200 protein-coding genes, 2 tRNA genes, 1 other RNA gene and 1 pseudogene (2 of these 204 cut by a window edge) are annotated in these 230,686 nt (G+C 46.2%); 83 read left to right on the top strand and 121 right to left on the bottom strand.

Annotated elements, in window-relative coordinates:
• Nucleotides 1-914, top strand: partial view of an AraC family transcriptional regulator gene (locus tag OEU88_RS09235; RefSeq protein WP_262694868.1) — the 3' portion only. The gene continues 34 nt to the left of window position 1, outside the view; only the last 914 of its 948 coding nucleotides appear in the window; its start codon lies beyond the left edge, outside the window; it ends in the stop codon at nt 912-914.
• On the opposite strand, the gene OEU88_RS09230 is transcribed toward OEU88_RS09235, so the two are convergent.
• On the bottom strand, nt 915-1,496 hold the full coding sequence (locus OEU88_RS09230; RefSeq protein ID WP_394805249.1) for a uracil-DNA glycosylase family protein: 582 nt from the start codon (nt 1,494-1,496) through the stop codon (nt 915-917).
• A gap of 169 nt (nt 1,497-1,665) precedes the next feature.
• On the opposite strand from OEU88_RS09230, the gene OEU88_RS09225 reads away from it, so the two are divergent.
• The gene (locus OEU88_RS09225; RefSeq protein WP_262694866.1) at nt 1,666-2,175 is read left to right on the top strand and encodes a YHS domain-containing (seleno)protein; all 510 of its coding nucleotides are present in this window, start codon (nt 1,666-1,668) and stop codon (nt 2,173-2,175) included.
• Between the two features lie 102 nt (nt 2,176-2,277).
• Here OEU88_RS09225 and OEU88_RS09220 read toward each other — a convergent pair whose 3' ends face one another.
• On the bottom strand, nt 2,278-4,740 hold the full coding sequence (locus tag OEU88_RS09220) for a zinc-dependent metalloprotease (protein WP_262694865.1): 2,463 nt from the start codon (nt 4,738-4,740) through the stop codon (nt 2,278-2,280).
• A gap of 126 nt (nt 4,741-4,866) precedes the next feature.
• Nucleotides 4,867-5,242: RNase P RNA component class A (gene rnpB, locus OEU88_RS09215), an RNA gene on the bottom strand.
• 151 nt (nt 5,243-5,393) lie between these two features.
• Here rnpB and OEU88_RS09210 point away from each other — a divergent pair.
• Complete coding sequence (locus OEU88_RS09210; RefSeq protein ID WP_262694864.1) at nt 5,394-5,621, top strand: lipoprotein; 228 nt, start codon at nt 5,394-5,396, stop codon at nt 5,619-5,621.
• Nucleotides 5,622-5,643: 22 nt separating this feature from the next.
• Here OEU88_RS09210 and OEU88_RS09205 read toward each other — a convergent pair whose 3' ends face one another.
• The 5 genes from OEU88_RS09205 to OEU88_RS09185 form a co-directional block, all read right to left on the bottom strand.
• The gene (locus tag OEU88_RS09205; RefSeq protein ID WP_262694863.1) at nt 5,644-6,303 is read right to left on the bottom strand and encodes a TetR/AcrR family transcriptional regulator; all 660 of its coding nucleotides are present in this window, start codon (nt 6,301-6,303) and stop codon (nt 5,644-5,646) included.
• Between the two features lie 61 nt (nt 6,304-6,364).
• Entirely contained in the window at nt 6,365-7,570 is a 1,206-nt protein-coding gene (locus OEU88_RS09200) for a hypothetical protein (protein WP_262694862.1), read from the bottom strand.
• Nucleotides 7,571-7,602: 32 nt separating this feature from the next.
• Nucleotides 7,603-8,364, bottom strand: a complete 762-nt coding sequence (locus tag OEU88_RS09195) for an N-acetylmuramoyl-L-alanine amidase (protein ID WP_262694861.1) — start codon at nt 8,362-8,364, stop codon at nt 7,603-7,605.
• On the bottom strand, nt 8,354-9,244 hold the full coding sequence (locus tag OEU88_RS09190; protein WP_262694860.1) for a DMT family transporter: 891 nt from the start codon (nt 9,242-9,244) through the stop codon (nt 8,354-8,356). The genes OEU88_RS09195 and OEU88_RS09190 overlap by 11 nt, the downstream gene beginning before the upstream one ends.
• Nucleotides 9,244-9,975: a TerB family tellurite resistance protein gene (locus OEU88_RS09185; RefSeq protein ID WP_262694859.1), complete on the bottom strand. Its 732-nt coding sequence runs from the start codon at nt 9,973-9,975 to the stop codon at nt 9,244-9,246. The genes OEU88_RS09190 and OEU88_RS09185 overlap by 1 nt, the downstream gene beginning before the upstream one ends.
• Before the next feature lie 170 nt (nt 9,976-10,145).
• Between OEU88_RS09185 and OEU88_RS09180 the strand changes: the two genes are divergently transcribed.
• The 6 genes from OEU88_RS09180 (at nt 10,146) to OEU88_RS09155 (ending at nt 16,807) form a co-directional block, all read left to right on the top strand.
• Nucleotides 10,146-11,276, top strand: coding sequence for a beta-ketoacyl-ACP synthase III (locus OEU88_RS09180; RefSeq protein ID WP_262694858.1), 1,131 nt, complete (start codon nt 10,146-10,148; stop codon nt 11,274-11,276).
• A 10-nt stretch (nt 11,277-11,286) separates the two neighbouring features.
• Entirely contained in the window at nt 11,287-12,417 is a 1,131-nt protein-coding gene (locus OEU88_RS09175) for a beta-ketoacyl-ACP synthase III (protein ID WP_262694857.1), read from the top strand.
• A gap of 385 nt (nt 12,418-12,802) precedes the next feature.
• The gene (locus tag OEU88_RS09170; RefSeq protein WP_262694856.1) at nt 12,803-13,192 is read left to right on the top strand and encodes a BlaI/MecI/CopY family transcriptional regulator; all 390 of its coding nucleotides are present in this window, start codon (nt 12,803-12,805) and stop codon (nt 13,190-13,192) included.
• A complete protein-coding gene (locus OEU88_RS09165; protein WP_262694855.1) occupies nt 13,185-15,653 on the top strand; it encodes a M56 family metallopeptidase in 2,469 nt (822 codons plus the stop codon). Before OEU88_RS09170 ends, OEU88_RS09165 begins: the two co-directional genes overlap by 8 nt.
• A gap of 113 nt (nt 15,654-15,766) precedes the next feature.
• On the top strand, nt 15,767-16,153 hold the full coding sequence (locus tag OEU88_RS09160; protein WP_262694854.1) for an MAPEG family protein: 387 nt from the start codon (nt 15,767-15,769) through the stop codon (nt 16,151-16,153).
• A gap of 57 nt (nt 16,154-16,210) precedes the next feature.
• A complete protein-coding gene (locus OEU88_RS09155) occupies nt 16,211-16,807 on the top strand; it encodes a hypothetical protein (RefSeq protein WP_262694853.1) in 597 nt (198 codons plus the stop codon).
• A gap of 31 nt (nt 16,808-16,838) precedes the next feature.
• On the opposite strand, the gene OEU88_RS09150 is transcribed toward OEU88_RS09155, so the two are convergent.
• Both OEU88_RS09150 and OEU88_RS09145 read right to left on the bottom strand, forming a co-directional pair.
• Nucleotides 16,839-18,296 carry a flavin-containing monooxygenase gene (locus tag OEU88_RS09150; protein WP_262694852.1) on the bottom strand — a complete coding sequence of 486 codons (1,458 nt, stop codon included), beginning with the start codon at nt 18,294-18,296 and terminating at the stop codon, nt 16,839-16,841.
• A gap of 85 nt (nt 18,297-18,381) precedes the next feature.
• Nucleotides 18,382-18,837 carry a YaiI/YqxD family protein gene (locus tag OEU88_RS09145; RefSeq protein WP_262694851.1) on the bottom strand — a complete coding sequence of 152 codons (456 nt, stop codon included), beginning with the start codon at nt 18,835-18,837 and terminating at the stop codon, nt 18,382-18,384.
• A gap of 164 nt (nt 18,838-19,001) precedes the next feature.
• Between OEU88_RS09145 and OEU88_RS09140 the strand changes: the two genes are divergently transcribed.
• The 4 genes from OEU88_RS09140 (at nt 19,002) to OEU88_RS09125 (ending at nt 26,228) form a co-directional block, all read left to right on the top strand.
• Nucleotides 19,002-22,595, top strand: coding sequence for a hydantoinase B/oxoprolinase family protein (locus tag OEU88_RS09140; RefSeq protein WP_262694850.1), 3,594 nt, complete (start codon nt 19,002-19,004; stop codon nt 22,593-22,595).
• Nucleotides 22,596-22,722: 127 nt separating this feature from the next.
• Complete coding sequence (locus tag OEU88_RS09135; protein ID WP_262694849.1) at nt 22,723-24,090, top strand: cytochrome P450; 1,368 nt, start codon at nt 22,723-22,725, stop codon at nt 24,088-24,090.
• A gap of 16 nt (nt 24,091-24,106) precedes the next feature.
• A complete protein-coding gene (locus OEU88_RS09130) occupies nt 24,107-25,714 on the top strand; it encodes a GMC family oxidoreductase (RefSeq protein WP_262694848.1) in 1,608 nt (535 codons plus the stop codon).
• Between the two features lie 73 nt (nt 25,715-25,787).
• Nucleotides 25,788-26,228, top strand: a complete 441-nt coding sequence (locus OEU88_RS09125) for a universal stress protein (protein ID WP_262694847.1) — start codon at nt 25,788-25,790, stop codon at nt 26,226-26,228.
• Here OEU88_RS09125 and OEU88_RS09120 read toward each other — a convergent pair.
• The 4 genes from OEU88_RS09120 to OEU88_RS09105 all read right to left on the bottom strand — a co-directional run bounded on the left by OEU88_RS09120 (nt 26,179) and on the right by OEU88_RS09105 (nt 30,311).
• A complete protein-coding gene (locus OEU88_RS09120) occupies nt 26,179-27,720 on the bottom strand; it encodes a response regulator (RefSeq protein ID WP_262694846.1) in 1,542 nt (513 codons plus the stop codon). The genes OEU88_RS09125 and OEU88_RS09120 overlap by 50 nt on opposite strands.
• 145 nt (nt 27,721-27,865) lie before the next feature.
• Nucleotides 27,866-29,209 carry an ATP-binding protein gene (locus tag OEU88_RS09115; RefSeq protein ID WP_262694845.1) on the bottom strand — a complete coding sequence of 448 codons (1,344 nt, stop codon included), beginning with the start codon at nt 29,207-29,209 and terminating at the stop codon, nt 27,866-27,868.
• A gap of 69 nt (nt 29,210-29,278) precedes the next feature.
• Nucleotides 29,279-29,950: a response regulator transcription factor gene (locus tag OEU88_RS09110; RefSeq protein ID WP_262694844.1), complete on the bottom strand. Its 672-nt coding sequence runs from the start codon at nt 29,948-29,950 to the stop codon at nt 29,279-29,281.
• Nucleotides 29,951-29,987: 37 nt separating this feature from the next.
• Nucleotides 29,988-30,311 (bottom strand): PepSY domain-containing protein, encoded by a 324-nt coding sequence (locus tag OEU88_RS09105; RefSeq protein WP_262694843.1) that lies wholly within the window; start codon nt 30,309-30,311, stop codon nt 29,988-29,990.
• Nucleotides 30,312-30,550: 239 nt separating this feature from the next.
• On the opposite strand from OEU88_RS09105, the gene OEU88_RS09100 reads away from it, so the two are divergent.
• The gene (locus tag OEU88_RS09100) at nt 30,551-31,663 is read left to right on the top strand and encodes a glycosyltransferase family 4 protein (protein ID WP_262694842.1); all 1,113 of its coding nucleotides are present in this window, start codon (nt 30,551-30,553) and stop codon (nt 31,661-31,663) included.
• Here OEU88_RS09100 and OEU88_RS09095 read toward each other — a convergent pair.
• The 6 genes from OEU88_RS09095 to trhA form a co-directional block, all read right to left on the bottom strand.
• Nucleotides 31,660-32,661, bottom strand: coding sequence for an aminoglycoside phosphotransferase family protein (locus tag OEU88_RS09095; protein WP_262694841.1), 1,002 nt, complete (start codon nt 32,659-32,661; stop codon nt 31,660-31,662). The two genes, OEU88_RS09100 and OEU88_RS09095, sit on opposite strands and share 4 nt — an antisense overlap.
• 5 nt (nt 32,662-32,666) lie before the next feature.
• Nucleotides 32,667-33,890, bottom strand: a complete 1,224-nt coding sequence (locus OEU88_RS09090; RefSeq protein WP_262694840.1) for an MFS transporter — start codon at nt 33,888-33,890, stop codon at nt 32,667-32,669.
• A gap of 90 nt (nt 33,891-33,980) precedes the next feature.
• Nucleotides 33,981-34,739: an enoyl-CoA hydratase gene (locus OEU88_RS09085; protein WP_262694839.1), complete on the bottom strand. Its 759-nt coding sequence runs from the start codon at nt 34,737-34,739 to the stop codon at nt 33,981-33,983.
• A 57-nt stretch (nt 34,740-34,796) separates the two neighbouring features.
• Nucleotides 34,797-35,249 (bottom strand): MarR family winged helix-turn-helix transcriptional regulator, encoded by a 453-nt coding sequence (locus OEU88_RS09080; protein WP_262694838.1) that lies wholly within the window; start codon nt 35,247-35,249, stop codon nt 34,797-34,799.
• A gap of 126 nt (nt 35,250-35,375) precedes the next feature.
• Entirely contained in the window at nt 35,376-36,032 is a 657-nt protein-coding gene (trmB, locus tag OEU88_RS09075) for a tRNA (guanine(46)-N(7))-methyltransferase TrmB (RefSeq protein ID WP_262694837.1), read from the bottom strand.
• A gap of 14 nt (nt 36,033-36,046) precedes the next feature.
• Nucleotides 36,047-36,700 (bottom strand): PAQR family membrane homeostasis protein TrhA, encoded by a 654-nt coding sequence (gene trhA / locus OEU88_RS09070; RefSeq protein WP_262694836.1) that lies wholly within the window; start codon nt 36,698-36,700, stop codon nt 36,047-36,049.
• Between the two features lie 170 nt (nt 36,701-36,870).
• Here trhA and OEU88_RS09065 point away from each other — a divergent pair, with 170 nt between their 5' ends.
• Nucleotides 36,871-37,788, top strand: coding sequence for a TolB family protein (locus OEU88_RS09065; protein ID WP_262694835.1), 918 nt, complete (start codon nt 36,871-36,873; stop codon nt 37,786-37,788).
• 80 nt (nt 37,789-37,868) lie between these two features.
• Here the strand turns inward: OEU88_RS09065 and OEU88_RS09060 are convergent, their stop codons facing one another.
• Both OEU88_RS09060 and OEU88_RS09055 read right to left on the bottom strand, forming a co-directional pair.
• Nucleotides 37,869-38,876, bottom strand: coding sequence for an SDR family NAD(P)-dependent oxidoreductase (locus OEU88_RS09060; protein ID WP_262694834.1), 1,008 nt, complete (start codon nt 38,874-38,876; stop codon nt 37,869-37,871).
• Nucleotides 38,877-38,911: 35 nt separating this feature from the next.
• On the bottom strand, nt 38,912-39,697 hold the full coding sequence (locus OEU88_RS09055) for a coniferyl-alcohol dehydrogenase (protein WP_262694833.1): 786 nt from the start codon (nt 39,695-39,697) through the stop codon (nt 38,912-38,914).
• Between the two features lie 180 nt (nt 39,698-39,877).
• Between OEU88_RS09055 and OEU88_RS09050 the strand changes: the two genes are divergently transcribed.
• Nucleotides 39,878-40,252, top strand: a complete 375-nt coding sequence (locus OEU88_RS09050; protein ID WP_262694832.1) for a thiol-disulfide oxidoreductase DCC family protein — start codon at nt 39,878-39,880, stop codon at nt 40,250-40,252.
• Between the two features lie 51 nt (nt 40,253-40,303).
• Here the strand turns inward: OEU88_RS09050 and OEU88_RS09045 are convergent, their stop codons facing one another.
• Together OEU88_RS09045 and fumC are read right to left on the bottom strand one after the other, a co-directional pair.
• A complete protein-coding gene (locus tag OEU88_RS09045; protein ID WP_262694831.1) occupies nt 40,304-41,437 on the bottom strand; it encodes a zinc-binding dehydrogenase in 1,134 nt (377 codons plus the stop codon).
• A 137-nt stretch (nt 41,438-41,574) separates the two neighbouring features.
• Nucleotides 41,575-42,975, bottom strand: coding sequence for a class II fumarate hydratase (fumC, locus tag OEU88_RS09040; protein WP_262694830.1), 1,401 nt, complete (start codon nt 42,973-42,975; stop codon nt 41,575-41,577).
• A gap of 300 nt (nt 42,976-43,275) precedes the next feature.
• On the opposite strand from fumC, the gene OEU88_RS09035 reads away from it, so the two are divergent.
• The gene (locus OEU88_RS09035; RefSeq protein ID WP_262694829.1) at nt 43,276-44,325 is read left to right on the top strand and encodes a transferrin-binding protein-like solute binding protein; all 1,050 of its coding nucleotides are present in this window, start codon (nt 43,276-43,278) and stop codon (nt 44,323-44,325) included.
• Nucleotides 44,318-45,703, top strand: coding sequence for a surface lipoprotein assembly modifier (locus tag OEU88_RS09030; RefSeq protein ID WP_262694963.1), 1,386 nt, complete (start codon nt 44,318-44,320; stop codon nt 45,701-45,703). Before OEU88_RS09035 ends, OEU88_RS09030 begins: the two co-directional genes overlap by 8 nt.
• A gap of 70 nt (nt 45,704-45,773) precedes the next feature.
• Here the strand turns inward: OEU88_RS09030 and OEU88_RS09025 are convergent.
• A tRNA-Met gene (locus tag OEU88_RS09025) sits at nt 45,774-45,850 on the bottom strand.
• Between the two features lie 286 nt (nt 45,851-46,136).
• Between OEU88_RS09025 and OEU88_RS09020 the strand changes: the two genes are divergently transcribed.
• Entirely contained in the window at nt 46,137-49,388 is a 3,252-nt protein-coding gene (locus OEU88_RS09020) for a S41 family peptidase (protein WP_262694828.1), read from the top strand.
• A gap of 92 nt (nt 49,389-49,480) precedes the next feature.
• Here the strand turns inward: OEU88_RS09020 and OEU88_RS09015 are convergent, their stop codons facing one another.
• Together OEU88_RS09015 and OEU88_RS09010 are read right to left on the bottom strand one after the other, a co-directional pair.
• Complete coding sequence (locus tag OEU88_RS09015) at nt 49,481-49,840, bottom strand: VOC family protein (RefSeq protein ID WP_262694827.1); 360 nt, start codon at nt 49,838-49,840, stop codon at nt 49,481-49,483.
• A 32-nt stretch (nt 49,841-49,872) separates the two neighbouring features.
• Complete coding sequence (locus OEU88_RS09010; RefSeq protein ID WP_262694826.1) at nt 49,873-50,472, bottom strand: TetR/AcrR family transcriptional regulator; 600 nt, start codon at nt 50,470-50,472, stop codon at nt 49,873-49,875.
• A 388-nt stretch (nt 50,473-50,860) separates the two neighbouring features.
• On the opposite strand from OEU88_RS09010, the gene OEU88_RS09005 reads away from it, so the two are divergent.
• The 3 genes from OEU88_RS09005 (at nt 50,861) to OEU88_RS08995 (ending at nt 54,017) form a co-directional block, all read left to right on the top strand.
• Nucleotides 50,861-52,039, top strand: a complete 1,179-nt coding sequence (locus OEU88_RS09005) for an alkane 1-monooxygenase (protein WP_262694825.1) — start codon at nt 50,861-50,863, stop codon at nt 52,037-52,039.
• Nucleotides 52,040-52,105: 66 nt separating this feature from the next.
• Complete coding sequence (locus tag OEU88_RS09000) at nt 52,106-52,582, top strand: DUF2147 domain-containing protein (RefSeq protein ID WP_262694824.1); 477 nt, start codon at nt 52,106-52,108, stop codon at nt 52,580-52,582.
• A gap of 100 nt (nt 52,583-52,682) precedes the next feature.
• The gene (locus OEU88_RS08995) at nt 52,683-54,017 is read left to right on the top strand and encodes an amidohydrolase family protein (protein WP_262694823.1); all 1,335 of its coding nucleotides are present in this window, start codon (nt 52,683-52,685) and stop codon (nt 54,015-54,017) included.
• On the opposite strand, the gene mnmA is transcribed toward OEU88_RS08995, so the two are convergent.
• Nucleotides 54,014-55,165 carry a tRNA 2-thiouridine(34) synthase MnmA gene (gene mnmA, locus OEU88_RS08990; protein ID WP_262694822.1) on the bottom strand — a complete coding sequence of 384 codons (1,152 nt, stop codon included), beginning with the start codon at nt 55,163-55,165 and terminating at the stop codon, nt 54,014-54,016. The genes OEU88_RS08995 and mnmA overlap by 4 nt on opposite strands.
• Before the next feature lie 271 nt (nt 55,166-55,436).
• Here mnmA and OEU88_RS08985 point away from each other — a divergent pair, with 271 nt between their 5' ends.
• From OEU88_RS08985 to OEU88_RS08915, 15 genes are all read left to right on the top strand, one after another.
• Nucleotides 55,437-57,254, top strand: coding sequence for a flagellar hook-length control protein FliK (locus tag OEU88_RS08985; RefSeq protein WP_262694821.1), 1,818 nt, complete (start codon nt 55,437-55,439; stop codon nt 57,252-57,254).
• Nucleotides 57,255-57,278: 24 nt separating this feature from the next.
• Nucleotides 57,279-57,950, top strand: a complete 672-nt coding sequence (locus OEU88_RS08980) for a flagellar hook assembly protein FlgD (protein ID WP_262694820.1) — start codon at nt 57,279-57,281, stop codon at nt 57,948-57,950.
• A gap of 117 nt (nt 57,951-58,067) precedes the next feature.
• Nucleotides 58,068-59,435, top strand: coding sequence for a flagellar hook protein FlgE (locus OEU88_RS08975; protein WP_262694819.1), 1,368 nt, complete (start codon nt 58,068-58,070; stop codon nt 59,433-59,435).
• Nucleotides 59,436-59,701: 266 nt separating this feature from the next.
• Entirely contained in the window at nt 59,702-59,941 is a 240-nt protein-coding gene (sciP, locus tag OEU88_RS08970; RefSeq protein ID WP_394805248.1) for a CtrA inhibitor SciP, read from the top strand.
• Nucleotides 59,942-60,087: 146 nt separating this feature from the next.
• Complete coding sequence (gene fliF, locus OEU88_RS08965) at nt 60,088-61,791, top strand: flagellar basal-body MS-ring/collar protein FliF (RefSeq protein WP_262694818.1); 1,704 nt, start codon at nt 60,088-60,090, stop codon at nt 61,789-61,791.
• Nucleotides 61,792-61,836: 45 nt separating this feature from the next.
• The gene (gene fliG / locus OEU88_RS08960) at nt 61,837-62,847 is read left to right on the top strand and encodes a flagellar motor switch protein FliG (RefSeq protein ID WP_262694817.1); all 1,011 of its coding nucleotides are present in this window, start codon (nt 61,837-61,839) and stop codon (nt 62,845-62,847) included.
• Complete coding sequence (locus OEU88_RS08955; RefSeq protein ID WP_262694816.1) at nt 62,847-63,506, top strand: FliH/SctL family protein; 660 nt, start codon at nt 62,847-62,849, stop codon at nt 63,504-63,506. Before fliG ends, OEU88_RS08955 begins: the two co-directional genes overlap by 1 nt.
• Before the next feature lie 58 nt (nt 63,507-63,564).
• A complete protein-coding gene (fliN, locus tag OEU88_RS08950; RefSeq protein ID WP_262694815.1) occupies nt 63,565-63,915 on the top strand; it encodes a flagellar motor switch protein FliN in 351 nt (116 codons plus the stop codon).
• Between the two features lie 36 nt (nt 63,916-63,951).
• Entirely contained in the window at nt 63,952-64,719 is a 768-nt protein-coding gene (locus OEU88_RS08945; protein WP_262694814.1) for a motility protein A, read from the top strand.
• A gap of 36 nt (nt 64,720-64,755) precedes the next feature.
• Nucleotides 64,756-66,159 carry a sigma-54-dependent transcriptional regulator FlbD gene (gene flbD, locus OEU88_RS08940; protein ID WP_262694813.1) on the top strand — a complete coding sequence of 468 codons (1,404 nt, stop codon included), beginning with the start codon at nt 64,756-64,758 and terminating at the stop codon, nt 66,157-66,159.
• Nucleotides 66,160-66,213: 54 nt separating this feature from the next.
• Nucleotides 66,214-68,337: a flagellar biosynthesis protein FlhA gene (gene flhA / locus OEU88_RS08935; RefSeq protein WP_262694812.1), complete on the top strand. Its 2,124-nt coding sequence runs from the start codon at nt 66,214-66,216 to the stop codon at nt 68,335-68,337.
• An 80-nt stretch (nt 68,338-68,417) separates the two neighbouring features.
• Complete coding sequence (locus OEU88_RS08930) at nt 68,418-69,437, top strand: flagellar biosynthesis protein FlhF (RefSeq protein WP_262694811.1); 1,020 nt, start codon at nt 68,418-68,420, stop codon at nt 69,435-69,437.
• Nucleotides 69,434-70,210 carry a nucleotide-binding protein gene (locus tag OEU88_RS08925; RefSeq protein ID WP_262694810.1) on the top strand — a complete coding sequence of 259 codons (777 nt, stop codon included), beginning with the start codon at nt 69,434-69,436 and terminating at the stop codon, nt 70,208-70,210. The genes OEU88_RS08930 and OEU88_RS08925 overlap by 4 nt, the downstream gene beginning before the upstream one ends.
• A 29-nt stretch (nt 70,211-70,239) precedes the next feature.
• Nucleotides 70,240-72,420 (top strand): hypothetical protein, encoded by a 2,181-nt coding sequence (locus OEU88_RS08920; protein ID WP_262694809.1) that lies wholly within the window; start codon nt 70,240-70,242, stop codon nt 72,418-72,420.
• 107 nt (nt 72,421-72,527) lie between these two features.
• A complete protein-coding gene (locus OEU88_RS08915; protein WP_262694808.1) occupies nt 72,528-73,436 on the top strand; it encodes a DMT family transporter in 909 nt (302 codons plus the stop codon).
• A gap of 11 nt (nt 73,437-73,447) precedes the next feature.
• Here the strand turns inward: OEU88_RS08915 and OEU88_RS08910 are convergent, their stop codons facing one another.
• The 3 genes from OEU88_RS08910 to fliI are packed head-to-tail and all read right to left on the bottom strand — an operon-like array spanning nt 73,448 to nt 76,719.
• A complete protein-coding gene (locus OEU88_RS08910) occupies nt 73,448-74,839 on the bottom strand; it encodes an aminotransferase (RefSeq protein ID WP_262694807.1) in 1,392 nt (463 codons plus the stop codon).
• 54 nt (nt 74,840-74,893) lie between these two features.
• Nucleotides 74,894-75,319: a flagellar export protein FliJ gene (locus OEU88_RS08905; RefSeq protein ID WP_262694806.1), complete on the bottom strand. Its 426-nt coding sequence runs from the start codon at nt 75,317-75,319 to the stop codon at nt 74,894-74,896.
• A 38-nt stretch (nt 75,320-75,357) separates the two neighbouring features.
• Nucleotides 75,358-76,719 (bottom strand): flagellar protein export ATPase FliI, encoded by a 1,362-nt coding sequence (gene fliI, locus OEU88_RS08900; RefSeq protein ID WP_262694805.1) that lies wholly within the window; start codon nt 76,717-76,719, stop codon nt 75,358-75,360.
• A 272-nt stretch (nt 76,720-76,991) separates the two neighbouring features.
• On the opposite strand from fliI, the gene ctrA reads away from it, so the two are divergent.
• The gene (ctrA, locus tag OEU88_RS08895; RefSeq protein WP_262694804.1) at nt 76,992-77,696 is read left to right on the top strand and encodes a response regulator transcription factor CtrA; all 705 of its coding nucleotides are present in this window, start codon (nt 76,992-76,994) and stop codon (nt 77,694-77,696) included.
• A gap of 97 nt (nt 77,697-77,793) precedes the next feature.
• On the opposite strand, the gene OEU88_RS08890 is transcribed toward ctrA, so the two are convergent.
• From OEU88_RS08890 to OEU88_RS08865, 6 genes are all read right to left on the bottom strand, one after another.
• Nucleotides 77,794-78,639 (bottom strand): CheR family methyltransferase, encoded by an 846-nt coding sequence (locus OEU88_RS08890; protein ID WP_262694803.1) that lies wholly within the window; start codon nt 78,637-78,639, stop codon nt 77,794-77,796.
• Entirely contained in the window at nt 78,636-79,907 is a 1,272-nt protein-coding gene (locus OEU88_RS08885) for a protein-glutamate methylesterase/protein-glutamine glutaminase (RefSeq protein WP_262694802.1), read from the bottom strand. The genes OEU88_RS08890 and OEU88_RS08885 overlap by 4 nt, the downstream gene beginning before the upstream one ends.
• A 15-nt stretch (nt 79,908-79,922) precedes the next feature.
• On the bottom strand, nt 79,923-80,288 hold the full coding sequence (locus tag OEU88_RS08880) for a response regulator (protein ID WP_262694801.1): 366 nt from the start codon (nt 80,286-80,288) through the stop codon (nt 79,923-79,925).
• A 52-nt stretch (nt 80,289-80,340) separates the two neighbouring features.
• Entirely contained in the window at nt 80,341-80,829 is a 489-nt protein-coding gene (locus OEU88_RS08875) for a chemotaxis protein CheW (RefSeq protein ID WP_262694800.1), read from the bottom strand.
• Nucleotides 80,826-83,909, bottom strand: a complete 3,084-nt coding sequence (locus OEU88_RS08870; RefSeq protein WP_262694799.1) for a chemotaxis protein CheW — start codon at nt 83,907-83,909, stop codon at nt 80,826-80,828. Before OEU88_RS08870 ends, OEU88_RS08875 begins: the two co-directional genes overlap by 4 nt.
• Nucleotides 83,910-84,077: 168 nt before the next feature.
• Nucleotides 84,078-84,719: a histidine phosphotransferase family protein gene (locus OEU88_RS08865; RefSeq protein ID WP_262694798.1), complete on the bottom strand. Its 642-nt coding sequence runs from the start codon at nt 84,717-84,719 to the stop codon at nt 84,078-84,080.
• Nucleotides 84,720-84,829: 110 nt separating this feature from the next.
• Between OEU88_RS08865 and cysQ the strand changes: the two genes are divergently transcribed.
• Nucleotides 84,830-85,666, top strand: coding sequence for a 3'(2'),5'-bisphosphate nucleotidase CysQ (gene cysQ / locus OEU88_RS08860; protein WP_262694797.1), 837 nt, complete (start codon nt 84,830-84,832; stop codon nt 85,664-85,666).
• 125 nt (nt 85,667-85,791) lie between these two features.
• Nucleotides 85,792-86,355, top strand: a complete 564-nt coding sequence (locus tag OEU88_RS08855; RefSeq protein ID WP_262694796.1) for an NnrU family protein — start codon at nt 85,792-85,794, stop codon at nt 86,353-86,355.
• Nucleotides 86,356-86,393: 38 nt separating this feature from the next.
• On the opposite strand, the gene OEU88_RS08850 is transcribed toward OEU88_RS08855, so the two are convergent.
• The 11 genes from OEU88_RS08850 to OEU88_RS08800 all read right to left on the bottom strand — a co-directional run bounded on the left by OEU88_RS08850 (nt 86,394) and on the right by OEU88_RS08800 (nt 96,223).
• On the bottom strand, nt 86,394-88,757 hold the full coding sequence (locus tag OEU88_RS08850; RefSeq protein WP_262694795.1) for a penicillin acylase family protein: 2,364 nt from the start codon (nt 88,755-88,757) through the stop codon (nt 86,394-86,396).
• Nucleotides 88,758-88,902: 145 nt separating this feature from the next.
• Entirely contained in the window at nt 88,903-89,325 is a 423-nt protein-coding gene (locus OEU88_RS08845) for a hypothetical protein (protein ID WP_262694794.1), read from the bottom strand.
• Complete coding sequence (tolB, locus tag OEU88_RS08840) at nt 89,325-90,689, bottom strand: Tol-Pal system beta propeller repeat protein TolB (protein ID WP_262694793.1); 1,365 nt, start codon at nt 90,687-90,689, stop codon at nt 89,325-89,327. The genes OEU88_RS08845 and tolB overlap by 1 nt, the downstream gene beginning before the upstream one ends.
• A gap of 18 nt (nt 90,690-90,707) precedes the next feature.
• Nucleotides 90,708-91,574, bottom strand: a complete 867-nt coding sequence (locus OEU88_RS08835) for a TonB C-terminal domain-containing protein (RefSeq protein WP_262694792.1) — start codon at nt 91,572-91,574, stop codon at nt 90,708-90,710.
• 38 nt (nt 91,575-91,612) lie between these two features.
• A complete protein-coding gene (gene tolR, locus OEU88_RS08830; RefSeq protein WP_262694791.1) occupies nt 91,613-92,050 on the bottom strand; it encodes a protein TolR in 438 nt (145 codons plus the stop codon).
• Nucleotides 92,050-92,796, bottom strand: a complete 747-nt coding sequence (gene tolQ, locus OEU88_RS08825; RefSeq protein ID WP_262694790.1) for a protein TolQ — start codon at nt 92,794-92,796, stop codon at nt 92,050-92,052. The genes tolR and tolQ overlap by 1 nt, the downstream gene beginning before the upstream one ends.
• An 18-nt stretch (nt 92,797-92,814) precedes the next feature.
• Complete coding sequence (locus tag OEU88_RS08820; protein WP_262694789.1) at nt 92,815-93,285, bottom strand: YbgC/FadM family acyl-CoA thioesterase; 471 nt, start codon at nt 93,283-93,285, stop codon at nt 92,815-92,817.
• Complete coding sequence (gene ruvB, locus OEU88_RS08815; RefSeq protein WP_262694788.1) at nt 93,282-94,331, bottom strand: Holliday junction branch migration DNA helicase RuvB; 1,050 nt, start codon at nt 94,329-94,331, stop codon at nt 93,282-93,284. Before ruvB ends, OEU88_RS08820 begins: the two co-directional genes overlap by 4 nt.
• Nucleotides 94,328-94,954, bottom strand: a complete 627-nt coding sequence (gene ruvA / locus OEU88_RS08810) for a Holliday junction branch migration protein RuvA (protein ID WP_262694787.1) — start codon at nt 94,952-94,954, stop codon at nt 94,328-94,330. Before ruvA ends, ruvB begins: the two co-directional genes overlap by 4 nt.
• Nucleotides 94,951-95,448, bottom strand: a complete 498-nt coding sequence (gene ruvC / locus OEU88_RS08805; protein WP_262694786.1) for a crossover junction endodeoxyribonuclease RuvC — start codon at nt 95,446-95,448, stop codon at nt 94,951-94,953. Before ruvC ends, ruvA begins: the two co-directional genes overlap by 4 nt.
• Before the next feature lie 22 nt (nt 95,449-95,470).
• The gene (locus OEU88_RS08800) at nt 95,471-96,223 is read right to left on the bottom strand and encodes a YebC/PmpR family DNA-binding transcriptional regulator (protein WP_262694785.1); all 753 of its coding nucleotides are present in this window, start codon (nt 96,221-96,223) and stop codon (nt 95,471-95,473) included.
• A gap of 164 nt (nt 96,224-96,387) precedes the next feature.
• Here OEU88_RS08800 and OEU88_RS08795 point away from each other — a divergent pair, with 164 nt between their 5' ends.
• The 3 genes from OEU88_RS08795 to OEU88_RS08785 are packed head-to-tail and all read left to right on the top strand — an operon-like array spanning nt 96,388 to nt 97,766.
• On the top strand, nt 96,388-96,828 hold the full coding sequence (locus OEU88_RS08795; protein WP_262694784.1) for a GFA family protein: 441 nt from the start codon (nt 96,388-96,390) through the stop codon (nt 96,826-96,828).
• A gap of 37 nt (nt 96,829-96,865) precedes the next feature.
• Entirely contained in the window at nt 96,866-97,267 is a 402-nt protein-coding gene (locus OEU88_RS08790) for a DUF1304 domain-containing protein (protein WP_262694783.1), read from the top strand.
• Nucleotides 97,268-97,274: 7 nt separating this feature from the next.
• Nucleotides 97,275-97,766 (top strand): nuclear transport factor 2 family protein, encoded by a 492-nt coding sequence (locus tag OEU88_RS08785; protein WP_262694782.1) that lies wholly within the window; start codon nt 97,275-97,277, stop codon nt 97,764-97,766.
• Here the strand turns inward: OEU88_RS08785 and OEU88_RS08780 are convergent.
• The 3 genes from OEU88_RS08780 to OEU88_RS08770 form a co-directional block, all read right to left on the bottom strand.
• Complete coding sequence (locus tag OEU88_RS08780) at nt 97,759-98,022, bottom strand: Imm27 family immunity protein (RefSeq protein WP_262694781.1); 264 nt, start codon at nt 98,020-98,022, stop codon at nt 97,759-97,761. The two genes, OEU88_RS08785 and OEU88_RS08780, sit on opposite strands and share 8 nt — an antisense overlap.
• A 64-nt stretch (nt 98,023-98,086) precedes the next feature.
• The gene (locus tag OEU88_RS08775; RefSeq protein ID WP_262694962.1) at nt 98,087-99,142 is read right to left on the bottom strand and encodes a Kelch repeat-containing protein; all 1,056 of its coding nucleotides are present in this window, start codon (nt 99,140-99,142) and stop codon (nt 98,087-98,089) included.
• Between the two features lie 19 nt (nt 99,143-99,161).
• Nucleotides 99,162-99,587: a GNAT family N-acetyltransferase gene (locus OEU88_RS08770; RefSeq protein ID WP_262694780.1), complete on the bottom strand. Its 426-nt coding sequence runs from the start codon at nt 99,585-99,587 to the stop codon at nt 99,162-99,164.
• Nucleotides 99,588-99,723: 136 nt separating this feature from the next.
• On the opposite strand from OEU88_RS08770, the gene OEU88_RS08765 reads away from it, so the two are divergent.
• Both OEU88_RS08765 and OEU88_RS08760 read left to right on the top strand, forming a co-directional pair.
• Nucleotides 99,724-100,113 (top strand): cupin domain-containing protein, encoded by a 390-nt coding sequence (locus OEU88_RS08765; protein WP_262694779.1) that lies wholly within the window; start codon nt 99,724-99,726, stop codon nt 100,111-100,113.
• A gap of 12 nt (nt 100,114-100,125) precedes the next feature.
• Nucleotides 100,126-100,899 carry an SDR family NAD(P)-dependent oxidoreductase gene (locus OEU88_RS08760; RefSeq protein WP_262694778.1) on the top strand — a complete coding sequence of 258 codons (774 nt, stop codon included), beginning with the start codon at nt 100,126-100,128 and terminating at the stop codon, nt 100,897-100,899.
• A gap of 21 nt (nt 100,900-100,920) precedes the next feature.
• Here OEU88_RS08760 and OEU88_RS08755 read toward each other — a convergent pair whose 3' ends face one another.
• Nucleotides 100,921-102,729 (bottom strand): ATP-binding cassette domain-containing protein, encoded by a 1,809-nt coding sequence (locus OEU88_RS08755; RefSeq protein ID WP_262694777.1) that lies wholly within the window; start codon nt 102,727-102,729, stop codon nt 100,921-100,923.
• Between the two features lie 110 nt (nt 102,730-102,839).
• Between OEU88_RS08755 and OEU88_RS08750 the strand changes: the two genes are divergently transcribed.
• Nucleotides 102,840-103,418: a PH domain-containing protein gene (locus OEU88_RS08750; RefSeq protein WP_262694776.1), complete on the top strand. Its 579-nt coding sequence runs from the start codon at nt 102,840-102,842 to the stop codon at nt 103,416-103,418.
• On the top strand, nt 103,411-104,997 hold the full coding sequence (locus OEU88_RS08745; protein ID WP_262694775.1) for a PH domain-containing protein: 1,587 nt from the start codon (nt 103,411-103,413) through the stop codon (nt 104,995-104,997). Before OEU88_RS08750 ends, OEU88_RS08745 begins: the two co-directional genes overlap by 8 nt.
• A 4-nt stretch (nt 104,998-105,001) precedes the next feature.
• Here OEU88_RS08745 and OEU88_RS08740 read toward each other — a convergent pair whose 3' ends face one another.
• Nucleotides 105,002-105,490, bottom strand: coding sequence for a MarR family winged helix-turn-helix transcriptional regulator (locus OEU88_RS08740; RefSeq protein ID WP_262694774.1), 489 nt, complete (start codon nt 105,488-105,490; stop codon nt 105,002-105,004).
• Between the two features lie 20 nt (nt 105,491-105,510).
• The gene (locus OEU88_RS08735; RefSeq protein WP_262694773.1) at nt 105,511-106,665 is read right to left on the bottom strand and encodes an Acg family FMN-binding oxidoreductase; all 1,155 of its coding nucleotides are present in this window, start codon (nt 106,663-106,665) and stop codon (nt 105,511-105,513) included.
• A 231-nt stretch (nt 106,666-106,896) separates the two neighbouring features.
• Between OEU88_RS08735 and OEU88_RS08730 the strand changes: the two genes are divergently transcribed.
• On the top strand, nt 106,897-107,262 hold the full coding sequence (locus OEU88_RS08730; RefSeq protein ID WP_262694772.1) for an energy transducer TonB: 366 nt from the start codon (nt 106,897-106,899) through the stop codon (nt 107,260-107,262).
• Nucleotides 107,263-107,328: 66 nt separating this feature from the next.
• Here the strand turns inward: OEU88_RS08730 and OEU88_RS08725 are convergent, their stop codons facing one another.
• The 8 genes from OEU88_RS08725 to OEU88_RS08690 form a co-directional block, all read right to left on the bottom strand.
• Nucleotides 107,329-109,572, bottom strand: coding sequence for a xanthine dehydrogenase family protein molybdopterin-binding subunit (locus tag OEU88_RS08725; protein WP_262694771.1), 2,244 nt, complete (start codon nt 109,570-109,572; stop codon nt 107,329-107,331).
• On the bottom strand, nt 109,572-110,024 hold the full coding sequence (locus OEU88_RS08720) for a (2Fe-2S)-binding protein (RefSeq protein WP_262694770.1): 453 nt from the start codon (nt 110,022-110,024) through the stop codon (nt 109,572-109,574). Before OEU88_RS08720 ends, OEU88_RS08725 begins: the two co-directional genes overlap by 1 nt.
• Nucleotides 110,025-110,173: 149 nt before the next feature.
• Entirely contained in the window at nt 110,174-110,947 is a 774-nt protein-coding gene (yaaA, locus tag OEU88_RS08715; RefSeq protein ID WP_262694769.1) for a peroxide stress protein YaaA, read from the bottom strand.
• Between the two features lie 57 nt (nt 110,948-111,004).
• Entirely contained in the window at nt 111,005-112,216 is a 1,212-nt protein-coding gene (locus tag OEU88_RS08710) for an MFS transporter (protein WP_262694768.1), read from the bottom strand.
• 115 nt (nt 112,217-112,331) lie between these two features.
• A complete protein-coding gene (locus tag OEU88_RS08705; RefSeq protein ID WP_262694767.1) occupies nt 112,332-113,879 on the bottom strand; it encodes a sensor histidine kinase in 1,548 nt (515 codons plus the stop codon).
• A gap of 176 nt (nt 113,880-114,055) precedes the next feature.
• Entirely contained in the window at nt 114,056-114,475 is a 420-nt protein-coding gene (locus OEU88_RS08700; protein ID WP_262694766.1) for a VOC family protein, read from the bottom strand.
• Between the two features lie 33 nt (nt 114,476-114,508).
• On the bottom strand, nt 114,509-114,985 hold the full coding sequence (locus OEU88_RS08695; RefSeq protein ID WP_262694765.1) for a GAF domain-containing protein: 477 nt from the start codon (nt 114,983-114,985) through the stop codon (nt 114,509-114,511).
• The gene (locus OEU88_RS08690) at nt 114,985-115,470 is read right to left on the bottom strand and encodes a GNAT family N-acetyltransferase (RefSeq protein WP_262694764.1); all 486 of its coding nucleotides are present in this window, start codon (nt 115,468-115,470) and stop codon (nt 114,985-114,987) included. The genes OEU88_RS08695 and OEU88_RS08690 overlap by 1 nt, the downstream gene beginning before the upstream one ends.
• 143 nt (nt 115,471-115,613) lie before the next feature.
• On the opposite strand from OEU88_RS08690, the gene OEU88_RS08685 reads away from it, so the two are divergent.
• Nucleotides 115,614-116,180 (top strand): fused DSP-PTPase phosphatase/NAD kinase-like protein, encoded by a 567-nt coding sequence (locus OEU88_RS08685; RefSeq protein WP_262694763.1) that lies wholly within the window; start codon nt 115,614-115,616, stop codon nt 116,178-116,180.
• Between the two features lie 67 nt (nt 116,181-116,247).
• On the opposite strand, the gene OEU88_RS08680 is transcribed toward OEU88_RS08685, so the two are convergent.
• Together OEU88_RS08680 and OEU88_RS08675 are read right to left on the bottom strand one after the other, a co-directional pair.
• Nucleotides 116,248-117,375 (bottom strand): pyridoxal-phosphate-dependent aminotransferase family protein, encoded by a 1,128-nt coding sequence (locus OEU88_RS08680; protein ID WP_262694762.1) that lies wholly within the window; start codon nt 117,373-117,375, stop codon nt 116,248-116,250.
• Between the two features lie 168 nt (nt 117,376-117,543).
• Nucleotides 117,544-119,301 carry a sensor histidine kinase gene (locus tag OEU88_RS08675; RefSeq protein ID WP_262694761.1) on the bottom strand — a complete coding sequence of 586 codons (1,758 nt, stop codon included), beginning with the start codon at nt 119,299-119,301 and terminating at the stop codon, nt 117,544-117,546.
• Nucleotides 119,302-119,529: 228 nt separating this feature from the next.
• Between OEU88_RS08675 and OEU88_RS08670 the strand changes: the two genes are divergently transcribed.
• Nucleotides 119,530-120,243, top strand: coding sequence for a response regulator (locus OEU88_RS08670; RefSeq protein WP_262694760.1), 714 nt, complete (start codon nt 119,530-119,532; stop codon nt 120,241-120,243).
• A 32-nt stretch (nt 120,244-120,275) separates the two neighbouring features.
• Here OEU88_RS08670 and OEU88_RS08665 read toward each other — a convergent pair whose 3' ends face one another.
• Nucleotides 120,276-123,230 carry an ATP-binding protein gene (locus OEU88_RS08665; RefSeq protein WP_262694759.1) on the bottom strand — a complete coding sequence of 985 codons (2,955 nt, stop codon included), beginning with the start codon at nt 123,228-123,230 and terminating at the stop codon, nt 120,276-120,278.
• A gap of 366 nt (nt 123,231-123,596) precedes the next feature.
• Here OEU88_RS08665 and OEU88_RS08660 point away from each other — a divergent pair, with 366 nt between their 5' ends.
• Together OEU88_RS08660 and OEU88_RS08655 are read left to right on the top strand one after the other, a co-directional pair.
• Nucleotides 123,597-126,062, top strand: a complete 2,466-nt coding sequence (locus OEU88_RS08660) for an ABC transporter permease (RefSeq protein ID WP_262694758.1) — start codon at nt 123,597-123,599, stop codon at nt 126,060-126,062.
• A 138-nt stretch (nt 126,063-126,200) separates the two neighbouring features.
• Complete coding sequence (locus OEU88_RS08655; RefSeq protein WP_262694757.1) at nt 126,201-126,860, top strand: alpha/beta hydrolase family protein; 660 nt, start codon at nt 126,201-126,203, stop codon at nt 126,858-126,860.
• 121 nt (nt 126,861-126,981) lie between these two features.
• Here OEU88_RS08655 and OEU88_RS08650 read toward each other — a convergent pair whose 3' ends face one another.
• The 8 genes from OEU88_RS08650 to OEU88_RS08615 all read right to left on the bottom strand — a co-directional run bounded on the left by OEU88_RS08650 (nt 126,982) and on the right by OEU88_RS08615 (nt 144,103).
• On the bottom strand, nt 126,982-129,495 hold the full coding sequence (locus OEU88_RS08650) for an ABC transporter permease (RefSeq protein ID WP_262694756.1): 2,514 nt from the start codon (nt 129,493-129,495) through the stop codon (nt 126,982-126,984).
• 80 nt (nt 129,496-129,575) lie between these two features.
• Nucleotides 129,576-131,996 carry an ABC transporter permease gene (locus OEU88_RS08645; protein ID WP_262694755.1) on the bottom strand — a complete coding sequence of 807 codons (2,421 nt, stop codon included), beginning with the start codon at nt 131,994-131,996 and terminating at the stop codon, nt 129,576-129,578.
• A 91-nt stretch (nt 131,997-132,087) separates the two neighbouring features.
• The gene (locus OEU88_RS08640) at nt 132,088-134,505 is read right to left on the bottom strand and encodes an ABC transporter permease (protein ID WP_262694754.1); all 2,418 of its coding nucleotides are present in this window, start codon (nt 134,503-134,505) and stop codon (nt 132,088-132,090) included.
• A gap of 23 nt (nt 134,506-134,528) precedes the next feature.
• Entirely contained in the window at nt 134,529-136,961 is a 2,433-nt protein-coding gene (locus tag OEU88_RS08635; protein ID WP_262694753.1) for an ABC transporter permease, read from the bottom strand.
• A gap of 34 nt (nt 136,962-136,995) precedes the next feature.
• Nucleotides 136,996-139,422, bottom strand: a complete 2,427-nt coding sequence (locus OEU88_RS08630) for an ABC transporter permease (protein ID WP_262694752.1) — start codon at nt 139,420-139,422, stop codon at nt 136,996-136,998.
• 42 nt (nt 139,423-139,464) lie between these two features.
• The gene (locus tag OEU88_RS08625; RefSeq protein WP_262694751.1) at nt 139,465-141,930 is read right to left on the bottom strand and encodes an ABC transporter permease; all 2,466 of its coding nucleotides are present in this window, start codon (nt 141,928-141,930) and stop codon (nt 139,465-139,467) included.
• A 30-nt stretch (nt 141,931-141,960) separates the two neighbouring features.
• On the bottom strand, nt 141,961-142,644 hold the full coding sequence (locus OEU88_RS08620; RefSeq protein ID WP_262694750.1) for an ABC transporter ATP-binding protein: 684 nt from the start codon (nt 142,642-142,644) through the stop codon (nt 141,961-141,963).
• Between the two features lie 118 nt (nt 142,645-142,762).
• The gene (locus tag OEU88_RS08615) at nt 142,763-144,103 is read right to left on the bottom strand and encodes an efflux RND transporter periplasmic adaptor subunit (RefSeq protein ID WP_262694749.1); all 1,341 of its coding nucleotides are present in this window, start codon (nt 144,101-144,103) and stop codon (nt 142,763-142,765) included.
• A gap of 102 nt (nt 144,104-144,205) precedes the next feature.
• Between OEU88_RS08615 and OEU88_RS08610 the strand changes: the two genes are divergently transcribed.
• From OEU88_RS08610 to OEU88_RS08600, 3 genes are read left to right on the top strand one after another with little or no spacing between them, the layout of a single operon-like run.
• On the top strand, nt 144,206-145,720 hold the full coding sequence (locus tag OEU88_RS08610; RefSeq protein WP_394805235.1) for a sigma-54-dependent transcriptional regulator: 1,515 nt from the start codon (nt 144,206-144,208) through the stop codon (nt 145,718-145,720).
• Nucleotides 145,710-147,062: a sensor histidine kinase gene (locus tag OEU88_RS08605; protein WP_262694747.1), complete on the top strand. Its 1,353-nt coding sequence runs from the start codon at nt 145,710-145,712 to the stop codon at nt 147,060-147,062. The genes OEU88_RS08610 and OEU88_RS08605 overlap by 11 nt, the downstream gene beginning before the upstream one ends.
• A 48-nt stretch (nt 147,063-147,110) precedes the next feature.
• Nucleotides 147,111-147,554: a DoxX family protein gene (locus tag OEU88_RS08600; RefSeq protein WP_262694746.1), complete on the top strand. Its 444-nt coding sequence runs from the start codon at nt 147,111-147,113 to the stop codon at nt 147,552-147,554.
• Between the two features lie 66 nt (nt 147,555-147,620).
• On the opposite strand, the gene OEU88_RS08595 is transcribed toward OEU88_RS08600, so the two are convergent.
• From OEU88_RS08595 to OEU88_RS08585, 3 genes are all read right to left on the bottom strand, one after another.
• Nucleotides 147,621-149,069: an amidohydrolase family protein gene (locus OEU88_RS08595; RefSeq protein WP_262694745.1), complete on the bottom strand. Its 1,449-nt coding sequence runs from the start codon at nt 149,067-149,069 to the stop codon at nt 147,621-147,623.
• Nucleotides 149,070-149,226: 157 nt separating this feature from the next.
• Nucleotides 149,227-150,165, bottom strand: a complete 939-nt coding sequence (locus tag OEU88_RS08590) for an alpha/beta fold hydrolase (RefSeq protein WP_262694744.1) — start codon at nt 150,163-150,165, stop codon at nt 149,227-149,229.
• A 94-nt stretch (nt 150,166-150,259) separates the two neighbouring features.
• Nucleotides 150,260-150,754, bottom strand: a complete 495-nt coding sequence (locus tag OEU88_RS08585; RefSeq protein ID WP_262694743.1) for a GlcG/HbpS family heme-binding protein — start codon at nt 150,752-150,754, stop codon at nt 150,260-150,262.
• Nucleotides 150,755-150,837: 83 nt separating this feature from the next.
• Here OEU88_RS08585 and OEU88_RS08580 point away from each other — a divergent pair, with 83 nt between their 5' ends.
• On the top strand, nt 150,838-151,737 hold the full coding sequence (locus OEU88_RS08580) for a LysR family transcriptional regulator (RefSeq protein WP_262694742.1): 900 nt from the start codon (nt 150,838-150,840) through the stop codon (nt 151,735-151,737).
• Nucleotides 151,738-151,748: 11 nt separating this feature from the next.
• Here the strand turns inward: OEU88_RS08580 and OEU88_RS08575 are convergent, their stop codons facing one another.
• From OEU88_RS08575 to OEU88_RS08555, 5 genes are all read right to left on the bottom strand, one after another.
• Complete coding sequence (locus OEU88_RS08575) at nt 151,749-152,585, bottom strand: alpha/beta hydrolase family protein (protein ID WP_262694741.1); 837 nt, start codon at nt 152,583-152,585, stop codon at nt 151,749-151,751.
• A gap of 49 nt (nt 152,586-152,634) precedes the next feature.
• Nucleotides 152,635-155,343, bottom strand: a complete 2,709-nt coding sequence (locus tag OEU88_RS08570; RefSeq protein WP_262694740.1) for a serine hydrolase — start codon at nt 155,341-155,343, stop codon at nt 152,635-152,637.
• A 280-nt stretch (nt 155,344-155,623) separates the two neighbouring features.
• Nucleotides 155,624-157,129, bottom strand: coding sequence for a S10 family peptidase (locus OEU88_RS08565; protein ID WP_262694739.1), 1,506 nt, complete (start codon nt 157,127-157,129; stop codon nt 155,624-155,626).
• Between the two features lie 98 nt (nt 157,130-157,227).
• Complete coding sequence (locus OEU88_RS08560) at nt 157,228-158,427, bottom strand: amino acid aminotransferase (RefSeq protein WP_262694738.1); 1,200 nt, start codon at nt 158,425-158,427, stop codon at nt 157,228-157,230.
• Nucleotides 158,428-158,460: 33 nt separating this feature from the next.
• Nucleotides 158,461-161,955: an indolepyruvate ferredoxin oxidoreductase family protein gene (locus OEU88_RS08555; RefSeq protein ID WP_262694737.1), complete on the bottom strand. Its 3,495-nt coding sequence runs from the start codon at nt 161,953-161,955 to the stop codon at nt 158,461-158,463.
• Nucleotides 161,956-162,137: 182 nt separating this feature from the next.
• On the opposite strand from OEU88_RS08555, the gene OEU88_RS08550 reads away from it, so the two are divergent.
• Nucleotides 162,138-162,620, top strand: coding sequence for an Lrp/AsnC family transcriptional regulator (locus tag OEU88_RS08550; protein WP_262694736.1), 483 nt, complete (start codon nt 162,138-162,140; stop codon nt 162,618-162,620).
• A gap of 5 nt (nt 162,621-162,625) precedes the next feature.
• Here the strand turns inward: OEU88_RS08550 and OEU88_RS08545 are convergent, their stop codons facing one another.
• From OEU88_RS08545 to OEU88_RS08505, 9 genes are all read right to left on the bottom strand, one after another.
• Nucleotides 162,626-163,363 carry a sulfite exporter TauE/SafE family protein gene (locus tag OEU88_RS08545; RefSeq protein ID WP_262694735.1) on the bottom strand — a complete coding sequence of 246 codons (738 nt, stop codon included), beginning with the start codon at nt 163,361-163,363 and terminating at the stop codon, nt 162,626-162,628.
• Between the two features lie 59 nt (nt 163,364-163,422).
• Entirely contained in the window at nt 163,423-164,496 is a 1,074-nt protein-coding gene (gene paaE, locus OEU88_RS08540) for a 1,2-phenylacetyl-CoA epoxidase subunit PaaE (RefSeq protein ID WP_262694734.1), read from the bottom strand.
• 53 nt (nt 164,497-164,549) lie between these two features.
• Entirely contained in the window at nt 164,550-165,083 is a 534-nt protein-coding gene (paaD, locus tag OEU88_RS08535; protein WP_262694733.1) for a 1,2-phenylacetyl-CoA epoxidase subunit PaaD, read from the bottom strand.
• A gap of 4 nt (nt 165,084-165,087) precedes the next feature.
• A complete protein-coding gene (gene paaC, locus OEU88_RS08530; protein WP_262694732.1) occupies nt 165,088-165,870 on the bottom strand; it encodes a 1,2-phenylacetyl-CoA epoxidase subunit PaaC in 783 nt (260 codons plus the stop codon).
• A 24-nt stretch (nt 165,871-165,894) separates the two neighbouring features.
• Entirely contained in the window at nt 165,895-166,194 is a 300-nt protein-coding gene (gene paaB, locus OEU88_RS08525) for a 1,2-phenylacetyl-CoA epoxidase subunit PaaB (protein ID WP_262694731.1), read from the bottom strand.
• A gap of 25 nt (nt 166,195-166,219) precedes the next feature.
• The gene (gene paaA / locus OEU88_RS08520) at nt 166,220-167,233 is read right to left on the bottom strand and encodes a 1,2-phenylacetyl-CoA epoxidase subunit PaaA (RefSeq protein ID WP_262694730.1); all 1,014 of its coding nucleotides are present in this window, start codon (nt 167,231-167,233) and stop codon (nt 166,220-166,222) included.
• Nucleotides 167,234-167,347: 114 nt separating this feature from the next.
• Nucleotides 167,348-168,637: a phenylacetate--CoA ligase PaaK gene (gene paaK / locus OEU88_RS08515; protein ID WP_262694729.1), complete on the bottom strand. Its 1,290-nt coding sequence runs from the start codon at nt 168,635-168,637 to the stop codon at nt 167,348-167,350.
• 19 nt (nt 168,638-168,656) lie between these two features.
• The gene (pcaF, locus tag OEU88_RS08510) at nt 168,657-169,859 is read right to left on the bottom strand and encodes a 3-oxoadipyl-CoA thiolase (RefSeq protein WP_262694728.1); all 1,203 of its coding nucleotides are present in this window, start codon (nt 169,857-169,859) and stop codon (nt 168,657-168,659) included.
• A gap of 57 nt (nt 169,860-169,916) precedes the next feature.
• A complete protein-coding gene (locus OEU88_RS08505; protein ID WP_262694727.1) occupies nt 169,917-170,708 on the bottom strand; it encodes an enoyl-CoA hydratase-related protein in 792 nt (263 codons plus the stop codon).
• Between the two features lie 130 nt (nt 170,709-170,838).
• Here OEU88_RS08505 and OEU88_RS08500 point away from each other — a divergent pair, with 130 nt between their 5' ends.
• Nucleotides 170,839-171,279, top strand: a complete 441-nt coding sequence (locus OEU88_RS08500) for a PaaI family thioesterase (protein ID WP_262694726.1) — start codon at nt 170,839-170,841, stop codon at nt 171,277-171,279.
• Between the two features lie 12 nt (nt 171,280-171,291).
• Here the strand turns inward: OEU88_RS08500 and OEU88_RS08495 are convergent, their stop codons facing one another.
• Together OEU88_RS08495 and paaZ are read right to left on the bottom strand one after the other, a co-directional pair.
• Nucleotides 171,292-172,098 carry a phytanoyl-CoA dioxygenase family protein gene (locus OEU88_RS08495; RefSeq protein WP_262694725.1) on the bottom strand — a complete coding sequence of 269 codons (807 nt, stop codon included), beginning with the start codon at nt 172,096-172,098 and terminating at the stop codon, nt 171,292-171,294.
• Nucleotides 172,099-172,234: 136 nt separating this feature from the next.
• Nucleotides 172,235-174,262, bottom strand: a complete 2,028-nt coding sequence (paaZ, locus tag OEU88_RS08490) for a phenylacetic acid degradation bifunctional protein PaaZ (protein ID WP_262694724.1) — start codon at nt 174,260-174,262, stop codon at nt 172,235-172,237.
• A gap of 154 nt (nt 174,263-174,416) precedes the next feature.
• Here paaZ and OEU88_RS08485 point away from each other — a divergent pair, with 154 nt between their 5' ends.
• Nucleotides 174,417-175,016: a TetR/AcrR family transcriptional regulator gene (locus tag OEU88_RS08485; protein ID WP_262694723.1), complete on the top strand. Its 600-nt coding sequence runs from the start codon at nt 174,417-174,419 to the stop codon at nt 175,014-175,016.
• Between the two features lie 99 nt (nt 175,017-175,115).
• Nucleotides 175,116-176,261, top strand: a complete 1,146-nt coding sequence (locus OEU88_RS08480; RefSeq protein ID WP_262694722.1) for a DUF819 family protein — start codon at nt 175,116-175,118, stop codon at nt 176,259-176,261.
• Nucleotides 176,262-176,309: 48 nt separating this feature from the next.
• On the opposite strand, the gene OEU88_RS08475 is transcribed toward OEU88_RS08480, so the two are convergent.
• Nucleotides 176,310-176,750, bottom strand: coding sequence for an MAPEG family protein (locus tag OEU88_RS08475; protein ID WP_262694721.1), 441 nt, complete (start codon nt 176,748-176,750; stop codon nt 176,310-176,312).
• 35 nt (nt 176,751-176,785) lie between these two features.
• Nucleotides 176,786-177,097: a YciI family protein gene (locus OEU88_RS08470; protein ID WP_262694720.1), complete on the bottom strand. Its 312-nt coding sequence runs from the start codon at nt 177,095-177,097 to the stop codon at nt 176,786-176,788.
• A 139-nt stretch (nt 177,098-177,236) separates the two neighbouring features.
• Here OEU88_RS08470 and OEU88_RS08465 point away from each other — a divergent pair, with 139 nt between their 5' ends.
• Nucleotides 177,237-177,851, top strand: a complete 615-nt coding sequence (locus tag OEU88_RS08465) for a TetR/AcrR family transcriptional regulator (protein ID WP_262694719.1) — start codon at nt 177,237-177,239, stop codon at nt 177,849-177,851.
• Between the two features lie 10 nt (nt 177,852-177,861).
• On the opposite strand, the gene OEU88_RS08460 is transcribed toward OEU88_RS08465, so the two are convergent.
• From OEU88_RS08460 to OEU88_RS08445, 4 genes are all read right to left on the bottom strand, one after another.
• Complete coding sequence (locus tag OEU88_RS08460) at nt 177,862-179,211, bottom strand: dihydrolipoyl dehydrogenase family protein (protein WP_262694718.1); 1,350 nt, start codon at nt 179,209-179,211, stop codon at nt 177,862-177,864.
• Between the two features lie 183 nt (nt 179,212-179,394).
• Nucleotides 179,395-182,568, bottom strand: a complete 3,174-nt coding sequence (locus tag OEU88_RS08455) for an efflux RND transporter permease subunit (RefSeq protein ID WP_262694717.1) — start codon at nt 182,566-182,568, stop codon at nt 179,395-179,397.
• A gap of 20 nt (nt 182,569-182,588) precedes the next feature.
• Nucleotides 182,589-183,785, bottom strand: coding sequence for an efflux RND transporter periplasmic adaptor subunit (locus tag OEU88_RS08450; protein WP_262694716.1), 1,197 nt, complete (start codon nt 183,783-183,785; stop codon nt 182,589-182,591).
• A 68-nt stretch (nt 183,786-183,853) separates the two neighbouring features.
• The gene (locus OEU88_RS08445; protein WP_262694715.1) at nt 183,854-184,411 is read right to left on the bottom strand and encodes a TetR/AcrR family transcriptional regulator; all 558 of its coding nucleotides are present in this window, start codon (nt 184,409-184,411) and stop codon (nt 183,854-183,856) included.
• A 444-nt stretch (nt 184,412-184,855) separates the two neighbouring features.
• Between OEU88_RS08445 and OEU88_RS08440 the strand changes: the two genes are divergently transcribed.
• Genes OEU88_RS08440 through OEU88_RS08430 form a run of 3 tightly spaced genes read left to right on the top strand, consistent with a single transcriptional unit; the run spans nt 184,856 to nt 188,473 of the window.
• The gene (locus OEU88_RS08440) at nt 184,856-187,075 is read left to right on the top strand and encodes a methyl-accepting chemotaxis protein (RefSeq protein WP_262694714.1); all 2,220 of its coding nucleotides are present in this window, start codon (nt 184,856-184,858) and stop codon (nt 187,073-187,075) included.
• Nucleotides 187,076-187,107: 32 nt separating this feature from the next.
• A complete protein-coding gene (locus OEU88_RS08435) occupies nt 187,108-188,121 on the top strand; it encodes a cytochrome-c peroxidase (protein WP_262694713.1) in 1,014 nt (337 codons plus the stop codon).
• A gap of 19 nt (nt 188,122-188,140) precedes the next feature.
• The gene (locus OEU88_RS08430) at nt 188,141-188,473 is read left to right on the top strand and encodes a cupredoxin domain-containing protein (RefSeq protein WP_262694712.1); all 333 of its coding nucleotides are present in this window, start codon (nt 188,141-188,143) and stop codon (nt 188,471-188,473) included.
• A gap of 59 nt (nt 188,474-188,532) precedes the next feature.
• On the opposite strand, the gene OEU88_RS08425 is transcribed toward OEU88_RS08430, so the two are convergent.
• Nucleotides 188,533-189,021 carry a plastocyanin/azurin family copper-binding protein gene (locus tag OEU88_RS08425; RefSeq protein WP_262694711.1) on the bottom strand — a complete coding sequence of 163 codons (489 nt, stop codon included), beginning with the start codon at nt 189,019-189,021 and terminating at the stop codon, nt 188,533-188,535.
• Nucleotides 189,022-189,582: 561 nt separating this feature from the next.
• Nucleotides 189,583-191,850: a xanthine dehydrogenase family protein molybdopterin-binding subunit gene (locus OEU88_RS08420; RefSeq protein ID WP_262694710.1), complete on the bottom strand. Its 2,268-nt coding sequence runs from the start codon at nt 191,848-191,850 to the stop codon at nt 189,583-189,585.
• Between the two features lie 421 nt (nt 191,851-192,271).
• Here OEU88_RS08420 and OEU88_RS08415 point away from each other — a divergent pair, with 421 nt between their 5' ends.
• The gene (locus tag OEU88_RS08415; RefSeq protein WP_262694709.1) at nt 192,272-192,646 is read left to right on the top strand and encodes a hypothetical protein; all 375 of its coding nucleotides are present in this window, start codon (nt 192,272-192,274) and stop codon (nt 192,644-192,646) included.
• Complete coding sequence (locus OEU88_RS08410) at nt 192,643-194,088, top strand: relaxase/mobilization nuclease domain-containing protein (RefSeq protein ID WP_262694708.1); 1,446 nt, start codon at nt 192,643-192,645, stop codon at nt 194,086-194,088. Before OEU88_RS08415 ends, OEU88_RS08410 begins: the two co-directional genes overlap by 4 nt.
• A 269-nt stretch (nt 194,089-194,357) precedes the next feature.
• Here OEU88_RS08410 and OEU88_RS08405 read toward each other — a convergent pair whose 3' ends face one another.
• The 4 genes from OEU88_RS08405 to OEU88_RS08390 all read right to left on the bottom strand — a co-directional run bounded on the left by OEU88_RS08405 (nt 194,358) and on the right by OEU88_RS08390 (nt 196,802).
• On the bottom strand, nt 194,358-194,651 hold the full coding sequence (locus OEU88_RS08405) for a type II toxin-antitoxin system RelE/ParE family toxin (RefSeq protein ID WP_262694707.1): 294 nt from the start codon (nt 194,649-194,651) through the stop codon (nt 194,358-194,360).
• A 3-nt stretch (nt 194,652-194,654) separates the two neighbouring features.
• The gene (locus OEU88_RS08400; RefSeq protein WP_262694706.1) at nt 194,655-194,900 is read right to left on the bottom strand and encodes a type II toxin-antitoxin system ParD family antitoxin; all 246 of its coding nucleotides are present in this window, start codon (nt 194,898-194,900) and stop codon (nt 194,655-194,657) included.
• 78 nt (nt 194,901-194,978) lie between these two features.
• Nucleotides 194,979-195,482: an antirestriction protein ArdA gene (locus OEU88_RS08395; RefSeq protein ID WP_262694705.1), complete on the bottom strand. Its 504-nt coding sequence runs from the start codon at nt 195,480-195,482 to the stop codon at nt 194,979-194,981.
• Nucleotides 195,483-195,650: 168 nt separating this feature from the next.
• Nucleotides 195,651-196,802, bottom strand: coding sequence for a cysteine desulfurase family protein (locus OEU88_RS08390; protein ID WP_262694704.1), 1,152 nt, complete (start codon nt 196,800-196,802; stop codon nt 195,651-195,653).
• 130 nt (nt 196,803-196,932) lie between these two features.
• On the opposite strand from OEU88_RS08390, the gene OEU88_RS08385 reads away from it, so the two are divergent.
• The 3 genes from OEU88_RS08385 to OEU88_RS08375 are packed head-to-tail and all read left to right on the top strand — an operon-like array spanning nt 196,933 to nt 202,094.
• Entirely contained in the window at nt 196,933-197,877 is a 945-nt protein-coding gene (locus tag OEU88_RS08385; RefSeq protein WP_262694703.1) for a DUF4007 family protein, read from the top strand.
• A 1-nt stretch (nt 197,878) separates the two neighbouring features.
• Complete coding sequence (locus OEU88_RS08380; RefSeq protein ID WP_262694702.1) at nt 197,879-201,259, top strand: hypothetical protein; 3,381 nt, start codon at nt 197,879-197,881, stop codon at nt 201,257-201,259.
• Entirely contained in the window at nt 201,252-202,094 is an 843-nt protein-coding gene (locus tag OEU88_RS08375; protein ID WP_262694701.1) for a phosphoadenosine phosphosulfate reductase family protein, read from the top strand. Before OEU88_RS08380 ends, OEU88_RS08375 begins: the two co-directional genes overlap by 8 nt.
• 127 nt (nt 202,095-202,221) lie before the next feature.
• On the opposite strand, the gene OEU88_RS08370 is transcribed toward OEU88_RS08375, so the two are convergent.
• From OEU88_RS08370 to OEU88_RS08345, 6 genes are all read right to left on the bottom strand, one after another.
• Nucleotides 202,222-204,549 (bottom strand): DUF262 domain-containing protein, encoded by a 2,328-nt coding sequence (locus OEU88_RS08370; RefSeq protein ID WP_262694700.1) that lies wholly within the window; start codon nt 204,547-204,549, stop codon nt 202,222-202,224.
• Between the two features lie 400 nt (nt 204,550-204,949).
• The gene (locus tag OEU88_RS08365; RefSeq protein WP_262694699.1) at nt 204,950-207,961 is read right to left on the bottom strand and encodes a M10 family metallopeptidase C-terminal domain-containing protein; all 3,012 of its coding nucleotides are present in this window, start codon (nt 207,959-207,961) and stop codon (nt 204,950-204,952) included.
• Between the two features lie 75 nt (nt 207,962-208,036).
• Entirely contained in the window at nt 208,037-208,180 is a 144-nt protein-coding gene (locus OEU88_RS08360; protein WP_262694698.1) for a hypothetical protein, read from the bottom strand.
• 18 nt (nt 208,181-208,198) lie between these two features.
• A complete protein-coding gene (locus OEU88_RS08355; RefSeq protein ID WP_262694697.1) occupies nt 208,199-208,360 on the bottom strand; it encodes a hypothetical protein in 162 nt (53 codons plus the stop codon).
• A gap of 181 nt (nt 208,361-208,541) precedes the next feature.
• The gene (locus OEU88_RS08350; RefSeq protein WP_262694696.1) at nt 208,542-209,102 is read right to left on the bottom strand and encodes a GNAT family N-acetyltransferase; all 561 of its coding nucleotides are present in this window, start codon (nt 209,100-209,102) and stop codon (nt 208,542-208,544) included.
• Nucleotides 209,069-209,749 (bottom strand): helix-turn-helix domain-containing protein, encoded by a 681-nt coding sequence (locus OEU88_RS08345; RefSeq protein ID WP_262694695.1) that lies wholly within the window; start codon nt 209,747-209,749, stop codon nt 209,069-209,071. Before OEU88_RS08345 ends, OEU88_RS08350 begins: the two co-directional genes overlap by 34 nt.
• Nucleotides 209,750-209,907: 158 nt before the next feature.
• On the opposite strand from OEU88_RS08345, the gene OEU88_RS08340 reads away from it, so the two are divergent.
• Nucleotides 209,908-210,342 (top strand): hypothetical protein, encoded by a 435-nt coding sequence (locus OEU88_RS08340; RefSeq protein WP_262694694.1) that lies wholly within the window; start codon nt 209,908-209,910, stop codon nt 210,340-210,342.
• Between the two features lie 166 nt (nt 210,343-210,508).
• Here the strand turns inward: OEU88_RS08340 and OEU88_RS08335 are convergent, their stop codons facing one another.
• Nucleotides 210,509-211,216: a hypothetical protein gene (locus tag OEU88_RS08335; RefSeq protein ID WP_262694693.1), complete on the bottom strand. Its 708-nt coding sequence runs from the start codon at nt 211,214-211,216 to the stop codon at nt 210,509-210,511.
• A gap of 170 nt (nt 211,217-211,386) precedes the next feature.
• On the opposite strand from OEU88_RS08335, the gene OEU88_RS08330 reads away from it, so the two are divergent.
• Nucleotides 211,387-212,343: a hypothetical protein gene (locus OEU88_RS08330; protein ID WP_262694692.1), complete on the top strand. Its 957-nt coding sequence runs from the start codon at nt 211,387-211,389 to the stop codon at nt 212,341-212,343.
• An 8-nt stretch (nt 212,344-212,351) separates the two neighbouring features.
• On the opposite strand, the gene OEU88_RS08325 is transcribed toward OEU88_RS08330, so the two are convergent.
• Nucleotides 212,352-212,915: a hypothetical protein gene (locus OEU88_RS08325; protein WP_262694691.1), complete on the bottom strand. Its 564-nt coding sequence runs from the start codon at nt 212,913-212,915 to the stop codon at nt 212,352-212,354.
• Nucleotides 212,916-213,130: 215 nt separating this feature from the next.
• Between OEU88_RS08325 and OEU88_RS08320 the strand changes: the two genes are divergently transcribed.
• Nucleotides 213,131-213,859, top strand: coding sequence for a recombinase family protein (locus OEU88_RS08320; protein ID WP_262694690.1), 729 nt, complete (start codon nt 213,131-213,133; stop codon nt 213,857-213,859).
• Between the two features lie 110 nt (nt 213,860-213,969).
• On the opposite strand, the pseudogene OEU88_RS08315 reads toward OEU88_RS08320, so the two are convergent.
• A pseudogene (locus OEU88_RS08315) lies at nt 213,970-214,248 on the bottom strand (cyclic-phosphate processing receiver domain-containing protein); the annotation flags it as partial.
• A gap of 36 nt (nt 214,249-214,284) precedes the next feature.
• On the bottom strand, nt 214,285-215,271 hold the full coding sequence (locus tag OEU88_RS08310; RefSeq protein WP_262694688.1) for a Fic family protein: 987 nt from the start codon (nt 215,269-215,271) through the stop codon (nt 214,285-214,287).
• Nucleotides 215,272-215,516: 245 nt separating this feature from the next.
• On the opposite strand from OEU88_RS08310, the gene OEU88_RS08305 reads away from it, so the two are divergent.
• A complete protein-coding gene (locus OEU88_RS08305; RefSeq protein ID WP_262694687.1) occupies nt 215,517-216,005 on the top strand; it encodes a GNAT family N-acetyltransferase in 489 nt (162 codons plus the stop codon).
• 32 nt (nt 216,006-216,037) lie between these two features.
• Entirely contained in the window at nt 216,038-216,418 is a 381-nt protein-coding gene (locus OEU88_RS08300) for a hypothetical protein (protein ID WP_262694686.1), read from the top strand.
• Nucleotides 216,419-216,537: 119 nt separating this feature from the next.
• On the opposite strand, the gene OEU88_RS08295 is transcribed toward OEU88_RS08300, so the two are convergent.
• Nucleotides 216,538-217,164 carry a hypothetical protein gene (locus tag OEU88_RS08295; RefSeq protein ID WP_262694685.1) on the bottom strand — a complete coding sequence of 209 codons (627 nt, stop codon included), beginning with the start codon at nt 217,162-217,164 and terminating at the stop codon, nt 216,538-216,540.
• 160 nt (nt 217,165-217,324) lie between these two features.
• Between OEU88_RS08295 and OEU88_RS08290 the strand changes: the two genes are divergently transcribed.
• The 7 genes from OEU88_RS08290 to OEU88_RS17680 all read left to right on the top strand — a co-directional run bounded on the left by OEU88_RS08290 (nt 217,325) and on the right by OEU88_RS17680 (nt 222,375).
• Entirely contained in the window at nt 217,325-217,615 is a 291-nt protein-coding gene (locus tag OEU88_RS08290; RefSeq protein ID WP_262694684.1) for a hypothetical protein, read from the top strand.
• Nucleotides 217,616-217,637: 22 nt separating this feature from the next.
• Nucleotides 217,638-217,763, top strand: a complete 126-nt coding sequence (locus OEU88_RS08285) for a hypothetical protein (protein WP_262694683.1) — start codon at nt 217,638-217,640, stop codon at nt 217,761-217,763.
• 68 nt (nt 217,764-217,831) lie between these two features.
• On the top strand, nt 217,832-219,442 hold the full coding sequence (locus OEU88_RS08280; protein WP_262694682.1) for a type IV secretory system conjugative DNA transfer family protein: 1,611 nt from the start codon (nt 217,832-217,834) through the stop codon (nt 219,440-219,442).
• Nucleotides 219,439-219,939: a hypothetical protein gene (locus OEU88_RS08275; protein WP_262694681.1), complete on the top strand. Its 501-nt coding sequence runs from the start codon at nt 219,439-219,441 to the stop codon at nt 219,937-219,939. Before OEU88_RS08280 ends, OEU88_RS08275 begins: the two co-directional genes overlap by 4 nt.
• A gap of 9 nt (nt 219,940-219,948) precedes the next feature.
• A complete protein-coding gene (locus OEU88_RS08270; RefSeq protein ID WP_262694680.1) occupies nt 219,949-220,311 on the top strand; it encodes a hypothetical protein in 363 nt (120 codons plus the stop codon).
• Between the two features lie 142 nt (nt 220,312-220,453).
• Nucleotides 220,454-220,798: a hypothetical protein gene (locus OEU88_RS08265; protein WP_262694679.1), complete on the top strand. Its 345-nt coding sequence runs from the start codon at nt 220,454-220,456 to the stop codon at nt 220,796-220,798.
• A complete protein-coding gene (locus OEU88_RS17680) occupies nt 220,798-222,375 on the top strand; it encodes a recombinase family protein (protein ID WP_394805247.1) in 1,578 nt (525 codons plus the stop codon). The genes OEU88_RS08265 and OEU88_RS17680 overlap by 1 nt, the downstream gene beginning before the upstream one ends.
• On the opposite strand, the gene OEU88_RS08255 is transcribed toward OEU88_RS17680, so the two are convergent.
• The 3 genes from OEU88_RS08255 to OEU88_RS08245 all read right to left on the bottom strand — a co-directional run bounded on the left by OEU88_RS08255 (nt 222,332) and on the right by OEU88_RS08245 (nt 223,039).
• Nucleotides 222,332-222,408: transfer RNA gene (locus OEU88_RS08255), tRNA-Ile, on the bottom strand. The genes OEU88_RS17680 and OEU88_RS08255 overlap by 44 nt on opposite strands.
• 130 nt (nt 222,409-222,538) lie before the next feature.
• Nucleotides 222,539-222,769, bottom strand: a complete 231-nt coding sequence (locus OEU88_RS08250; RefSeq protein ID WP_262694677.1) for a hypothetical protein — start codon at nt 222,767-222,769, stop codon at nt 222,539-222,541.
• A 51-nt stretch (nt 222,770-222,820) separates the two neighbouring features.
• A complete protein-coding gene (locus tag OEU88_RS08245; protein WP_262694676.1) occupies nt 222,821-223,039 on the bottom strand; it encodes a hypothetical protein in 219 nt (72 codons plus the stop codon).
• Between the two features lie 248 nt (nt 223,040-223,287).
• On the opposite strand from OEU88_RS08245, the gene OEU88_RS08240 reads away from it, so the two are divergent.
• Nucleotides 223,288-225,861: an ATP-binding protein gene (locus OEU88_RS08240; RefSeq protein ID WP_262694675.1), complete on the top strand. Its 2,574-nt coding sequence runs from the start codon at nt 223,288-223,290 to the stop codon at nt 225,859-225,861.
• Nucleotides 225,845-227,215: an amidohydrolase family protein gene (locus OEU88_RS08235; protein WP_262694674.1), complete on the top strand. Its 1,371-nt coding sequence runs from the start codon at nt 225,845-225,847 to the stop codon at nt 227,213-227,215. The genes OEU88_RS08240 and OEU88_RS08235 overlap by 17 nt, the downstream gene beginning before the upstream one ends.
• 25 nt (nt 227,216-227,240) lie before the next feature.
• Here OEU88_RS08235 and OEU88_RS08230 read toward each other — a convergent pair whose 3' ends face one another.
• The 3 genes in view from OEU88_RS08230 to dnaG are tightly spaced (at most 47 nt apart) and all read right to left on the bottom strand, a layout consistent with a single transcriptional unit that may run on beyond the window.
• Nucleotides 227,241-228,158 carry an aspartyl protease family protein gene (locus tag OEU88_RS08230; protein ID WP_262694673.1) on the bottom strand — a complete coding sequence of 306 codons (918 nt, stop codon included), beginning with the start codon at nt 228,156-228,158 and terminating at the stop codon, nt 227,241-227,243.
• 47 nt (nt 228,159-228,205) lie between these two features.
• Nucleotides 228,206-230,263: an RNA polymerase sigma factor RpoD gene (gene rpoD, locus OEU88_RS08225; RefSeq protein WP_262694672.1), complete on the bottom strand. Its 2,058-nt coding sequence runs from the start codon at nt 230,261-230,263 to the stop codon at nt 228,206-228,208.
• Between the two features lie 42 nt (nt 230,264-230,305).
• Nucleotides 230,306-230,686: the final stretch of a DNA primase gene (dnaG, locus tag OEU88_RS08220; RefSeq protein WP_262694671.1), read on the bottom strand. Its footprint extends 1,533 nt past the window's final position; only the last 381 of its 1,914 coding nucleotides appear in the window; the start codon falls outside the window, past its right edge; the stop codon is at nt 230,306-230,308.

Genomic DNA, 230,686 nt, shown 5'->3' with positions numbered 1-230,686 from the left:
AATTTAGAGGCTCTCTGTATTTTGTCACCGAATTTTCGCCGCCGTGGGGCGTTCAGGTGCCTGCTTATCAAAATGTTGCACGCTTTCATCTCGCTATAGGCGGGGAATGCTGGGTAAAGGTCGAAGGTGTCGAAAAACCTGTTTTGCTGTCTCCTGGCGACATGATCATAATACCGCATGGTAAAGCACATGTTTTGCTGGACAAGTTAGACACTCCTCCGGCGACATTGGACGCCGTTTTGGAGACCAGCGGATTTACTGGCGAAGGTCATCTTATATACGGCGGTAACGACGACGGGATGAACAAACTGGTATGTGGTCATTTTCAGTTCGATCAAAACTTTCATCACCCCCTTATTTCTGAGCTACCGGACTACATACTAATTAGCGGCAAACAAGCGCTTGATTTCTCGTGGTTTGAACAAGCAATGCGCTTCATGTCATACGAGTCTCAGTCAAGCAATATGGGTAATGAAGTTATTATCAAGCATCTATCTGAAATTCTCTTCATTCATGCCGTTCGCGTATGGAACAAATTTACAGGGCATGAAAAAGGATTCCTTAAAGCAGTTGCAGACAGACATATTGGGCGATCATTAAAAGCATTCCACCAAAAACCAGCCGACACCTGGACAATTGAACTTCTTGCGGCAGAAGCAGGGTTATCTCGTTCCGTTTTCGCTGACCGCTTTCGATACCTTATGCAAACAACACCCATGCATTATGTCACAATGTGGCGTATGCAAAAGGCTTGCAATTTTCTAATCCAAAACGATATGCCAACCGATTTGATTGCGGAGGAAGTCGGGTATCAATCTCTTGCCGCATTTAGCAAAGTTTTCAAGAAAACCATTGGTATCGGTCCAGGTAAATATCGCAAAGATCACAGCTTGTTAAATGCCAGAGCCGCTTGATCACAATAATGAAGCAACCCTTGCACGCAGTGCAGGCAAAATATCGACTTCGAACCATGCGTTCTTTTTCAACCAAATATTGTTGCGAGGACTAGGATGCGGCAGAACAACCGTGTCAGGCCAATAGTTTTGCCATGCCTTAACAGTGTCTGTAACCGTGCGCGGTCTGTCTAAAGGAAGGTGCCAATCCATTGCATACTGCCCGATGACAATCGTTAATGACACATTGCGCAAGCACTGCAGCAACTCATCTCGCCATGCAGGGGCGCATTCTTTCCGTGGTGGTAAATCACCAGACTTACCGGTACCAGGAAAACAGAACCCCATCGGCACAATTGCCATTTGGCGCGCATCATAAAAAACATCTTTAGAAACACCCAACCAATCTCTCAGCCGGTCACCGCTTGGATCGTCGAACGGAACACCTGTTTCATGAACTTTACGCCCGGGTGCTTGGCCGACTATCAATATTTTTGATGTTTCGCTCACCTGAAATACAGGACGAACACCGTCCACCAAAGCGTCTTTGCATATTTCACATGCTCTGATTTCACGAGAGAGCTTTTCTAAATCAACAGACATCATTACCACGCTTTCCTTAGTTTATAAGCTAGACACTTTATATATAGCGTTAGTCCTGACAAATGGAGCGAATAAGACGAATGAGCATTTTTTACAGATTAGTACGCATAGATACATTTGATTAAGCAGCCTATTTAAGCTGTACCAACATGCAAGAAAGGAAATGCACATGTTAAAATCTATCTATCGCACACTAGCTGTGTTTACCGTCGCCCTATTCAGTTTAGTATCTGTCGTGGAGCCTGCTTCAGCTGAAGACAAAGTTCGCACAAGCAATGTAAGTGATCATAACCTGGCACTGAAGGGTTACGATGCCGTTGCTTACTTCAACCAAGGTGAACCAACACCTGGCAAAAGCCAATTTTCTCATACATACAAAGATGTTGAATACCGTTTTTCAACAGCAAACAACAGAGACAAGTTCGCAAAATCACCATCCAAGTATGCACCACAGTATGGCGGCTTCTGCGCGTTCGGTACTTCTGTAGGGCTTAAATTGGAAGTTGATCCTGAAGCATTCAAAATTGTAGACGGTAAACTATACCTCAACAACTCGCTCGACATCCACAACATGTGGCTTGAAAACCCAAATGGTCGCATCAAAGCGGCAAACGGTCACTGGAAGAAAATCAAAAACGTTGCTGCAAGCAAACTAACACCAATTGGTTTTGACGGCTAAGTCACCTCCCCTCGACTGAACCAAAACCAAAAAGCAGTTGGCCTCATATGAGACCAGCTGCTTAATTTTTATAGACAAAGGAATGCTAAACGGCATTCAACATTAATTATTACAATGCCAACAACTTTCCCCCATAGCACCAATCGGACTTCCAGGCGGAACAGGTGGAGGATTTGGTGCTTTAACGGCTGGTGTTCTAGCCTGAGCAAACGCATCCTCAATACGACGAGCAATCAAATCACCATAAGGTGCGAGGCCGCCCCGCATACGGGCCGCTGACTGTTTAATATACTCTAATGATTGCCGTACTTCCGTGCGCACCAACAGTCCTGTGCCAGGATTATGAAGTGTAACGATAAGCCTTTCAGTGATCCGCTCGAGAACGATACCGCGCAGAGCAGTATCAGCCGCACTATCACCTCGGCTTTGGTTAGACAAAGCCGCCCATACCCTGCTTACAACCCCTTGAATACCTTCATGGTCCTCAACATAGGTTTTCTGCTCGGTCAGACGTTGCATTCTCGCAGGGTGCATTAAAGCATCCAGTGTAACATCGATTGCGGCAGAAGCCGCCGCTTCCATGCTAAACGCAGTTGAGGCACTGCCCGAAAACGATTCACGCCTGAACTGCGGGTCACCTGATCCTGCGCCGCGCGGCGTGAGTTCAAGTAACGTCTCTTGAGCGATAGACAAAGCACTTGGCTCAATAGTCGCGGTAATGCCGCCCAAGGCACGCACTTGTTCACTCCAACTCACTGGCACTGGTGCCTTTCGGCCATCGCCTTCCGAACGGTAAGCAAAATCATAACCACCAACAAACTTGGCTGCCGCCTCTAGCTGATAACGGTGATACAAGTAAAGCGGAACAAATTTTGTTTGCAACGCTTCATAGCTTTCGCCGTCACGCAAGTTATCCTTACCAAAACGGCCAAGCGCATAAGCACGCACCTGCATCACAGCAGCTAACTCATCAACAGCGTCCGAGCCATTATCCCATAAGGAACCACGAATATGACCAGACCCAATAGAACGGCTGTCGCGGTCAGCAACATAAATCAAACCTTTTGAATCTGCTTCGCGGAACATGGCCGCTTTAGCCGCGGCATCATCTTCAGCATAATCACCATACAGGTACGTAGTAGCCCATTTGTCCCACGCACCAATACCGATGCCATATACATTTGAAAAATCGAGGCCATCACCATTTGTCGTCATCCGCACATCAGGTGCTGGATAATCCATCACGCTTTCACGGCCATATGAGCTAGCAGCCATATTGTGAGCAAAACCAAGTGTATGTCCAATTTCGTGCGCAGATAATTGACGGATACGGGCAAGAGCCAATTCAACTGCATCATCAGCTGCTCCAGTCCCTGTTTTCTTCGCCCCAGCTAAAGCTTCAAATATCTTGATATCTTGGCGCACACGAAGTGATCCAAGAATAACCACGCCGCGCAATACTTCACCAGTGCGCGGGTCAGTGATACTGGTACCATATGACCATCCACGCGTGGCGCGGTGTACCCAGTTCACCATATTGTAGCGTGCATCTAGCGGGTGAATACCTTCAGGAAGTATTTCAGCTTTATATCCGCCAGGGAATCCTGCCGCAGTAAAGGCATCTTCCCACCAGCGAGCTCCCTCGAGCAACGCGGAACGGATAGGTTCCGGTGCACCGTTATCAATATAAAAGATAATAGGGTTTACCACATTGCCTGATGCGTCTTTTTCCAGACGGAAACGACGCGCCACATTCACAACTGTACTACCGTCCAGAGGCGCTGACATATCTGTATAAGATGTATTGATCAAGCCTGCACGTTCATCGTACTCACGCGGCGTGTAGCCATCATCAGGCAACGCAAGCAGCGTTGTATGCATAATCAAACTAACGGCTTGCGGTACCGGCGTTGTTGCTCGCACTTCGCCACCCGGCGCTGTACTGGAAAATGTTACATGTGCATCAAATTCCAAGTTACGTGGAAAGGCATGAGCTGCGTTTGTATCAACGTAACTACGGCTATTTTCCAGCTTAAAAGAGCCTTGCCCCCTGTTGCGCAACTGCGCAACAACTCCACGCGCATCGCGTTTCAGAAAACTACTGAAATCGATCAGTAGTGAGCCATCTTCATTCTCAGCCACAATTGACGTTGACCAGATAACAGACTGGGCAAAGCTGGTTTCAACAGCACGCTTCTCTGTTGGATTAGTTGCTGTTGCACGAAAGCTTTGGTTTTCAACAACGGCTATTACCATGTCGCCGGCACGCCGGAACGACATGATAAAGTTACCAGCCGGACTACTACGATCCAGACCAACCGGATTAGACCCCAAACCCGCGGTTAAGTATGGCGTATAAATATAACGCCCAAACGTGCCATCAGTCTGCTGTTCAAGCTCCAGCAATACACGCGCTTTACCATGATCTACATATGCAGTTACCAAACCTTCACGCTTTTCAAGACCTTCAACTGATTCTGCAAACGTTGCAGACATCACCGCAGTTGCAGGTGCCATAACTAGCGCGATTAAAAGCCCAAACATCTTCGTAATACGAGCTGACATATCAACCAAACCCTCTTTTCTATATGCGCAGGTTAAAAACCAACGCCCCAAATCGAGAATTACCATATAGAGGTGATTGGAAAATCGAAAGCCTGATCACACAAATGTTGTTGTATGCGGAAAATAAGTGGCAGATGGCGTGTAAGCCGGGTTCTGTACCAACAAAGCTGGTGATGATCATTCCTCTAGGTGTACTGTTGCCAGCACACTCAAGCAACCGACCCGGACGGCGGCGCGAAAACTCGCCTGCTACTTAAAGCAACCATCCCTATTGGTCTTGCTTCCGGTAGGGTTTACCTTGCCATCCTTGTTACCAAAGACGCGGTGCGCTCTTACCGCACCCTTTCATCCTTACCTTGCCCCAAAATGGGTAAGGCGGTTTGCTTTCTGTGGCACTTTCCCTAAGGTCGCCCTCGCCGGCCATTAACCGGTACCGTGTTTTCGTGAAGCCCGGACTTTCCTCCCCCGCGTCAAGCGCGGCGGCGATCATCCAGCCATCTGCCAATGATGTCATAGGCGTGCTTGTACTTATGCGTCAAGGATATTGATATACACCAAAAAATAAGGCACAGTCGCAGCGAAAATAGAAATACAGTTTCTGGTAGTTAGGCTATGTTCCTATTACTGGTCATTTTCGACAATTGAGGACGTTCATGAGTAAGAGTTTTAAGTTTTCTGTCATCATTGGTAGTGCACTGGTTTTGTCCGCATGTGGCAGCAAAGGTGATGCCATTGTTTTCGATACGGTTCTGGGCCCTGAGACTGAGGTGCAAATCGAAGGACTACCGTCAACACTGGAAGGCGATACAGCGCGTGCAAATTATTCGACAGAAAACCTAAAAGGCCAGCAAATGGAGAGCGACGACGGCTCTACCAGATAACACGCAAAACAAGTCAGGCTTGTTATACGCCATAAATTTTTAGAAAACTTGCCACCGCAATTGTTACTTGAGATTCTATTTCCTCATCTGTTGGCGGCTTTTCAACGCCAATAGAGACTTTGAAATGTGATGGCTCTTTAATGAGGGCTACTAATTGCTGGCCTGCCTTTACTGTGTCGTCAATCTCTAGCTGGCCCCGATCAACCCAGGTCTGCAAAAATTTAGCGAGCTGCTCTTGTACATCAGCGGGCCCTGATTGCCAGAATATATCAGCAAGCATTGGACCGCGAGCAGCAGCAGAAACAAGTAGACGAAACATAGCAAATGCACGTTCGCTCATCAGCAATGCTGCCAGTCTATTACAAACTGCAGTAAGGTCTGCCTCCAACGTGTGCGTTTCAACAGTTTCCAAGGCACGTTCAGGATAATGAACAGCGATTTCAGAATGAACAGCCTCGCCAAACAGCTGCTTTTTACTTGAGAAATGACTATAGACCGTTTGTTTAGAAACACCTGCGCGCTGGGCAACCTTATCCATGCTGGTGCCGTCAAAACCCTGCTCGAGAAACAAGTCAATTGCGGCTGCAAGGATCGCATTGTTTTTTTCAACATCGCGCGGCCTGCCACGCGCAGGCTTTGCTGCGGCTTCGGCTTGTTCAGTTTTCAGCATAGACTGACTCATTAACATTACCTCAATGTTCTGTCAGGCTAATTGTATCAACCCTCGCACTGTTAGGATACGATTATTCAAGTAAAGATGCAGCAAGAACCAAACCACGCGCTTGGTTATCATCATCTTCAATACTGCGAATAATATTTGCAGCCAGAACTATATCCTTGTTTCCCAAAGCACCTTCAAGCAATTGAAGTCGAATTAAGTCACGTTCATAAACACCTTCCAGTTCAGACACCTCTGCCATCACTGCACTAGTCTGCTCCGCAATCAATGCACGTTCAGAAGACATAACAATCGAACTCAAATACCGCGCCTTATTGGCAAGGTCAGTGAATACTTCCTGACGCGCCAAAGCGCTCTCCAAATTCCCCAAGCTCGCTTCAACTTCACCTATCAAGAGCGCAACACTTTCAAGAGTTTCAGCACCACGAACACGCCCCAAGTGCAACAAAGCCAAATTATAACTTTCAGTCAGCATCGCTTCATTTAAACCACCGTCATGCATGATACGTAACCGATGAGCCGTAGAAAGAGCCCGATCATTAATGCTGACAAGGGACGCGAAGAATTCGTCAGCTTCATTTATGTAGGCTTGGCGTGTTTCGGTGTCGCCTCGTTTATCTGCAACAACCGCCATCAAAATCAGACCGCGATACAACTGCGACGGTAATGTGTATTCACGAATCTGTTGATCGAGCTCAATTAGATTCAAAGCGGCAATCGCACTTGCTGGCGCAAATGGTAACATACGGAGGCGTTGCCATGACGCACGCGAGCCATTTTCCATTTGCGATAGTGCAACATTGGCGTCAGCAACTCTGCCCGCTAACATGTTTTCCCTGGCAATTGCGATCAACGTGCGCTCTTTGACACTTTTGATTTCAAGCTCTTCGGTCAATGCCAAGGCGCTGGCACTGTCACCTGCACGCGCAAGCAAAGGAGCAATTTCAGTTATTTTTTCCTGAGTGACTAAATTCAGATTAACGGACCTCGCCTCGTCCAAAGCAAGCATCAATGTCTCAATCGCCTGGCCTTGCTGACCTGTTTCAGAAAGTGCCCGCGCGACAGCTATCAAGACTTTGGCACGTTCGACACCAAATTCCTCAGCAATAACCGTTTGCAAAGCTGCCGAGAAAGCGCAATCTCTTGTTAGAGCCTCAAGGCAGGCTAACGTATAATCATTAGGCCGATGGCTTTGTGCAACTGTTCCATTTTGTGCAAGACTTGCACTGGAAACAGCAAGGGCTAAAACTACTGTCGTTATTATTTTCATTATACTTCCTTAACAGAACTCACGCGCTTGCTTTATAGCACGCTTTGATGTTGCCGTGTCAGATTAGCAACTGCCAATATCGCCGTCAGCGTACCAGAATCCAAAACCCCAGTTACTTTTTCCGGACGCCAATGGCGCTGAAATGCCTTCAACACATTCGATGCGTTCGTTATACTATTACAATTTTCTATGTCATACCCAATAATTTTCAAATCTTCGAGAAGTGAAGCCGTTCCCTCTACACCTAAGTCACTATCTTCGATGGGTTCAGCGCTACCAGCATCGACACTAGGCCATATGCCATAACCATTTAATGCGAGGTGTTTCCATGGGAATAATTCACCAGGGTCTTGCTTGCGTATTGGCGCGATATCGCTATGGCCAATAAAGCGGCTCTCCGGAATACAATATGTTTGCTTAAGATGTTTCAGCAACGCCAAAAGGCTATCAATTTGCCTTACCGGAAACGCTCGATAACCAAATTCATAGCCGGGGTTTACCAACTCAACACCTATGGAAGTATGATTGAGATTATCTCGTCCTTGCCATTTGGAAACACCAGCATGCCATGCCCGCTTGTCTGGATGCACTAGCTGATGTGCTATTCCATTTTCTTCAATAAGGTAATGCGCGGAAACCTCAACGGCTTCATCGCATAAACGTTCAAGCGCCTCTTCTGCTGATTGCATACCAGTATAATGCAATATCACCGTATCAATTAAAGGCTGACCATCTACTATCGGCGGACGTTCATTCCAGTTAGACGAAGGTGTATATACAAGCTCAGGGAACATAAGAACGCGGTGCCTTCGAAGGCTTCAGTCGAATATTGTTACGAATTGTCACAATCAACACCCCCGAAATCGTGAAAAGACCACCAACAATCAATTCCCAATGAATGACTTCACCTAGGAAGACAACTCCGCTGATAATTGAGAACAATGGCATAACAAGAAAATAAGGCGTTACTGTGGATATTTCATACTTCCGAAATAGATAGTTTGCTCCGCCATGACCAATAAGCGATGAACCAACGGCAGTATAAACAACAGCCAGCCATGCGCGCATACCCGTGTTTTTAACTGCCTCTATCTGTCCACTTTCAAAGAAACCAGACAATAATATCGAGCCTGATACAGCAGCAAATGCAACCCAAGCCTGAACGGTAACGGCAGGCACTTCCTTTAATTGCCGCATCATTACCGAGGCCAAGGCAAATACAAAAGCACCTAAAACAATTAAAAGTATAGCGTCCCAGTATGCGAACACTTCAGGGTCAAACCCTAGAATGAGCACCCCAACAAAGCTGAGTGAAATACCCAAAATGCGGTACCAGCCAACAGTTTCTTTCAAAACAAGCACGGCCAACAAGGTTGCAAACGGTACATTTAGCTGTGAAGCAACACTGATGGAGCTTACGCCATCAGCAAGACTCATGGCGGAAAACAATAATCCAAAATGTAAAACGCCTAACAAAAACGCAACAGCCAGCATTTGGCGCATCTTACCTTGAACAACCTTCAAAAATGGTACTAGCACAGCAAGAACTATCAGGAAGCGAAACAAATTAGCTGTTAGTGGTGGCAAATCAGCAACCGCCCATTTACTTGCCAGGAAGTTAAATCCCCAAACCGCCGAAATTAGCACCGCCAACAACACATCACGGAACTGCATTAGCCTTTTATCCCTCTAGACTTAAGAATTGTATCATAAGCCGCGTTAATTTCTGCAGACCGGCGTGTCGCAACTGCGATCAAGTCGCTCGGCACACCTTCGGCAATCAAACGATCAGGATGGCTTTCACGCACAAGCTGCCGGTATCTCTTCTTCAAATCATCAGTACTAATGCCAGGCTCAACACCAAGTACACTATATGGAGAGTCGGCTTGATGGCCTGCATGGCGTGAAACCAGAGTTTCAATTTCAGCAGGGCTGTAGCCAAATATTTTTGCCACAACGCGAATATAATTCAGCTCATTTGGATGCAACTCACCATCTGATTTCGCAATAAAGAATAAAGCCTCAATCAAATCGGCAAGGACTGTGCGTTTGCCACGCATCAAGTCAGCTATTTGCTGCGCATATGCATCAAACCCGGCAGTATGCTTTCGTGCCATATCAAAAACACGTCCAACATTTGCCATCTCATGCGGCGGCACTTTGAATACCTGCTTAAAAGCCTCAACCTCTTCACGAGTTACTTTGCCATCGGCTTTCGCCATTTTCGCTGCCAAGGCAATCACACCTATAGTAAAGGTGACCTGTCGTGTTTCGTCGGTTTCAGGTGATACCTGTTCAATAGATGCATCTACAGCAGCGCCGACTGTCACCCCTATGAGTGCTCCTATAGGCCCGCCTAGCGCCAGGCCCGCTGTTCCGCCAATTATTTTACCCCAAATAGACATGCGCAACACCTAGCACAGCACCAAGTGCTATCCCACTCAAAATTAGGCAAATTTTTGTTTTTATGTGAGAAGATAAAGTACACTTGGCGGATACCGTTAAAAGCTTTATATCTGTTCTCAAGTGTCATAAAGATGCAATATATTTAAGCGTACCCAAGAGGAAACTACTTATGGTCGATGTGGTTATTACAGGGACTGGCCTGCATGTTCCTGAGAGTAAGATCACGAACGAAGAACTGGTTCTGGCGTTCAATGAACATGTTGATCAATTCAATGCTGAGCACAAGGCAGATATTGAAGCAGGCCTTATGCCTGCAAAACAACACTCAAGTGCTGCATTCATAGAAAAAGCATCTGGCATCAAAGAACGTCATCTGGTGGATGCTTCAGGTGTTATGGACTTAAACCGTATGATGTCATCCATGCCTGAAAATGCACACGGCGATAACGATACACCTTCATTTCAAGCGCAAATGGGCATAAATGCAGCTCATCAAGCCTTGAAAAGTGCCGGCATCGAAGCTTCAGAGATTGATCAGCTTGTATGCACATCCGCCATTATGCAGCGCGCGTTTCCGGCAATGGGTATTGAAGTACAGCATCATCTGGGCACAAGTGGTTCCGCCTTTGATATGGTCATGGGGTGTTCAAGTGCTACCTACGGTCTGATAGCTGGCGTGAATGCAATCAAAAGCGGCAATGCTGACCGCGTACTGATGGTTAACCCTGAAATTTTCAGCACAATGGTGAACTTCCGTGACCGTGATAGCCACTTCATTTTTGGCGATATAGCCACAGCAGTTGTTCTGGAACGCGCCGATCTTGCCAAAGGCAAAGAAAAGTGGTTGATCAAAAATACAAAACAGAGCACGCAGTATTCAAATAATATTCGCTCTAATTACGGACCAATGACACGGATTGATGATGATAGCCTTTTCCGTGACGACATGTTTTTTGTGCAAGAAGGCCGTAAAGTTTTCAAAGAATTGTTGCCTTTAGTGACAAGCTTTATAAGTGAGCAACTTGAAGACCTAAACATGAGCGTGTCAGATCTATCGCGTATGTGGCTTCATCAGGCAAACATCAACATGAATATGTTTGCAGCGAAAAAACTTTTAGGTCGAGAACCTGAATTCGAAGAAGCGCCCACTGTTCTAGAAAAATACGGCAATACCGCAGGTGCCGGTTCTGTTGTCGCGTTTCATCATCACCGTGATGATCTAAAAGTCGGCCAACAAGGTTTAATTTGCTCTTTTGGCGCGGGCTATTCTATCGGCAGCCTTCTGGTCGAAAAACAGTAAGGGAATTCAAGTGCAAAACGTCGTTATCAGTGGTACCGGCGTTTATACGCCGCCAAATAGTTTGTCGAATGATGAATTAGTTGAAGCATATAATACGCACGCTGAAGCATGGAATGCAGAACATGCCGCCGAAATTAGTGCCGGCACATTGACCGCCAAGGAAATGTCATCCAGTGCTTTCATTGAAAAAGCTTCAGGGATTAAAAACCGCTACTTGATGGAAGCAAAAGGTGTTGCAGACCCTGATCGCCTGTACCCAAATTTGTCCGACCTTGCTGAAGGTGATTTTTTCGACACACCTGTTCAAGTAAAAATGGCCTTAGCTGCTGCAGAGGAAGCTCTCAGCGAAGCAAAGCTATCAGGAAGCGATATTGATATGGTGATCATATCAGCTTCTGTCTGGGAACGTTTTATTCCCTCAATGGCAACCGAGCTCCAACAAATTCTCGGTGCAAAAGGCTTTGCTTTTGATATGGCAATGGGTTGTTCAAGTGCAACATTTGGCATGTCCACGGCATGCGATGCTGTACAATCAGGTATGGCCAACAAGGCTTTAGTTGTTACTGCTGAATACCTCTCACCACTCCTTGCATTTGAAGACAGAGACGGCCATTTTATTTTTGGAGATGCTGCTGTTGCTACTGTAATTGAACGAGAAGGTGAAACAAGTTCCGACTGCGTGTTTCGCGTCAACACGCGCAAGCTATTCACCGAGTACTCAACCAATATTCGCGCCGGATTCGGGTCACGCGTGTTGATAGAACGCGACAGAATTAATGACCCTAACCAACGCTTCACACAAAGTGGTCGCGCCGTTTTCAAAGAGTTACTCCCGAAAGTTATCGACCATGTTCAGTCACATCTCGATGACATTGGGATGGCTCTTTCGGATTTCCAACGCATGTGGCTACATCAGGCCAACATTAATATGAACATGTTTGCGATCAAAAAATTGTTGGGTCGTGAGCCAAAAAATGGCGAAGCACCTATAATACTCGATGAATATGCGAACACCGGCGGTGCTGGCTGCATGATTGCTTTCAATAATCACAAACATGATCTTCAATCCGGCGATCACGGAATTATCTGCTCGTTCGGAGCAAGTTACTCTATTGGGTGCTTTACTGTGGAACGTCTTTAGGAAACTGCATTTATTCATAGTGACATTATTTAAAATACGCCTCACAAAAGTAAGATAGAGGTCGCTGTTTAACGAGCTTCCAAAATAAACACATTGATCAAAGGCTTTCTGCCTTCAGTGCATTCATGAATGAAAATTACCATAAATTGAAACACTGATTACATCAGTTTGAATAATATCAGTACGCCGCTTTGCTTATGGAATCAGTTAATCAGCTACTAATTCAACATATCTAACGGCGGCTATAACACAGCCAATTCAGGCGCATTTAGCAATGCTTCAATCTGATATACATTAAAAACCGAATATGAAGATTCAATAAAAACTTGACTCTTTCTACACATGTAGTAATTAACTTCTACAAATGTAGTAATAGAGAAGTGCAATGACAAAAAATACCAAGCTCAGCGACCAGCAATACCAACTCATGTCAGTATTGTGGAATATAGGTGAAGGCTCCGCTAAAACGGTCCAAAGCGGGCTTGAAGACGTCACGCTGGCACACACCACAATTGCTACTATTCTTACCAGACTTGAAAAGAAGGGCGTACTCACATCACGTACGGAAGGCAGAGAACGCATCTTCACACCGCGCATTAGCGAAAACGAAGCACAAAAATCAATGATTTCTTCGCTCGTCGGCACCTTGTTTAAGGGTGATGATCGTCAGCTTCTGGCGCATCTTGTTAAGGAAAATGAAATTGACGATGCTGAACTAAATGCCATCCAACAAATACTAAACAACAAAACAGTTACGGGAGAGAGCAATGATTGAGCAGATCATCATAGACCTTCCCTTCGTTGGCCTTTTCATCAAATTCATGATTGCCAGCACATGTTTACTGGGCGGCGTTTGGCTTATGGAAAAAGCCGGCATAATAAACACACCAGATATTGCTGAAATGGCTTGGAAACTTGCCATTGCCGCTAGCTTCATTTCTGTTTTACCGATTTCGATCACACCATCGAATATTACTGTTCCTTTGAGCGAAAATGCAGCGCAAGTTGCACGCTCACAAAGTCCGCTCGCCGTGCAGGCGCCCAATACTAATGCTGGGTTGTTACAGAATAGCCCACCAAATTATAATAACGGGTCCGACAGCGAAACTACGGTACTTCCTCCAGCACCTGAAGCACCTGTACGTGCGAGTGGCACCCCTATTACAGACGTAAATTCATATGAACCTAGCCCTACACTCATGGGCGGCGCTGAAACATCAGATAATGAAGCAAGCTTTTCGTTTACAATGCTATTAGCCATTACTTGGCTTTTATTGGCAGCAATCGCGTTATCTGCGCTGGCTTTATCATACAGACGCGCAATCGCCAGCCTGGGTACACGCACACGCGTTGACGCCGAGCATGATGCAAACAAAGCACTTCGGGCAATATGTGTAGAGGCCGACATTCGACATGTGCCATACCTTAGCCGCTCAGATGACATTAACAGTCCAGTTTGCTTGCCACGCCGCGAGATATGTCTACCTGCATGGGCTTTCGAAGATATGGATAGCAAAGCTCTAAATAGCTTAATTGCACATGAGTTGGCCCATATGCTGCGCCGGGATCCCGCACAAATTATATTCTTACAAACGCTATGCAGAATTTGCTTTTTCCAACCTTTGTTCGCCGTTGCCCGCAGAAGATTGGAAGACTGTGCCGAATTGGCAGCAGATGAATGGGCAGCCAAACAACTCTCAAGCGCAAATACAGTCGCGGAAGCCCTGTATACCTGTGCACAAAAAATAACACAAAAACGACAGATACAATGGGGATTAGCCATGGCAGGAGATAAATCTATTTTACGTCAACGCGTTGAACGTTTGGTAAACGCTGACACCAGTAAATTTGAAGGTGCAAGCACACTTAAACGCACTGGCGTTAGCCTTGCTATCGCAGCTGTAGTTTTAGCTACACCTGGCATCGAGTTTGCTACTGCACTAACAACTGATGCACCGGACAACATCGTCGCGAATGCCGATAAAGAATTCAGATTATACACACCTGCTGATGGCAGTGGAACAATCATTATACCGGTTTCCAAAGTAAACGAACCTTCTCTTTCTCACGAGGAACCTTCCCATATTTATATCGAGAATGATAATAGCGGTATAGAAACTGGAAACATGCATTGGTCAGATGACAACAATTCAGTAAAAGTATCCTGGGATGGTCGTTTCACCATAAGTGAAGATGAACGCAGCATTGCTTCAATCGAAGAGGATGGTGCATTACAAATTCGGACCAATTTTGGCAACGATCGTCGGCGTATTCGCTTCTTCAATGATGAAGGCACACTGGATACGACTTATTGGGAAGATGGCAAGAAAACCGAGTTTGACGCAGAAGGTGAAGAATGGCTTGCTATAACAGTTCAACACCTTATTCAAAATACTGCAATCGATATGGAAAAACGCGTAGCTCGATACCTTCGCGAAGGCGGCACCGATGCTGCACTTGAGCGCTTATCAGATGTAAAGTCTGATTATGTGAAGCGCATTTTCACCGCCCATTTATTGCGCCAAGCTGAATTCAGCGAACCACAGTTCAGGAAATTGCTGAGCAACATCCGTACAATGGAAAGCGACTATGAGGTGCGGCTTACATTACTTGAGATGATGAATACAGGAACACTAACGCCGCGCAATTTGAATGAAGCACTTGATATCGCAAAAAACCTTGATAGCGATTATGAAATGAGGTTGACCCTCAGTCCAATGCTGGAGCGTTTCAGCATTGACGACAAAAGCATGAACAAATTGCTGGATCTCGCCAAAACAATTCAAAGCGATTATGAGCTACGCTTGCTACTCTCAGAAGCAACGCACAATGAGTTTTCCGAGGAAAATGTGGCCAAGCTTCTGGAAGTGACAGAATCAATTGAAAGCGATTATGAGTTAAGGCTACTGCTGGAAGACGTTTCTGAAATCGAAGGAATGACCGGCAAAGTTATGGAAGACTTGGTGAATTCCCTGAAGTCAATTGAAAGCGATTACGAAAAACGCTTAGCTCTTGAGTCTATCGTCGAAGAAGCCGAAATGCTGACAACGAAAGCGTGGAAAAATGTGATCGAACAGGCTGAAGCAATGGGTAGTGACCGCGCAAAGCGACTTGTATTAGAGCAAATTCGCGACGAGCTTCCCAATGAAAAAGCACTGCGTGATGCATGGCAAAAAGCGGCGAAGTCAATCTCGGGAAAATACGAGCGCAACCTCTTACTAGATGACAGTGAATAACCTCACCCATCATAGTACCTTAACTCCTTACCCTCGTGGCGTGTCCGGCAATTCATTACTGGACACGTTTTTTTGTATAGATATGCTGAACATGGGATAAGAGGAGACCTAAAGTGACACTTGAAATGACATATCTTTTGTGGAGCGTAATCTTAACATTCGTGCTGATTATGATACCGGCCGGAGATGCTTTAATGAAAAACGGTGCCGACACTCAGGCTGGTGCACGAGATAATGTGCCGGAGCCGAGTGTTTTCAACAAACGTGCATCACGCCTTAGTACCAACATGCTTGAAAATATGGTGCTTTTTGCACCGCTTATTTTAATTGCAAATGCAACCGACATATCCACAGAAAATACTGTTCTTGGTGCCCAAATCTTCTTTTATGCGCGCCTCGCTCACGCAGTTGTGTATCTTGCAGGCTGGCCCAAGATACGTCCGGTGATATGGTTCGTTAGTGTCATTGGAATGGGTATGATTGCTATTGCGCTTTTCTAGCATCGCAATCAGAAAACATATTGATTACTTGGCTTGATAACGTGTTAGGAGTTTAAGATGAGAAAAATATTTGCCCTATGTTTTTTATTGGCGACTTTCCATCCAGCCATGCAAGTCAGTGCACAACAAGACGAAAAAACACAGGAAAACCAGCCTCAAGCTGAACTATCAGAAGATCAGCTTCGTCAGCGCTATGAAAAATCAATGTCATACATGCTGCGCCGTGCTGATTTAGCGCGCGCGCTTGCGGCCGAACTACTAGTTCACATGGACAAAAATGCAGCCTCGCCTGAAATTCATCTGATAGAAGAAGCCAGCCAGGTTCTTGCTTTTGATGTTGTATGCGGTGACGACGTTATTAACGCAAATGGCCTACAACACATCGCAACAGCCAGCACATATAAAATCGCCGTCGTTGCTGGTCGTTCGCCCATCGTTGCCAAGTTAAGCGAAATAAGCCAACAACAACCCATACGGGACAGAATGAATTTGCTTGCCGATATTTCAACAATTGTATTTATGCATAATATTGGCCGTCGGCGTGGTTTGTTTGACTCGCTCATAACCGATTTTGGTACGGAAAGTTTCTGCAACGGTATGCGAAGTAACATGCGCGATCGTTATAATACGCTTACAAGCGACCTTGAAGAATAAAAATATTTAAATGTCTAGTGCTGCTAGGCATTTATTTTTCAAAAACAAAATCGTCTAAATCAACGCGAGATAACAAACGCCGATATCGCAAAGTCGTACCTGACCAGAGTGTATAATTACGACCATCATCTCCTACATACCAGCTTTTGCAGTTAGTATGCCATACGGTATCTTCCAGTTCATGCTGCACTTTGTCATCAAATCGTTGCGCAATATCCTTACGCGCATCAATAGTACGCGCTTCTTTTTGCAGGGTCGCCTTAATACAGCCGATAATGTAATTCACCTGTGCTTCAATCATGAGAATTATAGAGTTATGCCCAAGGCCACTGTTCGGGCCGACCAGCATTGCAAAGTTCGGAAACCCTGGAACCCATACAGTGTTATGGGCACGAATACCGCCACTCGTGAAATAATCCGTCATACGGGTGCCATCAGGACCCGTTATTTCCAAATTTTCAAGTAAGCTAAACGGCTTGAACCCGGTCGCTAAAATCAACGTATCCACAGCATGCTTGGCCCCATTGGCATCAATCAAATGATCCTTTTCAATTTTATCAATACCATCAGTGACGAAAGTTACATTGCTGCGCTGGATAGCCGGAAAATAATCATCCGAAATAAGTATTCGCTTGCATCCAACAGGGTAATCCGGCGTTAGTTTTGCACGCAAGTCCTCATCTGGAACCTGCTCTTCCAGATGCTTCATCATGACACGACGAGCAAGTGCCTGAAATACACGGTTATTCTTAAATGCTGGCCAGTTTGACTCTAACATAAGATATATGCGTAGACGATGCAGGGCGCGCATGAAGTCAAAGCGTTGAAATCGCTTTTTGGTTGATGAGCGATAGCTTTCATCCATCCGTGGACGTATCCAGTTTGGTGTGCGTTGAAAAACTGTCAACGACTTCACTTTATCCACGATCTCGGGTATTAATTGAAGAGCACTTGCTGCCGTCCCAACTACAGCAACATTTTTGCCGGTCAAATCATGATCATGATCCCATTGGGCTGAATGAAATTTAGCACCGTTAAATGCTTCGAGGCCCGGAATATCAGGGAAACTTGGAACATGAAGACCACCAATGCCATTGATCAAGAAATCAAATGTTTCGGTATGACCATTTTCAAAGGTAAGTTTCCATCCATCTTCATATATTGCACTCACAAGCGCATGGCCAAATTTCAGGTGAGGATACAAATCGTACTTTTTAGCACAATGGAGTGCGTATTCCTGAATTTCTGCGCCCGGTGAAAATACATGGCTCCAATTCGAGTTAGGCTCAAAAGAGTATGAGTATAAATGCGATGGTACATCACACGCTACACCAGGGTATGTATTTTCGCGCCATGTACCACCAACTTCATCTGCTTTTTCAAATATAATAAAACTATCAATGCCAGCTTTCTTTAGCTGGATACCCATACACATACCTGCAAGGCCAGAACCAATAATGGCAATAGTTGGTGATGCTCGTTCAGACACGCCTATCCCCCGGACATTTTCTTTCAATTAAATTTAATCAAATCCATTAAAATGTAAAGAAAGATAAAACAGAAAGATAAATTATCTAACGCGATGTTCGAATTAAACGCACAAGCGTTTTATCAATAGCATTTAAAAAGTCGGACCGGTCACGCTGAGTAAAGGATGCATTAAATCCTCTGTCTTCACCTGTTTCACGCAAATGCGATTTCAGCTCGCGCATTGCCAGTGCCATACCAATATTGTCCTTGGTGAAGGCCTTGCCACTTGGCCCCATCGCGTCCGCCCCTTTTTCCAGGCAACGCGATGCAAGTGGTATATCGCTGGTGATGGCGACATCGCCAATTTCTATATGTTCTGCAATCCAATCATCTGCAGCGTCCGCTCCCTCTGGCACAACTTGTTTATGTACTTTGGGGCCCACTGCCATCCGCATCCATTGGTTAGAAACAAGATACACTTCAAGGTCAAAACGCTCTGCAACCTTGAGCACTTCGTTCTTTACGGGACAAGCATCTGCATCAACAAAAATTCTGGTCATTTTCCACCTGCATTTGGCATGGCATATTATAATTTGCCCTGACACATCATGGTTTATGACAGTTCCACAAATTATTCATCAAAAAATCGTTCTATGATTGGCAACGCTCGAGTGAACCCTTAGAACTATTTCACAGTATTACATTGAGTAACGTGGGGATTATAATGGTGGGCACAATGCAATGGGAATTTTGGGTTGATCGTGGTGGCACATTCACCGATGTTGTCGCCGTATCACCTGAAGGTGGCGTCACAAGCCATAAGTATTTATCTGTAAACCCCACTCAATATGAAGACGCTGCAGTATTTGCAATGCGTGACATCATGGCTGTACCCAAAGATGCCCCCTTCCCTTCTGATAATGTGCGGGCCATAAAAATGGGCACAACAGTTGCCACCAACGCGTTATTGGAACGCGAGGGTGCACGCACACTGTTTGTTGTGACAAAAGGTTTTGCCGATGTTTTACGTATTGGCCAACAGCACAGAGCCGACCTTTTCGCATTAAAACCAACTCGGCCAGAACCACTATATAATAAGGTTCTTGAAGTATCCGAGCGTATTGATGCACACGGCAAAGTTATGGCAACGCTTGATCAAAACCAAGTCAAACAAGACTTGATAGATGCAAAAGCAGCCGGATTTGAAAGTGTAGCAATTGCATTCGTCCATGGGTATCGCCATCAGGCACACGAGAATGCTGTTGCAACCATCGCCAAAAACGTTGGCTTTGAGCAAGTATCCGTAAGTCATCAAGTCAGTCCATTAATGAAATTGGTACCACGCGGAGATACCACTGTCGCTGACGCTTATCTCTCCCCCATATTGCGCCTTTACGTGGAACAAGTGCGTCACGCCACCGGCGGAGTACCACTATATTTCATGCAATCAAACGGCGGTCTCGCTTTAGCTACGGCATTTGAGGGCAAAGACGCTGTGCTTTCTGGACCTGCAGGAGGTATCGTAGGCGCAGCCAAATCTGCTGCACGCGAAAACCATGATCGCATCGTCGGCTTTGATATGGGTGGCACCTCTACTGATGTCAGTCATTACGCAGGTACCTTCGAACGTGTCTTTGACACCGTTGTAGCTGGCGTAAGAATGACAGTACCGATGATGGACATCCATACTGTAGCCGCTGGTGGTGGTTCTGTCTGCCGATTTGCTGAAGGCAGGTTTCAAGTAGGCCCACAGTCAGCTGGAGCGATGCCCGGCCCTGCTGCGTACGGTAAGAATGGCCCAATAACAGTAACAGACTGTAATGTGCTGCTTGGCAAAATAAAACCACACCTGTTTCCTTCAGTGTTTGGTGAAAGCGGCAACGAGCCGCTTAATGTCAATGCTGTAAAACGCGGCTTTGAACAAATTGCTGACGATATTGCCACGCACACAAGCACCCAGATGTCACTTGAGGCAATCGCGGAGGGTTTCTTGAAGGTTGCCGTCGAGCATATGGCACGAGCCATTAAGCGTGTCTCCATTGAACGCGGCCATAACGTTAAAGACTATAGCCTGCTAACATTTGGCGGCGCAGGCGGTCAACACGCATGCCTCGTTGCTGATGCTCTTGGCATCGAAACCGTCTTGGTGCCGCCTTTTTCCGGCGTTTTATCGGCACTTGGTATGGGTTTGGCAGAGCAACGGTTTATCACTGAAAAAGCATTAGAAGTGTCATTCTCTGAGTACGACACAATTAAGAACGCCATAAATGAAGCCACACAACAGGCCATGTCAGCACTCGCTACACAAGGAGTTGCAAGAACAGATCAACGAACAGAACTCACTGCCCGCATAAAGTACGCAGGAACTGACACAACGCTACCGATTAACTTTGGCAGTGCCAGCGCTATGCAACAAGCTTTCGAAGCCCAGCATTTACTACAGTTCGGATTTGTAGAACCAGACACCGCACTGGTTGTTGAGTCTGTTGAGGCGGAGGCAATATCGAATAATCATAATGAAACCGCTGCGTTTATTGCTGAAATATCAAATGACCGCGAAACTAAAACAGAAACTTTCTTCAGTGAAGGCCGTGAACGTAATGCACAAGCCCTTCACCGCGACACTATGCTGCTCAATCAATCAGTAACTGGCCCTGCAATCATCATCGAGAATGGGGGCACAACAATTGTAGAACCTGGTTGGTCCGCTGAAAGAACCAAACATGACAGTCTTGTTTTAAAGAGACTTGTCGAGCGAAAAAATACGCACAATGTTGGTGAGAGCGCCGACCCAATACTATTAGAGATTTTCAATAACCTGTTCATGTCTGTTGCCGAGGAAATGGGCGGCGTCTTAGCTAAAACTGCGCATTCAGTGAATGTTAAAGAACGTCTGGATTTCTCGTGCGCCGTTTTTGACAGTGACGGCAATTTAATAGCAAATGCACCACACATGCCCGTGCACCTTGGCAGTATGGGAGACAGCGTTGCCGCTATTATTGATGGACGTGGCGCCACAATCAAACGCGGTGACGTTTTCATGGTCAATGACCCATCAGCAGGCGGCACACATTTACCAGACATTACAGTTGTCACGCCGGTATTTCTGGCTGATCAAGAACAACCCGCATTTTATGTGGCTTCACGAGGGCATCATGCAGATGTAGGCGGCATTACGCCCGGTTCCATGCCCCCTCATTCCAAAACCCTTGAGGACGAAGGTATATGTTTCACCAATTTCCATCTAGTTGACCAAGGGCACTTCCGGACAGATGCCGTTAGAAACAGCTTATTGGATCATCCTTATCCGGCCCGCAATACAGATCAAAACATTGCAGACCTCAAAGCCCAAGTTGCTGCTAATGCCCGCGGTGTGAAACTTGTTGAAGGTTTGGTAACCTATTACGGACTGGAAACGGTCAATGCCTATATGGGCTTTGTGCGTGAAAACGCGGCAAGTGCCGTTCGTCGTGTTATTAGTCGCATCGAAACGGGACAATACAGTTATCAAATGGATTGCGGTGCTGTCATCAAGGTAGCCGTTGTTCCTGACAAAGAGAATGAACGCCTTACCATTGATTTCACAGGCAGCAGTCCTGCTTTAGATAATAATTATAATGCTCCCTTCGCTGTCGTTAAAGCAGCCGTTCTATATGTATTTCGCGTTCTTGCTGGCGGCAACATTCCGTTGAATGCTGGGTGTCTTGAGCCTATAGATATTATTGCGCCCGAAGGTTCAATGTTAAGGGCCCCACATGGTAGCGCCGTGGTTGCCGGTAACGTGGAGACAAGCCAAGCAATTACAAACGCATTATTCTTGGCAACTAACACATTGGCTGGTGCTCAAGGTACAATGAACAACCTAACTTTTGGTAATGCCCAGTACCAATATTATGAAACAATTGCAGGCGGCACAGGTGCTGGGCCAGGGTTTGATGGCACATCCGCAATTCACTCACATATGACCAACAGTCGGCTAACCGATGTTGAAGTGATGGAATGGCGGTACCCTATTATTGTGCATCAGTTTGGCGTTAGGCAGGACAATACTGGCAGCAGCGGCAAATACAAAGGAGGTAATGGTGTTATTAGAGAGATCGAGTTTCTGGAAGAAATGGAAGTATCTTTACTCGCCAACCACTACATTGAAGGTGCACCAGGGTTAAACGGGGGAGATGCAGGCACACCGGGTAGCGCACTTATAATCAAAGCCAACAATACCAAAATTTCCCTCAGTTCCGCTGACTTAGCAACGGTAGATAAAGGTGATAGAATACTGCTTAAGACACCTGGTGGCGGTGGGTATGGCAACGCTTAATGATACACACCAGCACGAAAGAGAGTTGCTTGACCCACTACATTTATCATCTATAGTTAATTACTAGACTGTTGAGTATGAAAAATATGAACGCTACGCCATAACAGCCCATATGAGGACAAAGCCCATGTCTGCGAACGCATCGTCTGAGAGCACAAACAGCAAATCGCCACCAAGATTGAGCGATATTCCCGGCGAAAACGGTATGCCAATTTTTGGCAATACGTTCAAAATGATCAAAGACCCTGTGGGTTTTGGCACATATATGCGCAACAAATACGGTGATGTGTATCGCACTAACAGCTTCTTTCGTGACAATGTTTCCATGCTTGGGCCAGAGGCAAATGAATTTGTCCTTATGGATAAAGGCAAGAACTTATCAAGTGAGAAAGGCTGGGCGCCCTATCTTGCTAAACTCTTTCCTCGCGGCCTAATGCTGATAGATTTTGATGAACATCGTGCCCACCGCCACATCATGGCAGCTGCCTTTAAGACAGAACCGATGAAAGGGTATATGGAACGACTAAATGACGCCATGCCAGAACGCATTGCTGCGTGGGGCAAAACTGGTTCATTTGAGTTCTACCCAGCCATCAAAAAGCTTACTCTGGATATGGCAACAGTTGTTTTTCTAGGTCTGGAGCCCAACGCTGAAACAAAAAAAATCAACAAGGCACTCACTGACATGGTAGCGGCAAGTATGGGTGTTGTACGTATTCCCATTCCCGGCACATTAATGGCGCGCGGCGTTGCCGGTCGTAAATTTATGAACCAATTTTTAAAAGCCGAAATACCTCAACGACGCGGTAGTGATAAAACTGATATCTTTACACGACTGTGCAATGCAGCCGATGATGATGGCAACACATTCACCGATCAGGAAATTGTTGATCACATGATTTTCCTGTGGATGGCAGCACACGACACCATCACCAGTTCAGTGACAACGCTGGTTTACGAGCTAGGGCGAAATACAAAATGGCAAGACAAACTGCGCAATGAGATTAATGGCCTCAGTTTAAATGATAATCGCCTTAGCTATACAAAAATGAATGATCTACCGCTAACCGAGTACGCGATAAAGGAAGCGCTGCGTATGAACCCACCTGTTCCTGCTATGCCTCGGCAAACAGTGCGCGATATTGAATTTAAGGGGCATCGCATACCGAAAGATACCGTTGTTGGGGTTAGCACAGTTGCAACGCACCGAGATTCCAATATATGGGATAAACCGGATCAGTTTGATCCGATGCGTTTCTCGCCAGAAGGCGGCGTTAAAGAGCGCCATAGATATGCATGGATACCCTTTGGCGGCGGCGCGCATATGTGCCTCGGTCTACACTTTGCCTATATGCAGACGAAGGTAATAATGACCCATCTCTTGCCGCAATATGAAATTGTTCTGCCAGAAAATTACACTACCAAATTTCAAATTATGCCGATTATTAAACCTGTTGACGGGCTACCGGTTTCGCTAAGACCAGTCCTCAGCTAACTTAAGGCGAATATTAATGCGCAAACAGTTCGATTATATTGTTGTTGGCGGCGGTTCGGCTGGCTGTGCCTTAGCTGCACGCCTGAGCGAGAACAGCAATATCACTGTCGCGCTAGTAGAAGCAGGCAAACGCAGTGGTGGTTTGAAAGTTGATGTACCTGGCCTGTTAAGCAAAGTTGTCCCTCCCAATCCAATGAACTGGAATTACTGGACCGAACCACAGAAGCACCTGAATAATCGCAAATTATATTGGCCGCGCGGTAAGGTCATGGGCGGATCAAGCGCCATAAATGGCATGATCTACATCCGAGGCCATGCAAGGGACTATGACGAATGGGCGCAGCTTGGCTGTAAAGGTTGGTCATACGACGATGTACTGCCGTATTTTAAGAAATCAGAGGGAAGCGATAGGCCTGATGACCCTTATCACAAAGGTGACGGCCCGTTGAAAGTAAGCCAACGCACCTCTGTTAATCCATTAAATGAAGCATTTTTGGCTGCTGGTGGTCAAATGAGGCTACCATTCACAGGAGACTTCAATGGTGAAAATCAAGAAGGTGTGGGTTGGTTTGATCAAACGATTAGAAACGGCAGGCGACAAACCACCGCCAAAACATACTTAGCTGAAGCTGCCGGACGTGAGAATCTAACTATAATCGCCGACACTCAAGTGCAACGCCTGACTTTATCAGGAAAAACGGTTACGGGCGTTGAGATCACGACTGGAGGAACTATTGATAACCTCGTTGCGGCTAAAGAAGTTATCTTGTGCGGCGGTGCGATCAACAGCCCTCAGTTATTGCAACTATCAGGCATAGGTAACGCTGAAGATATTATGTCGGTTGGCCTGCCCTTGCTTCACGAGCTACCCGGCGTCGGTAGAAACATGCAAGATCATCTGGATATGTTGGTTGCTGCGCACCTGAAGCAACCCGTTTCGCTTATACGTTATCAGTCACCTCGGCGCGCTATAGGCGAACTTGCAAAATGGTTCATGAAAAAACCGGGAGTATTATCCGACGTTGTTTTACCAGTTGGTGCATTTGTAAAAACTGATAAAGCGCTTGAGCGGCCAGACATTCAATTCCATATCCTGCTCGGCATGGCTGACAAACCACACGGATTTGCCAAACCACATGAACATGGCTTTGGTGTTCATGTCTGTCAGTTACGACCTCGCAGTCGCGGTACAATATCACTTGCTAGTGACAATCCTTTAGTGCCAGCAAAAATTAACCCCAACTATCTTGCTGACCCAGATGATATGCGCGTTATGCTTGCTGGTATCAAAATGGCGCGGCAGTTGATTCATCAACCTGCTCTTGCCGATTTCATTGAAAAAGAAAAAGCACCTTTAACAGGCGTTCACCTTGATGATGAAGAAGCAATGATTGAAATTATAAGGTCAGAGTCAGAAACGATATATCACCCCGTTGGCTCGTGTTCCATGGGGCCACCTGACAATAAGAATAGTGTGGTTGACCCCAGCTTAAAAGTAATTGGTCTTAACGGTATTCGTGTCGCTGATGCCTCAATTATGCCGTGCCTCATTGGTGGCAACACAAATGCCCCAACAATCATGATTGCCGAAAAATGCGCTGATATGATTAAATCAGAACTCTAGCTATTCTTGACCATAATCAAGGCATCGTCCTCACCTTTTGCTAAATTCAACTGGCAAATAAAGGGAGAATACCATGCCGAAGAAAAAACTGTATCTAGTTGCCGTTGATGGTAGTGAATGGTCAGAACGTGCAACACAGCGCGCGGTTAATCTTGCAAAAGAAACCGATTCAACTGTTGAGTTAGTCACCGTTATTCCCTGGTCAGGTTATCAACCGATAACACTTGAAGAACTATCACTACGTCCAATGGTAAAAGAGCAAGAAGAAGCGCACGCACACGAAGCTATTCTAAAACCTTTACTCGATAAACACCAAGACTCTGGCGTTGAGATTTCAACGGCTTTCGATTGGGGCAATCCTGTTAAAGTCATTGCAAATATAGCCAAGAAAAAACGCGCCAATATGGTGTTTGTGGGTAGGCGTGGCAGGTCACGTATTTCAGACCTGATCATTGGCAGTGTGGCTAATGCCCTTGCCCATTCCCTTGGGGTGCCCATTGTGTTGGTGCCGTAAGGTCCATACTTTCACTGTGTGCACGAATAACCTCTCCAATTGCCTGTTGGAGCGTTGCGGGATCGACTGGCTTGCTTTGGTAACCATCCATTCCCGCATTCAGGAATTTTTCGCGGTCACCATCCATAGCATGCGCAGTTAGCGCCAAAATGGGTGTTGAACCTGCGGGGCCAAATAGTGAACGGATCATTGCGGTAGCGTCCAGACCATCCATTACAGGCATGGAGATGTCCATCAAGATTGCATCAAACTTTGTTCCCAATTGAACCTTAGCAACAGCCTCTTGCCCATTAGATGCAACAGTGACTTTATGGCCATACCGTTCCAGTATCTTTTTAAATAGCATCTGATTAACCGGATTATCTTCTGTAACCAGCAAATGCCACGGGCCGCCATCTTCATTATATGCGCTAGGCTGCTCATCAGAAATACTATCGTTTTCAGGTGTATTTTCCTCATGACCAGCTTCGGCAACAGGAATAGACATTTTCACATGAGTGCCGCGCCCAACCGCGCTTTCAATCGCTATTGTGCCGCCCATGAGTTTTACAAACTCATGGCATAGAATGAGTCCCAAGCCAGTTTTACTGTATGCACGACTATCATTGCTCTTCGAGATAGCTGTTTTATTGAGAAGTTCCGGCAAACGGTCAGCGTCAATACCGATACCCTGATCAATAACATCAATAGCCAAGCTATTTTGCCCGGCATCGTTCAACATTTTTACTGAAACGGTTACTTTACCCTGATCACTATATTGGAAAGCGTTACCAACTAAATTTACCAATATCTGATGTAATTTCTTACGGTCAGCAACAACAGCATCAGGAACAGAAATATCAACATCCGCAACCCCAACGATACCCTTTTGCGACACAGACACCGAGAACAAATCCATTGCGTCTCGCACAACATCACGAACATTGAAGACATCTTTAGAAACTGTAGACGCACCCTGTTCAAGTAACGCTATATCCTGAATTTCATTCACCAAATGAATAAGCGCATGACCCGAACGCGACAGGATATCAACATATTTAGCTTGTTCAGGTGATAGACTTGTCTCGGTCAATAACTCTGCAATACCTAGTACACCATTAACAGGCGTGCGAATTTGATGACTGACAGCTGACAGGAAATCGATATTAACCCGGTTTGTAGCTGAAGGTGCTTTCACGGGCAATTCAGCGCCTTCGCTGCTAATAAGCTGCAATAAGAAAGACGAATCGTCTTCCATCGGCGTCAATATCACATGAAAATCAAGCGTAGCATCTGAAATTGCACGCGCACGAACAACTAAAGGCTGACCAGCCATTGTGTTGATAAGGTCTGAAATAACACCGTCGAATATAAGTGTTTCTTCAATGGATTGCCCGGCAGGTATGCCACCAACAAGCTGCTCAAAAGCTGCATTGCAGAAAGACACGCGTCCTTCAATATCCACTACACACAGTGACAAAGGAGCATCTTGCATATTTGCAGCATTAAACATCAATTTACCTATATGTTTTTATCAATTCAGTGTAGCAGGTTTCGGCACGTTAAGAAAACTATAAAACAACCAAGAGTATAGTTGTTTCATATTGAAACAACTTGTGCGTCACAATTTACATTTTCAGTCCAGTCGATTATTATCCTCATTTAGCTGGCAACATCATTAACACGCCCAATCCACCTAATTTGCCGTCAACCAGTTGAACAGTCCCGCCGTACATTTCAACGATATCCTGCACTATTGCCAACCCAAGTCCTGTTCCAGGAACCTGTTCATCCAATCTGTGCCCTCGTTGAAATAGCCCATCGCGCTTATCTTCAGCAACGCCTTCACCATCATCATCTACCGATATCTCCAGCATCGGCCGTCGTACACCGTCTGTTATACGGTTCACCGATATTGCAACTCTGCTAGCCGCCCACTTGCCTGCATTTTCAACCAAATTACCCATGACCTCATCAAAATCTTCTTTTTCACCGTCAAACAATAACTCAGGTGAACAATCGACATTCATCGTCAGGTTCTTATCAGCAGCGATTACGCTGACGGCTTTAACAAGTTTGTCGATCCGCTCTTTAGCCGGCAAACCTGGCCCGGTACCGCCACCAGCAATCCGGGCACGTTTCAAGTGGTGATCAACATGAACACGGATACGCCGCGTTTGAACCGTAATCAAATCCGCAGTGTCACCATCCAGTTTTTCAGTGGAATTTTGAATAATACTCAGTGGTGTTTTTAATGCATGCGCCAAATTACCAACATGTGTGCGCGCGCGATCAACAAGTTTATGATTTTGCTCAAGTAAACCATTCACCTCGTCAACAAGTGGCTTCAGGTCATCTGGCAATGTGTCACTTCCAGTTAGCTTCTCAGCACGACCAGCACGGACATCTGCGAGGTCACGCTCGATTTTGCGCAACGGTTGCAACCCGTATCTCACTTGCAATACCAGCGCAAGCGTTACAGTTAACAGAATGAGCCCCAGTGCGCTTGCGAGTAACCAGTTAAACCGCGCAATGGCTCGTTGTACTTCTGCCATATCTGTTGCAACTTGATAATGAAATATCCTGTCAGCCTCAGGTAAAATTATATCATGTTCTGCAAGCCGCAGAGTCTGACCGTCTGGTCCAGCTACTATCGAATACCTTAATGCAAATTTACGTTCTTCATGATCTGCATCCAGTGCAAAATCCCATAAAGAACGAGAACGAAGCGGTTCATTGCCTACTTCAGAAACTTGCCAATACCAACCAGAATACGGCGTCGCAAACCGCTGATCTACTAGCGCTTGGTTAAACCTGAAATTACCATCCGGCGACACTTCGCTTACACCAACAAGTGTATCGAGTATAAGCTCAAGTCGCTTGTCTACATCGGTCAAAACATAAGACCTGAATGCAAATGACAGAACAATACCACCCACCGTAAGCGCAGCAACTGACCACACAACAGCTGATATAATCAACCGTCCTGTCAAAGTTTTCATGATGCGTTTACGATGCATAAAATACCTAAAGCTACCTAGCAGGCATACTATTGATTAGCATAACCTTACTTACGTATCTTCACCTAGCCATTCTGTTTGGTAACCGAGCCCCCGTGCCGTATGAATAATTGGTACATTCAACTTTTTACGGATACGGTTAACGAACACTTCAATTGTGTTTGAGTCCTTGTCGAAATCCTGATCATAAATGTGTTCAGTCAATTCCGTGCGTGAGATCACCTTGCCTTCATGATGCATCAAATAAGACAAAAGCTTGAACTCCTGCGCAGTGAGTTTTACAGCGCTACCGTTAACTGTCACCTTGCTACTACGGGTATCAAGCTGTACTGGGCCCAAGGTCAAGACTGAAGAAGCTTGTCCTGCAGAACGACGAATGAGAGCACGCAAGCGCGCCAACATCTCTTCGAAAATGAACGGCTTTGCCAGATAATCATCTGCTCCAGCATCCAAACCTTCGACCTTGTCGGTCCAGCTATCCCTTGCTGTTAAAATGAGCACTGGCATCTGACGACCATCACTACGCCACTTCTTAAGCACACTTGCGCCGTCCATAACGGGCAGACCCAAGTCAAGAATAACAGCATCATATGGCTCAGTATCGCCCAAAAAATGACCTTCCTCACCATCATGAGCCTGATCAACCGTATACCCTGCATCCTTAAGGCTTTGCGCGACCTGACCCGCAAGTGTCAAATCATCTTCTACTAACAAAACACGCATCTCATACCCCTTTTGCACATTCGCTTATCGTGCAGCGTTATCGCTTACTGATAATATTTCCATTTTTTGCATTCACGACCAAAACCATCACGCGTCCGTTTGGCGGTCGTAAACGCAAGTCATATTGCCAACCGCGGTTGGTACGCCTGAGCTTTTGGCCCACCACTTTTCCATCCAATTGGCTTTCAACTATTCTTTTGATTTGCGAATATGGCAAAATATCGCCGCGCCTCAGTGCCTCACGCGCATCATCATGCTCATCAGCCAAAGCTTGCTGTACCGAAATGCCTGCAAATGGCACGGTATTTAGCCCCACAAGAACCGTAATGGTCAGCAGTAAAAATACAAAAATATGTTTCATGAACTACACTTTCTCAGCTGCGTGCTTAACGCATGATGAATTATGCCTTCATCAAGCCAAAGAAACAACGTGTTGATATAAAAATACTCGCTGCGGTATGCTGTCCGCAGCAATGGCTTTTTAAATTACCAGTGTTAATGCAAAAAATAATCGAAGCACCGTTTACATAAAGTCATAACCTAACTAGCCTTTGGCCCGAAGCCTTGATCAGGAAAGCCACCAGAGACAGAAAGTTACCTATGAACAAACCCAAGGTTTTACATGTTTTCCCGTCATTTGAAGTCGGTGGTTCACAGCGCCGTTTAGTTGGTTACTTAAATCAAACAACTGCCTCTCTGGATCATTACATATATGCAATGGACGGAAATTACGGTGCAAGTAATGCTGTTAAAAACTTTAACAAAGCGCCTTTTCCTGAAAAAGCCATTCCTAAAAACAACATTCGAAGTGCGATTGGAACATGCCGTAGCCACCTAAAAGCGTTCAATCCGGATCTGCTTGTCAGCTATAACTGGGGTAGTATTGAATGGAATATCGCAAACATCGGTAAAAATGTATGCCCCATGATGCATATTCAGGACGGATTTGCTGATGATGAACATAGCGGGGAAAAACTCACGCGGCGTTTGATGCGCCAGTTTATGTACAAGAGATGTAATGCAGTTGTAGTGCCGTCAAACCAGCTAGCTCAGCTTGCAAAAACCAGCTGGGGTATAAAAATCAACAAGTTACATTACATACCAAATGGTATAGATGTTAACGCCTTCAATCATACCAAAGATTTATCACTGCTCGCGCCGCACGGTGTAAAAGACAAACACGTCATTATTGGTACAATCGCCCGCCTGAAACCGGAAAAGAACATTGGCCGTCTGATTGAAACTTTCAGCTTGATTGAAAATGACTTCCCCGAAGCTAAACTTGTCATTGTCGGAGACGGCATAGGTATGGCAGCTTTGAAAATGCTGGCAGAACGTATTTGTGTACAAGAAAATGTAATTTTCACTGGCGCACTTGAAACGCCAGAAAATATCGTTCCCGCATTTGATATATTTGCTCTTTCCTCAGATACAGAGCAAATGCCTATCTCAGTGCTTGAGGCCATGGCTGCAGGCAAACCTGTTGTAAGTACTGATGTCGGCGATGTTCGAGCCATGGTCGCACAAGACAATGCCGAATTGGTGTCAGGTGTTGATGCTGGCATTCTTGCCGAGAATATTGCCGCCTTGCTAAACGACGCTCCGCGCCGCCTGTCGCTCGGCAATGCCAATCAAACGCTCACTCGTGAACGCTATAGCCTAGAGAGTATGATACAAGCTTATGATGATCTCTTTATGTCACTCACAAATTAGGTTGGGGCGACAAATTCCATAGTATCCATATCCGGGACTAGAGCATAGATACTTTCTCTGACCTCATTCATAACTGGGTTTCTTAGTTCTTGTTGCAGCATGCTACGCACATGCGGCATATAACGCATATACCAATCTTTTTTATCCCTGCACGTTAACCGCGCAAATACACCAAGGTTTTTACAATGACGTTGGGCTCCCAGGATAAGCATTTCGTGATTAATATGTGAAGGATCCAAAGGTTTGCTGCGCCCCGTAATATATCGTTCTATTGCACGACTTTGCACCACGTCAGGCACATCATATCGCTCATCTTTCAGTAGCGACATCAGGTCATATATATACGGACCACGCATACCGTCCTGATAATCAAGCAGACCACAGTGTTCCAGATCAAATTTCTTATCAACTATCATGAGATTATCAACATGATAGTCTCGCATCATCAATGTATCCGGCTTGGACAGAATATCCTTCAGTACTAATGTCCATGCGTCATTGAACGCCTGTCGCTTGTTAGAGGCGACGTCCCCACCCGTTGCCATTGGGACAAACCAATCCAGAAAACGCCCTAACTCCATCAAAGCGGTATCAATCGTATATGTCGGAATATCCAGTGCGTCTAAGCTTGCTTGTTCATGTAACTGCACAAGCACATCAACTCCGAGCATGTACAAGTCATGTTCACTTGTGCCTGCCACCAGCAAACTGGTAAAAGTATCTGTGCCAAAGTCTTCGATAAGCGCAAAACCGAGGGCCCTGTCTTCCATATAGATTTTTGGCACACGCAGGCCAAGGTCGCGTAAATAGGTTGTGACCTTTAGGTAAGCATCAATGTTCTCACTGTCTGGCGGAGCATCCATAAGCATACAGGTACGTGCGCCCTTCTTTAACCGGAAATAACGACGGGAAGATGCATCCTGCTTTAACGGCGATGCGCTGGCACCAGCCCAGTTACTATTGGCAACAAATTGCTCTAATAGACGCTCTCGAGACAAACACTTTACTCCGCAGGAACTGCGTGCGGGACTTTGCCAACCACAACCTCATTACCGGGTTTGGGAAGGCGGGGCACGTTCAAAGATAAAATAAGCGATATAAACGCCATTATTGCACCAGCTATAAATACATATGATGGCGATTTGAGCCACAAAAACGCGCCGAATGCCCACGGGATGATAACCGCTGCGATATGGTTAATCGAAAAGCTAACACTTGATGTTGCAGCAATATCGCGTCCGTCAGCAATTTTCTGCAAATAGCTTTTATGCGCGATTGCAAAAGCAAAAAATACATGATCAACCACATATAAAACAGATGCGGTTGTGCCGTTGTCCACGAAAGCATAGCCCGCAAATACACCAATTAAACCGACATACTCAAAGATGAGCACGTTACGCTCACCAAAACGGCTGATTATAGATCCAAGTGTTGGTGACAATATGCTGGTAATAAGATGATTAGCCAAATACAGTCCGGCAATCATTGACGCCGAGAAGCCAAACTTTTCCACCAATAAGAAACCGGCAAAAACAACAAATATTTGCCGGCGGGCACCACCCATAAATGTGAGTGCGTAATACAGCCAGTAACGTTTTCGCAGTATCATGGTTTTATGCTGCGGCGAATGACCTTCAATCCTTGGAAAAGCCAACCAGATAAACAAAGCCGCTACAATGGTTACACCACCACCGAACACATAGAGCCATGTATACGAAACAGATAACTGGTCGAGAGCAACCCATAACAAAATATAGGCAACAATGGAGGCGACAGATTTAGCTGACAGTTGCATCCCCATCATACGAGGTGCACGCTCTTTGCTTAACCACTGTAGTGACAGTGACATCTGTACAGTCTCGAAGTAATGAAAGCCAACAGACATTAACACGGTCGTAAAATACAAACCGTACTCAGTCGGAAAAAAGCCTGTGATTGTGATGCCGAGACCAAGCAAAGCAAGTGACAGCACAGCAAACACCTGCTCCCGCATAACCAACAACAAGAAAACAGCCGTAAAAGCCAAAAAACCGGGTACTTCACGTAAACTTTGAAGAATGCCAATCTCACGCCCGGTAAATGATGCGACTTCTATCGCAAAATTATTCAGTAGTGCCAGCCAAATAGCAAAGCTAAACGGTGCTGCACCTGCCATGATAAGCAGACACATTTCAGGATTTTGCCATGACTTTAACTTGGCCTGCTGCGTTTTATTTTCGGCGTTCATACGGCGCGCACTCCAGTACAATCAAGTGCGCACCTTAACAAGTTTATCACGGACATAAAGCGCTCATTTCTGAGCCTGGCCTAATAATAACTAACCGAAATCAGGTTCTCGTTTCTGCAGGAAAGCCATCACAGCTTCCATTAGCTCCGGAGATTGAAGCCGAGCAGAAAACAGTTCGCTTTCTTCTTCCATGCGTGCAGACACAACATTTAAATCACCGCGCATAAGGCGTTTTGTTTGCTTGAGCGATTCTGGCGCCTTTTTAGTTAGTAAGATAGCTGTCTTTCTGGCTGCGGCATTTAGTTCATCAGCTTTAAACACGCCGCACGCCATGCCCATAGAAGAAGCCTCTTCGGCATTTACCCATTTACCAAGCATGAAAATTTCAGCAGCTTTTACATGCCCAATACGCTTTGGTAACAATAGTGACGATGCTGCCTCAGGCACTAATGCCAAATCAACAAATGGGGCTTGAAGTTTCGCACTGTCTGCCATGTACACAAAATCAAAATGAAGTAACATAGTAAGACCAACACCAACCGCCATACCATTAACGGCAGCAACAATTGGTTTTTCAGCAACGGTAATTTGCTTCAGAAAACGTGCAACACCTGCTTCAGGGCCTCGCGGCGGGTTATCACGGAAATCTATCAGGTCATTACCTGCGGTAAAGGCATCGCCGTTAGCTGTAAACATAATCGTTCTTACATCATCACGGCCATTGGCATCCAGCAATGCATCGGCCATAGCACCATACATTGCTGATGTGATCGCATTCTTTTTTTCAGGCCGGTTAAAAGTAATAGTCATAATTCGGTCTTCAACCGAAACGAGGATATGGTCACTCATAATGTACCCTTTCGTACAAAACAGTTAGCTGCTGTTGCTTATGCCGCTTGCAGCAATTCAATTAAAATCCTTAGTCTCATCCGCTTTTTGAATAAGCCTTTCGCATACCGCAGTAAAAACCGCCCAGTCTTCAGGCGAGCCTCCAGCAGCAAGCATTTGATCATTAGCCTGTTTAATTTTCGGTCCTGTTTCTTCTGAAACAATTTTCCCTAACTCTGTCAGCGACAACAATACTGTTCGCATGTCAGCAGAGTCGCGCGTGCGGCTAATCAGACCTTTCTTTTCCATGCGATCAATAAGACCGGACATAGACGTTATTTTGATACCTATTGTTTCCGCTACATCGCCTATGGAAACTGGAGCCCTGCCATTTAGATAAAGCAAAACCGCACTCTGGGTCGTCGAGATGCCGGCATGCGCAGCGAGCATCTTATCAGATGCGCGAAACAGTGCCTGATGCATTCTACTCACCATATGAAACAGTTTTATCTTATCTTTCGGAATACTCATGCCCATCTCAACGTCATTTATTTCGTATACGAAGTATTGCGATATTTCAAAGCGTCAAGAAAGTTACGTATTTTTCTTTCAAGTACTGGATATTCAACAGTGCGGGGCGCCGCCAACTGTCTTTAACTATAGCTCGGCGGTTAGTTGCCAAAGCGGCTGACCGTCACTTTGATACTTGACTTCAAACGGAGTGATTGGTTTTTCTGGCATTATAAGACAAAGCTCGCTGGTTTTTCCCGCCAACTTCAATGCAGCCTGAAACTCCAACAAATATATATCCCAATTTGACCGCAACTCGAAACATCCCCCAACATTGATAATCGACGGAAAAACCGGCGCACCGTGCCAACGGCGTTTCAAGTGTGCAGCCTTTGGCCAAGGGTTGGGATATAAAATATAATGCCGCGCTGGTTTTAAGTCGGCTTCAACAGCCAAGCGATAAAAGTCATTAAGGTCTGTACGAGCAAGCATCATATTTTCTGGATCAGTGCCGCTACGCTGGCGTGAAAGGCGATGTAGTGATTTATCAAGGCCAATAACTAAATGGTCAGGAAATTCCTTGGCTAAATGGCGCGTACTATCTCCAACCCCGCAACATGCGTCCAGTATAAAGGGACCATCTCTATCTCGCACTGCGGCATATATTTTATCAAAAACACGGCAACTATGGTCAGCAAATGGTCGCTTAAAAGACGAAGAAAGATGCTTCATCACTATATCGGCAAGGCGCTCGTGAATACCTGATTGATTACTATCAACGCTGCGTGAAGTGTTTTCCGACATTATTGCAGCATGCCTTAGATAACGAAAAAATAAATCGCCACAAAATGGCATGTAGCCCCACCAACTACAAACAAATGCCAGACGAAATGCGTATATGGCACCATCTTCAAAGCATAGAAAATTGCGCCAATCGTGTAGGCAAGGCCGCCCGCGATAATCCAATTTATAGCAATGCCTGGCAAGGCATCCGAAAGCGGATCAATCATCAACACCCCTGCCCAGCCCATCGCCAAATACATAACCAGTGAAATGATATTGAAACTTTTACCTGTTCCCCGAAAAAACGCGGCCAGCTTAAAACCAATACCTACTGCAGCAGCACTCCATGCGCCAATCATTACCCACAAACCCGTAGTAGTGGGCAAACTAAGCAATGCGAATGGGGCGTATCCACCAGCAATTTTCAGATATATGGCGGAATGATCCAATGTCTTGAGGAACCGCTGTGCGCGCGTTGCAAATAAGCTGTGATAAAGGGCCGATGCTGCAAACATCATAATCATTGCACCGCCGTACAGAGAAACAGCAACAATGCCAACCGCTCCGGCATCTACCTTCATCAAAAGCAAAACAAGGCCAATAACCGCTAACATGGCAGCAACACCATGCGACGTAGCATGCAAAATTTCCTCGCGTAAACTATAGGGATGTACTGCATTTATTGCCATAATCACTAACTCCTTATGGTAGTTATACTGGCAACATAGTCGTCGCGCCATACGAAATGATTTCACGTTTAACCGCCACAAAGTATAATTAGCTATCATGCGAATTAACTATTTTACACGATCCAAAAATACCGCATACATTACAGTAAATAGATAAAAGGGGGTTCGTTATGGGCACTATAATAGGAAAATTACTAATCGGGGCTACAGCGTTCCTTATGGCAGCAGGTGTATCGGCTGCGCAGTCTCAAAGTAACGACAGTAAGTATTTTGGTCAGGCAGTTCCCGGCATGACCCCTGAACGATTTGCACCAGGTATTGTATCAACCGACGATGCATTTGAGTTAAATGCTGTATTTTCATCTGACTATAAGCAGTTCTTCTTTACGCGCACCGTTAATGAAAAATTCCGTATTTTCATTTCAGATTTGACGGAAAACGGCTGGTCAGCGCCGACCATTGCTCCTTTTTCTACTAATTTTCCGGTGCACCGCGATGCTGACATGATGTTTGCGCCTGACGGACAGCGCCTTTACTTCATCAGCGACCGACCGATCAACGGTGTAGAGCAAAAAGGTTATAATGTTTGGTATGTGGACAGAAACGGTGATGGCTGGGCAAAAGCGCAACCTATATTATCTGATATCAACACGGATGCGCCGAGTTATTATCCTGCCATTGTAGCTGATGGCAGCATGTATTTCACAACCGAACGTGCAGATACACTTGGCGGCAACGACAGTTATCGCGCCCAATATAAAAACGGCACATTTGAAACACCAGTAAATCTGGGGCCAAATGTAAATTCAAGCACTGGTGAAGGCGATATTTTCGTCGCTCCGGACGAAAGCTACCTTATTCACGTAGCGAGAGGGCGAGAAGACAGCCTTGGCGGTAATGATCTATATATCAGCTTTAGCGACGGCAATGGCGGCTGGACAGACGATATCCATATGGGCGACGTGATAAATTCACCTGTTATTGATTTCTGCCCGATGGTAACTCCGGACGGGAAGTATTTCTTCTATTCACAAGGCGGCGATGTTTACTGGATGGATGCCAAGATCATTGAAACATTCAGACCATAATAAGAACTCGCGCCAATGAATTACTCATATTTAAGGCCGGCACAACATGTGCTGGCCTTAAATAATATGAATGCCGTGCTTCAAATCTTATTGTGTGCAGCCTTGACCCAAGGCCCATATCCAGAATTACCAAGGAACGCGAGTTGAGCCTTGTCACACGCTGCATTCACAGCCTCTTGAGGGCGGAAGGTTGGATGTACAGCCTTTCTAAGCGGACGCTTGCCAGCTGGCATAACCATAATTTCAGCTATAGCACGAGGAATATCCATTGAGTCAGTTCGGCGGCTACTGCCATCTTCTTCACCCATGGCAGCAACAAGCTGAGGATAACCGGCTTTTAACTCATCAGTGAGACGCTCCCTCAAATTACGCGTGTAGCGATTCCGATTAACCCAGACTTTTGTTGGATAGCCACCTGGTTGTATTATAGTTACATCAATGTTATGAGGCACTAACTCATAGGCCAATTGTTCGGTTAACGCCTCCAATGCAAATTTGGTAGCGCTATAATGTCCCGCACTCGGCACAATAAGGCGTCCGAGTTGAGATGAAATTGCAAATATCTGCCCACTACCTGCTGCGCGCATTGATGGCAACACCGCACGCACCATACGCTGTGCACCGAATACGTTAGTATCGAATGCAAGTTTGGTAGCAATCATATCCTGCGCCTCGATGGGCCCTGTGATACCAATCCCAGCATTATTTATAAGTACATCAATTTTACCATCAGCCAACACCAGTGCTTCGTTAACACCACGCTCAACCAAATCATCAGATAAAACATCAATTTCCAATACATGAATATCCAGATTTTCGCGTTCTGCCAGCTCTCGCAGCTCATCCGCTTCAGGGCGCGGCAAATTCCGCATGGTAGCAAAAACCTTAGCGCCAAGGCGCGCGTAATGCTCCGCACCCAATCGGCCAAAGCCCGATGATGACCCTGTAATCAAAACAGATTTTCCCGTCAGGTCGGGCCCAATCAGTCCTGAAGCTTGCGCCTGTGCCTTACTGAAAGAAGCTGTAGCTGCAACCGCCGCAGTACCAGCCATTAATTGCCGCCGCGTGAGCGCAAAACCTTTTGACATCATCTTCTCCTTAAACGGCGCTTCAGCGCCTTAAGTTATAAATTAAACATACCTGCAAGCATGTGCGATGACATGCCCCCATCAAGGGTTAGATTTGCCCCTTGAAACCAGGCTGCATTATCCGTCATCAGAAATGCAACAACAGGTGCTATATCTTCCGGAGTTGCAGGACGATCCATCGTTTTTCTATCTTCATCAGCTCGTGCCCCGAGAGAAGACAGGAAGTCAGCTAATATTGGTGTATCAACTGCGCCGGGCGACACAGCATTCATCCGAATACCTCTATCTCGCCAAGTCCAGCGATTTTTGAAAGTCCACGCAACAAGAGCTTCTTTACTAAAAAAATATGAACGTCCGGTTTGCTGATCAATGCCATGTTCACTAATAAAAGCTTGAACATTGTCAAATGTCAGATCGTAACTTGCTTTAATAACGTCTACCGATTTCATCCAGCGAAACGCAGCAAGCGACCCAAGATTAACAATGGATGCATTATCTGCCATTTTTCCAATCAAACCCAAGGTTAATCGTTGAAGACCGAGTAGATTCACTTTTAACACCACCTCAGCACTCATCGTTGGCGGCACACCTGCTATGTTAGCAAGGCCATCTATTTCGCCGGGCAGCCTCGCCACAAGCTCATCAATGGCCAACGGATCGCTCAAGTCACATTGGTAGAAAGTGTCAACATTGTCGCTTTCGTTGCGGTCAACACCAATGACCGATGCACCACACCGTAGCAGGTTCTGCGCTGTCGCAGCCCCTATCCCGGAAGAACATCCAGTAACAACTATCGTTTTATCATTCAGGTCTAGCAACATGTTTCACCCCCACACTTTGCTTGTGCATTATTTGACGTTCTAGGGTAAAATACAAGGCAATGAAGATTAACAGAAGTTAATATGCGATCTGCCCTGTGTATCTGTAATCTTTCATGGTTCTCAATACGTACAAGTACTGTAATAATGAAGATATGCATCACTTAGGCAAGCAGAAGCAAAATGATCACAGTATATTATGATAGCCGATGTGGTTTGTGTTCGCGCGAAATAAATCATTATCGATCAATTGCACCAAAAGGTGCTTTCATATGGAAAGACGCAATTGATTACGCAGATCAGTTATTGGCAGACAACATCAGTCTTCATGATGCCCTACTATCAATGCACGCAAGAGACACAGACGGCAGCCTGCACAAAGGAGTTGATGCTTTTATTCTGATATGGCTCCAGCTATCCCATTGGTATTGGCTAGGGCGATTTGCTGGCTTGCCAATTATTCGGCAAATAGCAGGCTTTTGTTACAACTGTTTTGCGCACTGGAAATTTAATCGCTTACCGCATTGTCAAGCAGTCCGAGACAACAACAAACAATAAAGGCCGCGCATGATCTAGCGCAGCCTCTATTTTTCAATTTTCAGCTTTTAGTTACAGGTCTTTTTGCGGGCAAACCAAGAATTTTTCGCCTGTGGTTTTTGCGTTATAACGATCAACAACATCCAGTTGCAGCGCTTCCGTTAATGATATTTCGTCAGTGTAATGGCTAGCAAACGTTGTCTTCAATTCTTTCACAACACGTGTACGCAAGCGATTACCTACGTCAGTGCCTACTTTTGCAAGGAAATTTGGTAGCAACCAACCACCAACACCCCAAGCCATACCATAACCACGGGTCAGTGTGGTTGGTGACACATCAAGCCCGCCGTAAAGATAAACCTGCTTATGAGCAATCGAACCGTATATACTGTAAGCACCTGGCGTACGCGCTGCAGCGGCTTCCATTGCTGTTAAGATATTAGAAGCAAGTTGCCCACCGCCCGTTGCATCAAACGCAAGTGTCGCGCCTGTTGCGTGGATTGCATCGGTCAAATCAGCCATAAATGTATCACTGCTGCTATTACAAATATATTTTGCGCCGAGGCCCTTTAGTATATCAACTTGTTCTTGACGCCGAACAATGTTCACCAGCTCAACACCGTCAGCTTTGCAGATATGGTTTAACATTTGACCAAGGTTTGACGCCGCAGCTGTGTGTACAAGTGCCGTGTGTCCTTCAAGCTTCATGGTTTCGACCATAGACAGAGCAGTTAACGGATTAACAAAGCTTGATGCACCGTCCTTAGCTGTGTGTTCAGGCAGCAAAGGCATGCACATTGCTGCTGGTAAGCAGCGGTACTGCGCGTACATCCCGCCGCCCATCACTGCTACAAGTTTACCCATCAAGCCTTGCGCATCTTCTCCTGCAGCAACAACTGTACCGGCACCTTCGTTTCCTACCGGCAGGGCCTGCCCTAGTCGCCCCTTCATAACACGCATACCCTGTTCAGAGACCGGCGCAGAAAGAACTGTTTTAGTACCAGAACCAGATGATGCAGCTTCCGACATAGTGGCCCAGCCGAACATAACGCCAAGATCAGAAGGGTTAATCGGCGTTGCTTCCACACGCACAACCACTTGATCTGCTTTAGGGGTGGGCATTTCATGCTCAACCAACTCCATACGGAGTTCATTGTCGGATGAAATAGTCGATAGCATCTGAAGATACGTTGATGGCAATGACATGTTTAAGCTCCATAAATCTTGCTAAATTAACCACTTTTTTGTAGCGGTATCGTTATTGAGCCAAATAGTTCGCTAATTGCATAAAACAAATTGTTAAATACTCAATCACCACATTCAGCGGTGCCTCGGATTGACTTTCACATGTCAGGCTTTGTCATACTGTTTAAATCAATCAATTGATTAAATTCTTCTTCAGACAGCATTTCAAGCTTGATAGCCTCTTCAAGCAACGAAGTGCCATTTTGATGCGCTTTTTTGGCTATGGTTGCAGCGGCATCATAGCCAATGTGCGGCGCCAAAGCTGTCACAAGCATTAAAGAACGCTCTACGTTTAACTTAATGTTAGCTTCGTTCGCACTTATGCCTACGACACACCGATCAACAAAAGAGCGGCAAACATCAGCAAGCAAGCGGATAGATTGCAACATATTGTATGCAAGAACTGGCTTATAGGCATTTAATTCAAACTGGCCCTGACTTGCAGCAAAAGTAATTGCAGCATGGTTGCCAAAAACCTGAGCGCATACCATTGTTACGGCCTCACATTGCGTCGGGTTAACTTTGCCTGGCATAATCGAAGACCCAGGCTCATTTTCCGGTAAGGAAAGTTCACCAAGGCCAGACCTAGGACCAGAGCCAAGCAAGCGGATATCGTTGGCTATTTTATGTAAGCTAGCCGCCAACGTGTTAAGAACGCCATGAACCGAAACATAAGCATCGTGTGCTGCAATAGCTGAAAATTTATTCGCAGAGGGAGTGAAAGATATATTGGTGATCGCGCTTATGTTTTTGGCAAACTCAACATCAAAACCCAACGGTGCATTTAACCCGGTTCCTACCGCTGTACCCCCTTGTGCCAATTCAGCCAACTCTAATTTAACATGTTGTAACCGCTTAATATTTTGTTCTATTTGCGCGCTGTACCCAGAAAACTCCTGACCCAAAGTTAGTGGTGTCGCATCTTGTAGGTGCGTGCGCCCAATTTTGATAATATCTGAGAATTCTGCATACTTAGAATCCAATACTTCTTTCAAATGAATAATACTGGGCAATAAATTCTGCTGGATAGCAATACTGGCTGCAACGTGCATGGCAGTTGGTATCGTATCATTGGACGACTGACTCATATTGCAATGATCATTAGGGTGTATTGGCGATTTGGAACCAATAACACCGCCCATTAACTCAATTGCCCGGTTCGCAATAACCTCATTAGCGTTCATATTGGTTTGTGTGCCTGAACCTGTTTGCCAGACAACTAGCGGAAAATGGTCATCACGCTTACCTGCCGCCACCTCTTGTGCAGCCTGAACAATGAAATTTGCCCGTTCAGCATCAAGCTTATTGAATGTCTGATTTGTTCTGGCAGCGGCTTGTTTGATGATACCAAGTGCATGAATAATTTCCGCTGGCATCGTTTCCGTACCAATTGGAAAATTAATCAAGGAGCGCGCGGTTTGCGCCCCGTAATATTTGTCTGCCGGGACATCAATCTCGCCAAAACTATCGCGTTCCGTGCGCGTTTTTCTTGAGTGCATTTTCTTCCCTCGACTTTATTGCTACGCTTTGCATAAGGTTTTACCAGAAAGATACTACCTTATATACATGGGTATATTACTGTCACTTTTCAGCACTGCCCTATTGTCTAATATGGCCGGTACATCTTTTGTGCTGTTTTTCCAGACACTGAAGCGTGTTAGCACTCACTCCGTTCATCGTAAAATCACAACAAAGCAACGCAATAATACGCCTTTTCATCTCATTAAGAGCGGCACTTACCTCATTTGGGAGTAGCCTTGCCAGTGTGAATTATCTTGATACAAACTACGGAGGGGGCTGTGGAATATCAAACGCCAATATTCAACAAATACAAGCAGTATCTATTAATTGTAATGGCCACTCTTGCAGCACTTCTGACCAGCGCATGCGGTGGAAGCGGTAGCACACCTTCAGCAACACAACCACCGGCTTCCAGACCAACACCACATCCACAACAAGTCTACGTAGATTTAGTGTCTCAACCAGGCTTAAACCAGACAGGTTTAGCGTTTTTAGTAAATGTGAACGGCGGCAGAAATGTATCCAGCGCAAGACTTATTCAGGACAATGGCTTAGCAGAGCGCGATTATATATCTTTCAACAGTGAAAGTTTCGAGCTTACCTCAAACGTCAATATTAATGGCCAACAGCTTTTCAGTGATCTTTCCGGACCACTCCGCATTTTTCAAACATTTGATGAAGCATTCACAAACTGGGAAACTAACGGGCGGCGCGACCTAAATAAAAAAATCCTAATCCTCAGGCCCGGTGAACGTGGTATTGGCGCATCTCATTCCTCGCTTGCATATTGGGTTGACGCTGACGCCCCTATACTGACCGTTGGGGCAATAATACTCGGTGTCCCAATCAGTGCACAACAAATCCCTGACACCGGCTCTGCAAGGTTCAGCGGCTTGATGCGCGGCTTCATGACCGGAGATGATCAACTATGGGAACTGCATTCCAGCTTTGACGCTGAAGTAAATTTTGGCACGGGGGCATTCAATGGCCGTTTCACCGACGGTACGCGCATTGATACAATGCGAGATGACGGTTCACTGTTCAGTTCACATGTCACAGACCAAGAATTGCCAGACCTTATTCGCACACCAGATAACTTCAATGATACGTTTGACTGGTCATTAACCGGCTCAATCATCACTGGCAACAATGCCTTTGAGGGTACACTGTCAGGTATTGATGATGGAAGTGCCTGGACTGGACAATTTACCGGCTCATTCTTTGGAAGCGGGCGTATTGGCATTCCTGAAGAGCTTGGCGGCCTTTGGAACGCAACCAACAACAGCGGTCATATTGCTGGTGGTGCTTTTATTGGCAAAAATGACTAGTCGCACTGACCCAACCAGTATGTTGCATAACAATTTAAAAATAATGTTGCTGCTTCTTGGTCTCTTGATAACGCTCTCTTGTTCTACCACCAACGCACAAAACCCAAACGATGAGCGAGTGCTTGTTCTCTCACCGCTAGAAACGCTGCAAGCTTATGTTAATGCAGGAAACCATACACAAGCACGCCTCATAGTTGACGCACTTACTTTAGCGCTTGATGCTCCTGATGAAGCAGTAGCTCTAACCAAAGAAGAATGGATAGAGTTTGAGTTTTTACGTGGTCGCCTTGCCATGCTGGAAGGCAATTTCATGAGCGCGGTCTTGTTATTTGAAAATATCATATCTCGCTACCCAAACCTTGAAAGAGTGCGCCTTGAGCTAGGGCTTGCCTTATTTAACATCGAAGAAGACGCGCGTGCCCGGTATCATTTTGACTTGGCGTTACAAAGAGATATTCCAACTGAAACCGCAACACGTCTCGAACGCATTAAGCAAATAATGCACGGCAGGCGGCATTGGCAGGTGCAACTTAAGACCGCGTTCGTGCCGGATAGTAATATCAATGCCGCTACAAACGACCGAACCGTTGAAGTATTTGGCCTGCCTTTTATGCTAAGCGAAGACGCACGCGAAACATCTGGCGTTGGCGCTTTGGCAGACTTGAACGTGCAACATCGGGTAAAATTAACCAACAAAACAGTCTTGTCTTCCCGGCTATCGACACGGCACAAAGAATATAAAGGCAATGCTTTTGATGACACAATGTTGTCATTCTACACTGGGCCTGAGCGTCTTTTCAAAAATGGGTTAATTAATTTTCAAGTTGGCGGCTTTCGGCGCTGGTTCGGCGGCAGGACATTCAATTGGGGGCTTGGTGGACAATTGGGCGCTTTCAAGCGATTGAACGCAAAATGGGGCACCGGTATCAGCGCCAGCCTTATTTGGGTTGGGTATGATCAGATAACACAACGCAGCGGCTTGTCACTGTATATAGAACCCTATTTCAGCCGCGCAATTGGCACATCTGGTCATATACGTACTGGCGCGTCTTATAGCCAAGACTTTGCGCGAGAGCGAAGCCAAGCCAACAGAACCTATCAATATAATGCCAGCTTCAGAAAGGAGTTTCCCGGATCACTCCTTATGGGCATAAATGCCACAATTGGAGATCGTCAATTTAAAGGTCTGCAACCTTCATTTGATCGTGTTCGCAAAGACACATTCTTTTCGGTTGGTACTGATATAACTTTTGGCAAATTCCGTATATTCGATGCTGCGATAAAAGCCGCTTATCAATATCAAAGCGCTGTCAGCAGCATAAGCTTTTTCTCGTTTTCCAGACACAGATTCGAGCTAAGTCTGACAAAAGAATTCTAATATCTTTTCATCTGAAAATGCGCACTCTAAAGCAAAAATAAAAGCCGGCCCTAAGGACCGGCTTTCGAAATGGTAGCCGAGGAGGGATTTGAACCCCCGGCACATGGATTATGATTCCACTGCTCTAACCAACTGAGCTACTCGGCCATAATAAGTATGGTTACGCCTTTAACGCGTTTGTAATTTTGTAAACTCAAAACTATTACACAGCCGCCAAAAGCTGGGCTGGTATATAAGAGGGCTCCGCGCCCGTCAAGCCGCTTTTGTGCATAATTCGCACATCAAAACCATAAACACATAAACCACATCGGCTCTATACATTTTGGATCATGCTTGACTCTGCATTGCACAGCACTGCAATGTTTTGTCGTTGCATGCATGTGGGGGAACGGGCTGTACCCTTGTGCATAGCTTTTGTTTAAGGGAGGGCTTCGTGAAGAAGATATTAAAGTCGCTGGCAATATCAGTCAGTATCAGTGCTATCGCCGCATCAACCGGTGCATTAGCGGAAACAAAATTACTTAAAGAAGGCGCTATATCAGCGGACCATATCGCCTTCACGTACGGTGGTGACATCTGGATTGCAGACAGAGACGGTGCAAATCCGCGTCAACTTACCACGCGCCAAGCTACAGAAATGCGCCCTACTTTCTCACCAGATGGGAAAACAATTGCATTTTCTGCCAACTATGACGGCAACACAGACGTTTACACCATTCCAGCCACAGGCGGCCAACCCAAACGCCTGACATGGCACCCTGGTGCTGATATCGTTCAGGGATGGACACCAGGCGGCGAAACCGTGCTGTTTACATCGCGCCGCGAAATGACAAGCGGCCGCAGCGCGCAAGCCTGGCACATCAGTGCAGAAGGCGGTTTCCCTGTAAAAGTAATGGATGCAGTTATCCAGGACGGCGTTTGGGACGCACGCGGTGAGCGCCTTGCATACCAGCCATATAATACAGCACACCGCGGCAGCAGTGGTTGGCGCAACCATCGTGGTGGTTCCACCCCGCCTATCTGGATTTTAAACCCGGCATCAGGCGATCTTGAAAAGGTGCCACATGAGCGTGCAAGCGACACCAACCCTATGTGGGTTGGGCGTGATGTGTACTTCCTGTCGGACCGCAGCGGCATGAAAAACATCTGGAAATACGACAGCAGGTCTAAGTCTGTCTCGATGGCATCAGACCAGAAAGACTTTGACGTTAACTATGCCCGCGCACACGGCAACAGTATTCTGTTTACTACAACCGCTGGGGACCTGCGTGAACTAAATACCGAAAATGGTCGCATTCGCGATATTGACATCACAGTAAACTCTGACCTGCCAGAAGCACGCCCTCAGTGGAAAGATGCTATGGTCAACCTGTCCAATTACGCCCTGTCGCCAACAGGAAAACGCGCAATTGTAACAGCACGCGGCGACATCTACACTGTACCACTTGAAGATGGCAGCACGCGCAACCTGACGCGCACCTCAGGCGTAAAAGAAGAAACAGGTCTGTGGTCCCCAACAGGCGAAGGTATTGCCTACCTCAGCGACAAAACTCGCAAATGGGAATTAGTGCTGGCGGACCAAATGGGCGAAGCCAACAAAACATTTACACTAGGAGAAGATGACTACACCTTGCTTGCTTGGGCAAATGATGGCAGCAAAATCATTTATGCAGATAACCATCTCAGCGTTTGGTCAATTGATACAGACTCTGGTGACAAAACCAGAATTTATACTGACGAGCGACGCAACGGTGCAGAGATCAGCCTCAGCAACGATGGAAAATGGCTTGCGTATACTGTGGCACGCGCCAACTTCATGAGCGACATGTTCCTCTATAGCTTTGAAGACGGTACACATACACAAGTAACAGACCGCATGAGCAACACAGCAAGCCCCGCGTTCAGCCCAGATGGTCAGTATTTGTATTTCACCGCGTCCACTAACGCAGGTTCTACTGCTGTTGGACTTGATATGACATCTCAGGAGCGACCGCAGCGTTACGGTATATATGCTGTTGTACTCTCTGCTGACGGCAAATCACCATTACTGCCAAAAACCGGCGATGAGGAAGCAAAGCCTGCTGATAAAGCAGAAGAAAGCGATAAGGACGAAGACAAAGGCACCAAAGTTGATGTTGCTGGCATAAGCGACCGCATTGTAGCGTTGCCAGTAGCGGAGCGGTTCTACACAGGTCTACAGGTTGCTCATGACGGCAGCTTGTTCTTTGTTCAAAATCCGCAAGCGGGTGCCTCAGTTGAAACAAATGGTCGCGGGCCGCGCGATAGTGAGCTGATGCGCTTTGACTTTAAAGAACGTAAAGCAAGCACAGCGATGGAACGCATCAACGATTTCAACCTGTCTTCTGATGGCAAAATGGTTATCGTACGCACACCGGGCAACCGCCTGATGACAGCAAAAGCTGAAGCAAACATCAAAGCAGAACGCCTCAACACAAGTGACGTAAAAGCCTTCATCAACCCGCGCGAAGAATGGGCGCAGATCTTTGACGAAACGTGGCGCCTTGAACACCAGTATTTCTATGCACCAAACATGCACGGCCTTGATTGGAATGGCATCTACACAAAATACCAACCGCTTGTAGAGCATGTTGCCACGCGCACAGACCTGAACCGCTTGCTTGTAGATATGATCTCAGAAGTACAGGTTGGCCACAACCGAACCGGTGGCGGCGACCTGTATGCCGATGACCGTGTTGCCATTGGCTTACTGGGTGCAGACTTGCGCGTTGAAAACGGTAAGTACCGCGTCAAACGCATATACACTGGTGAAGACTGGAATCCGTTCCTTGCCGCTCCGCTATCAGCACCTGGCATTGGCGTGAATGAGGGTGATTACATCTTGTCTGTAAATGGTGCGCCGGTTGATGGTAGTACCAATATCTTCCAACATTTCGTTCAAACTGTTGGCAAACAGGTTAATCTTAGTGTTAGCAACAATGCTGACGGCTCAGATGCGCGCAGTGTGGTGGTAGAACCAATAGCTAATGAACGCCAAATCCGCAACTGGGCTTGGGTTGAAGGGAACCGCAAGAAAGTCGAAGAAGCCTCTGGCGGCAAGGTTGGTTATGTTTACCTACCCAACACTGGTGGTGGCGGTTACACATACTTTAACCGTATGTTCTTTGCACAAACCGATAAGGCAGGCATGGTCATTGACGAGCGCCAAAACGGTGGCGGTCAGGCCGCAAACTACATTACCGATGTACTTGCACGCCAATATTTGTCTAGCTGGAAAGACAGAGATGGTCTTGTGTATGACACACCGGGCGGCGCTGTGTTCGGTCCAAAAGTTATGTTGATTGACCAAGATGCAGGCTCGGGCGGCGACTTCCTGCCTTACAGCTTCAAGCGTATGGGGCTTGGGCCGCTTATTGGCAAACGCACGTGGGGTGGCTTGATCGGTATTTCAGCTAACCCGCGCTTGATTGACGGCGGCTTCCTGACTGTACCATTCTTTCGTGTGTTCACGCCTGAAGGCGAATGGCGCATCGAAAATGAAGGTGCTGCACCGGATATTGATGTGGAGCTTGACCCTAGTGCCGTTAACAATGGGCGGGATACACAGCTTGAGCGGGCCGTTCAGGAAGTGCTGAAAAGCCTGGAAACATATAAACCGGTTAAACAGCCAAATGCACCGAAGTTCCCGACTAAGGTTGGCGACTAACGGCCCAAATGCATAAACATAAATAAACTAAACGATAAAGGCCTCAGCAACCGCTGGGGCCTTTTTTGAGGAGAAACTAAAGGGTTTAATACTTACTCAGGTTTACCAACCATTATACGGTGCCCATCAATGGTTCTTAGGCCAAATTCGATCATTCCCCATGGTTCCAGACGTAGCTCTTTGGTGAACTTTACGCCTTTCTTATTCAAAGCTTTATAATATTCATCAATTTCATCAACCACGAGATAAGCAAAAAAAGAATGGTCCCCCAATTCATTAGGGGGGATAGCATCTGGACATTCCCCAGCCATAATACATACATTGTCTTTAGTATAAAAAAGCCAGCCTGGATCATCAATTGCGTGTATTTTAAATCCGAGTATGTCTCGATAAAAAGCTGAAGATACTGCCAAATCAGGAACCGCAATAACGAACCGCGACCTTGCAATCATCACCTATCTCCTTCAAATGCGCCCCTTTCTAATCAATTCGACTTACCATATGCCAGCACAACCTCAATCGTGTGTTTGGTGAATCGTTCCAATTTTTCATCAGGTTCGCCGTCCACTTTCATGATTGCCAGTGCCTCACTAGCAGAAAGTAAAATACGCGCATCATCACGACCATCGCGCATCATATTATCCTCTGACGCCCACAGAATTTCACTAATCTTGCTAAGCACCTGGTCCTGAAATGCGAGAAAACGAGTGCGCAGGTCTTTATCAAATCGGGCAGCCCAGCCATGCTGCACTAAAACGTAACTCAGATGCGTATCAACAAGGCTGACAATCCTTGCCGCTAGGCCATGCAGAACATCTGAGGCTGTGCCCTTTCCACCTTCTATTCCATCAAATAACGCTAGATAGAACCGTGCAACTTCCTCAACCACCGCAATCAACAACTCTTCTCTTGTTGGAAAATAAACAAATGTTGCGGCGGTTGAAACGCCTGCACGTTTGGCAATATCAGCATGCTTGGCTTCACCAAAACCGCGTTCAGCGAATAAATCAATAGCGGCCTGCAGCAATTGTTCACGGCGTTCTTCAGGTGATAGTCTTGTGCGTGTTTTTTTCGTTTCTGCCATTCTAAAGCTCTTGCTAATACACTTACCAACCAACGTGATCATAACCCAAGGTCAATATCTAGTGTAAATTCCAACATATCGTTTATGTCGATTATAATAATAAATTAAATCGTTTTGCATAATTTTAGCATAGTTGCTAAATATCTTTTCAAGCGCAGATCACCAAAGAAAACCTCCTCCCCCAAGCATTGGTTTTCCTCCTCCCCCGAATAGGTGATTCGTAAAGCACGCTCCACACTGTGGGGCGTGCTTTTTTAATTCCATAACCATACCAGTCATAATCCTCTGAAATATATAGCGTTATCAGAAAATTAATTCACTATTGACAATTTTATCATTAAAGATAGCCTGTATTGTGAATTAGATTAACTACGCTGAAGGTAGAATCATGTCTCAAGCTGCAACCACACCATATAAAGACCCCAAGAAGTATCTTTGGCCACTCGCAACCATCTTGGTAATATTACCTTTTTTAGGGTTCTGGCTTTACATGGAAACAGGCAATGGATTAGCACTGTGGTTCACGCCTATCTTTTTCTATGTTTTCATTCCTGTCATTGAAATGATGGTGGGCGAAGATACGAGCAACCCACCAAAGGAAGCGATCCCCGCATTACGCGATGACCCATTTTATCGTTGGTCCGCATTTTCGGGGGCACCTCTTGCGTACCTTGTTTGGATTGCAGGCGCGTGGTTTATCTCGTCGCAACCATTTGACTGGAATGTTTACATTGCAACAACAATTACAGTTGGCCTAGTAGGTGCTGGCGCACTGAACACAGGCCATGAAGTTGGCCACAGGCGTGACAAAACTTCCTTGTTGTTCACACGCTTCTTTCTTTGCCTATGCGGCATGGGCCACTTCCGTATTGAGCATAACTTTGGGCACCATGTTCAGGTTGCCACACCTGAAGACAGTGCCACATCAATGATGGGTGAAAGCTTTTATGAGTTTGTGCTGCATGAACTCCCGGGCGGCTTCAAACGTGCATGGTCAATCGAGAGCAAACGTTTGGAACGCAAAGGAAAGTCTGCCTTTTCACTTGAAAACGAAGTCCTGTTAAATAGTCTTATCACAATTGGCCTTTACGCTGGCATAACAGCGATTTTCGGTTTGATAGTCGTTCCATTTCTTCTTATTGCCGCCCTGCTCTCTAACCTGATGCTTTCGAGCGCAAATTACATCGAGCATTATGGTTTAATGCGCAGCAAACGCGCGGACGGAACATATGAACGCGTGCAACCACATCATAGCTGGAATGCAAATCACGTTGTGTCCAATGTATTACTGTTTCATCTACAACGCCATTCTGATCATCACGCACATGCTGAACGACCTTATCAATGCCTTCGCCATTTTGATACATCACCGCAGTTACCTGCAGGATACTTCACCATGTATTTAGCCGCATGGAATCCCCCTATCTGGTTTAAAATTATGGATCCTTTAGTAGCAAAACAGATGAACGGTGATATGTCGAAAGCATACATAAAGCCATCCAAGCGTGATACTATTATGAAACGCTTTCATGCACCTGCTGAGATGGATGCAGTGGCTGCCGAGTAAATTCGCTCTTTCTGTTTCTAGTTGACCATGCAATGGTCACTGCAATCACAACAGAAAGCGAATATAATGATGCGCCACCTCACTTTGTTGCTCTTTGCAGTTTGCACATCAATAACGCTTGCATGGAATGCGAGTGCTAACGATGCTGATGCATATAATGGATTTTTCTGGAATCAGACCAAAGACGCGATTTTTGAAATTCGCCTGACAGAAAACACTGGCTCACCGTCTGTGGAAGGTATCACTCGCTGGAGTGAAAAGCCTGCTATTGATACAAAAAACCCTGACCCGGCACTGAAGGAACGCAGTTTGAAAGGTGTTGTTTTCTTGTGGGGTTTCAAATATGACGCGCGAAAAAATCGCTGGAAAAATGGTAAGGTCTACGATCCAAACAATGGCAAAACCTATGATGCCAAAATGGAACTTGAGGAAAATGGAAATATTCTCAAGATGCGCGGTTATATTGGGATTTCACTGCTTGGGCGCACAGCAAAATTTGAACGCGTAAAACCAGACGATTTCCCAGCCCAGTTCAAACAATAAATAAGTATCACGCGATACAAAGCTGTCGTATTTGCCGGAATTGCTGCGAACGTGGTATGTCTTTCAATGCGTTGCCAAACATAATATCAGGGGAATTTTTGTGTTTCGTTATCTCTCTTGCCTTATCATTGCTCTTTTCACTATCTCGGCTGCAAATGCCGTTGATATCACCGCACTCAAAGGTGGCCGCATAATTGATGGCAATGGCGGTGCACCCATTGTTGACGGCGTCATTTTAATGGACGGCGAACGTATCATTGCGGTTGGCAATGAAGACGATATCAACATTCCAACAGGCACCAAAATAATTGATACTAACGGCATGACCGTGATGCCCGGCTTGATCGACATCCATGTACATTTCGATATCCTCGGCCATAGCGATTATAATCACTGGTTTGGTAAATACGAAAACCGTATGCGATCAGATATCATGCCTGCAGCAGCGAAAGCCATGTTGATGGCAGGTGTAACCAGCGTGCGTGACCTCGGCGCTGATGTTAGCAATATTTTCTGGCTACGCGACCAGGTTAACTCTGGCAAAATCCCTGGGCCTCGCACTTTTATCGCCGGTCCTTTTTTACGTAAGACAGCAACAGCCTTCGTATCTGATGGCTATAAAGACACATGGGTTATTGAGAGCCCTGAAGACGCCCGCGAAAAAGTGCGCAAATTAAAAGAAATGGGCGCAGATGTTATAAAAACACAAGATGAAGCACTGTCTCAGGAAGAGTTAGCCGCGATATATGATGAAGCGCACAAGCAAGGCCTGCGTGTTGCATCACATATTTATGCCGCCGAAGCTATTCGCACCGCCTTGAAAGCTGGCATCGGCGAATACGACACCATCGAACATATCGGCGAATATGAAGCAACTGCTTATGACGACGATATCGTGCAAATGATCCTTGATCAAAAAGTTGCCATGGCAGCCACCATCATTGCCCGAGATGGTTTGCGTCAAATCATAGAAAACCCTGAACTAACAGATGACCCGCGCTGGATACGTGATCTGCCAGCCGACTTGTACGCAGATGTGCGCAAATCATATCGTGAAGTGGACCTGACTGACCACCCGCTATACGATAAGGCAAGCGCTCATCGAGCTGGACGCATGGCAAAGCTGCGTCAACTCAAGGAAGCCGGCGCAATTTTCACCGTTTCGACTGACAGTGGCACACGTGCAAATCCACATCATGACGCGATGTGGAAAGAAATGGTGCTGATGCAAGAAGAAACCGGCATGACCAATATGGAAGTTCTAGTTGCAGCAACAAAAACCAATGCACTGGTCATGCAACAACAAGACAAAATTGGCACACTTGAAGCTGGCAAACTGGCAGATATTATTATTGTAGACGGTGATCCGCTATCGCACCTATCTGACATGCGGCGCGTGAAACATGTTATCAAAGGCGGTGTACTGTTCCGCTAGGCAGCGTCCTCAAGACGTGGATCAGTACTTATTGCACCGCTGATCCAACCGCCACCTAAAACGCGGTCATCATGATAAAACACTGCGGCCTGCCCCGGTGAAACGCCGGTTTCAGGCTCAAGCAATTCTATTCGTGCTGTACCATCATTGCCCGCGAACAGTTTTGCAGACACACCCGGTCGCGTAGAGCGAATTTTTGCCGTTACCAACAAACCGTCATTAGGTACATCTTCACCAATCCAGCTCACTTCCTTAACCAAAATTTCACGAGTAGCCAGTGCCTCTTTCGGGCCAACAATCACACGGCGGCGTGCAGGGTCCAGCTTCAAAACATATAGAGGATCTTCGGTGCCGCCAATGCCTATGCCACGGCGCTGGCCAATAGTATAGCGCACAATGCCCTTGTGTTGACCCAAGACGTTACCGTCTATATCAACGATATCGCCTGGCTCCATAGCGCCGGGACGCAAGCGTTCAATCACGCTTACATAACCGCCTTCTGGCACAAAACATATGTCCTGACTATCCGGCTTGTCCGCAACAATAAGGCCGAAACGCTCTGCGTGCGCACGAGTTTCTTCCTTATCCATACCGCCAAGCGGAAAACGCAAGAAGTCAATTTGTTCCTGCGTACTGGCAAATAAGAAATAACTTTGGTCTTTGCCATTATCTTTACCGCGTAGCAGGTGCGCTTTACCACCTTCACCAACAACACGCTGAACATAATGACCTGTCGCCATACAATCAGCGCCCAGATCTTGCGCTGTCGCGAGCAAGTCTTTGAATTTCACAGTCTGATTACAGCGCACGCAAGGGATCGGTGTTTCACCTTTGATATAGCTATCAGCAAAGTCTTCCATCACTTGCTCTTTGAACCGGCTTTCATAATCCAGTACATAGTGCGGAATACCTAACTCTTCAGCAACACGCCGAGCATCGTGAATGTCTTGTCCTGCGCAGCACGAACCTTTCTTTTGAACAGCAACGCCGTGATCATATAGTTGCAGCGTAATACCAACCACATCGTAACCTTGCTCTTTAAGAAGGCCTGCGGTCACTGAGCTATCTACGCCGCCAGACATAGCAACAACAACCCGCGTATCCGCAGGTTTGCGCTCAAATCCAAGACTGTTCAATACTGTGGTCATATTTTTCCATTGTACACAATTTGGGTACACCAACCGCCATATAAGACTGATAGGGCAAAGAGGCAAGGGATTCCGAGCAATAATGCTCTGTGCAATCTTGCCGGGCAAAATCCGCATTTATTCTGAATATACACGCTACTGCGAAGAACAAGAAACATGAAACCCCAGCTTTTCAGCAGTTTTTGAAAACTGGCCCACCAATTGCTTATATACCGCCAACACGAATGGCGAGCCACAGAAATGGCGAAACTACAGACCATAAGTAAATAAGATGAACGCTGTCGAAAATGTAACTACAAACCTACTCCCCTTGCTTGGCAACACACCAACTGACCTTGCCGGGCTAACAGGTGAAGTATCTGCCACAGATATTCAGGAAGCTCTCAACGGTTTCCCTGAACATATCGCTCAACTTACTTCTGTTCTGCCAGAGACAAGGGGCACTGAACAAACCGCCGCATATGCAGAGTTACAACAAACAGCCAATGCTGGCTTGGCAGCAACACCGACAGATGAAAACTTACTAATTGATCCTACAGTCACAGACGGCAACCCCATTATAGTCCAGTCTCTAAGAGGCGCAGGTGTTTTCTTCCCATCATTCGATGAAGAAGACCCAACTGCAACACCTCTTATTGGAATTATTGGTCTTGAAGATGGTTTGTCAGTAGGATTTACCGCTACCACTCAGGAACTGGGAAGTATAAGCCAAACTGCGCCGCTTGTTGCCAGTTCACCTCAGGAAGCAGCAACTGATACAGTATCAGCAAAGTTTTCTCCACTACCGACCGTTACTGAATTAGCAAACGCGAATAGTCTAACGCAAATTCGAGGTGCCGGACATGTTTTGCCAGTGGCTGAATTAAATAGTGTCCACACCACCGTCCAAAGTTCAGTAAACACAGCAGCGGGTTCTGCCCCCATTACTGAGATATCACCAGCTAATAATACCAATACACCGCAGGTATCGCCTACAAGTGCTTCAACAGGTACTCCAGTAAATGCCACCTTGATACAAACGCCGTCTGCTTCAGATGAGCTAAACTCTTTTGCTAATAACGCCTTTAAGCAAGTTGAAACGCAGCAACTAGGTCGTCAGGCAGCTATACAAGCCTCCTCCGATGGTGCCGCAACAAGAGGCAATGCCGAGAACATCATTGATGAAAATATTGATGCTGACGGGCAAGTGCTTAATGTGCTGCAGAAATCACGGGAAAATGGTTTTCTAGCAAATCAGCGCATACAAAACCAAACAAGTACAAATTCACCCACTAGCACGCAGACAGCCTCTTTGACAGCTGCGAGTGCGGCTCCACAATCTTTTGAATCAGCAACCGCTCGTTCAACACCGATCACTGAAAAACGCGAAACTCTGAATATTTCGACCCCGAGTGATGCAGCCATCAGCACGCGCACGAACATCGACCAGGTAGCACCTGTGCAACGAACATCCGTTGATTGGTCTTCCCCATGGTCTGGCACCTGGACACCTGAACGCGCGGCTGGATTAACCGATGGGCTTGGAACAGACACAATTGCCAGCGGCCTTACAGGCCTTAGAGGTGACGGCACTGGCTTGCTGGGAATGGGTTTAATGGGTGGAAAACCCAACCCCACAATGGGTGGGCACATTGCTAAACAATTGAATGTGAATGTGACGCGTGCCGTTAAAGCAGGCGAAAATGAATTCGCCATGCGCATGGATCCACCTGAGCTTGGTAAAGTTACTGTTAAATTAAAGTTCGGCGCTGATGGCATGGTGAGAGCCAACGTGTTTGTAGAACGCCCGGAGACGCTTGAATTATTACAACGCGAAGCACGCGGACTTGAACGGGCAATTGAAGCTGGCGGCAGCAAAACCGAAGATGATGGTATTACCTTCTCTCTCGATAGCGGCGGCGAAGAAAGTGCCGGGAAAGCTTTTGCTGAGGCCATGCAGGAAGATCGTCTAAAAGACGCCCTGAAAGAGAATAGCAGCACAGATAGCACTATTGATGACCGTAATCCGGAAGACTTGACCGAAACCGTCGACCTTGAAGAAATACTAGCGCATGTAACGCCTGAAACAGGGCTGGACGTTCGCGTTTAACAAGTTGAAAGTTAGAGAAACAAAATGATTGACCTCTTTAATGTAACATCAGCGGCAAACACAGGCCAAACAGCTGCAACAGGCTCTGCTGCAGCACTTGCCGAAGATTTCGATGACTTTCTGACGTTGTTGACAACTCAGCTGCAAAATCAAGATCCGTTGGATCCGCTGGATAGCAACGAATTTACACAACAACTGGTTTCATTCTCAGGAGTGGAGCAGCAGATTCAAACGAACCAAAACCTGGAAAACCTGGCAGGGCTGATTTCAAACGACAACTTGGCTACAGCGGCTAATTATCTTGGTACTGATGCCCTTATTGCAAATACACGCGGTGATCACGACGGCCAAAGCGGTATTCAATGGCAATACCAAAATCGTTTAGATACGGATGACCTTACACTAAACGTGTTGAACGAAGCTGGGTCTCTCATATATTCCGAAACAGGTGATGCAAGCTTTGGCTTACATGAATTTAACTGGACTGGTGTAGATGCAGCAGGCAATCCAGTTGAACCAGGTACATACGAATTACAAATAGCAGCGACAAATGAAGACGGTAACACCGTTGAACCAGCGATCGCTGTAGTGGAAACCATCACATCCATTGATACAGTTAGTGGTGTTCCACGCTTTAATGTGGGACCAAATCAAGTCACACAATCTGAACTTTTACAGTTGATTTACGGAGAGTAACTCACTGATAAAGCTGGCTCGAAGTAACCAGCTATCATTTGGCGACACCATTGCCAAGTGTGAACGAGCAGAAAGCCTTAGCTAAGTGAAAACGCAAAGAGTATTAGGAGAAGTAAAATGGCATTCACTGCTCTGGCAGCAGGTGTATCGGGCCTCCAAGCCTTCACTGAAGGCGTTGGCGTAATTGCCGATAACATCACAAACGTAAACACAATCGGGTATAAAGAAACCCGATCACGGTTTTCCACACTTGTGACGGAAAACTCATCATTGGCCACATACTCACCAGGTGGTGTCCGAGCGTTCTCTGAAACGCTGGTTTCCAACCAGGGTTTGTTGCAACCATCAAGCTCTGCAACTGACCTATCTGTGGATGGTGCTGGTTTCTTTGTTGTACGTGACGGAACAAGCGCTACGGATACAGAAGGCGAAGTGCTTTATACACGCGCTGGCGCATTCAGTCAGGATGCTGAAGGTTTCTTCCAAAACACCGCTGGACATTACCTCCTCGGCTGGCCTCTAGATGACAATGGCAACATTCCATCTAACCAGAATGACCTAACGGAACTAGAACCAATTAACATTAATGCACTGAATGGTTTTGGTGATTCAACATCGTCTGTTTCATTACGCGCAAACTTGCAATCCAGCACACCAGTAACCGCGGGTTATACCTTGGGTGACCTTTCTGCAGGAACAACGAGTGCCGATTTTGAAACAAACCTGCAAGTTTTCGATAGCCAAGGCGGATCACATACTGTGGTATTGTCTGCTCTCAAAACAGGCACAAATCAGTGGAACTACGAGCTAACGTTTGATGACCCCACCGAATTGGATACTGCTGTTCAAGGTGCAAACGGCCTTATAGGTACAGGCACATTAGCATTCAATACTGACGGATCTATTGATCTTGCTAACAGCACACTCAGCAATGTAACTGGCGGTGGCCCGGGTGGTACAGCGGTAACCTTACCTGATGGCGCACTTACCTTCGATTACAACGCGACAGGTGCTGCAGCTGTTGACCCAGGTGCTATCGTTTTTAACTTTGGTACAGACGGTCAAGCAAATGGCTTCTCGCAATTTGACAGTATCTCCACCTTGATTTCATCAAGTGCTGATGGTGCATCTTTTGACAATGTTAACGGTGTATCAATTGGTGAAGACGGAACAGTATCAGCCTTATTTGATAACGGGCTAACACTTGATGTATTTCAGCTACCTGTTGCAATATTCCAAAACCCGAATGGCTTAACCCGTCAGCAAGGAAACGCTTTTGGCATCTCTGACCTTTCAGGTGACTTTGCGCTCCAGCAAGCTGGTTTCGGTGGTGCCGGGTCTATTGCGCCTAATTCACTTGAACAATCAACTGTCGACTTGGCAAATGAGTTCTCTGAGTTGATCCGGGTACAGCGAGCATTTTCAGCATCTACAAGAATTATCACGACCTCTGATGAAATTCTTGAGGAACTAACCCGACTTTAATGTCTAACACTTCTCTTTGCTTGTTTGCGAGCGGCCAAATGGTCGCTCGCATTCGCTGGTTGCGACGTTAAAATCGAGCAATGATTAACAAAACGTATCCAATTGCATAGAATTTAATACATCCATTAGACCTTTTTTAAATGGCCTCACGTTATGGTCATGCCATCACATAAATTGGCAAACTTGTTAAGGCGATATCAGTAAAAATGGCAGCAAATCTAAAATCAGGTAAAAAAGAAACTTCACTTAAATTGGTAAAGTCAGGTATGGAGCTACCTCCTAGTAATACCAAACGATGGGTTGCCCGCCGAAAAGCTCAAGTGGTTTACGCAGTTCAGGCTGGCGAAATAACTTTAGCAGATGCATGTGAACGTTATTCTTTGTCGGTCGAAGAGTTTTTAAGCTGGCAGCGAGCTATCGAGTCAAGTGGTCTCGCTGGTTTAAGAACAACACGCCTGAAAGACTATCGTAACAACGATGAGTCTCTTATCACTCAATCCGCCTAAACACGGATATTTGAGCACTTTTTATAACACACATGAACATTAATAGGCAAAAGTTGCCTAGATTTAACTTTCTGTTTACCTTGTTGTCTTAATCCTCAGTTGTGGGCTGCTCATAAGAGCACGAAATTAGCCATAGCTGGGACAAAATGGACGGTTTATTACAATTTATTCGTAATCTGGGAACGGGCCGCTTACTGCTGATATCTCTTGTTGGTGTCGGAACGTTAGCTTTCTTCTTTACAGTTATTGGAGGCATACAAAATGCACCAATGACTCCTTTATATACTGATCTTGATCCAGCTGATGCAGCCTCGATTGCACAGCGTCTGGAAAATGATGGCATTCCTTATGAGACAGCCGCCGGCGGCCGCATCGTACGTGTGCCGCAGGATCAGGTCGACCGACTGCGCCTTTTACTGGCCGGCGACGGATTATCAGGCGGTGTTATTGGCAAAGAAATTTTCGATCAGGAGTCCAGCTTTGGTCGTACAAGCTTTGAGCTGAATGTAAATTATGTACGTGCCGTTGAAGGCGAACTTTCTCGCACAATTAAATTCATTCGGTCCGTATCAGAAGCACGCGTTCATATCGTAATGCCTGAAAGACGCCCATTCCAACGGGAAGAAAGTCAACCATCTGCCTCGATTTTACTTAAAACAAGCGGTGCTCTGGGACAAGGTCAAGCTATAGCTATCCAGTCGCTTGTGGCGTCTGCTGTACCAGGCTTATCACCTGATCGTGTCACTATCTCTGATACAAATGGCCGTTTGCTCATTGATGGTGCCGCGGAAGGTGACTTCTCAAGCCTATCAAGCCTTGAGGACGCTCGTCTTGCCAAAGAGCGTCAATACCGTGAAAAAATTGAACAATTACTGGCTCGCCGTGTCGGCGATGGCAGAGTACGCGCTGAAGTTTCGATTGATATGGATATGAATCGTACCACGACCAGCCAAACAACATATGACCCAGATGGCCAAGTGATCTTGTCGTCAAACCTGCGCGAAGAAAACTCCAGCGAAGCCAATGAAAATGGTGGCCAGGTAACTATTGGAAACAATTTACCTGATGCTGCAGGCAACCTAAATAATAATAACAACACCAGCAACACCACAGAAGAAACTACAAACTTTGAAAACTCCAAAGTTGAAACAGTAACAGTTAAAGAACCCGGCGATGTGACACAAATCCGTATTTCTGTACTGGTTGACGGTATCAGAACACTAGATGCTACCGGTGTAACTACCGCTTACCAAGACCGCGCAGCCGACGAAATTGAACAGTTACGTGCATTAGTCGAATCTGCTGTGCCTTTTGATGCAGCACGAAACGACAGTATCGTTGTACAAAGTCTTCGCTTTGTAGACCCTGTACCTTTCGGTGAATCCCAAGCCGGCTTCAGTCTGTTCGGTCTGAATAAACAAGACCTTATTGATGTATTGACAACTGGCGGTACTTTCGTCGCAATCATTCTTGTTTTGCTACTCGTGGTACGCCCTCTTGTGGTTCGTTTGATTGAGGCTATTCCAGATGCACCGCCACCAGTTGATCCAACGGCACAAATTGAAAACAACGCTGCTGCTGCACCAGCAATTGCAGGGCCTGTGCAAGTCACTCCGGAAATACTAGCCGCAGCCGCAGGCGGTGATGCAAATGCTGCAGCGCTGGTTGTTGCGGCAAAAGAAGCCGGAACATTCAATCCTAACCAGATGCAAACAGACACACGTATTGATGTTGCGCAAGTTGAAGGACGGGTTCAGGAATCGGCTCTTAAAAAAGTTGCTGACATCATCAAGTCAAACCCTGACGAGTCAGTCTCTATCGTGAGACAATGGCTCTATGCCGAACAATAGAACCGTTGAAATCAGTAAAAATGATAAGCGTTAAGAGGTCATACAGTGGCAATTGAAGCAGGAAAATTATCAGGTTCCGAAAAAGCGGCAGCGTTTATGCTAGCAATCGGCGAAGATTATGGCCGTGGCATCTGGGAAAAACTAACAGACGACGAGGTCAAGGAACTGTCACAGCATATGTCAACGCTTGGTGCACTTAATGCCAATGACGTTGAGAATGTCTTTGTCGAATTTGCCTCTCAGGTTTCAACTGTTGGAAGCCTTAACGGGTCATTTGAAAATACCGAGCGTTTACTCGGTAAAATGCTTCCTGGCGATCGTGTTCAGCAGATCATGGATGAAATTCGCGGACCCGCAGGCCGTACGATGTGGGACAAACTTGGCAACGTAAATGAAATGGTGCTGGCCAGTTACCTGAAGAATGAATACCCGCAAACAGTGGCTGTAGTATTGCAGAAAATCAAAGCTGAACACGCTGCGCGCGTATTATCAGTATTGCCTGAAGATTTCTCTATGGAAGTGATCATGCGCATGCTTCGCATGGAGTCGGTGCAGAAAGACATTCTTGATAAAGTGGAGCAAACACTCCGCGTTGAATTTATGAACAATCTGGCACGTACGAGCCGCCGTGACAGTCATGAAACAATCGCAGAGATATTCAACTTCCTTGATCGCAGCGCAGAATCTCGCTTTCTAGCAGCATTAGAAGACCGCAACCGCGATTCAGCAGAACGCATTCGCGCACTGATGTTTACATTTGAAGATCTTGCCAACCTTGACCCAAGCGGTGTTCAGACGCTGCTGCGTAACGTTGATAAAGACAAACTTGCGCTCGCCATGAAAGGCGCATCCGACACATTGCGCGATCTGTTCTTCTCTAACATGTCTGAGCGCGCAGCAAAAATCCTTCGCGAAGATATGGAGGCCATGGGTCCAGTACGCTTGCGTGATGTAGATGATGCTCAAATGGAAATGGTTAACAAAGCCAAAGACCTAGCAGAAGCAGGCGAAATCTTGCTCTCTGATAACAAAGGTGAGGACGAGTTGATCTACTGATGGCAAATCCCGTTAAATATACATTCGATCAAGCTTTCGATGGCGGCGCAAAAAGCCGCTATGACATAGAGATTGACCAGCTTAAAGCCGACGCAGAGCAGCAAAGCCAGGAAGCCTATGCCAAAGGCATAGAAGACGGTCGCACGCAAACCTTAAGTGAAATTGAAGCAGAGACACAGAAAGTACTGCAGCAACTTGTCGAGGCTACTGGGTCTTTGTTCGATCAGCACCAAAAACTCGAAGCCAATTTGAAACAGGACATGGTGCATCTTGCATATGGTATCGCATCCAAATTGTCCTCAGCATTGATACGCACAAAACCAACCGCAGAAGTTCAGGCGTTGATTGAGGATTGTCTGGCAACTGCAGCACGGGAGCCAAGACTTGTCGTGCGGGTTAACGAGGGCATAACTGACGAAATCGCGGCTAGGCTTGATGAGATGAAAAATGCAACGAGCTTTGCTGGTGAGATTGTCTTACTTGGCGAACCAACTCTCGGCTCGATGGATTGCAGGGTCGAATGGCCTGATGGTGGCTCGGAACGCAAGCAAGACATTGTCCAGCATCAGATTGAAGACGCTGTACAGCGATTTGTTATTGCCGGTCTAAGCGATGAAACTGCAAACGCAGCAACTGAAGAACAATTACAAAGCAACTAATTAAAAGGATGTACGGCACATACAGCCGGCATTTGGGAAAGAAACGATAGGTAAGATTATGGCAGAAGAAGGCGAAACCACAGAAGGTGTAGGTCTATCGGAATTGTCCAGCGATGCATCGCGGAATCCAGACCTTGCGCCCAAGGAAGATGGCCAAATTCGCACGTCGCAGGAACTAGAGCCTGTGTTTGACGTTCCTGTGCGTGTTCAGGCTGTGCTCGGCAAATCTACACTAGAAGTAAGTCAGCTTCTTAAAATTGCCCCTGGTGCAGTTATTGAACTGGATCGGAAGGTTGGGGAAGCAATTGATATATATGTAAATAATCGACTTGTTGCACGCGGCGAAGTTGTTCTTGTTGAAGACCACCTCGGCGTAACGATGACAGAAATCATCAAAATTGATGGTTAATCCGACAAACTGCCGCACAAGGGGGGCATACTGGATATGAGTACAGTGTTTGGCATGTTGGCTGCTTTTTTACTTGTGTTTGCCGCAATTCTGCTTGGTGGCTCCCCTGTTGCATATATCAACCTACAGGGTGGACTAATTGTTGTTTTAGGCACTTTTGCGGTTACCGCTATCAGCTTTCGCCTACAAGAAATGATTTCGCTACCCGGCAACATATGGAACCTTTTACGTCACGGACAACGTGACCCAAATGAAGAAGCCATAAAAGTGCTGAAAATTGCCGTCGAAGCACGCAAACACAACGATATCTTGATGTTGGAACGCCTATTACCGCGCCTGAAAGACACACCTTTTCTGATGCAGGCTATGCAACTAGTTGTTGACGGAACGCAGGCTGATGAGATCGAACAGATTATGCGCCGTGAAGCAAGTACAGCAAGTTCTCGCCATATGCGTGCCGTTGATTTCCTTCGCCGTGCAGGTGATGTCGCGCCAGCGATGGGATTGATTGGAACGCTCATCGGATTGGTACGTATGCTGGGTAATTTAGACAACCCAGCGGAAATTGGCCCCTCTATGGCTGTTGCGCTTCTTACAACTTTATACGGTGCCATATTAGCACATCTGGTTTTTATCCCGCTTGCAGCGAAAACGGAACACTGCACGGAGGAAGAAGGCCTTGTTAATAACTTATATGCCATGGGGGCAACATCAATACGGCGCAAGGAAAACCCTCGTCGTCTGGAAATGCTTTTGAATACCATCCTACCACCAGCCAAGCGTGTGACATTCTTTAAGTCATAACGCACCTGAAACAGTAGGGTAAAACGGAGAAGATCGATGCGATTGCTAATCGTTGGAACATTAAATGGGCAGCTGGGTGCTGCTAGTAAAATCGCGATGGACCGCGGTGCACAGGTTACACACGCACCAGACGCTGATATGGCTCTCGCCATTCTGCGCAATCGCGGCGCTGATCTGCTAATGATTGAAATATCGTTGGATATACCTAGCATCATCCCAAAGTTACGCGCTGAACATTTCTCTATACCAGTTGTTGCATGTGGGATTGGCACAGACCCACAAACCGCTGCTGCAGCGATTAGAGGCGGCGCAAAAGAATATATCCCGCTGCCACCGGATGCTGAACTGATTGCCGCAGTTCTTGAAGCCGTGACCGAGGATAGTCAGTCGTTCATATACCGTGATGCTGTCATGAAAGAAGTTGCGGCACTTGCTGAACGTATCGCGCCGTCTGAGGCAAGTGTATTGATTACCGGCGAATCTGGAACTGGTAAAGAAGTAATGGCACGTTTTGTTCACCAAAAAAGCCATCGCACCAACAAACCTTTTGTCGCCGTCAACTGTGCCGCCATTCCTGAAAACCTATTGGAATCAGAGCTTTTCGGTCATGAAAAAGGCGCCTTCACAGGTGCAGTCGCACGCCGTATTGGTAAATTTGAAGAGGCCGACGGTGGTACATTACTCTTGGACGAAATTTCAGAAATGGACGTTCGGTTACAAGCGAAACTTCTCCGCGCCATTCAAGAACGCCAAATCGATCGTGTTGGTGGTTCCAAACCTGTTAATGTGGACATACGGATCATCGCCACATCAAACCGTAATTTGCAAGATGCTGTTAAAGACGGCGACTTCCGTGAAGATTTATTTTTCCGTTTGAACGTATTTAATCTGCGCGTGCCACCGCTGCGTGAACGCCCTGAAGACATTGCAGCACTTGCAGCTCATTTCGCTGAAAAATATACTGAAGTTAATCAGGTTGAAAAGCGCCCTATTTCCGCAGACGCTATGAATGTGCTGAAGGCACACGCGTGGCCTGGCAATGTGCGCGAGCTAGAAAATGCTATGCATCGCAGTGTGTTGTTGGCCAATGGACCAGACATCAGCACGTCTGCAATTATGCTTCCAGATGCTAGTGGCAATTTAACCATGCCGTCTTCCCTCAGTGAAAGTACAGCAGGTTCCTCAACTGTATCCAGTACAGATGCAACTGATCCTCACAGCAGTGAGGATGCTGCAGTGAAGATGGTTGGTAAAACCGTTGCGGAAGTAGAGCGTGAGTTAATCATCGACACTCTAAAGCACTGCTTAGGCAATCGTACACATGCCGCAAATATCCTTGGCATTTCAATTCGCACACTACGCAATAAATTGAACCAATATAATGCTGACGGTGTGCCTGTACCTCAACCAGGTGATACCGGACAACGTGCCCCACTTTAATTGATTGCGCATAAACTAATCATCGGTATGACCGGTGAGTAATGGATAAAATGCATGAGTGACACGGCAGCAGAAAATAGCCAAGAAGGCGGTAAAGGTGGCGGAGACTTTAATCTCAGTCACATGCTTAGCGCACTAAAAAGCACAGACGTTGGCTTTGCTTTCGGAATGGTAACCATTCTGATGATGCTAATCGTGCCAATGCCCGGTTGGCTTTTGGACGTTATGTTGGCTGCCAGTATCAGTTTTTCTGTCATGGTTCTGATGACAACTATCTTCATTCATAAACCGCTCGAGTTTAACAGTTTCCCGACCATATTGTTGATTGCCACAATGCTGCGTCTATCGCTTAATCTGGCATCGACACGCCTTATTTTGTCGGAAGGCCACACTGGCACCAATGCTGCTGGTGCTGTTATTGAAGCTTTTGGGCAGTTTCTGATGGGCGGCGAAGTTGTTATTGGCATAATCGTATTTTCCATACTGGTTATCGTGAACTTCATCGTTATTACCAAAGGCTCTGGGCGTATTGCCGAAGTTGCCGCTCGCTTCAGCCTGGACGCAATGCCTGGCAAGCAAATGGCAATTGATGCTGATCTTTCGTCAGGCATAATTGAAGAAAAAGAGGCAGTTGCACGTCGTAAAGAATTAGAAGACGAAAGCACTTTCTTTGGTTCAATGGATGGTGCAGCAAAATTCGTGAGAGGCGATGCTATCGCCGGATTACTGATTACAATTATCAATATTGTTGGCGGCATTATCATCGGCGTTGTTATCAATGATATGTCATTCGCCGAGGCCGGCAGCCGCTATACAATCTTAACCGTTGGTGACGGGTTGGTGTCTCAAATTCCAGCGTTAATTGTATCTACCGCCGCAGGTATGCTTGTTACCAAAGCAGGTGTTAGCGGTCAGGTTGATAAAGCTTTATTTGGTCAAATGAGCGCTGCACCGCGTGCACTAGGCGTTTCCAGTGCGCTGTTAATTTCAATGGGCTTAATGCCGGGCTTGCCTTTCTTGCCGTTTGCCTTGATGGGCGGTGCGCTCGCTTTCGGTGCCTACACAGCCACTAACAGAAAAGAACAAGACAAACGTGACATTGAAACAGCCGATGCTGCCGCAATAGAAACAGCAAAACCAACCGAGGAACCTATTTCAGCAGCACTCGCTATTGATCAATTGCGCCTCGAGCTTGGTTATGGATTGCTAACCCTCATCAATGACGACAGTGGTTTCCGCTTAACAGACCAGATCAAAGCATTGCGGCGTCAGATTGCAAGCGAGGTTGGGTTCGTTATGCCATCGGTTCGCATTTTGGATAATATGCAATTACCCGCAAACACTTATGTGTTGCGCGTGAAAGAAACCGAAGTGGGCCGCGGTGATATTCGCCCGGGAATGCTGTTGATAATGGACCCGGAAGGTCAACCGGTGCAAATTGCTGGTGAAGCCACTACAGAACCAGCATTTGGTTTGCCTGCAACATGGGTTGACGATTCAGCACGTGAAGAAGCCAGCTTCCGCGGGTACACTGTAGTTGATGCGCCGACCGTAATCACAACACACCTTACAGAAGTGATTAAAAGCAATATGGCTGATCTGCTGTCATACGCAGAAACGCAAAAACTTATTGAAGACCTGCCGGGCGAACATCAGAAACTTGTTACAGATATTGTGCCCAGCCAGATTACCACGTCTGGCATTCAGCGTGTCTTGCAAACATTGCTCATAGAGCGTGTCTCAATCCGTGATTTTGCAACTATTCTTGAAGGTATAGCCGAAGCCACTGGCTTCACTCAAAATGTAGTTAATATTGCTGAACATGTGCGCACTCGCCTGGGGAGGCAATTATGTGCCGCTTACGCAAACGCTGACGGACTTGTCCCGCTTGTTACTCTTTCCTCGGAATGGGAACAGGCTTTCGCTGAGAGCCTTGTTGGACAAGGTGAGGATAAGCAACTTGCAATGGCCCCGACCCAGTTACAGGAATTCATTAATGCCGTGCGATTGATTTATGATCAACAGGCCGAACGCGGCGAAGCCCCCGTGATGCTAACAAGCCCACTGGTTCGCCCATATGTGCGCTCCATTATAGAACGCTTCAGGCCAGCAACTGTTGTTATGAGTCAAAACGAGATTCACCCACAAGCTAAAATCCGAACACTTGGGCAGATTTAGAGCAAATTTAGCGCGGTACATATAACGCCGCACTGTTAATTATTCGGGCAATAGCCCCAGTTATGAGGAACCGAAAGGTAATGCGTCTTAAAACCTTTCACGAAAAAACGATGAAACAGGTGATGGAAGCCGTTCGCAACGAAATGGGTGCGGACGCCATCATCGTTCAAATTGAAGAAAATGAAGGCGGTGTGCGTGTAACAGCGGCTATTGAAGCCATTGCTTCCTCACGCGTTCCGGAGGCTTTGCAACAAACATACGAAACACCTGTTTCTTTTGAAGCATCGTATCCACTAACGCCGACCAAAGAATATGACAGCGCAGACATTGCTGCTGTTATAAACCATCACGGTCTTCCATTTGAAACAGCGGAACACCTCAAAACAGCACTGAATGCAATTGAGAAAAGCAGTTTATCATCCGCTTTTGCCGACGCACTTGATACTACAATCCGCTTTAACCCGCTAACTGATGTGGCCACGCGTCCCATTATGCTTGTTGGGCCACCGGGTGTTGGCAAAACGATCACTACAGCAAAGCTCACGGCTGATGCTCTTTTGCATGAACGCAGCGTACATATCATTACAACAGACACGATAAAGGCTGGCGGCCTGCAGCAGCTTGACCATTTTGCACAGCTTATGAAACAAACCGTTTCAACAGCAGACACACCAGAAGAACTGGCCGCCATAGTCCGTGCACGCACAACTCCAGCCGACTTAACTCTTATTGATACGTCCGGCACAAATCCGTTCGACATGGAAGAACTTAAATTACTTTTGGGTATGATTCAGGCCATCGACGCAGAGCCCGTTCTGGTTCTGCCTGCTGGCCTAGACCCATTGGATGCACAGGAAATAGCAGGCATATTTGCACGCTTGGGCTGTCGGCGTTTTATTGCAACAAAGCTTGATGCAGCCAGACGCTACGCCGGGCTTGTGATGGCCGCTCGCCCTGGATACCTGGCGATGGCAGGCATAAGTCGCAGCCCTTATGTAGCTGAGGGACTAGAGCCTGCAACTCCCGTGAATTTCGCAAAATTACTGACCTCCCTGCCCAGACGCGGTGATGGGGCAACCAAACAAGAGCCTTTGTCATGACGAATGCCCCTACTACTCCTGCACACAAACGCAAGCTAATCACTATCGCCTCTGGTAAAGGTGGTGTTGGTAAAACATGGCTGTCTGTGACACTGGCCCATACGCTTGCCGGCATGAAACGTAAGGTGTTGCTATTCGATGGTGATCTGGGCCTTGCTAACATTGATATACAATTGGGACTTCTTCCTGAACGTGATCTTGGTGCCGTTATTTCCGGTGATTATATGCTTGGTGACGTGGCCATGCCCTATACAGACACTGCCGGGGTAACAATGGACGTTATTGCCGGAAAATCAGGATCTGGCGCGCTTGGTTCATTATCGCAGGAAACGCTCAATTCCATACGGACAGAACTTGAAAACCAAACCAAAAATTATGACCATGTTCTGCTAGACCTAGCCGCTGGCATAGACCCATCAGTAAACACGCTATCAAACCATGCAGGGCGTATCATTGTTGTAATGACCAGTGACCCAACATCATTGACCGATGCATATGCATTTATAAAGTTGGCTGTGGCGCGCAATCCAAGTGCCAACATTTCAATTGTGGTCAACAATGTTCCGTCTAAAAAGGACGGCGAAAAGACTTATGGAGCAATTAAACGCGCAGCTGAGGGATTCTTGAAGATTTCGCCGCCGCTTTTAGGTATCATTCGTTCTGACACAAAGGTAGTTGACGCTATTCGCTCACAAATGCCACTTTTAGCGCGACATCCGCAAGCGGATGCAGCAAGTGATGTGAAAGCCATTGCGAAAAGCCTGATTGAATAAGGTCTATGCTATAGAGAAAGGAGGCCGCTTTGAGTGATGTAACCGGCCCCCCTGCCCCTAAAACAATCGATCGTTCTGTGCAAAGTTCGGGCAAAACGTCACAAGTTGCCAAAGACCCGAATAATGCAGGTAATACACAAAATCGGCAACAAACAGACACGAGCTCTAAAGAAAATGCAGTACCACGATCCAGAGATCCAGCGGTTTCCATATCTGCGTCAGCAGCTCAAGTACGAATTGGTCAAGAACTGCGTGAAACAGTAAACGCCATTGATGCTGAAGGCAGGCCAGTTATCGTAACCGAAACTGCGACTTTTGCGCTGCGCCCTGACGCAGGCTTGCAGCCAGATGATACAGTCGTACTTAAGATTACCGAAACTGGTAAAACGATTACAGCAGACCTTACACAGCGTAATAACTATGTAGTTACGCCGCCTACACAGCTAGCATTAATAATTACTGAGATTCACATCCCGCAACAATCTCAACAACAGAATGCAACCAAACCGTTGGAAACGCCGACCAATCATCCATATCGCGCACCACTTTCCAGCCCCGTTAGAACCGAAACCATCATTCCTGAAACACGTTCATTATTGCTAAATGAAAATGCACTGACATCAAGCTCGACACAGTCAGGTCTCAACGTACCTGCCGAAAAAAATTTACACCCCACCAGCTCAGCAAACCTGCTGAATGCCCAACAAAGTGGGCAGACAAATGACGTTACAGAGCCATTACAGCGTGACAGAACACCCAGTCAAATAAGCTCGGCGACAAACCCGCAAGCGGCTACAGGTCCAGGTATTGGACCCGCTATCGCAGCAATATCATCTGACGGAGCACAGGCTATTATTCAGGTACTGGACCCTGCCATTAGTCAGGTCTCACCTGCAAAAATAGCGACAGTTTCACAAGTATCACCTCTATCTGCAGCACATGCTGTTTTATTGGGAACCGGTGGCAACCTTCTCACTGCTTTTGATAATTCGGCTGCACTTTCTGTTGTAGAGACCGATCGCGGCACATATATCGCACCCAGTGATCAGGTTACCAAACTTACCGGTGAGATAGTTAGGCTTGATGTGGCGCTTCAAAAAACGGCCACAGCATCTTCAGCAACCACCGTTGCCGCCAACACAGTTTCACATGTGCCGCCCACTTTTTCTGCGTTATTGATTTCATCTGAGGATGGTTCATATCCACAGAAAGTGTCCGTATCCTTTGTGAAACCCGAGAACACTTCTTCTCAGGCAAATACTGTGCAAACCGCAACAATTAATACAGTTCAAACACAAGCTGCGTTCCTGAGCCCAGATGGCCCCAAGACAGATATCCGTTTGTTAACAACTGCCGGAGATGTTTCATTGACGATCCCGTCAAGTCAACGCCCTGCTGTTGGCGATACAATTGAAATTCGCTGGCCAAGCGAGGCCACTTTGCAGGCATCAGCCAGCACTCAATTGCCCACAACATCAACACCTGAGGTTTCAACTCGCATCGATGCGCAACAAACATCAGCGGCATCTACCGGCATATTAACAAATTGGCCTGCTCTGCAAGAAGCAGCTGTTGCTATCGCAGCAAGCAACAATCCCGCAGCGATAACTGCCTTGCAGGAGAAAACGGCACAAGGTGGTGGTAAACTGACAAACAGTTTACTGTTTTTACTGGCGGCTGCCGGACGGTCTGGAGCAAATGCATGGATTGGCCGACAAGTCGAAAATACACTTCAAACAACAACGCCCGCACTGTTAAAACAACTTACTTCAGATATCAGACAAATGGGCAACATGGCCAACGACCGGTCAGGTGAATGGCGCGCTATTATGATACCTGTTGATACGCGAAGTACTGATGTTCCTTTGGCAGCTTTATTAGTCCAACAACATGCGGAACTTAACCCAGACGATAAGAATCAAACATCAAGCGGCGAAAACAACGAACAAGACGATAATAAACGTTTTGTTTTGCAAGTGCAGTTCTCTGTACTTGGCGACATTCAACTAGATGGACAGATAAAACAGAAGCAATTTGATCTTACAGTACGCAGTAAAACTAGTTTTGATGCGGCTCTTCAAAATGAATTAAGAAAGATGTTTGACGTATCGGTTGCCGTAAACGGATATACAGGTGCGCTTTCTTTTGAAGAACAATACCCATTCGACATAGACGCCCAAGACATCATCGAGAAACAATTAGTAGGTTAATTTTTCTGAAACACCTCAGAAGAAAAAAGTGCTTGCACTTAAGGCATCATCTAACGAATGTGCACAGCAACTTACTAGTCTCACACCTCATAGATCGGATAATCTAGATGGCTGTATTTGTTGCCTTCGCTGCCTGCGTGCTCATTTGGGGCTCAACATGGTATGGAATTGAATTTCAGCTGGGTGTTGTGGCAAAAGAATGGTCATTGTTTTACCGGTTTGGTCTGGCAGCCGTTTTACTAATTGGCTGGTGCCTGATCAAAGGATACTCGATAAGATTTGACGCAAAAGGACATGTTGCCGCGCTGGGAACCGGTGCGCTGTTATTTGGTCTTAATTATCTCTTTGTTTACGCTGGAACCGAGTATTTGACATCCGGCTTGGTTGCTGTGGCTTTTTCTACATTGTCACTCATGAACATATTCACTTCCCGCTTGTTCTTGAAAGCGCCGATACAGCTGCCTGTTTTACTTGCTGCTTTAATTGGTGTTATCGGCTTGGCGCTTATCTTTAGTCATGAAATGACAAGTTTCTCTCTAAGTGACGAGACAGCCTTGGGCCTTGGCTTGTGCCTACTTGCTACGTTAACGGCTTCTATCGGCAACACCATACCAGCTTCAGACACTGCCAAGAGCTTTGACGTTTTACCTTTTACCGCGCTCGCCCTTCTATATAGCAGCGCCTTTAACCTGATGATCGCAATAGTGTCAGGCGAGCCTATATTGTTTGATGCAAACCCACCTTATGTCATCGCTCTCATATACTTGGCATCGTTTGGCACAGTAGTCGCCTTCACGCTTTACTTATGGCTCATTAGTAAAATTGGCGTTGCACGTGCAGGCTACATTGCAGTTATGACCCCGCTTGTTGCACTAACCATTTCTACATTTTATGAAGGATTTACATGGGATTTAACCGCGGTGGTCGGATTAGCCTTAATCATGATAGGCAATGGCTTGATGGTTCGCTTGAAAGCAACAAAAACGACCACAAATGCATCTAATAAAGCTGCGTAATTTTCGTTACCTTACACTTGCTGAATAGCGGCGTAAACCTCGTTACATGCTTCAAGAAGAATGCTAGCAACAAAGTCGATTTCTGCGTTGGAGATTACAAACGGCGGACAAAGTACAACAACATTACCTGTAGCGCGCACGATCAAACCACGCATCAAGGCGCTTTGACTTACGTGATTACATATACCTAGCTCAAGAGGGTACTGCTCCCGCGTTGCCTTGTTTTTAGTAAGCTCGATACCGACCATAAGGCCACTTGTGCGAATTTCACCAACAAGTGGGTGGTCACCAAGGGCAACATTTAATCGATCCGCTAAATACGGACCTTTCTCCACCGCGATAGCCTCTACCATACCTTCATGCTCGATAAGTTGGAGATTCTTAAGCGCCACCGCACATGTCACTGGATGCCCTGATGTGGTAAAGCCATGTTGTAACAGGCCGGAGCCGTCTTCAATAATCGAGGCAACATCATCTGAAACAACCGTGGCTGATACGGGCACATAAGACGACGACAGACCTTTGGCGAGCGTCATAATGTCAGCAGTAAAGCCAAATGCTTCCTGCCCAAACCATTTGCCAGTACGACCAAATCCACTGACTACTTCATCAGCAATTATAAGAACATCATATTTGCGACAAATGCGCTCAACCTCTGGCCAATATGACTGAGGTGGCACAATAATACCCATAGTGCCTTGAACTGGTTCACCAATGAAAGCCGCCACATTTTCTGGGCCAGCATCCAGTATGCACTGCTCGACAGACTGCGCAGCAGCAACGCCAAACTCATCGGGGCTCATGTCACCGCCCTCGCGGTACCAATAAGGCGCCTTGGCATGGACAATATGATCATTGCTACCATACCCAAACTGTGAGCCCATTTCTTTGTTACCGTTCAGCGCAGCGGTAGCAATTGTACTGCCGTGATAGGCATAATCTCGCGTTATTATTGTCTGCCGGTTAGGTTGCCCTTTGCGCTGCCAATATAACGATACAAGTTTCAGTGCGGTTTCCACTGCCTCAGAACCCGAATTGGAAATGAAAATCTTATTCATACCTTCAGGAGCAATATCAGCAATCTTGGCTGAGAGTGCTGCAGCATATGGGTTCGAAACAGCAGAGAAACTGTGGTAGTAGGAGAGTTTGTTCATCACATGAGAAGCGACTTCAGCAAGCTCTTTACGGCCATACCCAATATTGACACAACCAAGCCCTGCCATTGCATCAAGCAATTTGATATTTTGGCCACTAACATAACAGCCTTCCGCTGAATCAATGAGAAATGGCGGTGCTTGCTTCAGTGTTTCAGGGTCAGTAAATGGATGCACATGATGCTGGCGGTCAAATTCCTGCAACTGTTCAAGCGTGAACGCATTCATCATATCTTGTTGTATTGTCACAGTCTTCTCCACTATCGCCGGCTTGCATGCCTTGCGTATAAATATTAGCTAACGTTAAAATACGTTCTCGCTCATCGTTTTTTCATAGGCACGCAGTGCTTGTTCATCGAGCTCTTTCTGCTCTTTTTTCTCTAAAGCTTCCCGTGTCCGATTTTTTTGATTTTCGTCAGCAATTTCATATGTTTTCAATTCACGAAATGCTTGCGAAACAATATCTTGCTTCTCAGTGATTTCCTCATCCTTCAAGCGCATAGCCTCCAAAAGCCACGCTTTTTTCTTGCGCGCACCTTCTATGTAAGCGCCAAGTGTTACTGAAGCAATTTCACTTTCTCGGAGTTGTTTTTGCTGAAGCATTTCCTGCTCCAAAAATTCAATTGAATCTTCCACGCGCTTCCGTTCATCCAGCAAGCCTGCAAGAGCACGTCTTTCTTCATCTAGCTCCCACTTCTTCAAACGGATAATGCCGTCCAGCTTAGTCATAGGGAGAATGTCCTAACTGCCTGTTCAATGGGTAGCATTCAATTTGCCTCTTGTTTCAGGTATTGATCAAGCACAGCGGCGGCAGGTCCTGCTTGTAGAATACTTTGCAAACGTTCATAGCCCTCATGCATTGACGTCGGATCATCTTTCCATTGCCCTAAATACTCTTCCAAATGCGGGTTATATTGAATAGCAGCATCAACATCTGGGTTGCTACCCATGCGGTAAGCCCCCAGACGGATCATTTCTTCCATATCAGCATACGTTGACATAAAGCGCTTTGCTTCACGCACGAGCAGATTTTCTCTATCGTCATTACAACGTGGCATCGTGCGCGAAATAGACTTAAGTACATTAATCGCAGGATAACGGCCACGTTCCGCAATTGATCTTTCCATCACAATATGACCGTCCAGAATACCGCGCACCGCATCCGCCACAGGTTCGTTGTGGTCATCGCCTTCAACAAGAACGGTAAAGAGCCCTGTAATATTGCCAACACCGCGCGGCCCAGGACCAGCACGCTCAAGCAATTTGGGCAACTCCGTAAACACTGTTGGTGTATAGCCTTTACTGGTCGGTGGTTCACCGCCGGCAAGGCCAATTTCACGCTGCGCCATCGCAAACCGCGTGACGCTATCCATCAGGCACATAACTTCTGCGCCTGTGTCACGGAAATATTCCGATAGTGTAAGCGTCAAGTAGGCAGCTTGTCGGCGCATAAGTGCTGACTCGTCAGATGTTGCAACCACGACGACAGAGCGTGCCAATCCATCCGGGCCCAAATCATCCTCTATAAATTCCTGAACCTCCCGCCCTCTTTCTCCGATGAGGCCAATAACGCTGATATCTGATTCAGAATGCCGTGCGATCATGGACAAAAGAACTGACTTACCAACTCCTGAGCCAGAAAAGATACCCATACGTTGGCCGCGGCAACATGTGACAAACGAATTGAGCGCACGTACGCCTAAGTCCACTTTCTCGCCTACACGCTGACGGCTGTGAGCGGCAGGTGGCGGCGAGCGCAACAGACATGGTTGGGGTCCATCACCAATTGGCCCTTTGCCATCAATTGGTTCACCAAATGCATTAACAACGCGGCCAAGCCAAGCATTTGAGGGAAATATAACTGGTTCTGATTGTTTAAGTACCGCCCTGCACCCTACACCAATACCTTCAACAGCACCGAAAGGCATGGCAAGTGCGGTTTGTTCACGAAAGCCTATAATTTCTATCGGAACACTTCTGCGGTCCCGTGTTTCCACCTCAAGGCGTGAACCAACCGAGATATATTGCCCAATGCCGGCCAGCTCCACGAGCAAACCACGAACACCCGTTACACGTCCATAACGGCTTTCCGTTTGGATCCTCTCAATCTCTCTAATAAGGCTTTGCACCAACTACCCCTGATCATGCGACGCTAACAATTACCCATGCGTCAAATTGATTTTAAGCTGATCCCGTTAACTATAAGTAAAAGCCAAACGAGCTTCTTTGCGTCTATTTTTAAGATTATTTTATTTTTTTTGATGTTTTCGTTAACCTTCGTTAACTTTTGTTAAGCATAATAATAATGCTTGGGGGGAATATTGATGCGATTCGCAGCCTGTGGAAGGCCGAATTCTGTAATATTTTACAGTTTAACGATACAAAGATACGAGGACCAACAATGCGCGTTCTTCTAATTGAAGATGACCCAACGATCAGTCGAAGCATCGAACTGATGCTGACATCGGAAGGGTTTAATACATATTGCACTGACCTGGGTGAAGAAGGCCTGGATCTGGGGAAGCTATATGATTATGACATCATCCTTTTGGATTTAAACCTGCCAGATATGCATGGCTATGATGTGCTGAAAAAACTTCGCACGGCGAAAGTCAACACACCAATCCTTATACTTTCTGGTCTCAATGAGATGGAAAACAAAGTTAAAGGCCTTGGTTTTGGTGCAGATGATTATTTGACCAAACCTTTCCATAAGGAAGAACTGGTTGCCCGCATTCATGCAATCGTTCGCCGCTCAAAAGGTCATTCACAATCAATCATTACGACTGGTAGACTTGCTGTTAATCTTGACACCAAAACCGTTGAAGTTGATGGTCAACGTGTGCACCTGACAGGCAAAGAATACGCCATGCTTGAACTGCTGTCGCTCCGCAAAGGCAGCACACTTACCAAAGAGATGTTTTTGAACCACCTTTACGGCGGTATTGATGAGCCTGAGTTGAAGATTATTGACGTATTTATATGTAAACTACGCAAGAAGCTTGCAACAGCATCTGACGGCGATAATTACATTGAAACCGTTTGGGGTCGTGGTTATGTCCTACAAAGTCCGGATGACAGTATGGGCCAAAAAGTAGCCAGCTAACAAACCTTAGCTTAAAACCACGTTGAACACTCAGTAAAACTAGCAAAAAGAGCGGTAAATTACCGCTCTTTTTTATTATCGCTATGCACGGAAATACCTAACTACCAAGTCCCATCAATTCCTCTGCATTACCGCTTGATGAAACATACATGCCGCGTTGACCACGCACGGGGCGTAATTTGTCCGTAATGCCCAACACAGTCTCGGCAGCACCTAAAAACAGAGTACCATCTGCAGCAAGCGTGCCGTGCATACGCTCAAGCACATCTTTCTTGGTGGCTTGGTCAAAATAAATCAGCACATTTCTGCAATAGATCACGTCAAAAGACCCCATGCCGATAAAATTACTCAGCAAATTGAAAGGTCGATACGTAACCATATTGCGAATTTCGTCATTTAGACGCCAAACATCACCGTCCTGCGTGAAATATTTAATGAGCATCTGAATAGGCAAACCGCGCTGTACTTCAAACTGGCTATATACACCGGCTTTAGCTTTCTCGAGTACCTGCGTACAAATATCAGTGCCAATAATTTCGATGTTCCAACCTTGCCACTTCGCCCAGTTCTCCCGCAGCAAAATAGCAAGCGAATAAGGCTCTTGTCCCGTTGATGCGGCTGCACACCAAATGCGCAATCGTCTTTTTGGCCCACGGGCCTTTTCCATTGCCGGCAAAACATGATTTTTAAACAAATCAAACGGTGTATTATCACGGAAGAAAAAGGACTCGTTAGTCGTCATCGCTTCCGTAACGTCTTTAATCAAGACATCATCCCGGCTAATGCGAAGCTTTTGAATAAGCGCATCCAGCGTATCCAGACCGCGCTTTCGCGCAAGCGGTGTTAATCGACTTTCCAACAGATACACTTTGTCTGCTGTCAACATAAGGCCTGAACGTTCTTTTAATAATCCAGCTAGGAAGTCAAAATCTTGGGTCTTCACATCATTGCTCCCTGAAGCCGTTTACTTGCCGCAGCACCAAGTTCTGTAATCGGCAATATTTCTGTACATAAACCCGCTGTCGCAACGGCACCTGGCATGCCCCAAACCACACTGGTTTCTTCGTCTTGCGCCAAAAGCGTGGCTCCTTCTTTTGTAATTTCTCTCGACCCCTTAAGACCGTCATGGCCCATACCCGTTAACATCACCGCTAATATCTGATCTTTGTATATACGCGCGGCGCTCCTAAACATCGGATCAACCGCAGGTTTGCAGAAATTCTCAGGAGGATCGTCTGTCAACCTGGTAATTATTTTTCCGTTTTCTTCAACGATTTCCATATGCTTACCACCTGGTGCCACATAAATATGGCCTGGCATTAGCGCGGTAGAATCTTTTGCTTCTTCAGCATCCCACCCCGTTGCCTGTTTCAAATGATCCGCCAAGATCGCAGTAAAAGTTGCAGGCATATGTTGTGTTATCAAAATCGGCACATCAGGGCGCTTTGAAAATCCAGCGAAAAACTTCATCAGTGCTTGCGGACCACCCGTTGAAGAACCAATAAGTAATATTTTAGGACGCCGCAAAGAACCCTTTCGTAGAGAAAGCTTGGTATCATTGGCAGCATCTGAATTTATGTTTGTAGCTGTGGCGGCTCGAACGGAAGATATTACAGGCGCGGGCCTCGGGCGAGCGGCAGAAACAAAGCCCGTTGGAGCTTGAGGTCTTGAAGGCTTTACAAACCCGTCACGCGGTGCAGGCGTCGAGCCGGATATAACCGAACCCGCTAAAGCTGGGCTAGCCCGATTTATTTTGGTTCGCCGACGCGATGCCCATGCTTTTACCTTTTCAACCAGCTCACGGCGGAAATCAATATTCGCATTAACAGAGCGCGCAGTCTCAGGCTTCGGTACATAGTCAACCGCACCCATTTGCAATGAACGCAAGCTAACTTCTGCATTTTTACGTGTTAATGTAGAGGCCATTACCACTTGGAGGTCAGGCTTCTTATCCATCATCTTCGGCAATGCGGTGAGGCCGTCCATCACTGGCATCTCGATATCCAGAACCACGACTTCTACATCATGCAAATCAAGCTGCCGCAAAGCTACTGAGCCATTATTAGCAGTAGTTACAACATCAATGTTAGGATCCTCCGAAAGGTACCTACAAAGAAAGCCTCTAATAATCGCACTATCGTCCACTACCATCACACGGTATGGACCATCAGTTTGCGTTGTTTTATTTGAATGTGAAATAGCAGAGCTCACAAAGCATTTCCTAAATTAGATAAGGCCGACTTGAGAGAACTTTGCCTCAATAATCTCGCGGTCAAATGGCTTCATGATGTACTCATTTGCGCCTGCTTCTATGGCTGTACGAATATGAGACATATCATTTTCCGTTGTACAGAACACAACAATGGGCTGCTCCACACCTTCCTTGGCACGAACAGCTTTCAGAAACTCCAGCCCATCCATTACAGGCATATTCCAATCCAAGAGCACAACGTCAGGCATGTTACGATCACACGCGTCTAAAGCTTCTTGGCCATCAGCAGCTTCTTCAATGTCAAAACGAAGTTCTTCCAGGATCCGCCGCGCGACCTTTCGGATTACCTTCGAATCATCAACCACCAGGCATAATTTCATTACTTGTATCTCCCACCCGCACATGAATTGTTGAGGGTTTAAAGTCTATTATTTAAGCAGCTTTATTATTGCTTTCAAAAGCCAATAAACGGTCAACATCCAGAATCGGTAGAAGCTGATCCTTCAAGCGGTATATCCCATTACTTACCTCACGCCAGCGAGGGTCAAGTGTTACAGGGTTTTTCTCGAAAAGTTGATCTTCAAGCGAAAGAACTTCACCAACTTTATCAATCTGTAGACTGTATGGTTCTTCATTGTGCTCAACAACAACAGACATGCTTTTCTCGCCTTCCTCATTTGGCGGCAGACCAAGGCGGCGGCGCAGGTCAATCGCAGTAACAATGCGCCCACGCAAGTTCAGTACACCAGCAACCCAGTCTTGCGCCTTAGGAATTTTGGTAATTTGTTGCGCGTTCAAAACATCATGCACGGCAAGAACAGGAATACCCAATATCTGACCATCCAACATAACAGTTACGAAATCTTGTTTTCCAACAACGGCCATTTCAGTTGTGTTATTGCGCACCACAAGATCATTCATGCTGCGTCTCCTTCAATTTTAAATTGCTGAGCTAAACTGCGCAGTAAAGTCTGTTTATCAAACTTGGCTACATAATCGTCGAAACCAGCTTCAAAACCGCGATTGATATCACGTTCACTAGACAAAGAAGACAAAGCAACAAGCTGCACATTTTCCCAACGAGAACCGTCGCGAATTGTTTCAGCAAACTCAAACCCATTCATGTCCGGCATTTCCACATCAGAGATAATGAGATCAAACATCTCACCTTCTTCCATCAGATGCAACGCTGCAGCGGCACTATTCACAGTCGTTACTTGATAGCCCGCAACTGTAAGGATTGGACGCAACATATTACGGAAGAAGTCACTATCATCAACGACAAGAATTCTTTCGGCATCAGTCTTGAAGCCTGTTTCATCGCTTGTATCTTTGCTGCCCAACCAATCAGGGAAAGCCAGCGCAAGATAGTGTGTAACATCAATAACTTCTGATGCCTTGCCGTTGATAATTGCAGAACCAACAGCTCCTGGCCGGTCAGAAGCTAATTTAATATCAAGCTGCTCTTCAACGATATCAAGAATCTCATCAACAGCGAGGCCCATTGTAAACTGACGATCAGTAAACACGAGAACCGGCTGTCGGCCATCAGTACGAAGCGTCATTTCTTTGTCAGCCAAAACAAGTGGCATCAATGCGCCGCGGTATTGAACCATCAAACGACCATCTGATTTCTCAACATTTGAAACGTCAATTTCCTCAAGTCTGGCTACCAAAGACAATGGCACAGCACGCTGATGTTCTTGTCCGGCACGGAATACCAACATGCTCTCTTTTTCATTCACAGTAGAACGACGCACATGTTCCTTCTCAGCTTCATCTTCTGTGGCGTTATCAGTCACGCCAGAGTTAGCAAGGCTTGCTATGCCGTTCGGATCAAGAATCATAATCACACTGCCATCACCGAGGATGGTGTTACCCGAATAAATATCGAGGCTTTTGAGGATGGGTGCGACCGGCTTAACAACAATTTCTTCAGTATCGAAGACTTGATCAACAACAATACCGAAAGTAAATGCCCCTACTTGCGAAACGATAATGAAATCATCTGCATTCTCACGTGCATCAATTTCTTCTCGCGTATTGAAACCAAGCACTTCATTAAGATAAACCAGCGGCAACAAGCGATTACGCAAACGCAAAACGGGTGTGTCTTTGATCATCTCAATCTTATGATCATTTTCGCCAGCATTTTCTTTGCTTGCTGCCCGCACCAGCTCAAGCACGCTAATCTGTGGAATGGCATAACGTTCTTCATTGGCCTTAACGATCAGGCCTGCCACAATCGCGAGCGTAAGTGGGATTTTAATGGCAAAATTACTGCCCTTACCAACAGTAGAAACCATATCAATGGTGCCACCAATTTTTTCGATATTGGAGCGCACAACATCCATACCGACACCACGACCAGAAACACTGGTTACGGTTTCAGCGGTCGAGAACCCGGGATGGAAAATGAATTTCTGAATCTGCGCCTCAGACATATCCGCGAGCTCGCCCTCTGAAGCTAATCCTTTTTCGAGGATTTTACCGCTAAGTTTGTCTGCCGAAATACCGCGTCCATCATCTTTGATTTCAATAATGATATGACCACCTTCATGGAAGGCATTCAACTCAATAGTACCATGCTCAGGTTTACCTGCCGCAATGCGTTCTGCTGGCGTTTCAATACCATGATCAGCAGAATTACGAACCATGTGGGTAAGTGGGTCTTTAATCAATTCAAGCACTTGACGATCAAGCTCTGTGTCGGCGCCAATCATCTCAAGTTCAATTTTCTTGTCCAGCTCGACGGTTAAGTCACGCACAATACGGGGAAGCTTTGCCCATGCATTCCCTATGGGCTGCATACGCGTTTTCATGACATTTTCTTGCAGCTCAGTCGTACATTGGCTAAGGCGTTGAAGCGGTACACCTAGTTCAGAATTATCTATGTTGCGCGTAATTTGCAGTAGCTGATTTCGTGTTAGTACCAACTCTGAAACCATATTCATCAAGTCTTCAAGCAAGTCTACGCTTACGCGAATTGATTGATTAGTACGCCGCGTTTCTTTTGCAGCACCGCTCGGCTCATTGCTAGCAGCAGAGCGTCCAGCCTTATTAACTTTTGGCTTCGCAACTTCTTTAGAAGCATTGATCACAGCTTCGCGTACTAGCTCAAATATCATTATCGCTTCATCTGCAACGTCAGAATCAACCTGACACTCAACCAGAATTTCTTTGACAAGCTTAAGCATGGCATCGAACTGGGCTTCACCAAAACCACTAACCGTAACAAGTTGACGTCCAACATTATCAGCGGCATCTATATTGTCTTTAAACAGCGCCATCATTAGGCCAGTGAACTGCGCTTTGCGTTGATCTTGCTGAGCAGCGTCAAAAAACTTTGAAAGGCCGTCTTCATTGCCGAGACGTTGGCTGATGAGGTGTGCAGCAACAGCTATCGTGTCTTCGCCGCCAACACGCTCAAATAGATTTTGACCGCTATTGTCAGCAGCCGGTGTTTCGCTCGCTGCTTCTTCCGGCCCTGGTGCATTGGCAAACGCTGCCTCAAGTTCTTCAAGAGAGACTTCACCAGCTTTTAGTGAACGACCAAGGGTTGGATCAATAATTTCACCGTCAACGGTATCAGGCTCATCTTCAGCAGTCTCCGCTTCTGCAGCACCGCCTTCGGCGATAACATCTAGGCGGCCAATCAATTCACTATCATCGCCTTCAGGCTCTTCTTCCGTGGCTTCAAGTCCAGAAAGAATTTCCTTAATACGGTCAAGGCTTTCGAGAATAACTGTAACCGCGCCTTCAGATACCTGTAATTCGCCATCACGGAATTTACCCAAAACATTTTCGGATGCATGGGCTACAGATTCGAGTCGAGGCAAACCAAGGAAACCACATGTCCCTTTGATAGTGTGCACTAGTCGGAAAATATTATCCAAAACCTCTTTATTGTTGGGGTCCTGCTCAAGCTTCACCAGCTCAACATCAACCACATCAATCGCTTCACCTGTTTCTGTCAGGAATTCATTTAAGAGATCGTCCATATCCACTTCCCGGCGAGACCGCCATTCAATCTTGATATTTTTGATGATCATTCATCAATTCAAGACGAAGTTTCGCCAAAAAGAGTTAAGAACGCGTAAAACTTTCACACTTCTTTCAACAAAGCGCAAAATACTGCGGACTCAATGATTTATTTATAATATTGAGATCTATACTGAGGATCGAATTGTTGACGTAACAATTAACTGTGTATCTGCCGCAAGCGCCACTTCAATAGAACCACCAAGTTCTTGTGCAACAGCATATGCCAGGTATGCTGGCGCTGCACGCGGTTCAAGCGATGCCTCTTCGATATCACCTTCAACAGCAGCATGCACAACGTCAGGCAGAATAACACGCTCGCCGCTAGCTTCCATACGCAGTGAGAGCGAGTCTTCACCTTCTGCAATAAATGAAACGCTCAGCTCTCCGCCACGAATCAATGCCTCAGCACCAACCAGGGATAAATTAAGAAGCAACTTAACAGCGCCTTTAGACAGCTCTGCCACAGTAACGTTCCAGTCAAGGTCCACTTTGCTGCCAGCAAGAAATGCTCTTAAGGATTTCTCGGCCTCACGTGTATCGAGATGTGCAGAAAACCCACCTGCAGCACCAAATGCTAGTCTGAAGAATTGTAATTTATTACTAGTTTGAAGTGTGGACTTTTCAATTAAGTCAAACACAGCTTCGCGCATATTTGGATCTTCTTCACCGCTCAATAACTCAAGGCCATTGTTAATAGCGCCTACAGGACTGACCAAATCATGGCACAATCTAGAACACAATAATGCAGCAAAATCCAACTTCGACATTTCATCCCCCCGAAATAACTTTCTCATTTTCACGAGATATAACTACCCTGGCAACTAATTTTATGTTTAACAGTGTGCGAATTTGTAACAAATCGAAAGTTTCTTTCACAGTGACGACAGATATTACACCTTTTGGCCTTAAAAATCTTGAAAATGACCTCCTGAATACAATGCTGCATGCAGGCAATGTCGTAATGGACGTCTTCAATACTGACTTTGAAGTATACGGCAAAGCAGATCAGTCACCTGTTACCGAAGCAGATCGGCAAGGCGAGAAAGTTATTGAAGATGCGCTGAAGCGCATAGCGCCAGACATTCCCATTGTTGGTGAAGAAGCTAAATCAGACGGTCACTGCCCTGACATCTCTGGTGGCATTTTCTGGCTGGTTGACCCGCTAGATGGTACCAAAGAGTTTGTCAAAAAAGGTACGGATTTCACAGTTAATATTGGATTGATTGACCACGGCACGCCAATCGCCGGGTTTGTGTATGCACCAGCCATGCAGAAAATGTATTGGGGCATTGCCGGTATTGGAGCCTTAATGGCAGATGTCATTGACGGCAAAATAACAAACCAGCGTGAAATTCAAGCACGACCTGCAGACCAGAACAACCTAGTCATTGTTGCCAGCAAATCCCACAGGTCACCAGAACTTGAAACATGGCTTGCCCATTTTCCAAAAGCTGAGCATGTCTCTATCGGATCCAGTTTGAAACTGTGCCTGCTAGCAACAGGCGAGGCAGACCTGTATCCCCGCCTTGGACCCACTTGCGAGTGGGATACTGCTGCGGCACACGGTGTATTGTTGGCCGCAGGCGGAACCGTTGAAAACATTGACGGCACACCGCTTACATACGCCAAGGACTTAAAAACGTTCCTCAACCCTTGGTTTCTCTGCCGAGCAGATGACACTTTTGCCGTGCCTCCTCTGCAAAGCACGCAATAGACAATAGTCTTGCCAACATCGAAATAAACAATTCTGCTCATACAGTGCGACACATCTGTGTATGGCAGAGTGATAAATAATCATGTAGGCTGAAGGCAATTATACACACTATGCGGGATTGAATTATGACACTCCTTATCATCGGTATTATTGCTTTCATTGGATTACACCTCATTCCCTACTTTGCGATTGAATTTCGCAATAACCTCATCGGGAAACTCGGGAAATTAGGCTATAGGGGCATTTTTGCACTTGCTGTCGCCTTGAGCATGGCAGCCATTATATTCGGCTGGCGAGGCACAGACCCCGGGTTTGTATACGCGAATCCGTCCTGGGGGTTTCATGTAACTCCGCTCTTGGTGCTTATTGGTTTCTTGTTGTTTTTTGCCAGCAATGCACCAACAAATATCAAACGTGCCATTCGTCACCCTCAGATGACCGGCATATTGCTTTGGGCCGTTGGGCATTTGTTTTCAAATGGAGAAGCGCGCTCTGTTCTCTTGTTCGGCGGATTTGCACTTTGGTCAATAATCGCAATTATTGCTGCTAACAGGCGCGATGGCATGTGGATAAAACCTGAAAAACAACCAGTCATCAAAGATGTCATTACAATAATAATTGCGTTGGTTGCGTATGGTGCATTCACTCATTTCCATGAAACGATTATAGGCGTGCGACCATTTCCATAATATTCACACGCCTATCAATGAACCTAAAATAACGAATGCTATTCGCCAGACACTGTAAACTTACGAACTTTATTAGCTTCCACATCTGCTGACGTAAAACGAATCTTGCGCCATTTTTTCTCGGAAAATAACTTGGTTTGGTCGCTGTAATGTTCATTGTTCGGCGTACCTGATTGACCGTAAGTCAGAAAAGCTTCAGCCTCTGGACCATCGTCACCGTATGCAAGCGTCATAATAAAACTGGTGCCACCAGAAACCAGATAGCCCTTGTCAGAGAGGCCACTACGTGTCTCATAGCGACTGCTTGTTGGAAACGGGCCTATTGTATCGTTAGGGCGTTGATCAATTAAATTAGCAACACCCTCAAGGCTAAATCCACCATGCATAGGAATGGTTTCTTCACCGCGCACCGCAACTTGAACGCCGCCTAATGCAACATCTGGATTAACGGACGCTTCACTAAGAACACTTAAAGCTGTTTCTAAAGCAGCAAGAGCTAATGCAGGGTCATTCAAACCGTTCGGCGTTTCAACAGGGAAATCTTTTGAGAAACCTTCCGCAAACATAGGCTTACCTGCCTTACCGGTATGCATACGATAAGCAAACAACCATTCACGGAACAGAACACTACCAACGCTATCAGTGTTCAAATGACCATCATACGATTTCAAAACCTCACAAGCTGACTGATCGATAGCCATTTCGTTTTCGATGCAAATTGCAATTACATGTGGCAACAACAGTGACGCAGAGAGGCTTTGATTTGACAGTATCGTTTCCTGTATTTCAGCCACAGACCATTTGCCGTCTTCACCCTTAGCATTCTCATCTTCCAGATGAAGTATATTCATTCGAGTTCTTAGGCTCCGCTCGGTCTCAACAGCGCCGTATAGCGGTGAGTGCCCTGTCATTGGTTCCCGCGGGGAAGAAAGCCAGTAACTATCGTTAGAATTAAACACATAATCGCTACGTGTGATTTGCGGTCTTTCATTAAAGGGAACTGTTCCTGGCAATGGTGCATTACCAACAACAAAGTCATTTTCCTGACTACTACCATCCAGAACAGTTAATCTTGAACGGTCATACGCCTGCTTTACTGCACCACCAGCATTGTAAGCATTCTTCCAATTTTCAATTGCCGTATCAGATAAATTTCCAACTGTGGAATTATCCAAGTAAACGGCCTGACCGTCCCGGCTAGTCGCAATAGTATTAATCCAAGGAATAGCATTCCATTTTTCATGCGCGGCCTTAAAGGCATCCATACTGTTGGCTCGGCCCATATCGTTCCACTGCGCAATCGTGTAGTCATTATCACGGTTGGCGTCACGCATGGCAAAAGCGACAGCATCGCTCCACTCCATACCTGGAAGCGTTACAACAGGTCCGTGATGCGAGAAATACATAGTCGCACTTTGATCCTGAATTTGACCGTCTTCGCCTTTCACAGGAACGCTAAACTCATTCTTTTCTAAAGGCTTTACCTCACCCTCATAAATATAACTCATGGGGTCATCCGGGCTTAATGTAAGCTGGTAAACTACAACGCGCTGGCTATTTGAAACCGTATGAGACCACGCGATATCTTTGTTAAACCCAATAGCCACACCAGGCATACCAAGTAAGGTAACGCCGTACATATCAACCTCACCCGGAATAGTGAGATGTTTCTCCCAGAAACGATTAGACCCAAACCACGGATAATGCGGATTGGCAAGCAACATACCACCGCCTGTTTCACTGTGATCAGCGCCAATTGCCCAAGCATTCGAGCCAAAACCACCTGAACCAAGAGCATCTATTGATGCCTTCAATATGGTGTCATCAAGCGAGCCCGTTTGAGTATCGATCGAAGGTGGCTTAGATGCGTACAACGCACGGCCTAAACGAGGAAGAGTTTCACTAATATAACGTGCACGAGCAAAAACATCTAATGCTGTTACAGGTTTAACCCAATCTGCACCATCGCACCAATGATCCTTATTCTCTGTGCCCTGATATTCTGAAAGGTATTTATTAAACCCACTTGCGTAGCCTTCCATTGTTTCTTTCAGCGCAATAGATTGCTTCTCATATCCAGACGTATAACGTTCTAACATCCCCAATCCGCGCACAGCGTAATCAGAAATAAAATTTTGATTACCTTCTCCTACACCTAAATACCGTGAAAGCTCGCCGTTTGCGCGTATAATGATATGACTGATGTTACATAGATGATCCGATGCTGCGACATACCCTTCACCAAAGCCCAAGCTGCCGTTATTTTCTGCAACGATATGAGGAATGCCGTATTCGGTATATGTAACCTCTGCCTCATATTTCGGCAGGGTTTGTTCTTCGACTTGCCCGCACCCCCAAAGCATCATAGACAAAACAACGACAGAACTTTTTATATTGAACATTCGAACATCCCCTTTTGACCGAATTTATTTCTTGCACAATGCACTCCCCCATGAACGCAGGTACATCAAAGCGAGTATTCTACATGCAATCTGATCAGGCAAGTCATTACAGTATAATGATCATAGAGGTTAAATTTGGTGTAGCTTAGCCGGTAAGCTCAAGAATATGAGCGGGGTCAGTCAGGATACCTCGTGCGATCATACCTTCCATTGGTTCCCCTGAATAATACCATTCGATGGCAACCTTTCCCTGTGTCCACATCTGAACATGTATACCGTCAATTTTCTGCTGCTCGTCGTCCCCATCCAGATAAGTGGTCTGGTTGCGAAAAACGCAAAATTCACTGTGTTTATCTATATATAAATCCGTGATGACACCCTGCACATTCTTGGCAGATGTAATGAATGGCTTCTGCTTATCGCGGCAGGCGGCGATACCTTCGCCGAAAATTGCACCGTTTGAATACATCACACCATAATCAGCAAAGAAATGATCTAATGCCTCAAGCACTTGTCCTGCCTCAAGCATTCTCACTTGTGCAGCAACTGTCTCATCAAAAGATGGCATTACCTGCTAGTCACCGGCAGTGGTGGTGACCAAGCAGGGTCTGAGGCATCATAGGGCGTGGGCACCTGCCGCTCGTTATACCCTGTCAAATCAACAGACCAGAGCGATGGCTTGCCGCCACGACCTTGCGCATCATATGGCGGAGTACGGAAGAACATCAATACACGACCATTCGGCGACCATGTTGGCCCTTCATCTTGATAAGCATCTGTTAACAGCCGTTCACCTTTACCATCTGTGCGCATCACACCAATACGGAACTTGCGGTCACCAATTTTTGTGAACGCAATCAAGTCACCCCGCGGTGACCACACTGGTGTTGCATAACGCCCTCGTCCAAAAGATATACGGTGTACGTCACTACCATCAGCGTTCATGACATATATTTGTTGCGACCCACCACGGTCGGAGTTGAACACAATTTTCGTGCCGTCCGGTGAATATGACGGTGATGTATCAATACCAGGGTCATCCGTTAACCGGCGCACTTCACGCGTGCGAAGATCCATAACGTAAATGTCTGAGTTACCGTCCTCAGCCAGTGTCATAACAACAAAATTACCATCCGGTGAAAAGCGCGGCGCAAACGTCATATTGGGGAAATCACCCAGCACTTCAAAACGGTTAGACAGAATATTAAACAAATACACGCGTGGTTTATTATCGAAATAGCTCAGGAATGTTATTTCTTGACGATTAGGGCTAAACCGGGGTGTTAACACCAAAAAACTACCATCAGTCAGAAACTGCTGGTTAGCACCGTCTTGATCCATGATTGCAAGGCGTTTAGTACGGTTCAAAGGTTCACCTTGTTCAGCGATATAAACAATCCGGGTATCAAAATAGCCATCTTCGCCAGTAAGTCTGGAATAAATACGATCAGAAATAACATGCGCTATACGACGCCAATTTGACGCTGGCGTATTATAGCCAACGCCTTCCATTTGAAGTTCGCCAACAATATCCCACAACCTGAATTCAACGCGCAGGTTTCCATTTGGTAACAATTCAATGCGTCCGGCAACCAGCGCTTGCGCAGCTAATGGTCGCCATGCTGCGAAACGAGGCCTTGTAGGGGCTGCTGTTAGCTTCTCGATGAAGGCACTTTGATCAATCGCCCGAAAAAGACCTGTTGAAACGAGGTTGCTCGTTACTACTTGAGATATACTGGCACCGATATCTGATAAGTTACCAGCCGATGTCTCTACATTTTGAACTGGCACAAAATCAGGAATAGCAATTGGCACTGGGTCCACACGCCCTCTGCTCACATCCACCTTCAATTGTGCAGTTGCTTGCAGTGTTATCACTAAACAAGCCGCAAGCACATAAGTCAGTCTTTTCAGTAATAAAGACGCAGTCATCGATTATGTATCCTCACATTAGCCACCGGCAAACTCAGCACCGTTGAAATTAAAATCTATATATTTTTGGCTCGCATCTAAGTGCTGCGCTGCTTCACTAAACGGTTCACTCAACAACACTGCCCGGCGAGCACTTTCAGCAAAAATGCGAAAGAACGCGCGATCCGGATCATTCAAATTGCCGGCATTTAAGAACTCAGGTGCACGTGAGAAAGATCCATCAGGCCGTATATGAATACGAATAGTAACCTGCATTGTGTCGATACCCTTGGCTCCGCCGGGAAAAGACCAATTTTCCTCAACCTTCCGCCTTAAGGCATCCATCAAAGATGCTGTCGCTACAGTGCCGCGTAAAGAACGCAGCAAATCCGGTTTCTTTTCGGGCGCTTCAGTTTTTTTTGTTTCTTCTTTTTTCTTGTCGGCCTCAGGTGCTTTTTCACGTTCTTCCTTGATGGCGCGATCAATCAATGCAGAAACATTACGTAACCGCGAAGGTGGGCGTGGTTTAGCCCTTGGAACAATCCTGTTTGCTAGCTGCGTATTTTGTGACACTTGCGGTTTAGGTTTTGGCTTCGGTGCAGGTGTCACCTTTTTGGGTGGAGCCTTGTCAGGTAACGGTACAGCATCTGCTGGCGCGCTAGCGGTCGGCTCTGCCGCGGCAAACGTCGGTTGCGGTTTAACTTCTGTCTGCTGTTGTTCTTCTTCAGCTTTCGGTGCAACAACACGTGTTTCTTCGGCGATTTTCACGAATTCAATAGCAATTGGCGGCGGCGGCGCCGGGCGTGGTCGAGAAAAATTAGGCAATCCAACAACAGCAATGACAACAACACCTATATGCAGCGCCGAAGACATCATCCATCCAGATTGTTCCGTTCCCAGTTTCACTCCTAGCTTCACCTTTATCTGTGCTATCTTATTTGTGGTTATCGTTGTTCAGCAATAAGTGCAACACGGGTAAAACCAGCACCATTAATCACACCAATCACTTGCATTACCTGACCATAATCAAGCTTTGTATCTCCGCGCACATAAATGCGCGTATCACGACTATTACCCGCAATAGCAGTGAGCCGAGGCACCAACTCTTCTATGCGAATTGCAGTGTCCGCAAGAAATATGGCACCATTTTGATCAATCGTCACTTCAAGCGGTTTCGAATCTTGCGGTAGTGGCCTTGCTTGCGCTTTTGGCAAATCCACCTGCACACCAGCCGTCAACAGCGGTGCGGCCACCATAAATACAATCAACAACACCAACATGACATCAACAAACGGCGTAACATTAATTTCTGCCATTGGGCGATACTTGTTGCGCCTGCCACCAGAACCACGACCTCCACCACCTGTTACAGAAGCACCCATTAGCTATCTCGCTCATCAAGTTGGCGCGACAGGATGGCAGCAAATTCATCCGAAAAACCTTCAACTCGGCCCGCGTAGCGCCCTAAGTCGGTAGACAATTTATTGTAAGCGATCACCGAAGGGATCGCAGCAACCAGACCAAGAGCCGTTGCAAGCAATGCTTCTGCAATGCCGGGTGCGACAGTTGCAAGCGATGTATCAGACGCTACCGCGATAGCTGTAAAACTATTCATGATCCCCCAAACCGTCCCAAAGAGGCCTACAAAAGGCGAGGCAGAACCGATGGTTGCCAAGTAACCAACCTGCCCTTCAAGACGGTCCATCTCGCGGGTTGTGGTTACATGCATCACTTTATTGATCCGGTCTTGCGCTGTGCCCTTATCGAAACGTGAACCTATCGAGCCAAGACTACGTTGCCATTCACGCATAGCCGCAACAAAAACGGCTGCAAGCGGGTGGTCTGGAGCATGTTTGATCGAATTATATAATTCATCCAGTGAGCTGCCCGACCAAAAAGTGTCTTCAAATTCATCTGCCTTAGCGCGCGCATCCTTAACACGTTGCCACGTATTAAAAATAATCGACCACCCCCAAATACTTGCCGCAATCAACATAATCATAACAAGTTGAACAATAAACTCAGCCTGCGCAAACATGCCGATGAGCGAAAAATCCGGCGCATTGCCACCAAGTTCTGCAGACTGCACAGCTTGTGTCACAACTTCGTTAACCGACTGGTCCTGCATGTTTATCTCCTCAAAACCTTACGTTGATGCGCTAGCAGCCGCATGCCATTCTTGCCAGCACGCTTTAGCAGCGGGTGTCCAGCGACGCGGACGTCCATCATTTCCAATAACAGCGACCAGAACTTCAGCTTCAGTTACCAAAGCATCATTGCATGTAATCCACTGTTTTACTTCAATGGCAGCTGCGCGTACTTTTGTGACCATACTATGACCAACAAGCACATCACCGATTTTTGCCTGACGATGGTATGATAGGTTTAACTTACTCACTACGTAAGTTAACGGCCCACCTTCAACCTCGGTTAACTCAAAAAGCGTGTCCACGTCCGCGGCGCTACCGCGAATGCTTTCTGTACGTACGCGTTCAAAAAAACTGACATAACGCGCATGATACATCATGCCACCAACGTCCGTGTCTTCGTAATAAACACGCATCGGAAAATGAAAAATGCCATTTTTCCAAACGCCTTCGCTGAGATTACCAATCATTTATTACCCCCAAGCAAATTCATCTGCCCATCAACACCCTGAGATGGAGGCGGCGTTAGGTTGATATGCTTCCAGCCATCAGGAGAGAGCATCCGGCCGCGCGGAGTGCGCTGCACGAGCCCAACCTGCATCAGGTATGGCTCAATTATATCTTCAATAGCGTCACGTGGCTCTGATAGCGCGGCAGCCAATGTTTCAATACCAACAGGACCGCCTGTGTAGGTATCACCGATACACATCAAATACCGCCGATCCATCGTATCAAGGCCTAAATTATCAACCTGTAGGCGCGTCAATGCTGCGTCAGCCGCCACTGCATCAACCGTATCTCGTTCTGCAACAAGTGCAAAATCACGCACACGCCTCAGCAAACGTCCGGCAATCCGTGGTGTTCCCCGCGATCTTGAAGCCACCTCACGTGCACCGTCTTCGCTCATATTTAACTCAAGCAAACGTGCGCCGCGCCTCACTACTTCTGTTAATTCTTCGGTGGTATAAAACTCTAGTCGTGTTGGGATACCAAAACGGTCACGCAGCGGCTTGGTAATCAGGCCCGAACGCGTGGTTGCACCCACCAATGTGAACTTTGGCAGATCAATACGTACCGAGCGAGCAGCTGGCCCTTCACCGATAATGAGATCGAGCTGAAAGTCTTCCATTGCCGGGTAAAGAATTTCCTCCACCGCCGGATTCAATCTATGAATTTCATCAATGAACAGTACATCACGGTCTTGCAAATTAGTTAAAATCGCCGCCAGGTCGCCGGCTTTTGAAATTACCGGACCAGATGTTGCGCGGAAATTAACACCCAGTTCGCGCGCGACAATCTGCGCAAGTGTCGTTTTGCCTAAACCAGGCGGACCAAAGAACAATACATGATCCATTGCCTCACCACGTGTCCGCGCTGCTTCAATAAACACATGTAGGTTTTCACGGGCTTGTTGCTGTCCGATGAACTCATTAAGTGTTTGAGGGCGCAAACCGCCATCAATAACATCGCCCAGTGCTTCTTCACCTTGCACTACTCTTTCAGACGCATCGTTCATAGGATACTAAGCTCCTTAAGCGCAGCAGGAACCAATGCATCAACGCTGGCATCTTCGCCGAGGTCGTTCATAGCACGCGCAACAGCACCGTGAGCATCAACCGGCTTGTAGCCCAAGTTAACAAGGGCAGAAACCGCATCCGCAAGCGCAGCATTGCCGCCCATATTTTGGTCTGATGCCGCAGCTTGAGACACTTGAACGCCCTTAGGTTTGAATATCAAACCTGTTACTTTGTCTTTGAGTTCTGTCACAATACGCGTGGCAACTTTTGGCCCTACACCTTTGGCACGTGACACTGCGGTTTTGTCCTGAGCGGCGATTGCATTTTGCAGGTCTGTTGGCGACAACGCAGAAAGTATAGCAAGAGCTACCTTTGCACCAACACCTTGCACGCTGGTAAGCAGGCGAAACAGGTCACGCTCTTCAATATCGGCAAAAGCATACAGTGTTATTGCATCTTCACGCACCACAGTTTCAATGTGAATACCAACAGCTTCACCCGCACGCGGCATACTGCCCAGCGTTCTTGATGAACCATGCGCAATGTAACCAACACCGCCTACGTCAATGATCAACCAGTCTTCACCGGCACTATCGAGTATGCCTTTTAACTTTGCAATCAACGGGCAACCTTTCTGATATTTTCAGCTGTTCCCACATGATGCGCATGACAAATCGCAACTGCAAGAGCGTCTGCGGCATCAGGCCCATTTATTTCCACACCCGGCAACAATATTTGCACCATAGCGTCAACTTGTTCTTTCGCAGCATGCCCTGCACCGACCACCGACTTTTTCACATGGTTCGGCGTATATTCAGCCACACTGATACCTGCCATCGACGGCACCAAAAGCGCGATACCACGCGCCTGCCCAAGCTTGAGTGTGGAAGTTGGGTTTTTGTTAACGAATGTTTCTTCAACTGCGCAAGAATGTGGCTGCCATATTTTTAACACTTCAGACAGGCCGTCATGAAGCTGAACAAGCCTTTCAGCCAGCGTTTTCTTCGGATCAGATGCAACAACGCCGTTCGCAACATGACGGAGCCGGTTGCCTTCAGCGTCTACAACGCCCCAGCCGGTTTTCTGCAACCCCGGATCCAGCCCAATCAAGCGCATATCTACTCCTCGGAAACTCGTATTATTCTTGTGCCAACGCTTCCATCACATCATCTGGAATATCATAATTACCAAACACCGTCTGCACATCATCATTGTCTTCAAGCGTATCAATCAGGCGCATCATTTTCTCCGCGCCTTCTTGGTCCAACACGAGTGGCTCTTTTGGCTTGAATATTAATTTAGCTGACTCAGCCTCGCTGCCTAATTCACTAGCAAGTGCGGACACGACTGAATGAAGGTCGCTGTCTTGCGTATAAATCGCATGACCGTCCTCATCACTTTCCACTTCATCGGCGCCAGCCTCTAATGCAGCTTCAAACATAGTATCCGCATCAGCGACACTGCCGGGATAAGTAATTTCACCAACACGGTCAAACATGAAACCAACACAGCCGCTTTCACCCAAGTTACCACCAGCTTTAGCGAAAATCGTTCTAACGTCAGACGCTGTGCGATTACGGTTATCAGTCAATGTTTCAACAATAACGCCGATACCGTTTGGGCCGTAACCCTCGTAGCGCATTTCATCATAGTTTTCAGCATCACCGCCGTCGGCTTTTGCGATTGCACGTTCAATGTTGTCTTTCGGCATGCTCTGCGCGCGCGCTGTTGCCACAGCCAAACGAAGCCGCGGATTGCTATCCATATCCGAACCGCCCATTTTGGCAGCCACCGTGATTTCACGGCTGAATTTAGAGAACATTTTTGAGCGCTTCTTATCTTGTGCGCCCTTGCGATACATGATGTTTTTAAACTTGGAATGGCCTGCCATTCTATCCTCCGGGTATCTTCGTATGGACCGAATTTTTAATACAATTGATACTGAACCGAACAAAGCGGCAGCAATTGGCCCTTTCTTAGCAGATTTAACGCTATTGAACAGAGGGAATTCCCCCTATAGTGTCAACTATTCGGTGAACAGTGGGATATGATCAGATGAATGCACATCAAGGCAGTTGTTATTGTGGTAATATTACAGTGACAGTGACAACCGAAAGCCCACTTTCAGAACTTACACCCCGCGCATGTGGCTGCAATTTTTGCACCATGCATGGCGCCGCATGGGTATCAACGCCTGATGCACTGCTTGAAATTGAAATTCAAAACGAAGCGGCGATTAACTTGTTTGAGCAAGGCAGCGAAACAGCACGCCTTTGGCTTTGCCAGCGCTGCGGTGTTGTCCCTGCCGTAACCTGCGATATTGATGGTAGCCGCAAGGGAGCAATTAACGCCAATGTAATGTTGGAACGCAGCGCATTCCCGCCAGCTACACCGAGCGACCCACAAAATCTGTCACCGCAGGAAAAGAAAGACCGCTGGGCTGATATCTGGATCAATAAAGTTGTGATCAAAGACTGCTGGGACGTGGGGTTATAACTTCATTCCATTAATCACCTGATAAAAAGAGGCCTCCATGAAATCTCTTGCAAATATCATGACCGGCATTGTTGCACTGGAACATATCTGGTTTCTTGTTTTAGAAATGTTTCTGTGGAAACAACCAATTGGCATGAACACTTTTGGCACAACACCTGAATTTGCCGAGGCAACAGCCACCCTCGCAGCCAATCAAGGCCTTTACAATGGCTTCTTGGCCGCCGGTCTTATTTGGGCGCTGTTTTCAAAACGCGCGGACTTGAAGCTCTTCTTTTTATCATGTGTTATCGTTGCAGGTGTTTACGGCGGATTGACTGCAGGCATCACAATCATATTTGTACAAGGCCTCCCAGCTTTTCTAGCGTTCATTATTGTTTATGTTGTAAATAAACAGTCTAAAGCTGCTGACACACATCTTGACCAGACACCTTCAGAGTAAAGATTATATGATAAAAATTAACTGCATTGCCTTCCTGTGCTTGCTCACGCTTGCAGCATGTAGCGCAGACAAAACCTCATTTACGCAAGAACAAGAAATCCAAGTTACCAGCGAAGTAAATCAGGCCTTTCTTGGGTTAGTGGAAGCATCTAAAACGCTGGATCACGCGCGTTACTTTTCTTACTTCGACACGGAAAAATACACCGCCCTTAACGAAGATGGCACGGTCTTACATTCTTTCGCTGTGTTTCAAGAAATATATATGCCTCAGGTCGCATATGTAGAACGATACAATGATCTTCAATTTGACAATGTTAAAATTGATGTAATTGATAAAAACACCGCAGTTCTGGTGAATGAATATACAGCTGAAGTTGTTTTAACGAACGGTGACATTGTGAAAGCTGCAGGTGCAGGCACACAGGTTTGGTCGAAACGAACTGGTGAGTGGAAACTGGTTAATGTTTCCAGCAGTGCAAAACCTCTTAACATCAAATAGTTGGACACCAGTCACTTGCGTCGGATATTGATAATCGTTCGAGCTGACGCGGACCACCTCCATGCATATGGCTTTGAGGATAAGTTAATTCCCAATAATTACCAAATGTGTCAATATATAGAGCGGCCCAATTAGTAATTTTGATCTCACTGAGTTCATTCTTGATCATCTCTATTATTTTGTTTTCTATAGTATCAGCTTGCATTTGGCCATCAACCATAACCCAACTTCCTCGAATGATCTTGTTTTGTGTCATAGCCAACCTTTCAAATATTTCGTACCATAAGTGAGCAATGTAGCCATGGCTCTTAAATAATAGCTTATTGCATGCTTCTCAACGCCCGCTCATTGACTATCTGACCATCAATCATCCCACCGATCGTGAACCATTCCTCGCCAACCTTCATCAAACCACGGTGATCCATGCTGGCAACGGGTTTGTCTTCATAAGCAACCCAATTATCCTTAGTGAAATCCCAAGCAAACACATGTTTGGTTGGTTTTGAAGGTTCTCCGTTATAACCAATACCATTGTAATTATAGGCATTACTGGTACCACCAACGAATAATACACGATTACCAATGCTGTCACCTGCGCCGCCCATACGGTAATGACCTCTGCCTGGCAATTGCGGCAATCGGCGATAGCTTATCTCGGCAGGGTTTTCAGGGTTGATTGTGCCCATCCATCCTTCATTGACCGTTTCAAAACGACGATCTCCTGTTGCGCGGGAACCAAGCACGGCAACACCATCAGCGATGACAAACCTATTGCCCACAATGCCGCCCGCATGGCCGAACACTGGGCTCCCGGGGTAATCTGTTGCTTTAAACCATGAATTGTTTTGTGTGTCATAAACCTGCACATCACGAATATTGTCAGTGTTGTGCCAGCCGGAAACAATGTAAATGTAACGACTTGCATAACTGAAGCTAACTGCGTCATCGGACGGCACAGGCATATCGGCAATGCGTGTGTATGATTGTGTGATAGGGTCAAAAACAAAGTTTTCAGGCGTTGAAACCTCAGCACCGTCTTCGGCTACTGTGTAGCCGCCAAACAGATAGACCATACCATTCAAGCCAACCGCTGTTGCCGCTAGCCTGCCTTTGTCAACAGGCACACTGGGTAAGGCGCGCCATTTGGCCTCGCCTTCACTAAAGGCATAAGCTTTTCTGCTAATGTCCGTATAGGCTTTGCCCTTCGTTAAGCCCATAAAAGAAAAAAGCGTATTTTTGCCATTAACAATAGTTTGCGCTACAGCATTATTCGCGTGAGGCTCAGGCAGCAGCGGAACATTATCCGCAACCACACCGCCTGCGATGAAGAAAGCAGTCAAAACACCTATTGTCATATGCCTTAGCTTCTCGTTCATCACGCCATCTTCCCTGATATTAAAATGTCAGTTTCAAATAAAGCATATCAACGCATAGCACGCCATCATCCAATACGGGTTCATCATAATTGCGCACAAAGAAGCCTTCATCTATTCGCGCACGCTTAAAGCCGGCTTGTTCATAGAATTTCACCTGCTTAACACCTGAACTGGCTGTACCCACTTCTAGTGAGCAAGCACCAAGTTCTTTCGCTGTCCCTATTGAATGGCGAAGCAAAGCTTGGCCGTATCCTTTTCCTTGATACGCTTCATGAATAGCAATATTCTTTAGCTCCCAATCCCTACTGCCTAGACAAACCAACACATAAACGCCAACAGGCATCCCGCCAATTATCGCGCCAAATACTTTTCCTGATTTCAGGTATGATTGAACAAGTTCAGGTGATGGATCCGCGAGCAATAGCAAATCCCAATAAGGTTCCAATTCATCAATTTCTAAGATACGCAATGAGCTAATGGAAACGATCCTTTCTTGGGCAACGTCAGATATTTAGCTAGCAACAGTAACTGCCATGATGATATGCCTCAAGGCCTAGGTGGAACAACGAAGGACATCCGCGATGCGCATTTTCTCAATTGCATTTATCTTTCTATTGTCTGCGGGCTCGTGGGCTCAGGCCGCTGGGCCAAAAGCAACGCCATTGCTTCAATCTGACATTACTGGTGTACCAAGCCACCAAGCGTTAATGACACGTGTTGAACTGCCAGCTAATGCGACATTGCCGATGCATTATCACCCAACAGAAGAGTTTATGTACGTGATTGCCGGAGAAGCATTTCTGCGCATTGAAGGCCAAGAAGACAAACTGATTTCGGCCGGAACCAGCGGCAAAATTCCGGCTGGCATGATACATACCGCGGTGACACGAGACAAAGCGGCAGAAGTTGTTGTTTTTCGTGTACACCCCAAAGGTCAACCAGTGCGCACCGTACCAGATCAGCAAAAATAACAGGAAACAGACATGATCTCATTTGATGGACAAACATTTCTAGTAACAGGCGCATCACGCGGTATTGGTGCTGCGGCAGCAAGTATTTTACTTAAAGCAGGTGCAAATGTTGTCGGCTCATACGCAACCAGCCCGGGAGCATTAGCTGTTCTGGCAGAAGAATTTGGCAGTGACCGTATTGTGGCCGTACAAGCAGACCTCGGCGAAAACGACGCTGGTTTCCGGTTGTGGAACGAAGCGATGGATTTCAAAGGCAACATTGACGGCTTGGTCAACAATGCCGGCATTATGCCTTCCACAGCGCATGATACAGACAATCAAACTTGGACCGCTGATTGGGCAAACGTAATGGCCGTTAATGTTCAGGCTGTTGCAGATCTATGTAAAGCTGCGATCATGCATTTTGAAACCATGCGCAGGCAAAACGATACGGCAACTGGTCGCATTATTACCGTCGCCAGCCGTGCCGCTTTTCGCGGCGACAGTTCAGATGCTATCCATTACGCCGCCAGCAAAGGCGCTGTGGTTGCCATGATGCGCTCTATCGCACGCGCTTTCGCAAAAGATGGCATTTACGCCTACCTCATTGCTCCGGGTTGGGTCAAAACCGACATGGCAGCTGTCGCATATGAACCAGGCAACGAACATATGCTGAAAGAAATCCCTATCGGGGACGCCGCACCGCCTGAGGAAATCGGAAACATGATCGCGTTCCTGCTATCTGGACTAATTGATCACGCAACAGGCGCAACGTTTGATATAAACGGCGCCAGCTACGTCAGGTAACAAACTCAAGACAGTTTGTTTTTATTTCAGGCTGTCTTTTAACTCTTCAAGCTCAAGCCAGCGCATTTCTTTTTCATCCAGAAGCTCTCGCTTCTCGGTTAGTTCTTTGGAAATACGGTCAAATGCACTTGCGTCGCGGCTATAAAGATCAGGATCAGACAACTGCGCCTCAAGCTCGCTAATTTGCATCGAAAGTGTTTCGACTTCAGCAGGCAACAGATCAAGCGCACGTTGGTCCTTATACGAGAGCTTACCAGTTTTCTTTGGTACAGCAGATTGAATAGAAACAACTTTCGCCTTTGACTTTGCCTCTGCTTGTTCAATGGCCGTCAAGCTCAAGGCACGTTGCGCACGGTAATCGCTGTACCCACCAGCATACTCCACTGCGCTACCATCACCTTCCAGTACAATCGAGCTGGTGACAACACGGTCTAAAAAATCTCGGTCATGCGACACTAGAAGAATTGTGCCTTTGTAATCACCGAGTGTTTCCTGCAACAGGTCGAGTGTATCCATATCAAGATCGTTAGTTGGCTCGTCAAGTACCATCAGGTTTGACTTTTTAGCGAAGTTTGCCGCAATCAGTAGTCGATTACGTTCCCCGCCCGACAGTGCACTAACAGGCGTTCTTGCCTGCGAGGGATCAAACAAAAACTCTTTCAAATATGTCATCACATGGCGGGTTTCATCACCCACATATATCCATTCACCGCGGCCGCCCGTTAACACATCCATCAAAGTCATGTCGTCGCCTAGCGCCATACGTTTTTGGTCAATGGTAATCGTATCAAGGTTGGTACCAAGTTTCACATGCCCTTGATCAGGCTGAACCTCACCAAGCAGTGTTTTGAGCAACGTAGTTTTACCAGCACCATTCGGGCCAATGATACCAACTCTGTCACCACGAGCGATACGCGTTGAAAAATCAGAAAACAAGGTTCTTTGACCATATGTTTTCGATATACTTTCAGCCTCAATAACACGTGCACCCGATTTTCCGCCGCCACCGAGTGAGATAGTCACATCACCCGTTGCTTTAATGACCCCTCTACGCTCAGAACGCAGTGCTTGCAGTCGGCGCATTCGCCCCTGATTACGCGTTCGCCGGGCGCTAATGCCTTCAACAGACCAACGCGTTTCTTCTTTGATAAGCTTATCAAGCTTTTTCAAGTTTTCCTGTTCTTCAGCGTAAACCTTATCTTGCCATGCCTCGAGTTTTTCAAATCCATCATCGAGGCGCCGCACCTGACCACGATCAAGCCACAAGCATGCGGTTGAAAGATTAGTCAGGAAAGTTCTGTCGTGACTGATCAGCACCATGGCCCCACGCCATACTTTCAGGTATTCTTCAAGCCAACCAATTGTGTTGATATCCATGTGGTTTGTTGGCTCATCAAGTAATAGAACTTCAGGCTCGCCGATTAATGTTCGCGCCAATGCAGCACGCCTCAACTCCCCGCCTGAAGCACTTTTAGGGTCAATGCTTCCATCAACTTTCAACTCATCAAGCAATACATCAGCGCGGTAGTCCTGATCTTGTTCATCTTCAGGCAGGCCGCCCATTATATATGCGTGCAAGGATGTGTAACTTGAGGCGTCCGGCTCTTGCGGCAGATACGCAACCGATATGCCAGGCTTCAACCAACGTTCGCCCCCATCAGGCTCAATAAGTCCAGCGATGACTTTTAGAAGTGTGGATTTTCCTGCACCGTTACGCCCAACAAGGCATAAACGCTCATTCGGCCCGATATGCATTTCAAGCTTATCAAGCACAGGGTCAGCACCCCAATGCAGATTAATATCCTTCAAACTCAGAACTGGTGGCGCCACAATTAAATCCAATTAAAGCAAAGTGTCTTGTTGTTGGGCGTTTTATACCTACCTAATGTAAGATGCTACAAGCTTCGTAAAGAAAGTTGAGCAAGCGAGAGGAAATGAACATGACAGATGCAGATGTTTTCACCAATGAACAATTGCAATCAAGTGAAATACCGCATGCCAACGATTTTACTTTTGAGGCTTTGGAGAAACGTTACTGCACTCTGCTTCGCATCATCTGGTTCGGTGTATACGTACTTATACTAGGGGTTAACGGTGCCATCCGTTATCTTAATGACAATGCATTTGATGAAATCGCAAGTAGTGGCTACCTACCATTATTGTTTGCTATTGCTGCAGTCATTGCTGTCGCTGGCATTGTTGTCCCCTATCTTGTCTGGCGTTCAAGAGGTTTCCAACTTAGGGCCCATGACATCCACTATAAACATGGTGCCTTATGGAGGCATGTTACATATTTACCCTTCTGTCGTATCCAACATGTTGAGATTGAAAGCGGGCCGTTAGAGCGATTATGCAAGCTAAGCACACTTAAGTTTTACAGCGCAGGCGGCGGCAGTGCTGATATGAAAATACCCGGCCTCGGGTTTGCAACTGCAGCCAAGATACGCACCGTGGTTATGAGCTACGTTAGTGACAGCGCTGACGACACTCGCGATATACAAGAACAGCCACATGATTAAGAAGCTGGCCACAGTATTGAGTGCTCCCGCACCTTTAATGGATTTATCCAGTGTGCAATCGGACAAATGGCAACGACTGTCGCCTTTATCAATTATATATTTCGTTATTAAAAACGTCGTCGATACCGTTAAAGGCGGTATTCAAACATTCGCGATTGCCCCAGCTGCTATTTTGGCAACAACTGGCGAAAACCGTTGGTTATTTTTTGCTCTTTTTGCCTTAGGTTCCAGTTTGGCACTGATCATTGGATCGATCCTGAGTTACATAAATTTCAAATTTCGCATCGAAGGCAATAAGTTTCTGATACGTAGCGGTGTATTTAAACGCAAACGTCTAACGCTTAACTTTGATCGCATCCAGAATATCGCCTTTAGAGAACCTATCTACTTCCGCCCTTTTAACCTCATCATCCTCGCACTTGAAAGCGCAGGGTCTTCCGCAGAAGAAGTTAGTCTTGGCGGTGTTCCACGCATACTAGGCCAAGCAATCAGAAAGCATGTGCTCGAATACAAAGAAAGTGACCAGCATGTTGCCGAAGAAAAAATAAACACTTCAAGCAATGTTGACCCCGAAATTAAAACCACTCACGCAGAAGAAGAACTTCTGCAACATCCAATTTCTGAGCTTGTTCGCTATGGCATAAGCAACAATAACATCTGGGTTTTTGCTGGCTTACTCGCCGCCTTTCTATCTCAAATTGATGACTGGTGGTTGATGGATATAGTAGTGGACACTGCAGATAATGTAAGCGCTGCGGCTGGTGCCGGGCTATTGATTATTGCACTTTTTATTGTAGCAAGCATCTTCTTGATACTGGCGGCACTCATGATTGCCAGCGTTCTTGGGGCTGTAATCGTCAATTACAATTACCGATTAACTTATGCCGATGGTAGATTTCATCGTACTCGTGGACTGCTGGAACGGCAGGAAACCAGTTTACCCGAGGTAAAGATACAGAATATTATAATTGCACAGCCACTGATTGCCAAACTATTGCGGCGTTCGCACATTACAGTTGGGCAAATTGGGTTCAAAAGCAAAAAAGACAATAATCGCAGCAAGAAATTCATCATTCCCAGTGTTCAAACAAACTTCATTAATAGCCTAACGCAAAGACTGTATGTCGACACGACAATACATCAAACCATACTGAGCAACATCAGCAAGAAATTCATTGTGCGGCATACCTTATTCAGTGTGATGCCCATCGCGTTAATTGTGGCAGGCTTTTGGGTGTATCCACTAGGCTGGCTCGCAGTTATTCCGCTTTTAGCGCCGGCTTTTGCGGCACCATTAATTACGCTCCGATGGAAAAGGTATGGCTATGCAACTGATGATCATGTGGGTTTAGTTCAATCCGGTTTTTTTGGGCTCCAAAAAACTATCTTCCCTTTTCACAAGGTGCAGTCGGTTCGAATGACTCGCACACCCGGGCAATTACGGCACGGCTTGGCAACATTAGAAATTATGCTGGCAGGCAAAACCGTAACCATACCTTACATGGCCCATGAAGATGCTACCCATTGGCGAGATAGAATTTTATATGTGGTGGAAACAAGTAAAGAGCCATGGATGTAACCAACTACCTGTTTTCATCCAGATAAATCCGCACGCGCTCCAACAAGGGTCGAGCTTGCTCAAACAGTTCCGTACCCAGATCGTCTCGTATTTTCTCGAACAAAGGAGCCAATGCTTGCAGTGCCTCGGCGCGCGCAGCAATACCTTGCTGGGTGATTTTCACAACCTTGCCCCGGCCATCAGCCTCGTTGGGTTGGATTTCAACAAACCCTTTTGCTTCCAGCTTTTGCAGCGTGTTTGTCATTGATGGTCGTTTAACCTGAAATGCGCTGGCAAGTTGTGCAGGGCTTTCCAAACGGCCAAGACGTACCATATGATTTAATACGCCAAACTGTGACTTGTTCAAAGATGCAGGCAAAACATGACTTAACTGCGTTGTCACCAGTTGTTCCATAATGCCTAACTCATTGAAGAAATGATAAACGGCATTAATATCCGCATCAGCTTCATCAGCTTCTGCGCCAGGAAGATTAATATTGGAGCCATCTTGCATCAGAGAACAATCTCTTTGATTTACACCTTATTCAAAAGGCAGTTTTCCACAGCCCATCTTGGACTTGGCGGTGTTTCTGGTCCATAGCCAATTCGCCCAAACATCTGTATGCGTTTCGGGGCATCAACTGCAAGCATTTCATGTAACTCGCTATAAACCTGCCTCATCTCCTTATATTCCTGCAGTGCCTGACTGAGTGGATGAACACCAACGCCTAACTTCGCAGCTTTAAGATTTAGCATCACCCATGCACGACCAGCCGCCAACTGGGAACGACGACTATTGTCTGGTGTTGTCACCCAAACATAACCCATCGCAGAAAACATCAGGCCACGATACATATCCAGTCCTTGTTGGAATGCAGTTGAGTTTTGGTCTGCCAATTGGGCACGATCCAACATGCCAACATGAGCTAGCAGCTCTAGCATGGGGCCACCAAGGTCAATACCATCAGGGTTTGCATTAATTTCTGCTTTGCCAATACGCATCAGGTCAATGCTTTCTTGCATTGTTCGTGGGGTTAAGGCCTCAACCAAGTATGCGCGCCATGTAAGGTCTCGCAGGGCGGCAAGCTTTGCAGGATTGACTACACCAGAAATCTCGACACCATCAGGCATATCATCAATTAACTCAGCAATCACCTTTTCAGATACATTGTGCATCGTGTCATATGGCTCTTTATTTGAACGGCGTCGTTTAATTTGCTCAAACAACTTGCTTTGCGGCGCGCCCTTGTCTTCAACCATTTTTAATTGGGTAATAACCCGGCCATCAAGCCGAGGTGTAGATTCTCCTTGCGGAAATTCATCAACAATCACTCGGTAGCCAAAATGATTAGCAGCAAGCTCAAAAAGGCCCACAAAGCAACCAAGACCAATTGTAATTTGACGATCAAACGGATCTGTTTCAGGCAAGCGTTTATCAAGGTCACACAGAAGGTTAACTTCTCCCGCGATCGAAAGGTCTGCAAGCCAAGGCTGACGGTTATGCGGATTAGGTGCAAGCACTGCATATGAAAGAGCCTTCAGGCGGATGTCGTCATACGCATGGGCATCATCATTCCATGGAAGCAAAGCATTGTCAGGCCTGCGTGTGGCAGCAAAGTAGCCCACACCAAGGCCTGTAACCACCATGGACGCCGCGCCCACCTTTAATAGCTGTCGTCTATTTAACATTTGAATGCCTTCTCTAGTTAGCTATCTAACTATATAATTAGATAGCTAACTAAATCAAGATCAAATAACCCCATCATCAATTACCGCGGAGATGCATGGCAGCTATGCGCTCATAATTTTAGTGTCATTTAGTTGTTACGAAGCTGCAATTGTTTGTGTGTAGTGAAAGAGGCGAGGCATTAAGCCTCACATAAAAGCCCCCAAGGTACATCGACAAAAAGGAATAAAGTGATGAGATCCCCGACATTTAAACTTGCTGCAGCTTTATCAATATTTGTATTCGCAGGCACAGCCAACGCAAATGAACCCATGAAAGACTGGGAAAACAGATTACGCACAAAAATTGCAGCTACCAATAGCTACCCTACAGAGGCGATCAACGAAGGTGCTGAAGGCACAGTTAAAATGCGCCTGAAATTTGCCCAAACAGGCAATGTTGAAGGTGTAGAGCTTGTCGAAAAGTCTGGTTTTGAAATACTGGATCGTAAAGCATTTCAAATGGCACTACGCATTCAAGGAATGCCTGCATTACCTGAAGGTCGCAAACAAATTTCTTTGATTGTTCCCTTAACTTTTTCACTAACCGACAATAGTTAACCTGTGAAATACGGCATAAAAAAACGGGGCGCATGCGCCCCGTTTGATATCGTTATCAACACAAGCTTAAGCCATAAGTTGGTCTCTGATTGGCAATCTGCGGATACGCTTGCCTGTGGCAGCAAAAATCGCATTGGCTAACGCAGGCGCCACAGGCGGTACACCTGGTTCACCAACACCACCTGGTGGTGCATCAACATCCATAATGGCCACCTCAACATGCGGCGCTTCATCAATACGGCATACAGGATACGTATCATAGTTACCTTGGACGATTGCGCCGTTTTCAGCAGTAATTTCACCGTGCAAGGCAATAGTCATACCAAATAAAACGGCACCTTCCATTTGCGACTTCACACGATCAGGGTTAACTGCCAATCCGCAATCCACCGCCATCCAAGCACGCGGCACCTTAAGCTCACCGCTGTCACTTACATCAACTTCTATCGCACTGGCGACATAAGACACAAAACTGCGGTGCACGGAGATACCAATGGCTTTACCTTTAGGCATATCCTTGCCGTATCCAGACATATCGACAACCTTTTTCAATACTGCTTTAAGTCGTGCCGTATCAATAGGGTGCGTCTCTTTTGACATGCCATAGTTGCCGTATTCAACGCCTTCACTAGTAGGGTCAACAATCCGGTCAGAGCCAATAAGCTCCATCCACAAATCGTCAGTACGCTTGCCTTCGCCTTGCGCTATCTCATCAACAAATGAACCAAGGGCAAATGCTTGTTGAATGTTGGCAACAGAACGAACCCACCCAATGCGCACGTGTGCTTTCGCATCACCGGAATTAACCTGAAGATTATCAATCTCAAACGGAATATCCGTAAGACCAAGGCCCATTTCAAAACCGCCCGGCCCAGTAGCGGCTGGATCAAACGTGCCACCGATAGAAGGATAGGCTGCCTTGTGTTTCCACGCCGTTACCTTGCCATCTTTAACGGCAGCATGCGTACGCTGGGCTGCAATGGTGTGATAGTAACCGTGACGCATGTCATCTTCACGCATCCATACCATTTTAACCGGTTTACCAGTGTGTTTAGCTAGCAGCGCAGCCTCTACGGCAAAATCAGGTTTAGATTTACGACCAAATGCACCACCTAACAATGTTGCTTCAACGTAAATTTCTTCTGGTTTTTTTCCAACATAAGCGGCAACCGTGTTCTGGACGCTTTGTGGATCCTGACAACACACCCACATCTGCAAGTCATCGCCTTGCCACTCTGCTGTCGCTGATGGTGGTTCCATAGGTGCATGGCTTTGGTGCGGCACAAAATAATCCGCTTGATACGTTTTATCAGCACTTTCCAGCGCTGCGTCTGCATTACCACGAGTCAAAAACGCATTGTCTTTGCCGTCAATAGATTGCCACAACGCTTGCTCAAAAGCAGTTGTGTCATAATCTGCATTGTCACCGCCTTCAAAAGTGGCATTCAGTGCTTCACGACCTTTGAGTGCCGCCCATGTATTGGTTGCGACAACAGCGACGCCGCCAAGAGGTTTAAAAGAAAAACCACCAGACAGTGTTGGCAGCTCGACAACATCAACCACGCCGTCAACGGCCATGGCAGCAGCCTTGTCAAAGGTATTGATTTTGCCACCAGCTACTGGCGGGCGGGCAGCAACCGCAAACAACATACCGTCACGCATAACGTCCTGCCCAAACTGGGAACTACCGGTAATAATGTCATTCATATAAATATTGCGCACCGGCTTACCGATATATTTGCGCATATTTTTTGCTTTAAACGTCAACGTATCATTAGCCGGCACAGGTAGTTCAGAAGCAGCATCTACAAAATGAGCAAAGTCTTCCGAAGCGCCGGTTACTTTGTTGATAAGACGGTGGTTTTCAGCGTCCACATCAGATACAGCAACACCCCACTCATTTGCAGCAGCCTGCACAAGCATTGCACGCGCAGCGGCACCAGCTTGTTGGAATGCGGTGAAAAACATGCGGATGGATGTTGAGCCGTCTGTATTTTGATCACCAAATTTTTTATCGCCGTAAGCAGGCATAAAATTAATACGCGACCAATCTGCATCTAACTCGTCAGCAATAATTTGAGGCAACCCTGTTCGGCTACCCTGCCCCATTTCAACACGGTGAATCTGGATATTAACTGTACCATCAGTATCCAGCATCAAATACACAGAACTGCTTAATCCTGTATCTTCAGAATGAGCGTCTGCAATAACTGAGCGTGAAATAATAGGAGCCGCTAGCACAAGGCCAGAAACCGCCCCCATACCCTGTAGAACTTTACGGCGCGACAGGTTCTTCATTTGAATAGTCATTACGCATCTCCCGCTACAGAACGGATCGCAGCTTTAATACGCTGGTATGTGCCACACCGACAGATATTGCCGTACATGGCATCATCAATTTCCTGATCAGTCGGATTTGGGTTTTCCGACAAAAGCGAGGCGGCCTGCATAATTTGACCAGCCTGGCAATAACCGCATTGCGGCACATCATTTTCAGCCCAAGCCTCTTGGAGTGCATGAAGTGTCTCGCCGCTGGCTAACCCTTCAATGGTTTTAATCTCCGTACCATCGACGTCTTCCATAAAAGTTTGGCAAGACCGCACTGCGACACCGTCCACATGCACAGTACAAGCACCACAAAGCCCGGCACCGCAGCCAAACTTTGTGCCTGTCATGCCTTCAATATCACGCAGATACCACAGTAAAGGCATCTCGCCGTCACCGTTATATTCAATGGCCTGACCATTAATCTTTGCTTTCACGAAACAATTCCTCACTTCATATTTAACTTCCCGGTGGGCACTATAGCGCATGAACGGTACGCACTAAAACAACTAAAGCATCTTTATTCAAAAAATATTGCATTTTTGAATAAAGATGCTTCGAAATACATACCAATAGTTTAGTATTACTAGGGCTGAGGCCTCTTGAATATCAAGCGATCATCGCTCGAATCGGCTTCGCTATATCTGTAACCACCTTCATTAAACTTCTTCAAAGTATCAGGCGTATCAATTCGGTTATCAATGATGTACCGCGTCATAGTTCCGCGTGCTTTCTTAGCAAGGAACGAAATAACGCGGGCACGCCCATCTTTCACCTCTTGGAATACTGGTGTGATGATGCTTGCGTTAAGAGACTTTGGCTTCACTGCCTTAAAATACTCATTCGATGCCAAGTTGATAAGCACTTTTGAATCATGTTGTTTCAATTCTTTATCAAGCGCTTTGGCAAGGCGATCGTCCCAAAATTCATATAGATTTTTACCGCGCTCATTTTTGAATTTGATACCCATTTCAAGCCTATAGGCTTGCATCAAGTCCAACGGTTTCAACAGGCCATAAAGACCAGACAAAATACGCACATGTTCATTTGCAAACGCACGATCTTCATCATTCAATGAGCTGGCTTCAAGGCCAACATAAACATCACCCTGAAACGCATCGATAGCTGACCTGGCGTTTGAGGTAGTGAAAGGCGCCTTAAAAGCCTTGAACCTTTTTACATTTAATTCCGCGAGCGCTTCAGAAATACCCATCAAAGAACGCAGGTCGCCGGCCTTAAGTGTTTTTGCTGTTTTAATCAGCTTCTTGGATTGCGATAGGAACTGTGGTTGGTCACCTGATTCCGTATGGTTTTCACTATCGAAATCCAGCTTTTTAGCTGGGGAAAGAACTACAAGCATTCATCGAACCTCAAATTAAATTAGCATTCACCCGGAAACTCAGGGATTGAACAGTGACTAGGTAGAGATTGAAAACTCACCTTGTCGACCACGCACTGCCCATAGAATAGTAACTGTTGCAGCAATAACAAGCATCACAAATGCAGCTTGGTTCACAATTTGCCATCCGAAGTAACGTAAAATGATGCCCGCAGCGAGTGAAGATGCCGCCGATGAGCCAAAAACAAGCATTTCATTAAGCCCTTGAACACGACCTTTTTCGCTAGCACGGTGAACGCGTGTTAGCAGTGTAGTGCCACCGATAAAACAGAAGTTCCATCCTAAACCAAGCGCGATTAACGCAATAGAGAAATCACCAATTGTAATGCCGGATAAAGCAGTCATAAACGCAACAGCAAACATGGATTGCCCTAAAAGCAAAATAGGCAAGATACCAAACCGCGTAATCAAACTACCTGTGAAGAAACTTGGAAAAAACATTGCCATGGCATGTGCTGTAATCACATTAGCACTCACACCTGCCGTAAAGCCGCATATTTGCATTGCAAGCGGTGTCGCTGTCATGACAAAGGTCATCATTGCATACCCAAGTGCACCGTTGATCGCAGCAACCAAAAAAGCAGGTTGCTTGATAATCTGCGTCATTGGACGCTGAGCTTCTTCGCCCTCTGGTCCATCATTATTATCTTTGGCATCGGTGCCTACATTAACGCCGTGACCAATAGGCTTGAGAAAAAGCAACGGTAGCAGAGCCAATGTGGCAACAAAGGCCGTGAATATGAACGCGCCCACAAATGTATGCGGCGCGAGTAATGTGTTAAAAAACCCATTACCAACCGGGGTGAGAACAGCAGCGAACAAGCCACCAGCCAAAACAAGCGAGATAGCACGCGGTGCTTTTGGCGTATCTACGCTTTCGCCAGCAGCAAAGCGGTAGTATTGAGCACTAGCCTGAAAAGACCCGATGAATAAACTTGCAAAACAGAACAACGGAAAACTGCCAATATACAAACCAAACGCAGCGATCGCGCCGCCAGCGACTCCACTGGTTGCTCCTGTCAGAAAAACTCTTTTCCTGCCATACTTTTGCATCAATAGGGATATAGGACCGGTTGCTAGCGCAGTTGTGATCAGGCTCAACGAAATTGGCAACGTAGCAAGCGCAGGGTCAGCAGCAATTAATTTACCAGACAAACCTGCAAAGGTAATCATGGTTAGGCTGTATGCGAGAAAACAGGCCTGCGAAGCCATTAACAAAAATACATTCATACGAATTACCAATCCAGTTGCCGGTCATCACTAAACCGGCTCTCGCTGACAAGCAAGAATAGAAGGGCATTCGACAGTGAACGTTAATGTGAAGGCGTAACAAACAAAAGAAAGCTTAGATGACATTTTCTGCTTTGTTATCTACGGGGCGCTCCTGAACACGTGCGGCAGGCATACGAATGGTAAACATCGTACCTTTATTCTTGTCGCTGGAAACCGAAACGGTGCCTTGATGCATATCAACAAAAGCTTTTACCAACGACAAGCCCAAACCCGTTCCTTCATGATTACGACTCAGCGCCGTGGAGGACCGCACAAACGGCGAGAAGATCATATCCATCTCTTCTTTAGGAATACCAATGCCGCGATCAATAACAACAATTTCCATGCTGCCGTCATCTGTAACAGCAGCAGAAAAGCGCACACCCTCAGCACCAGACGGGGTAAATTTGATCGCGTTAGTTAACAGATTCAAGACCGACTGCTTCAATCGCAACCTGTCTCCATATATATCTGGCAAATCGTCACTGACATCCAGTGATACAGTGATGCCTTTTTGCGCTGCTTGCCCTGCTATCAATGTCTGGCTTTCTTTAAGTAGCCGAATAACATCAACATATTCTTCTTCGATTTGAAACTGTCCGGCTTCAATCTTGGCCAAATCTAACACTTCACCCAGCACATCAGATAAATGCTCACTCGAATACCTTATATCTTTAAGGTATTCCCGGTATTTATCATGACCAATCGGTCCAAACATCTGATCCGACATAATACTGGAAAACCCGATAATAGCATTAAGCGGGGTACGTAGCTCATGGCTTACGTTGGCAAGAAACACGCTTTTGGCGCGGTTTGCAGCCTCAGCCTGTTCCTTGGTTAACAACAATTCGACCGAAGTTTTCTTTGCTCGTTCAACCTCCTGCTCCAGCTCCCACGAACGCTTACGCAGCGTATCTTCAGACGATGAAAGTGCCTTGTTAGTTGATCGCAGGTTATCAAGCAGGACCTGAACCGCATCAAATGACAAGTTGATTTGCCGCGCGAGCATACCAAGCTCGTCTTTCTCGTTACGTTTGCGAATATTGATACGCTTCTCGCCGGGCTTTTCAGGATTAATATCAGAAATTTCCCGTGCCATTTCAGCCATTGGCTTAGTAAGTCCTTGATGGAACGCAAAATACAACAGCAGAACCAGCAAAAGGTTACGAACCAAGCCCGTCATAAAGGTTGTCGTTGCTCTTGCAAAAAACGGCTGCAAGCCGACAGCACGATCAATAACGACTTCAAGTCGGCCAGGACGTTCAGCCATAGTATCTGGTAAATTCAGCCGATGACGATGGGTTGAAAAATCTTCAATGAGCACACGCGCATAGTCAGTCCCTGTACCGCCAAGCTCTTTGGTGTCACGCCGATCACCGGCGAGCACAGAGCCTAAATCATCCATAATTGTTGCCTCGGCAACATAGTCATAGACCATCAGGCCAGAAACAACTTCTTGTGCGAGGTCACTATCAAGAATAAGCACAGCACGTGTTGCAGCCTTTTCCGCAACCTGAAGGCTCTCTTGTACTTTTTGATCCAGCACATCACCTTCTTCAAGGTAATCAAGATACACCTGGCCTGCAGACAAGATAAAACCAACAGTAAAAGCAATTATCACTGCTGTTCTTGCTAGCTTGAAAGAAATCTTATGATTCCATCGAAGTTGCAAAAAAATCCCCTAATATCGCTACTACACAACTACCTACGGCAGGAAGAATAAAAAAAGATTAATTATTACAGTTTTTGTTAAACTTCGCCTGACTCCGTGTAACTAACACCTTTTCATATGATTTTCTACCATTCACCCGTGTTTGGCATTGAAGCCCACGGTTCTTGTGGCGGTAAAGGCTCGCCTTTTTGCAAGAGCTCTATGGAAATATTATCAGGACTACGCACAAATGCCATATATCCGTCACGCGGCGGTCGATTGATAATCACTCCGCTTTCCATTAAATGGGCGCACTTTTCATAGATATTATCAACAAGGTATGCCAAATGGCCAAAATTGCGGCCATCTGGATATGGTTCAGAGTCCCAGTTATATGTCAACTCAACCTGTGCATCTTCCGCGGCATGGGCTGCTAGAAACACTAGTGTGAAGCGTCCAGCTGGCACATCCTTACGACTAACTTCAACCAGCCCTAACTTGCCGCAGTAGAATGCAAGCGATTCGTCTAAATCCGTGACCCGTACCATCGTGTGCAAATACTTCATGTAATCAACTCTCTTGTGTCATTTTCACGGCTATCAATCTTCTATGGGTGCAAAGATGTCATTGATGATTTTCTCAAGCCATTGCTGGTCTTCAATATCAAATGCTGCCTTGCTGGTCGAATCTACATCAAACACCGCAATCAGGTTGCCATCACCATCCACAACCGGAACAACAATTTCAGAGTTGGTCAAAGCATCGCACGCAATATGGTTTTGGATAGCGTGCACATCATCCACAATCTGAGTTTGTTTTGTTTGTGCAGCCGTACCGCAAACACCGCGTCCAAACTGGATACGCAAACATCCAAGTGTGCCTTGGTATGGCCCGACAACAAGCTCTTCGGGATTTTGCGGGTCTACCACGTAAAACCCTGTCCAGAAGAACCGATCTGGGAAAGCAAGCGATAGCAGGCATGAAATTGTTGCCATTTGTGCGATTTGATTGGTCTCACCATCAAGTACGGCAAGAATTTGACCATGAATTGTTTTATAGGCTTCAGCTTTACGCATCACATATTTTCCAAATATTGCTGTAACTTCTCGGCGTCCATTGAAAAATGCAAAACGCCAGTTTCTTCTTCCGCCTTTATATGGTTATAGAAACCTATGGCAACATCGTTATCATCAAGAGCCGACCAGTTAAGACCACTATAACCGCCGCTAACGGCAAGGTCAGCTACAAAGGCGAAGAGCTGCGTACCGAGACCTTGCCCTCTGTAGTCATCAACGATCAACATGTCTTCCAGGTACAGTGACCTCTCGCCCTTAAAGCTCGAAAAACGTTGTGCAACTACGGCAAATGCAGCTGCCTTTTCATCGACAAATCCAATGTAAGCATCAGCGAGCTTGCTTTCACCAAACAATAGTTGTTCAAGGCTTGCATCAGTGACAGTCGCGGCCTCAGGACGGCGCTCATGGCTCGCGAGCGCACGAATAAAATCAATTAACATTGCAACATCCGCACGTGCGGCTTTTCTAAAATTCAAGTGTGTCATTACAATATGTCCCTAATTCAAGGCTGCGATAAAGTTACACATCTCTATCAAAACTAAGATATTAAGCTTATCCTTCTTACATCCACGAAGAGACTATTAACAAATAATAAGCGCTTTTCACCTAAGGCATCAGGGAGAACATAATGCAAAAACTATTTGCGACGATGATTATTCTAATCGGCTGGGCAACATCAACATTATCCAACGAGCCTCAACCACTGCCGCATAAGCTGGATGCAGACGGTTTTCAGGATGTCTTAGCCCAAACAGGCAATGTGTTTATCGCTGGACAGCCAAGTATTCAGGGCCTTGAACGCATGGCAAAACAAGGTGTAAAAACCGTGATCAGTTTTAGAACGCCGGATGAAATGAATGATAGATCCATCGTTCCGTTTGATGAAGCAAAGCAGTCAAACGCACTCGGCATGCGGTATGTCAACATTCCACTTGGCGGCAACCAACATCCATATTCACCCGAAGCGCTAGAAGTCTTTGCCAAAGTCATGGATGAGGCTGATGGTAAAGCCCTCATTCACTGCACTGTTGCGTGGCGCGCCAGTCATATGTGGGCAGCCTATTTGGTAAAGCATAAAGGCATGAATGTTAATGAAGCGGCAGCACATGGGCGTGCTGTAAATATGGGCACTCCTCCAATGGAATCATTATTAGGCGGCAACGTCACCTATAGTGTTCCAACCCAAAACGACTAAGAAAACCTTTAGCTCAGGACATTATCTTCATTGTCCCGAGCTTCCCTGATTGGTAGGCAAAACGAGTCTATTGATTATCCACAGCATTAATTGAATCTGAGAGCGCAGTTAAGCACCTATCAACACTTTCAGGACGTGCACTGTTACCCATCAAACCAATTCTCCACACTTTACCGGCAAGAGGCCCAAGGCCTGCGCCAATCTCAATGCCATGATCCGATAACATGCGGCTACGCACTTTCGCTTCATCGATGCCTTCAGGCACATTAACGGTGTTGAGTTGAGGCAGACGAACTGACTCGTCCACAAACAACGAAAGCCCCATCTTATCAAGGCCTGCAACCAATTGCTGATGTACGGCCGCATGGCGCCCGATTGTTTCATTAAGACCTTCTTCAAATAGCATAACAAGAGATTCGTGCAGACCATACAACGCATTTACAGGCGCTGTGTGATGGTAACTGCGGCCTCCATCGCCCTCCCAATAGTTCATAACTAATGTGAGATCCAAGAACCAGCTTCGCACAAGGGTTTTACGGTTTTTGATTTTATCCAGCGCAGCTTCAGAAAAAGAAACCGGAGACAAACCAGGAGTGCACGACAAACATTTCTGCGAACCTGAATAAACGGCGTCTACACCCCAGGCATCTACCTCAAGGTCGATACCTGCAAGGCTTGTAACAGCATCCATGATCGTCAGACAATCGTGGTTACGTGCTAAACGGCATATAGATTCAGCATCAGCCCGAACACCTGTAGACGTTTCAGCATGCACAAACGCAAGAAGGCTGGCATCAGGGTTATCTTTTAGTATTTCTTCAATTTTGTTTAAGTCAGGAGCCTTGCCCCATTCCACGTCAACTACAATGGGTATGCCCCCTGCACGCATCACGTTATGCCGCATCCGCTCCCCAAAAACACCGTTCTTTACAACAACAACGCGGTCACCTTCTTCGACCAAATTTACGAAACAGCTTTCCATTCCGGCTGAACCTGGTGCGGAAACTGGAAATGTCATGCGGTTTTTTGTCTTATAAGCGCGCTTGAGGCCGGATTTAATTTCTTCCATCAGGTTTTGAAAATCAGGGTCTAAATGACCAAGCGTTGGACGCGACATAGCCTCCAAAATACGCGAATGCACGTCAGACGGACCAGGGCCCATGAGCAAGCGCTTCTGAGGGTAAAATGATTGCATTAATAACTCCTGACTTCATATAAAGGAAAGGCATCCCGAGGTTGCTTCCTGCTACTCCTAGCGATATTTCCTCATATGGTTTGTTTGCAGATAAAATCTATTAAAAGATTAAATATGATTAGAAATATTGCGCTTGGGGTAAATAGTTTGAAGTGCGCAGCCTGTGCTTTATTGCGCCTCGTTCTCGGTGATTGGTATCCGCAACCGTACAACTGTGCCTACACCCTTCTCTGAATAGATATACATTTTTCCATTCAAAACTGCTGCAAGACGTCTCACAAGAGGCAAGCCCAGGCCTGCACCAGCAATTTTTTTTGTGTGCCCCAGTCCTTCGCCTTGCTCAAACAACTGCTCCGCTCGCGAAATTTCAGCATCGCTCATGCCAATACCTGTATCACATACTTCGATCATCAACTGACCGTTTACTATCTTGGCAAAAACATCCACTTTGCCTTCGTCAGGTGTAAACTTGACTGCATTTGAAACAAGGTTAACAAGCATCTGCCTGATAATTTTCTCATCACTTTTGATCCGTACATTTTGGACGCTAACATTCAACACAATATGTTTTTCATCAGCAGCATGCTTATTGATACTGATTGCCGGATCAATACATTCATTTAGTTGAAATGTAGACTTCTGCACCTCAAAATTACCTGCCTCAAGCTCCGAAAGGTCTAGAATATCATTGATAAGAATGAGTAGATGGTGCCCGCTAGCTTGAATAAGATTAAGATGTTCAGCACGCTGTTCTTCAGTAACGTCGGGCTGGGATTTAAGTATTTCAGTGTAACCCAACACAGCATTAAGCGGCGTTCTGATTTCATGGCTCATTGACGCAAGGAAGGTTGACTTTGATCTATTTGCCGCTTCCGCCGCCTCTTTAGCCACCATCAATTTAGCCGTTTGGTCTGTGACCATCTGCTTAAGATACTCTTTTTGTTCCTTTAGTCGCTTATCATGCCGCGCCAATTCCTGCATCATCTCTGTAAATGTTTGGTATAGCTGGCCAATTTCATCAACACGTCCATGAACTGCAGAGCGATCATATGCGCTGATTTTGAAAGCGTTTGTATTCTTAACAGCCTCATCGTAACCACGTTCTCGGATACGGGTTGCCATTGCAGTAACAACTTGTAATGGCTCAAGCCATCGGTGCAAAAGCGTTGCGGCGACAACGAGTGTCAAAAACGTGACACCCGCTACCAACAATCCTGAGCGCAACATAGTAAGGCGGGCCTGTTTATGAACACTTTCTAGTGAAAGTCCGACCTGCACCATACCAATAAGCGTTCTATCATTAGAGAAAACGACACCAACTTCTGTCTCTCCGTCAATGTCCACATCAAGTATGCCATCATACGTCTCATACCAAACCGGAACAGCAACGTGATAACCATCGAAAGACTCTTCGCCTCTTACAGGAGTGCCCAAATTTGTTTGCCTTGCCGCTGTAAGGCCCGTTGTTAGCACGCTCTTGATAAGTGCATCGTTAAACACAAGTTTTTCGATGCTCCATGCCCCCGGTAAAATAGGTGTCCCCACTTCATCGACAATCCAAATGTAACGAACGTCATCTTGTTCCATATATGAAGCGGCAAGCTGAATTAGAGTGAGGCGATCAGATAACAACACGCCAAATTGAGCACTTTCAGCTACATTTTCGGCAATTGATTGTGCACGTTTCTGAATTTCTGACATCAGTAGGTTATTTACTGACTGATAGAAAACATAACTCAGAGAGCCACTCAGTACGACAATAAGGCCCAGCAAAAAAACCGCTGCACTTTGCTTCATCGATAGAAAACGCCCTACCCTGAGCCAGCGTTCTCTTTGTACACCACTAATAATCGGATCTGGAATATCGGCTTTGCTTACAGGCCGATTGCTGGCAAAATCGCTATTAAGCAATGGCTGTGCTTTCATTGTTGTACTTCATTTACCAAAACTAATTATACATCATCGGCCTTAAATGTCGTCATTTTCATAACACAACATTCATTTCAGCCCATAATGGACTATTTAAATGTCGACATAAGTCGTTAATTACTTTCATCATTTGAATATATAAGTATTTATTGTTTAACATGTATCAAAAGAAGCTTGCTATATAAGTGTCTGAATGTGAGCGTGGTTTCATAGTGGGGTAAAAACTTGGAAACACAAAAACATATCCTGTTAGTTGACGACGAAGAAGATATTCGCGAACCCATTAGCGTTTATCTGGAAGCGCAAGGATTTCGTGTTAGCACCGCGTCAGATGCTGAGCAGGCTCTCGAGAGTGTCAGCAAAGAACAACCTGACCTTGCTATTCTTGATATTATGCTTGGTCAAACAGACGGGTTTACTCTGTTCAGGGAAATGCAAAAAATAGTCACTGTTCCAGTTATCTTCCTGTCTGGAAGAGCTGAGGAAACCGAGCGCATCATTGGTCTTGAACTAGGCGCTGATGACTATGTTGTTAAACCATTTAATCCACGTGAACTGCTTGCGCGCATCCGCGCTGTTTTACGCAGAGCAGCGGACAAAGCCGCGACATCTCCAACTCAAGCGGTATCAGACCGTATGGGCAAATGGCGCTTTGACCACGCCAACCAAGAGCTAGTTGGTGAAGACGGGGAATCTATTGTCTTAAGTACTGGTGAAGCACGATTGCTGAAAGTCTTTCTGGAAAACCCAAATACTGTGCTTAGCCGCGACCAGCTTCTTGAATTGTCTCAAGGTCGTCAAGCTGGCCTGTTTGATCGTAGTATCGACAATTATATTAGCCGTATTCGTAAAAAAATAGAAAAAGACCCCAGCCAACCTCGTCTGATAAAAACTGCTTGGGGCGGTGGTTATTCATTTAATCAAAACAGCGAAAGCTAACGTAACTATAGCTACGAGGCGCGGTTATGATTTTAAGGCTTGTTGCTTTCTACTAAGTTATACAGCATCAACTCCAAGTCCTCCGGCAAGAAAGGCTTGCCAAGGGAAGGCCTCTCACAAGTATCCAAAAACTCTCGAACCTGCTCAGACAAATTATTACCAGTGACAAATCCGGTACGTTTTTCCATGTGTGGGTATTGTGTCTTGATCACCTCAAACAACTGAGGTCCGTCCATATCTGGCATACGCAAATCACTTAACATGCAATCAAATGCCTGTGCCTCCAGCTCTTGTAAAGCTTGTTCACCTGAATTTGCACTTACGACCTCATGCCCTTGAAGGATCAACATATCTTCAAGAACCTCACGCACCGCAGGATCATCATCAACTATTAAAATATTATATGGCCCATTACATTTAATTCTATCATCAGCAACTACATCTGCACTTGGTTGTATATCACTGAATGGTAACGTTATTAAAAAATGTGCGCCCGCATCGTCAGGCACCAACGTTATTTCCCCGCCTTGTGCCTGAATAATATTGCGCACCAGCGACAAGCCCATCCCTGTGCCTTCCCCTACCTTTTTAGTTGAGAAAAACGGTTCGAATATACGGTCACGAATATCAGCCGGAATGCCGGGCCCATTATCTGCGATATGTAGCTCTATCCTTTCATTTTCCTCATCAACATTCGCTGATAAAGTAATTTTTCGCTCACCATCAAGTCCCGCCAGTGCATGTTGCGCGTTAATGACCAGATTAATAATCGCTTGCGCAAACTGATCTGGGTCACCCACAATTTGCGGCAACCGTGCCGGCAATTCAGCGACCAATTCAACCTTATATTCCTGCAGTCCGAAGCTAGTGATCTCCATTGCTTGCTCAATACATTCAAGTAAATCGAAAGCAACAGTTTCACCGGGGCTTTTACGTGCCATATCAAGGAAAGATCGGACAATTTTTGAACACCTATCGGCAGCGTTAGTGATTTTTTCTATTCGGCTTTGTACTGCTTCGTCTTGGCTTGACATACCCAAAACATGGGCGTTGGCAACCACAACAGTTAGGGGGTTGTTAAGCTCGTGCGCCACACCCGCCAACAATGTTCCGAGCGCATTCAATTTTTCACTCTGGAACAATGCCTGTCGCTGAACAGCCAGTTCAGTAGTCAGTTCATGGATATTCGTTATATCGATAAAACTAATCACGCGGGCCGCTTCGCCTGAATATGTAATATTTTGGCTTGATAACAATGCTGGGAAAATTTCACCGCCCTTCTTGGTTAACTGCACTTCTTGCAACGCATTTTCAGTTTCACTGTCAATGCTACTGGGCGCTTCATCTGCAGAGAGAACATCTAAAGGCAAAAATTTATCAGCCTCATAACCAATCAAATCATCGCTCTCGTCAGCAAGAACGGAGGTGGCAGCCCGGCTCGCAAACATTACACGCATATCTGCATTATTAGTCACGATAACAGGGAAAGATTGGCTACCCAGAATTTCCCTCAGTTTTGCTTCGTTTTGCTCCATTTCAAGTTCAAGCAGGCGTCTGTTCGTAATATCGCTGGCAAAAGTAACAAAACCGCCACCGTCAACCGGCTCAACAGCCATTTCGTACCATTTTCCATCGTCTAATTTAGAGACAGAGTTGGTAGATTGACGTGTTTCAATCGCATTAATTGCATCATGCACTAATGCACTTCTTTCCAGCATGGAGAAATCTTTAAAGCTATCATAACGACGCATTAGATTACCCATTAGTTTTTCAACGCTTTGTTTTTCTATCCATTTGGTTTCTTTTTGATGCACTTTCTCATAATTCTTGTTGCAGGCAACAAGTTGATTGTTGCGATCAAAGAAAGCAAAACCAATAGGCAATGAATTAATTGCAGCCTCTAATCGTGCGCGCGCATTCGATAATTGCGTTACATCACGGGCAATCATAATTTGACCACCAGAGCGCAGATACGCTGCATCAACTATATAATTACGGTTTGCGCTACTCACGATTTCGATAGATGCTCCCGTCGTCAGCGCATGACTAAACTTGCGAAGTAGATGTTGCCCGTTTTTCACTTTTTCATTGTCAATGGTGGCAAAGCTTTTGGTATAAAGCTCGAACAATTCAACTGAACGCTTACCAACAATGCTGTCTTTGGTTCTCTGCATGAGCGTGGCAAACGCTTCATTGCATGTCACAATGACACCCTTGCCATCATCAATAGCGACAACGTCAGGAATAGCCTCGATAACATCCTGCAGGGTACCCCAAGTTTTCTCGGTGTCTTCACGCAGCTTTACTTCTTGATATTCTGTAAGGTCTTCTGCCTGTTTAGCCAAATCGGCAGCAACCATCGAAAGCATCAAAAGACCCAAAACCACAACGGTGGATGGCAACACCAGAAACAGAAGCAACTGATACCGCGCCAATTCCTCAGGTGAAGCTTCTTGACCAAAGCCAAATCCGTATAATGCCCCAGACAATGCAACTGCCGCAAACAATACATACCCAACGATACTGGCCCATTCAATCGAACGCTTTGGTCGCGGCACATCATAAATAACCCAAGCAATCCACATGAATAGCATCGCTGTAATAGTCGGAAGGATAACAGCATTTACACCCGCATGAGGCTGTTCAAAAGTGAACCATGCGGACACTCCACACACAGCAATAACGACACCAGACTGTAGGGGAAGGTATATATGTTTTTCTAGCCGTTGCCGATAACCTAACAACGCCAACACAGGTGCTAACACACCTAAAAATGTTGAAGAGAGCCAATGCAAGTAACTACTAGCTAACCAACCACGGGACCAGGCAAAGTTAATAGCGAGGTCTGCAGCCAATACAGCAAAAACAATTGCCCAGGTTAGAACGTGCTTCTGTTCACCAAATGCACGCCAGGCAACAAACAGGATCGTGCACAAAGCGCCACATGTCAGCAGAAGTGACAGGATAACTAATGAAGTTTGTTCCATTATGGGGTTCCGCTCAGCGCAACGAACATACGTTTCTCAGAAATGATATTTTGTTATATTTAAATGCCAGCCTCATACACATGATACTTGCATCAATTCTCAATTAGCTTACTCACCCAAAAACAATCTACAACCAACCATGCAAGTCTAGCAAGGTCATAGTATCCAACCCTAAATTAGAATAATGTTAATGCCATAAATGTTCATAATCGAACATCTAATGTCCGCTTTCGAACAGCCACCTCAAAACATCCACAGCAGAACCATTCTAACATATTGTAATTTAAAGGTTTAATCGAACTTTATTGGTGGCACGCTTATTGCTGATTACTTGTCTAAATTACAAATGCGGCAAAGGAGCTCAACATGCTAAAAGCATATTTGAAGATGACCCTTAGATCATTGATAAAACGTCGACTTTATAGCGCGATCAGCGTTATTGGGTTGGGTGTTGGCTTTGGAATTGCCGCTCTCATTATGCTATTTTTGCGTTACGAAACCAGTTTCGACACCATGCATAATGATCATGAACGAATGTATCGTTTGAACTGGGTCAATGTTGGTACAGGTGCGCGGTTTGCAACATTCTTTAACCCTTTGTCGCCTTCAATTGCCGCTGCACTACCGGATAAGATAGAAGCAGTAACTCGAATTGCTCCAGGTGAAGAATTACTAACTGTGGGTGATAAAAGCCAATATGAAGTCGTTACATTTGTCGACCCTAATTTCTTCGATATGTTTTCATATGGCAATATTGAAGGCAGTGCTCAAAGTGCCATTCAGCAAGCTAGAAATGCCGTTATAACCAAAGCTGCAGCACAGAAACTGTTTGGTACTACTTCTGCTATTGGAAAAACATTTACGCTTGATGGCAATGAAGACTTTAACGTAGCAGCTGTCATTGAGAACAACCCATCGAATAGCCATCACATATCAAACATCTTCATTAATATGGAACTACTACCAACCATTTGGGGTTGGCCAGGCATATGGCAAAGCAACGGCTCCGACCAACTTTATCACTATGTAAAACTTACACAGGGTACAAATGCAGCCGACGTAGAAGATGCTGCACTAAACTATTTGATCAACAATGCATTTGATGATGCACGTGAATGGCTGCGCATACCGTTACAGCCAATAACCGATATTCATTTCAACACTGAACTTCAAAATGAGATGCCAATACGCGACACGATAACAGGCCTTGTCAAAACGCCGCGTCAATCAAGCGATATATACATCTTCTTAATCGTTGGTTTACTAACATTATCAATCGCTGCATTTAATTTCATGAACCTGCAAGTAGTACAGGTGTCCAACCGTTTGCGAGAGATCGGTGTTCGCAAAGTGCTAGGCGCTTCTGGAAATAGTGTCACAAGCCTGTTCATTGCCGAATCGATGTTCCTATGTCTAGTGGGGTTAGTTGTTGGCATTTTACTAACCGAGCTATCACTACCCATATTCAACCAATTGGTCGGAACCTCAATACAATCTCAAATGCTCTATGAGTTAGAAACCATTGGCGCTATGACAATCACAGCTGTCGTTATTGCTGTCCTTGCAGGCTCTTACCCAGCATTAATAGCATCAAAACTAAAACCTTCACGTGCCCTATACGGCGAGGTTGCCCAGAACGTCGGTCCGGCAAAAATACGCGCCGGCTTAATGCTGTTACAGTTTTCAATCGCTACAGGATTAATCATTGCAAGCGCAGTCGTTGGCAAGCAGATCAACTTTGCTTTCTCAAAACCTTTGGGATTTGATGCTACGGGTGTCGTGAGCGTTTTCACATCAAGCAGTATTGCTAGAAGTGCTTATCCAACGATAAAAACACAGCTTGAGCAAAATCCAGCAATCAAGTCTGTTTCATATGCCAACATCATTCCTTCGCAGGATTTATCTAATGGGTGGGGGTATGGCACAAACCCGAATGACCCTGAGCAAACCGTTAGCACCCGCGTGGTCAATATGGGGTACAACTCCTTTGAGATATTGGGCATGGAAATGGCTGCTGGCCGTAGTTTTACTGAAGACTTCCCTGCCGATGAAATGCGTAATTTAACGCCAGAGCAACCGCATGCCAGCGCCGGCCTCATTTTAAATGAAACAGCCGCACGTGCCGCTGGTTGGACCAATGTCGCTGACGCCATCGGCAAACCACTTGTCTCAGGCTATACTAATGACGGTGTTGATTACAGTTATGACTTCACTGTGGTTGGGGTTGTGAAAGATGCTCATTATCGGTCCATTCGATCACCGATCGCACCACTTTCATACATGTTGCAGGACGGTTCACGTCAGATGATTATCAAGATTGACACTACGCGCGAAGTAGAAGCCCTCGCCGCGATAGATGCCGCCTGGAGTACACAGGTACCTGACGTGCCAATTCGCAGATCTATACTAGCTGACGACTATGCTGCTTTTTATGCAGGTGAAAACCGTACATTCAGCCTGATCATAAGTTTCGCAAGTATAGCCGTTATGATTTCATGCATTGGTTTGTATGGTCTAACAACTTACATGGTGGAGCGCCGCATCAAGGAGGTTGGCATTAGAAAAGTGCTAGGCGCAACAATCGCTCAAATCGTAACGTTACTGTCTTGGGACTATACCAAGCTTGTCATTATCGCAACTTTGTTAGTCTGGCCTGCCGCTTGGTATTTGATGCGCGATTGGCTTACGGGCTTTGCATACAGAGCAGAGCTTGAACTGTCTTTATTCCTCATTGCCAGCAGTATTACGCTACTGATGGCTGCAATCACTACATCCGTTAGAACGTATGCAGCGGCAAGAATGAATCCAATCATCGCATTGAGGCGGGAATAAAGCTCTAGTCGGAGTTTATTTCGGCTAAAACAATCAGGCTACAGTCCATCACTGGCAGATACGGCTTGTTAGCCTGGATGCACACAACGCTAAAAGCATTGATAATCTCTCACATATATTCAGTGTAGGAGATTATCAATGATACGTTGTATCAACCTGTTTGTTTTGTGTGTCTTTTGGGCGTTACCTGTATATGGGCAACAATCCTTACCGCCAGCAGTCGCGGACCGCGAGGAAGTATTTGAAACACCTCAAGGCAAACAAATCATGATAAAATATCACTTACCTGATCACTTTGACCAACAAGCGTCATATCCGGTCATGATAACTCCCGGGAACTTTTTCCTTAAAAATGACCCAGCTTTGCATGGCTGGGTTATGATTGAGGCCTTCTTTGGTAAAACTGGCTTTAACAACGATGATATACGCAGTGTCATCAATCATCTGCATGAACTTATCGACGTTAGAAATGATAAATTACATATGATGAGCTATTCAGCCAACAGCGGAGTTATGTTCCGTGTTGCCGCGGCTTTCCCTAATGATTTTGCTGGTTTACTAACAATTCCGGGGCACCCACGCAACCGTGGCCAATTCGAGAAACTAAAAGATATGCGAATACGCTTTATCGTCGGAGAACGCGATTCATACTGGTTAAAAGAAGCGCAAAAAGCACACGACACTTTCAAGAATATGGGTACCGATACTGAGTTGGAAATTGTTGATAATGGCGGTCACGTTCTCGAAAAACTGGCCGGGAAACCGCTGTATGACCGTATTAATCGCTGGTTTCCATAACTAACCTCTAATGCATCGCATATACTGTCAAAGAGCGGCGTTGCTCCTTGTATGGAGATCAGCCAAATAATGGGATTAAATAGCTGATCATTTGGTAAACACAATCTGGTCTCGTGCTGCCCTATTCGTAGCGCAGCGCAGCTATCGGGTTGGTTTGCGCAACCCTGTAAGCACGGCTGGCAACAGTCATCCATGCTATCAACATCGCAACCGCACCCGAGATAACGGCTACTGTAAGTATGTAACTGTCACCCAAACTATAGGTGAAACCATCCAACCAATCTGACATGAAGTACCAAGCCAGTGGCCAGGCGATCAGGTTAGCAATCAACACCGGACGTGAGAATTGCCACACTAACAATTGCACGACATCACGCACCGTTGCACCGAGAACTTTACGGATGCCAATTTCTTTTGTTCGCTGCTCTGCAGTGAAAGAGGCCAAACCATACAAACCAAGACAGGCAACAACAATAGCCAGGATAGAAAATGCAGCAAACAGCTCAGCCTGACTGTTTTCCTGATCGTATTGAGCAGCCAACATTTCTGAAACATACTCATACGATAGAGGTGTCAAAGGCATCTGATCTCGCCATATGCGTTCAACATTTGTCGTCAAATCACTGACATTCTCCGCGTCATAACTTACCGATGCAACACTGAAAGAACGCGGAAACACCCAGTATGCCGTTGGGCGTACGCCAAATTTAATAGACCGGAAATAAACATCAGGCACAACGCCGACAATCGTTAAATCATAATTGCCTGCGCGAAAAATAGAGGCTTTCACAGTTTTGCCAATAGCTTCTTCCGGGTTACTTACACCGAGTGCACGAATAGCAGACTCGTTTAGAATAACACTGGCTTCACCTACGCGCTCTTCTTCATCCGGAATAACCGAAACCTCATCTGTACCAAAGCTTTGATCAAATGTCCGCCCAGCCAAAGGCTTGATGTTATACGCTTCAAGAAAACCATAGCCTACAGAATGGTAGTTAATCGTAACACCTCCACTATCAGCAGCAGCACTAGGATCACCTCCTATAAGTGTAAAACCTGTATTATTTTCACGGTCCTGACTCGGCACTTCAGATGACAACACGACACTGGAAACACCCGGTACTCGCTCAAGGCTTTGACGCAAAGTCTCCGCTTGCTCGCTTGTTTGCATATTCTGGACACTAGTAATGGCAAGCTTATTGTCATAATTGTATCCTACATCCAAAGAACGCGCATACACGGTTTGTCCGTAGACAACCGCTGTACAAATCACCAAACCAATTGATATGGCAAACTGGGAAACAACCAACGCTGATCTGAACCCTGCCTGAGAACTGGACCCTGAAGACTTGTTAGATCGCAAAATACGTGCTGGCATATAGCCTGACAAGTAAATCGCCGGGTAACTGCCTGATATCAATCCGGTTAAAACTGCTGCACCAACAAGAGAGGCCAGTAACGAAATATCCGTTGCCAGGTTTAACTCAAGCGTCGCCCCGATTGCTTCATTGTATACAGGCAAGGCCATTTCGACACCAACAATCGCAAGTAATAAAGCACACACTGCAATCATTAATGCTTCACCTAGAAACTGAAGCGCCACCTGTAAGCGCGTTGCTCCCATTACCTTACGAAGCGCCACTTCGCGCGAGCGGTTAACAGCTTTGGCTGTCGATAAATTCATAAAGTTAATTGAAGCAATGATCAGCACCAACAAAGCAACACTGGCAAAAGTCATCACCATTGTTCGGTCGCCCATAGGGGTGATATCACCTAAGTTGCCAGCATCTGCACGTGCATCCAAATGAATATCACGCAATGGCATAATGTTCGGTTTTATAAAGTCACTAGGCTTGCCCGTAATTTGCGGATTATCCTTAAAAATACTTTCATTATCCAACCACGTATAAACACGCTCTTTCATCTGTTCAGTTGTAACGCCCTCACGAAGCTTGAAATATGTATAAACATTTACACTCGTCCAAGTTTCAAGAATATTGGGAGATGCGATGAAAATATTGGGGTCCATGTATAAGAGCAGATCAATTGACATATGAGATGCATCAGGGATGTCTTTGATCACACCGTTAATGACCAATGATATCTGCTCACCGCCAAGACAACATGCGGTCAGCGTTTCACCGACAACATCTGTACGACCAAAATACTTGATCGCCATCTCTTCCGAGATAACGAAGTCGCCGGGCTTCACAAAAGCTGTTTCGCCGTTGCCTTGTACAAAAGGCAAATCAAATACGTTAAAAAAACTCGGGTCAGCGAATGTGACGGTTTCAGAAAACGCGACATCGTCTTTAATGATGGTGGTTCCATTGTAAAATAGGCGAACACCATCTTCAACTTCGGCAGTCGCATATCCTTTCAGAGCTTCCATCATACGTCCCGCGGACCGTACCGTTAAAAACGGGACTTGTCCGGGAGGATAAAATGCAGAATGAAGGCGTACAATGCGGTCGCCGTCAGGCATAAATCGATCATAGGTCAGCTCGTCACGCACAAACAACAGAATAAGGATACAACTCATCAATCCAATAGCCAAACCAAGGATATTGATTGCGGTAAACAAACGGTTTTTAAAAATATGCCGCAACGCTGTCAGTAGATAGCTTTTAAACATGTCTTGATCCTATTCCTGTGTTCCTCACACATCGTGTTTTATTATTATTTCTGTACCGAAGTCCCTGCCCTCATGCAGGGTCATTCATGTCTCAATATCTTTGCCGGGTTTGCTATTGCTGTAGCTATTGATTGTACAACAACTGTCACAGCAGAGATCATGATGACGAGAAAGCTAGCAAAAAGGAAAGGCGCAGGCGTAAGCGCAATTCTGTCCACAAATGACTCTAGCCAATCTTGCATTACCACCCATGCGATAGGCCAGGCGACAAGGTTAGCAATCAGTATAGGCTTTGAGAACTGCCACAACAGCAAATTTACAATGTTACTAGTTTTGGCACCCAACACTTTCCTGATAACAATCTCTCTCGACCGTCGTTCTGTAGTTAATGCAGAAAGAGCAAACAAACCTACTGCAGAAATGATGATCATTACGATTGCACTACCTAATAGAAGCCACCCTCTACGGCGCTCAGTCTCATAGTATTCCGTGAATGCTTCTTCAATGAATTGTCCATTCATCGGAATATCCGGAAATTTGTCACGCCAAACATCGTCAATTGCAGACAATGTCTTTTCGATATTATCAAAAGACACTCTCATGATAATGTGACGGTACTCTTCAGGGCCGACCCAATAGAATGATGGCCTGACGTCACTTCGTGCTGAGCCCATCGCTACATCGTTTGCAACACCTATAATGGTAAATTGCCTATTTTCACTGCCATGCAAGATGCGGTTAACAGCATCTTGCGCGGACGCCAAACCAAGTCTTTCAAGAGCAGTCTGGTTGATTACAATAGGCGTCGGCCTACTATCTTCACCGAAAACCACATAATCACTAACTCGGTCAGCTGAAAACAGCCGCCCAGCAAGCGCGGTCATATTCATAGTTTCGAAAAACTCTCGTGACACAGCAATACGCCTAAATTGTACGTTGTCGTCGCCCTCAAGAGATAGCGTGCTGCTATTATAGTACCCATTTCCAGCGGCGACATGACTTGCCGCCACAGCCTCAACACCTTCAATTCTGGCAAAAGAATCGCGAAGAGACCGTTCATTTTCCAGAACAACTGGACGCTGAATACCACTCACTTGAAATATCTGCGTACTATCAAATCCCGGGTCACGTGATTGGGCATACTGTGCTTGTTGAAAAACCACAAAACAAGTACCAAGCAATCCAATAGTGGCTGTGAACTGAGCTACCATCAGAAAGTTTCTAAACCTAACTCCAATACTAGGCTTTATCCCATTTAAATGGTCTACAGGGCGAAACTTGGCCGCTACAAAAGCAGGATACAGCCCACTGGCACAGCCTGAAACAACAACCCCAACACCTATCACTAACAACCACGAAGGGGTATAAAGTGCCTCAGTACTTAGTGAACGATCCATTAAGGTGCCGAAGAATGGCAACATGAACTCGGCGATAACCAGCCCAATCAACAAAGCCAAGACAGTAAGGACCATCGACTCAGTCAATATCTGAATTACAAGTTGCTTTGCATCCGCCCCTAAAGCTTTTCGGATGGTTACTTCACGTACGCGCTTAAGAGCCAGCATTGTGCCCAAATTGGTAACATTCATTACTGCTATCGTCAAAATGAGGAAGGCGACGATAGACGCTGACCATAATCCATTAATGCTGCCACGGGTTCCAGATTTATCTTCTGACTTGAGATGAGCATCTTTAGCTGGTGTAAAAAGAAAATCCATAACCGGGGGTAAATTGCGAGCCTCCTTATCTTTGTAAACCCAGTCCGGAGCAATTCGGCGTGCTAACATATTATAAGCGGAGGTTAATTCGCCTACACTTACACCCTTTGCAATCCGTATATATGTGTAACCTGAAAAAGAACCCCAACTATTTCTCAACCATGGCTGGTCATCAATAATAGGTGACGAATACGGCACAAGAGCCTTCACATCCAAATCTGACGCATTTGGCCAATCCGGCATCACACCAGTAACTTTTAGTGAAAATTCACCGTTAACTTTCAATATTTTACCGAGAGCTTGACCATCCACAAACAAACGCTGTGCATCACTTGCATTTAAGACAATACTTGTTGGGTCATTTAACGCTGTTTCAGAATCGCCCTCCAATAACTCAATACCAAACATTTCAAAAACACTAGGGTCTGTGAGCGTAACACTTTGATCAAAGGCAAAACTCTCGTATGCAAGCGCTGCATGATTTACGACAAGCCTTGTACTTAATTCGACCTCATTTAATTGTTCAGCCATTTGCGGCCCAATAGCGGGCGGCATATTTTCTGAACGACTTGCTGGTGAACCTTCAAAATTCAGGTCGACTTCTGCCCTTAAAACGCGCTCATTCTCGGGAATCCACTGATCATAAGATAGCTCATGATCAACATATAGCAGTATCATAATGCACGCAGACAAACCCACCGCCAAACCACCGATGTTAATCATGTTGTATAAACGGTTTTTTAAAATATGTCGTAACGCGGTTAGTAAGTAACTCTTAAACATATTCAAATCTTCTTCCTGTATTCATCACTCGCCGTTTGTTTTTTATTATTAGTCTCTATTTCACCCTATAGGTGTTGCCCCAAGCGCTGACTTACTCATAGCGCAGTATTTTAGCGGGATTAGTCATCGCCAAGAAAATCACCTGACCTACTATCGTTGCGCCTGCAATCATTAGCACCAGCATTCCTGCACCAATGAAAGGTATCGGCGAAAGCGTAATGCGGTCCGTAAAACTTTGAAGCCAATCCTGCATCAAGAACCAAACGATAGGCCACGCAATCAAGTTTGCGATGATAATTGGCTTGGAGAATTGCCACAAAAGCAAGTTCACGATATTACGCGTGCCAGCTCCCAGTACTTTCCTGATACCTATTTCCTGCGCGCGGCGTTCAGTCGTTAAAGCTGACAGTGCAAATAAGCCTGTTGATGCAATAACAATCATCACAAGCGCGCTACCAAGCAGCAACTGTCCACGCCGACGTGCAGCCGCATAATACTCAGCGAAGGCTTCATCCATAAACTGACGTTGAACTGGAATATCAGGGAATTGCTCGCGCCAAACGTTATCAATAGCAGATAAAGTTGAAGGCAGATCGTAGCCGGAAACCCGCAAAATTACGTGCCTGAATTGCTGTGGGTCCACATAGAAAAAACTGGGTCTGAGTTGCCGCGAAACTGAATCCATTCGCAAATCCTCAATCACACCAATTATCGGCAAAGCGTCACCGTCCATCAAGAGCGTACGCCCCACCGCATCCTGTATGGTATCGATACCGAGTTCGGTAGCAGCTTGACGATTAATGATGACTGACGCTTGCAACGTATCGTCTGAATACACAGCGCGGTCAGATAATCTGTCAGGTGAAAAAACGCGGCCAGCTAAAGGGGCAATGTCCATTGTTTCAAAGAACTCTTCTGAAACAGCAACACGGCGAATGCTAACGCTAGGTCCGTTATCTACAGTTGCCCTGTCAAAATTATTATAGTTATCGCCCGGTGCGATGTGGCTGGCAGCAACAGCTTCCACACCTGGCACGCGGGATAAGGCATCACGTAAAGCTTTTTCTCGCGCCAGCACAATTGGGCGCTCTATACCTGCAATATCAACAAGTTGAGCACTTTCAAACCCTGGGTCTCTGGACTCAGCATATTTTGCCTGCTGAAACACAACAAAACATGTAATCAACAAACCAATTGTTGCAGCAAACTGTGTGATCATCAATACATTGCGGAACCGCACACCCACTGTTGGAGCAATTCCACTCAAATGGTCAATAGGGCGGAACTTGGCAGCCACGAGCGCAGGGTAAAGGCCACTTAATGCACCCACTATTAGAGTAAAGAAAACCAAAGGAAGCAAAACAAGAGGCTGATATAAAGGCGCTGTTGCCAAAGAGCGTTCCATTAAGCTACCAAAAGTTGGTAGCAATAGTTCGACCAAAACAATACCAAGCAGCATGGCGACAGCCGCTAGAATGATAGACTCGATCAATATCTGGAAAACGAGGTTCCGGGAATTAGCTCCCAGTGCTTTTCGGATAGCAACTTCACGCACGCGTTTTAAAGCGAGCATGGTACCAAGGTTTGTTGCATTCATTACAGCAATGCTCAAGATCAAGGCGGCAACCAGACCGGCTGACCACAAAGCTTCAATGCTACCCCGCGAACCATTATTAAATTGCGATTTCAAGTGCGCATCAACTGAAGGCGTAAAGTAAAATTCAAGCGCGGGTGGCAAGCCACGATCAATACGCGATTGATATGCCCAGTCTGGCCCAACACGTGTTGCTAACCCATTCAAGGCATCAGCCATATCTTGCAAGCTAATACCCTCTTTAACACGGACATAAGTGTTGCCTGAAAACGAACCCCAATTTTCCCGCAACCACGGCTGGTCATCAATAATTGGAGAAGAATACGGAACCAACGCTTCAACAGACAAATCTGAAAGAGTAGGCCAATCTGGCATAACGCCAGTTACTTTGAACGTAAACTCGCCGTTTACACGGACTATTTTCCCCAGAGCAGAGCCAGAACCCAATATGCGCAGGGCTTCACTTTCACTTAGAATAATAGCGTCTGGATCATTAAGTGCTGTCTCAACATTACCTTCAATCAAGGTAATGCCAAACATTTCAAAAATTGCCGTGTCTGTCAGTGTTACGCCTAGTTCAAATGCTTTATTATCAGTGGCAATAGCAACCTCTTGCCAAACAAAGCGAGTACATTGCTCTATTTCGCTTAATTGCTCAGTCATGATAGGGCCTATAACGGGCGGAATACTGGCCGTTGTCCCTTCGGGAGCACCTTCAAAACGTGTAATAGCTTCGGCGCGGTAAACACGATCATTCTGGGGAATCCATTGATCGTAGGAAAGCTCATGATCTACGAAGAGCATAATCATTATACATGCAGCCAGCCCTACGGATAAACCGCCGATATTTATAATATTATAAAGACGATTTTTTATAAGGTTTCTCAATGCAACACTGATATAGCTCTTAAACATTTTGCTATCCTCGATCTTTATTTTTATTCGTATCGTAGCGTCTTTGAAGGTTTGATATTTGCCACCAAAAAGGCGTGACCGGCGACCGTGGCCCAGCCAATTACTAGCGCGAGCAGGCCAGTGAGGATGAACGGCATAGCATCGAGGTCGATGCGGTAGGCATAGCCATTCAGCCAGTCGCTAACAAAGTAATAAGCCACCGGCCACGCAATCAGGTTGGCAATAAGAATTGGCTTGGAAAACTGCCACAGCAACAAGCCAACAATGTCTTTCAGGTTTGCGCCTAGCACTTTGCGTAAACCAATTTCTTTAGTACGGCGCTCAACAGTGAACGAAGCAAGACCGTATAAACCGAGGCAAGAAATAATAGTGGCTAACACCGTAAACAACGTAAGCACATCACCTAGCCGCGTATCTGTTTGATACTGACGTTCAACTAAATTTGCCATGTCGCGGTACTGCAACAAGCTATCCGGATATATTTCGCGCCAAGCCTGCGTGATGGCCGTGATGGCTGCATCACGATTAACAGCGTCAACTCGAACGCTCATATCCGACTGACGCACGTAATCAATGTAATAAATTCCAGGTCTGATCACTGCTTTAAGACTATCAAAATGAAAATCCTTTACGACGCCGACAATACGTGCTTCAAAGCTTGTATCTGTTGACAAGTTCACAGACGCAGAGTGTCCAACGGCACTTGTGGGATCATTAAACCCAAGCAAACGCGCACCAGCTGCATTAATTACAATATTGGCGGACTGGTTATAACCAGTTTGGCTATTACGCTTTCTTAGTGTGTCTTGCTCATCTTCTGTGAGATAACGTCCTGCCAACAAGGGAATTTGATAAGCATTAAAAAAGTCAGGGCCTGTCGGCAAGCCATCTAGTGTAACTAAATCGCCGCCGGTCACAGGACGCATTTGCAACCTATCTTCACTGCCTTCCGTCGGCACATCAGAAGAACGCCCAACAGATAGTACAAACGGATTTTCAAGAATTCGGTTTTTAAACGCTTCGGATTTATCGTTATTGGTACCAGACACCACAATCAAGTTTTCTGGATTAAACCCCAAGTCCAACCTACTTGCATATTCGGTTTGCTTATTGACATAGAATGCAATGGTCATCAGAGCGACAGAAATTGAAAACTGCGCCACCACAAGACCCATGCGAAGCATATTGCCGCCAGGGTTCGGTGATGAATTATTGTAGAGAACATCCCGTGGTTTCAGCAACGAAAAATACAGCGAATGTGCGCTGCCTGCACTGAGGCCGACACCGATACCGAGCACAACAAAAAGCAACAGCAAACTTGGCTCGTTCATCAGGCTTAAATCAACAACAACTGAGAGGAACGCGTTGTAGTAAGGTAGGCTCAGCTCAACAATAGTCAGTGCGATGACAAGCGCTAAAACAGCCAGAAAAATAGACTCGCTCAGGAACTGCCGAACGATTTGACCACGTGTTGCTCCAACCACTTTGCGCATGGCAACTTCACGCGCACGGTAAGCAACCCGTGCCATCGAAAGGTTAAGGAAGTTAGCAATTGCAATCGCCAGGATAAGGAAAGCAATGAAGACAAATCCATATAATGTTTGCGCATCACCGGCAGCAGTGTTGCTGTAAAGGTAAATATCTTTAATCGAGACCAGATCCAGTCGCATGCCCCGTTCCGCACCGGTTTCCTGGCCGCCAACGTTCTTAGGCATATGACGGTTAACAAGGTTAGGCAAATCAGCCTGTAAAGCATCTACATCTGTTCCTTCTTGTACACGCACATACATTGCCCAAATAGCAAACCGCCAATCTTCAGTGAACCACCTGGAACCAACCAAATATTCGCGGTTATAGGGCAAAATGACTTCAACAGGCATATGAGTGTCAACGACAGGGTCTTCGATGACGCCCGCAACGCGAAATGGTCTAAATTCACCGCCAATGCGAAATGAAAGTGTTTGATCCAGCGCTGTTTCATCACCAAAGTATTTCTTCGCCACACGTTCGCTAATCACAACATTGTTCAAGTCCAACAAAGCTGTTTCAGGATCACCTTCGATATATTTTTGTCCAAAAAACTTGGTGAAGTTTGCTTCAGCTAGCGCAATAGGCTGATTATAAAGTTCGCCGTCCTTACGCAAGGTAATGCTGAAACTCATGTAGCGTGCGATATCCTCAATCTCTGAATATGTATCTAGAAATATATCCTTAAGCGGATCAACCGTGCTTGATGTTGGCCGGTCTTCTCGAACAGGGAATTCAATCGTGGTTTCAACACGGTAAATATTTTCCCCGTTGGCCCAATGATCATCCCACGCGAATTCATCTCTTACAAACAGCAAAATTATAATGAAGGCAGCTAAGCCGACAGCCAAACCTGCTATATTAATAAACGAGAACAACTTATGGCGAATAAGGTTTCTCAAAGCTGTGTTTAGATAATTTTCAAACATTTGGCTGTCCTGCTTTATTATTTTGCTATTGCGTCTATTCGTAGCGCAGTGCGTTTACAGGGTTTGATCTCGCCACAGTCGCTGCATGCATTGCAACAATGCCCCATGCCGCAAAAACGCCTATCATGCCTGCAATCGCTATAATGCCAACGGGCAAAGCGATCCGGTCCGAGAAGAAATCCAGATACAAATTCATGCCGAGATATGCCGCAGGCAATGCAACAAATAGCGCCCATATAACTGGTTTGGAAAACTGCCAAATTAGCAAACGCACAACCTGTTGTACGCTTGCCCCCATGACGCGGCGAATGCCAATTTCACGCGTACGCTGCTCTGCCATAAAGGCGGCAAGACCAAACAGGCCAATCAGCGCAAGTGAAAGCGCAAGGAAGGCAAACCCGGCAAACGCAATGTTAATGGACCTGTAAATGACATACACGCCTTCAAATGTCTCGCTTAGGAAACGGCTTTGCATCGGATAATCGGGGATTACCCGATCCCACACAGCTTCGATATCTGCAACAGTTTGCTGCACATTCAACGGTTTGAACCGCACCGCAGCAACGCGACGCCCTGTTGCACCCATGAATACGAAGGGTTTGATTTCATTGTGAAAGCCTAGAAAGTTCTGATCTTCAACAACGCCAACGATAGTGAATTGGTATGTTTCGTCACCTTCGTCCGGAATATCATAAAAAGATTGGCCTATAGCTTCCTGCGGTGAACTGAAGCCAAGCTGCTTTGTTGCCAGTTCATTGACAATTATGTTTTGACTTTGCTCTCCATCCCGGAGCATGTCGGAGGCTACGTTACGGGATATATCTCGGCCAGCAAGAAGTGGAACTTCAAGCGTCTGCAAGAAGTCATAATCTATCCAGACACGGTTAATGCGGAAGCTGCCCGGTTCATCGCCGCTGATGCGTGTGGCATCAAAAACGCTGTTGTTTTGCTCGAACGGCACTTGAGACATTACCGAAACATTTTCAACGTTCGGTAGGCGCTTTAACTCAGCCTTCAATGTCTCCATTTTGTCGCTTACGCCGTCAACACCTAAACGTTCCAACACAAGTATTTGTTCGGTAGGATACAAGTTAATTGTGTCGCGTACTTTCTGGTTTTGAAAATACATAACCAACACAGTTGCCAACATAAAAATAGCAATAACAAATTGCACACCAATCATGATGCTGCGCATTGCAGACTTGGCTGCACCCTTTTTGCCACCATCGCGCAAAGCCTGAATAGGTGTCGTGCGCGTAATTAAGTACGCCGGATAACCGCCCGAGACAAGCGCAACACTCAGGACTGTGAATGTCAACCACGGTAGCGCGGCAAGGTGGTCTACTGACAAAACCTTACCAGAGCTTTGATTGAATAACGGTACAATCAGTTCAACACCAACAAGCGCAATGAACATGGCAATCATTGCAATGATAATACTTTCAGTTAAAAACTGGATTAATAGCTGGCGTCGTCCGGCCCCAAGTGTACGCCTTAGGCCAACTTCACGTGCACGACCCATATTTTGAGCCGTGGCAAGGTTAGCGTAATTAACACAAGCAACGACCAAGACCAGAAACGCCAACACATAAATACTTGTGATCACTGGCATGCCAACAGCATCCCAAAAGAATGTGTTAGCCAGAGTGAGCGGTGACAACTCAAGACGCACAACAAGCTCCTTGATGTCTTCTGGATAATGCTGCTGGTAAAGAGCATGCAAACTAGCGTTCAATGTTTCCAGATCATGCCCTTCAGGTGCTAAAATATATGTACGTTCGCCTAGTGACAGATTGTTCCAGTCTTCTGTGTTGTCATAGCCATTGATTTGCTTCAATGCGGTGAAGTTTGCGAGCGAGCTAAATTCCGGCTCTCCAGTTAGTGACGAATTGAAATGCGTATCTGCGGGTAAATCCTCAACAACAGCGCGAACAGTCATTTCGTAACCATGATCAAGCGTCAAAGTTTGACCATTAGGGCTTGCCTCGCCAAACAAACGCTCTGCAGCACTGCGCGTTAAAATGATTGCGGTTGGATCCTGCAAGACAGATGCGTCGCCGTACAGGTACTGAAGATCAAAAATAGCTGTGAAAGCAGGATCGGTAAACCGGATGTCCTGATAAAAGTCATTTCCGCCAATGGAAGCAAGAAATTCACGGCGCTTGACTGTTGCCGATGCCTCCACTTGCGGCATACCGCCCGGAATATATTGGCCGAAGGCAGCATACGTTGAATCTGTACGCTGTATGCCAAACCCCGCTGACGGCGAAATAATCGAATTTACAGTGTAAATTCGATCAAGTTTCGGGAATATGGAATCGTGGTTTTGCTCATAATCTACCAGAACAGAGCCAAACACGAACACGGCCAAGCCTATGGCCAAACCAACGATGTTGATGAAGGCATACAATCTGTTCTTGATGATATTTCTTAGTGCTACTGTTATATAATTTTTAAACACTATTAAGTCCTCACTGTCGTTTTTATTATTTTTATATTTGTATTATTCGTAACGAAGCGCCTCTACCGGTGCCGCACGCGCAGCCGTTAGTGCGTGCCCAGCAACAGTCAAAAGCGCAACAATCAATGCCGCAATGCCTGCCAAAACAAACCACAATGGGTTAGGGCTTACACGGTAAACAAAGTTCTCAAGCCAACCATTCATCAATACAAATGCAAAGGGCCACGCAACGAGCATCGCGACAAATACGGGTTTGGAAAACTGCCACAAGAAAAGCTGGAGGATATCCTTGACGCGCGCGCCCAGCACCTTGCGAATACTGATTTCGCGGCGGCGAGATTGTGCGCTGTATGCTGCAAGGCCGTATTGACCAAACACTGCGATTAAAATGCCCAGCGTGGACAGAACTGTGACAGCCTTTAACTCTTGCGCTTCACTATCATATCGCTGCGCAAGCGTCGCTGCCAAGAAATCGTTGCTGACTGCTTGACCGGACAGCACCTCATTCCAGCCTTCTTCAATAGAGCGGAAAGCAACATCACGCTGGTTAGGGTCAATGCGCACCATCATCACGCTGAAAACACTCGGGTCTGGATAAAAGACCATCGGTTGAATTGCACTTCTAAATGACTTGAAATGAATGTCCGGAACGACGCCTACAACCTCTGCTGTGCGCTCATCACTTGCAGATAGCGTGAACTGTATTTGTTGCCCGATCGCTTCCGAAGGAACACCAAACCCAAGTAACGCCACAGCCCGCTGGTTTATAATAATAGGCATGGAGGACGAAGAGCGTTCGTCATAATCCCACTGAATCCTGTCAATTCCATAGTCTTCGCTGAAAAGTCGACCGGCTAAAGGCTCCATGTCAAGCGCTTCAAAAAAGTCCAGGTCAACAGAGACGCGTCCCATTGTTTGGGCGCTTTCAGGTGCTTCAGCAAACTTACGCACTGTAACCTCTGGCACATAGTCCCATGCAGGCGATGAATTAGAAGCGGAAACCAATTCGATGCCAGGCCGTCCGGAAATTGCTTGATCCAGATTGCGCGTCAAGTTGATGGTTCCTTTTGGACTACGGCCAACGCCGTATAACATAACGACATTGTCGGCATTAAACCCTAGGTCTGCCTGCCGCGCATAGCGAAGCTGGCTCCAAATCACGGCAGCGCCTATCGCCAGACAAATTGACACAGCAAACTGGAACACGACGAGCGTTGACCGAAGACCACTATTACCACGAGCACCGCGGGCGTGGCTCGATAGAACACGGCCCGGTGTCGTACCGCTGATAATGTAAGCGGGATACAATCCAGCCGTCAGCACAACAAACCCCAAAAGGCCAAAAATCCATGCCATGAAACCAAAATCTGTCAGCAACGATAGATCAAGGTTCGTTTGAAGCAGGTCATTTGCAAACTCGTTCGACAATTCGACCAATACGAGCGCTATCAAAAGAGCAACCATTGCCAAAACCACGGCTTCAATCAAAAATTGCGATATAAGCTGTGCCCTGCCAGCCCCCAAGATTTTCCGCATCGACACTTCGCGGGCGCGCTCAATTGATCGAACGGTAGAAAGGTTAATGTGATTAACGCAGGCAATGATCACGATAAGTATGGCGATGGCGCCAAGTACCGTTAGCTTCAATTTATCTGCAGGCGGGCGGATACCAAATGGATATGTCTTGCCGTTCATGTGCAATTCAGACAACGATTGCAGCGATGTGTCTACAATGTCTGCCGCTGTTAAGTTTTCGGGCCAGCGTCCATCAAGCTGGAAGTTTTGGTGCATGGCTCGCTCTACTGCTTGCTCAACATCGGCAAGAGACGCACCCTCTGCAAGAAGCACATAATTGAAAACGAAAAAACCGCGCCAATCATTATCATAGACGGAACGTCGACCAGTGAAGGCAGGCGCATTTTCCGGCGTGATAAGATCAATATCCATATGACTGGTAGCCGGGAAATCTTCAAACACCCCAACAACGGACATGGCTGCAGAATCTAACAAAAATGTTTGGCCAACAGCCTGTTCATCACCGTATAGGCGTTGTGCCATTGAAGTGGAAATGATCGCAGCAGTTGGTTCATTATCAAAAGCTGCATACGTCCCCTGCAACATCGGCAAGTCTATCATCTGCAACCAATTTGTTTCCACGCCCAGTATCTGCAGGTTGAAACTAAATTGATCATCGATCGCCAAAGTAGACCACTGACGCAGTACGCGAGCGGCATCTTCAACACCAGAAACCGAGTTACGCATCACCGCTGACAAAGCACCCGGTGTTTGTGCAGTAATAGTGTCTGTTCGCCCTGGCGCGCTTACCTTCGCATCAACAATGAATATCCGATCAGCATTCGGGATGTGGCTGTCATAGTGCGTTTCTTGCCACACATACAGAAGAGCAGTCATTGCCACAGCCAGCCCAATTGCCAAACCAAGTACCGCAATCACGCCATACAAACCTTGACGCTTTAGAATGCGTAAACCGATTACAAGTTGTTGCATGACACTCTCCTGCCCATCTTTACCGTTGTGTTATCCAGCTTCGCGTAAGTTTTCAGTTACCACTTGGCCGTCAAACAAGTTGATCGTCCGGCGAGCGTAGTCAGCGTGTGCCGGGCTGTGCGTCACCATAACAATAGTGGTACCGTCATCGTTGAGCGCCTGCAGCATTTCCATCACTTCCTGACCATGCGCACTGTCAAGATTACCTGTTGGCTCATCAGCCAGGATCATGGCCTGATCACCAACCACAGCACGCGCAACAGCCACTCGCTGTTGTTGACCACCAGAAAGCTGGCTTGGCATGTGCTTGGCGCGGTGCGCGATACCGACTTTGTCCATCACATGAGCAACACGTTCACGGCGTTCAGCCGTTGGAATATTGTGGTAAAGCAACGCAAGCTCGATGTTCTCTTCCACCGTCAATTCATCAATCAAGTTAAACGACTGAAAGATAAAGCCGATGTTACGCTTACGGATATTGCTGAGCTTTGACTCAGCATAACCTGCTACATTTTCATCCATGAAAATGTAATCGCCGCTAGAAGGACTATCCAGCATCCCGATGATATTGAGCAACGTAGACTTGCCACAACCTGATGGCCCCATGATAGCGACAAACTCGCCGCTACCGATCTCGATATTTACGTTATTGAGAGCTGCCGTTTCCACCTCGTCTGTACGGTAAACTTTCGACAAGTTATGAAGCTTTAGCATACGCTTTTCCTTTCCGCGTTTTATGCCCTTCTTGGTTTTTCTGCGAAGGGTAGTCGTTATTATTATCGTTGTTAGCTGTCATGACCGGGCCTGTACCCGTTCGTTATTTTATCAGTTGTTATTCACCTGAAAGTTTCAAACGATCCATCTCCACGAAGCTGCTGTATGGTGAGGTAACAACCCTTTCCCCCACTTCCAGTCCTTCGATCACTTCAATGAAACGAGAGTTGCGACGACCAAGCCTAACTGTGCGTTTCACAGCTTGTGCACCGTCATCTGTCACTACAAACACCCAGTTACCACCGGTATCCTGATAGAAGGCACCGTTCGGTATAAGCACTGCCTCGGTTGCATCACCCAGCGTTAGCTTGGTCTGCAAAGTTTGCCCGCGACGAATGCCATCTGGCTGTTCTTCTGTGAACACAAGATCCACTTCAAACTGACCATTGGTTACTTGCGGGTAAATTTTAGAAATCTTCATCGCATAAGTTTCACTGCCGCGCTCAAAAGTCGCTTGCTGTTCAAGATCTACGCGCCCCAGATAAAACTCATCAATATTAGCCGACAATTTATACCGGTCCGGATCATCAATCTGCCCTAACCGACCGCCACGTGTAATACTTTGCCCTACTTCAGCGTTAAAGCCGGACAACTTTCCAGCCACAGGTGCGCGTACATTCAACGAGTCCAGATTTTTGCGTGAGTAAGAAAGATTAAGTTCAAGCTGGTCACCTGCTGTTTTCAAGGAAGCCAGCTGTGTTTCCTGCAGGCGCGCATCAGTCGCCTGGCTTTCAAGCGTTACCTCACGACGATTAACAAAGTACTGAAGTTCATCTTCTGTTGCGTCAAGCTGCGCTTGTGAGATGGCCTCAGACGTTATTAATTCGCGTTCACGTGTTGCCTGCCGTGTTAACCTCACAATTTGGTATTCAATATCAATGAGGTTCCGTTTATGTGACAGCCTGTTCTGTTCAAGCTGTAATTCAATGGTCCGCATATTGTTAAGCTGCTCTGTAACCAGTGCTTCATTCCGCGTAACATCAAGCTGCAGCCCTGTATTGGAAAGCACCGCAATCAGCGCGCCAGCCTCAAGTAATGTACCGTCCTCAACCAATACTTCATCAATACGACCGCCCTCAATTGCATCAAGGAAAACAGTATTCAAAGGCGTCACACGCCCCCTGATAGGAATAAAGTCCTCAAATGTACCTGAAACAACCTGGGAAATAACGATACGGCTTTCATTGATTTTGAAACTGCGCCCACCTGAAGCATCGTCAATAAGCGTCCATACAAAACCAGCCAGCACTAGTACACCAATGGCAATTGCTGCCGGTTTCAAGAAAGAGCGCTTCTTCTCAACGCGTCGATCCATGCCAGCACCAGAAACAGGCCGATCCGTACCTGCTGTACCTCCATGCATTGGAATGGGTTTCGATGTTTTTTGTTTTTGTTCCATCTTTTCTAGCTGCCCGCTTTCAATAACATTAATACTCAGCTCAACATCAGCAAACAGCGTGCCACATATCAATACATTGATTTATATGTATATTTTTCTTTTATGTTCGATTTCGAACACTTTTGTCTGTACGATTTCGAACACAATGTGTACGGTTTCGAACAATGGCAAAACAAGACAGGAAATATTCACGTGGCTAAGCTTGAGGGCGCTATTTTAATTGTTGATGACGACGAGGACATTCTCGTTGCAGGGAAACTTCTGCTGAAACGGCATTATGGTACGATCATAACCTGTAATAACCCTGACAAAATTCCACAGCTCATGGCTGATCAAACTTTCGACGCCATTCTGTTAGATATGAATTTCGGCCCTGGGGAGTCCTCAGGTGATCAAGGGTTTTATTGGCTTAGCCGCATTCTCGAATTAGACCCACAAGCTGTTGTTGTAATGATCACTGCCCACGGCGGTGTAAATGTTGCTGTTGAGGCTATGAAGAAAGGAGCGACTGACTTTGTTGCCAAGCCTTGGCAAAATGAGAAACTGGTCGCGACATTGTCCGCCAGTGTAAAGCTAAGGCAAAGCCGTTCTGAAGCAGAACAGCTAAAAACCGAGAACCGCACTTTGGCGCAAGTTACCAACGCGCAAAAACAAAGTATCATTGGCACCAGCAAAGGCATCAAAGATGTTTTGTCGTTTATCGACAGGTCTGCACCTACGGACGCTAATGTTTTAATTCTTGGTGAGAACGGCACAGGCAAGGAACTTGTCGCAAGAGAACTTCATCTGAAGTCAAATCGGGCCGAACGTGTTTTCATGTCTGTTGATCTTGGCGCGATACCAGAGACACTTTTCGAATCTGAGCTGTTTGGTCATAAAAAGGGTGCATTCACCGACGCACGCGATAACCGTGTCGGGCGACTGCAGGCAGCAACTGGCGGCACATTGTTTCTGGATGAGATAGGTAACCTGCCCCTACACCTTCAGGCTAAACTGCTAACAGTTCTAGAGCAACGCACCGTAGTTCCTGTAGGGTCTGACAAAGCAATACCTTTTGATGTTCGCGTTATCGCGGCCACCAACGTTTCAGCTGAGAAATTGCGCGACGAAAGCGTCTTTAGGCAAGACTTATTATTTCGCCTGAACACTGTTGAAATACTGGTGCCGCCACTGCGAGAGCGCCGAGATGATATACCACCTATTGCAGAATATTACGCTTCTTTCTATTGCAGAAAATATAATCAGTCCTTGAAACCATTTGCCCCTGAAACACTTGAAGCAATCAGCGCTGCAGACTGGCCTGGCAACGTCCGCGCCTTGCGACACGCCATTGAGCGTGCCGTTATTCTATCTCAAGGCAACACACTCACCGTCGCCGACTTTCATATAAGTGAGGAAGGAACAACAACAAATGATAAGTCAATTGCAGTAACTGCGGCACCGCAAGGTACAAGTGCCAACAATTTAGTTACCGAGGGTCTTAACCTTGAACGGCTTGAATGTAATGCCATTACTCAAGCATTAAAAAAACATCGTTACAATATAAGCCATGCAGCCAAGGAACTTGGCATAACACGCGCAGCGTTATATCGCAGGATGGAAAAACATGGGCTTTAAGAAATTTAGCTTTCTTCTCATCATTCGGCTTGTTCTCATCATGCTTACCTTGATGGGACTGTCGCAGTTAATCATAATTCCCGGCTACCATGCGGCCACGCTGTTGGTTGGCGGTGTGCTGACATTTCAAGTCTTTGAAGTGTACCAATTTGTAAAACGCACCAACGAAGAACTCAGCCGCTTTCTTGATGCTGCGCGCTATGCAGACTTCAGCCAACGTTTTCGAATGCATCAGCTTGGCGCAGGTTTCGGTGAGCTCGGCGAAGCTTTCACAGATATTTTGACCAGATTTCAGTCTGCCAGATCTACTCAGGAGATGGAATACCGACACTTAAAAGCGCTTGTTGAACATGTGCCTGTGCCGCTTCTGTCCATAGAAACATCAGGCACGGTTCAAATCTGGAATAATGCTGCCAGACGATTGTTTGGCAACGTGCATGTTGCGCAAGCAAACGATTTATCTCAGTTCGGGGATACCTTTGAAAAAGAAGCAACAGCTATGAAAGCCGGAGAACGGCGCCTGATCTCCTTTAAGACTGAAGACTTTGATCAGAAGGTGATGCTGCAAGCGACACAGGTAACAATTGATGGCCGCGTAGAAAAGCTGATTAGCATCCAGAATATTCAGAGCGAACTGGACGCTGCACAACTGCAAGCATGGCAGGATCTGGTTAGGGTATTAACTCATGAAATCATGAATTCAATTACGCCCGTCGCCTCACTGGCAAAAACAGCGGTTGATTTGGTAGATGATGTTGCAAGCAAAGTGAGCGATAAAGACGACGTGCTGGAAGAACTGGCCGATGTAAAAGATGCGGTTAACACCGTAGCGCGCAGATCTGATAAACTGAACCAGTTTGTATCAAGCTACCGCAGCCTTACTCGCCTTCCACCACCAAACAAAAAACGCGTTCGCATTGCCGAAATATTTGACCAGATGGAAACTTTGTTTAAAGCAAAATGGAGCAACAACGGTCCAGAACTCAGCACGATTATTGACCCTGATGAACTAGACGTGTTTGCAGATAGAGAAATGTTGGATCAAGTCCTGATTAATATGCTTCAAAACGCAGAACAGGCTTTAACGGATATATCGAACGCAGCATTGACGCTCTCAGCCCGCTTGAATAAACGCGGCCGCGTAGTTATGGAAATTTCAGACAATGGCAACGGTATTGACGATGAAATTGCTGAACGCATCTTCGTTCCGTTTTTCACAACCAAACGTGAGGGAAGCGGCGTTGGGCTCGCGCTCGCGCGCCAGGTAATGATTGCACACGGCGGCACGATCAGTGTTGCCAACAACAGCGAAGGCGGTGCCAGCTTTACACTTACATTCTAGTATACTTAGCTAAGATAATTATCGCTACAACGCACTAAGGGAAAAGAAATGATAATATTCTACCGCAATTTAACAGGGGCTAACATTGCAGCTTTCCTCAGCCGTACCATGTTGGGTCTTGTGTTTTTGATGGCCGGCTGGTGGAAAGTTTTCACGCTGACACCTACAGCGCACGCACAAAACTTCTTCATTGATGGATTTAAAGATCACTGGATACCAGAAGTCCTTCTATGGTTTTTGGGCATGGCTATACCACCGTTCGAACTGATAGCCGGGCTTTTGCTGGTGATTGGTTTGTGGGCTAGACTTAGTACCACACTGTGCGGCCTTTTGCTATTGTTGACCACATATGGTCACGCACTGCAACAGCCATTGTTTGATATTGATGGCCACACCTTTACGCGGTTTGCACTAATCATATTTGTCCTGATGTTACCTGCTGGCACTGACAAAATTAGTATTGATCATTATAAAGCCTCAAAGAACGATTAACTCTTTAAAGCTATTAATTGGATTGTTGGCATGCTTGAAACAAGCATGCCAACTCACTTTAAACGGCTAGTTTTGAACACGACCGCGCGCAGATGCGATCAGTTTCTTGCTGTCATAGCCAACACCATCTTTAAACACTGTCACGACTCTGCGAATATCCTTGATATCAGTGTCCGGCTTGCCATCAACAATAACCAAATCGGCGTTTTTCCCCACAGCAATTGAGCCAACGCTTGCTTCGCGCCCCATAGATATTGCGCCGTTTAACGTGCTAATTTTAATGGCGTCAAGTGGGCTGAAGCCCGCTTCAACCAACAGTTCGATTTGTTCATGGTTTGCAAAGCCTGCAACCGTACCACCAATACCTGTTGTGTCGGAACCAGCGACAACAAGACCGCCCTTGTCAGCAAACGCTTTTTCCCATGCCATTTCCTTGCGCACAGCGCGTTCCCAAATATCGTTATCAATTGCACGTTGATAACCTGCTAAATGATTACCCATATAGTGCGCTTTTGCACCATGACCAAGCGCTTCAATGGCATCAGGGTTTGGTCCGTTTACTGTTGCTGAAATACGCGCGAGAACCGCAAGTGTAGAAGTGATAGCTGTATTGTTTTCAATTAGCTTATCCATCAATGCTTGTGCTTCAGGGCTCTCAAGTTCAACTTCCATGAAACGCGCAAGAGGAAATCCTGAGCATTTATCTTCAACTCTGTTCGGCAAAAAATCTGGGGCAAGAACAAAACCGTGTTCCAGATTATCAATTCCCAGATCGGACGCGTCAGCGTAACTCACCGAACACAGGTGCCCAGCCACTTTTAGGCCGCGACTGTGCGCTTCCTCAATCGCGGCACCCAGCACTGCTTTCTTCACATTCATGTAGGCTTTATAAGATGTCATGCCCTGGTCTGCCCAATAGTTGACAAACCGCCTGGCTTCTTCAGGCGTTTCAAGTTCAGGCGCCTGCAAAAACAATGCAGGGGCACCTTCCACAAACGGCGCTGTCGTGTCGTAATTTGGACCAACCAAACGACCCGCAGCAATATACTGCTTTACCTTAACATCGGTGTATGGCTCAAAACTACCCGCAGTTCGCGCAGTTGTAACACCAGCGGCCAGATACAGGCGCGGGAAAATAACTGGCTGCGTTGCTTGAATAAACCGGTCCGGATCACTGGCATTATAGAACATATGTTCATGCAACATGACCAAGCCAGGCAGAACCGTTTTGCCGTCCAGCTCCACCACTTCGGCATCACCGGGAACATTAATGCTTCCCACTTTGCCCACGGCAGTAATTTTTCCGTTGTTGATAAGTATAGACTGACCCGCTTTTGCAGCTGCGCCTGTACCATCAACAATGCGCACATTTTTCAATAAAACTGTGTCGCTGTTAACAGAAATAAATTGCTTGGACTCGTCCGAAAATTCAGGCGCTTGCGCAAATGCACTAGCCCCAACATGGACACATGCCACAACCGCACACGCCGTCTTTAAATTACGTAGAAATTTCATGATGTTTTCCCAAATAAAGTCAGGGCGCCGACCCAAGGCACCCTCCCCACTGATTGGTAATGCTGGCTTGCCAACAATCGCGTGTCAACAAGCCAACGTTCACAATCAAGTGCATTTCATTCAGAAAAGCTGCAAGCACATCATATCTTATTTGATATCAGTCGATGTTTTTTAAAAAACCATCGATAATATCAACAAATTCACGTGGTTTCTCTGCGAAAGGCAGATGACCAGTTCCTTCAATAATTTCCAACCTTGATCCGGGTATAATCTGATGCAACCCCCACGAAACAGACGGTGCAATAACCGGATCATACCGACCGTGAACAATCAGCACAGGGAACGCCGCTGCCTTTAGCGTTTCCGTGAAATCAAGTACAGCCATATCTTTACGTAATTCGTTGTTCACCTCAATATTGTATGTAAAATTATCAATAGACCGAATATAAATCTCACCTATATCTGCATTCACAAATTCCATTTCGGTAAAAACCCGCATTTCACTTGCAGAAAAGCGTGAAGGTAAATTTTTTCTAATCTGTTGCCATTCACCAATACGGTCCGGAAAAACATCAGCCAGAATGCTTTTGGTTGCAGCAATTGATGGGCCGGTAGAATTAACAAATATCATTGACCGGATATGCTGACTGTACGTTTCAGCATAAGCCATACCAAATATACCGCCGAAGGAGTGTCCCAAGATATCAATCTTCGGCGCGCCGACAGCCGCACGCACGGCCTCGACATCCTGCGCCCAATGAATAAGGCGCGGGCTACTTCTCGCAGTACCCGACTGCGATGTACCGCGTTGGTCAAAACTGACAACCATCCTCGACTTAGCCAGTACGTCAAAACTACCGCCGACACGCATGTAACGGTGATCACTGCCTGGCCCACCTGACAAAATAAACAATGGCACATCGCCTTCGTTTGCTTCGCCTGATACATAATAGGCAATCCGTGTGCCGTCAGCACTCTCTGTGAAACTGCGAACCCAGTTATCCTCGGCGCGCAGTGACATACTTGCACCCACAAGGGCTAGAACAGCAAATACCTGAGTAACAAACCTAAGTCGTTCCAACATGAGAATTTTCATGTTCTGTCGTCCTTTCATTTAAAGAATGCCCAATTACGGACTTTAAAGCTGCGGTCAACAGAACAAAGGCAGGAACTAAACCCTGCCTTAGCTATTACCCGCGTGTATGCGTTAGCCCAGCAGCGGCAATACCAGCCCGACCGCAAGCTGCATCATCAGCGCTTGCTGCGCCTGAAACACCGATGCCGCCCAAATGCGTGCCATCAGCCGTGAAAATAGCTTCACCGCCTTCAAAAATGGCAATGTTGGGTGCATGACCAATGGCTGGAAAATCTTTGGCGCGTTCAAAAGTGCCTTTAGTTGCACGCGGGAATGCGGCAGAGGCATTACCTTTCCACATGGCAATATCAATAGAGCCCACAGGTGCACCTTCCATACGCAGAAAAGCCATTAGGTTTTTGCCTTGATCCAAAACCGCAATATTAACTTTAAGATCATTTTCGAGTGCATATGCCTCGCAACCAGCAACGATTGCTTTTGCTGAAGCAGATGTTAGTACAGCACGCATCTCCTGAGCCTTGATCGGCAAGGCTGCAGAAACGGTTATGCAGGCAATAATGGCGGAGCGTTTTAAAAACTTTAAAGTCATGAATGTATCCCTTCGATTTACATGTAGATTGTGTTAAATATATTTGAACAGCAATCAACAAATGTGACGATATATAAACATATATGAAGAACCCAAATTGGGAACGGTTACGAATTTTCAAAACCGTTCTAGAAAGTCATAGCCTTTCAGGGGCCGCTCGGCAATTAGGTGTTAGTCAACCTACCGTCAGCCGACAAATTCACGCACTTGAGCAAGAACTCGGCGAGACACTTTTGCATGTCACGCCTGACGGCGTACAAATAACGCCCGCAGGGTCTGAACTGGCACCTGCATTAGACGAAATGCTACGTGCTGCTAATCAGATAGCATCTCATAAAACCAACGCTGCCGACATTCCAACTGTTCGGATATCCTGTGGTCCTTGGCTTGCAAATTTCTTCAGCAGAAATATTCATCAGCTAACTGACATGCCAGCCATTCGCCATATAGAATTGATCTCAAGCATACTATTTGCCGACATTCCGCGCCGAGAAGCGGATATTGCCATTCGGACAAAACGCCCTGAGAGCGGGCGCATGAAAGTGCGGCGGTTGCCTGATTATGCATATGCAATATACGGCGGTAAAAGACTGGTTGCAGCACGTGAAGATGCCTTTGATGAAAGGCGTTTCAATACTTTTGATTGGGCCATGTTGTTGCCTGAGCTCGATCATTTCCCTACTGCTAAATGGTTAGTGGAGCGCACAAACCAGACGCCCATCTTGAGATGCTCATCTTCTATTAATTTACTTGATGCGGTGAAGAGCAACCAGGTCCTTGCAATTCTGCCATGCTTTGCTGGTGACGCCGAACCTGATTTCGTAAGGGTATGCCATCCGTTTGTGCCCGACAGTGGCCAAATATGGATGGTTACCCCAGATGATATCAGCAAACGTCCTCACATCAGAGAAACAGCTGATAAAATTTGCGCCCTTTTTCGCTCCATGCGGCAAGTAACCAACCCTGATCACGAGTATTCTTAGCAACCCTTAACTCATTGCGACTGGGCTTTGATCCAATCTGTAACCATGCTTAACGTCTCGCGCATATTATTGTGGCCTAGACTTGAAAACAACGCGTATTCATAATCTTTCCCGGATTTAATAAGTACTTTCAGGCGCTTGATTGATAGGTCAATTGGCACGCTACCGTCTTGCTCACCAAACACCCAAAGCCCAGGAATATTAAGTTTGATTAAGCTGTCACTTGGATCGCTATCTTTGCCTAAAAAGTTTGGCCAAATATACTCTGCAGTTCTGGAACTTAATGCTTCATTATAACTGGGCACCTCTGTGTCATCCAAGTCAGCAGTATATTTACTATAAATGTCTTCTTCACTGACCTTACAAACCGGACCGCTCCACAGCACCAGGAAGTCAATCAAGTTTGTTTGCTCGGCTGCTAAAGGAACAATCCAGCCAGCTTGACTGATACCGGTTAAACCAATTGGCAAGTTATGGATTTTAGGATGTTCATGTAAGAAATTCAGAGCGGCTAGCGAGTCATCCGCTAACAATGTGATATTTTTTTCGCTAACACTTTGTCTGCTCTCATATTCGCCGCCTGAACGGCCCACGCCGCGCTTGTCATAAACCAAAGCGGCAATACCATCTTGTGCAAAGCGTTTCGCCAAATCTATATTGCGCAGCTGTTTTCCTGAACCATGAACAAATACAACAGCAGCCCGAATTTCCTGATCAACCGGGAAAACAATGGACCCCGACAAACGGCTATCATGACTGAAAAATTCGGCGTCCTGAATATCATATTCCGTGCTATAAGCACCAATACTGTTGAATATAACCAAAAGAAAAAACAGTGTCTTTTTCATAAACCGTTCCGAAAGAGATAAGGCGTGTTGAAGTACAAATAATTTCATATCAGTGCTTCATCATACTGGTGATTTTATCGACCATCTTTTCAGCGTTTTTGTTATCTGGATTCAACTTAAACGATTTACGGTAATTCTCTAAAGACAACACATAATTCTCATCAGCGAAATAGGCTTCACCAAGGCTGTCATATGGATTTGCAGAGTCAGGAAATTCGGACACAAGCAATTCAAACACGCCTATTGCAGACTTGACCTTCTTTTGACGCAACAAACTATACCCCAACCGATTTAAGGCATTTTCGTTATCAAAATCATATTCACTCAAGCTGGTCTTTTTAAGGCTTTCATATGATGCAAGGCACGTTACCAGATCAGTCTCGCAATCATCCTTTAACGCCAAATTCAGCGACTTTTTAGGGGCGGCGTATTCATCGCCGCGATTAATGTTTTCAATAGCACGCATAATCTCAAACAGTTTGCGGTCTTTATTGTTCGTCATCAGCACAATCACCAGGTCTTCTAAAGCATCATAGCTAACCAACGCCTCAAAATTATAAGAAGAGCCATGATGTTGGTGATACTGCAGCTTTCCGTCAGTATATTTTCCAAACATTAATGCACCTAACTGATTGCCTGAGTATGAAGCAAACAAGGCCTTGCGAGATTCTTCGGTGATAATCTCACCGCTATGTAAGGCCTTCAACCAGTTAGCCATATCCTGAGCTGTTAAGAAAACCCAACCCTCAATCGAATAAGGAAACGGCGGGTCATTCTCAAAGTTATTATTAAATGACTGAACAAGCGTTGGGTAACTTTCGTCAGGGTCGATAACAGCTGTCGTCATCATACTTGGTTCAAGTATGTTTTTCACGGTAAATTCCTCGAACGATAGGCCAGACACCTTGGCAATAATCAACCGCTGCAGGAAAACATTATTGTTACTGTAGATATATCCTTCACCGGGAGTGAAAGGTAACTTTTCAATCTTCATTAGGTCAGCAAAAGCATCGTCCGGTGTTTTGATGGTACCCCAGTTCACAACAGGAAGGCCGCTGGTGTAATTAAGCAGATGCCTAATTTGAACGTCATTTGCCCAATGTGGTAGCTCTGGAAAGTACTGTGACAGCTTGTCTTCCAGTGATAATTGCCCTCGTTCCTGCAAAATCATAATACCAACAGCATTAAACTCTTTGGCGATAGAGCCCGAGTTAAACACAGCCTGACTTGTAAGGGCTTCAGTTTTGGAGCCATTAGTGTAGCCAAACGATTTTTCATAAACCATTACGCCGTTTTTGATGACTAAAGCATTACCATTAAACAAACCTCTCTCATTGCTTTTCATCATCAACGCATCAATGTTGGAGGCCACGCTCTCAGAAAGTATTTTTTTGGCCATAACACTCGCGTTAGCGTTATCTGGGTCCAGCGACAAAACTTTGCGGTATTCAACAAGTGCCCCATCTCGGTCACCCGAGGCGAGCAAAGCTTCACCTAGACTGTCGTGCGCATTTGGAGACTGAGGAAAAACTTCTGCAGCCAGTGAAAGTACCGCCAAAGCATCTTTCATGCGTTCAAGGCCTAATAGCGAATAGCCAATCCGGTTCAAAAGTGCCTCTGATCCAGATAAATCATAACGACCATCTTCACCAGCAGCAGCCTTATATGCCGCTACAGTTTCCGCCCCTGTTTTGTTCTGATAGTCAGAGAGCGCAACTCTGATTGGAGTTAAAGGCGCTTCGCCTGATATAATTTCATCGATAAGCATGCGCGCCAAAGATATAGCGAGCGCATTATTTTTTGTATCGTCGGTACACACCATAACACCAACTTTTTGATCAGGCGCATACCTGATATTTGCGCGTGCGCCGCCGCCGCTGTGGCCAAGCGTGAGAATGCCGCCTCGTTCTTCACGAATGTTGCCCAGACTGTAATCATCAAACAGATATTTTTCATCAAGCAGCAGTGCTTTCCATTCTGAAGGCGTGATGATCGTTCCATTATTAATGCTCAAAAACAAACGCGCCATATCATCAGCGGTTGTCTCATAGCCACCTGCACTATGTAAAAATGAAGGCTGTCCAGGATGTTGGGTGTTGGTCATACCCGCAGGCTCAATAATATATTGATCCACCAAGTCACTAAAGCTTTCATCTAAATTGTCCTGCAGGATCATTTCTGCAACAGCGTACCCTGACTGCCGGTAACGTGAATGAGCGCCCGGCTGGTAATCAAATGGTAAATCTTTAACCATCCGATAAATGTCTTCATTCCGTGACGCAGGGTCTGATGCAATGGCACCGAAACTTTCTTTATTAACGGCCATCGTGATACCGGACGTATGATTAAGAAGGCGAAAAAACGGAATGGTTTCCCATTTAACTGGTGCATCTTCGATATACCCACCTAACGGCCCATCCAAATCAATACGCCCATCCTTTGAAAGGTTCGCATACGTCAATGATGCAAGAACTTTAGTGGCAGAATACAGACCGCACTGTGTAGATGACGCATATTCTTCGCCATCCGCTGTTACACCGTACCCATTCGAAAATAGAATCTTGTCTTCCAGTACAGCTGTTACGGCAAGGCCGTCGACCTCAAACGCATTCATCAACGCCGGTATTCGCTCAACTGTTGTCAGCTCTAACTGATCCGAAAATACACCGGTTGTCATAAGAGCAGACATAATCAATGCCTGCCCCGATCTCTGTATGCTATTCGCAGCGAAAGAAAGCGCCAGTTTTGAGTTAGACATTATTTATCCTCTGTCGTGTTATTCGTTTTTATTGTTAGTTTTTATTGTAAATTTATCATTCTATTTATATCGCAAATCTGCTCCGTTATTGACTTGGCAAAAGCATTGCTAAAACCTAAGCAAGGTTCGGTAAAATGTTGAAAAACGAATGTGTGTGTCAGCATTTATATTCCAACGTACGGTCTAACTTACATTGGAATACGCATAAGCACTGTCAAGGCAGAGAAGTCAGAGAATAAAAAGCATCAATTATATCAAAAGATTACTTGATAAACTTTTGCTATTCACTGGCGATGAAAGCCCGCATATCTTTTATCAGGGCATCAAAGGCATCTTCATTCACATACATAGCATGACCAGCTTCATAGTAAGTCATTGTCACGCGGCTAGTATCAATGCCGTGACGTGCAATAGTGTACTCTGCGTCCAAAAACGGTGTGATTAGGTCATAATAACCAGATGCAACCAACACCCGCAGAGACGGATTTTTAACCATTGCGTCCGCTAACTGCGGTGCTGTGTTCACATATGACGGCTCGTTATAACCGCTGGAACGATCATATACCCAGTTCGCTGTTACGTCAGGGCCTGAAGAATAATATGGCCGTTCAAGCGTTACACCCAAATCATTGCGCAAGTATTCACGAAACGCAGGCGTATAAGCGGCACCCACCGCATTTGAAGATACATCAAACCGTGCACTCGCTCCTACACCGTCAAGGTCCTTTGATTTGTATCGCCCATCAAGACTGCCAACAATTTCGCCCGTATCGCGGAGTAATTCTTTTCTGAAGCGCCCTGTCAAAATTCGTAACTTGGCACGCTTAATATAATCAATATTAAGTCCTGTGTATCCCGCAAGCTTTACTGCAATGCGGTTTTCCTCACCTTCTTCCAGACTAGAACCTCGGAAAAGCGCAGGTAAATACTCATCCACTGCAAATGCTCGCACTTCATCCATAAAACTCGCCAGGTCTGAGGAGCTGTTTGCTAATTTACCATGATAACGTGCTGTAGCAGCAAGCGTTGGCAGATACGTTACATGTGCGAGCATATTATCCGGCACAGGCGTGCTTCCGGTATAGTCCATCGCTTGCGACACCATAATGAGACCGTTGATGCGCATTGGCTCGGCACCGCCTTGCAAATAAGGCATCATAGCTGCCGCACGTGTGGTGCCAAAACTTTCACCTGCAATATACTTAGGAGCATTCCAGCGGTTATTCACACGCACCCATTCACGTATAATATCAGAAACGGAGCGTGCATCTTCTTCAAGGCCGTAAACATCTTCTGGCTTACCTGTACCTGCTAGGCGACTGTAGCCTGTGCCAATTGGGTCAATAAACACAAGATCAGTGATATCCAGCATTGCAGCAGGGTTATCTTGGATTTGATACGGCGCAAGGCCGGTATCACCGCCATCCGTAGGTACAGGGACATGCTTTGGGCTCATTACGCCCATATGCAACAGCACAGATGCACCACCTGGGCCACCATTGAACACAAATGTTACAGGGCGGCGTTTGTCAGCTTTATCCATGACATAAGCGATAGTAACAGCTTCAGCGTATACATCACCATTACCGCGCTTCAACATCAAATTGGAAACAGTCGCCGTATAGTTAACACGCTTGCCGCCAAAGGTGCCTTGGTGCTTTGTTTCAAAAGCAAAAGGTTCAGGGGCTGGCTTCGCCGCTTCTTCTGCATTCACCGCCAAAAAGGCAACGCTGGACGCAAGCAAAACGCCTACCATCAGTTTGATAGAATTTCGGATAAATGTCATTGGCTTAGCCCCCACTATACAAATTTCACATACCATAGTGTTAGCGGCAAAAATGATCTGCCGCTAGCCCTAAGCGTGAAATAGAGTGATGCTACTTGCTAGCCTTTGCCTTGCATCACTGACGCCAGTGATTGAACCAAATAGTCCACATTAGCGGGCGTAATACCACACAGATTAATGCGCCCAGCGCCTACCATATAGATACCGAAATCACTTTTCATAACAGCGACTTCTACCTCGTCCATCGGCAGCAGTGAGAACATACCGTATTGTTCCTGAATATAGGCAAGGCGGTTACCAAGACCATGCTTATTGGCAGATTCAACCAAAAGGCGGCGATTAACGCGCACATTATCGGCCATTTCTGCCAGTTCAGTGCGCCACATATCGGCAAGCTCTTCAGAACGTAAGATTTCAGATACGATAGCACCGCCGTGTGCAGGTGGCATAGAATACATACCGCGCGCGATGTTATAGACATGCGAGCGCATCGCTACTGCACGATCAGCATCAGCTCCAACCATAATGATGGCGCCTGTGCGCTCTCGGTAAAGGCCAAAGTTTTTGGAGCAAGAATAGGTAATCAACAGTTCTGGCAGGCGCTCAGCCATTGCACGCACAATATAAGCATCCTCGTCCAGACCTTTCGCAAATCCATGATAGGCGATGTCAACCATCGGCAAAAAGCCACGCTCAAGCGCGATTTCAATAACTACGTCAACCTGTGCGTTCGTCAGATCAGCGCCTGTCGGGTTATGACAGCAGCCATGCAGCAACACGACATCCTTTGGTCCAAGCTTACGCAGTTCAAGGGCAAACGATTCAAAATCAACGGCACAGGTCGCTTGGTTATAATATGGCACCATCTCAATTTTCATGCCGGACATATTAAGCAGTGGCTTATGATTCGGCCATGTTGGTGCGCCAATTGTGATAGCGCGCGCGCCAGTGCGCGTTAGCAATTCACCAGCCAAACGTAATGCCCCGCAACCACCCGGTGTTTGAGCAGCAAGCGCACGCCCGGATACTACTGCTGAATGATCCGCGCCCAAAAGCGATTCTAATATCGCCTTGGCAAAACCCGGTGCACCTTCCGGCGGCGTGTAAGCTTTGGTAGTTTCTCCGTTGATGACAAGCTGCTGTGCCTTTTCAACCGCCTGCATAACTGGTGTTCTGCCATCCACTGTGCGGTAAACACCCACACCAAGGTCAATCTTACTCTCGCGTGTGTCATCCTGAAATGCCTTGGTCAAACCAAGGATCGCATCAGGCGGTAACAGATCAGTATCAGCAAACATCAAGAACCCCTTTTATCTTAATCAAACGCAGAATTACGCGACATTAGCGGCAGGTTGCGCGCCGTCAAACTCTTTCAGCAAACGCTCACGGCGAACTGAAACTTTTTCAACAGACTCTTCTTTCACCGGACCAAATCCACGAATGTCATCCGGCAACGCAGCGATACGAAGTGCCGTTGGCATATTTTCAGCATTAACGCGGCTCACAATGTCCATGATGTCTTGCTTATATTCAGTAATCAGGCGGCGTTCCATGCGGCGTTCTTCCGTCATACCAAACACATCCAACTTGGTGCCACGCAGTACGCGCATACGCGCCATCACTTTAAACACAGGCATCATCCACCCACCAAACTGGCTTTTGCGTGGTCGTCCATCAGCATCAAGACCGCGGTTGAAAATGGGTGGAGCCATATTGAACTTGATTTTGAAGTTTCCAGTAAACTCTTTGGACAATTTTTCTTTAAACTGACCGTCCGTGTACAAGCGTGCAACTTCGTATTCATCTTTGTAAGCCATCAGCTTAAACAGATAACGTGCAGTGGTTTGTGCAAACGCATCACCGTCAGGCAAGCCTTCGGTCTTCGACGCTACTTCAGTGACGAAGCTTTCATATGATTGTGCATAAGCCACGTTCTGATAATCGGTCAGAAAAGCAGAGCGACGTGAAACAATTTCTTCAAGCGTTTCTGGTTTTGCTGGCGCTTCAACAATACCTGCAGCGATATTGACCATGTTGGCATCCACTGCTGCCGCGCGGCCAAGCGCAAAGGCTTGCTTATTTTTATCAACAGCGACACCATTAAGTGTAATCGCACGGTCTATGGCATCAAAGCTGACAGGTACCAAACCCTGCTGCCATGAATAGCCAAGCAAGAACATGTTCGAAAACACAAGGTCACCGAGCAAACGGCGAGCGATGGCACTGGCATCAATGGCCGATACATTCTCTGTACCACATGCATCCTTAAGTGTCTTAAGGCGCAGGTGCTGGCCAAAGTCAATGTTCCGGTCCTTGATAAAATCTGCTGTTGGGATTACTTCTGTGTTGGCTGTTACACGTGTTTTACCGGATTGCATAACATTCAGTGATCGCTGATCAGTACCAACAACCAGATCACACACGATCACGGCAGACGCTGCGCCATTATCAATGCGCACCTGATTAATGTTCTCGGGCTTTTCACCAAGACGAACATAACTCAGAACCGTTCCACCTTTCTGAGCAAACCCCATAAAGTCCAGGACAGATGCGCCCTTGCCCTCCAAGTGAGCCGCCATGGTAATGATTGCACCAATCGTAACGACACCCGTACCACCAACACCGCCGACGAGAAGGTCATACGAACGATCAATGCTGGTAATGGAAGGTTCAGGCAAATCTGCTACCAATTTTGTTAGTTCTGAACTGAAGTCACGCGTTTCTGGTTTCTTCAGCTCACCACCTTCAACCGAAACAAAGCTGGGGCAAAAGCCCTTCACACATGAATAATCTTTGTTGCATGAAGATTGATCAATCGCACGCTTGCGGCCCAAAGGTGTTTCTTTCGGGATGATGGAAAGACAGTTAGATTGCTTACCACAATCACCGCAACCCTCGCACACCAGATCATTAATAAAAATACGCTTGGCTGGGTCAGGGTATGTGCCGCGTTTACGGCGGCGGCGTTTTTCTGCTGCACAGGTTTGTTCGTAAATAAGAACCGTTGTACCTTCGATTTCACGTAGGTCACGCTGCACTGCGTCCATATCATCACGGTGGAAAACGCCCGTACCGGCAGGATATCCGCCCAACTTTCGCATCTGCTCAGGGTTATCGCTAACGATAACAACCTTCTTAACACCCTCGGCTTTTAGTTCGCTCGCCATTTGGCCAACGCTCAAAATACCATCAACTGGCTGGCCGCCCGTCATGGCAACAGCGTCATTATATAAGATCTTGTATGTGATGTTTGTTTTTGCAGCGATGGCTTGTCTAATCGCCATAAAACCAGAGTGATAATAGGTTCCGTCACCCAGGTTCTGGAAAATATGCTTTTCCTTCAAAAACATTGACTTGGACGCCCAATTCACGCCTTCACCACCCATTTGAATAAGGTCTGTCGTATCCCTGTTCATCCAGGACGCCATGAAATGACACCCAATACCAGCTAGCGCACGTGAGCCTTCAGGCACTTTAGTTGACGTGTTGTGCGGACAGCCTGAACAGAAATACGGAACGCGCTTTGCACCGGCTGGGGCCGCTACGCTTTCGCCAGCTTCTTCAAGTGCGCACAAGGAGCCTTTAAAGTCTGCCTTACCAAATAACTTAGCAATACGATCAGCCAGAATTGGTGCAAGAATAGACGGTGAAAGTTCGTCCACCCACGAAATTAACGTATCTCCGTTTTCATCATGCTTACCAAGAATGCGTTTGGGCTTCTCGACATCGCGGTCATACAGGTATTCTTTAAGCTGACTTTCAATAATGCCGCGCTTTTCTTCCACAACAAGAATTTCGTCTTTACCGGCCATAAAACGCTGAGCACCTTGCGTCTCCAGCGGCCACACCATACCAACTTTGTATATATCTATACCAATTTCACGTGCCCGCGCTTCGTCAATATCAAGCTGCGCAAGCGCTTCCATCACATCAAGGTATGCCTTCCCAGTAGTGATGATCCCAAACTTGGCTTCCGGATTATTAAACACCGTGCGGTCAATTGGATTAGCGCGGGCAAAAGCACGCACCGCCTTAACCTTGCCTTTCATACGGCTTTCAATCTGCATGCCAGGCAGATCAGGCCAACGGTAATTTAGTCCGCCTTCCGGCATCTCAAAATCGGTTGGGATATTGTAATCTACAATGTCAGGCATCTCGACAGACGCCGCACTTTCAACTGTTTCAGATATACCTTTAAAACCAACCCACATGCCTGAATAACGCGACAATGCGTAACCATAGAGCCCAAATTCAATATATTCAGACAGACTGGCCGGGTTAAGGGTCGGCATATACCAAGCCATCAGGGCTACATCTGACTGGTGTGACATGCTGGAAGACACACAGCCATGGTCATCACCAACAACAACGAGCACACCACCGTTAGGTGAGGAACCATAACCATTACCATGCTTCAAAGCATCACCGGCACGATCAACACCGGGGCCCTTGCCGTACCACATAGAAAATACGCCATCCACCAACGGGTCTTTTTCTGTTTCTACCTGCTGTGTGCCAAGCACAGCTGTTGCAGCCAAATCTTCATTAATAGCAGGCAAAAACTTGATATCATTGTCTTTCAGGAACTTGTCCGCGCGCCACAGCGCCTGGTCAACACCACCAAGTGGAGAACCACGATAGCCACTGATAAAACCAGCTGTATTAAGACCCTTCTTGCGGTCACTGCGTCGCTGCATCAAAAGAATGGAAACAAGCGCCTGTGTCCCGGTCAGAAATACACGGCCTTCCTCGCGGCGATAACGATCATTCAGTTCATAATCATCAAGCACAGGGGAAACAGCCCCGATCTGTGTGTCAGTGGACATACGTCGTGTCTCTTTCTTGTATCAAATGGTTGGCCCAATTCTGCAACGACTATAACAGAATTCATTGGTCAATTCTTTTCATTCTTCACACTAAATTGGTATAATAATGCTTATATTTTTCTATATGTGTAGATATATGATATGTATATTTCACATATAAAAGTAATGTGGATTGAAAAGCCATGCTGGAAAAACTTGATAAGCAGGATCAACGGATTCTTGAAGTGTTACAAAATAACTGCCGCATTTCTACGCAGGAATTGGCAACACAAGCAAATGTATCAACTGCCACATGCTGGCGCAGACTACGCGCCTTGGAAGAAAGCGGAATTATCGACAGTTACCGTGCCGTATTGAACCGTGAAAAAATGGGGTACAACGTGTGTGCTTTTGTACATATCTCCATTGAGCGGCAACGTTACAAAATTGTTGAAGAAATCGAGCAAGAGATTATCGCACACCCTGGCGTTCTCGAATGTTACACAGCAACGGGGGATGCTGACCTCGTACTACGTGTCGTCGCTGCTGACATCAACGACTTCGATCATTTTCTGCAAGGCTTTCTATTTAAACTAAAGGGTGTCTCGCGTGTTCGCTCAAGCATCACGTTGCGGGAAATAAAACAAACAACAGAAATTCCTGTTGATCAAATAGCGCGCTCATAAATCCACTAAAACAAACTGCGTCGCAGTAAATTCAGGCCAATCAACAGAAATACATATAATATGAGCTTTTGAAAAAATGCCGTACTGAAACGTGTGCGTATTTTTTCACCAATGGCAAAGCCTATTAAAACAGGCACAAGCATAAACGCCGAAAGCTTGGCAGTTTCGAAATCCATTAAACCGTTCAGAAAATAACCAATAGTTAACGGCACACTGCCAGCAATCAACAGCACGCCTGTAGCGCGGACAAATTCTTCTTTTTCAACAGCACGCCCTAACAAATAAATTATCATTGGTGGGCCCCAGATGGTTGTCAACCCACCAGAAAAACCGCCAAGCGCGCCAGCAATCAGTTGAGCACTGCGGTCAATATGACCTGGTATGCGAGGTGCCGCATATATCAAACTGGTAAGTGCAAATAAAACAATGATTGTCCCAAGCACAAAGACCAAAACATCGGTTTCAATTGCTGCTGCAATGAATGAACTGGCGAAGATCACTACAAACAGACTAACCGCAAAGTAACGATATCGCATAAAAGCGCTGATGCCGTCACCTGCGCGGTAAACTTGCCAGATATTGGCACCAAGTACGGGAATAACGGCGAGCGTTATTGCAAGACGCGGGTCGATGAACTGTGAGAGAATCCCAATCGCAGTTGTGGGCATACCAATGCCCAGCGCGCCTTTAACAACACCCGCAATTAGAAATATAGAAAGGGCAAAGATTATCAGTTCATCCATGCCCTACTTCTTCTGGCTGGTTATAATTGCCTAGCGTATATCTACACCGCTAGTACATGTCATTCATCAAACGACAAACGTACTTTGTCCGTTTTGGGGAACGACTGACAGGTTAGCACAAAGCCTGCAGCAATCTCTTCTTTTTCAAGGCCGTAGTTCAGCGTCATATCTACTTCACCTTCCAGCACTTTAGCTCGACACGTAGCACACACACCGCCCTTGCATGAAAACGGCGCATCAACACCAGCATCTGCCATGGCATCAAGAATATTAGTTTCACCATCTGGCATGGCAACACGCTTCAGTTCACCATCAATGATGATTTCGAGCTCAGCCTTGCTTGCTTGTGCAATCGCGGATGCGCGGCGCACAGGCGCCTCTAGCGCACCTTCGCCAGTACCAAATAGTTCGCTGTGAATTTGCTTTTCATCAAGGCCGCATTCTTTAAGCGAGCCTGCAACATCCATAATCATCGCTTGCGGTCCACAAACAAAAGCGTGGTCAATTCGCTGACCTGCTAATATCCGCTCAACAGACGCTTTTGTTTTTGCGCCGTCCAAACGTCCGTTGAAGAACTCAACCTCAAGCGGCTGCTGCGACATGAAGTGGAAGAAGGTAAACTGATCTAGAAACCGATTTTTAAGCTGTGAAATCTCACTCCGAAAAATCGTACTTTCAACCGTTCTGTTACCATAAAGCAATGTAACGCGCGCATTCGGTTCAGTTTCAAGCGTTGTTTTAATGATGGAAAGAATAGGCGTTATACCACTGCCCGCCGCCACCATTAAATAATTCCTCGCGCTCTCTGGCTCCAGGTCAATATAGAAGTGACCAAGCGGCGGCATAACCTCCAGCACATCACCAGCTTTCAAATCCATGTTCGCATATGTTGAAAATGCACCCCCATCAACATGACGGACCGCTACTTTTAATTCATCGTCGGCAACACTGTTACATATTGAATAAGAACGCCTGATTTCCTGCCCTTCGATCATTGCTTTAACCGTCAGGTGCTGGCCTTGTTTATAAGCAAACAGATTTTTCTCGCCTGCGGACACGTCAAACGTAAGTGATACGGTTTCAGGTGTTTCTCGTTTAACTTCTTTTACCGTCAAATCATGGAATTTTTTCATCGATTTATTCTCACTTATCCACCAGTTTCACTCACCTAATATTGAGGCGAAGGTCAGATACATTTAAAATATTCAAAAGGTTCCAGGCAGCTTTTGCATTTATAAAGCGCCTTACAAGCCGTAGAGCCAAACTCACTAATGCGCTCACTATCTGTTGAATTACATTGAGGGCAGGAAAGAACAGGATCAATACCCAGCAAACTAGCCTTTGCTTCAGCACCATTTTCAGGCGGTGCGATACCATATTCACGCAATTTGACCCGGCCTTCATCGCTAATCCAATCCGTAGTCCACGGCGGTGTAATAACAGTATTGATGTTCGTGGTGTAGCCTTTGCTCTCAACAGCAGCCTTGATCATCGCTTCAATGATTTTAGTTGCAGGACAACCTGAGTAAGTTGGCGTCACATCAATTGTAACTATCTCGCCAGTAATACGAACATCCCGCACAATACCTAGATCAACAACACTGATAACTGGTACTTCAGGGTCATTCACTTCATGCAAAAGCGACCATATACCATCAATGGTGGGCGGCAAAACCCCCGCGTCATTGGCTGGCATTTGATATGTCGGCTCAACAACCATCAAGTTACCATTTGGCACCTGGGTAGGCGCGCTGCATATACTGCATGTCGCACAAAATATGACCAAGGTGTTCCGTATGATGCCCTAGATAACGTCCGGTTATCATTTGTAATGCTGTTGGCTTTTCAATACCGCATTCAGCCAGCAGATCATCAACAGCAGTCGTCCAAGGCGCCTCCAGTGATCGCACATCCACTGCTATACCGCCGTTGACCAGGTTTGCTTCAAAGTCTGCTAGTTCAAACATCTCGCCAGTAAAACGCCACAAGGTATCAAAGCCACGCGTAATGCGCTTCATTCCTTCATCCGTTCCGCAAGCAAGGCGAACAACCCATTCACGGGAAAAGCGTCGATGATATTGCATTTCCTTCAGTGCCTTGGCGGCAATACCAGCCAAGCGCTCGTCTTTGGAACTAGCAAGTGCCTCATACTGCAGAACCAAGAACGAAGAAACCAAGAAATGGCGCACCATAGTGACACCCCAGTCACGATTAGGCTGCTCAACAATCAACAGGTTGCGAAAGAACATCGCGTCCCGCAAGAATGATAAATCATCATCAGACCTGCCCTCGCCTTCAACTTCACCAGCATATTCAAGGAAAAGCTGCGCCTGACCAACCAGATCAAGCGAGAAGTTTGAAGCAGCAATATCCAGCTCCATGGAGGGCGCCTTACCAAGCCATTCAGCCATGCGCTGACCCAGAACAAGTGCCGTGTCACCAAGGCCAAGTGCGTATTCAAATAGCGCATTATCCGTAACGCCGTACTCTGTTGCACGTGTAAACATGTTATTCACCGTTTCCGAATTTGCCTAAAGGTTCTCAACACCGTCAGGGATGTTATAGAATGTTGGGTGGCGGTAAACCTTATCTGCCGCAGGTTCAAACAAAGCTGAATGGTCAGCTGGGTCTGAGGCCGTGATGTTCGCTGACGCGATTACCCAGATGCTAACGCCTTCGCTGCGGCGCGTGTATAGGTCGCGTGCATTTTCTAGCGCCATCTTGTCATCAGCCGCGTGCACACTACCAACATGCTTGTGTGACATTCCATTTTTTGAACGAATGAAAACTTCGTAAAGGCTCCAGTCGCCATTTGTTGGGCTACCTGTCATTGTGCCGTTCCTTATCTTTGAATTCTTATTCTGCTGCTACTGCAACGTGACGCTGTTTTGTAGCGTATGCTTCGGCAGCTTCACGTACCCAAGCACCTTCATCATATGCTTCACGGCGTGCTTCGATACGGTCGCGATTACAAACGCCATCTCCGCGTACAACAGCCCAAAATTCGTCCCAGTTAAGTTCGCCGAAATCGTATGATTGGCGCTCTTTATTCCATTTCAGATCCGGGTCAGGAATAGTTAAGCCAATTGCTTCAGCTTGCGGCACTGTCTGGTCGATGAAACGCTGACGCAGTTCATCATTAGAAAAGCGTTTGATTTTCCATGCCATTGACTGTTCAGAGTTTGTAGACGCTTCATCTGCTGGGCCAAACATCATAATTGAAGGCCACCACCAACGGTTTAATGCATCCTGCGCCATGCGTTTTTGGTCAGGCGTTCCTTCAGCAAGCGAGGCCATAATTTCAAAGCCTTGGCGTTGATGGAAGCTTTCTTCCTTACAAACACGCACCATCGCCCGTGCATATGGGCCGTATGATGTACGGCAAAGCGGGATTTGGTTCACAATTGCAGCGCCGTCTACAAGCCAACCAACCGCGCCTATATCGGCCCATGTTGTTGTTGGGTAGTTGAAAATAGTCGAATATTTTGCCCGGCCGCTGTGCAAGGCATCAACCATATCACCGCGAGACGTACCTAGCGTTTCTGCAGCACTGTATAGATACAGTCCGTGGCCAGCCTCGTCTTGAATTTTAGCGAGTAATATAAGCTTACGGCGCAAAGACGGCGCACGTTTTACCCAGTTACCTTCAGGCAACATACCAACAATTTCAGAATGAGCATGCTGGGATATCTGACGGGTTAACGTCTTGCGGTACGCCTCAGGCATCTCGTCTTTCGCTTCGATAAACTCGTCTTGGTCAATACGAGCCTGGAAAGTAGCATCCGATGGCTGAACAGGCTTTGCATTCAGTTTCTCTAAAGCTGCTGCTTTTGCCTTTTCCTCGGCCGTGCGCAGATCGGTCGTATACATAAATCACCTCATTAAGACTATAGGCTATTAAGGTAATTATAGAATTAGATGAATGGTTGGTCAATTAATTATCTAGCAGCAAGAAACTACCGGTAAACACAGCCTAGAAAACGGCTATTTTCTGCGCAAATCAAACACTCTCTGTGCCTTACCTTCTGAGCGCGGAACAGCCCCCGGCTCCATAACATCAACATCTACGGTGACACCAACCATAATTTTGATTCGTTCCTGCAGCACTTCAGCTTCAACAACACGCGTTACTGGATCAGCAGCATCGAGTGCTGCTTCAGTTACAACCTTTAACGTGTCCATTGGTCCATCACGCCTAATTTCACAATAATAATGCGGCGCAAGTTTGGGGTTTGCGCAAATGAGATCTTCGATCTGCGTCGGGAAAACATTCACACCTCGGATAATCATCATATCATCACTGCGCCCACGGATACGCGCCATTCGCCTCATATTATAGGCGGTCCCCGGCAATAAGCGGGTCAAATCGCGAGTACGATACCGAATGATAGGAAAGGCTTCTTTGGTCAGTGAGGTAAAAACAAGCTCCCCTTCCTCACCGTCAGGCAAAACCTCACCTGTTTCCGGGCTTATGATTTCAGGGTAAAAGTGATCTTCCCAAAGATGCGGGCCATCCTTGGTTTTAATAGATTCCTGACCAACGCCCGGACCAATCACTTCCGACAAACCATAAATATCAATTGCATCAATACCGAAGCGTTCTTCGATCTCGCGCCGCATTTCTTCAGTCCAGGGTTCAGCACCGTGAATGCCAATCTCTATAGATGTCGAACGCGGGTCAATACCTGCACGTTCGAAGCCATCAGCAAGCGCCAGCATATAAGACGGCGTCACCATGATAATGCGTGGTTTAAAGTCCTGAATGAGCTGAATTTGCTTATCTGTCGCACCGCCAGACATTGGTACAACCGTACAGCCAAGTCTTTCAGCGCCGTAATGAGCGCCGAGCCCGCCCGTAAACAGGCCGTAACCATATGCAACATGCACCATATCACCCGGACGACCACCGCCTGCTCGAATAGAACGTGCGCAAACCTCTGCCCACATATCAATATCGGCTTTAGTATAGCCAACAACTGTTGGCTTTCCTGTTGTTCCTGAAGATGCGTGAACGCGTGCAAGCTTGCTTTGCGGCACTGCAAACATGCCAAACGGATAATTGTTTCGCAGGTCTTCTTTTGCTGTAAACGGGAAGCGCGACAAATCCGAAAGTGATTTCAAGTCTGACGGATGCACACCTGCCTTGTCAAAAGAGGCCTTATAATGAGGTACATTTTGATAAGCATGAGCAAGCGACCATTGCATTCGTGAAAGTTGAAGTCCCATAATCTCGTCACGGGATGCATTTTCAATCGGATCTTTACTATCTGCCATAGTCGCTCACTTTTGTTTTTTAAACGCGCTCAATCAACATAGCGATACCTTGGCCAACGCCAATACACATTGTGCAAACTGCATAGCGTTCGCTGCGGCGATGCAATTCACGCGCCGCAGTTAACACAAGGCGTGCACCGCTCATACCAAGTGGGTGCCCAAGCGCAATTGCACCACCATTCGGATTCACATGCTCAGCATCGTCAGGTAAGCCAATCTCACGCATAACAGCCAAACCTTGTGCCGCGAACGCTTCATTCAATTCAATCACACCAACATCTGACAGGCTCACACCTGTCATGGCCAATAGTTTTTGTGTTGCTGGCGCAGGGCCAATGCCCATAATACGTGGCGGCACACCGGCCATAGCCGTTGCCACGATACGGGCCTTTGGCGTCAAGCCGTTTGATTTCACCGCAGCTTCAGACGCAACAATCACGGCGCATGCACCGTCATTTATACCAGAAGCATTGCCCGCAGTTACCGTACCGCTTTCACGGAAAGGCGTAGGAAGTTTAGCCATTTTTTCTGGGTTTGAACCAGGACGTGGATGCTCGTCCTCAGAAACAGTAATTGTTTGCTTACGACTAACCTGCACATCAACAGGAATAATTTCACCGTCAAAAAAGCCTTCGGCTTTAGCACGCGCTGCGCGCTCCTGACTATTAAGAGCGAAAGCATCTTGATCAACACGTGAAATACCATAATCTGCCGCTACGTTTTCAGCTGTTTCGGGCATACTATCCACGCCGTACTGTGCCTTCATCAAGCGATTTACAAACCGCCAGCCCATTGTCGTGTCAAATACGTCTGTACTACGTGAAAACGCAGATGTTGCTTTACCGGTTACAAACGGCGCACGCGACATGCTTTCGGAACCGCCCGCCACAAACAAGCTGCCCTCACCGCTCTTGATCGTACGTGCCGCCATTGAGATGGCATCCATGCCCGAACCACACAAGCGGTTGATCGTAGAACCCGGCACGCTCTCACCCATACCAGCGAGCAACACAGCCATGCGCGCAATGTTACGGTTATCTTCACCGGACTGGTTCGCGGCACCAAGATAAACATCGTCAACTGACGCCCAATCAACATCTGTATTGCGTTCCATCAACGCCTTCAGCGGCAGTGCGGCCAAATCATCAGCACGCAGGTGTGCCAAACCGCCGCCGTAGCGTCCGATCGGTGTGCGAACACCGTCACAAATAAATGCATCCATTGGAAATCTCCTGAAATAGCAGGTAACAGCTTGGGGCATCACCTGTTGAATTAAAAATTACTTGCCTTTGTATTTCGGCGCACGTTTTTCTTTAAAGGCTGTCACACCCTCAAGATAATCATCTGAAAAACCACCGATACGTTGCAGTTTGCGCTCAAGATCAAGTTGATCGCTAAGCGAATTCTGGAATGACGCATGAAATGCCTCTTTGGTTAATGCAAAACCAAGCGTCGGACGTGTGGCAAGGCTCTCCGCTAATTCTTTAGCCTCACTCATAAAGCTATCTGCAGGCGACGCCTTGAAGATCATCCCCATACTTACCGCTTCTTCTGCCATAACCGGGCGGGCAGTCATCGCCAACGCTTTGGCTTGTGCCATACCAACAAGGCGCGGCAATATCCACGTACCTGCACTATCCGGGATCAAGCCGATGTTGCTGAAAAGCTGAATAAACTTGGCTTTTTCCGATGCAATAACCATATCGCAAGCCAGCGCAAGGTTTGCACCCGCACCCGCTGCTGTACCGTTTACAGCACAAATTGTTGGCACTTTTAGCTCGTATAATTGTGTCACTACAGGGCCATATCCATCACGCAGTGTCCATCCAAGATCAGGTCGTTCTGCGCCAGGGCTCACGTTTCTGTCGTTTAAGTCCTGCCCCGAACAAAATCCTTTGCCTGCACCTGTCAGCAATAAGCAGCGAATATTATCATCAGTCTCAACAATGTTCAGCACTTGCTTAATCTCACCCAGCATTTGTGCCGTTACCGCATTAAAGAGATCAGGCCGGTTTAATGTCAGCGTACCGACACCGCTTTCAACATCAAACAAAATGGTTTCATACGACATGATGGCTCCTGTAGCTTGGATTGCAGGGATAGAGGGCCGTGCGAATTTTAATTCATTGACCAGTCATTCTGGTAATTTAAAATGCCTGTTGTGTCAATTTGGTTAGCTAACACATCAGGAGAATGTGACTGTGGATATTGAACAAACATACTTAAAGAATGCAATTGCGACCAACAATATCCCATCACGCTTTCATTCACCATTTGCGAAACAATTAGACGCAACACTCATTTCTTTGGACTTGGACAATAGTTCGATCACCTGCGCATTTACTGTTTCGGGCGAATACCTTCACGGCGGCGGCGTGGTGCAGGGCGGCATCATTGCATCCATGCTTGATTTCGCAATGGCGATGCTAAGCCTTGCAACCATCGAAGATGATTACCTGGTTGCAACAACCGATCTGCACACACAGTTCCTAAAACCGGCAATGCCCGGCAGGTTTACTGCAACAGCAATTTTCACTCGCAAGGGGCGCACAGCACACTTCTGCAAAGCAGACATAGAAAATAGCGGCGGCATTGTGGTTGCAACTGCTATCGCCACCAACATGATCATTGCGCCAAAATAGTTTATACTAATATCACTTACTGAGTGTAAGTTCAGGCAGCGTGTCGGCGCGCAAAAACCTATGTGTAGCCATCATTCTAGGATGATCACTGATGTTAGGTGCTGCGCTATGAAGAGCACGCAAATCCATAAAATAGGCATCTCCGGGAGAGCCTGTTAATTCAACAATGGACAGGTCATCTTGTTGATTTGAGTGTTTGCTGTCCTCCGACCTTAAAAGCTCACCTGACGCACTTTCAATCTCAGACATCAGCTTACAAAAGCCCGGCTTTTTTTGTATTTGCTTGGCAACATCCCTTGAACGAATAAAACCGTCATTGTTGAGAAGGCGATGAGACCCTGAAACCACGAGAGTGCCACCACCTTGCGGCTTAATCTCACTCAGCAGGATAAAAACCTGAACACCGGGCCGCCGCCCACTTCCGATACGAGCAATGTCAACATGCCAGCCATCTTTTGGGATAAACCATTCCCCTTTATTGGGAAGCGTTACAAGTATTTGTGGGCGTTTGAACATCTGATGATCAAGGTTAGCATGTTCCAGAGTACTACCGACAATTGGCTCGACGCCGGGCTCACCAAGCAGGTTTTCAACCTCCTCAATCTTGTTGCCAACCGCCTTGGCGCTATACCCTTTGTCCGGCCATTTTGCTCGTGATCGCCCCTCAAGCCGCCATTCACCGCGCCGGGATAAACCCAACGCTTCAAATCGGGACAAGATTGCGTGCCGTGCACGCGATACAGCCTGTTCTGAAAGCAATGATTTTACTTTCAATATACCATGTAAATCGAATTCTGCACGTTGCTGCTCGGTCAGCATACTTGTTATCTCTTTAACATCGTGAAGCCCATCAGGAACTATCAATTAATACACGAATAACAAGATTTCGAAGGCACACAAATAAAAACGGCATCCGCAGCGAAGCAGATGCCGTTGATGGTTATGATGTTAGTTTTTATTCTGCGCGCGCGTTAAGTGTTAAGAGCTCATAGTTTGCACACACATCATCGTCTTGGTTAGTGATTGTGACGTCCCAGCGCACTTCGCCGTATATTTGACCTGGGCGCCCTTTTTTACTTTTACACACCAAACGCACTTTGATTGTATCACCCGGATAAACCGGCTGCATAAATTGCAAATCATTCAGACCGTAGTTCGCTAGAACCGGTCCTGGTGCCGGGTCAACAAACAAGCCTGCAGCAAATGACAATAACAAATAACCATGTGCTACACGGCGACCGAAAAACGGGTTGGCGGCTGCCGCTTCCTCGTCCATGTGCGCATAAAACGTATCGCCTGTGTAATTGGCAAAATGCTCAATATCTTCCATAGACACTGTGCGCGCCTTGGTATGCAATGTGGTGCCAAGCTCAACTTCATCGAAATTCTTGCGGAACGGATGTACCGTATCAACCGCTTCCGAACTGCCTTTGGTCCAGCGATTGGTTACTGCGGTGATAATATCCGGTGAGCCTTGCACCGCAACACGCTGCATATAATGCATTACACCGCGAATACCGCCCATTTCCTCGCCGCCACCGGCACGGCCCGGACCACCGTGTTTTAGATGCGGCATCGGTGAGCCATGACCGGTAGATTCTTCGGCACTGTCCCGGTTGATAATAGCAAGCCTGCCATGGTATGCACCTGCACCCATCACGACATCACGCGCAACATTGTTGTCATGTGTAAACAGTGAAGCAACCAAACTGCCTTCGCCCATGTTGGCTAGTGTGATGGCATCATCCACTGTATCGTAAGGCATGATCGTGCTCACGGGGCCAAAGGCCTCAATATTGTGGGCCTTGAGCTTCTCGAATGGCTTGTCGCAGTACATCACCGTCGGTGCTGCAAACGCACCTTTGGCATAATCTGCATCCACGAGATCAAACGCACCTGTGCCACCGCACAGAATTTCGTTTTCTTCTGCCATCTCGTTAATTCGGTCATACACTTCGCGGCGTTGACCCATATTAGCAAGCGCACCCATGCGCACGTCTTTCAAACGTGGGTTACCGATTTTAACGTCAGCCAAACGCGCCTTCAGTGCTTCACTTACAGGTTCAACAAGGTCTTTCGGCACGATGGCGCGGCGAATGGCAGTACATTTCTGCCCCGCCTTTGTCGTCATCTCGTTCACGACTTCTTTTACAAACAAATCAAATTCAGGCGCCTCCGGTGTTGCATCAGGCCCAAGAATTGATGAATTAAGCGAGTCTTGCTCGGAAATAAACCGCACTGCATTTTTGGTAACGGCAGGATGCTGTGACAACATCATGCCGGTGGTTGCAGAGCCAGTGAACGCGACCGAATCTTGGCACGTCAGATGATCAAACATATCACCAACACTACCACACACCAGTTGCACTGCACCGTCCGGCAAAATGCCACTTTCTGTCATGCGGCGCACGACACGCTCAGTCAGATATGCAGTCCCTGAAGCAGGTTTTACTATCAGCGGTACGCCAGCGATCAGAGTTGGCGCAAGCTTTTCGAGCATACCCCAAACTGGGAAGTTGAATGCGTTAATATGAACAGCCACACCGCGAAGAGGCACCATAACGTGCTGGCCAAGAAATGTACCATTGCGTGACAATTGCTCGGTGTTGCCTTCGGTGTAGAAGGGCTCATCCGGCAGCTCGATACGTGCTTTTGATGAATAGGTAAACAGTGTCCCAAATCCACCGTCCACGTCGATCCATGTATCAGCCTTTGTACAACCAGAAGCATACGAAAGCTCATAAAATTCAGCTTTATATTCATTCAGCTTTATCGCAAGCTCTTTGATCATCAATGCACGCTGATGGAATGTCATTTTCCTGAGTGCTGGGCCGCCCACATTGCGGGCGTAATGCATCATGGCCTCAAAGTTGAGGCCTTCACTTGAAATCTGCGCAATAACATCACCTGTTACTGCGTCCAAAACATCGCGGCCATTAACCGGCGTATGCCAGTGACCTTCTGCAAAGCTACCTAAAATCACGTTGGTTACTCCCAAAATTGATGGATCATCTATGCTTGTGGTAGAATTATTCGACCGAGTAGTCAATTAATTATGCACTCATGTCATGTCCTGCCTTGACTATGCAATGCATGCCTCGCTAATTAAGAACCATCACTGGTTTAAGGAAGCATTCATGGCACGCCCCTTGTCGCCTGATTATGGTAAGCGAAAACAACTGATTCTTGAGAAATCAGCCGAGATGTTTGCCGAGCATGGTTATCATAAAGCTTCAATAGATCAGCTCGCTGATGCCTGCGGCATGTCAAAGTCTCTGATTTACCACTATTTCAAGTCCAAGCATGAATTGCTGTTTCAGTGCATGAAAGAACACGTAACTGAATTGCACACAGAAGCCGAACGCTGTGCTGCAATGGATACCCCTGCTGTGGACCGCGTCACAGCCTTGCTGAAAAACTTTATGACCTTTTATGAAAACGCGGGGCCAAGGCATCGCATTCTGGTCAACGACCTAACGCACCTGAAAGATGAACAACATCGTGAAATTGTAGCCATTCAGGACAAGATTATCCAAATCCTGAACACAATGCTCGCGGACAGCATGAAGTCAGAAAAAGCAGATAATGTTAACGGCACCGTATTGTCGTTACTACTGCTTTCAATGATCAACTGGACGTATACCTGGTATGACCCCAAAGGGCCGATCACGCCTGATCAGCTAGGTCAGCTAGTGTCGGACATTTTCATGAACGGTGTGCATTCTCTCAAAAAATAGGCGTTCATGTTGTCGCCTTCCGTGTCTCCATGTGACAAGCCGGGCAAAACATGCTTGAGTATAAGCATATCTAAATGATGGCTTTGGGGAGGGACTGTTTTGGATACGTTCATCGAAAGCACCAATGTACCAGGATTGCTTGCGATTATATTTCTAATCGTTGCTTTAGGTACATGGATGGAACGAAAGCCATGGGGCAAACATTTTCCTGCAGTATCCTTAGTTTTACTGGGCGGAGGATTACTTGCCAACACAGGTGTTGTTCCATTTCAGGCACCGCTATACAGCGCCCTTGTCGATACTTTTGTCCCGCTCGCAATACCGCTCTTGTTGTTTAAAGCAAATATACGCACAATTTTTAAAGAAGGCGGCCGTACACTTATTGCATTCTTTGTAGGCACGGCTGGAACAATACTCGGCGTTATTGTTGCTATGGCCACAGTTGATATAGGTGCCCGCGCACCAGAACTGGCTGCCATGTACACCGCGACCTATGTTGGTGGGTCACTCAACTTCGTTGCAGTCGCCGAAACAGTGCAACTCAACGATCCCACGCTTTTTTCTGCAGCCATTGCTGCCGATAATGTGGCTGGTTCCTTGTATTTAGTACTACTTGTCAGCATGGTCTCATGGCCATTTTTATACCGTTGGCTTGGACAAAAAAATATTGAAAATCCTGTACAACAAGCTCAAGAAAATACTGATACTGCCGCACCAGCTTTGGCAAAATTTGACATACCACAGGTTGCTGGCGCATTAGGGCTTGCTGCTCTCATTGCATGGTTCGGCAACCTGATCACGGACCTTATCAAGGTTCCTCATTTCAGCATCTTGTTTATAACTATATTTGCTGTGCTTGTTGCCAACGCATTTCCAAAACACATGCAAAAACTGGAAGGTGAAGCTGCAACCGGCATGCTGATGTTTTATGTATTTTTCTTTGTCATTGGTGCCGGAGCAGATATCGGTCAACTCGTGGGATCAGCCAGTACGCTGATTGTATTTGTAACAATCGTTATTGTTGTGCATCTCATTGTTTTGGTTGGAGGGTCGGCAATGCTTAAGCTGTCAGTGCCAGAGATGATAACAGGAGGCAATGCCTGCTGCGCAGGCCCTGGGTCAGCGGCTGCAGTCGCAGCAAGCCAAGGCTGGAACAATCTTGTCACACCTGGCATCATGTGCGGTGTATTTGGCTATGTTATCGCAACATTTCTGGGCGTTGCCATTCACGCCTTCTATAGTTAGTGCTTTCGAATAATGACCGCAGAGTTTTACCTGCGGTCATTTATGGTTTTAAGCTAATTGAAGTATTACCATAACGATCAAAACAACATTCGAAAGCAAACCGCCCACATAACATAATGTTCGCGGTCCACCCGCTGGCTTGCCTATGCCGGCATAATAAACCGCCCAAAACGCTAACCGAAAAACCAGGTGTATAACTGCTAGCAGGTTTACCATTTCGGCATCAACACCGACCAGCACAGCAAGTAAAACCGGAAACCCAAATGCAGGCAAGCTTTCAACCGAGTTAGCATAAGTTCGCAGCACCCTGAAGCTGAACAACGCATGGTCCCCCTGAAGTGGTGCACCGGGAACCTGTTCATTTTTAATAAACGCTAATGGTGCCCCCAGAAATGACTGTAAGAGTACAATAAGGCATAACGCTGCCAGCACGAGAAGTGCCGTTTGATATGCTGCCAATTGCGGCATAGTTTCGAGAATGGATTGCATTTCATTTCCCCCAAGTTCTGTTATTTTGTCTGCTGCTACATTTGCATCACTGGCGCAACATCCACAGTGCCGCCAATATCAAGATACGGACAGTCTGCAACCATTTTAAGAGCGTCATCGATGGATTCAGCTTGAATGATTGAAATACCGCTGACCGAACTAAGTGCCCCGGCAGCATTAACACCCTCAGCGGTTACGCCCTGAGCTTTACCAATCGGCATACCGGGATCAATTACTGCGCTACCGAGGTTTTCGGTCCATTTATGCCATTTAGCCATTTGCGCCGCACCTTCTTCCTGTGTTTCGGGCTGTTGACCACCTTGGTATGCAAGGATAAATTTCTGCATGATCTTCTCTTTCATTTAAATGAGCATCAATATTTATGCACACGCGGTTCTATCGAAACGCATGGCTTTTGGTTTAATTGCATTACGTATTTCACATTTCTATATATGTTAAAGAACATTTTTAGAAACTTGCTAGCATATGGGAAACAGGAGAAAGCTTTTGCCGTACAGCAATGCTCATAAAGAAAAGACCCGTATTAAAATTGTTGAATCAGCGCGGATTTTATTTAATCGCCACGGGTATCATGGGGTTACTATTGATATGGTAATGAAAAATGCTGGCCTCACACGCGGCGGATTTTACAACCACTTTAAAAATAAAGATGCCTTGTTTAGTGCCGCTGTATCAGGCTTTCTAATGGGGCGCGGCGCTGAATGGCGCAATGAAGCGGGCATTGAACCTGGTAACATTCACCCAGAAATGGCAACCCGTATGATTGATAGTTACCTTTCTGCAGAACACTTGGGTGATCTGGATGGGCAATGCCCCATGATCGCACTACCATCTGATGCAGCGCGCGCAACACCTGAAGTACAACAATCGTATCAGGAACTGCTTAATGCAATGGTATGGCTGTTTGAGAAAAACCTTGAACAAAATGAGGGCGAGCGGCGGCAAGATGCCCTCTCTATTGCAGCCTTGTGTGTGGGCGGCATGGTTTTGGCACGCACCCTGCCTGACTCTTCGCTAGCAAACGAAGTGCGTGCCGCAGCTCACGCTACGGCAAAACACATCAGTAAAACTTCACATTAACCACACGGGATTAAATAAGATTTTTGATATCGGAGGAAAAACTTGGATAGGCAAAACTTGAATTTTTGATGTCAGTTGCGCTTATTTTGTGTTTCATCGCCAGTGAAAATACATGAATTAAATCATCTGCATTATGACCGATCATGTGGGCACCGACTATCTGATCAGTATCGTCATCAACTAATACCATGCACCATGCAACTGACTCTGCATAGCTTTTACCGGAAAACCAGCCGCTCATATCATTTATAGATGTTTTCACATTAGCATATTTAGATTTAGCCTGCTCTTCGGTCATACCTACTGTTGCCAGTGAAGGCACCGTATAAACGGCACTTGGCAACACAGAGTAATCAGGCTTTTCAGTTGCGCCGTCTCTAATGTTGCGCCCAACTATTTGTCCTTCATAAGTTGCCGTTGGTGACAACTGCGGCGCACCGACTATAGCGTCACCGGCGACCCAAACAGAAGGGTTACTAACAGATTGAAGATGATCATTAATCACCACCCGACCAGCATCCACTTCAACACCAGCAACATCTAACGCTAACCCTGTAACATTTGCTATACGACCTGCACCATTCACAACACGATCAGCAGTCACGCTTTGCTTTTTACCGTCTTTGTCAAATGACACCTGAAGCGCCTTACCTGCTTGTTTAACACCGTCAACAGATACGCCAGTATGTACAGTCACACCCAGGCGCTCCGTTTCTGCTCGCAATTGCTGAACAGCCGCCGGCTCCATACGCGGCAACAACTCTGGCATCATCTCCAGAATAGTTACTTTTGTACCAACGCGTGCATAGACATGACTGAATTCCAGCGCGACGACACCTCCGCCTATGAAAACTACTTCGTTTGGTTGTTCCGGCTCTGATAAAACTTCATCACTGGTAATCATGTGCTCTGCACCAGAGATATTTAAGGGACGGTGTATAGACCCAGTAGCTATAACGATGTTATCGCCTTCAAGTGTATCCTCTCCAACACTGATGGTGTTTGTACCTGTAAATTGTGCAACGCCGCGGAATACAGTCCCTCTCTTCTCTGCCAGGCCAGCCATGGCATCCGGGATAAAGCCAATCATATCATCTTTGCGTTCAATCAGTTTGGCCCAGTCCAATTTTGGAGCACCAACCGATATTCCATGTACTTCCGCTTTGGAAATTTGATCCATTGCCTGAGCAGCTGCAACAAGAATCTTCTTAGGCGTACACCCACGATTTGGGCACGTTCCACCAAAGTCTTCCTGCTCGACAAAAGCTATACTTTTCCCTGCTTCAGCCAAAACAGATGAAGCCCCAAAACCAGCATTTCCGCCACCGATGATTACTGTATCAAACTTATGATGCGCCATAGATAACTCTCCCAATATGGATACATTAACGTTGTAAACTTATATATTTACAACATTAATGAATATGAAGTTATTAACGAGTTCAAATTGATTCATGAAGCGTATATGCAGACGCTATGCTTTACTGACTAACACATCACCAAGCGATGAACGTTGCATGAAATATATAGCTCATATGCCTATTTATGCATTTTTTAAAGCTGAATCAGTACCGCGTTCTTCATTGGCTTCTTTACTTGCCGGGTGCCCAAATATCCGCAAATGCAATATAGCCAAAGCCGGCAATGTGAAAATCAACACCGATGTACCGATGATAATTCCAAAACCCAGAGAAACCGCTGTAGGCACCAAAAATTGTGCCTGAACACTGGTTTCCAGAATGATGGGTGTTACGCCAAGGAAAGTTGTAAGAGTGGTCAGCAATATGGCGCGAAAACGCTCAAGCGTGCTTTCGATAACAGCGGTTATATGATTATCACCTTCTGCAATTCGGTCGTTAACGAAACTAATAACCATCAATGAATTGTTAATGATAACACCGCTCAAACCAATAACACCAAACATGCTCAGGAGCGTCAAATTCATGCCCAGCATTGCGTGCCCAACAAGTGCCCCCATAAAGCCAAACGGGATGGCCATCATAACAATGATAGGCTGTGTGTATGACTTAAAGCTAAGCGATAACAGCGTGAAAATAACCATCATCGCCAGCATGAAATTGCGAGCAATAGCAGGTGCTGTTTTCGCTTGTTCTTCCTGATTACCAGAGAGAGTGATATCCAGACCGTCAAAGTTAACTGCCTCACGCTCTTTGATGTCTACCAGAACATAATCTGTAGCTTCACCGGCAGTAATGCGCGCAGTATCTACGTATGCTGAAACCGTATATATCCGCCGACCACCAATACGCTTTATCGCTGCTGGCGCCGGTTCAATGGTGAGATCAGCCAAGCTAGCAATAGGGATAAAAGCATCCCCCACTTTGACGCGCAGGTTTTTCATAGCAGCAAAGTTGGAACGCTCGTGCTTCGGTAATCGTACGCGTACCTGAATTTCTTCTCGGTCACGTTGCACACGCGTTGCTTCCGCCCCAAAGAATGCGGCGCGTACTTGCTGTGCTAAATTCTGCTGCGTCAAACCATATGACCGCGCAAGAGGTTTCAAAGCAATGCGCACTTCGTCAGTTGTGCGAAAACGATCATCGCGCACATCATACACACCCGGCAGTGCTTTTAGCTCATTGTGAATAAGCTCGACAGCACTTCGCGTGTCACTATCAAGACGCGTACTAACTTCAAGCTGAACAGGTGCACCGGGCGAAACCAAATCCGCTGTAAAAGTTAGTTTTTGCGCACCTGGTATTGTGCCCAGCGTTTTGCGCCATTCATTTTGAAAATCAGTCGCAGAAAACTGACGCGATGCTGCGCCCTTCAATCGTGCAACAATATAGGCTTTATTGGCTGCCGCACCGCCGTCAGTGGTCGCTTCACCGCTTTCAAGAGCAAGTGATTGACCAAGTGACCAAAACACGCCGTGTAGTGGATCACCCTCGTCGTTAAATGCTTGTGCGGCTTCTTCAGCACCGTCCGCAATAATTTCAGCAAAGCGAACAGTTTGCTCTTTTGATGCAGATTCCGATAGTTCGAGCTCTGCTGTGACATAGTCGCCCTCAACTGCCGGGAAAAATACAAATTTCACTGTGCCGCTTGAGATCAAAGCCAGTGAGCCCATAAAAATGCCAAAGGCAACAAGAACAGTTGCGAGCGGGTTGCTTGCACTGAAAGTAATCGCTGTCCGCATTGGTCCTTCGGTAAACCTGCGCAAACGAGATGCAAACCAATTGCGAAACGGGTCAGCAAGACGCCGCAACGAGTATCTACCCGGCTTATCTGCGCTAAGATGCGCAAGATGTCGTGGCAGAATGAAGAAGCTATCAAACAACGACAATAATAATACAAAGATAACAACAGCCGCGATTGGCCCAAGAAACTGCCCAAAAGTACCTGGCAAAAACAGCAATGGAACGAAAGCTACAATGGTTGTAAAAACCGAAAAAAGCACGGGTGTTGAAACACGCAATACACCTATACGCGCAGCTTCTTTCGCTGTCACATTCTGATTACGCCACGTACCATGGATATTTTCACCAACGACAATGGCATCATCCACCACAATACCAATTGCCAGAATGAAACCAAACAGTGTCAGTTGATTAATCGTAATACCAAATACGCCCATCAGCGTGAATGCACCAACAAACGCGACAGAAACACCAAACGCCACCCAACCTGCAATGCGAATATCGAGAAATGCCATCAACAAGCCACCAACCAGCAACAATCCCAAAGCCGCATTCTTAGATAAAAGATCAATACGTTCCTCAAGCAATATAGATTCGTCGCGCCAAAACTCGGCTTCAATACCAGCAGGTAGAACACCTGCTATTTCATTTTTCATATAACCGCGCACCGCAGTTGCCAAATCAAGCAATTGCTCATCGCCCGTCCTCGACACGGAAATGAAAACTGCAGGTTTACCTTTGTAAGCTGCCCTGACAGGCGTTTCGGCTAGGTCATCAGAAACCGTTGCCACATCGCCGAGATAAATAGGCGTGCCCGTTGAACCTGCTCCGAGCACAACAGTATTAAATTCAGCCCCAGTACGGCGCTCGCCAGTAGCACGCACGAGCAGTTTCTGGCGATCATTCTCAATTTCACCGCCAGACAAATCCAGACTTTGGGCTGAAATGCGGTTGGAAATATCAACCAAAGACAACCCAAGGGATTGCTGTGTTGCCTCACTAACAGCAATATCGATCAGATATTCAGGAACACCTGCAACCGTTACCCGAGAAATTTCAGCTTTATCTGCTAAATCCGAACGCACACGCTCTGCCACTTTTTTGAGTTCGCCTGCGTTTTTGTCGCCGTAAAGAATGATCCGCGCAGCTAGCTCGTCCGCCTCAACATGAACCACCTGCGGTCGTTCAGAGCGAAGCGGAAAAACAGTAATTCGGTTAATTTCAGTTTGAATATCATCCAGCATTTCAGGAATGCTTTCGCCTTCCTTCAAGTCAACGATCACGCTTGCTACACCAGATGCCGCTAGTGCTGTAATTTTGGACACGCCTTCCATACCTTCAAGCCGCTCTTCGATCGGCTTAACGATAGAGGTTTCAACCTCAGTTGGGGTTGCTCCCGGATATGGCACTGTAACTGAAATCGCATTCAGTGTAATTTTGGGAAAGGTCCGCATATTCAGCGTTTGCATGGATAACAAGCCGGATATAATAATCACAACCGCAAACAGGTTTGCTGCCACACGGTTTTTCAGGCACGCTTCGATCAGTTGTTTCATGATTTAAACTTCTCTGCTTTCTAGCGTACTGTACTACGAACATCGGCAACTGCAGTTCGCTGGACAGCTTGCACACGCATGCCCTCCACTTCTTCCGAAAGCAGCGTTAACATTATGTGATCATCACCAAGGGCATTTGGGGAAGTGACAAAAATACTGTCATTATCCGTATTGATAACATCTACATCTCGGCGTGCCAGCACACCGTTTTCCACGGCCCAAACATACGCATTTTTACGCACGCTTCCGGCAGGTAAGCGCCACACCTGCTGATCAGACAACACCTGTATTTGCAATGTCATAAAGTCGTTGGCGAAAATTTGCCCCGCATTTTCAGCAGCAAATGCATCAGGAAAAACACCAACAACCAAAGCCGAGCGAGATGTTTCATCGATTGACGGTGAGAATAAATCAATTGTGCCGGTCAAGCGACCTGAGCCAACGGAACCTGCGTTGGGAACTGCTGTAGCAATCATCTGGCCATTATTGCGCTTTAATGTTTGCGCAACTGCCGCTGCTTCGTTGGGCGCTAAACCTGCAACAAGCTCACCCAGGCGTGTGTCGATGATAAGTCCAAGGGTTTGACCCGGCGAAACATATGTATCCTGTGATACATCTTCGGATACGACCAAAGCAGGAAACGGTGCACGTACCGTAACACGAGAAAGATTTTCCTCAGCGCGTTTTAATTGGGCTTTCGCTTGAAGGAGATTAGCTTCAGCGCTTGCCAAGTCAGCAACTGCCTGATCGCGTGACGCTTCAGATACAGCACTACTTTGCGCAAGTTTCTGTCGACGGTCATTATCAAGACGCGCGCGAAGCACCGAAGCTTCAGCACTTGTTATTTGCGCTCTTGCACTTGCTACATCAGCTTCGAAATCGGACGCATTTACTTTAAACAATATGTCGCCTTGGTCTAAACGACCACCAAGAACAAATTGCGGATTTACATATGTTATTTTACCCGCAACTTCACCAACGACAGACAAGGCTTGCCGGGAACGCAATCGGCCAGGAGCTTCTATTATATAATGACCGTCAGCAGCGGCAGCTGCAATCGTTTCAACCGCTGGACCACGGTCAACAGCATTAGCATTGTCATCCGTTACGCTACGCCCGCCAAAAGCTGTCATTGTCATAATGCCAAGGCCCATAACCGCTGCGCCAACAACAAGTGCTACCCGTGATTTCGTTTTTGATGTTTCTTCGCCTTGCATGGCATCCTCGATATCTTTTTCTATTTGTTTTAATGACGATTATGTACGCCGTTTATTGACGCACCAAGTCATGTTTTGGTTGCATTATTTAATAGTAGTGCACGAATGACTCTTTCGAGACCGTCAGAAAAAGCCTGTCTGTTTTCAGCGCTATAGAGTAGCCCTTTTGACGCTACAAACATTGCAAACATTGCATCCTGAGCCTGCTTGTTATCTTCAAATAAACCTTCCGAGACAAGTACTTCAGCAATGTCTGCGTTGAATTGTCGCTGCATAAGCTCCACCTCATCAGCCCCTTCAACATTCACCATGGCTATCACTTCATAGCTATGCGGGGATGAACGCAGTGCATCAACATGTTGGCCAGCGGCACAATCAAACGCATTCAGCAATCTGGCATGTATTGATTTGCCATCTTCTTCAATGGCAGCGCGGGCAGCATCAAACGATTCATGCATCATTGCGTCGACAACTGCCTTGAACAAAGCCTTCTTGTTCTTGAAACGGTTATAGATTGCCTGCCGCGACATACCAACGGCGCGAGCAACATCTTCCATAGAGGTTTTGCGAAAACCATAGCGGATGAAAACATCCATTGCTTTTGAGAGTAGCTCGTTCCCATTCACGACCATAATTCCTATGCGATACAAAGTTTACAAATATAGCATTTTTTGTAAACTTTGACACATATGGCAACCGCCACCGAGAGAGTCAAGGTGATACACTGTTTATTTCTTTTTAGACGGAACCCTAAATCTAATATCCTCACAAATCAGTAGTGACCCGCGCTAGACTAAGCTGACCTATTTTCTCGCATTTCAGCACTTTTAAATGAACACACCCAATCATAACAGCAGATAAATCTTATGATGGAGTACGGCTCACAAGCGTTCACACGCTTAAGTTGACATTTCAACTATCGTTTAATTCATTTTTTACTATTCCCAATTAGCGTGCACACAGCACTCGTCTCTTGGGGAAGCGTGGGTGTGCTGAACTTGTTACGAGCTGGGCAGCTTGAACCATGTATCTACAAAAGGGAAAAGCTCCCATGGGTCTTAGGGGCTAAAGTGAGAATTCGAATTAAAATACCTGTCTTCGCCATTGCGTTACTTATGGTCTCGACAATTACGCTCGTTTTTATTGCTTCCAGTCAAATGCGAGCAGCACTTAAAGAAGAAGCACAAAACAAGCTTAACTTGAGCCGTACGGCAAAAGCCTTGGAAATAGAAAACTATTTCACAACGCTTCAGAACAATTTACGCCTTACCGCCTCCAACCCAACCACAGCAGGCGCACTAACAGACTTAATGGACGCTTGGTCAGACTTTGACACGGAACAATCTAGCCAATTGCACATTCTTTACATCGACAATAACCCGCATAGCAAAGAACAACGCCTCAACCTAATCACAGCTGGAGATGACAGTTATTACAGTTCGGTGCATGCTGTCTTTCACCCATGGTTTCGCTCACTTCTAGACGATAAGTTATTACATGATGTGCTGCTTTTCGATCTTGAAGGCAACTTGCTTTATAGCGTTGCCAAAAAACGTGATTTTGCCACCAACTTCTATACTGGTGAATGGAAAGATACTGGCCTCGGTGAACTCTATCGCTCTATCTCTACCGCAGATGATAAAACCCAAATTGCAATTAGCGATTTCGCTCCTTACGCACCCAGCGCTGGAGAAGCCGCAAGTTTTCTTGCGCGGTCAGTACTAGATGCAGACGGCGAAAAGATAGGCGTTCTTGCTTATCAAATCACAACTGAACAACTCAACAAAACCATGACACAGCGTACAGGGCTTGGAGAAACCGGCGAAACATATCTGGTTGGCCCCGACAAGCTTATGCGCAGCGATAGCCGCTTTAGAGACGAGTCCTCCACCTTGCAAGAAGTTGTTGATACGGAAACTGTAAGACAGGCGCTGAACGGAGAAGCTGGCGTTGGTATTTTTGAAAACTATGACGGAACACCGGTTATTTCATCCTTTCAACCATTTGAGTTTAACGGCACGAAATGGGCTTTAATTGCTGAGATAAATGAACACGAGTTAGATCAGCCAATCGAAGAAAAAATATGGGTTCTACTCTGGGCTTCATTTGGTGTAATTCTTGTTTTGGGCGGCGTTGGCTATGTTGCAGGCATTAAAATAGCAACCCCTATTTCCCGCATATCAGAAGTAGCACGAGAGCTGGCAGACGGAGCGCTGCAAACAGCTATTCCCTATAATGATCAAAAAGATGAAATGGGCGAACTTTCAGGTGCCATCAGAAAATTCCGTGACAGTGTAAGTGAAGCAGAACAGCTAAGGCTAGCAGCAGAAGAGGCCGAGGATAAACGTCAAAAAGCAGAGATAGAAGGCCAAAAGCGCGAACAGGAACGCGCAGCAGAAGAACAACGTAAACTTGACGAAAGTGAACTGAGGTCTGCGGAGCAACAAAAACTTCAGCGCAAGGAATTAGCTGCACAGTTTGAAAAACAGGTTGCATCCATTGTTGCAACATTAACTTCAAAAGCCGAACTCCTTAAAGAATCAGCCAACCTGGTCGACAAATCTGCCCGTGAAATGTCTCAGCGATCCGGGGAAAGCTATATTGACAGTCAAGAAGCAGGTGAGAGCGTAAGCTCTGTTGCTCAAAGTGCGGCTGAGATGAATGATTCAATTGAGGCAATCAATGAGAAAGTAAGGGCCGCCTCGGCAAATACACAATCCGCTAATGAAGCAGCCAGTGAAGCCGTTGCGCAAGTCGAAGTATTGGACAGTGTCGCCAACAATGTTGGTGATGTTGTTAAACTAATCAATGACATCGCTGAACAAACCAATTTACTGGCCCTGAATGCCACCATCGAAGCTGCACGAGCAGGCGAAGCAGGTAAAGGATTTGCCGTTGTAGCCTCTGAGGTGAAGAGCCTCGCAAACCAAACTGCTAACGCAACTCATGAAATAGAAAAACAAATTGATGACATGCTGGCTGCCACAGGCACTACGACAAAATCTGTGCGCGGAGTAACCAACAAAATTACTGAAATCGATACGATCGCTTCTGAAATTTCAACCGCCGTGGAATTGCAAACGAGCAAAGCCTCCACAATAGGACAATCCGCTTCTGCTGCAGCGGAAAGAACGGTCAGAGTAGCCAACAGTATTGACGGCGTGGGCTTGGCAGCTCGCGCCAACGCCAGCATCATGTCTTCTGTGGACGATGCTGCAACAGAGTTGTTGGAGTTAGCAATTGGGCTCGACAATCAGGTTAAGCAATTTGTGAATGAGATGCGCGGTTAATAGGGGGCCAGTGCTGATAAATGAGAGATACAATGAAACCAAAGATATCCAGGACAATGATAATTTTTGTGACAGTCATCGCGGCAAGTATGCTGAGCTCTTTGGCTAATGCCGATAGCGCATTAATGCGAGATGGCTTCAAACGCCCTACAGACATTCCCTTCCCTGAAGAAAATGGCTACACCGATGCAAAAGCTGTGCTTGGAAAAATGCTGTTTTTTGATCCTCGCTTATCACGGGAAAATAATATCACATGTGCTTCATGTCATAATCCAAGCTTTGCCTGGGAGGATGCACAAACAACCAGTGTCGGCACACCCATGTCTCGCCTGGGGAGGCATACGCCTACTGTACTCAACCTTGCCTGGGGAGAGTTGTTCTTCTGGGATGGACGTTCTGAATCACTTGAAGAGCAAGCCCTTGGCCCTATTCAGGCTGGCGGGGAAATGGCTCAAGATTTGGACCTTCTAATTGCAGAACTCAAAGCTGTTTCCGGCTATGTGGACATGTTTGAAGCAGCGTTCCCAAGGGAAGGCATAACAGCAGAAAACATCGGCAAAGCCATCGCAACTTATGAACGCACAATTGTTTCTGCAAAAGCACCTTTTGACCACTGGATTGAAGGAGATGAAAACGCCATTAATGCTGCTGCAAAACGCGGTTTTGAGCTGTTCAATACCAAAGCTAAATGCGCATCATGTCATGATGGCTGGAATTTTACCGATTGGAGTTTTCATGACATTGGACTTGGTGACGCTGACGAAGGCCGTTACGAGGTTTTAGATATAGATGTCTTGAAACATTCATTCAAAACCCCCGGACTCCGCAACATCAATGAGCGCGCACCTTATATGCACAATGGCAGCCTCGCCACGCTTGAAGAAGTGGTCGAACACTATGACAGTGGTTTTGTAAAACGCGCATCCTTATCAAGCGAGATGCAAGAGCTTAACCTGACTAAGGGCGAAAAACATGACCTTGTTGCTTTCATAAAAACACTCAGCAGCAATGATCCACAAGTTTCATTGCCTAAATTGCCTAACTAATACTTCAAAAGGATACATAATGCTTTCAACGCCATATAAAAACGCAACGATTTGCCTCGGCTTATTGGTTGCATGTACAGCCCCTTCTTTTTCTGATGATAGCGTTAAAGTTACTCAGAAAGGCAAGCAATTCTCGGAGAAGCAACTTTCCCTGAAAGCAGGGCAATCTGTTCTGTTTGTTAATGATGATAATGTTGCACACAACGTCTACACTATCATTAAAGGAAAAAAACAAGATCTTGGGCTACAAAAGCCAAATGAAGAAAATTCAATAGCATTCGAACAAAGCGGTACGTACCGCGTCCGTTGCGCTATTCATCCAAAAATGAAGATGGTTGTTAAGGTGGAGTAATGATTTACCTGACAATCATTTAAGCATTCAAAAAGGTTGCCACATAGGTTGCAGCCTTTTTATTTACCTACATTTCTACGCACTGCGTCTGGCATAAAATCAAACTCGTCAGAGTCAAAAAACTCCAGCAATTCGGTTCGGTAAGTCATAATTTCATCTTTGGTTGGCTTATGAAACTTATTAACCGGTGTGGGGCGCCCGACCACAACGACGCCGCGCATTCCCATGAGAACATGCGGAATACAGTGGTATTGATAGGTGCCTTGCACATCAAAAGTTACCGACCATTCGTCCCCTGCTTGTTCAAAATAAGGACTTTTAAATCCACTACCGCCCTCCGGGAAACCGTCAGGGTACGTAATGACATTATGCAAATCATCTGTCACGTTCATCCAGGTAACAGTATCTCCTACGTTGACCGTAAGAAATTTGGGTTCAAATTTGGTGATACCATTTTCATTGTCAGTAATGACACGAACAACATGATCTTCAGCATTGGCAAACCATGAAGATATTAGCAGCAGAGAAAACGATATTAATACCTTCACGATTTAACCTCTGTTTTAATGTCTACGCTTCAATATTCTTCTTAAAGCATTAAAAGCTACATTGAATTGATTAGACTGATTTAAAGCATTTTCACAACTAAACAGAAATATTGCTGCAAATGGTGAAAAAAGAATTTTCCTTCTGTAAAAAGCTATAAAAAACCTATTAAAAAACACTGAACAACGACACATTCATTAGCCATGTCGGCATTTCTCAGTTACGTCAATTATAGCCTCACAAAGAGAGGCCAAATCATTATCCGAAATGATATGTAACGGCATGATGTAAACAAAGTTACCAAAGCGTTTAATACATACCTTCTGCTACATAATACTGTTTGAATGGCAGCAACATCGAAAGGCTGGACACTTTTTACCAATTATCTAACAGAATCTTTGTAAAAGATAACATTAGAGCCGTCAGGTTTTGCATCACTAATATGAAATTTCAGTCACTAATAGTGAAACCCTAGAATAAGTGCGCGCTTTCAGAATTAGTGAGAGTTCTGTCTGCTCGTCTCCAGCCAAAAACGTGGACAGAAACTCCAAGAAATGAAAGCTCTAGCCTTGTAGAAAAAATGCTTCGCGTGACACAGGGAGCGTTCGAATGCGATGACCGGTTGCTGCAAATATCGCATTACAGACGGCTGGCGCGACGGGCGGTAAAGCTGGCTCACCAGCGCCTGTTGGCGGGTGATCACTATCAACAAAATGAATATTCACCACTGGCATATCGGACATGCGCATCAGAGCATAAGTGTCAAAATTTTCCTGCTCTATACGGCCATTTTCCATTGTGATCTCCAGATTGAACATCGCTCCCAATCCATCGACTACTGAACCTTGGCATTGGCTCTCGGCGCCACTTCGGTTGATCACCAAACCAATATCAGCCGCGACAGTAACCGAATGCACGTTCACTTCACGGTCTGAATTTACACTCACCTCCGCCACTTCGGCAAAATAGCCAGCATGGCTGAAATGAAAGGCCAGTCCAAGCCCTCTACCAGCAGGAAGCTTCCTGCCCCATCCCGCTTTTTCGGCTGCGAGCCGGACCACCGCCGCCGCCCTTCCGGTATCCAACCCATAGCTATTGGCTGGCGGTAAATGTTTTGGTTCACCCAACAACTCAAGCAAAAACTCCAAATGATCTCGTCCAGCAGCGTTTGAAAGTTCATGCAGGAAACTCTGCGCGACCCACGCTGACACATTTGACCAGGGTGCACGCCATAATCCACAGCGTGTTTTCATTTTGTATAACGATTGACTTAACTGGTAATGATCAACCAATTGAGCCGGAAACTCCGTAGCCGGCTGACGAGGTGCACCAGCAATAACTGGTCTTTCTCCGTCGTTGCTTACCGCAACGAGATGATCTCGCCAGAATGCCAATGTGCCATCTTGTCTGATGCCGCCTTTTAAGGAGCGAAAACCACCGGCGCGAAAAAAGTCGTGCTTCGTATCATCTTCACGGGTCCAGGTCAGCTTAACAGGTCCACCTATATGCTTTGAAATTGCTGCAGCCTCACACATGGCATCATTGACCAGTCGTCGACCAAATCCCCCACCAACCCGCGCCTGATGGATAGTCACTTTGTCTTCTGAAATGCCGAGAACGTTCGCAACATTACCGACACCGCGGGTGGGTGACTGAGTTGACGCCCAGATTTCAATTGAATCTTGCTTGTACCAAGCCAAACAGTTTTGCGGCTCAAGGGCTGCATGGGCCACAAACCCATATTGGTACAGGGACTCGACAGTCTGGTCAGTTTGTTGCCTGATCGCACCAACATCACCTTTTTCATACAAAATGTTTTGGCTGGTCCGGTCGGCAAGCTTCCGGCCCTCTGTCTCGAATTGCGACCAACTATCATCCGAAGCATTGGTTTCATCCCATTCAACAATCAGCTCTTGTTTAGCTTTGAAGGCCGCCCAGGTGGATGTCGCTACAATGGCAATGCCAGGCGCCAGCTCCAGAGGGTGTCCATTTCCCTCCAACACGAATACGTGCCGAACACCGGGGAGTGATAATATCGCCTGTAAATTTGCTGACTTAACTACACCCCCTAGAGCAGGACATTTTTCATACACAGCAAAAAGCATGTCAGGCAGAGTTTGATCGATCCCAAACAAAGATTGGCCGGTAACGATTGCCCGGTTATCAACACCGCCAACGCGTTTTCCAATTAGTTGATAGTCGGAACGATCTTTAAATCTGACATCTGTAGTGTCCGGCACCGGCAATTTTGATGCATCGGTTGCCAACTCACCATATGACAGCCGCCTCCCAGAATGCGAGTGGTAGACCTCGCCGTTTTCGGTTTGGCATTCAGTAGCTGGAACTGTCCATCTTGCAGACGCTGCTTGCACCAGCATTGCTCTCGCTGTTGCTCCCGCCTTGCGCATGATGTCCCAGTTGGTCGCAATAGACCTTGAGCCTCCGGCATTTTGCCTTCCAAACGCGGTTTGACTGATCGGGGACTGTTCCACGGTGACTTGCTGCCATTCAACGTCGAGTTCTTCAGCGATAATCATAGGCATAGAGGTTTTGACCCCTTGCCCAATCTCTGGGTTTTTAGAATAGATGAAGACCTGCCCGTCAGGAGCAATGCGGATGTAGGCATTCATCCGAGAATGATCATCTGAAGCCTGTGCTTCACGCGAAAACTCAGCATGAAACGCCAAGACAAAACCAGCCGCAGCACATGCGGAGACTTTGAAAAATGCTCGTCGGCCCATCCGAACGGCAGGGCGTTTTATCGCCTGCCCATCAGGCTCGATTTCAAAGAGTAAGTCTTCAAGCGCGGTAAAGTTTGTTTCTCGTGTCATGTTTATCTCTGAACTGTCCGGATATCTTCGGCTTTTGTTATACTATATCAGAAAAGGTGCAAACATAGATACTGCCATTCTATAGCAAAGCTCGAAAAAGCCTCATTCGACGAAACCAACTGTCTTTATACGCATGCTAGCGCTGTAATTCCTGAAGCCTTGAACTGTGCAGGCAAGACTAGCCTAGGCATTTCCGGTATTTGGGTATACGAGCTTGAATTCTCTACTCTAAACTGAATTGATCACAGTACTGAAAACAGTGAATCTTTATTACTAGTGTGAAATTTAAGTCACTAATAGCGAAATTCTAGAGGAAAGTGGTGGACTTGGACGAGGAAATCTCGAACCAAGTTTTCTCCACTTTAGCCGATTGGGAACACCAGCTTAAACACGCTGATATTGACTTTGAAGGGCCGCAACCATGAATTCGGTTTCAGCCTTCAAATCAGCTTCGAAAGGCAAGCCAAAGAAACCAGCGCCATTTTCCCTTCGTCTGACCGAGAAAGAAAAAAATAAACTGCTGCACCGTGCTAAAGGTCAGCCATTGGGCGGCTATATCAAAGGGCAGCTCTTTAACGTAAAGAATGCCAGCATCACTAAAACCGATGCCGCAACGGTCTTGGCTATCCTTGGTTCTTCTGATCTGGCGCGGAATATGGCCTGTATTGCAAAAGCGGCAGAGATTGGAGCTATGCCCGTCACACCTGAGCTAGCAGCTCAGTTGCAAGAAGCTTGCACTGATATAGACCGTATGCGTTTTGCACTTGTGCGCTCACTCGGATTGAAACCAAAATGATCCTTGTCGGCAACCAGCGCGGCGGGGCGTATGATCTCGCCCACCATCTGATGAAAGATGAAAACGAGCATGTAGAGGTGCACGAACTGCGCGGGTTTGTATCTGATGATCTGCACGGTGCGTTGCAGGAAGCTTATGCGGTCAGCAAAGCCACCAAATGCAAACAATTCCTGTTTTCCCTGAGCCTGAACCCGCCACCTGATGTTGAGGTGCCTACGCAGGATTTTGAAAACGCCATTAACCGTATCGAAAACGATCTGGGCTTGAACGGCCAGCCCCGCGCCGTGGTGTTCCATGAAAAAGAAGGCGCTGACGGTATGGTGCGCCGCCATGCCCATGCAGTGTGGTCCCGTATTGATGCCGAGGAAATGAAAGCTAAGCAGCTTTCTTTCACAAAGAATAAGATGCAGGAAGTTGCCCGTGATCTGTATTTGGAACATGGCTGGAGGATGCCGGACGGATTATCAAAATCCGGCAATGCTGACCCACGCAATTTTACGCTAGAACAATGGCAACATGCCAAGCGCAATGACAAAGAACCGCGTGACATTAAGACAGCGCTGCAAGATGCGTGGGCTATCTCTGACAACAAAGCCGCCTTTACTCATGCTCTTGAAGAACGCGGCTATCGCCTTGCGCGTGGAGATCGGCGCGGTTTTCTTGCCGTGGACACAAAGGGCAAGCCATATTCTCTTTCGCGTTGGTCTGGCGTAAAGCCTAAAGACCTAAAAGCGCGTCTAGGTGATGAAACCAAACTACCCAACCTTGAGCAAACCCAAGCTACCATTGCGCAGGATATGGGCGGTATGCTTGACCGCTTTGATGCGGAGCTGGCGCAAAAAGAACAAGCGCAACGCCAAGCACTGCAAAAAGACAAGCAAGCCATGATCGCTAAGCAGCGCCAGCAACGTGCCGAACAAAAGCAAATGATGGAAGCCCGCCAGCAAGCCGAAGCCATACGAAGGCAAGCGCGTTTTCGCGGTGGTACTAAAGGTTTGTGGGATCGCGTGAGCGGCCAGCACAAACGCATCCGTGAACGCAATGAAATGGAAGCCTACGAAGCCGCCAAACGTGACCAAGTCCGGCGGGATGAACTAATATTCCGACATATGGAGCAACGCAAAAAATTGGTCAGTACGGCCAAGCAAGAATTGGTTCAAGTGCAGAGCCAAAAACAGGGAATCACCCAAGACCGAAAAGCCATCACACAGATAGAAACACAGCACCCCGCGCCAATAAAACGGCCACGCCGAAGGCAAGCACCACAAGCCCTTGATGAAACGCGAACACTCAGACAATCATTCAATAAAGCTGCGAAGGCCGAGCCGAAATTTTCCGCCAGCCAAAATGAACGCCTCAATGCCTTCAAGGAAACCAGACGACAACAGGAATCTTCGCGCCAATCTCAGACACCAAAGCGCGACACCGGACCGGAGCGATAATATTATCGATCATAGGCCCAGACTCGAGGTTTCTGCTTCGGATGGGATGAAAATGGCCTTCACAGAAGCCGAGGCCGCTTTTCATCCCAGCCGGAGCGGAAACCGGATAAACAAGCACTACACTTTTCTTCAAACCTCCAAGCCTGCTTTGGAGGGTTTGAAACGGTCCTTCCTTGGAATTACGACAAGCTTTACCCCATATGCCTTATATAGATATTTATGGGCCATTTTTTGGGTATGCACCCTTGTCGCCACGAGGAGCGAAGCCCTTAAATTGGAGTACTTATCCAGTCTTCGCGGCCATGCCGTACACGCAGAATGAAAACATCACCAGAGGGCTTGATCACATACACAATCATATGAGAACCGTAGGGATGAATTCGCACTGTTGGATTGATCTCAACGCGCTCTCTGGCCGCCTCGGGACTGGCTGCAAGAAACTCAAATGCCTGCTCCAGCCCAACGTGATATTTTTCGGCCTGATCTGGGCCAAACAGCCGCATACCTTCCAGCAATATGTGGAGAATATCTTCTTCGGCTTTGACACTGAGTTTATAGGCCACGATTTATGATGAAGCGGTTGTTAAAGAACGCGCTTCGTCCAGAATATCACTCATGGATTTCTTGCCCTCGCCGCTTTCAAACGCCTCTGTCACCAGCGTTTGCATATGAGCTATCTTGTCTTTGTGTTCTTGATCGTGCCGGATAAGGTCACGCACATAATCACTGGCGTTGCTATAGCGGCCCGTTTGAGCCTGTCCTTCAACCCAATTTTTCATTTCATCCGGCAGTGAAACATTCATAGTTGCCATATCAAAATCTCCATTTCTTAATGTTAATTATGACATAATTTGGCAAAGATTGTCAATTTTAGACAAAGGTACACGCCCCTAAAAAGACTGAATTATATAGTTTGTACCGTTGATTTCAGTTTCGCAGATATCGCCGCCAAGAACCAGATCACGCGCAAAAGATTCCGTATCGAAATAGTAACGAAGGTTTTCAGGAATTTCATTTAAGAGGCCCGTATCCTCGATATAGCTTTCTGAGTATTCAAGGGCTGTGCCTTCAAAGAGTATAATATCATCCAGACGGTCAAGAATATCATCAATGCTATAACCAACATCATTAGCCAAATAGGTTGCTTTAATCAGATCATCGCCGCCTAAGTCTTCAAAATCATCAAACCATTGCTTTAGATTGGCCTGATTAACGGACAGAGCCTCAAAGAGCTTGCAATTCTCTCCATCAATGAACTGGATTTCATATTCCTCAACCGGATCACCATAATCATTGCGGTGTTTTGCGGATTTATCGAGATATTCATCGTAGGTGCTGAAATAAAAACCAGCGGCTGAAATATCGTAAGGCGTTGCGTGATACTTATTTGTCATGGTGTTCCTCCTTTGCTTTGAACAAAGAAGCAAGCACTGGCTGCATAGGGGGTGGGTGCAATTGCCTTCGCGGAACCTTGGAGTGGAAGGTCGATTGCAAACGCCACCGCAGCCTATAAAAGTGCTGGAATTCAAAGCAAAGGGGGAATGGAGCCAAAAAATTACAGTTTAGTGTACGGCCTCAACGGCATGGCAGATTTTTTGTATAGCTAAATCTATCTGGTCTGTTTCTAAATCAGCACCAAAACTGAAACGAATACAGCTATCAATGACATCTGGCTTAATCCCCATTGCAGATAAGACATGAGAAGGTTCAATAATTCCTGATGTACAAGCAGAGCCTGTTGAAGCCGCAACATCGGTTTGCAACATCCCTAGCAGTAAACCAGCATCGAGCTGATCAAACGCAATATTCGCATTGCCCGCATGCCTATCTTCAAGTGCAGGGCCAACTAATTGTATGCTATTTATTCTCTTTTGCAGCTGTTCGAAAAAATAGTCTCGTTTGTTTCTAATCTGCGTAACGATATTTTCTCTGTTCATTCGAAGATATTTAGCTGCTGCTCCAAAACCAACACATAAATGCGTAGGCAATGTGCCTGCCCGAATTCCATTTTGTTGCCCTCCGCCCCAAATAAGAGGCTGTATCTTACTTTGCAACTCGTTTGATACATACAAAGCACCTACACCTTTAGGGCCATACATTTTGTGAGATGAAAGGCTAACCAAATCCAAGCACATTTCTTGCGCATCAAGCTTAAAAAAAACAGATGCTTGCGCTGCGTCAGTATGAAACAAAGCACCTTTAGACCTTGCTAACAACGCACATTCCTTAATGGGCTGAATACTGCCAACTTCATTGTTAACTGCCATAATTGAAATCAGATAAACGTCATCATCAAGCATTGATTTATACTCTTCCAACTTCACGGTTCCATCGGAAGTCACGGGAATATATTCAATTTCATACCCTAATGAGCGCAAGTATTCTGCTGGAGCCAAAACGCATTTATGTTCTATTGAACTGACAAGAATGCGCTTCTTTTTGGAATCTGCCCTACACATCCCAATCAATGCCAAGTTGTTAGCTTCTGTCGCGCCGGAAGTAAAAATGATCTCATTAGAATCGGCGTTTATGAATTTCGCTATTTCAGATTTCGCTGCCTCTACAGCTTGCAGTGATTTTATACCCGCAATATGTTGAGAAGAGTGTGGATTTGCATACTCTTCAGCTAGGAATGGCTGCATCTCCCGCAAAGCCGCCTCGCATATGGGCGTACTAGCTTGGTAGTCAAGATACACATAATCATTTTTTCCCATAAGCAACAGTGCCTTACAATAAAACTTGTGAATTGTACGTGTTTTGTTCAAAAACAACTGGGCTTCATCACCAGTTTTAAATAAACTACATGAGACTGGTGACGAAACCCAGTCTTAAAAGGCAGGTATCATGAAAACAAAACTTACAGACGCTAATTATAAACCACAATTTGCAGGTCATGAAACCTTTTATCTCAGATACGGGTGGCTAAAAAAAGCGGCCGATGAGGTGAAGAATGCGCATGGAAACACCCGAAAAGTATTCACCGATGATGATGCAATAGCCTCTTTTGGTGTAGGAAAGAACATGGTCTCTGCTATTCGCTTTTGGGCTCATGCCTGCGATATAATCCACACGCAAGATAGCGAAACCATGGTTTCGGAATTGGGTAGTTTCTTGCTAGCGGAAAAGGGGGCGGACCCTTACTTGGAAAACCCTACATCTCTGTGGATATTGCATTGGAAATTGGCCTCAAATCCAAAACATACTTCAATATATTGGCTGTTTAATTATTTTACTGAGGGTGGCTTTGACAAAAACCTTCTTATGAAGGCCTTATTTGACGTTGCCGATCAATATGGCTGGAAAAAGCCTAATGAAAAAACCTTAAGCAATGATTTGTTGGTCTTCCTAAACACCTATGCAATGGATTCTTCTCCCAAAAAAGGGGCTAGAGAAGACAATTTAACGTCACCGCTTGCAGAATTGGGGTTAGTCAGAAGCGGGAGCAATGGGCGTTTTCATATGGGTTGGGGGCCTAAACCAAGCTTAGGCAAAGGAGCTTTTTTGTATGCTTTATGTGATTTTTGGGAAGAGTATTCAGATGCCAATACACTCAACTTCCAAAACGTCCTTTTAGAGCCGGGCTCTCCGGGTCGGATATTTTTAATGGACGAAAATGATCTTGCTGTGAGATTGATGGAAATTTCTGACGATACTAATGGCTTGATTTCTTGGTCTGAAACAGCCGGACTAAAACAACTAATTCGCTCTAAGTCATTTAGCGAAAAAATTAAGAATGATTTTTTAACGCAAGACTATGCAACCGTCCAACACAATGTGGAGGCTGCATAAAATGACCTTGTCAACAGAAGTAAGTATTTCGGGGCGATTCATACGATCCGTAAGAATTGATCAGGATACAGACGCATCATCCATTGAAGGATATGTATTTTCTAATTCACTAAAAAATTTACTTCTTGGTATGGGAGAGCAACAAAAAGAATCGGGACAAGGAGCATTCACTTGGACAGGCCCTTATGGCAGCGGTAAATCTAGCTTGGCCCTTGCGTTGTCATCTTTACTTTCCGGAACAAAACAACGCCGTGATGTCGCTGCCAATATTATTGGCGAGGATTTCTCAAATGATTTATGGGCTCTACTGCCCCCCCAAACTAAGGGTTGGAAGTGTTTATCGTTGATAGGTCGACGTGATGAGCCACATCAAATCATAGCAAATGCTTTAGCTTCATCTGATCTACTAAAAACAGCCCCTCCGACCACTTCAGAAGAAGTGATTGATGTTCTTCTCTCCATAGCCAACGCCACACCAAAAAGTTCAGGTGGGCTGATAGTTATAATCGATGAGATGGGCAAGTTTTTAGAAAGTGCGGCCCTTTCGGACGGTGACGTTTATTTCTTTCAATTGCTGGCTGAGGCCGCATCAAGAAGTAATGGCCGCCTGATTGTCATTGGGATTCTACATCAAGCATTTCAAGAATACGCCAGCCGAATAGCTAGGGACACTAGGGACGAATGGTCGAAAATCCAAGGTCGGTTTACTGACATTTCAGTTAACATCTCTAGCGAAGAACAGGTGGAGTTAATTAGTCAGGCGATAGAGCATTCTTCAGTTCCAAATAGCGCCGTTACTACTGCAAAACGGACGGCATCGTTAATTAGAAAAAATTTACCTGCCCTTGGGCACTCGATAGAGAGTGCTTTAGCAAATGCTTGGCCTCTCAACCCAATCACAACAACTCTATTAGGCCCAATTTCAAGACGCAGCTACGGTCAAAACCAAAGAAGCATATTTAGTTTTTTAGGTTCATCTGAGGCTATGGGCTTTCAAGATTTTCTGCGGCAAACAAAAGCTTCTTCCAAGAAAACCTTTTTGCCAGAGAACTTATGGGATTATTTAATATTTAATTTGGAATCTTCAATTGCGGTGTCAACCGATAGTCACCAATTTTCTGCCGCAAAGGACGCATTAGCTCGATGCCAAAAAAGTGGTGATAACCATTTAGAGACCAGCATTATCAAGACAATTGCTTTGCTTGAATTAACACAGCAAAAAACAGGCCTTGGTGCAGATATAGAGGCATTAAACCTAAGCCTGCCTCACGCTACAAAAAAAGAAATAGTGGCGGCGATTCAATCGCTTGAAAGCAAGTCTATTATTATCTTCAAAAAATTTCGAGGCGTGTATGCTTTATTTGAAGGCAGTGACTTTGATATTGAAGGGGCCCTAAATACTGCAAATCGTGAAATATCTTCAATTGATCTTAACTCAGTTTCCAAAGCGCTAGCAGTTTCATCTATCAGCGCTAAAAGGCACTACCATCAAACGGGCTCTTTAAGGTGGTGTGACCTTCGTGTAATTCCAGTTAACCAATTGGAGGCTATAGCAAAAACATTCACAAAAGAAAGTGGGGCCTTCGGGTTATTTGCATTAGCTCTTCCAACAAACAATGAAAACGCCGCAACGATTGAGAAGGCAATTAATGTTGCCCAATCTAAAGCAAAGTCCTTTGATTTTGTGATTGCAACTTCGGACCAAGCCAAAAATTTACTCGCGCATGCCAAAGATAGAACAGCTCTAGCGCATATACTAAAAAACAACCGTGATATCCAACGGGATAAAATTGCTCGAAGAGAGATTAGTGACAGATTAGAGGCGGTTTCTCATCTAATCGAACAAGAAGTTTGGTTGTTATTAAATGGTGCCGATTGGCACATAGATTCCAAAGACACTCGCCAACTAACATGGACGGGAATAAATGCTCTTGCCTCTACGTTGGCAGATAAAAGGTTTGACAAAAGCCCTCGCATTCACAATGAGCTGCTAAATAGAATGAAGCCCTCCGGTACCGCCAACGGCGCACTAAAGTTGCTTCTTCACGCCATGGTGCTTCGGGAAGGCCAAAGGGGATTAGGTTTTACTAAATATCCGGCAGAAAAGGGGTTGTTCGTATCATTAGTAGAACACAACAATTTATATCAAGAAATTGATGGCAAATGGCAATTTGTAGCGCCAGAAAAAGACAATAACGCCAACCTGCACCCACTTTGGAAAGCGGCACGTGAGTACCTAAAGAAAAACGAAAAAAGAAGTATCCAGCTAGAAGAAATTTATGATCTATGGAGAGCCGCGCCATACGGGGTTAAGGATGGAGTATTACCATTATTGGGCGTTCTCTTCATGATGACGGAAAGATCAAACTTAGCTTATTATCGCGAAGGAATATTCCTATCCACTATCACAGACATTGATATTGACTATCTCCTAAAGGCATCAAATATTATCCAAATCCGCTGGATGAACATGAGCAATATTGCGCGCAAATTACTTGCCAATATGGCTGATGTTGCCGCCGAACTCACAGGGCAACCTGTTCTTGATTTAGAGCCTTTGGATGTTGGCCGCGCATTAATCGCAGCTTATGAGACTGCTCCTCCTTGGGTCCACAGAACGTCAAGGCTCTCGAAGAACGCTCAGGCCATACGCACTTTATTTAAGCGCTCCAATGACCCTAACAAATTCATATTTGATGACATCCCCGCGCTTTATGCTGATCAAACAGATATTACAACGGGGGACGGCATAGAGTTTATCTCTGACCAAATCAGGCAAGGTTTGAAAGACATATTAGAAGCTTATGAGTTGATGTTACATGGACTAAGGGAACAAGTCCTAGAAGAACTTCAGGTTCACAGTCGATCAACTCAAGCCTACACCGAGTTAAACGAACGCGCTGCAAACATAAAAGGCATTTCTGGAAACCTCCGGCTTGAGGCATTTATCAACCGCGCGACAATGCTTAATGATAGCACAGAGGAAATGGAGAGCTTGGCGGGGTTAGCTATCAACAAACCTGCCAAAAGCTGGATTGACGGTGATTTAGACCGGGCCGCAGTAGAGTTAATCAATTTTGCTCAACAGTTTAATAAACACGAAACAGTCGCGCGGGTTAAAGGACGCAAAGACAAGCGAGAGGCCATGGCTGTTGTCGTTGGCTTAGATGGACGGCCTCAACCTTACATGCATGAATTCGATGTCATGGAAAACGACAAGGAAAAGGTCACAACGCTCGCCACAGAAATCAAAAAACTCATAGATGTTAGCAAAAAGGGGGCAGACCAAACCATACAGCTCGCAGCGTTAGCCTCTGTAAGCGCAATGATTATAGGCGAACAAAATAAACCTGAACAAGAAGAAGACCGCGATCATGCCTGAAGAAAAAGTAAAGCATGTTCTTGGCCTATCTGGTGGAAAGGATAGCTCCGCACTTGCAATCTATATGAGCCAAAACCACCCTGAACTTGATATAGAGTATTTTTTCACTGACACGGGTGAAGAGCTCGAGGAAGTTTACTCTTATCTTGCTATGCTTGAAGGCTTTATGGGGAAGCAAATCAAGAATCTCGACCCAAACCGAGACTTCAAATTCTGGTTAACCCAATATAAAAATTTCTTGCCCTCTGCGCAAACACGCTGGTGCACGCGCATGTTAAAACTCAAGCCTTTCGAAGCTTGGGTAAAAAAAGAATTTCTGGACAAAGGCTACACTGTATACAGCTATGTCGCTATTCGAGCCGATGAAGAATACCGCGAAGGGTACACATCAAAGAACGATAAACTAATAATAAAACTCCCATTTAGAGATGACGGTGTGGACAAGCCAACTGTCATGGAAATACTTGAAAACTCTGGCCTTGGGCTACCCGCTTATTACGAATGGCGCTCAAGAAGCGGTTGCACCTTCTGCTTTTTCCAGCGCAAAATCGAATGGGTTGGTCTTATGGAACGTCACCCGGAAGCTTTTGAATCTGCCAAAGCACTAGAAAAAGATGCTCTTGAGCACGGCTCTCCATTTACTTGGAGCGAAGGCGAGTCTTTGGATGAACTATCAAAACCCGAACGCATAGCTGAAATTAAAGCCGATCATCAAAAGCGCCTAGATAGAGCCATGGCCAAGAAAATCATTGACCCATTGCGCCCAGATTCAGGCTTAATTGATATTGATGATCTTTACGGACAACAAAAGATGTGTTTAGCCTGTCATAAGTAGGCATTAACTCATTTTTATTTCGCTATAACGACATTCAATTATATTAGTTGAGGTGTCAAAGGTGCCCTTTTTCAGAGGCAATTTAAACCTTGCGGGAAACTAAAGCGCTTAACTTGCTACGGATGAACTAGTTCGCCTTCAAGTCCAATCCGCTCGCTAATTGCGCCCAAGCGCGTTCAAGTATGCGTTGTGAGCGTTTATTTACAAACTCAGCATCCCATGTATCCTTTTTGAGAGATATACTTTTACACATTGGTAGAAAGGACGCCTGTTCAACAACTTTAGTAGCATGCGTACTCAACTTTAATCCAAACTTAGAAAGTTCTGCCATACGAGACTGGAAATCTTCCTCACTCTCCGCCGAAAGAAGTCCAAATAATATATTTTTATGTTTCCATGATCTATTGCCGAAAACTGCGTTTTCAGCTTGAGGTAGTAGTAGCAAGTTACCAATCCGGTGGATGAAATCAGGGTCTTCATATAGAGAAGCATCCCACTCAGTTTGATTGCTTTGAGGCGCAATATGCTCAACTGTAAAATAGTTCTTATCGTTCCATCTATCATATAGAAGAGTTGGGGAAACCCCTTCTCTACCACTCGACAATAAGCCCGGAACTTCAACGTCCGGCACGGCATCATGTGACGCTAAAAAAAGCAAAAATCTGGCCACATCCTTGGAGTGCTTATAGATTGGTATTCTTTCGGCCTTAGATATCCAGTTAGCCTTTGTATCAATTCCCTCATCCGCTAGTTTGCCTACAAGCATTTTTTTATAGTTTGCAATAGAGATTGCACCAACTGTATCTTTAGGCCTAACAGAAAGTGGCGGTATCTTCTGGCTTGGACGACCAGATCTCATGATATCTCGGTAAACATTATCAATGTTATCCGTGCCACCCTTAGCTGCTCTCCAAAGAAAGGAAAAAGCGAACGTTGCCGACAACGCATCACAAAACTCTACAGATTTTTCTGACTTCTTAGAATCGTCTTCTGCAGCAAGGTACTCACCATAAAACCGAGCAAGTGGTGCGACTGTAACATGGTGTTTCAAGTCCCGTAATGCTTCTAGCCCTACTTTAGAAAATTCTTGGTTTCCCTTGATTGGGGGAATTTGTGGCTCTAATCCATCGGGAGACCAAACAATGTTAATAAATGATGATAGATAAGCGAGGCGTTGAACGAATGTCCTTTTTTCCTTAGCTTTTTTTAAACCATCATATTGCTCGCGTAGCCATCTACGTTGCTCATTTAATCGTTTTTGAAGTTTTTCTCCGTTCTCCATTAACGCAAACGGCACCAGTAGTTCAGAGGTAGCTTTTTGTTTTTGTTCTGCTTTGCGGAATCTTTCTAAATACAGTTCAACAGCATCTATATATTTTCTAGAATCCGACATTTCATATTTTTCAAGAGATTCAAACTCTATGATCTTAGGTTTGAAAGTTTCAAACGCAGTGAGAGGTTCACCAGTAGTGTTCAAAGCTTCGAACATATCAAAAGCATCATCTTCACTTTCAGTTGTAACTACTGTGAAAGCCATCCTGTTGTTCATGTACTTTGAAAACACAATTAGCCGAACCAATTGGCTAAACGCGTCATAATGTGGATCAGAACCTTTATCTCTTACATATTCGATAACAGCGTCCGGCAATGAGAATCCCCATAAAGCTTCCATAAAGTCTGAGGATTGAACCATCGCCAAAACAGGTGGAAAATCATGGTCGTCACTGTTGGTTCCAGTTATCTGATTTATCTTACGCCCTGCCACCCCAAAAACATCAGACACGCTCTTAAAATGTGCAATCACTTGTCCCGTTTGATCTTTAGGCTTGTATACAAAAGTTTTGTTTTCATCTTGCTGCAAATGTTCAAAATAATCCCAAATCAATTTAGCTATAGGACTCTCGTATTTAGCTTGCGACTTACGGCTAGACCAAACGTCTTCATAGGCTCTAATCACTCGTGGATAATATTGAAAATGATCGTCTCCCGATCTCATGTCTAGTACGAAAGTTTCTTCTAATTCACGAGCTACCCTCGTTGATTGATCCACGATCCAAGCAAAATGCTCGCCTTCCTTATTCTTAAACTTACGAGCCAATTTCCTGACAAGCTGATGAAATGCAATGTTAACTATCAGAAAAGTACAAATCCTCTGTTGACCATCGATTATGGTCATAACTTTGCTGGGCACTTCGGCTTTATAAATGGGTTTAATAGTTTTATGTTTAATGTCGTTGATTGCTATAATGGTCCCTAGAAAACTAATTGTGTCAGGGCGTTTTTTTAGCAAACTAATACCGTGCAACGCATCCTCAAACAGCCGCTCAACATTCTCATTGTCCCATGAGTAAGGTCTTTGATAGGCGGGGATATAGCAACATTGCCCACTAGTAATTAGGAAATTTAAATTGCTCTGAGCTTTAGCTTTGAAAATGCTATCTATATCTATTGCCATATCAATCCTCTTAAAATCTATAAGCCACTGAAATGACTCTCAATTATCAATAGCAATTAATAGGCATTCAGAGCAATCCCCATGTCTATACTTCAGGTTGGTTCAATATCTCGCCTGCATAGCTTCACCTTGCCCGAAAGGGATGCAACGGGAAACGCACAGGGTTTCCCTTGCCGAACAAGCGCAGCGCCGTGAGCACAAGATGCGTGGGTACTACCCCACGCACATCTTGCGTTAGTTTAATTTTGCGTTTTATGCGGTTTTTCGTTTTAGCTTTGTTGGTAGTTACTATTGTTATTTTAATAATATTCTTACGCTTCTTTACTGATCCTATCTTTATTAGTAAGGGCCAATAAAAGGTAACAACTTAGAGCATAGCAACACCAATATATCCATTCTGTTAAACAGTAACTAAATCGCTTACTGTGAGTGTGTTGTAATTCTCAGTAAACACGATTTGACTAGCGGCGTATGTGCTGCCTGTGCCATCACGATCAACAGCAACATAGCTATGCGCTGTATCGTTTGTGATTGTTACCCAATCCGCCAGAACATCAACACCATCAACATAACCGAAATCACTTAAAACATCTGAAATGTCGATGGTTTCACCCGCTTCAAAGTCGCGGATACGGTCACGTACATCAAAGGCACTTTCGCCCTCAAATGCGTATGTGTCTACACCGCCCTGTCCCCAAAGGGAGTCCAGTCCTTCTTCCGCGTAGAGAACGTCATTACCGTTCTCGCCAAGTAGAGTATCATTACCAGTACCACCGCGTAGAGTGTCCGAACCTTCACCGCCATAAAGCAGATCAACACCAGCATCACCATATAGGGTATCATCGCCGCCAGTGCCGTATAACTTATCGTTATCATCCCCGCCGTAAAGAGTGTCGTTACCATCACCTCCGGCTAAGGTGTCTGCACCAGCGTCACCGTACAGAACATCATCACCAGCATCGACAAACCCGACTGCACTAAACTTGTCATCACCGTATATAATGTCATTTTCAGAGCCACCGCGCACAGTATCGTTTCCGGTCCAGCCGTATAGAATATCTGCCCCGGCATCACCGTTTACAACGTCATCACCGTAGCCAGCAACTACCACATCAGCGCCAGCTCCGGCATTGATGGTGTCGTTACCTGCACCAGTTAGCGTATTGAATTTGTCTTCACCATAAATTTCATCAGCGCCATCACCGCCGTTTATGGTGTCATCGCCTTCATCACCGTACAGAATGTCATCACCTTCATCACCATTAACGGTATCGTTTCCAACATCACCTCTAAGCGTGTCATTCCCGGCTAATCCGTCTAGCTGGTCATGGAAAACAGTGCCTAAGAGAATATCGCCATTCACCGTTGCAGGGTTTGAGTTTTGTGTGAACGCGCCGTTTTCAATAACGCCATCAGCAAATTGGATGCGTTCAATGTTTTGATTGATGAGGTCAAGTCCATCAGTGCCAATAAGGTGAGTAATTAGATATGAAGGGCCAAATGGTGTGACATCATAATCTGCTAGATTGTCGTCATAGACTACCGTGTCTATACCACTGCCACCGATAAAAGTATCATCACCCGCACCACCATGCAGCTGATTAGTTCCAGAGTTCCCCCAAATATCATCATCACCTGCACCACCAAAAATGGTGTCATTTCCTAGCCATCCTTCTAGGCGTTCATCCGCTGTTGACCCTGTGATGTGATCGTTAAAAGATGTACCGATAACATGCTCAACACTATGTAGGATGTCTGTGAAGCCATAGCTATCGTTGCTAACAATTCCCGTTTCCAAGTTTACGGTAACGGCCTGTGTTCCAACACTTCCCGCTCGCCCCACGTTATATTGAACGATGTCAAACCCATCACCACCAAAGACAACATCATTGCCGCTGCCTGTATTAATATTATCGTTCCCAGCACCCCCGTATAATCTATCATCTCCACGTCTACCATTAAGTTGCTCATTGGCATCACTACCAATTACAAAATCATCTTCATTAGTACCTGTAACGGTAGAACCATCAGGGCCGTTAGACGGGTCGTAATGGGCAATTCTTATGAGATAACGATCACCATTATCAAACTCTAGAAATTCAACTTGATCTGAGTTCGCACCGGAAGCTTGGTCTTTGATGGTTATTTGGTCAGCACCTTGCAACTCGATTGTTAAATCATCGCCTGAGCGTGTGAATGAAACATCGTCAATATCGATACCCGCGCCCAGTTTAATAACGTCTGTAGTTCCGTCATTATCAATGATCGTATCTGAGCCGCCACCAACATTGAAGATGTAGGTATCATCACCCGCATTTCCGGTAAGAGTATTATCAAGTTCATTACCGATAAATGTATCGGCTTGGATTGTACCTATGGCGTTTTCAATCTCAGCATTGTAAGCAATTGCAACGTTTTCAAAGGCAAGGCCCGTTTCTGTAACGCCATCACCATTGCGATCACTTACAAACGAGCTATCGGCGGACTTTCCGATTGAGCTAAATTCACCATCGTTAAGATTGATAACAACACCATCAGTATAGGCCGATGTGTCGATTGTATCTGAACCTGCTCCATCCCAAATTGTGTAAATGAAAGCATCGTTTACGTTGTCAGAAAAGCCCTGAGCTTCTTTGTACGTTGTGTCGCCTGAGCGAGTAGATGTATTGATGCCATAAATAGTTTGGAGTGCTGCTATATCGAGCAATTGCAAACCGGAAGGCAAAACATCATTAGTCGTGCCTATAGGATTCATGCCCTCAACGATTTGACTGGACATGATAGTATATTTCATTGAGTCTGAGGAAGATTGGCTAGGATGGTCCAATCCAAGGGAATGCGCAATTTCATGTTGGATTGTGAAGTGCCCATATCTCCCTAAAGTAGTGTCATTCCATAATGAACCGCCGCCTAGATCGGCATCATTGTTTAACCAAACATCACCGTGCTTTAGTGCTGAGCTCCCTGTTGAATAATCGTATTCATAGCCTCCTGTCGTTGAGCCAATGGAAGGCGTACCGCCATTAGTCGTTGCGCCAATTACTATATCCGCTGTATTAGTAGTGCCAATATTCAAATCTATTTTAGCAACATCTGCGAACGACACTCCCCAAGTTGAAGAGTTTAATACAGATGTCAGAATTGATGATTGATTGGCACTTAATGACGGGCCTCCACTAGGAAGCTGTGTATATTCGCGGTCCACTCCCGAAGTGTAATAGCCAAGAGCGTTAAGGTCACTTGTGCTTGTAAGAGCATAATAAAAGAACTGGTAATCACCATTTCCATCAATTCCAATATCAGCTCGTTGGTCTAATTCGCCTGAGACAGTTGAAAGGTCATTCTGCCCTGCGCCTCCTACAAAATTAGTAGTAAATAAAATATCTTGATAGTCATTGAATACAATTGCCATGTAGCCTCCGTGTTGGTTAAAGTTAAGGTGTTACAGACCTCTTAAAGGTGAAGAATATTTAATCCTTTTGCTGTTCTAATTATTGGCTTGTTCGGAAAGATCATTCCAAAAACCTACTTCTTTTTGAACTGAACTGTCTTTTGGCTTGCTATTTATCAACCACATGCTTGCGGCAACGAGGATTATGATGGCAGCTATCGTTATGGTTTTTTTTGTCATAGTTTGGTTTTCCTTTTATTATTCGATGTTTACGCTATCAGGGCCTTGCCAATTCAAGACATATCCCTGTGGTTGATTATTGCTGTTTGATGTAGATATGCCGGGTAAAACCCCCGCGAAGCAAAGCGGTGCAATTACGATGATGGCCATGCCTAGAATTGCCAGTAATTTATTATTCATAATCTCATCTTTTGTTGATTTAATAATGTATTTACTACACTAATAAATTGCATGATGCAAATTTATGAATATTTTTCAATAGGTTAGGATAACCATTAGTTGTATGAATATTGAAGATAAGTTCGATTTCTTATTGAAATCAACCTGATAGGCCAAATTCATTTTTATGTGGAAAATGGACTTAAACTCGAAAGTCTGGCTCTTCGGTAGTGCCAATATGATTCATGCCCATGCGTTCATAATAAGCATACAAACCGGGGTGATTAGTTTCTGATTGGGACCAGTAGACAACATCATATTCTTCAAACAACATCTTAAAGAACATTTCAAAATATGCGGTGCCTCGTCCTTTTCCTGCTTCGTCAGGAAAAAGGGCAAGGTCTTCAATTTCTTTGACCCGCTTATTGTCTGCCGCGTATCCAAATTTCTTAGTTAGCGGTATTCTAGGATCGGCTAAAAGCGCAAAGCCAATCACTGCGTCATTGGCTTTTAAATGCACTAATTGTGTACCGGGCCGAGAAAGCCGTGTTCTTAGCCGGCTTTCTTGATTAATCTCCTTACGCTCCCACATCCACGGAATGCGTTTCAACATGGGATAAAACTCTTCATAGGTAGATTTGCCCGGCTTTTGCGGTGCAATTGATAGATCATCACTCCAAGTGTCCTTGAAGTTGTCGTTAGCCAGCCCAGTGAGATATTCGCTTTTGTTTATTGCCCAATGGTATCGTTTGATTGTCGCCATTCGTGTGGTTCCTTCGCCAGTTGTTCCCACACAACGTTGAAATCAGTTCGTGCGCTTTGCGCTATTTTTTTATTATTGATTACAATGATTTCAATGCCGTCATCAAAATCGACATAAGCCAGTTTTGAGCCGTAAATGAATTTTGTTTTATCGATTGCTAAATCTTTGGGGAACCAGCGATATTCGCAGTAATCGTTCCCCATATAGGCATCATCGCCCTGTTCCACGATAACGCGGAACGTGAAGTTATCCTTGATAGCGTTCATCCGTTCCTTATGCATGGCCACGTAGTCTGCACCCAACGTATCCATTACCAGATGAGAGACACCATTATGGATGCAAAGCTGCGCGCCTTCTTCCTGTGCCGCAGCATAAATATGTTCATACATCTGAACAAAACCATCACGGCCTTTTAGAATACTATAAAGCTTATCCCGCTCCACGCCTGTTTCGGTGAAGCTGATGCCGCGATTATTAAAGAAATTTTTGATCTTATCGCGGTTTAGACGAGACATATTTTGCTCTCCGCGTTCAAACTGGCTGATTGTTGTTGTGGACATACCAACAAGCGAGGCAAGAGTTTTTATATCCAGCCTCGGTTGATGCAGCACTCTTGCTGCTCCTAATTGCCCACCATCAAATGACATAATTTATATCTTTCTATGCATATTTGAATACTAAATACCAAATACTTGATGTTTTGTATACATTTTTGTTGACACAAACAATCCCTATAAATACAAAAGGGCAACTAATTAATGTTTTGTATTAAATATTTTTAAACTACGTGTATGGGAGTAACTTAATGAGTAAGGAGTATGATAAGGCGGCGTTTATGACCCGCTTGTTGCTCGGCGAAAACTTGGGCCGAGATGTAAATTTCCAATTAGATCATGACAAAAACGAAGACCTTATGAACGATGTCCGGCATATGAAGGTAATTGCCGCGCGAATGCGCACTAGGGTTAACGTTATCATAGGCTTTGTCCGCAGCTTGTCAGCTCGGCATGAATCCCTCAGTCATAAATTGGAGCTGGAATATTCAGCATATGAAAACATTGTTGCGCGCTTGGAAATGAAACGTCATTGGGCTCTGTATCGTAGAGCGATGCAGGAATATCACATGATGTTTGATGCACTTAATAAGGCAGTTGATAAAACACCGGCCCGTAAATCTCAAATAGGAAAAGCATCAAGGCGTATGGTTCGCGCCGCATCAAGCAAACAGTGCGCTGCATAATCAACAGAATTAAGTTTACAGGGTGTATGTCCGACTTCTAACGCAGTCATACCCTGATAAATGGCACCTCGTCCCCTCCCCACACACGAAACGGGGGCGAGGTGCTGTTTTTTCTGCACATATGAGCGCACCAGGGCGAACAGCCCTAGTCGCGCGATGGCCTTATTTATCCCTGTAATATCTGACGATAACATTTGCGCACATATTCGAGGTGATCATGACACGCTGTAGCAGCGGTTCCAGCAACCCAACGGTTAATGATCGATACGCTAAGTTTATCCGGCACATCACTGCGCTCCTTAAGTAAGGTAATCGCACCGACACCTGAACTGTCGATATAGCTGGCAAACTCAGCACTTATCTTGTCAGTCAAAACAATTGGCCGCTGCGGATGGGTTTCCATCTTACGGCATGCTTCAAACCAATATTCCAGATAATCAGATTGAGCCTTTTTGGTTGAACCAGTTGACCAAGAATTGACGATGTTTGCGGTTAGTCCTGCTGGTACTTCTCCGCATAATTTAAAGACAACACCCGGCGTGAAGCCATTATCGCGGTAGCGTACAAGCTTGGCAAATACAGCCTCCTTAACATCAACATAGGGGCTGTCATTGGACGGTCTTGAAGCCCGGCCAGTTTTTACGTTATCAGGGGCCGCTTCCCAGAGCCTTAGAACATAATCAATATGGCTTTGCCGCGCTGTTGCTGAATTGCCCTGAAACCAGCTTTCAACGATGGCTCCATTCAAGCCCGGTGGCATCTCAAGGCGTTTACCACGCAGTAGTGCAATAACGCCAAGCCCGGTGCGTTTTTTATGGGCTTTTAATGTATCGAGAATGTCTTGTGTCAGGGGAACCCGGTGCGTTCTGCTCATAGAACAAATTATACCGGATATCGTCCCACAATAGATACAATTTTATACGCATTTTACGTATAAATAACCGTGTCTTAACCCCACTCTGGCACACTATTCATGAAGTATAAACCTCCGCGACTAAGACGGAGAAAAACAGGTATAGACAGACGGTTTTACGGTAGGGACAAATGGCGAAGATAGACAGTGACGAGCTAGAAGATAAGGTTGGCGAGATCAACCGCATTTCTAAAGAACAAGAGCAAGACGCTTTGTTTGTTTCCATGCGCGATGATGGTGAAACACATGGCCGTATGGAGACATCCGCTTCTGCGGCGGCTAAAGCTGCCAATCCAGAAAATGATAAGAACGGTAAGAAGAAGCGCAAAGAGCTTAGTACAGCGGAATTGCTGATTATGCTTCAAGACCAAGCTAGGTATTGGGGTGAACAAGCCGATAGATACGAAGCCCAAAGCAATGCTACGGGTAAAGCCATTGAGAATGTTGAAAACGGAAAAGCGCCAACAGACGGTATGAGCGATGATGAAAAGGCGCATTTTGAGGATGCTGTACAAGCATATAAAGAAAAGTATAACCTGACGGACGTTGACTTAAACGACCCTGACGTGCTGCACCAAATTAAAGCTCTTGCTGATGAAAACCAAACTCACGCAAAAATTAATGAAGTCAAAGCGAATGAGTTAATCGATAAAGCACAACACGCAAAAGCACCTGATGCCATACTAGAAGTGGCAAAGGAGCATGCGGCGGCGGGACTCGATATATCTGATAAAGCCACAACCGAAACCCATCACTCAGTCGAACAAATAAAAGCAATTGATCAAGAACGAGGATTAAATCAGAGTCAACAAAATGAAGTCTTAGAAGCTTTTGATACAAATGATGATTATTTCAGTGATAGCTCTACATTTGATGATCTAGATATGCCGGATAATACGCAACCCATTAGCGTAGCCAGCACTATCGACGATAAACCTTTATTCGGAAAGGAACCGATTTCCGGCGAGTTTCAAGCCGCTGCTCTTGGTCAACCTGCGGCCCAACCTGTCGATCTTGAACTGGATATTACCCTTGCACAAAAAAGTAATCCTGTAACCCCATCGGGGCCGGGACAATCATTTAGCTAATAATTTGATTAATCGTTATCGTATGTCGCAGATGCGAGGGTGGTTGAGCCTGTAGATGCTAGTTCTGCATTCAACTTCTTCATACTGGAATCAGCGTATTTAATAAAAGCAAACGTAGCTTCACGAACATTTTGATCTGGGCGTATCTCATGTTCCATCCAACGATACCCGTCACCGTATACATCTATCGCTCGTTGATCTTTTGGGGAGCCAACTACAATCCCCCCAACATTAATACCTTCTTGTTTAGCGTCCCAGACACCTAATCGAGCTTGATTGAGATCATCCCCATTAGCGCCATACAATGCCAAAGCTATTCGATCATTAGAAGCTCTAGCAGTTGCGGTTCTTACAACATCTTTATCAAACTTTCGAGAATCACGTAGACCAACAGACTTTTTAGCCTGTGCCAATTCATTTTGCGCGTATGTGATTTCAGCAGCACCGGGATGATCAGTGGCCAAATCATTGGCCGACGCTGTAATCGGAGACGCAACAGACCCAAGGATCATCGCACCTAATGCGGCCCCTTTTGTTGTACTGCTGAATATATCTCGTATCGAACGACTCATAACATCACATTTGTTCGTTAATTGGTGTGTAATATACATGTTTTGATTGATTGTTGCAACTTTATTACGATTTTCGTAATCGTTATCCGCTTGGGCGCTGAGATATGTTTTTTGTGGATAAGCTGCGCTTGGCACTTCTGAATTCCTGATTGAATTCAATAGTTTCGCTATGCTCATGGACGATCGTCTACGAGTATAAGGAGAAGTGCCCGAATATGGAAATATACAGTGATATCGAAAGTGCCATATCTCAATGGCTTAGCGAAAATGACCATCCGAAGGAGCCAGAAAAATGCCCCCTGTCCGTAAACGATCGTCAATGCAACAGCGAGATAGCCGTTATGGATTTGTTTCCGCAGATCAATGCGCCGGGGCGCAAGGTGGGCTATGCGCGGGTTTCCACCAAAGACCAGAAACTGCGCATGCAGCTTGAAGGGTTAAAAGCCATTGGCTGCAAGCCGATCTTCAAAGATCACGGTATATCGGGTGCAAAGGGCAAACGTCCCGGTCTTGATGATGCGCTTAAATTCCTCAAGCCCGGTGACAGTCTTGTGGTGTTTAAGCTGGACCGCTTGGGCCGCTCCGTTCTGCATCTCTCCGATCTTCTCACCCGCTTCAACAACGAGGGAATTCATTTCTGTTCCATGAGCGAGGGGATCAATACGACAACGCCAAGCGGTAAGATGGTTTATCATATTCTCTCAGCCGTGGCCGAATTTCACCGGGATATTATTATCGAGAACACTTTAGCCGGGCTGGAAGCGGCAAAAGCCAGCGGCAAACGCCTCGGCCCCAAATACAAGCTGGATATAGAAACCATCGCCCATGCGCATGAGAGTGTCATGCAGCGCGGCGAAAGCATTAGCGCAGTAGCCCGGCGATACCGCGTGTCACGCTCCACCATCACGCGAGGGTTTGAGCGGCTGGAAAGGCAAGTTTATTAGGTCTGTTTAGAACGGGCTTCATCAAGAAGATCATTCATGGATTTTTTACCCTCACCACTTTCCAATCCTTCTGTTACCTGAGTTTGCATATCTGCAATTTTGTCGTTCTGCTTTTGGATAGATGCAATGCCGTGTTCCATACGTTGACGCGCTGCCGGGTTTGCAGAATGCACACGAATTTCCGGCGGAATATACCCGCGCATTACAACCGCTTCCTCTATCCATGAAATTACGTCATATCCGGTACCGCGCTCATCATCACCAAGATCATGATCGAGACTCACAACCGATACATCCTGTGTTTTGAGCAGCTCAATAACCTCATCCGGCCAATAGGAACGATGCCAACCATCAGGTGTCTTGCGCTCATCATCAAGGTAAATCTTCATTGCCATTCATCCATTAACATCACTATTAAATTGGCATCATTTAGGAAGCCGGGTTTTGATTTCCGCAAGCGTGTATCTTTGCGCCTGTAGATCACGGATTGCCTTGACGCGTTCAACCGTATCAGGATCATAAAGCTGGTAGCCTGATGCTGTTGTGTCGGCAACGCTGAGCAAGCCCTCTTTGGTCCAATAGCGCAGTGTTGCATTGCTCTCACCGGATTGTTTGGCAAGCTGACCAATGCGCAGCAATGTCTTTGTTTCCTGCGAGGGCTGCGTTTTTTCGTCTTTTCCGCTAACCGCATCCAGATAAATATCCAGCGACCTATTCACTGCATCATAAATGACTTTGTAATACTTGTCTGATGGCCCGCCAAGCTGCGCTTTTTCCAGCCCGCTGATATATTTCAGGCGATCACGCTTGCGAATAAGAGCCGGGGGATAACCGTGTTGCAGCAAGATTAAATTCATTAAAAGCCGGGCGGTGCGGCCATTACCATCGACAAAGGGATGAATGGTAACGAGGTCGTAATGCGCCTTTGCCGCCAGTTCTACCGGATGCAACTCCTGTTTCGCGACTAACCCTGCCATAAACCCCTGCATCAACTCCGGCACCTTGGCCGGGTTTGGCAATATCACAGTGGAGCCGGAAATCCGCACCGGGATAGAGCGGTAATGGCCCGCGTTATCATCATCAATACCCCGCAAAATAGTGTTGTGGATGGTGAGAATATCGTTTTCTGATAAATCAGTCGTTTTGGATTCAGCCAAAGCCACAATGCCGTTTAAGGCTTTGGCATGGTTTGTGGCTTCCAGATGTTCAACCAGTGATTTACCGCCAATGGTTAAACCCTTTTCAACCACAGCGGCGGTTTCCCTGCGCGTGAGCGTGTTACCCTCAATCGCGTTGCTGGTATAGGTCAGCTCAATCAAGAACCACTGTTCGAGATTTTGTACCAAGGCGGGCGGCAGCGGCCTGAACCCATCAAGCTGGTCTTTTTTCTGTGTGAGGCCTGTATAATTCATGCATAAACCATAAAGCATTACTTCATGGTTTGCAAATATGTTTAGGAAATGCCCTTATTTCATTGCATCAAGTACGTAGCTCTCATTGGGGATGCGGCTAATCCTGTGACGTGCAGAACTCATTGTGCCGTTATCCGTTTTAAATAGTATTTTTTTCTAATATTTTTATAATTATAAATTTTAATACTAATTAAATTATTTTATTGGATAATATTAACCAAACATGAGGTGAAATTTATTAGATTTTGAACGTTCCAAAAAGTTACAAGTTTGAAGTATTATCCAACCCGCTATCGAGAGAGTTTCACAGGGTAGTAAGGCGTTCATTATTTAAGCAATCATGGTTTTCATATTCATCCCGAGCAATTGCAAATACCAACCCACCTTTCAGTGAAGGAAGGATAAACATGTTTTCTCTCAAGCTCGGCGAGGAAATCGTTGGTACAATAGCTCTAGAAAAGGTTCGAGGGAAATCCAACACAGCGGCAGCCACACTGGTTGCAATTAAAGAAGAATATCAGGGGCAAGGTCTGGGGAAACTATTACTATCAGAGACAAAAAAATGGGCTATCCATAATGCCATAAATACAATTGTTGTTAACGCCGCTCCAGAAGCAAAAGCATTTTACAACAAGTCTGGTTTTGTAGAGAAACTCTGGAATGATGCTGCACCCCTAACTAACGTTGAAATAGTAAATGACACTTCCATAGAAATGTATTGCTCGTTAAGCTAGGCCTCTCATAAACTGCAATTAGGGAGTCTATAATGCAGCAAATTAATATGGAGCCAATGAAGTGGGCAAAATTACCACATATTGATGACATCAAACCACTTAATGATCTCGACCATCAAGCTTTGTCAGAAGTTCGTGACGTATTACAGAAACATGGCATGCTCAATCGTTTTGGCATGACACTACTTCATAACCATTTTGAAATGTCAGATAACGAGTATCTTCTTGAAGAAACCGACGAACAGAACAGGTCACAAAAAATCACAGTTGAAAGCGCAAATAATCCAGAAGAAAACACTATTCAAACAATGTGGAAATTTTCAGAAAATGGAATGGAAACTATAACTCAGTGTGTTCTTCGCTGCCATTTTTTCTTGGGTCACAAACAAAGACATAAAAAGGAAGCTGGTTAACAGTCTAAAATCAGCACAACATAACCTAAAACATTAATACTAAAGATGTCATGGGTCGAGCAATGGGTGGTCGTATAGGGTCCCCATTGCAAGAATTGCTTTTTTTGAGAATCCCTTCACTATCCTCGCACCAGTCGGGTCGTCCTCATTTCGAACGAACCGATGGGATGTTTTATCATGGTGCTTTTAACCTCCCGGTATAGAGCAAGGCCGGGGTCTTTATCGGGCTGTTCTTCCTTCATAATACTGATCCACAACACATACGCCATATGACCACAAAAGGTTTCAATAGGAATGCCGCATTTTGAGCGCGATTGCCGGATCAAGAGTTCATAGGTTTCCTGCGTGGTGTTACCAAGCAAGACCTTGTTAATGGGGTCATTGCGATCCAACCGATTATAGAGCGCCTGATGCATCGCCATAACAACAAGCTGTGTGACGTATCCGTCCGGGAAGGTCGTTCCCTCCGGCAATCCTTTTGCAAGCTCCAGTTCAACATCCGTGAACTTATATTGATGTGGCAACATCGCGTATAGATAATCGCGGAATAGCAGGTAATAACGGTTGGCTGATTGACGGCTGATGCCTTTCTCACCGCGCTTTTTTGCACGTTCATTTATGAGCCGGGTTGCTTCCGAGCAAGATTTTCCAAGGCATTGATATTTAAGCAAACTTAAAAATACGCCCTCGCGTACATTGCTGTTCCAGCAATACCGATTTTTCCACGCCCAAAACGCCCGTGGCATAAGCATTTCCAATGATTACTGCGCTTGAAATCGCATCATAAACGGAACGTCATTCTTGACAAGGAATAAGTAAGCTTGATGACAAGCATAAAGGGATGCGTAGTTTAGGAGACCTCTTTAACGGGCACCGGAAACGGGCCAAGGATTAACGAGGTTACTCATGTCTACAGCTACTAAAAATGCCGGGAAAGGCATCTACGAAAAATCGATCAAGTCAATTGCGAACCTCTCAGCAATCGTGGCGGCGTTTTTCGCAACGGGGCCGCTTTATTCCCTGAGCATTGATTGGGTGCTCGGTTTTTCAACATCGCAATACGGCGACCAAGCCAATTGGCTCGTACAAGCCTTCTGGTTTGTTGTCGTTGGGCTTTCAACCTTCGCGTTAGCCAGAGCCACCATCGCAACAGCAATCACCGTTGGCGGCTTCGCGCTTGCCGCCAGAATCTTTTAACCACCATCAAAGGAGAAAACAGATGGCAAAGTTTGACCGCGTTGGCGGAGGCAGTTTTAGCGTCTTCCGCAAGCGCCCGGATGGGTCTTTCCCATGGGGCGGTATCATTGTCGTTGCCGTGATCATCATGATGATCGCTGCTAACTAGAGACACAAAATCACAGGCCGGGCAGTTCGCTGCCCGGCTTTTTCTTGACCAGTTTGAAAGCACGTCAGATGACTGATTTTAACAATGAAGAAGACCGCTATGGCAGCGCCGGGTTTACCGATCACGATGACAGCGCCTTAAAGCCATTCTTCGAGAAAACCGATAACTCCCTGTTCGTGGGCTTTGCCGGGAACAAGCCGCTTTATTGGAACGGTATGGGCGGCGGTCTCCTCACGGCTGGTGCCAGAGGCGGCAAACTGCGCGATATGTTGGCCTACACGATGCTGGACGGCATGTATGGCGGCACGTTGGCGGTACTCGACATGAAAGGTGAATGTGCCTATGTCAGCCAGCAACAAACGCGCCTTGGCAAGCATTGCATCTATTGGAATCCTTTGGGTTTGCACAGCATGCCCAAACACCGGATTAACCCGGTTGATTACATCCATATAGATAGCCCAACCCTGTTTGCCGATGTCAAAGTTTTTGCCCAGAATATGATCGCGCTCTCCGGCTCGCACTCAGGGGAATATTTTGAACTTCGTGGCCGTGAATATTTGGAAGCCGTGATTCTGACTATTGTGAAGCTGGACGGCGCTCTGACACTGCCACGCCTCTATGAAGTTTTGAGTCTGATCCCCGGCAACAGTGAAGCATGGCTCAACTTTGCCTTTGAGATGCAGGAAGCCGGCTTTGAAATCTCAAAACGTATTGAGGAAGAAATCGCAGAAAACCGAGGTGAAAACACTTCCGGCATGCGCGGTATATTGGGCGAGATTTTCAAATCCTTCTCGGCGCTATCTGATCCGGTTTTGATGGAGTCTGTATCACCGCCCTATGACTTCTCGCTCTCCGACCTTTGCAGCAGTGAGCAAGCCTATAATTTTTACATGATGCCACCAGCCGAATTCATTGATGCGTGGGGGTCGGTGATTAAAGCAATGTTCGTTGGTGCGATGATTTACAAATCTCGCGCCCCCTCTGCACCGCGCCAGACGTGGATATTAGACGAGTGTGCGCAGCTCGGTAAGTTCCCGCTGGTTACCAAGCTCTTTACCTACGGCGCTGGGATAGGCATTCGTCCTGTTGTTGTCCTGCAAGCGTCATCCCAGCTCAAAATCTTGGGGCCTGATGCAGAAACAATCATCAAGTCATCGGCGGCGGTGCAGATTTACTTCGCCGTTAGAGACATTCACAGTGCAACTGATCTCTCCCGCACGCTTGGTACGCAAACGCTCGAATACGACGACAAGCTAACGCAAGGCCGTGACAACATGGCCCGCAAGGAAGCCATTCACGCCATGATGAATGGTGCCAGCCCGGTAGAAACAGCACATAAGCTCTCTCACTACCGCATGGCGGCTGAAAACCGCACCAAACAGCAACGCCAACTTCGCACCCCTGATGAAGTGCTTAAAACACCGGATGATAAAGCCTATGTCTTTATGGATGGTCTGAACCTACCGATTTATGCAGACCGCAAGCCATATTATGAGCAGCGCTCTATGGCTGGGCGCTTCCATCCCAATCCCTATCACCCGCCATTAGATCGGGTGCGTGTTAAAGCCCTGTTTGGTCACCGCTGGCGCAAGGTTATCCGTGAAGCCGTGCCGCAAGCCTACGCCGATTACCGGCAATACAGTGACGGTACATGGTCGACGATAGAGGGTTACAAATGAGTACGCCCCCGAAAGCACCAAAAACCACCATCAGCTACGCCCATAAAAACCGTAACAACCTGCCTGGAGCAAATAGGGAAACTGGTCTCTCCAAAACCCATGTTCGCAGTGACTTCTATGTTGCCAGCAACCCCGAACGGGTACGCCAGCAGCGCGAAGAACAAATAGCCAAACAAATTAAGGCACAACAGCTTTTCCGGCCCAGCCCCCACATGGCTTATGGGCCGGGAATAGCGCCGTCTAAACGACCACCAACCAAGCACAAACGCCCTCATATACCGCCAGAAGAACTGGTGGGCATCAGGAAACGCATGGAGGCGTTCAAACAAGCGCGCCTGAAAAACGAAGCTGCACAAGCGCAAACACAGCAAAAAACACAAGCGAAACCAGCGCCGCAAAACACCTCGGACAATCTTGAGAAGATGAAGCGCAAGGCCGTCTTCATCGCCCAGCGTACGGCACCAAGTATCGGCAAAACCAAAACCCACAAACGATAGGAGATGACCATGACAGACCCGCAATATCAGGCACCACTGGGACAAGTCCCACAACAGCAGCAAACCAATCAGCAAACACTACAGCCTCCAAAACCAAAGCAACCCGAAGACACGGTGCGCGATGGCAATATCAAAGGCACCATCTGGCGGCGTGAAGGTCCGAAAAATGACTTCTTCGCCACTGACCTTGCCAAAACATACCGCGATAAGAACGGCGATCTCAAGGATACGCACAGCTTTGGCAAAGACGACCTTCTGCGCGTCGCTGAAGTTGCCCGGCGCGCCCATAACAGAGTCAGTGCATTAACCCGTGAGGAGTTTAGAAAAAACAGGCAAAGCAAGCCCCAAAACCGGGGCGCACAAGACCGCTAAAGCGCTCCTGCATACCTATGCATGACAACAATCTTTCCATTGAAAAAGAACGGCGTTTATAGCACAAATGTTCATGATATGTTCTTGTTCAATGGAAGGGAAACGAACATGAAGTAAAACGATAACAAATGAGGTAAACGCGGTGGCAAAAGGCGATCAAAAAACAATCAATGGTGTATGGCTGGAAGCCAGTCGCGTTCCCGGTATCCCACAGGTGGACTATGATCGTTATATGGCCGAACTGGAAGGCATGGAATACAATGAGGCTGAAGCCATACAGCTTATTGAAGCCTTGCAGTTTATAGCTGCCGGGTTTGCTGATCTGGCGTGGCGCAGCAGTGCCACGCAAACGGCCTGTGGAAAAGGCACATCCCCATCTACCAATCTACCAAAATCAGCCGCAGATATGTTAAAATCATCGGTGAAACCCAAACAAAAACCAACACGCAATAACGGCTCTGATATGCCGCTTGCCGGGAGTCGTTAATGAAAACAGCAGTGCAGAAAGTATCAACAAACAAAGCGGCCTTAATTTACTGCCGGGTGTCCAGCAAGAAACAGGTCAAAGAAGGGCACGGTCTTGATAGCCAAGAGCAACGCTGCCGCCAATATGCGGCTGTGCACGGCTATGAAGTGATGGAAGTCTTCCCCGACGATGTATCGGGCGGTGGTGATTTTATGAAACGCGAAGGGATGGTCGCGCTATTGGCCTATCTGGATGCCAATAATCATCAGGACTATGTGATTGTGTTCGACGATTTAAAGCGCTTTTCGAGAGACCGGGACTTCCATTTTAAGCTTCGTGCCACGCTTGCAGCAAAAGGTGCAAGCGTTGAGTGTTTGAACTTCCGTTTTGAAGACACGCCGGAAGGCGAATTCATAGAAACCATCTTTGCAGCCCAAGGTCAGCTTGAGCGCAAACAAAACCAGCGCCAAGTGATCCAGAAGATGAAAGCACGCGTAATGGCGGGCTATTGGTGTTTTGCCCCTGTGCTTGGTTACACATACGCCGACGTGCCGGGTCACGGTAAAATGGTGGTTCGCGATGAACCTAACGCCTCTATCGTAACCGAAGCGATAGAAGGCTTTGCAAGTGGTCGCTTCCAAAATGCCAATGAAGTTCGCCGCTTCCTCGGCACATTCCCCACAATCTCAAAAGGTAAATACGGCGACGTGCCGCTAAATACTGTAATCGATTTGTTAGAGCGCGTTTTATATACCGGGCATATATCGGTGCCCAAATGGAATATCCATATGCACCCCGGCAAGCATGAACCACTTATCAGCGTTGATACATGGCATAAAGTGCAAGAGCGCCGGAAAGGCACCGCCATTGCACCAGCACGCAAAGACTTGAATGCTGACTTCCCATTGCGCGGCTTCGTCACTTGCGCGTCCTGTGAGCACCCTATGACCGCTGCATGGACCAAAGGGCGTAATAGCTATTACCCGTATTACTTCTGTCACCAGAAAGCTTGCGGTGAATACCGTAAATCCATCAAGCGGGACGCAATCGAAGGTGATTTTGAGGAATTGCTTCAATCCCTCAAACCAGCGCCCAAGCTGTTTAAGCTGTTTCGCATGATCCTGAGCGATGAATGGGATAAGCGCGGGGCAGCAGCGAAGACACGCCAAAGCACATTGAAAGTACAGCTCGCTGATGCTGAAAAGTCTATTGATCAATTGATGGACCGTATAGTGGCTTCCGATAACCCAAAGCTGATAGCTGCTTACGAAATCCGCATTGAAAAACTGGAAGAAGAAAAAGCCCTTATGAGCGAAAAAGTCGAGCAAACAGTGACACCAATCACCACCTTTGATGCAACTTTTCGAACCGCTTGTGAATTTCTCGCGAACCCTTGGAAACTCTGGACATCCGAGATGTTAGAGCATAAGAGAATGTTACTGAGATTGGTGTTCCCACAGCGCATAGCCTATGACCGTAAAACCGGACTTCGAACCGCCTCTATCGCACAGCCACTCAGGTTGTTCGGAGCATTTGATGAGTCTAGGTGCAGTGTGGTGGGCCCGGAGGGACTCGAACCCCCGACCAATCCGTTATGAGCGGACGGCTCTAACCAGCTGAGCTACAGGCCCTCACCACGGCGGCGTTGGTAGCAAATGCTAGCACCGATGAACAGCCCCAAAATGCAGCAAAGGAGTAAAAAAATACGATATCATGCACACAATGTTGCATCCACACACAATTATCAGCGGTTGTCGTAACTTAAAGGCTATCTATTTCGTCCTTCAAACGCTCTCTTTTATCAGTAAGAATACGCTCCAGCACAGCAACCCGTTCTTTTAACTGCTCAATCTCTTTTTGATGACCTGCGTCCATCTTGTCCGAGCTGGCCTTTGCCATTTTGGCACGATTTTTCTGATTGCGCTCCAGCCAGCTAAACAAACCAACCATCGCAATAATCAACAATACAAAAACTTTACCATCCATCTCCATCTGGCCATCCCCTTGTCATATTTTATGTCGTTATTGATCAGCCGCTATATATTAAAGCGCATCAATTTCTTCACTCAGACGGTGCCTCTTATCGGTCGCCAAGCGCTCCAATACTTTCACACGCTCTTCCAAAGCCTGCACACGTGCATTCACATCTGCAGCCTCATTGCCATTTTCTTGATTTTTCTCTTTTGATTTAATCCACGTGGTCACGACACCGCCAATAACCGTAACGCTCACGATTACAGCAATCATTGTAAAAACTGTCACAATACATTCCCCTCACTGCTTGTTTATTCTTAAAGTTTATATAGATTCGATATGGGAGTAGATGTCTGCCTTTTCAATGCGTGCATGATTTTGGCATGATTGCGCAGCGTGACAGACTGTAAGTGCAGAAAAGAGTTCGGGAATGATACCGGTTAATCGCTGTCGATAAGAGTTCTTTAAGGTATGTTACATTAAACAATAACAGGTATACGGGTTTAAGCACTGATAGTCTGAAATATTATGAACATATGGTAGTTACGCGAAAAATACCGAACCTTTTAGGTATCAAGCCAAATTCAATCGGGTTTGAAGCCCTGATCGCTATCGGCTGGCGTATGAGCCTGATCATCACAATCCTGTCTTTCGGCAGTTACTTTCTGCTTCAACAACTGCTCGAAGCCAAAGTTATCTCCAACATGGAGATTGCTACTGAAGCACGCGCACACCGCGAGGGAGAGCTATTCCGTAATATCGAGCAGGCGAACGAAAATGCGAGACGCACCCTAACCAACCTTCTTGATGCCCAGGAAGAAATAAACGCCGTCCGATTTGAGGATACATTTGTCGACTACGGTGACAATACTTACCGTAGTAGAGATAGCATTTATGATGGCACCGTCGTGGGCGGTGGTTTGTTCATAAAAGGCTCTGCTGGTTTTGTGCCAAATGCTTCCGATATAACAACTGCGGACAAGAAGCTGCTTTCTGCTGCAATTCAAACGGTTACTCAAACAGGAACGGCATATTACCCACAGTTTGAAAGCTATTATTTCTTTACACCAACAGGTCAGCTTTTCATCTGGGCACCGGACCGGGCTGGTAACTTGATGTTTTACCGTAAAGAGGCTCCGTCTGATTTTAGCATCAAAGAATTTGAAGTCGTCAGAATTACATTGCCTGAAAATAACCCAGAACGCAGCTTTGTTTGCACAGACCTACAACCAGTGATCGACGAATCTATTGGTACAACCTGGACCCGCGGGTGCCACTTACCATTTGATTATAACGGCGAACATGTTGGCGGTTTTGGTAGCAGTCAACAATTCAGAAGTGTGTTGAACGCTGCTGAAGATAACCCAACCATTGGCGGCGAACACATGATCATTTCAACTGATGGAAAATTGGTTGAACACCCCCGTTTGATGAAGCCAGGGCAGGACATTGAAAAAAATCTCAACATTGCCACATCGGGCAATGAAGACATCAAGGCCATATATAAAAATATTGAAAAGAACCAAGACGACAAAACCTGGGTAACATTTCTGCATGAAACTGATAGCTACATTGCAGCCAGCGAAATATACGGCCTTGGTGGATACTATATCATTTCCTACCCCCGGTCTCTTATTGCTGCAGAAGCAAGCGCTGCCGCATTCAATATACTTTATCTTGGTCTTATCGCGATGGTCATTGCAATGATCACGCTCAGTATCACCATGAAAAAAACAGTAACCGAGCCATTAAATCAGTTGATGCTGCGTACCAAACAACTTTCGCTTGGCAAGTTTAAACCAAACGAGGTTGGTCAAAAAGAAGCGGGCAGCGAAATCAGCGCACTTGCTGCATCAACAGAAAAAATGGCGAGCGAACTTTCACAGATTGTAAACAATCTGGAACAAACTGTTAATAAACGCACCAAGGATCTTGCGGCGGCGCGAGACGAAGCGCAACAAGCAAGTGCAGCCAAAACCGTGTTCCTTGCAAATATGAGCCACGAGATAAGAACACCGCTGACCGGTGTCATTGGAATGTTGGACCTGCTGGCTGAAGAAAACCTGAACCCTTCAGCTATATCCTATCTGGGCATGGCCCAAAAATCATCAGGGCTATTATTAAACCTTGTAAATGATATTCTGGACATCTCAAGGCTGGAAGCTGGCAAGTATAGCGTTAGACTAAGCGCCATTAACTTGAGCGACGCAGTCAAAGACACCGCAGACAGCCTTACCTTACTTGCAAAACAAAAACAGTTGTCACTAGCGATTAAGGATGATCTTCCTGACAATTTCTGGGTTCTGACCGACATCAAGATTATCCGGCAAGTCCTCATTAACCTTATAGGCAACGCAATCAAGTTTACAGAACGCGGCGGCATTACAGTCGCACTAAACAATCAGAGTGACGAAGAGGGTATCCACCAAATTACGCTTGACGTAATCGACACCGGTAAAGGCCTTACACCTGAGCAATCAGAAGCGTTATTCGAACGCTTTGAACAAGTAGACAACGACGATGAACAGGCAACAAAAGGCACAGGTTTAGGCCTTGCTATTGTAAAAGAACTAACTGCCCTACTTGGTGGGACAATAAGCTGTAACAGCACGCCTGGTGAAGGCACGTGCTTCTCTGTTGCTATACCGATGAAATCTAGTGCGCCTGCGCAAAACACAGCCCCTGCTGTGACAACAAGCAACCAAAAACCATTATCAGGCATAAAAATTCTTGCTGTAGACGACAACCCAATTAACCGCGTTATTATTGAAAAAGTATGCCTAAAAATGGGTGCCGACATCACGCTCGTTGATAGTGGGGCAAACATGATTGCAGAGCTTGGCGGCAATGATGGTGACACTACGTATGATGTGTTGCTGATGGATATCAATATGCCCGGCCTCAGTGGCATTGAAACATTGGCCGCTATTCGTGCCCTAACCGGTCGCGTTGCTAAACTTCCAGCTATTGCCTTAACTGCAGATGCCATCGAAGGTACAGAAGAGCGTATGAAACAAGCAGGCATGAATGGCTATGTTACCAAGCCCATAGATGCAGATATACTACAAACCGCAATTCTAGAGACGGTTAAAAATGCCAAAGATGCCTAATTGTCTTTCTTTTTTATCAAGCCTGACAATGGCTTTTCGCCTATTTTCTGCTGCTTTTAGCGCTAGCGTTTTAACAAGCTCATTTGCAATCGCTCAACCCTCACCCCTTGAAATAACCAATGTTTTTTATCTGGACAGTTACAGCAAATCAATGGTTCGCGCTGAACGGATTACGATAGAAGACGGCAAGATCACGTCCATAAACGACCCAGATTACGCCTGCGTCGCATGTGAAAACTTTGATATGGCGGGTGGTTATGTCATCCCTGGTTTAATCGATATCCATCAACACCTTGATAAGGGTGGTTTTGCGAAAGAAAGCACAACAGCGCGTATTGCCCTGTTAAGGCGCAATCTATACTGGGGCATAACCAGCGTGTTTAACCCAAGCGTACCTGCCGATGTCATGAACATGGTGAAAGGTGCAGTTGCAAATAACCCGCTGAATTACCCTCGCTTCCTATCAGCTGGTCGCCACATTGGTCCTACCGGAGGCTGGGGAGACATTAAAACCTCAACAGTTGGCGGCATAAAAACTGCTATTGATAACCAAATTGAAGCGGGTGCCGTTATTATCAAACTTTCGTTTGATAATAAATCATGGCTAACGCCCAACCCTTTGCCGCTTTTTTCTGAGGCAGCGCTTAGATCTGCAATTGATTATGCGCACAAGCGAGAACGCCGTGTATTTGTGCATGCGACAAATCCTGAACAAGCCAAAACTGCTATTCGCGCGGGTGCTGATGGATTAATGTCTGGCTTGGTCGCGGGCGGCATTGATGATGAATTGCTTACACTGATGCGGCGCAACCGCACAGCATACGTTGCAACACTCACGGCAACTGCCGTAATTGTTGATGTGCAAAATGCAGTGACGCGCCAACAACAGTATGATCCACAAAAGCTGCATGGGACAGGCCTTTATCAGAGCCTAAACTCACCAATCATGGCGCAAAACTGGCGCGATTGGTGGCCGCTTTCTACAAATGCTGCACGACATATGACCGTGCTTGAGCGCAACACCAAAAAGATCATCGATGCAGGCATAATGGTTGGCATAGGAACCGATGCTGGTACACCTGCCGTAATTTTAGGTGCTTCACTCGCTGATGAAATGGCACGCCATGTTGAAATTGGTGTTAGCCCGATTGACACTATCATTATGGCGACACAGGCGAATGCACGGCTTCTGTTTTTAGACCGTGTGACAGGCACTGTGGATGTAGGTAAGGACGCAGATCTTGTTTTTATGGAAGCCGATCCAAGTAACTCAATCGACGCATTGAAAACCATTCAATATGTTATGCGCGGCGGCCGCCTATATGATAGGCGTGAGTTTGAAAACACTCGCTAATATCACCCTAAGCACGGTACCGATATTATTCAGATGCTATTGCCGTGTCCGCTTCCTGGGTGCCCAAATAAAGTCGCCAATTTTTAAAATCAATGGCAAACGGTTGTTCGCCCAGCAAATCCATACCAAGTATTATGGCAGGCACTGAACGGGCACCAAGCGTGGTGAAAACCGGAATGTCAGACACCACCAAGCGCATGTTTGTTCGCTCATAATCTCCCACCTTGAAGCTGGGCACAACCAACGCAACAAAATCCATCACGCCGCCATTTGAAATGGATGCACGTATGCTTTGGCGCCGCACACCTGTGGCAGCCAGTGTAAGTGCATCAGACCCCGCTGTGTTAATTACAGTGTCCGATGCGCCTGTATCGACAATAACAGGCACATCAACACCGCCGATGTTAACCTCAAGCGCTAATGACCCATAAGCGACAGGTCGGCCTTGTATCATGGTCCAGCTATCGTCAAATCTTGTCTCATCAGGGTTCTGCAGTCGCGCAAGCCCCTGCCCCATATCCATGGTAAGCGTTAGACCCGCAAGCATATCAACACCGATGAGGCCCTTGGCCTGTGACCCAATAATGTCAGGCAGAGCAACAGTTTCCTGCACATTAAGTGTGCGCCCAAGTACATAAAAGTCTGTAACCGGGTATACGAGTACCCGCTTATAACCTGTTGCCGTAATGATCCGTTTTGACTGGTTCGGCAGTGCCTGCAAATCAATCACGGATGTAAGAGAGCGGTATATAACGCTTTTGCTTGCACCGGTATCAATGATGAAAGGCAGTGGCCCAACACCGTTAACAACTGTGCCTGCTGTCGGGCGATCATACCTGTCAGGCAAAATAATGTACCCGTCATCACCATCCAAGTCTTGAAACGCAACGAGCGGCGTAGCAGTGCACAAACTCAGCAAGGCAACAAAAAAAGGCAGCCGCAATCGACTACCTTTTTGTTGTTTTTTTGATCCGTTAAACAAGCGTGATACTATGTATCTAGGAAGCTTCTAAGCTGGCGTGACCGGCTTGGGTGCTTCAGCTTACGCAGTGCTTTAGCTTCAATTTGACGGATACGTTCCCGTGTAACAGAAAACTGCTGTCCAACTTCTTCAAGCGTATGGTCCGTGTTCATGCCGATACCAAAACGCATACGCAGTACACGTTCTTCACGCGGTGTCAGGCTTGCAAGCACACGTGTCGTTGTTTCACGCAGATTAGACTGGATCGCTGCATCCACCGGCAAGATAGCATTTTTATCCTCAATGAAATCACCCAAGTGGCTATCTTCTTCGTCGCCAATTGGCGTTTCAAGGCTGATAGGCTCTTTGGCAATCTTCATTACCTTGCGTACTTTATCAAGCGGCATGGACAAACGCTCTGCCAACTCTTCCGGTGTAGCTTCGCGGCCAATTTCATGCAGCATCTGACGACCCGTACGCACCAACTTGTTGATCGTTTCGATCATGTGTACCGGAATACGAATTGTCCGCGCCTGATCCGCAATAGAGCGTGTGATCGCCTGCCTGATCCACCATGTAGCGTAAGTCGAGAACTTGTAACCACGGCGATACTCAAATTTATCAACCGCTTTCATCAAGCCAATGTTACCTTCCTGAATCAAATCTAGGAATTGCAGGCCACGGTTGGTGTATTTTTTCGCGATCGAGATCACAAGGCGAAGATTGGCTTCCACCATTTCTTTCTTGGCGATACGGGCTTCTTTTTCGCCTTTTTGCACTGTACGTACAATGCGGCGGAACTCACCCACATGCAGGCCGCTGCGGTTAACCAGCTCACCGACCTGATCTCGGATATTGTTAATAGCAATGCGTTCTTTTTCAGCAAACGATGCCCATCCGCGTCCTTTTAGCTGTGCGATACGATCAACCCAGCCATCTTCAACTTCATTGCCCTGATATTCATCAAGAAATGCCTGACGATTTACCTTGTGGCTTTCAGCCAAACGGAGCAAACGACCTGAAAGTGTCATCAAACGGTTGTTAAGGCCGTATAGTTCGTCGACAAGCTCTTCAATACGCAGATTGTGGAATTTCACTGTATTAATAAGCTCGATCAACTCATCGCTTAATTTCTTGAAACGGCGTTCCTGCGCGGTTGACAACCCTTCACCCTGAATGGCCGCCGCAAGGCGTTGTTCCTGAAGTTTGTGGTATTTCTTGTACGTTGACGTAATCTTGAAGAACTTCTCGATAGCATCCGGCTTCAAGTGCTCTTCCATAGCAGAAAGTGACATAGCCACTTCATCGTCTTCATCGTCGTCGTCACGGCGCGTTGCCGGCGTACCTTCGGTATTTTCACCGCCTTCGGTAGCATTTTCACTGCCTTCAGATGTTTCGTCATCATTAGCAGCTTCTGGGGCCGCATCATCAGACGCAGTGCCACCTGCTTCAGGCTTCTTGGCTTCTTCAGCCATCACATCGCCAGCGTTTTCGTCTTCAAGTTCTTCGGCGTTTGGCTGCTTACCAATTGTTGCTTCAAGATCAAGAATGTCGCGCAGCAACATTTCTTCATTCTCAAGGCGCTGCGCCCATTCGGTAATTGCCTTAAACGTGAGCGGGCTCATGCACAAACCAGTAATCATGGTGGCACGACCAGCTTCAATCCGTTTGGCAATGGCAATTTCGCCTTCACGCGACAACAGCTCAACAGAACCCATCTCGCGCAGGTACATACGCACAGGATCATCTGTACGGTCATTGGCTTCTTTTTTGTCGGTGGTTTTAAATTCTTCTGGCTCTTCAGCTTTGGCGCCTTTGGCGTCATCGCTTTCTTCAGCCTCCTCGTCACTTTCCACAACATTGATGCCCATCTCGGACAGCATTGTCATGATGTCTTCGATTTTCTCGGAAGACATTTCCTCGGTTGGCAAAGTCGCATTCACTTCATCATAAGAGATGTAGCCACGCTCTTTAGCCTTTGCGATCATTTTTTTGACAGCCGCCTCGGTGGAATCTGTGCCTGTACCAGCGCCCGACTCGTCACTGCTTGGACGTGTGTCTTCTTCTTGAGTCGCTTTAGTTGCCATTAATATTTACTCCAGATGTACGCGAATCGCACTAATAGCACATTAATTAAAAGAAAACCTGCCTGATTCGAGACGATATCCATCTTTATCGGCTTCTTTTTCTTCCAAAGCACGAAAAGCAGCTTGTGCCGCCACAAAACGCTCGTGATTTGCATCCGTCATTTCTGCTGCATATTCAGCTTCCGCTTGTTCGTAGGCGTGTTTAGCAGCCGTAATATGTTGATATCGCGACATCAAATGCTCGAATCCGGTTAATGCATCTGACAAAGCAGCTTCTGGCCATGCAAACCAATCACCGCGCAATGCCTTATCATTCATCATTATACGAACAGCAGCCATATGCCCTGATGCCTCTAAATGGGTATGCACTGCCTCACGGTCAAGGGTGTCGCCAATACTTGCTTTTTCAAGTAGCGCATTCCG

The organism is Kordiimonas aquimaris (assembly GCF_025574485.1).
Lineage (GTDB): Bacteria > Pseudomonadota > Alphaproteobacteria > Sphingomonadales > Kordiimonadaceae > Kordiimonas > Kordiimonas aquimaris.
Note: the sequence above shows the minus strand (reverse complement) of the source record. Positions and strands in the feature narration are given on the sequence as shown.

Excerpts from the sequence above, each read along its gene's own strand:
- flhA (WP_262694812.1), top strand. The coding sequence starts at position 66,214 with ATGAGTGACACGGCAGCAGAAAATAGCCAAGAAGGCGGTAAAGGTGGC.
- OEU88_RS08635 (WP_262694753.1), bottom strand. The coding sequence starts at position 136,961 with ATGTTTGAAAATTATCTAAACACAGCTTTGAGAAACCTTATTCGCCAT.
- OEU88_RS08280 (WP_262694682.1), top strand. The coding sequence starts at position 217,832 with ATGACTGATTTTAACAATGAAGAAGACCGCTATGGCAGCGCCGGGTTT.
- OEU88_RS08690 (WP_262694764.1), bottom strand. The coding sequence starts at position 115,470 with ATGACACACTTGAATTTTAGAAAAGCCGCACGTGCGGATGTTGCAATG.
- OEU88_RS09130 (WP_262694848.1), top strand. The coding sequence starts at position 24,107 with ATGCGCAAACAGTTCGATTATATTGTTGTTGGCGGCGGTTCGGCTGGC.
- OEU88_RS08640 (WP_262694754.1), bottom strand. The coding sequence starts at position 134,505 with ATGTTTAAGAGCTATATCAGTGTTGCATTGAGAAACCTTATAAAAAAT.
- OEU88_RS08915 (WP_262694808.1), top strand. The coding sequence starts at position 72,528 with ATGGCTGTATTTGTTGCCTTCGCTGCCTGCGTGCTCATTTGGGGCTCA.
- OEU88_RS09205 (WP_262694863.1), bottom strand. The coding sequence starts at position 6,303 with ATGAGTCAGTCTATGCTGAAAACTGAACAAGCCGAAGCCGCAGCAAAG.
- OEU88_RS08290 (WP_262694684.1), top strand. The coding sequence starts at position 217,325 with ATGTCTACAGCTACTAAAAATGCCGGGAAAGGCATCTACGAAAAATCG.
- OEU88_RS09190 (WP_262694860.1), bottom strand. The coding sequence starts at position 9,244 with ATGCAGTTCCGTGATGTGTTGTTGGCGGTGCTAATTTCGGCGGTTTGG.
- OEU88_RS08625 (WP_262694751.1), bottom strand. The coding sequence starts at position 141,930 with ATGCAACAACTTGTAATCGGTTTACGCATTCTAAAGCGTCAAGGTTTG.
- OEU88_RS09110 (WP_262694844.1), bottom strand. The coding sequence starts at position 29,950 with ATGCGTGTTTTGTTAGTAGAAGATGATTTGACACTTGCGGGTCAGGTC.
- OEU88_RS08240 (WP_262694675.1), top strand. The coding sequence starts at position 223,288 with ATGGTAGTTACGCGAAAAATACCGAACCTTTTAGGTATCAAGCCAAAT.
- OEU88_RS08285 (WP_262694683.1), top strand. The coding sequence starts at position 217,638 with ATGGCAAAGTTTGACCGCGTTGGCGGAGGCAGTTTTAGCGTCTTCCGC.
- OEU88_RS08980 (WP_262694820.1), top strand. The coding sequence starts at position 57,279 with ATGATTGACCTCTTTAATGTAACATCAGCGGCAAACACAGGCCAAACA.
- OEU88_RS08955 (WP_262694816.1), top strand. The coding sequence starts at position 62,847 with ATGGCAAATCCCGTTAAATATACATTCGATCAAGCTTTCGATGGCGGC.
- OEU88_RS09090 (WP_262694840.1), bottom strand. The coding sequence starts at position 33,890 with ATGAACGCCGAAAATAAAACGCAGCAGGCCAAGTTAAAGTCATGGCAA.
- OEU88_RS08345 (WP_262694695.1), bottom strand. The coding sequence starts at position 209,749 with ATGTCATTTGATGGTGGGCAATTAGGAGCAGCAAGAGTGCTGCATCAA.
- OEU88_RS08325 (WP_262694691.1), bottom strand. The coding sequence starts at position 212,915 with ATGAGTCGTTCGATACGAGATATATTCAGCAGTACAACAAAAGGGGCC.
- OEU88_RS09125 (WP_262694847.1), top strand. The coding sequence starts at position 25,788 with ATGCCGAAGAAAAAACTGTATCTAGTTGCCGTTGATGGTAGTGAATGG.
- trhA (WP_262694836.1), bottom strand. The coding sequence starts at position 36,700 with ATGGCAATAAATGCAGTACATCCCTATAGTTTACGCGAGGAAATTTTG.
- OEU88_RS09225 (WP_262694866.1), top strand. The coding sequence starts at position 1,666 with ATGTTAAAATCTATCTATCGCACACTAGCTGTGTTTACCGTCGCCCTA.
- OEU88_RS09170 (WP_262694856.1), top strand. The coding sequence starts at position 12,803 with ATGACAAAAAATACCAAGCTCAGCGACCAGCAATACCAACTCATGTCA.
- OEU88_RS09000 (WP_262694824.1), top strand. The coding sequence starts at position 52,106 with ATGATGCGCCACCTCACTTTGTTGCTCTTTGCAGTTTGCACATCAATA.
- OEU88_RS08235 (WP_262694674.1), top strand. The coding sequence starts at position 225,845 with ATGCCAAAGATGCCTAATTGTCTTTCTTTTTTATCAAGCCTGACAATG.
- OEU88_RS08845 (WP_262694794.1), bottom strand. The coding sequence starts at position 89,325 with ATGCCATCTTTTGATGAGACAGTTGCTGCACAAGTGAGAATGCTTGAG.
- OEU88_RS08745 (WP_262694775.1), top strand. The coding sequence starts at position 103,411 with ATGATTAAGAAGCTGGCCACAGTATTGAGTGCTCCCGCACCTTTAATG.
- OEU88_RS08850 (WP_262694795.1), bottom strand. The coding sequence starts at position 88,757 with ATGTTCAATATAAAAAGTTCTGTCGTTGTTTTGTCTATGATGCTTTGG.
- OEU88_RS08495 (WP_262694725.1), bottom strand. The coding sequence starts at position 172,098 with ATGCTGACCGAGCAGCAACGTGCAGAATTCGATTTACATGGTATATTG.
- OEU88_RS08545 (WP_262694735.1), bottom strand. The coding sequence starts at position 163,363 with ATGGATGAACTGATAATCTTTGCCCTTTCTATATTTCTAATTGCGGGT.
- OEU88_RS09200 (WP_262694862.1), bottom strand. The coding sequence starts at position 7,570 with ATGAAAATAATAACGACAGTAGTTTTAGCCCTTGCTGTTTCCAGTGCA.
- OEU88_RS08610 (WP_394805235.1), top strand. The coding sequence starts at position 144,206 with ATGTTCGATTTCGAACACTTTTGTCTGTACGATTTCGAACACAATGTG.
- OEU88_RS08455 (WP_262694717.1), bottom strand. The coding sequence starts at position 182,568 with ATGAAACAACTGATCGAAGCGTGCCTGAAAAACCGTGTGGCAGCAAAC.
- OEU88_RS08645 (WP_262694755.1), bottom strand. The coding sequence starts at position 131,996 with ATGTTTAAGAGTTACTTACTAACCGCGTTACGACATATTTTAAAAAAC.
- tolQ (WP_262694790.1), bottom strand. The coding sequence starts at position 92,796 with ATGCAGGACCAGTCGGTTAACGAAGTTGTGACACAAGCTGTGCAGTCT.
- OEU88_RS08335 (WP_262694693.1), bottom strand. The coding sequence starts at position 211,216 with ATGAGCAGAACGCACCGGGTTCCCCTGACACAAGACATTCTCGATACA.
- OEU88_RS08905 (WP_262694806.1), bottom strand. The coding sequence starts at position 75,319 with ATGACTAAGCTGGACGGCATTATCCGTTTGAAGAAGTGGGAGCTAGAT.
- OEU88_RS09105 (WP_262694843.1), bottom strand. The coding sequence starts at position 30,311 with ATGAAACATATTTTTGTATTTTTACTGCTGACCATTACGGTTCTTGTG.
- OEU88_RS08380 (WP_262694702.1), top strand. The coding sequence starts at position 197,879 with ATGACCTTGTCAACAGAAGTAAGTATTTCGGGGCGATTCATACGATCC.
- OEU88_RS09165 (WP_262694855.1), top strand. The coding sequence starts at position 13,185 with ATGATTGAGCAGATCATCATAGACCTTCCCTTCGTTGGCCTTTTCATC.
- OEU88_RS08415 (WP_262694709.1), top strand. The coding sequence starts at position 192,272 with ATGAATTCGGTTTCAGCCTTCAAATCAGCTTCGAAAGGCAAGCCAAAG.
- OEU88_RS08660 (WP_262694758.1), top strand. The coding sequence starts at position 123,597 with ATGCTAAAAGCATATTTGAAGATGACCCTTAGATCATTGATAAAACGT.
- OEU88_RS08605 (WP_262694747.1), top strand. The coding sequence starts at position 145,710 with ATGGGCTTTAAGAAATTTAGCTTTCTTCTCATCATTCGGCTTGTTCTC.
- OEU88_RS08275 (WP_262694681.1), top strand. The coding sequence starts at position 219,439 with ATGAGTACGCCCCCGAAAGCACCAAAAACCACCATCAGCTACGCCCAT.
- OEU88_RS08975 (WP_262694819.1), top strand. The coding sequence starts at position 58,068 with ATGGCATTCACTGCTCTGGCAGCAGGTGTATCGGGCCTCCAAGCCTTC.
- OEU88_RS08760 (WP_262694778.1), top strand. The coding sequence starts at position 100,126 with ATGATCTCATTTGATGGACAAACATTTCTAGTAACAGGCGCATCACGC.
- OEU88_RS08570 (WP_262694740.1), bottom strand. The coding sequence starts at position 155,343 with ATGTCTAACTCAAAACTGGCGCTTTCTTTCGCTGCGAATAGCATACAG.
- OEU88_RS09115 (WP_262694845.1), bottom strand. The coding sequence starts at position 29,209 with ATGAAAACTTTGACAGGACGGTTGATTATATCAGCTGTTGTGTGGTCA.
- OEU88_RS08750 (WP_262694776.1), top strand. The coding sequence starts at position 102,840 with ATGACAGATGCAGATGTTTTCACCAATGAACAATTGCAATCAAGTGAA.
- OEU88_RS08680 (WP_262694762.1), bottom strand. The coding sequence starts at position 117,375 with ATGCAATCATTTTACCCTCAGAAGCGCTTGCTCATGGGCCCTGGTCCG.
- OEU88_RS09220 (WP_262694865.1), bottom strand. The coding sequence starts at position 4,740 with ATGTCAGCTCGTATTACGAAGATGTTTGGGCTTTTAATCGCGCTAGTT.
- OEU88_RS08395 (WP_262694705.1), bottom strand. The coding sequence starts at position 195,482 with ATGACAAATAAGTATCACGCAACGCCTTACGATATTTCAGCCGCTGGT.
- ruvB (WP_262694788.1), bottom strand. The coding sequence starts at position 94,331 with ATGAACGATGCGTCTGAAAGAGTAGTGCAAGGTGAAGAAGCACTGGGC.
- OEU88_RS08765 (WP_262694779.1), top strand. The coding sequence starts at position 99,724 with ATGCGCATTTTCTCAATTGCATTTATCTTTCTATTGTCTGCGGGCTCG.
- OEU88_RS09060 (WP_262694834.1), bottom strand. The coding sequence starts at position 38,876 with ATGTCAAAAGGTTTTGCGCTCACGCGGCGGCAATTAATGGCTGGTACT.
- OEU88_RS09030 (WP_262694963.1), top strand. The coding sequence starts at position 44,318 with ATGACTAGTCGCACTGACCCAACCAGTATGTTGCATAACAATTTAAAA.
- OEU88_RS08330 (WP_262694692.1), top strand. The coding sequence starts at position 211,387 with ATGGCGAAGATAGACAGTGACGAGCTAGAAGATAAGGTTGGCGAGATC.
- OEU88_RS08695 (WP_262694765.1), bottom strand. The coding sequence starts at position 114,985 with ATGCGTAAAGCTGAAGCCTATAAAACAATTCATGGTCAAATTCTTGCC.
- trmB (WP_262694837.1), bottom strand. The coding sequence starts at position 36,032 with ATGTCGGAAAACACTTCACGCAGCGTTGATAGTAATCAATCAGGTATT.
- OEU88_RS08475 (WP_262694721.1), bottom strand. The coding sequence starts at position 176,750 with ATGCAATCCATTCTCGAAACTATGCCGCAATTGGCAGCATATCAAACG.
- OEU88_RS08650 (WP_262694756.1), bottom strand. The coding sequence starts at position 129,495 with ATGTTTAAAAGCTATCTACTGACAGCGTTGCGGCATATTTTTAAAAAC.
- OEU88_RS08555 (WP_262694737.1), bottom strand. The coding sequence starts at position 161,955 with ATGTCCACTGACACACAGATCGGGGCTGTTTCCCCTGTGCTTGATGAT.
- ruvC (WP_262694786.1), bottom strand. The coding sequence starts at position 95,448 with ATGCGCTTGATTGGGCTGGATCCGGGGTTGCAGAAAACCGGCTGGGGC.
- OEU88_RS08575 (WP_262694741.1), bottom strand. The coding sequence starts at position 152,585 with ATGAAAAAGACACTGTTTTTTCTTTTGGTTATATTCAACAGTATTGGT.
- paaE (WP_262694734.1), bottom strand. The coding sequence starts at position 164,496 with ATGAAAAAATTCCATGATTTGACGGTAAAAGAAGTTAAACGAGAAACA.
- OEU88_RS08585 (WP_262694743.1), bottom strand. The coding sequence starts at position 150,754 with ATGACTTTAAAGTTTTTAAAACGCTCCGCCATTATTGCCTGCATAACC.
- OEU88_RS09120 (WP_262694846.1), bottom strand. The coding sequence starts at position 27,720 with ATGTTTAATGCTGCAAATATGCAAGATGCTCCTTTGTCACTGTGTGTA.
- OEU88_RS09085 (WP_262694839.1), bottom strand. The coding sequence starts at position 34,739 with ATGAGTGACCATATCCTCGTTTCGGTTGAAGACCGAATTATGACTATT.
- OEU88_RS08925 (WP_262694810.1), top strand. The coding sequence starts at position 69,434 with ATGACGAATGCCCCTACTACTCCTGCACACAAACGCAAGCTAATCACT.
- sciP (WP_394805248.1), top strand. The coding sequence starts at position 59,702 with ATGGAGCTACCTCCTAGTAATACCAAACGATGGGTTGCCCGCCGAAAA.
- OEU88_RS09140 (WP_262694850.1), top strand. The coding sequence starts at position 19,002 with ATGGTGGGCACAATGCAATGGGAATTTTGGGTTGATCGTGGTGGCACA.
- OEU88_RS08410 (WP_262694708.1), top strand. The coding sequence starts at position 192,643 with ATGATCCTTGTCGGCAACCAGCGCGGCGGGGCGTATGATCTCGCCCAC.
- OEU88_RS09195 (WP_262694861.1), bottom strand. The coding sequence starts at position 8,364 with ATGTTCCCTGAGCTTGTATATACACCTTCGTCTAACTGGAATGAACGT.
- OEU88_RS08390 (WP_262694704.1), bottom strand. The coding sequence starts at position 196,802 with ATGGGAAAAAATGATTATGTGTATCTTGACTACCAAGCTAGTACGCCC.
- OEU88_RS08880 (WP_262694801.1), bottom strand. The coding sequence starts at position 80,288 with ATGAAATTATGCCTGGTGGTTGATGATTCGAAGGTAATCCGAAAGGTC.
- OEU88_RS08435 (WP_262694713.1), top strand. The coding sequence starts at position 187,108 with ATGAAACCAAAGATATCCAGGACAATGATAATTTTTGTGACAGTCATC.
- OEU88_RS08685 (WP_262694763.1), top strand. The coding sequence starts at position 115,614 with ATGCAAAAACTATTTGCGACGATGATTATTCTAATCGGCTGGGCAACA.
- OEU88_RS08620 (WP_262694750.1), bottom strand. The coding sequence starts at position 142,644 with ATGCTAAAGCTTCATAACTTGTCGAAAGTTTACCGTACAGACGAGGTG.
- OEU88_RS08930 (WP_262694811.1), top strand. The coding sequence starts at position 68,418 with ATGCGTCTTAAAACCTTTCACGAAAAAACGATGAAACAGGTGATGGAA.
- OEU88_RS08340 (WP_262694694.1), top strand. The coding sequence starts at position 209,908 with ATGAGTAAGGAGTATGATAAGGCGGCGTTTATGACCCGCTTGTTGCTC.
- OEU88_RS08700 (WP_262694766.1), bottom strand. The coding sequence starts at position 114,475 with ATGAAGTATTTGCACACGATGGTACGGGTCACGGATTTAGACGAATCG.
- OEU88_RS09155 (WP_262694853.1), top strand. The coding sequence starts at position 16,211 with ATGAGAAAAATATTTGCCCTATGTTTTTTATTGGCGACTTTCCATCCA.
- fliN (WP_262694815.1), top strand. The coding sequence starts at position 63,565 with ATGGCAGAAGAAGGCGAAACCACAGAAGGTGTAGGTCTATCGGAATTG.
- OEU88_RS08485 (WP_262694723.1), top strand. The coding sequence starts at position 174,417 with ATGGCACGCCCCTTGTCGCCTGATTATGGTAAGCGAAAACAACTGATT.
- OEU88_RS09135 (WP_262694849.1), top strand. The coding sequence starts at position 22,723 with ATGTCTGCGAACGCATCGTCTGAGAGCACAAACAGCAAATCGCCACCA.
- OEU88_RS08355 (WP_262694697.1), bottom strand. The coding sequence starts at position 208,360 with ATGAATAATAAATTACTGGCAATTCTAGGCATGGCCATCATCGTAATT.
- OEU88_RS08580 (WP_262694742.1), top strand. The coding sequence starts at position 150,838 with ATGAAGAACCCAAATTGGGAACGGTTACGAATTTTCAAAACCGTTCTA.
- OEU88_RS08675 (WP_262694761.1), bottom strand. The coding sequence starts at position 119,301 with ATGAAAGCACAGCCATTGCTTAATAGCGATTTTGCCAGCAATCGGCCT.
- paaD (WP_262694733.1), bottom strand. The coding sequence starts at position 165,083 with ATGGTTGTTGAGCCGACATATCAAATGCCAGCCAATGACGCGGGGGTT.
- OEU88_RS08590 (WP_262694744.1), bottom strand. The coding sequence starts at position 150,165 with ATGAAAATTCTCATGTTGGAACGACTTAGGTTTGTTACTCAGGTATTT.
- OEU88_RS17680 (WP_394805247.1), top strand. The coding sequence starts at position 220,798 with ATGAAAACAGCAGTGCAGAAAGTATCAACAAACAAAGCGGCCTTAATT.
- OEU88_RS08775 (WP_262694962.1), bottom strand. The coding sequence starts at position 99,142 with ATGAACGAGAAGCTAAGGCATATGACAATAGGTGTTTTGACTGCTTTC.
- OEU88_RS08985 (WP_262694821.1), top strand. The coding sequence starts at position 55,437 with ATGAACGCTGTCGAAAATGTAACTACAAACCTACTCCCCTTGCTTGGC.
- OEU88_RS09015 (WP_262694827.1), bottom strand. The coding sequence starts at position 49,840 with ATGATTGCAAGGTCGCGGTTCGTTATTGCGGTTCCTGATTTGGCAGTA.
- paaB (WP_262694731.1), bottom strand. The coding sequence starts at position 166,194 with ATGACAGGTAGCCCAACAAATGGCGACTGGAGCCTTTACGAAGTTTTC.
- OEU88_RS08450 (WP_262694716.1), bottom strand. The coding sequence starts at position 183,785 with ATGCAAGGCGAAGAAACATCAAAAACGAAATCACGGGTAGCACTTGTT.
- OEU88_RS08655 (WP_262694757.1), top strand. The coding sequence starts at position 126,201 with ATGATACGTTGTATCAACCTGTTTGTTTTGTGTGTCTTTTGGGCGTTA.
- OEU88_RS09210 (WP_262694864.1), top strand. The coding sequence starts at position 5,394 with ATGAGTAAGAGTTTTAAGTTTTCTGTCATCATTGGTAGTGCACTGGTT.
- rpoD (WP_262694672.1), bottom strand. The coding sequence starts at position 230,263 with ATGGCAACTAAAGCGACTCAAGAAGAAGACACACGTCCAAGCAGTGAC.
- fumC (WP_262694830.1), bottom strand. The coding sequence starts at position 42,975 with ATGCACTCAAGAAAAACGCGCACGGAACGCGATAGTTTTGGCGAGATT.
- OEU88_RS08505 (WP_262694727.1), bottom strand. The coding sequence starts at position 170,708 with ATGTCGTATGAAACCATTTTGTTTGATGTTGAAAGCGGTGTCGGTACG.
- OEU88_RS08595 (WP_262694745.1), bottom strand. The coding sequence starts at position 149,069 with ATGAAATTTCTACGTAATTTAAAGACGGCGTGTGCGGTTGTGGCATGT.
- OEU88_RS09010 (WP_262694826.1), bottom strand. The coding sequence starts at position 50,472 with ATGGCAGAAACGAAAAAAACACGCACAAGACTATCACCTGAAGAACGC.
- OEU88_RS08730 (WP_262694772.1), top strand. The coding sequence starts at position 106,897 with ATGAGATCCCCGACATTTAAACTTGCTGCAGCTTTATCAATATTTGTA.
- OEU88_RS08855 (WP_262694796.1), top strand. The coding sequence starts at position 85,792 with ATGACACTCCTTATCATCGGTATTATTGCTTTCATTGGATTACACCTC.
- OEU88_RS08615 (WP_262694749.1), bottom strand. The coding sequence starts at position 144,103 with ATGGAACAAAAACAAAAAACATCGAAACCCATTCCAATGCATGGAGGT.
- paaC (WP_262694732.1), bottom strand. The coding sequence starts at position 165,870 with ATGTTTACACGTGCAACAGAGTACGGCGTTACGGATAATGCGCTATTT.
- OEU88_RS08795 (WP_262694784.1), top strand. The coding sequence starts at position 96,388 with ATGAATGCACATCAAGGCAGTTGTTATTGTGGTAATATTACAGTGACA.
- OEU88_RS08300 (WP_262694686.1), top strand. The coding sequence starts at position 216,038 with ATGCAGCAAATTAATATGGAGCCAATGAAGTGGGCAAAATTACCACAT.
- OEU88_RS08800 (WP_262694785.1), bottom strand. The coding sequence starts at position 96,223 with ATGGCAGGCCATTCCAAGTTTAAAAACATCATGTATCGCAAGGGCGCA.
- yaaA (WP_262694769.1), bottom strand. The coding sequence starts at position 110,947 with ATGCTTGTAGTTCTTTCCCCAGCTAAAAAGCTGGATTTCGATAGTGAA.
- pcaF (WP_262694728.1), bottom strand. The coding sequence starts at position 169,859 with ATGGATGCATTTATTTGTGACGGTGTTCGCACACCGATCGGACGCTAC.
- OEU88_RS09080 (WP_262694838.1), bottom strand. The coding sequence starts at position 35,249 with ATGAGTATTCCGAAAGATAAGATAAAACTGTTTCATATGGTGAGTAGA.
- OEU88_RS09045 (WP_262694831.1), bottom strand. The coding sequence starts at position 41,437 with ATGTCATTGCCATCAACGTATCTTCAGATGCTATCGACTATTTCATCC.
- OEU88_RS08430 (WP_262694712.1), top strand. The coding sequence starts at position 188,141 with ATGCTTTCAACGCCATATAAAAACGCAACGATTTGCCTCGGCTTATTG.
- OEU88_RS08790 (WP_262694783.1), top strand. The coding sequence starts at position 96,866 with ATGAAATCTCTTGCAAATATCATGACCGGCATTGTTGCACTGGAACAT.
- OEU88_RS09005 (WP_262694825.1), top strand. The coding sequence starts at position 50,861 with ATGTCTCAAGCTGCAACCACACCATATAAAGACCCCAAGAAGTATCTT.
- tolR (WP_262694791.1), bottom strand. The coding sequence starts at position 92,050 with ATGGGTGCTTCTGTAACAGGTGGTGGAGGTCGTGGTTCTGGTGGCAGG.
- OEU88_RS08865 (WP_262694798.1), bottom strand. The coding sequence starts at position 84,719 with ATGTCGAAGTTGGATTTTGCTGCATTATTGTGTTCTAGATTGTGCCAT.
- OEU88_RS08320 (WP_262694690.1), top strand. The coding sequence starts at position 213,131 with ATGGAAATATACAGTGATATCGAAAGTGCCATATCTCAATGGCTTAGC.
- flbD (WP_262694813.1), top strand. The coding sequence starts at position 64,756 with ATGCGATTGCTAATCGTTGGAACATTAAATGGGCAGCTGGGTGCTGCT.
- OEU88_RS09050 (WP_262694832.1), top strand. The coding sequence starts at position 39,878 with ATGATCACAGTATATTATGATAGCCGATGTGGTTTGTGTTCGCGCGAA.
- OEU88_RS08360 (WP_262694698.1), bottom strand. The coding sequence starts at position 208,180 with ATGACAAAAAAAACCATAACGATAGCTGCCATCATAATCCTCGTTGCC.
- OEU88_RS08470 (WP_262694720.1), bottom strand. The coding sequence starts at position 177,097 with ATGCAGAAATTTATCCTTGCATACCAAGGTGGTCAACAGCCCGAAACA.
- OEU88_RS08740 (WP_262694774.1), bottom strand. The coding sequence starts at position 105,490 with ATGCAAGATGGCTCCAATATTAATCTTCCTGGCGCAGAAGCTGATGAA.
- OEU88_RS09100 (WP_262694842.1), top strand. The coding sequence starts at position 30,551 with ATGAACAAACCCAAGGTTTTACATGTTTTCCCGTCATTTGAAGTCGGT.
- OEU88_RS08420 (WP_262694710.1), bottom strand. The coding sequence starts at position 191,850 with ATGACACGAGAAACAAACTTTACCGCGCTTGAAGACTTACTCTTTGAA.
- OEU88_RS08945 (WP_262694814.1), top strand. The coding sequence starts at position 63,952 with ATGAGTACAGTGTTTGGCATGTTGGCTGCTTTTTTACTTGTGTTTGCC.
- OEU88_RS08270 (WP_262694680.1), top strand. The coding sequence starts at position 219,949 with ATGACAGACCCGCAATATCAGGCACCACTGGGACAAGTCCCACAACAG.
- OEU88_RS09185 (WP_262694859.1), bottom strand. The coding sequence starts at position 9,975 with ATGTCTATTTGGGGTAAAATAATTGGCGGAACAGCGGGCCTGGCGCTA.
- OEU88_RS08400 (WP_262694706.1), bottom strand. The coding sequence starts at position 194,900 with ATGGCAACTATGAATGTTTCACTGCCGGATGAAATGAAAAATTGGGTT.
- OEU88_RS08710 (WP_262694768.1), bottom strand. The coding sequence starts at position 112,216 with ATGAATGTATTTTTGTTAATGGCTTCGCAGGCCTGTTTTCTCGCATAC.
- OEU88_RS08780 (WP_262694781.1), bottom strand. The coding sequence starts at position 98,022 with ATGACACAAAACAAGATCATTCGAGGAAGTTGGGTTATGGTTGATGGC.
- OEU88_RS08370 (WP_262694700.1), bottom strand. The coding sequence starts at position 204,549 with ATGGCAATAGATATAGATAGCATTTTCAAAGCTAAAGCTCAGAGCAAT.
- OEU88_RS08560 (WP_262694738.1), bottom strand. The coding sequence starts at position 158,427 with ATGTTTGCTGATACTGATCTGTTACCGCCTGATGCGATCCTTGGTTTG.
- OEU88_RS08665 (WP_262694759.1), bottom strand. The coding sequence starts at position 123,230 with ATGGAACAAACTTCATTAGTTATCCTGTCACTTCTGCTGACATGTGGC.
- paaA (WP_262694730.1), bottom strand. The coding sequence starts at position 167,233 with ATGTATACGACCGATCTGCGCACGGCCGAGGAAAAGGCAAAAGCAGCA.
- OEU88_RS09145 (WP_262694851.1), bottom strand. The coding sequence starts at position 18,837 with ATGACCAGAATTTTTGTTGATGCAGATGCTTGTCCCGTAAAGAACGAA.
- OEU88_RS08250 (WP_262694677.1), bottom strand. The coding sequence starts at position 222,769 with ATGGAGATGGATGGTAAAGTTTTTGTATTGTTGATTATTGCGATGGTT.
- mnmA (WP_262694822.1), bottom strand. The coding sequence starts at position 55,165 with ATGACCACAGTATTGAACAGTCTTGGATTTGAGCGCAAACCTGCGGAT.
- OEU88_RS08820 (WP_262694789.1), bottom strand. The coding sequence starts at position 93,285 with ATGATTGGTAATCTCAGCGAAGGCGTTTGGAAAAATGGCATTTTTCAT.
- OEU88_RS08875 (WP_262694800.1), bottom strand. The coding sequence starts at position 80,829 with ATGAATGATCTTGTGGTGCGCAATAACACAACTGAAATGGCCGTTGTT.
- paaK (WP_262694729.1), bottom strand. The coding sequence starts at position 168,637 with ATGGCAGATAGTAAAGATCCGATTGAAAATGCATCCCGTGACGAGATT.
- ctrA (WP_262694804.1), top strand. The coding sequence starts at position 76,992 with ATGCGCGTTCTTCTAATTGAAGATGACCCAACGATCAGTCGAAGCATC.
- OEU88_RS08375 (WP_262694701.1), top strand. The coding sequence starts at position 201,252 with ATGCCTGAAGAAAAAGTAAAGCATGTTCTTGGCCTATCTGGTGGAAAG.
- OEU88_RS09230 (WP_394805249.1), bottom strand. The coding sequence starts at position 1,496 with ATGTCTGTTGATTTAGAAAAGCTCTCTCGTGAAATCAGAGCATGTGAA.
- OEU88_RS08725 (WP_262694771.1), bottom strand. The coding sequence starts at position 109,572 with ATGACTATTCAAATGAAGAACCTGTCGCGCCGTAAAGTTCTACAGGGT.
- OEU88_RS08350 (WP_262694696.1), bottom strand. The coding sequence starts at position 209,102 with ATGGCGACAATCAAACGATACCATTGGGCAATAAACAAAAGCGAATAT.
- OEU88_RS08550 (WP_262694736.1), top strand. The coding sequence starts at position 162,138 with ATGCTGGAAAAACTTGATAAGCAGGATCAACGGATTCTTGAAGTGTTA.
- OEU88_RS08785 (WP_262694782.1), top strand. The coding sequence starts at position 97,275 with ATGATAAAAATTAACTGCATTGCCTTCCTGTGCTTGCTCACGCTTGCA.
- OEU88_RS08310 (WP_262694688.1), bottom strand. The coding sequence starts at position 215,271 with ATGAATTATACAGGCCTCACACAGAAAAAAGACCAGCTTGATGGGTTC.
- OEU88_RS09065 (WP_262694835.1), top strand. The coding sequence starts at position 36,871 with ATGGGCACTATAATAGGAAAATTACTAATCGGGGCTACAGCGTTCCTT.
- OEU88_RS09180 (WP_262694858.1), top strand. The coding sequence starts at position 10,146 with ATGGTCGATGTGGTTATTACAGGGACTGGCCTGCATGTTCCTGAGAGT.
- OEU88_RS09055 (WP_262694833.1), bottom strand. The coding sequence starts at position 39,697 with ATGTTGCTAGACCTGAATGATAAAACGATAGTTGTTACTGGATGTTCT.
- OEU88_RS08385 (WP_262694703.1), top strand. The coding sequence starts at position 196,933 with ATGAAAACAAAACTTACAGACGCTAATTATAAACCACAATTTGCAGGT.
- OEU88_RS08565 (WP_262694739.1), bottom strand. The coding sequence starts at position 157,129 with ATGACATTTATCCGAAATTCTATCAAACTGATGGTAGGCGTTTTGCTT.
- tolB (WP_262694793.1), bottom strand. The coding sequence starts at position 90,689 with ATGACTGCGTCTTTATTACTGAAAAGACTGACTTATGTGCTTGCGGCT.
- fliF (WP_262694818.1), top strand. The coding sequence starts at position 60,088 with ATGGACGGTTTATTACAATTTATTCGTAATCTGGGAACGGGCCGCTTA.
- OEU88_RS08460 (WP_262694718.1), bottom strand. The coding sequence starts at position 179,211 with ATGGCGCATCATAAGTTTGATACAGTAATCATCGGTGGCGGAAATGCT.
- OEU88_RS08600 (WP_262694746.1), top strand. The coding sequence starts at position 147,111 with ATGATAATATTCTACCGCAATTTAACAGGGGCTAACATTGCAGCTTTC.
- OEU88_RS08465 (WP_262694719.1), top strand. The coding sequence starts at position 177,237 with ATGGGAAACAGGAGAAAGCTTTTGCCGTACAGCAATGCTCATAAAGAA.
- OEU88_RS08735 (WP_262694773.1), bottom strand. The coding sequence starts at position 106,665 with ATGTTAAATAGACGACAGCTATTAAAGGTGGGCGCGGCGTCCATGGTG.
- OEU88_RS08870 (WP_262694799.1), bottom strand. The coding sequence starts at position 83,909 with ATGGACGATCTCTTAAATGAATTCCTGACAGAAACAGGTGAAGCGATT.
- OEU88_RS08295 (WP_262694685.1), bottom strand. The coding sequence starts at position 217,164 with ATGCCACGGGCGTTTTGGGCGTGGAAAAATCGGTATTGCTGGAACAGC.
- OEU88_RS08365 (WP_262694699.1), bottom strand. The coding sequence starts at position 207,961 with ATGGCAATTGTATTCAATGACTATCAAGATATTTTATTTACTACTAAT.